Below are 229,811 nucleotides of genomic sequence, written 5' to 3' on the forward strand. Positions count from 1 at the left end.
TCTCTGTCACTTTGTAATGAGATACTGATATGAGCAACATTACCATCTATCACAATCCAGCCTGTGGCACTTCACGTAATACGCTGGAGATGATCCGTAACAGCGGTAACGAACCGACGATAATTTATTATCTCGATACTCCCCCGACTCGTGATGAACTTAGCAAACTGATTTCAGATATGGGCATTACAGTACGTACATTGCTGCGTAAAAACGTCGAACCTTATGAGCAGTTGGGTCTTGATGAAGACAAATTTTCTGATGAGCAGTTGATTGATTTCATGCTTCAACATCCGATCCTGATTAATCGGCCGATTGTCGTTACGCCGCTTGGCACTCGTCTTTGCCGCCCTTCAGAAATAGTGCTGGATATTCTACCGGAAGGCCAGAAAGGAGCGTTTATCAAAGAGGATGGCGAGACGGTCATTGACAAAACGGGGAAGCGGGTTAATTAATCTACCCACTTCAAAATATCGGACGCCTGTTTACGCTATGCGGGCGTCCGCTTTTCGCTCTTAGCAGACATTCATTGTTTCTCATATGCAACCGCCTATGTTGCTAGCTTATAAAATCGACCATCACAAACCCCAACACCAACCTCACCCTCAAACACATTCAGGGGCCTGTCACAGCCCCTTATAAAACCTGAAATCAGATCTCATTCACCGACTATCACTTGAACTCAATGCACCGTTATATACGGCTCCTTCACAAACTCATTAAGCAGCCAGACCAGATCGTGCAGCAGCCCCGCCAGTTCTTTCTCGACACTTGCGGGCAACGTTCCACCCAGAATTGCCTGCACCAAAGCCAGCGCATAATCCACCTGGGGCGCGGTTTCCTGCCAGCAGTCCGGCATACAGGAGGTAAGTGTTTCCCCCTGGATCAGCTGCGCTATTAGGTGCGGTGGGAGTGCAGCATCACAGCGTTCACGCAGCTGTTGCAGGGCGCGCAGCAGACCTTCATAGAGCGCAGTGCGGGATGCACTGTCATCCGTTTCGATCAATACGCTCACCAGCGCGGCGCAGCGATCGGCGACCTCAAAGAGATCCGCAGCAGCAGAAAGCGGCATAGTCAGGGAAGGGGGAATAACCTGTTCGTCAGATTGCGGATAAGTCAGGGTTGGGATAGTAGTCATAACGACATCCTCTACATGCTATTTAAATTAGCCACCCTATGAGTTCCTACGCTCGAGGGAGGCAGCGCTGACGGAGGTAGGAATACCGCGCACATAGAAAACGGCCAGCCTTTCGGCTGCTCCGCCAGCGCCACCGTGATTGTAACGGGATAAACGCTGCCACGACATAGTGAATGTCGATACATGCTAACGGGTTCCTACGCCCGGTTGCGGATGTGCCGCAACGCAACCACTTTACGAGCCCGATAACAGGAATAAAAGCGTTAACCATGAATTACATAAGGTTACTTCAGAGGTTGCGAGGCGCCTTCCAGAAAACCATGCCGGGGGCGCTACGCTTGCCCGGTCTACGATACGAATGCAGTTGCTTCTCATGAAAATGGTATTTCCCGCCCCTTCAACACCTACAGCGAAAACATCAAAACTGACGTCGTTACTTATGTCGATGACAGCTCCTATAAATGCCATAACTATTACCCAGAACGTTTAAAAGTTCTCATATGAACTTATTAGATGCAAAATATAGTTTGCTTATTTACTCATTAAATTTTACCTCTTATACTCGCTGGTTTGACTTAAGCTAAATTGCCAGGGCGGCTATGAATTATAACAATGACGTTATTAGCTATTTACAAGCAAACAATATTCTTGCGTTAAAGCTCGATCGTGCACTAACAGGCGTTAGAGAAGTGGTTTCAAGGCAGATAGAAACTATAGGCGCCGGTGCTAAACGAGCCCTTTATTACACATCCTGTTTTACTGATGATTATCAGGATGTATGTAGAAACCAAAAGAGTGAAGATATTCGTTTTAAAAATGGCGTTGTTCACCTCTTTCAGAATAATAATATTGCTTATGAAATGCTTCGTATTTATTTTGAGCAGATATTTCAGTACAAAACGTCAGAACAGTTAGAGAACATCAAGAATAAGTTAATGGCGGCAAATGTTTATATAGCTGCAAGTTCTTTTACCAACGCAGGGTTCGCGTTAGCGGTCGCTTACTGCGTCGCTATTGGAATGAACCTGAGGCTTGAAATGAGAGCTTTGGTCGGCCGCAAGGCCGGAGGGGTTGTTGCCGTTGCGGGTATATATGGAGTTATTCAGAGAGCGGCTGACAGTGCGCAACGTCTGAAATATGTCTCTCCAGCCTATTACGCAGCGTTGTACTCACGGGAGCTTGAAATGATGTATTTCCTGGTAGAACCATTATTTGAACGAGCCGGAGCATTCTCTCATTCAACATCGGATAGCGACATAGCCGAGCTCATCACTAAGATGATTAGATAATGATGAATATTATATACAGGATATTCAGGCGGATGTTTAGGTCTTTACTTGCCGACTATGGCCCGTCCATTTTAACAATATTGTTCGCATTGGTGCTGATACATTTTTTTCCAAACGGTCCTTTATGGCCTATACCTGTGTTTTTTTTAGTTGTTCTGATTTTCATTAAGTGGTAAAGCTCAATTTAAATTTTTGAAATAATAAGGACGTTATATGTCTACACCCGCCCATTTATGGCTTGAAGATGAAAATGGCTCTCCAGTTGTAGGTGGCTGTATTATGCCGCTACGGTTAGGCTCAATTGAGCTTAAGTCGTTCTCCCACGGTGTCACCATTCCGGTGGATCCGAATCTGGGAAAGCTTACCGGGACGCGTGTCCATCGCCCCGTCACTATAGTAAAAGAGTTCGACCGGACCACGCCTCTTCTTTATCGGGCAGTATGTGAAGGAAGAACGATGAAGAAAGCCACAATTAAGATGTACAGAATCGTTGATTCAGGTATTGAGGCTGAATATTTTAATATCATTCTGGAGAATGTGAAATTTACAACTGTTGCACCCTATCTGGCTCCGAATGGAATGAGTAGTACTCATCTTGAAACGCTGGAGTTACGTTACGAGGCGATCACTTGGAAATATACAGATGGGAATATTATCTACCGTGACTCATGGAATGATCGATGCTGTGCATGAGCGAGTTCATCATTCTAAGTAAAAGTGCAATTCTGTCATCGTCACTTCTGACGATGACATCAACATCCCACACTAAACCCCTTTAAATTCAACATCATAATTTCTGGCGCGATTTATGCATACCCCATCCCGCTTATTACCTAGCCGGAGTTAAAGGATGAATCGCTTTATCATTGCCGATGCCAGCAAATGCATCGGCTGTCGTACCTGTGAAGTGGCCTGCGTGGTGTCCCACCACGACACCCAGGACTGCGCCTCGCTAACCCCGCAGAACTTCCTGCCGCGTATTCACGTCATCAAAGGCGTCAACGTCTCCACCGCCACTATGTGCCGCCAGTGCGAAGATGCTCCCTGCGCCACCGTCTGCCCGAATGGGGCGATCGCTCGCGATAACGATTTTGTTCACGTCCACCAGGAGCGCTGCATCGGCTGCAAAACCTGCGTGGTCGCCTGCCCATACGGCGCGATGGAAGTGGTCCTGCGTCCGGTTGTGCGCAGCATCGGTAGCGGGCTGAACGTGATGTCGGAGAAGGCCGAAGCCAATAAGTGCGACCTCTGCTACCACCAGCCGGACGGTCCGGCCTGCGTGCAGGCCTGTCCGACCAACGCCATTGTCTGCATCGACAGGCAAAAACTTGAGCAGCTGAGCCAGGAGAAACGCCGTCGGGCGGCGCTGGACACTGTCTCTTCCATGATGCTGTAAGCATTTTCTCTTTTCACTTTTAGCAGGTCTGTTACTGATGAAAAAAATCACCAGCGTTTGCCCTTACTGCGGTGCGGGCTGCAAATTAAAACTCGTCGTTGAGAACAATAAGATCGTCCGTGCCGAAGCGGCAGAGGGGGTGACCAACCAGAACCAGTTGTGCCTGAAGGGCTATTACGGCTGGGACTTTCTCAACGACACCCGCATCCTGACGCCGCGCCTCACGCAGCCGATGATCCGCTACCAGAAGGGCGGCAAGTTTGTGCCGGTCTCCTGGGAGGAGGCCATACGCTATACCGCGAAGCGGCTGGGGGAGATCAAGGCGAAGTATGGCCCGCGGGCCATCATGACCACCGGCTCGTCCCGCGGAACGGGGAACGAAACCAACTACGTGATGCAGAAGTTTGCCCGCGGGGTGCTCAACACCAACAACGTCGACTGCTGCGCCCGGGTGTGTCACGGCCCGAGCGTGGCCGGGCTGCAGGAGACGCTCGGCAACGGGGCGATGAGCAACTCCATCAGCGATATCGAGCACTCAAAATGTCTGCTGATCTTCGGCTACAACTGCGCCGACTCGCACCCGATCGTCGCCCGGCGGGTGATCAAGGCGAAACAGCACGGCGCGAAGGTGATCGTCTGCGATCCGCGCAAAATCGAGACCGCGCGCATCGCCGACCGCCATCTGCAGATCAACAACGGCTGCAATATGGCGCTGGTGAATGCCTTCATTTATACGCTGCTGGAGGAGAACCTCTACAACAGCGACTACGTGGCGCGCTACACCGACGGGCTGGAGAGGCTGCGCGAGACGGTGCGCGAGTACGCCCCGGAAAACGTCGAGGGCATTACCGGCGTCAGCGCCCGGCAGATCCGCGATGCGATGCGCATCTACGCCGCCGCGCCATCCGCCACCGTCATGTGGGGGATGGGCGTCACCCAGTTCGGGCAGGCGGTGGACGTGGTGAAAGGGCTCTCAACCCTGGCGCTGCTCACCGGCAACCTCGGGCGCGAACACTGCGGCGTCGGCCCGGTGCGCGGTCAGAACAACGTCCAGGGGGCCTGCGACATGGGGGTCATACCCAACCAGTTCCCCGGCTATCAGGATGTGACCGACCCGCAGGTGCGGGAGAAGTTCGCCCGGGCGTGGGGTGTCGATCCCCAGCGGATGGATGACCAGGTGGGCGTGCGTATCACCGAGGTGCCGCACCTCGCCCTGGAGGGCAAGGTCAAAGCGTACTACATCATGGGGGAAGATCCGCTCCAGACCGAGGCGGACCTGGGCCTGGTGCGCAAAGGCTTTGACGCCCTCGATTTTGTGGTGGTGCAGGACATCTTCATGACCAAAACCGCCGAGGCGGCGGACGTGCTGCTGCCCGCCACCTCCTGGGGCGAGCATGGCGGGGTCTTTACCTGCGCCGACCGCGGCTTCCAGCGCTTTGAAAAAGCCGTTGAGCCAAAAGGCAACGTCAAGCGCGACTGGGAGATCATCAGCCTGATCGCCACAGAGATGGGCTATCCGATGCACTATCGCGACAACCAGCAGATCTGGGACGAGATGCGCGAGCTCTGCCCGCTCTTCTACGGCGTCACCTGGGAAAAAATGGGCGAGATGGGGCACGTCCAGTGGCCTTGCCCGACCCTCGATCATCCCGGCACGCCGTGGCTCTATGCGGATAACCGCTTCGACACCCCGAACGGCAAAGGCCAGCTTTTTGCCGCCCCGTGGCGCAAGCCGGCGGAAGTGCCAGACGATGAATACCCGCTGGTGCTCTGCACCGTGCGCGAGGTGGGGCACTACTCCTGCCGCTCCATGACCGGCAACTGCGCCGCGCTGCAGGCCCTGGCGGACGAGCCGGGCTTTGTGCAGATGAACCCGCAGGATGCGGCAAAACTGGGCGTTCAGGATCGCCAGCTGGTGTGGGTCAGCTCCCGCCGCGGGAAGGTGATCAGCCGGGCGGACGTCAACGAGCGCATCAACCAGGGGGCGGTGTACATGACCTATCAGTGGTGGATCGGGGCCTGTAACGAGCTGACCCAGGACAATCTCGACCCGGTCTCGAAAACGCCGGAAACCAAATACTGCGCCGTCAAAATCGACGCCATCGCCGATCAGCCCTGGGCGGAACGCTACGCCCAGACCACCTATCGCGACATGAAAACCCGCCTGCGTGAGGCGGTGGAGAGTTAAATGAGTACAAACGGCACGCGGGTGCGCATTCGCGGCAAAGTCCAGGGCGTCGGGTTTCGCCCCTGGGTCTGGCAGGTGGCCCAGCAGCTGGGGCTCAGGGGCGACGTCTGCAACGACGGGGCAGGGGTGGAGGTGCGTCTCGTCGGTGGGGCGCAGGCCTTTATCCGCCAGCTTGCCGTCGGCTGCCCGCCGCTGGCGCGTATCGACGATATCCAGGAGCAGCCCTGGCGCTGGGCGCAGACCCCGATGGATTTTACCATTCGTGCCAGCGCCCACAGCCAGATGACCACCCAGGTGGTGCCGGATGCCGCCACCTGTCCGGCCTGTCTGGCGGAGATGAACGACCCGCGCGAGCGCCGCTACCGCTACCCGTTTATCAACTGCACCCACTGCGGGCCGCGCTTCACCATTATCCGGGCGATGCCCTACGATCGCCCGGCCACCACCATGGCGGGGTTTGCGCTCTGTCCGGCCTGCGAGGCGGAGTACCGCAACCCGGCGGACCGGCGCTTTCACGCCCAGCCGGTGGCCTGTCCGGACTGCGGGCCGCAGGTCAGCTGGGTGTGCGGCGAGGCGCGTGAGGAGCGGGAAGCCGCCCTTAAGGCCGCCGTATTGATGCTGAAACAGGGCGGGATCGTGGCGGTAAAAGGGCTGGGGGGGTTCCATCTGGCCTGTGATGCGCAAAACGTTGCGGCGGTAAACCGGCTGCGGGAACGTAAACGTCGCCCGACCAAGCCGCTGGCGGTGATGATCCCCGCGCGCCTGGCCGCGTGGCTGCCTGACGACGTGCAGGCGCTGCTGCGCTCCCCGGCCGCGCCGGTGGTGCTGGTGGCAAAACACACTCTGTTCTGCGAGGCCATCGCCCCCGGGCTTAATGAGGTGGGGGTGATGCTGGCCGCCAATCCGCTCCAGCACCTGCTGATGCAGGATCTCGATCGCCCCCTGGTGATGACCTCCGGCAACCTGAACGGCTGCCCGCCCGCGCTGACCAACCCGCAGGCGCTGCGCGATCTCGCCGGGATCGCCGACGGCTGGCTGCTGCATAACCGCGATATCGTCCAGCGTATGGACGACTCGGTGATGCGCGCCAGCGGGGAAATGCTGCGCCGCGCCAGAGGCTTTGTGCCGGATGCGCTGCCCCTGCCGCCCGGTTTTGAAAAGGCGCCGTCGCTGCTCTGCCTGGGGGCGGATCGTAAAAATACCTTCTGCCTGGTGCGCGGCGGCCAGGCGGTGCTGAGCCAGCATCTGGGGGATCTGCATGATGACGATGCCGAACGTCAGTGGCAGCAGGCCCTGACCACCATTCAGGACATCTGGCAGTTTATCCCTGAGCGGGTGGTGACCGACGCCCATCCCGGCTACCGCGCCACGCAGCTCGGCCAGCAGATGCCCTATCCGCAGCATCAGGTGCTGCATCATCACGCCCACGCCGCGGCCTGCATGGCGGAACACGGCTGGCCGCGGGACGGCGGGGATCTCATCGCCCTGGTGCTGGACGGTATCGGCCAGGGGGAAAACGGCGCGCTGTGGGGTGGGGAGTGCCTGCGGGTGAACTACCGCACCTGCGAAAAGCTGGGTGGGCTACCGGCGGTGGCGCTGCCCGGCGGCGATCTGGCGGCGCGCCAGCCCTGGCGCAACCTGCTGGCCCAGTGGCAGGCGTTTGTCCCCGAGTGGCGGACGCTGCCGGAGGCCGCCCGCCTTCTGAACAAACCCTGGCAGCCGCTGGCCCGGGCGATTGAACGCGGGGTGAATGCGCCGCTGGCCTCCTCCGCCGGGCGGCTGTTTGACGCCGTGGCTGCGGCGCTCAACTGCGCCCCGGAACAGATCAGCTACGAAGGGGAGGCCGCCTGTCGGCTGGAAGCCCTGGCCCTGGGCGCCGCGCCGCAAAGCCACCCGGTCACGATGCCGGTGCGCGACGGCGAGCTGGATATGGCCACCTTCTGGCGCCAGTGGCTCGGCTGGCAGGCGCCGGACAACGCCCGGGCGTGGGCCTTTCACGACGCGCTGGCCCAAGGGCTGGCGACCCTTGCGGGCGAACATGCCCGGCGGCGGGCGCTTTCCACCGTTGTCTGCAGCGGCGGGGTGCTGCACAACCGCCTGCTGCGCGAACGTCTGCAGTTCTGGCTGAGCGATTTTACCGTGCTGTTTCCCGGGCGGCTTCCCGCCGGTGACGGGGCGGTGGCTTTTGGGCAGGCAGTGATTGCCGCCGCGACTTTTCTTTGAATCTGGATCTGACTATGTACATGAAATATTTCAATAACCATCCCAAAGCCCTGGCGCTGATGCTGGCGTTAATCGCAACCAATATTCTCGCCTGGGGTCTGGCGTTCTACCTCTTTCACGCCACGCCGTCGCTGCTGGCGGCCAGCCTGCTGGCCTGGTGCTATGGCCTGCGTCACGCGGTGGATGCCGACCATATTGCCGCCATCGATAACGTCACCCGCAAGATGATGCAGCAGGGCAAGCGTCCCTGCGGCGTGGGGGCCTGGTTCTCGCTGGGGCATTCGACGATTGTGGTGCTGGCCTCCATTGCTATCGCCGCCACCGCTACGGCGTTCAGCCGCAATATGGCATGGTTCCACGAAACCGGCGGCACCATCGGCACGGCGGTCTCCGCCTTCTTCCTGCTGGCGATGGCGCTGGTCAACCTGGTTATTCTGCGCGACATCTGGGGCAGCTTTAACAAAATGAAGCGCGGCGAAAGCGTGCCGGAAACGGTGTCGTTTGCCCGCGGCGGGGTGATGAACTGGCTGTTCCGCTCGGCGTTTCGCCTGGTCACCCGCAGCTGGCACATGTATCTGGTGGGCTTCCTGTTTGGCCTTGGGTTTGATACCGCCACCGAGATCGGGGTGCTGGGGATCTCCGCGGCGGGTGCCTCCAGCGGCATGTCGGTGTGGGCGATCATGGTCTTCCCGCTGCTGTTCACCAGCGGCATGGCGCTGATCGACACCCTCGATAACCTGATTATGGTGGGCGCATACGGCTGGGCCTTTAACAAGCCGCAGCGCAAGCTCTACTACAACATGACCATCACCGGCACCTCGGTAGTGGTGGCGCTGTTTATCGGCGGGCTGGAAGCGCTGGGCCTGCTGGCAGATAAGCTGGGCCTGGAAGGTGGCCTGTGGAACGGCGTCGCGGCGCTGAACGATAACCTCGGTAACGCCGGGTTTATCGTGGTCGGGCTGTTTGTCGCCTGCTGGGTGATCTCGTTAATCAACTACCGCTTTAAAGGCTACGACGCCCTGGTTGTACGCTAACGTCATCGCTGTCCGTTCGTCACGACACTTTTGACGAACGGACCCCTTCCCGCCATTTATCCCTCTTATTTTCAATAACTTAATTTTATTTTTCAGGCTGGCATAGTTAATGCATGCCGCTGGGGACATATTACCAACGGAGTAACACCGATGAAGAAAGTCGTCACGGTTTGCCCCTATTGCGCATCGGGTTGCAAAATCAACCTGGTGGTCAATAACGGCAAAGTCGTCAAGGCTGAAGCAGCACAGGGTAAAACCAACCAGGGCGATCTCTGCCTGAAGGGGTATTACGGCTGGGATTTTATCAACGACACCAAAATTCTCACCCCGCGCCTGAAGACGCCAATGATCCGTCGCCAGCGCGGCGGCAAGCTGGAAGCCGTCTCCTGGGACGAAGCGCTGGACTACGTTGCCAGCAAGCTCAGCGCCATTAAGGCTGAGCACGGCCCGGACGCGATCATGACTACCGGTTCATCCCGCGGTACCGGGAATGAAACCAACTACATTATGCAAAAATTTGCCCGCGCGGCAGTCGGCACCAACAACGTCGACTGCTGCGCGCGCGTCTGACACGGCCCATCGGTTGCAGGTCTGCACCAGTCGGTCGGTAACGGCGCAATGAGCAACTCCATTGTCGGCATTGAAAAAGCGGACATGGTCTTTATTTTTGGCTACAACCCGGCGGATTCGCACCCTATCGTGGCGAACCGCGTGATCAAGGCCAAACGCAACGGGGCGAAGATTATCGTCTGCGATCCGCGCAAAATCGAAACCGCGCGCATCGCCGATATGCACCTGGCCCTGAAAAACGGCTCCAACATCGCGCTGCTGAATGCGATGGGGCATGTGATTATTGAAGAAGAACTCTACGACCGCGCCTTTGTGGCGGCGCGTACCGAGGGCTTCGAAGAGTATCGCAAGATCGTCGAAGGCTATACGCCGGAATCGGTCGAGGCGATCACCGGGGTCAGCGCGGCGGAGATCCGCCAGGCGGCGCGGATGTACGCGGCGGCTGAAAACGCGGCGATCCTCTGGGGCATGGGCGTGACCCAGTTCTACCAGGGCGTGGAAACCGTGCGGTCGCTCACCAGCCTGGCGCTGCTGACCGGCAATCTCGGCAAACCGTATGCAGGGGTGAACCCGGTGCGCGGGCAGAACAACGTGCAGGGCGCGTGTGATATGGGTGCGCTGCCGGATACCTATCCGGGCTATCAGTACATCAATAACCCGGAAAATCGGGCCAAGTTTGCCAAAGCCTGGGGCGTGGATTCACTGCCGGCCCATACCGGGTATCGCATCAGCGAACTGCCTCACCGGGTGGCCCATGGGGAAGTGCGCGCGGCGTACATCATGGGGGAAGATCCGCTCCAGACCGACGCCGAGCTCTCTGCGGTGCGTAAGGCGTTTGAGGGGCTGGAACTGGTCATTGTGCAGGATATCTTTATGACCAAGACCGCCGCTGCCGCGGATGTGATTCTGCCGTCCACCTCCTGGGGGGAGCACGAAGGGGTCTACACCGCCGCCGACCGCGGTTTCCAGCGCTTCTTTAAAGCGGTTGAGCCGAAGTGGGACCTGAAAACGGACTGGCAGATCATCAGCGAAATTGCCACGCGGATGGGCTACCCGATGCACTACAACAACACCCAGGAGATCTGGGATGAGCTGCGTCATCTGTGTCCGGATTTCTATGGCGCCACCTACGAGAAGATGGGCGAGCTGGGCTATATCCAGTGGCCGTGCCGGGACGAGTCCGAGGCCGATCAGGGGACCGATTACCTGTTCGAGAAGGAATTCTCCACCCCGAACGGGCTGGGGCAGCTCTATACCTGCGACTGGGTCGCGCCGATCGACAAGCTGACGGAGGAGTATCCGCTGGTGCTCTCAACCGTGCGTGAAGTGGGGCACTACTCGTGCCGCTCGATGACCGGGAACTGTGCGGCGCTGGCGGCGCTGGCCGATGAACCGGGCTATGCGCAGATCAATACGGCGGACGCCGCGCGTCTGGGTATTGAGGATGAAGCGCTGGTGTGGGTGACGTCGCGTAAAGGCAAAGTCATCACCCGCGCGCAGGTGAGCGATCGTCCGAACAAAGGGGCGGTCTATATGACCTACCAGTGGTGGATTGGGGCTTGTAATGAGCTGGTGACGGAGAACCTGAGCCCGATTACCAAAACGCCGGAGTATAAGTATTGCGCCGTGCGTGTGGAGCCGATTGCTGACCAGCAGGCTGCGGAACAGTATGTGATTGATGAGTATCATAAGCTGAAGAAGCACTTGCGGGAACTGGCGGTAGGGTGAGGGGGCTGTTGTAGGCCCGTGCAAGCGTAGCGCCGCCGGGCGTGGGCAGGGGTGCCTGGGTGGTGGAACATGTGGCGGTGGAGGGGGTTCCGTTCACCATACGTTCCTTGCTTCTCTGTAAACCACGTCACCCGTGAACGTGCCAGGGGGGCTCGCCGCCTCCCCCCTGGCAACCCCGGCTCCCGGCAACGAAAATCGCCGCTTCGCGGTGCCCTCAGCTTATTCCCTCCGGCTATCGGGTCGGGGGCGATCCTACATCCCTGTAGGTCGCCCCCTCTCGGCGCGTCCCTGCGCCTCGCCCCGGCCTGCGGTCAACGCTTCGGCGATTTTCAGCCGGACACGGGCGTCGCTGTGAGTCATTTATTCTTTTTACGATTCTTCAGTGCTGTGATTTTGCTGGTGCAGGTTTTGTGTTTTGTAGGCCCGTGCAAGCGTAGCGCCGCCGGGCGTGGGCAGGGGTGCCTGGGTGGTGGAACATGTGGCGGTGGAGGGGGTTCCGTTCACCATACGTTCCTTGCTTCTCTGTAAACCGCGTCACCCGTGAACGTGCCAGGGGGGCTCGCCGCCTCCCCCCTGGCAACCCCGGCTCCCGGCAACGAAAATCGCCGCTTCGCGGTGCCCTCAGCTTATTCCCTCCAGCTATCGGGTCGGGGGCGATCCTACATCCCTGTAGGTCGCCCCCTCTCGGCGCATCCCTGCGCCTCGCCCCGGCCTGCGGGAAACGCTTCGGCGATTTTCAGCCGGACACGGGCATCGCTGTGAGTCATTTATTATCAATGGGTTTCATTGTTGCTTTGATTTTTTGCGAGGCGGCTTCTGAGAATGGTTTTTGCTGGTTGTCGCTTTAATACCCTCTCGGTATCTTTCTGTTGCGCCTGCAAAATCAGGCGTCGGGATTGACCTCCTGGTATGAGTTACAGGCGACATAGATTAATATGTCGTGCGCACGGCTACACCTCAATGGCGGGCCGGGCGGGGGCGTCGCAAGACGCGCCGGTTTCCTGTAACGCCGGTAAGGTCAACCTCGTCTGGTTCCGCCACCCGTGAGATTGACCTCTCCGATGGCGGATTTAAATACCGTTACAGGAGGCTGCCACTATGGCTACTACCCCAACCCAGGCTCACCCATTATTTACCGTACCGTTCTCGCACAACACGGATTTCACCGTACTGGCGAACCACTGCGAGCGTTTTGCTTACACCCTGCTGGAAACCGACGAACCCGCTGAAAAGCTGGCGCTGTGCGCCCGTCTTTGTGCCTGTCTCGCGCTGTTACAACCTACGCTCAACGAGCCCATTCCGGCGCACCTGGTGGAACATTTCACCCTTAACGATCTGCCTTCCCGTCTGCCCGCATTCGAGCCGGAAAGCGATCAGCTGGGCATCTATTGCCAGACCGTCACGCAGCTTTTAATCAGCAATATCCTGCCGCCGGAGATGGCGCGCGTGATGGAAGGACTGCTGTATGACCTGGTGAGCTTTTACGCCGACACGCTCAACGCCCCACGCTGGCTGCAAACGCCGGATGGGCGCGTGGCGTTTGATGCGTTGATCGATTGAGTTTGTAGGCCCGTGCAAGCGTAGCGCCGCCGGGCGGGGCAGGGGGGGCCTGGGTGGTGGAACTTGTGGCGGTGGAGGGGGTTCCGTTCACCATACGTTCCTTGCTTCTCTGTAAACCACGTCACCCGTGAACGTGCCAGGGGGGCTCGCCGCCTCCCCCCTGGCAACCCCGGCTCCCGGCAACGAAAATCGCCGCTTCGCGGTGCCCTCAGCTTATTCCCTCCGGCTATCGGGTCGGGGGCGATCCTACATCCCTGTAGGTCGCCCCCTCTCGGCGCATCCCTGCGCCTCGCCCCGGCCTGCGGGAAACGCTTCGGCGATTTTCAGCCGGACACGGGCGTCGCTGTGAGTCATTTATTCTTTTTACGATTCTTCAGTGCTGTGATTTTGCTGGTGCAGGTTTTGTGTTTTGTAGGCCCGTGCAAGCGTAGCGCCGCCGGGCGGGGCAGGGGTGCCTGGGTGGTGGAACATGTGGCGGTGGAGGGGGTTCCGTTCACCATACGTTCCTTGCTTCTCTGTAAACCGCGTCACCGGTGAACGTGCCAGGGGGGCTCGCCGCCTCCCCCCTGGCAACCCCGGCTCCCGGCAACGAAAATCGCCGCGTTGCGGTGCCCTCAGCTTATTCCCTTCGGCTTTCGGGTCGGGGGCGATCCTACATCCCTGTAGGTCGCCCCCTCTCGGCGCGTCCCTGCGCCTCGCCCCGGCCTGCGGTCAACGCTTCAGCGATTTTCAGCCGGACAGGGCGTCGCTGTAAGTCTTTTATTCTTATTGAGTTTCATTGTTGCTTTGATTTTTTGCGAGGCGGCTTCCGGGATGGGTTTTTGATGGTTGTCTCCTTAATACCCTCGCGATATCTTCCTGTTGCGCCTGCAAAATCAGGCGTCGGGATTGGAACCCTGACTGACTTTATCGATGACATAAGAGGCCTTATGTCGTACGCTCTGCTGCACTTCAATGGTGGGCTGGCGGGGGCATCGTAAGATGCGCCGGTATCCGATAAAGCCGGTAGTTCCAACCTCGCTCAGTCCACCGCCATGAGATTGGAACCTCTGACGGTGGGTTTAAAACACTTTATCGGAGGCTGCCACTATGGCTACTACCCCAACCCCTGCTCAGGCATTGTTTACCGTACCGTTCTCACATAACACGGATTTCACCGTACTGGCGAACCACTGCGAGCGTTTTGCCTGTACCCTGCTGGAAACCGACGAACCCGCCGAAAAACTGGCGCTGTGCGCCCGTCTTTGTGCCTGTCTCGCGCTGTTACAGCCCACGCTCAACGAGCCCATCCCGGCGCACCTGGTGGAACATTTCACCCTTAACGATCTGCCTTCCCGTCTGCCCGCATTCGAGCCGGAAAGCGATCAGCTGGGCATCTATTGCCAGACCGTCACGCAGCTTTTAATCAGCAATGTCCTGCCGCCGGAGATGGCGCGCGTGATGGAAGGACTGCTGTATGACCTGGTAAGTTTTTACGCCGACACGCTCAACGCCCCACGCTGGCTGCAAACGCCGGATGGGCGGGTGGCGTTTGATGCGTTGATCGACTGAGTTTGTAGGCCGGGCAAACGCAGTGCCGCCCGGCGCAACAATGCCGGGTGGCGGCTTCGCCTTACCCGGCCTACAAAACCAAAAAAATAAAAACCAGCGATGAAGAAATTAAAAAAAACAACGGGCTTACAGCGGCTCCCTGGTCCGGCTGAAAATCGCCGAAGCGTTGACCGCAGGCCGGGGCGAGGCGCAGGGATGCGCCGAGAGGGGGCGACCTACAGGGATGTAGGATCGCCCCCGACCCGAAAGCCGGAGGGAATAAGCTGAGGGCACCGCGAAGCGGCGATTTTCTTGCCGGGAGCCGGGATTGTTAAGGGGGCGGCGATAGCCCCCTTGACACGTTCACGGGTGACGCTGTTAACAGAGAAGCAAGAAACGCAAAGTGAACGGAACCCCCACCGCCGCCGCATATTCCCCCCACGCGATCCCACCCCACCTAACCATCAGAACCGCGTATTCACACTCATAAACCAGGTCCGCCCCGGCTCATTATAGGTATACGCCCCCGCACCATACATATACGCCCCTGTCGTCGCATTCCCCGTCGTCTGGGCATTCCCCGCACGCCACTGGCGTTTATCAAAGACGTTATCCACGCCCCCGGTGAGGCTCACATATTTGGTCACATCCCAGGTCGCGCTCAGGCCGACGATGCTGTACGGGCTCACTTCGTCCAGCTCAGATCCGGTCGCCGGCTGACCTTTGTAGTTGTACTTCTTCGGCTGCTGCTTGCCGTACCAGGTGAAGGTCGACTGCAACGACACATCCTGCTGCACCTGCCAGCTCAGGGTGGAGTTCAGCGTGTACTCCGGAATGATCGACAGACGGTCGCCGGTCTCCTTGTTTTTGCTTTGCAACATATAGGTAATGTTGTTGGTCCAGTTGATGGCGTCGCTGACCGGCACGTTCAGGGTGCCTTCCAGCCCTTCAACTACCGCCTTCGGCACGTTTTCCCACTGATAAATATCGGTGCGGGTTCTCCCGGCAGAGGTCTGGCCGATCGGCGCATAGCCCGCTTCAATCTTGTCGCGGTAGTCGTTGCGGAACCAGGTCACGCCCGCCAGCCAGCCGTCGCGTTTCCACTCCAGGCCAATCTCTTTGTTGATGCTGGTTTCCGCTTTCAGATCTTCGTTACCCAGCATGTAGCAGCCCACGCCGTCGGCACTGGCATAGCAGCCCTGGCCCTTGCTGTAGAGCAGGTAGTTCGGGTTGGTCTGGTAGAGGCTTGGCGCTTTATAGGCGCGGGCGATGCCCATCTTCAGGGTGAAATCATCCCCCAGCCCCTGGGAGAGGTTCAGGGACGGGCTCCAGTTGTTGCCGACAATGGAGTGATGGTCGAAGCGCAGCGCCGGGGTCAGCATGGTGGTGTCGGTCAGCTCCATGTTGTTTTCAGCGAACAGGGAGAAGATTTCCGCGTCGGAGTAGGGACTGCGATTATCGCTCATTCCCGCAATGGCGCCGCCCTGCAGGGCCTGGCCGTTGGAGGACATATCCTTCATCCGCTGCTGATCCCACTCGGCGCCCAGGGTCAGGTTCTGGTTGACGATAAAGTCGATCGGCAGGTTGATCTCACTGTGCAGCATCACGTCGGAGAGGTCGGTGTCGGTGAACTTATCGCTGTTGAACAGCCCCTCCAGACCGCCCGCCAGCCCCTCGCCGAGACGGGAGTTGCGGGTGTGCTCGTACTGCGCCCAGTTATTGGTGGTGATGCCATTATCCCAGCCGCCGGTCCAGGTCAGGGCGAAGTTCTGGCGATAGATCCGGTTGGTCTCTTTGCCATAATTTTTCTTCACCAGCCCGTTGCTGCTGTTGTCGTTGTTGGTGTTCTGGGTATCCCCGGCATAGAGGTTGTTCTGGCGGCTATAGCCCGCTTCGAACTGCAGGGCCTGCATCGGGGCAAACTCCCAGCGCAGCACGCCGTTCACGTCTTTATTCTCCACGCCTTCACGTCCGGCGGGCAGCGTGTCGGCATAGGCGCCGGTACGTTCAGACTGATGGCCCTGGTTGATATCCCAGGCGTCGGCCTGGGTTTTATCCAGGTTGCCATACAGACGGAAGCTGAACGCGTCGCTCAGCGGGCCGCTCAGGCTAAAGTTGGTGCGTTTGGTGGAGCCTTCTTCGTTGTGCTCAGGGGCATTCAGGTAGGTGTTCCAGGAGCCATGCCACTCGTTGCTGACCTTTTTGGTGATGATGTTCACCACGCCGCCCGCCGCGCCGTTACCGTAACGCGCCGCCGCCGGGCCTCGGATCACTTCGATACGCTCGATCATCTCTGGCGGCACCCAGCCGGTGTCGCCGCGGGTGTCACGCTCGCCGCGCCAGCCCAGACGGATGGAGTTGCGGCTGGTCACCGGCTTACCGTCAATCAGGATCAGGGTGTTTTCCGGGCCCATGCCGCGGATATCAATCTGGCGGTTGTTGCCGCGCTGGCCGCTGGTGGAGTTACCGGTCAGGTTAACGCCCGGCATGGTGCGGATGATCTCCGACACATCGCGCGCCGACGGGTTTTTACGGATCTCATCCGCGGTAATGGTGGAGACGCCCGGCGCCTGCAGGTTCTGCTCGGCAGCGGTGATCACCATGGTATCTTCGTGCCCGGCGGTTTCGGCTGCCATCGCAGGCAGTGCCACACCGTAAATTCCCAGATTGACCAGTAAGGTCAGCGAGTGAAGCTTATTATTCATTGTATGTCCTGCTTTTCGATGCCGCATGCCTCATGGCTCCGTCCCGAATGGGTGAGGCGGCGGAAGGAGATCGCCCGCAGTCTGCGAAAACCCCTCGATCCTGAGTCAGTACGCAGCGCAGAGCATGGTTATTAACTGTTCGCGCTTCCCACAGCGCGCCCATACGCTATTGCAAATGCAAATAGTTATCAATAATATTATCGATATTGTTTATCTTTAATCAACAATTCAGAACAAATCATGGGGTTAAATCGGTGACGACGCTGGAAACGGGAAGTGATGCCTGGTGGCAGTCGAAACAGGGACCCGACCGGGTGCGGGAGGGGGATCATTATCGGGTGACGTTCTGCTGGCGCGACCCGCAGGGCACGGAGCAGACCTCGCCGCTAAAAAGGGTGTGGCTCTATATCACCGGCGTGACCGATCATCACCATAACGCCCGCCCCCAGACGCTGGAGCGCATTAATGGCACCGACGTCTGGCAGTGGCAGGGCGAGTTCAGCCCCCACTGGCGCGGCAGCTACTGTTTTATCCCCTCTGAACGCGACGACGACTTTGCGGATGCGGTGTTTGCCTCCGACCCGCCGGACCGCATGGCCCTGCGCGAAGGCTGGCGCAGGCTGCTGCCAAAGGCTATCGCCGATCCGCGCAACCCGCAGCACTGGCGCGGCGGACGCGGCCATCCGGTCTCGGCTCTCGAAATGCCCGAGGCGCCGCTACAGCCTGGCTGGGATCGGCCGGATACCCCGTATCAACCTGCGCAGTGCATCACCTGGCAGAGCGCAAGGCTCGGCAACACCCGCCGGGTATGGATCTTTACCACCGGCGAAGCATCCCCAAACGAACGTCCGCTGGCGGTGCTGCTCGACGGGCAGTTCTGGGCCGAGAGCATGCCGGTCTGGCCCGCGCTGACGGCGCTCACCCTCGATGGTCAGTTGCCGCCTGCGGTCTACGTGCTGATCGACGTCATCGACACCGACCATCGCAGCCGCGAGCTCCCCTGTAATCCCGATTTCTGGCTCGCCGTTCAGGAGGAGCTACTGCCACAGGTGCAGGCGCTGGCGCCGTTCAGCGACCGCGCCGATCGCACCGTGGTTGCCGGGCAGAGCTTTGGCGGTCTCTCGGCGCTCTATGCCGGGCTGCACTGGCCCCAACGCTTTGGCTGCGTGCTCAGCCAGTCGGGGTCGTTCTGGTGGCCGCATCGCGGCGGCAAGCACGACGGCATCATTATCGAACAGCTTAAAAACCAACAGCTGTCGGCCCAGAGCCTGCGCATCGTCCTTGAGGCGGGGCGACGTGAGCCACTGATTTTTCGCGCCTGTCAGGCGCTGTATGCCGAGCTACAGCACACGCAGCAGCCGGTTATCTGGCGTCCGGTGGACGGCGGACATGATGCACTTTGCTGGCGGGGAGGGCTGACGCAGGGGCTGATGACTCTCTGGCAGCCGCTTATTTAATAATGGAGTCTGGTATGGAATTCAGTAACCCCTTCGACGATCCGCAGGGTCTGTTCACCATTGTGCAAAACGCCCAAAATCAGTACAGCCTCTGGCCGCAGCAGTGCGCCTTGCCCGACGGCTGGCACGTGGTGTGTGAGGCGCAGTCGCAGGAAGCCTGTCAGCAGTGGCTGGCGGCCCACTGGCAAACCCTGATCCCGGCCCATTTTGCACAGGTGACTCCATGAGCGTTAAACATCCTCTCGTGGCGGCCCAGCCGGGGATCTGGATGGCGGAACAGCTCTCCGACCTGCCCAACGCCTGGAGCGTGGCCCACTACGTCGAGCTGACCGGCCCGGTGGATGCGCCATTGCTGGCGAAAGCGGTGGTGGCGGGCATGATGCAGGCCGATACCCTGCGCATGCGGTTTACCGAGGATAACGGCGAGATCGGGCAGTGGGTGGATGAGAGTGCTACCCTGCCGGAACCGCAGATTATCGACCTGCGCCATCACGCCGACCCGCATGCCGCCGCGTTGGCAACCCTGCAGGCCGACCTCAACCAGAATCTGCGCGTCGACAGCGGCCAGCCGCTGGCCTTCCACCTGCTGCTTCAGGTGGCAGATAACCGCTGGTACTGGTATCAGCGCTATCACCATTTAGTGGTGGATGGCTTCAGTTTCCCCGCTATTACCCGGCAGATCGCCGCCATTTACCGCGCCTGGTCTAAGGGGGAAGCCACGCCGGAATCGCCATTTACCCCCTTTGCGGAGGTGGTGGAGGAGTATCAGCGCTACCAGCAGAGCGACGCATACGCCCGCGACGGCGCCTTCTGGGCGGAGCAGCGTAAGCAGCTGCCGCCGCCGGTGTCGCTCTCCAGCGCGCCGCTGCCGGGGCGCGCCGCCACAACCGATATTTTGCGCCTGAAGCTGACCGCCGATCGCCAGGCCTTCAGCCAGCTGGCGAATAAGAGCCAGAGCCAGCGCACCGACCTTGCCCTGGCGCTGGTGGCCCTCTGGCTCGCCCGCCTGACCGGACGGATGAGCTACGCCGCCGGGTTTATCTTTATGCGCCGGATGGGCTCCGCGGCGCTGACCGCCACCGGCCCGGTGCTGAACGTGCTGCCCCTGGCGGTGAACATCAACCCGCAGGAGACGCTGCCCGAGCTGGCCCAGCGCCTGGCCGGGCAGATGAAAAAGATGCGCCGTCACCAGCGTTACGACGCCGAGCAGATTGTCCGCGACAGCGGGCGTGCCGCCAGCGACGAGGCGCTGTTTGGCCCGGTGTTTAACGTCAAGGTCTTCGACTATCAGCTGGATATCGATGGCGTGCAGGCGGTGACCCATACCCTCGCCACCGGCCCGGTCAACGATCTGGAGATGGCGCTCTTCCCGGACGAGCAGGGCGGCCTGAGCATTGAGATCCTCGCCAATAAACAGCGTTACGACGAGGCCACCCTGCTGCGCCACGTCGAGCGCCTGCCCGGGCTGTTGGCGCAGTTTGCCGCCAACAGCGACCTGCGCTGCGGCGAGGCCGAAACGGTCTCCGACGTTGAATATCAGCAGCTGGAAAATATTAACCAGACCGCGGTTCCGCTGCCGCGCACCACCCTGAGCGGGCTGGTGGCGGAGCAGGCGGCGAAAACCCCGGACGCCCCGGCGCTGGCCGATGCGCAATACGAGCTGACCTACCGCCAGATGCGCGAGCAGGTGGTGGCCCTGGCGCATCTCCTGCGCGAGCGCGGGGTGAAGCCCGGCGACAGCGTGGCGGTGGCGCTCCCGCGCTCGGTGTTCCTGACCCTGGCCCTGCATGCCATTGTCGAAGTGGGGGCCGCGTGGCTGCCGCTGGACACCGGCTATCCCGACGATCGCCTGCAGATGATGATCGAGGATGCGCAACCCTCGCTGCTGATCACTACCGACGACCAGCGCCCGCGCTTTGACCATCTGCCGGTGGCGACTTTTAGTTACAACATACTATTGTCTGCGGCCGATGCCAGACCTCTGCACCTGAGCAGGCCGGAACAGACCGCCTATATCATCTTTACCTCCGGCTCAACAGGACGACCGAAAGGGGTGATGGTCGGCCAGACCGCCATCGTCAACCGCCTGCTGTGGATGCAAAACCACTACCCGCTCACCGCCGCGGATGTGGTGGCGCAAAAAACGCCGTGCAGCTTTGACGTCTCGGTATGGGAGTTCTGGTGGCCGTTTATCGCCGGGGCGAAGCTGGTGATGGCCGAGCCGGAGGCGCACCGCGATCCGCTGGCGATGCAGGAATTCTTCGGGAAATATGGCGTCACCACCACCCACTTTGTGCCGTCGATGCTGGCGGCGTTTGTCGCGTCGCTGACCCCGGAAAATGTTGCCTGCTGCGCCAGCCTGAAGCAGGTGTTCTGTAGCGGCGAAGCCCTGCCCACCGCCCTGTGCCGGGAGTGGGAGCAGCTCACCCAGGTGCCGCTGCATAATCTGTATGGCCCCACCGAAGCGGCGGTGGATGTCAGCTGGTATCCGGCGTATGGCCCGGAGCTGGCGGCAGTAGAAGGTAACAGCGTGCCGATTGGCTTCCCGGTGTGGAATACCGGCCTGCGCATTCTGGATGGGATGATGCGCCCGGTGCCGTTCGGCGTGGCGGGGGATCTGTACCTCACCGGCATTCAGCTGGCGCAGGGCTACCTGGGCCGCCCGGATCTGACCGCCAGCCGCTTTATCGCCGCTCCCTTTGCCCCCGGCGAGCGCATGTACCGCACCGGGGACGTGGCCCGCTGGCTGGATAACGGCGCGGTGGAGTATCTGGGCCGCAGCGACGATCAGCTGAAAATTCGCGGCCAGCGCATCGAGCTGGGTGAAATCGACCGGGCCATGCTGACCCTGCCGGACGTGGCCCAGGCGGTGACCCACGCCTGCGTCATCAACCAGGCGGCAGATACCGGCGGCGATGCCCGGCAACTGGTGGGCTACGTGGTTTCGGAATCCGGCCTGCCGCTGGATCGCGATGCGCTTTTAACGGCGCTGAAAGCCCAACTGCCGCCGCACATGGTGCCGGTAGTGTTACTGCAACTCAGTGACCTGCCGCTGAGCGCCAACGGCAAGCTGGATCGTAAGGCGCTGCCGCTGCCGGAACTGACGGTTAAAGCCCAGGGGCGCCCGCCACAAACCGACGCCGAATGGACCATTGCCGCGGCGTTTTCCGCCCTGCTGGGGTGTGAGGTTAACGATATCGAGGCGGATTTCTTTGCCCTCGGCGGCCACTCGCTGCTGGCGATGCGCCTTGCCGCCAGCCTCAGCCGCCACTTTGCCCGTCAGGTAACCCCCGGCCAGGTGATGGTGGCCCCGACGGTGGGCAAGCTGAGTGCGCTACTGGCATCCGACATCAGCGACGAGCAGGCTCAGCGTCTGGGCTACGAGACGATATTGCCTCTGCGCGAAAGCCACGGCCCGACGCTGTTCTGCTTCCATCCGGCCTCCGGTTTTGCCTGGCAGTTCAGCGTCCTGGCCCGCTACCTGAGCCCGCGCTGGTCGATCATTGGCATTCAGTCGCCGCGCCCGGGGCCGATGCAAAACGGCGCTACCCTGGACGAGGTGATCGAGCACCATCTGGCGACGCTCCGGACTCAACAGCCGCGCGGGCCTTATTATCTGTTCGGCTATTCGCTGGGTGGCACCCTGGCTCAGGGGATCGCCGCTCGCCTGCGCGCGCAGGGAGAAGAGGTGGCGTTCCTCGGCCTGCTCGACACCTGGCCGCCGGAGACGCAAAACTGGTCCGAAAAAGAGGCCAACGGCCTGGATCCCGAAGTTTTAGCGGAGATTGAACGTGAGCGACAGGCGTTCCTCGCCGCCCAGCAGGGGCAGGCATCCGGGGAATTGTTCAGCATGATCGAGGGCAATTACGCCGATGCGGTGCGCCTGCTGACCACGGCGCACAGCTCAACCTTTGACGGCAAAGCGACGCTGTTTGTTGCGGAACGCACGCGAACGATGGAGCCCCACAAGGCCTGGGCGCCGTGGGTAGGGGAGTTGGAGGTCTACCATCAGGATTGCGCCCATGTGGAGATCATCTCCCCGCAGGCGTTTGAGCACATCGGTCCGGTGTTGAAGGAAATATTGGGGTAGCCACAATGCCCGGCGGCGCTGCGCTTGCCGGGCCTACGGTTCGTGCCATAAGGGTTTTTTAGGCCGGGTAAGGCGTAGCCGCCACCCGGCGTTTTTCTACCGCCGTCCCAGCGGCACCACCAGCGGCGTGCCCGCCACCGGGTCGTCGATGATCATGCAGCGCATCCCGTAGATCCGCTCGATCAGATCCGGGGTGACGATCGCTTTCGGTGCCCCCTCCGCCACAATCTTGCCGTCGCGCAGGGCAATCAGATGGGTGGCATAGCGGCAGGCCTGGTTCAGATCGTGCAGCACCGCCGCCAGGGTAAAGCCCTGGGTGCGGTTGAGGTCGCTCAGCAGCTCCAGCAGATCGATCTGATGGCTGATATCCAGCCAGGTGGTCGGCTCATCCAGCAGCATGATCGACGTCTCCTGGGCCAGCACCATCGCAATCCACGCCCGCTGGCGCTGCCCGCCGGAGAGGGTATCCACGCTCTGCGCCGCCAGGTCGGTAATACCGGTGGCCTGCATCGCTTTGGTTACCGCCGCCTCATCCTCTTTACGCCAGCGGGTAAACAGCGGCTGGTGCGGATAGCGCCCGCGCGCCACCAGCTCCTGGACGGTAATATCCCCCGGCGTGGTGGCGTTTTGCGCCAGCAACCCGACCCGGCGCGCCACCTCTTTGCTGGCAAAGCGCTGGATCTGCTCCCCATCGAGATAAACGCTGCCGTGCAGCGGGGTCATCAGGCGGCTCAGGGTGCGCAACAGGGTCGATTTTCCGCAGCCGTTGGGGCCGATAATGGCGGTAAAGTGGCCGTCGGGGATCGCCACCTGCAGATCCTCGGCCACGATTTTCTTACCGTAGCCAAGGGTCAGATTGTCGCCGCGCAAGCGGGTCAGATTGGCACTCATTTCTTGCGGGACTCCTGAACAAGCAAGACGATGAGGTAGATGCCGCCCAGGCTGACGGTCACCACCCCCACCGGAAGTTGATAGGGCATAAACAGCCGCCGGGCGCAGAGATCCGCCGCCAGCAGCAAGAGCGATCCGCACAGCGCCGACTGGGTTAACCCCCAGCGGGCGGTACCGCTCAGGCGGCGGGCGATGTGCGGCGCCACCAGCGCAATAAAGGAGATCGGCCCGGCGATAGCGGTGGCCGCGGCGGTTAATACCACCGCCACCAGCATCAGCATCAGGCGCGAACGCTCGACGCTCACCCCCAGCGCACAGGCGCTGTCATCGCCCATCTCCAGCAGCCGCATGCGCTTCACCAGCACCAGGGCGCAAACAAACATCAGCAGGATCAGTGGGGCGGCGGGCAGGGTTTTGGCCCACGTCAGGCCGTTAAGCGACCCGGCGAACCACAGCCCGGCAGAGAGCGAGGTCTCCAGCGATGCCTGCAGCAGCAGCCAGGTATTAAAGGCCATCAGCATGGCGCGCATGCCGATGCCGATGATGATCAGGCGGAAGGTCTCGATCCCGTCGCGCCAGGCAAGCGCCCAGACGATCAGCGAAGTGAGAATACCCCCCGCCATGGCCGCAAGCGTAATGGCCGTCAGGTGCTGACCAAACAGCACCATCGCCACCAGCACGCCGCTCCAGGCGCCGGTGTTAAAGCCCATCACGTCCGGGCTGCCCAGCGGGTTACGCATCAGCGACTGGAAAATCGCACCGCTGATCCCCAGCGCTGCGCCGACCAGCAGGGCCATCATCACCCTTGGCAGTCGCCATTCCGTCACCACCATGGTGATATTGCGCGGCGCGCTGCCGGTGAGGGCGTTAAAGACCTGACTCATATCAAGCGTCACCGCGCCGCTTTGCAGGCTGACGATCGCCACGGCGAGACTCACCAGCACCAGCAGCAGGCAGCTGAATACTAAACGACGGGAAGGGGCCATCACACTCCACCTCCGCGCTTGCGACGCACCAGGAAGATCAGCACCGGCGCGCCGATAAAGGCGCTGACCACGGATACCCGCAGCTCGCCCGGTACCAGAAGGCGACCGAGGATATCGGCAAACAGCAGCAGGGCAGGGGTGGCAAGCAGCGTTACCGGCAAGGACCAGCGGTGATCGGCCCCCACCAGCCAGCGGGCCATGTGCGGCATCATCAGGCCGATAAAGGCGATGGGGCCCACCACCGCCGTGGCGCTTCCGCACAATACGGTGATGGTCAGTAATCCCAGAAGCTGAGTGCGCGCCACCCGGCTGCCGAGCGCGGTAGCGGTGTCGCTCCCGAGGCTCAGGCTGTTGAGCGCCCGGCTTAACAGCAGCGCCACGGCGGCGGCGATCAGTACCGGCACGCTCACCACCTGCAACGTTTGCAGGGTGCGGATATCCAGAGAGCCCGCCTGCCAGAAGCGCAGCTGGTCGTAAACGTCCGGGTTGAGCAGGGCGATGCCGTTGGAGAGCCCCTCCAGCACCGCGCCGAGGGCCACGCCCGCGAGCGTCAGGCGCACCGGGCTGAGCTGGCCGCCGCCCTGGCTGCCGGTAAAGGCCACCAGCAGGGAGGCGGCAAAGGCGCCGCACAGCGCCATCACCAGCTGTTCGCCGGGAGAGGAAAAGCCAAACAGCGCCGCGCCCAGCACGATGGCGAAGCTCGCTCCGGCGTTAACGCCGAGAATACCGGGGTCAGCCAGCGGGTTGCGGGTCAGGGTCTGCATCAACGCCCCGGCGAGACCGAGGGCAGCACCGGCCAGCAGGCCGGCCAGGGTGCGCGGCAGGCGGGCATCCCGCACGATGGTGCAGTCGGCGCTTTGACAGGTGGCGGAGAGGGCATCCACCACCACCGAAAAGGGCAGCGGTTTGGCACCCACCAACAGGCTGAGGGCAATCGCCAGCGTGAGCAGTAACAGTAAGCCGGGCACGGCAACGGCGCGTGACGCGGAAAGGGAGTACGACATAGCTACGTCCATGATTTGATAATGATAGTAATTATCGTTATCTATCTTATTTAGCTATGTTAGCATGTGCGGCCATGGAATTGGTACAAAAGAAACCATTAAGGCTTTGTAATGACCCGACAATCCTGGCTGCTCAATCTGAGTTTGCTGAAGACCCATCCGGCGTTTCGTGCTGTTTTTATTGCCCGTTTTATCTCTATTTTATCCCTTGGCCTGCTCGGCGTGGCCGTCCCGGTACAAATCCAGATGATGACCCACTCCAGCTGGCTGGTGGGGCTCTCCGTTACCCTCACCGGCGGGGCGATGTTTATCGGCCTGATGGTGGGCGGAGTGCTGGCGGATCGCTACGAGCGTAAGAAGCTGATTCTGCTGGCCCGCGGCACCTGCGGGGTGGGCTTTGTCGGCCTCTGTCTGAACGCGCTGCTGCCGGAGCCGTCATTAATTGCCATCTATGCCCTCGGTCTGTGGGATGGCTTTTTTGCATCATTAGGGGTGACGGCGTTGCTGGCGGCGACACCTGCGCTGGTGGGGCGTGAGAACCTGATGCAGGCGGGAGCCATCACCATGCTCACCGTGCGTCTGGGATCGGTGATCTCGCCGATGGTCGGCGGCCTGCTGCTCGGCACCGGGAACGTGGCCTGGAACTACGGCCTGGCGGCGGCGGGCACCTTTATCACCACCTTAACCCTGCTGCGGTTGCCGCTGCTGCCGCCTCCGCCCCAGCCGCGCGAGCATCCGCTTAAGTCGCTGCTGGCGGCGATCCGCTTTCTATTCAGCAATCCGCTGATCGGTGGCATCGCCCTGCTGGGCGGGCTGTTGACGATGGCGAGCGCGGTGCGGGTGCTCTATCCGGCGCTGGCGATTGCGTGGCAGATGAGCGTGTCGCAGATTGGCCTGCTCTATGCCGCCATCCCGCTGGGTGCAGCCTTTGGCGCCCTCACCAGCGGCAATCTGGCGCAGAGTGCCCGTCCGGGGCTGATTATGCTGCTGGCGACCCTGGCCTCGTTTATCGCCATCGGCTTCTTCAGCCTGATGCCGGTCTGGGGGCTGGGGGTGATCTGCCTGGCGCTGTTTGGCTGGCTGAGCGCGGTGAGTTCGCTGCTGCAATACACCCTGATCCAGACTCAGACCCCGGAGGCGATGCTCGGACGGATCAACGGCTTGTGGACGGCGCAAAACGTCACCGGCGATGCGATTGGTGCCGCCATTCTCGGCGGGCTGGGGGCGATCATGACCCCGGTAGCGGCGGCGAGCAGCAGCGGGTTTGTGCTGGCGATAGTGGGGGCGATATTGCTGGTGGTGCTGGCGGAGCTACGCCGGTTCCGGCAGGAGATTGCCACGGTTTAACGCGGTGGAATGTGCCGGGTGGCGGCTACGCCTTACCCGGCCTACAAAACCTACACCGGCACGAACCGTAGGCCCGGTAAGCGCAGCGCCACCGGGCATCAGGCCGCACGGTACAACCCCCCCCGAACCGTAGGCCCGGTAAGCGCAGCGCCACCGGGCATCAACATGCACGACTATTTAAATAAGGCCTCTAACCGCTCCAGCACCCGAGTGGCGCTGAAATAATCCAGACGGAAGGTCTCCGTCCCCAGCGCCCAGACGCGTTTGTTCTGCACCGCCGGCAGATGGGCCAGCAGGGGGTTGGCGTAGATCGCCTCCACATCCTTCCCATCCCCGGCAAACAGGAACAGCCCTTCGCCGTTCAGTCCGGCGGCCAGGTTTTCACCCCCTAACTGCACAATATCGTGGCGCTTGCCCTGGCTCTGGGACGGATTCAACCCGGCGGGCAGGGGGGCAAGAGAGAAGCCGAGCTGTTGCAGCAGCTTGCCCTGCGCCGATTCGGTGGTCCAGAGGTTGGCGCTGTGGGCGGCAGCGGTGTAGACGATGGCATTCACCGGCTGCGGCGGCAGCTTCATCTGCTGCTTCACCCGGGCGAGCTGCTTATCAAATTCCGCAATCCGCGCCGCGGCCTGCTGCTCCTGGCCAGTAATCGTGCCCAACTGGGTCAGCAGCGCCTGCCAGCTTTTATCGTCGTAATTGATGATAAGCGTCGGGGCGATGGCGGAGAGCTGATCGTAGAGCGCGACGGCGGAATCGCCCCCGGTGGCGCTAATGAGGATCAGATCCGGCATCTGGGCGGCCACCGCTTCTGCGCTCGGCTCGCCGATGTAGAGCCGCGCCAGCTTACGCTCTTTCGCGATCTCTCCCCACTGGCGCAGGAAACCCTGATCGTCCGCCACCCGGTTATTCGGGGTGGTGGCGCCGCTGGCAACCACCGGGGCGTCAATGGCCAGCAGGGAGCCGGTGAGGGTCACGCTGGTGGAGACAATCCGCGTCGGTTTGCTCTCAAGGGTGTGCGTTCCGCGGCTGTCCGTCACCTGACGCGGCCAGTCGGCGGCGACGGCTGAGGTTAATCCTGAAAATAAAAGGCTGATAAAAAGCAGGGTGTTACGGCAATAGGCGCGCAGTTTCACTAAGGGGCATCCTGTTTTTGTTGAAGTTAATGCTTCTCATTTTCATGAATGAGCCGAAGGGATGCAAGCGATAGTCGCACAAGTTACACGCTGGGCTGTTGACACCATTGCGCTCTGGGATTAGGTTAGCCAGCGAAAATATAAATGATAATAATTCTTACTGCTTTTATCATTTCAGGAGGATGATATGGATACGTCACTGGCTGAGGATGTTCAGCACACCGCGACCCGGCTGCAAAAAGAGAGCTTCTTCTTTATGTCGCCCTATCGCAGTTTTACCACCTCTGGCTGCTTTGCCCGTTTTTCCACTCCCGCCGTTGGCGGCGACGATCCGGCAAGCCCATTCCAGCAGCAGCTGAAACAGGCCTTTGCCAATGCTAAAGCCGCTGGCATCAGCAACCCGGTGATGGTAGGGGCTATCCCCTTTGATACCCGCCAGCCGTCATCGCTGTTTATCCCGGAGCTGTGGCAATCATTTGCCCGCCCGGCGCGTCAGCAGGCTGCCCGCTATGCCGCCCGAACCTCACCGCTGACGGTCAAATCCCGCACCGAGATCCCGGCCCAGTTAGCCTTTGAAGAGATGGTGGCCCGCGCCGCCGTTTTGACCGCCACTCCGCGCGTCAACAAGGTAGTGCTGTCGCGCCTGATCGATATCGCAACCGAAGAGAAACTCGACAGCGGCGCGCTGCTGGAAAAACTGATCGCCCAGAACCCGGCCAGCTTTAATTTCCACGTCCCGCTGGAGGATGGCGGGGTGCTGCTCGGCGCCAGCCCGGAGCTGCTGCTGCGTAAAGAGGGGGCGCACTTCAGCTCCCTGCCGCTGGCCGGTTCCGCGCGTCGTCAACCGGATGACATGCTCGATCGCGAGGCGGGCAACAAGCTGCTGGCCTCGGAAAAAGATCGCCACGAACATGAGCTGGTCACCCAGGCGATGAAGGCGGTGCTGGCTCCGCGTAGCCATCGGCTGACCATGCCCGCCTCGCCGCAGCTCATCACCACCCCGACCCTGTGGCACCTCGCCACCCCGGTGGAAGGCGAAGCGCGTGAAGATGAGAACGCCCTGACCCTGGCCTGCCTGCTGCACCCGACCCCGGCATTGAGCGGCTTCCCGCACCAGGCGGCGAAGGAGCTGATTGCCGAGCTGGAGCCGTTTGACCGCGAGCTGTTCGGCGGCATCGTCGGCTGGTGCGACAGCGAAGGCAACGGCGAGTGGGTGGTGACCATCCGCTGCGCGCGTATTCAGGCCAACAGCGTACGTCTGTTTGCCGGTGCCGGGATTGTTCCGGCCTCTTCCCCGGTGGCCGAATGGCGTGAAACCGGCGTGAAGCTGACCACCATGCTCAACGTTTTTGGTTTGCATTAAGGATTAATCATGACCCTTCCCTTTACCCGCTGGCCCGACGAATTTGCCCGCCGCTATCGTGAAAAAGGTTACTGGCAGGATCTGCCCCTGACGGACATTCTCACCCGCCACGGCGACAGCGACGCGTGGGCGTTAGTCGACGGCGAACGCCGCATCACGTACCGCCAGTTCCAGCAGTCCGTCAATAACCTGGCGTCTGCGTTGCAGGCGCAGGGCGTTCAGCGGGGCGAAACCGCCCTGGTGCAGCTGGGCAACGTCGCCGAGTTCTACATCACCTTTTTCGCCCTGTTGCAGGTGGGCGTGGCCCCGGTTAATGCCCTCTTCAGCCATCAGCGCAGCGAGCTGAACGCCTACGCCAGCCAGATTGAACCCGCGCTGCTGATTGCCGATCGCGCTCACGGTCTCTTTGCTGGCGACGACTTCCTCAACACCTTTATGGAACAGCACCGTTCCGTGCGCACGGTGCTGCTGCGTGGAGACGGGCTGGAGGCAGCGATTGCCCGCCCGGCGGAACATTTTATCGCCACTCCGACCCCGGCGGACGAAGTGGCGTTCTTCCAGCTTTCCGGCGGCAGCACCGGCACGCCGAAGCTGATCCCGCGCACCCACAACGACTATTACTACAGCATTCGTCGCAGCAACGAGATCTGCGGCATTACCGCGGATACCCGTTACCTGAACGCACTCCCGGCGGCGCATAACTTCGCGATGAGTTCCCCCGGCTCGCTGGGAGTCTTTATGGCCGGGGGCTGCGTGGTGCTGGCGAACGATCCGAGCGCCACGCTCTGTTTCCCGCTAATCGAACAACATCAGATCACCGTCACCTCGCTGGTGCCGCCTGCGGTCAGCCTGTGGTTACAGGCTATCAGCGAGGGGGCGGGCAATGCGCAGCTGGCATCCCTGCAACTGTTGCAGGTAGGCGGGGCGCGCCTTTCCGCCACCCTGGCCGCCCGTATTCCGGCTGAGATCGGCTGTCAGCTCCAGCAGGTGTTTGGCATGGCCGAAGGGCTGGTGAACTACACCGCGCTGGATGATACGCCGGAGCGCATCATCAATACCCAGGGCCGCCCGATGTGCCCGGATGATGAAGTGTGGGTGGCCGACGAGCACGGTAATCCGCTGCCGCGCGGCGAGGTGGGGCGCCTGATGACCCGCGGGCCGTACACCTTCCGCGGCTACTACAAGAGCCCGGAGCACAACGCCAGCGCCTTCGATGAGAACGGCTTTTACTGCTCCGGGGATCTGATCGCCATTGACGAGCAGGGCTACATCACCGTGCAGGGGCGTGAGAAAGATCAGATTAACCGCGGCGGTGAAAAAATTGCCGCCGAAGAGGTGGAAAACCTGCTCCTGCGCCACGAGGCGGTGATCCACGCCGCGCTGGTCAGCATGGAAGACAGCCTGCTGGGCGAGAAGAGCTGCGCGTATCTGGTGGTGAAACAGCCCCTGCGAGCGGTGGAGGTGCGCCGCTTCCTGCGCGAGCAGGGCGTCGCCGAATTTAAGCTGCCGGATCGCGTCGAGTGCCTGGAGGCACTGCCGCTGACGCCGGTAGGGAAAGTGGATAAAAAACAATTACGCCTGTGGCTGGTCGAACGGGCCCGGGGCTGAGGAGCAAGACGATGGCAATTCCAAAATTAACCGGTTACGCGCTGCCGGGCGCGGCAGATCTGCCGACCAATAAAGTGAGCTGGACGATGGAGCCCGCGCGCGCCGCGCTGCTGATCCACGATATGCAGGAGTATTTCCTCAACTTCTGGGGCGAGAACTGCCCGATGATGGCGCAGGTGGTGGCGAACATCGCCCGGCTGCGTGACTACTGCAAACAGCAGGGGATCCCGGTCTACTACACCGCCCAGCCGAAAGAGCAGAGCGATGAGGACCGCGCCCTGCTGAACGACATGTGGGGGCCGGGCCTGACCCGCTCGCCGGAGCAGCAGCGCATCGTGGCTGAACTGACGCCGGACGAAGCCGACACCGTGCTAGTGAAGTGGCGCTACAGCGCGTTTCACCGCTCGCCGCTGGAGCAGATGCTTAAAGAGAGCGGCCGCGATCAGCTCATCATCACCGGCGTGTACGCCCATATCGGCTGCATGACCACCGCCACCGACGCCTTTATGCGCGACATTCAGCCGTTCTTCGTCGCCGATGCGCTGGCGGACTTCACCCGGGACGAGCACCTGATGTCGCTCAACTATGTGGCCGGTCGCTCCGGGCGCGTGGTGACTACCGACGAGCTGCTGCCCTCGCTGCCAGCCAGCAAAGCGGCGCTGCGCGAGCTCATCCTGCCTCTGCTGGATGAGTCCGACGAGCCGATGGATGATGAAAACCTGATCGACTACGGGCTGGATTCGGTGCGGATGATGGCCCTGGCGGCGCGCTGGCGCAAAGTGCATGGCGATATCGACTTTGTGATGCTGGCGAAAAACCCGACCCTTGATGCCTGGTGGGCGCTGCTCTCCCGCGAGGTGAAATGATGCTGGATTTCACGGGTAAAACCGTCTGGGTGACCGGGGCCGGAAAAGGCATCGGTTACGCCACGGCCCGGGCGTTTGCGGCGGCGGGCGCGGAGGTGACGGGCTTTGATGTCGCCTTCCCGCAGGCGGAATATCCCTTTGCCACCGAAGTGCTGGATGTGGCGGATGCGCAGCAGGTCAACGCGGTTTTCGGGCGTCTGCTGGCGAGCCTCGAGCGGCTTGATGTGCTGGTGAATGCCGCCGGTATTTTACGCATGGGCGCCACCGACCAGCTCTCACAGGCGGACTGGCAGCAGACCTTTGCGGTCAACGTGGGTGGAGCGTTCAACCTTTTTCAGCAGACGATGGGCCAGTTCCGTCGTCAGCAGGGCGGGGCGATTGTCACCGTGGCCTCCGACGCGGCCCATACGCCACGCATCGGCATGAGCGCTTACGGCGCCTCGAAAGCGGCGCTGAAAAGTCTGGCGCTCACCGTCGGCCTGGAGCTGGCGGGGAGCGGCGTGCGCTCTAACCTGGTCTCGCCGGGCTCCACCGATACCGACATGCAGCGCACCCTGTGGAAAAGCGACGATGCCGAGCAGCAGCGTATTCGCGGGTTTGGCGAGCAGTTCAAGCTCGGCATTCCGCTGGGTAAAATCGCCCGCCCAGAGGAGATCGCCAGCACCGTGCTGTTCCTCGCCTCCGACCACGCCAGCCACATCACGTTGCAGGATATCGTGGTGGACGGCGGCTCCACGCTGGGGGCCTAGATGATCTGGAAACGTCATTTATCGCTGGAGGCGCTGAACGCTACCAGCCTGAACACGATGGTGGCGCATCTGGGGATCGTCTACACCCGGCTGGGAGATGACACCCTGGAGGCCGAAATGCCGGTAGATACGCGCACTCATCAGCCGTTTGGTTTACTGCACGGCGGCGCGTCGGCGGCGCTGGCGGAGACCCTGGGGTCGATGGCTGGCTTCCTGATGACCCGCGACGGGCAGAGCGTGGTGGGCACGGAGCTGAACGCCACCCATCACCGGGCGGTGGCGCAGGGCAAGGTGCGCGGGGTGTGTCAGCCGCTGCACCTCGGGCGCACCAGCCAGAGCTGGGAGATTGTGGTGTTTGACGAGCAGGGACGGCGCTGCTGTACCTGCCGGTTGAGTACGATGGTGTTGGGGTAGAGAGTGCGGCTGTGTGCCGGGTGGCGCTGCGCTTACCCGGCCTACGGTTCGATGCGGCTGTTTGCCGGGTGGCATTTCAGCGCTGAGCCCTGTTTTAATTAAGGTCCTCCGCCGCGGGACGGGGTGAAAGTGATCGGCTTAACAATGTTATGTAAATGACTGGTTGGATGTCTGTTTTTACGTGTGGTTGAGTTGTTAAATCTTAAGCGAGTGTTATAGATACAAAATGTAACATCTCACTTCTGCGATGATGGAAACCATATCATGAATAACTCAGGGAAATACCTCATATGGGCAGGGCTCTCCGTGGTGGGTGCCTTTGCGCTGGGCTATATCGCCCTCAACCGCGGTGAACAGATCAATGCGCTGTGGATAGTCGTCGCAGCGGTCTGTATCTATCTGATTGCCTACCGTTTTTACGGCAAGTTTATTGCCCATAACGTCCTCTCGGTTGACCCGACGCGCATGACGCCAGCGGTGCGCCATAACGACGGGCTGGACTATGTGCCAACCGATAAAAAAGTGCTGTTCGGTCACCACTTTGCCGCTATCGCCGGGGCCGGGCCGCTGGTGGGGCCCGTGCTGGCCGCGCAGATGGGCTACCTGCCCGGGATGATCTGGATCCTCGCCGGGGTGGTGCTGGCAGGCGCAGTGCAGGACTTTATGGTGCTGTTCGTCTCCACCCGCCGCGACGGGCGTTCCCTCGGCGAGCTGGTAAAAGAGGAGATGGGCCCGACCGCCGGGGTGATTGCGCTGGTGGCCTGCTTTATGATCATGGTGATCATCCTTGCGGTGCTGGCGATGATCGTGGTGAAAGCCCTGACCCACAGCCCGTGGGGGACATATACCGTCGCCTTTACCATTCCGCTGGCAATTTTTATGGGGATCTACATCCGCTACCTGCGCCCGGGGCGCATCGGCGAAGTGTCGGTGATTGGCCTGGTCTTCCTGGTCTTCGCCATTATCTCCGGCGGCTGGGTGGCCGAGAGCCCAACCTGGGCGCCATACTTTGACTATACCGGCGTGCAGCTGACCTGGATGCTGGTGGGCTATGGCTTTGTAGCGGCGGTGCTGCCGGTGTGGCTGCTGCTGGCTCCGCGCGATTACCTCTCCACCTTCCTGAAAATCGGCACCATTGTTGGCCTGGCGATTGGCATTCTGATCATGCGCCCGACCCTGACCATGCCGGCGGTGACGAAGTTTATTGATGGCACCGGTCCGGTCTGGTCCGGCAATATGTTCCCGTTCCTGTTTATCACCATCGCCTGTGGCGCGGTCTCTGGCTTCCATGCCCTGATCGCCTCCGGCACCACGCCGAAGATGTTGGCGAATGAAAACCAGGCCTGCTTTATCGGCTACGGCGGCATGCTGATGGAGTCCTTCGTGGCGATCATGGCGCTGGTCTCCGCCTGCATTATCGATCCGGGCGTCTACTTTGCGATGAACAGCCCGATTGCGGTGCTGGCGCCTGCCGGTACGGCGGACGTGGTGGCCTCTGCGGCCCAGGTGGTCAGCGGCTGGGGCTTTAGCATTACCCCGGATACTCTCTCTCAGATTGCCAACGAGGTGGGCGAGCAGTCGATTATCTCCCGCGCGGGCGGTGCGCCGACCCTGGCGGTGGGCATGGCCTACATTCTGCACGGCGCGCTGGGCGGTCTGATGGATGTGTCGTTCTGGTATCACTTCGCCATCCTCTTCGAAGCGCTCTTTATCCTGACGGCGGTGGATGCCGGGACACGTGCGGCGCGCTTTATGCTGCAGGATCTGCTGGGGGTGATCTCCCCCGGCCTCAAACGCACCGAATCGCTGCCTGCGAACCTGCTGGCGACGGCGCTCTGCGTCCTGGCGTGGGGTTACTTCCTGCATCAGGGGGTGGTCGATCCGCTGGGCGGCATCAACACCCTGTGGCCGCTGTTCGGTATCGCTAACCAGATGCTGGCCGGTATGGCGCTGATGCTCTGCGCGGTGGTGCTGTTCAAGATGAAACGTCAGCGTTACGCCTGGGTCGCCCTGGTGCCAACCGCCTGGCTGCTGATCTGTACCCTGACCGCAGGCTGGCAGAAAGCCTTCAGCAGCGATGCCAAAGTGGGCTTCCTGGCCATCGCCAACAAGTTCCAGGCGATGATCGACAGCGGCAAGATCCCGGCGCAGTATACCGAGTCCCAGCTCTCGCAGCTGGTCTTTAACAACCGTCTGGATGCCGGGCTGACCATCTTCTTTATGGTGGTGGTTGTGGTGCTGGCGCTCTATTCTCTGAAGACCGGGCTGGCCGCCCTGAAACAGGACAAACCTACCGCGAAAGAGACGCCGTATGAGCCGATGCCGGCCAACTATGAAGAGATTGTGACCCAGGCGAAAGGGGCGCATTAACCTGTGTGCCGGGTGGCGCTAGCGCTTACCCGGCCTACCTTTTTTGTGAGAGAAGAGCGATGTTCGATACCCTGTCAAAAGCCGGTAAATATTTAGGGCAGGCCGCAAAAATGATGATCGGCGTGCCGGACTACGACAACTATGTCGAGCATATGCGCGTCAACCATCCTGACCAGACGCCGATGACCTACGAGGCGTTTTTCCGCGATCGCCAGGATGCCCGCTACGGCGGTAAAGGCGGCGCGAAGTGCTGTTAACCCTCTTTCGGTAAGTAGAGGCTGATCTGCTCCTGCTTACAGCCATAAATGGCCGCCAGCTTTTCGCGGGTGCGTTTTTGCGGGCGGGAATCCACGGCTTCCAGCTGTGATACGGCGGACTGGCTGATGCCCAGCTTGTCGGCCACCTCCTGCTGGGACAGGCCGCGGTAGATGCGCCAGGCCGCCTGCAGGCTGACATTTTCGCTATGCATTATGTTGCAGACCTCTCCCGGCAAGCCAACACTATCGTAGATATCTGATTCGTAAGGAATGTCTTCCCATTCGCTTTCATCGTCGTCATCCTGCTCCAGCATGGCTAAGCGCATGCGAAGATAGTCCCTGTACGGAATGACGGCATATTGCGTTTTTCCCTCTTCATCCTTAATCAACTGCACAGTCATATTCCATCTGCTCCTCATGAAGATAGGTGGTTGTTGTTCGACGCTTAACGGATACCACATAACAGGTATCACTTTGCTGATTCTCAAGGGTGTAGATGACCCTGTAATCACCCACCCGCAATCGATGGTGGTTTTCGGGTGAGGACAATTTTTTAATATCCGCCACGGGAGCGGCGTGGTCATCCAGACTCGCCAGCCTGCGTGCAATGCGCCAGCGATAGCGGGGATCGATTTTCGCTAACTGTTTCTCCGCGGTTTTTGACCAGACAATCTTCATCCGTACCTCCACTATACGCCCACACGAAATATAAGGAAATAATAAGACTATTAGATAAATTCCGAATGTCTTATGGGGTACTGTAGGGCGAGGGGGAGAGCGGAAAAAGCGGCAAAAGTGAGTTTGTCGAGGCGGGTCGAAAACGCCTCTGCCGGACGACAGAGGCTAACATCAAAACTGCGAGCAGGCGTCAGGCGTTCAGCCCGCCGTCCACATCCAGCCCGGTGCCGGAGATCTGCCCGGCGGCGGGGCTGGCAAGGAAGGTCACCGCGGCGGCGACATCCTCTGGCTGACCATAGTGCCCGAGGGCAATAAGCTGACGCTGGGAGGCGGCCTGATCGCCATCTTCCGGGTTCATGTCACTGTTGGTTGGGCCAGGGTGAACCAGGTTGACGGTGATCCCGCGCGGGCCGAGATCGCGCGCCAGCCCGCGGGTCAGGGAGTTGAGCGCCGATTTGGTCATGGAGTAAACGGCGATGCCGGGCTGGGCAACGCGGTTCGCCAGACAACTGCCGATGTTGATGATGCGCCCGCCGTCGGACATGTGAACCAGCGCCTCCTGAATGGCGATCACCACCCCGCGAATATTGACGTTGATCAGGGCATCAATGTCCGCCAGGGTCATCGTCTCCAGCGGACCACCGCGCGCAATCCCGGCATTGTTCACCAGGATATCCAGCCCGCCGAGGCTGCGCGCCGCCTGGGTGACGGCATCCTGAATCGCCTGAGCGCTGGCGCTGTCGGCCTGGATCGCCTCGGCGCGCCGCCCCAGCGCGCGGATCTCATCCGCGACGGCCTGGGCTTTATCGGCGGATTTCTCATAGGTGATAACGACATCGGCGCCGGCGCGTGCCAGGGAGAGCGCAATGGCACGGCCTAACCCACGACTGGCACCGGTTACCAGCGCCTTTTTACCTGTTAAGTCGATCTGCATGATGACCTCGTTACGAGAGTGGTGATGATCATCATTAGGTATAGAGGGCCAGTTCCCGGCGTCAATGCGCCGGGTGGCTGAAGTTTTCCACTTTTTCAAATGCGGCGCGCAGCACCTCCGGCGTCAGGGCGATCGGCAGGGCGTGGATCGACTCTACCGGGCGCAGGGTGTGGGCGATCACCCGGTCCAGCGCCTCGCGATTATGGATGTCAACCTCCAGCTCACGCAAGGTGGTAGGCAGGTTAAAGCGCTGGTAGGCCGCGACCAGCTCGCGCAGCACCTCGTCCTGGCCGAGCAGGGCGCTCTGCACCAGGATCCCGTATGCCACCTTGGTGCCGTGGAGGAATGGCGCGGTCTGCGGCAGCACCGTTAAGCCGTTATGCACCGCATGCGCTGCCGCCACGCGGGTGTAGCGCTCCCCGAGCCCGCCGACCATGCCGCCACCGGCGATAATGGCATCCACCACGTCATGAAACTCACGCGTCACCTCGCGCCGCGTCTGGTCCGCTAACGCCTGCTCGCTGTGCGCCAGCAGCACGTCGCGGATCGCCAGCGCCCCGTTAATGCCGAGCCTCACCGTCAGCGGGAGGTGTTCGGGCTCTGGAGCCAGCACCACCGCTTCATACCATTTCGCCAGCGTGTCGCCGATCCCCGCCAGCAGGTACTCTGCCGGGGCGTTGAGGACGATCTCGGGCTCGACGAGCACCAGATAGTTGGCATCGTCAAAGATCTCAAAATGGAGCGCCTGCCCGGCGTCGTTGTACCACACCGACAGCGGGGTCCATGCCGCGCAGGTGGCCGCGATGGTGGGAATAGCCACCAGCGGCAGACCCAGACGGCGGGCCACCGCTTTAGCGGTATCCAGCAGCGCGCCGCCGCCGACGCCAATCACCACGCTGCGATCCGCGCCGGAGGCTTCTGCAAGCTGATTCACATCGCGCTTGCTGCAGTGGCCTTTAAAGAGCAGCCGTTTTGCTCCGGCAGCGTCAAAACTGTCCGGCAGGAACGGTCGGGCCCCGGCCAGGGCGCGTTCACCGTAGATCCATACCGCCCGGGAGAGTTGCTCCGGGGTAAAAAAATCGTCCAGGCGAGCCAGAGCGCCGCGGTGGGAGTAGTAGTTTGCCGGGCCGGGAACGACGCGGATGTCAGTGTTGCTCATGAGGGTTTCCTTTTTGCGAAGCGCTAACCTGATGTTATGTCTGGACATCCGGATGGCTAATACTATTTTGCTTTATCTTATGCTTTTTCCGTCGTTGCCAGCCAGCCAGTGCTGTGAAAAATTCTATAAATCAAAAGATTAATACAGGATTGCAGCGGATGATAACCAGTCGCCTCGAGATGCGCGGCATCAGCCTGGCTTTTTCTGGCTTTCAGGCGTTGTCGCAGGTGGATTTCACCCTGACGGGCGGATCGGTGCACGCGCTCACGGGCGCGAACGGCGCCGGGAAATCCACGCTGATGGCGGTGCTGTGCGGGACGCACGCCCACTATACGGGCGAAATCAGCATCAACAATCAGCCCGTCATCATTCGTGAGCCGGTGGAGGCCAAACAGCTGGGTATCCACCTGGTGCAGCAGGAGGTGGACGTGGCGCTGATCCCCGGCCTCAGCATCGCAGAAAACATCATGCTCGACCATCTGGCGCAGCCGGGACACCGCTTTCGCTGGGGCGCGATGCGGGAGCAGGCCCGGCAGGCGCTGGCGCAGCTCGACGTCTCCCTCGACGTGCGACGTTCCATCGACAGTTGCACCCTGGCAGAAAAGCAGCAGATCCTGCTGGCGCGGGCGCTCTCCCATCACTGCCGCTTTCTTATTCTCGACGAACCTACCGCGCCGCTGGATGCCCACGAGAGCGAGCGGCTGTTCACGGTTGTGCGCCGCCTGCAACAGCAGGGGATCGGGGTGGTCTTTATCTCCCACCGCATCCATGAGCTGAAGGCGATCTGCGACACCTTAACGGTGCTGCGCGACGGCAAGCTGATTGAGTCCGGCCCGATGGCGAATCTCAGTGGGGAGGCGATTGTCGAGAAGATGCTCGGCCATGCGCTGACCGATATCTACCCCCCTGCGCGACCAAAGCACAGCGCCGAAACGCTGCTGCGGGTGGAAGGGCTGCACGACGAAGGGCTGCTGAAGGATATCTCCCTGCATCTGCGTAAGGGGGAGATTCTTGGAATCGCCGGGCTGGCGGGGGCCGGAAAAACCGAGCTCTGCAAGGCGCTCTTTGGCGCGACCAAAAGCCAGGTGGCGAAGGGCGAGCTGAACCAGCAGCCGTGGACGCCGCGCGACCCGGCAGACTCCGTGCTGCGCGGGCTGGCGCTGGTGCCGGAGGAGCGGCGTAAAGAGGGCATTTTTATCGATGAGCCGGTGAGCATGAACCTGGCTGTGTCAGCGGATAACTCCTTTTCACGCTGGAGTCTGTTTGGTCATCGCCAGGCGTGGCGCTGGGCCGAAGAGGTGATCGCCCGGGTGGGTGTGCGCACCCGCGGGCCAGGGCAGGTACTGCGCCGTCTGTCGGGCGGCAACCAGCAAAAGGTGGCGATTGGCAAGTGGCTGCGCGGTAACGCCCAGGTGCTGATCTTCGACGAGCCCACCAAAGGGGTGGACGTGAAGGCCAAAACCGATCTGTTCCAGCTTATTGACGGCCTGGCGCGGGAAGGCAAAGGGGTGATTTACGCCTCGGGCGAGTTCGCTGAGCTGGTGGGGCTGTGTGACCGCATCTGCGTGCTGTGGGACGGGCGCATCGTGGCGGAAGTGGACGGGGCAAGCGCCCGGGAAGAGACATTACTTTATTATTCAACCGGAGGAACGGCGTCGTGAGCAAGGCCCTTTCAGTCAACGAGGCGGTGTCTGGCCGTCAGCACATTTTCGATTTTCTCTATAAATGGGGCATGTTGCTGACGGTGGTCGCGCTGGTGGCCATTTTCGGCCTGGCGTCGGAGAACTTCCTCGACCCCAACAACATCATCAACATTCTGCGCTCCATTGCCATCGTGACGGTGATTGCCGTCGGGGTCTCCATCTCGCTGACCATCGGCGGGTTTGACCTCTCGGTGGGGTCGACGGCGTCGCTGGCGAATGCGCTGGTGATCTCGCTCTTCGTCTGGCACGGCTTCGGCACCACCGAATCGATTCTCATCACTCTGGCGCTCTGCACCCTGGTGGGGCTGTTTAACGCCTTTTTAATCGTCATTCTGCGCATTCCCGACATGCTCGCCACCCTCGCCAGCCTGTTTGTGATCCAGGGCGTGGCGATGACCTACAGCTATGGCGGGTCGATCACCGAGAACATGGTCCTGCCGAGCGGCGACATGGCGGAGGGGACCATTCCGGCAGCCTTTGGCGCGCTGGGGCAGGTGCCGACCATCGTCATTATCATGCTGGCGGTGACGCTGCTGGCGCAGCTGGGGCTGTCGCTCACCACCCACGGTCGCCGGATGTACGCCATTGGCGGTAACCCGGAGGCGGCGCGCTTATCCGGGATCCGCACCACCCGCTACAAGGTGGCGGCCTATGTGATCGCCTCGCTGCTGGCGGGGCTTGGCGGGATTCTGCTCGCCTCGCGCATTGGCTCCTCGCAGGTGAATGCCGGCGGCGGCTATCTGATGGATGCGGTGGCGGCGGCGTGGATCGGCTTTTCGCTGGCGGGCTCCGGTAAACCGAACGCGCTGGGCACCCTGGTAGGGGCGGTGATCCTCGGGGTGCTCTCCAACGGGCTGGTGATGCTCTCGGTACCCTATTACGCCATGGACATTATAAAAGGGCTGGTGCTTGCGGTGGCACTGGCGATGACGTACGTACAAAAACGCTAACAACACAACGGGATAACAGAATGAAAAAAGTTGCACTCTCTTTGCTGACGCTGGGATTACTGAGTTCACTGCCGGGCTATGGGGCGACCCCTGCGCCGGTGCCGGCGGCGATTGCCAACCATGACGGGCAGATCCGCATCGCGGTGATCCGCAACCTCGGCTCCGACGACAACACCACCCAGTTTGTGGCCGGGGCGATTCAGGAAGGGAAAAAGCTCGGCTTTAAGGTCAGCACCTTTTTAAGCAACGGCGACGATGCCAAATTCCAGGACTTCGTTAACCAGGCCATCAGCCAGAAGTATGACGGGATTATTCTCTCTCAGGGGCGTGACCCGTACTCCACCGCGCTGGTGAAAAAGGCGGTGGATGCCGGGATCAAGGTGGCGGTGTTTGATACTGCGGTGAACGGCGAGATCCCGGGCGTGACGGTGACCCAGCAGGATGACGCCTCCCTGACCAACCTCTCGTTCGGCCAACTGGTGAAGGATTTCAACGGCAAGGCTAACATCATCAAGCTATGGGTGGCGGGCTTCCCGCCGATGGAGCGCCGTCAGACCGCTTACCAGGCGTTGCTGAAGGCGAACCCGGGCATTAAAGAGCTGGAGTCCATCGGGGCGGTATCGTCCGATGTGCAGGGCGACACCGCCAACAAGGTGGGCGCGGTGCTGGCGAAATACCCGAAAGGCAAGATCGACGCCATCTGGGGCACCTGGGATGCCTTCAGCCAGGGCGCTTATAAAGCGCTGAAAGAGAATGGCCGCACCGAGATCAAACTCTACAGCATCGATATCTCCAACCAGGATCTGCAGCTGATGCGCGAAGCGGGCAGCCCGTGGGTGGTGAGCGTGGCGGTCGATCCGAAGCTGATTGGCGCGACGAACGTGCGTCTGATCGCCAATAAAATTGCCGGAGAAGCGACGCCTGCGACCTATGACTTTAAAGCCGCGGCTATTCCGCAGGCGCTGCTGTCGGCCCAGCCGGGTGCGGTGAACGTGGCCTCTTTAGGCAAAATCATTCCAGGCTGGGGCCAGACCGACGATTTTATCGCCCCGTGGTTCGCGACGCTGGAAGCGAAGGCTAAATAAACTTTGCCGGGTGGCGGCTGCGCCTTACCCGGCCTACGGACAGTAGGCCCGGTAAGCGCAGCGCCACCGGGCAACAGGAGGTTGTGTGACCGCATTACCCACCCCCGAATACAGCCGCAATATGCGCTTAATCGGCCACAGCGACCAGGGCGGACGCCCGGACGGCGTGCAGCTGATGGTGCATCGCGGCTTCGCCTATATTGGGCATATGGTGTCGCAGGGCTTTTCCATCGTCGACGTGCGCGATCCAAAGAACCCGAAGGCGGCGGGCTATGTGCCTGCGCCGCCGGGCACCTGGAACGTGCATCTGCAGGCCCATGACGATCTGCTGCTGGTGATCAACGCCCGGGATCTGTTTGCCGATGCCCGCTTTGCTGACGAAAAGGTCTACTACACCCGCCAGGTGGGGGAGACGGTCAGCGACGTGCAGGACAAAGGCTGGAGCGCCGGGCTGCGCATCTTTGATATCTCCACTCCGGATAAGCCGCGGGAAATCAGCTTCCTGTCGCTAAGCGGCATCGGCATTCACCGCATCTGGTACGTGGGCGGGCGCTGGGCCTACGTCTCGGCGCTGATCGACGGCTTTACCGATTACATTTTCCTGACCATCGATCTGGCGGACCCGCGCAAACCCGAAGTGGCGGGGCGCTGGTGGCTGCCGGGGATGAACCAGGCGGCAGGGGAGACCCCCAACTGGCCGGAAGGCAAACGCTACGCCCTGCATCACGCCATCATCGCCGGGGATACCGCCTACGGCAGCTGGCGCGACGGCGGCCTGACCCTGCTGGATGTAAAGGATCGCAGCCAGCCGAAATTGATCAGCCATCGCAACTGGAGCCCGCCGTTTGGTGGCGGCACCCACACCGCGCTGCCGCTGCCGGACCGGGATCTGCTGGTGGTGCTGGATGAAGCGGTGCTCGACAATCAGGAGGATGGGGAGAAGCTGATCTGGCTGTTTGATATTCGCGAGCCATCGAACCCGGTCAGCATCGCGACCTTCCCGCAGCCAAACGAGCGGGATTATGTGGCGAAAGGGGCGCATTTCGGGCCGCACAATTTACATGAGAACCGCCCCGGGAGCTTTGTCAGCTCAACGCTGATTTTTGCCACCTACCAGAACGCCGGGGTGCGCGCCTATGATATCTCCGATCCCTACCGTCCGGTGGAAACCGGCGCGCTGGTGCCTGCCGCACCGGAGAAAATGATGGATACGCGACCCAACCGCCCGCAGGTGATCCAGTCCTGCGATCTGTTTGTCGATGCACAGGGGATTATCTACAGCACCGACTACAACGGCGGGCTGTCGGTAATTGAGTATTTAGGTTGAGTTTTTGCCGGGTGGCGGCATCGCCTTACCGGGCCTACATTCGAATCGTAGGCCCGGTAAGCGTTAGCGCCACCGGGCAAACAGACCGCACCTAACTGTACTGACGCACCCGCGCCACCAGCTCATCCACGCTGTCGATACGGTCGGCAATGACGATTAACGCTTTACCGAGCGTAATGGCGTGGCGCAGGCATTCGTGGCGCATCTCGTCATCACGGATGGTGTCGATATCCGCCACGTGTGACAGGCCCACGCTGCGGCGGATCAGCTCGGTGCCGCAGAAGCCAATCGCGTCGTGCCAGACCTTTTTCAGAAACGCGCTGGCATAACCCGGCACGCTGAGCGCCGCATCGCGGGATTTCTCCGTTGCCAGCGCCTGGAAACGTTCCGCGAAGGTATTCCAGAGTTCCTGGATATCGATCAGGCGCTGTTCACGCCCGGCCGCTGCATCCCGGATGCCAAGGTGGCCCGGCAGGCCGCAGAAGTTCAGCAGCAGGTTGCCGATGGCGGTGCCGATATCAAACCCAATCGGGCCGAAATAACCGAACTCGGCGTCAATGGCCTTCAGGCTGCCCTCGGCGACAAAAATCGAGCCGCTGTGAATGTCGCCGTGCAGCAGCGCTTCGGCCTGGGAGAAGAAGCGGTGTTTCAGGGCGGCGACGGCAATTTTCAGCTGGGCGTCGTCGCGCAGGGCGGCCACGTCGCTTTCCAGCGCCGCCGGGTAGTTGTTACGCGCGTGGATCTGGTACGGATCGTTGAAGATGAGATCTTCGGTGATCTCGCACATCGCCGGGTTGAGGAGCTTCGCCACCTGCGCTTTTTTGGTATGCGGGTGCAGGTAAAAATCGCTGGTGTGGAACAGGGCGTGAGCGAGGTACTCCCCCAGCTGACGTGCTGCCTGGGGGTAAAACACATTGTTAATCAGCTCCCCGCGCCAGATCTTATGGCTGGAGAGATCTTCCATCACCATCACCGCCAGATCCGGGTCGAAGTGGTGGATTTTGACCGTATGCTGCGGGCTGTGCTGATAGTGCTCCACCAGAGTTTGCGCTTCGAGGCGGGCGCGATCCAGCGTCAGCGGCCAGGATTCCCCCACGCAGCGCACGTAGGGCAGGGCCTGCTTTACGATGATGCGGCTGACGCCTGCGTTATCGAAAATTTTAAACACCAGATTGAGGTTACCGTCGCCTACCTCCTGCGCCTCTACCAGCGAGGCGGGATCGTCGAGGCCGCCAAACTGTTGGGCATACGCTACGGCGTCCTGAGCGGTAAAGGTATGGTATTGCGACATTGCCTGTTCCTCATCTGTTCCGGTAATAAAGACATTTAGACGTCTATACATCTGAATTTTATCCTGACACAATGTGCTACAACAACGCAACAGAGAATTAACGACATGCAGAGATTACAGACGACCAGCCTGCGGGTGACGGAAAATCAGCTATTTATTCTCGACCAACAGGCGCTTCCGCAGGAGAAACGCTGGCTGGATGCGACAACGGTAGAGGCGCTGGTGGGACATATTCACGCCCTGCGCGTGCGGGGCGCGCCGCTGATTGGGCTTTCTGCCAGCCTGCTGTTGGCGCTGCTGGCGGAAAACGGCCATAGCCGGGATGAACTGGCGGTGGCGCTGGAGACGCTGCGCGCCTCGCGTCCGACCGCGGTCAACCTGATGAACAATCTCGACCGTATGAAACAGGCGCTGTGGCAGGAGGATTTTGTCCCGGCGCTGGTGGCAGAGGCGCTGCGCCTGATCGACGAAGATAAGCAGCTCTGCGACGCGATTGCCCATGCAGGCAGCGCGCTGGTGAAGCCCGGCAGCCGCCTGCTCACCCATTGCAATACCGGTGGCCTGGCGACCGCCGGTGTGGGCACCGCGCTGGGGGTGATTGCCCTTGCCCATCAGCAGGGCAAGGTCAGCAACGTCTGGGTGGATGAGACCCGTCCGCTGTTGCAGGGCGGCAGGCTGACGGCCTGGGAGCTGGGTGAGCTGGGCGTGCCGTATAGTCTGATCACCGATTCAATGGCCGCCAGCCTGATGGCCAAAGGCCAGGTGGACGCGGTGTGGGTGGGGGCGGATCGCATTGCCGCTAACGGCGATGTGGCGAATAAAATCGGCACCTACTCCCTGGCGGTACTGGCGAAATTCCACGGTATTCCCTTCTATGTGGCCGCCCCGCAAACCACGCTCGATCCGAACTGCCCGAACGGGGAGGCGATCCCTATTGAACAGCGCGATGCCCGGGAAGTGACCGGCGTGGCGGGGAGCTTCGGTGCGGTGCAGTGGGCGCCCACTGACGCACAGGTCTATAACCCGGCGTTCGACGTCACGCCAGCGTCACTGATAAGTGGGTGGGTGCTGGATACGGGCGTGGTGCGGCCGGAAGAGGTGGCGAAGGGATTTTTTGGCAAGGGTGCGGTCTGAATAATGCCGGGTGGCGCTAACGCTTACCCGGCCTACAAACCGTTTGTAGGTCCGTGCAAGCGCAGCGCCGCCGGGCAGGGCATGGTGCTACGACAATCTCGGATAGCTATCTGCAATCGCATCCCCGGTAAACTGCGCCACCCAGCCTTCCGGGTTATCGAAAATCCGGATCGCGGTAAAGTTCGGCTCAGAGCCCATATCAAACCAGTGCGGCGTACCGGCGGGAACGGAGATCAGGTCGTTCTTCTCGCATAACACCTGACAGACCTGGTCGCCAATGTGCAGGCAGAACAGCCCGGCGCCTTCAACAAAGAAACGCACTTCATCTTCGCCGTGGGTGTGTTCATTGAGAAACTTCGCCCGCAGGGCCTCTTTTTGCGGGTTATCCGCGCGCAGGCTGATGACATCCCAGCTCTGGTAGCCCTTCTCCGCCACCAGCTTATCGATGGCGTGCTGGTAGGCATTAATCACCGTCTCCGGCGACGGATCGCGGCCCAGATCGCGGTCGGCTTCCCAGCGCTCAAAGCGGACGCCGCGGGCGTTCAGCTGCTGCTGGATCGCCTCAGCGTCGGTGCTGTGCCACTCCGGCTGGCTGGCTTCTTTATCTGAATAAATGGTCAATGCGCTCATGAAGGGATCTGCTCCGGATTGATGTCGTCAAACTGATGCACCTGATGGTGATGGCTGGCCCCGTCCTCATCGCCGCGAATCAGCTGCAGGGTGCGAAAACCGGCCTGTTCCGCGGCATCCAGCTCCTGATGAATATCCGACAGGAAGAGGATCTGCGAGGGTGCTGCGCCAATCTGGGCCGCAATATTCTGATAAGACGCTACCTCGCGCTTGGCACCTATGTGGGTATCAAAATAGCCGCTGAACAGATGAGTAATATCACCTTCGTCGCTGTAGCCAAATAACAGTTTCTGCGCCGCCACGGAGCCGGAGGAATAAACATAGAGATCAATGCCCTGCGCTTTCCATTTTTCGAGAGAGGGCAGAACGTCCGGATAGAGATGGCCGGTGAAGTCGCCGTTGACGTAACCCTCCCGCCAGATGATCCCCTGCAACGCTTTGAGCGCTGTCGATTTGCGATCGTCATCCATAAAGGCGAACAGGGTGTCAATCAGATCCCGGGTGCTGGCCTGCGGCTGGTCAATCTCTTCGCGCAGATTGTCCAGAATGGTGTTGACCGGTTCGGCATACTGCTGGGCGTTGATAAAGGCCGCCAGCCGCTCGCGCGCATAAGGGAACAGAACATTGTGGACAAAACGAATATCGCTGGTGGTGCCTTCAATATCCGTCACAATCGCGCGAATCATACTCTCTCCAGTTGTCGTAAACGCATCTCGCACTCGAACAGGAATTCGAGGCCTTCAAGGTGACGCCGGGCTTCGGCCACGTCGCGTCCCCAGCAGGTTAAGCCATGACCGCGCAGAAGAAAACCATAATTCAGCGGGCGCTCCCGACCGTAATGGGCGATTCGCGAGGCCAGGGCGTCGATATCCTGGTCGTTATCAAACACGGCGATGGGCACCGTATCGAGGTGGCTGGTCTGGCCGCGGAGTGATTTCTGCATCTCAAAGCCGCTGAGGCGTAGCTCCGGCGCTTTCACCAGTCGGGAGAGCACCGTGGCGTTGACCGTATGCACATGTAGCACCGCGTTGGCCTCCGGGAAGAGGCGATAAATCAGAGTATGCAGGCCAGTTTCTGCGGAAGGCTTACGCCCGGAGGGGGCGCGGTTGGTGGCAATCTCAACCTGCAGGAAATCCGCGGGCGTCAGGCTGCCTTTGTCTTTGCCGGACTCGCTGAGCCAGCACCAGGTCTCATCCTGCCGCACGGACATATTGCCCCCGGTGGCGGGTGCCCATCCCTTTGCGCCGATCCAGTGGCAGGCATCCACCAGGGCTGTGAGTCGCAGGTCGTCTGTCATCCTTCTTACCTCTTCGGCCAGGAATATCATTATGGTTTAGACGTCTAAGCGTCTTGATTGCCAAATACTAACATCGTGTTATAGTGGCAGCAACATATGTATTACATACAGGTCCGTCGACATGCGTAATAACCCCTTGATTCCAGACAGCAAACTTCCGGCTCTCGGCACCACGATCTTCACGCAAATGAGCGCTCTGGCGCAGCAATACAACGCCATAAATCTGTCGCAGGGTTTTCCCGATTTCGATGGCCCGGACTACCTTCAGCAACGTCTGGCCTGGCATGTGGCGAACGGTGCGAACCAGTATGCGCCGATGACGGGGGCGCAACCGCTGCGCGAAGCGATTGCCGATAAAACCGCGGAACTGTATGGCTATCAACCGGATGCTAATAGCGACATCACCGTCACCGCCGGGGCGACTGAGGCCCTCTACGCCGCAATCACCGCCCTGGTGTGTACCGGCGACGAGGTCATCTGCTTTGACCCAAGCTACGACAGCTATGCCCCGGCGATTGCGTTATCGGGTGGGGTGGTAAAGCGCGTGGCGCTCCAGCCGCCGCACTTTCGCCCGGACTGGCAGGCCTTCGCGGCACTGCTCAGTGAGAAAACCCGGCTGGTTATTTTGAACACGCCGCACAATCCCTCTGCGACGGTATGGCGGCAGGCGGATTTTGCCGCGCTCTGGCAGGCCATTGCGGAACGCGAAATCTATGTGCTGAGCGATGAAGTGTACGAGCATATCTGCTTTGCAGAGGCGGGGCATGCCAGCGTGCTTGCGCATCCGCAGCTGCGCGAGCGGGCCGTTGCCGTCTCCTCTTTTGGCAAAACGTTCCATATGACCGGCTGGAAAGTGGGGTACTGCGTGGCGCCTGCGGCGATCAGCGCCGAACTGCGTAAGGTGCATCAGTTCCTGACGTTTGCGGTCAATACCCCGGCACAGCTGGCAATTGCTGATATGCTGCGCCACCAGCCGGAACACTACCGTGAGCTGCCGGACTTTTATCGCGCCCGCCGGGATCGCTTTATCGGGGCGTTGAGTGAAAGTCGTCTGGAAATTCTGCCCTGCGAAGGGACCTATTTCCTGCTGGCGGACTACAGTGCAATCTCCGATCTGGATGACGTCAGTTTTTGCCAATGGTTAACCAAAGAGGTAGGGGTGGCGGCGATCCCGCTGTCGGTATTCTGTGCTGACCCGTTCCCGCATAAACTTATTCGCCTCTGTTTTGCCAAGCAGGAGACGACATTACTGGCGGCGGCAGAACAGCTGAACAAATTATAATAAAATAAATATAAATCAGTGGGTTCTAATACGCAGAATTATAAAATAATTTCTGCGTATTTATTTTGTAATAGTATTAACAGTGTGATTCAATTCCCATCAGACCTTGTTACTCATACTGAAAACCCTCGGCACTCACTTGCTCGACAAAAGTAGAGAATACGCTGCTATTTAATGCCGTGCGGTTATACAGCATATAAACATTCAGGGTAGGTAAGGTAAAAGGGACCTCAATTTTTTTCAGATTAAATGCCTCACGATACTGTTCATATACCGCCTCAGGCATAAAGCCGAGTAAGTTTGATGAACCTACCATCATAATCAGTGAAAAAAAGGAGTCACAGCGGAAAGCGATTTTCCTGTCCGGAAACGAGTTTTCTGCCTGCATCTGAAAGACTTTAACGCCCGGTTCATCACTCATAAAGAAAGTGTATTTTTCCTTACTCAGTTCTTCCTGAGTGGCAACCGAGCCGATGCGCGGGTGATCCTGACGACACACCGTCACCACGGGTAAATCGAGGTAGCGAGTGCAGACAATCGACCGGTTGGCTATCGGGGCGAAAGAGAAGACCAGGTCAGCTTTACGGTAGGCTAACAGGTCTTCCGCCGAGTCGGCCGCCAGCAGCATGTCGTGGTATTCAATTTCATAATTATGCTCACGCATCAACAGTTTCATCGACGCGATCAATGGGCCTCTCGTCATGACCTGCGGGCAGTAGATAACAAAGTTCTTCTTCAGCGCCGAGCCATGCATGATATTGATCGTCTGCTCGATACTATTCAGATTTTGTTCGAGATGCATATGTAAATTGACCCCCACCGTCGTCGGGGAGATGCCTTTACCGGAGCGGATAAACAGCGGATCGTTCAGCTGATTACGTAATCGTTGCAGTGACTGGCTCACCGCAGAGGGGGTAATAAATAGCGTTTCTGCTGCTTTGCTGATACTGAGATGCTGGTAAATGCACTCAAAAATCACCAACAGATTAAGGTCAAATTTTTTCAAATCGTAAAGGTTAGCCATGATTCGTCCTGAGTAAGCTCTCTGAATGGCATTATCATATAAATAATAACTATAGAAGTAAGTTTGCCATTCATCATCCATTTGATCGGATAACTTAAGATAATTTAAATTTCAACTTAATATATCATGGCTGCAAATTAATTAAATAAAGGCCGAACAATTATTATAGTAATTTTCACCATAAAAAGGCGGGCAAAAGCGTTGCTATTACGCTGCCAGTCAGGTATTAAGGCTTACTCATCATCCTATTAAGCTGTTCCTTATTCGCCAGGCTGGCCACCTGCTGTAATTCATTCTGGCTATTCGTATAACAGCGCGCCAGCGTGGCCGCTGCGCCTGGCTTATCCATGATCCCCTATAAAATCACTCGCAAAGCGCGGGTTCGGTAAAACCTATCACAGCCATAGGTATTATTACCCTGTCAGCGAATTGCCCTTTCGTTGAGGGGGTGGTGTAATCCCCTTTGCTGTCACGGCCTGACTAAAGGTCATGTAGAGCGCAACACATCGCCAGCTTCGGCTGGCACTGATGTTACCCCCGGGTAGCTCAGGTATCAGGGCCGCCGTCAAGGCGGCCTTTTTACTTTTTTAGTTCACGCAGTTTCTTGTGAAAGGTTGTTAGGTATCGCTGATTGATTTGATAATGCAAACGCATTAGCCCGGATCGGCAAAGTTCGGTACCTTACACCTCAACGAAAACACGGAGGAAGTACAGATGTCTTTAATTAATACCAAAATCAAACCTTTCAAAAACCAGGCGTTCAAAAACGGTGAATTCATCGAAGTTACCGAGAAAGATACCGAAGGTCGCTGGAGCGTCTTCTTCTTCTATCCAGCTGACTTCACCTTCGTCTGCCCGACTGAACTGGGTGACGTTGCTGACCACTACAGCGAGTTCCAGAAGCTGGGCGTAGATATCTACTCTGTCTCTACTGACACCCACTTCACGCACAAAGCATGGCACAGCAGCTCTGAAACCATCGCGAAAATCAAATATGCGATGATCGGCGACCCAACTGGCGCCCTGACCCGTAACTTTGACAACATGCGTGAAGATCAGGGTCTGGCAGACCGTGGTACCTTCATCGTTGACCCGCAGGGCATCATCCAGGCGGTAGAAGTTACAGCTGAAGGCATCGGCCGTGACGCATCTGACCTGCTGCGTAAAGTGAAAGCGGCTCAGTACGTTGCTTCTCACCCAGGCGAAGTTTGCCCGGCGAAATGGAAAGAAGGCGACGCGACTCTGGCTCCGTCCCTGGACCTGGTTGGCAAAATCTAAATTTCCGTCGTATTTCGCGCCATAGCGGCGTTGGCGTCGCCTGCTCACCCCGGTCACTTACTTATGTAAGCTCCCGGGGACTCACAGGCTAGCCGCCTTGCTCTGACGCGAACCACTTTGGAGATTCGTTTGCAATGCCCGGCGGCGCTGCGCTTGCACAGGCCTACAAAACGCAGGCCGGGTAAACGAAGTGCCACCCGGCATTCAATGGGCGCATCCGCGCCCATTTCATTCCAGCACCATGATGCAAGTTGCACTCAGGCAGCCAGGATTAGGCCGCTTGCATGATGATGTTTTTTAAGCAGGAGATAAAGAATGCTCGACACAAATATGAAAACCCAGCTCAAAGCCTACCTTGAGAAGCTGACCAAACCTGTTGAGCTGATTGCCACGCTGGATGACAGCGCTAAATCGGCAGAAATCAAGGAACTGCTGGCGGAGATCGCCGACCTGTCCGAAAAGGTCACTTTTAAGGAAGACAACACCCTTGCGGTGCGTAAACCCTCTTTCCTGATCACCAACCCAGGTTCGACCCAGGGGCCGCGCTTTGCCGGTTCTCCGCTGGGACATGAATTTACCTCACTGGTACTGGCCCTGCTGTGGACCGGTGGTCATCCGTCGAAGGAAGCGCAGGCATTACTTGAGCAGATCCGCGACCTGGATGGTGATTTTGAATTCGAAACCTACTACTCGCTCTCCTGCCATAACTGCCCGGACGTGGTGCAGGCGCTGAACCTGATGGCGGTGCTGAACCCGCGCATCAAACACACCGCCATTGACGGCGGGGTGTTCCAGAACGAAATCACCGATCGTAACGTGATGGGTGTTCCGGCGGTGTTTGTGAACGGTAAAGAGTTCGGTCAGGGTCGTATGACGCTGGCTGAAATCGTCGCTAAAGTGGATACCGGCGCGGAAAAACGTGCAGCAGAAGAGCTGAACAAGCGTGATGCCTATGACGTGCTGATTGTCGGTTCCGGCCCGGCGGGTGCGGCGGCTGCGGTTTACTCTGCCCGTAAAGGTATTCGCACCGGTCTGATGGGCGAACGCTTTGGCGGCCAGGTACTGGATACGGTGGATATTGAAAACTATATCTCCGTGCCTAAAACCGAAGGTCAGAAACTGGCTGGCGCCCTGAAAGCGCACGTCAGCGAATATGAAGTGGATGTGATCGACAGCCAGAGCGCCAGCAAACTGGTGCCGGCAGCGCAGGAAGGCGGTTTCCACCAGATTGAAACGGCATCTGGTGCCGTGCTGAAAGCGCGCAGCGTGATCATTGCTACCGGTGCCAAATGGCGCAACATGAACGTGCCTGGCGAAGAACAGTATCGCACCAAAGGGGTAACCTACTGCCCGCACTGCGACGGCCCGCTCTTCAAAGGCAAACGCGTGGCGGTAATTGGTGGCGGTAACTCCGGTGTGGAAGCGGCCATCGACCTCGCCGGTATCGTGGAGCACGTTACGCTGCTGGAGTTCGCGCCAGAGATGAAAGCCGATCAGGTCCTGCAGGATAAAGTGCGCAGCCTGAACAACGTCGACATCATCCTGAACGCGCAGACCACCGAAGTGACAGGCGATGGCAGTAAAGTGACCGGCCTTGAGTACCGCGACCGCGTGAGCGGCGACGTACACAGCGTTCAGCTTTCGGGGATCTTTGTGCAGATTGGTCTGCTGCCGAACACCACCTGGCTGGAAGGCGCCATTGAGCGTAACCGCATGGGCGAGATCATCATCGACGCCAAGTGTGAGACCAGCGTGAAGGGCGTATTTGCGGCGGGCGACTGCACCACCGTACCGTACAAACAGATCATCATCGCCACCGGCGAAGGGGCGAAAGCGTCACTGAGCGCCTTTGATCATCTGATTCGTACCAAAACAGCATAAGAACGTAAGACAACACCTGCACTGTAAAGAGGCTACCCTGGGGTAGCCTCTTTTTTTATCTCACGACCAGCACTGGCACAAAGGCGTGGCGGATGACGCTGGAGGCGTTCGACCCCAGCAGATGGGTGGAGATTGACGGGTTACGCGACCCGATCACCACAATATCGGCCTTCAGCTCGCTGGCCATCTCATTCACGACGTCACGCACGTGACCAAAACAGACATGGGTTCTGAGACGTGAGGAGTCGATGCTGAAGTGGCCGATCATGGTCTGCAGCCGGGCTTGTGCTTCTTTTTCGATATGCTCTTCAAAGCGGCGCATATCGGCGGCAAAGCGATGCAATCCGAAGGTGGACGAGCCCGGTAAAACATGCAGTAAGTGAATAATACCATCCTGCTGCGCCAGGAATTCAGCGTGGCGAATCGCCTTGTCGCTCAATTCCATCTCAAAAACATCCACCGGCATAATAATCGTCTGGTACATACCCGTTTCTCCCTGTTTATTTACGCTTATTCCATTCAAACACAAAATATAAGCAAATTCTGATAGCTGGCAGGCATTTTTTAATATCGTCGCGCTTGTAGGCCAGGAATAATCCCAAAGCCGTGCAATTTCCCGGTATATCCCCGCTGATGGCTACCCTTTTAAGGTAAACCCGCATTTTTTCTCTGAATCCGGAGGTCGAATGAAAGCATTGACGTATCATGGCCCACATAACGTTAAGGTTGAAACGGTACCCGATCCGGCCATCGAGCAAGCTGACGATATTATCCTGCGCATCACCGCCACCGCGATCTGCGGTTCTGATCTGCATCTCTATCATGGGAAGATCCCGAAGGTGGAACATGGCGATATCTTCGGCCATGAGTTTATGGGGGAAGTGGTGGAGACCGGCCGAGAGGTGAAAAATCTCGCTAAGGGCGATCGGGTAGTGATCCCCTTTGTGATTGCCTGCGGCGACTGCTTTTTCTGCCGCCTGCAGCATTATGCCGCCTGTGAAAATACCAACAGCGGGCGCGGCGCCTCCCTGAATAAAAAACAGATCCCACCTCCGGCTGCGCTTTTTGGCTATAGCCATCTTTACGGTGGTGTGCCCGGCGGCCAGGCGGAATATGTCCGCGTGCCAAAAGGCAACGTCGGCCCCTTTAAGGTGCCGCCGCTGCTGTCAGATGATAAGGCCCTGTTCATGTCGGACATCCTGCCCACTGCCTGGCAGGCCGCCAAAAATGCCCAGATCACTCAGGGCAGCAGCGTCGCGGTATTTGGCGCCGGGCCAGTAGGCCTCCTGACCGTTGCCTGCGCACGTTACCTCGGGGCCGAGCAGATTTTTATCGTCGATCATCACGACTACCGACTGCGCTTCGCCCAGGATCGTTACGGCGCGATCCCCATTAACTTTGATCGCGACGACGATGCCGCAGAAAAAATCATTGAGCAGACCCGGGGTCAGCGTGGGGTGGATGCTGTTATCGATGCGGTAGGTTTTGAGGCGAAAGGGAGCACCACGGAAACGGTGCTGACCAACCTCAAGCTCGAGGGCAGCAGCGGTAAAGCCCTGCGGCAGTGTATTGCTGCTGTACGGCGCGGTGGGATCGTCAGCGTGCCGGGCGTCTATGCCGGCTTTATTCATGGTTTCCTGTTTGGCGATGCCTTTGACAAAGGGCTCACCTTTAAAATGGGGCAGACTGACGTTCATGCCTGGCTGGGTGAACTGTTGCCGCTGATCGAGCAGGGGCTGCTCACGCCTGAAGAGATCGTCACCCATTATATGCCGTTTGAAGAGGCGGCTCGCGGATATGAGATCTTTGATAAGCATCAGGAAGAGTGCCGGAAAATTATTCTGGTGCCTGGTGCACAAAGCGCGGAAGTGGCAAAAGAGCGGGTCACGGGGCTGGTCAACCCTATGCCTGGCGGCGTGATCTGATAGCGGAAGGCCGGAAAGAGGATGCCCGGGCATCCTCTGGGTTAAGCGCGTAAACGCTTATTCAGATGGGCTTAGCGCAGGTATTCGCCTGCTGCTTCAGGCTGCCAGAGCAGTTCCAGCACCTCCAGATGCGTGGCGGTACCGCCTGGCAGTTCCCAATGGATAGTGTCGCCGGTACGCAGGCCAATCAACGCGGCCCCCACCGGTGCCAGGACCGACAGTTGCGTGCTGCTGTCGGTCATCTGCGCCGGGTAGACCAGCGTGCGGGTACGCACTTCGCCAGTGGTCAAATCGCGGAATTTCACCTGGCTGTTCATGGTGACCACGTCAGACGGCATGTCCTGCGGGGCACACATCTGGGCACGATCCAGTTCAGCGTTCAGGGCATCTGCGACGGGTAGCGATGCAAAGGCCGGTTGCTCCAGCAGGCGGTCGATACGTTCAGCATCGAGTTCGTTAATGATAATGGTGGGTCTGGACATTATTTACTCCATGTCGTTAATGCTGCGACAACCGCAGAAGATGCCAAAAGAAAACCCTCGCCATCCGGTAGCGAGGGTTTAACGATGACTGATAATACTGAGTCTGCGCCCGGGTTTGAAGTGATGGCTGTCACATTCATGGCGTGGATTGAGTTCCGGACTGTCATCTGCCTCGATAGTATGAATTTTGTACGAAAAACGTGATCGTTTGTCGATTTGGATTATCCTTTTTATGCGCCCTTACAAAGTAAGCGCCGCTGATAAGCATCGATAAACGACACATATTCATTCTTCATTTCATACGGATTGCGTTACGCTGATCCTCTTGGGGCAGGGGGATGAGCGAAGCGTAATCCGTGCCTGCCGGTTTACATTCCAAACCTGTTCAGAGAGCGCTATGTACTTTTATCAACCTTCCCAGGGACACGGCCTGCCGCACGATCCACTTAACGCCATTGTTGGCCCACGTCCGATTGGCTGGATTGCCTCGTGCGATCCTGAAGGACGGCCCAATCTGGCGCCCTACAGCTTCTTCAACTGTTTTAATTACCATCCGCCCATCATCGGTTTTGCCAGCACTGGCTGGAAGGACAGCGTGCGCAATATTGTCGAGACCGGGGAGTTTGTCTGGAATCTCACCACCCGTGAGCTGGCCAGCGCCATGAATGAGACCTCTGCCAGCCTCGCGCACGGGGAGGATGAGTTTTTACGTGCCGGGCTGACTAAAGCGGAGAGCCAGCTGGTGAAGGTGCCGCGCGTCGCCGAAAGTCCGGTCAATTTTGAGTGCCGCCTGTCACAGTGTATCCAGTTGACTGCCGCCAGCGGCGCTTCGATCGATACCTGGCTGGTGCTGGGGGAAGTGGTGGGGATCCACATTGACGAAAACCTGCTGCAGGACGGGATCTATCAGACGGCGAAAGCCCAGCCGGTGCTGCGCGCCGGTGGCCCGACGGCGTACTTCGCCATTAGCGAGGATCAACGCTTTGACCTGGTCCGCCCGGACGCGCGAAAAGGGTAAGATCTCAGTAACCGATTTTGTCGATCACAAACTGTTTGCCACAGTTGCCCGGATGCGGCTGTGGCACAAATGAGGAGGTTGCCAGCGGGGCGTTGATGCTGGCCGCGGTGAGGGAAAGCTGTACTTCCGTGAGATAGGCCGGATTACCGCTGCAGCTGAGCTTGACGGCTTTCACCGTTGTCGGCCCCCAGCCTCTGGCGACGGCGGCGTCAAAGGCGCTGCGGGTGACGGTTTTGCCGTAGTTGGCCGCGAGGAACTGCCCCAGCGGGCTGGCTTTGACTTCCTGGTTCATGCGCACCATGGTGCCGAAATAGGCGTCGGGATCGAACCCAAAGCAGACGCCGTGTTTGGCATATTCGTAACGTTCGAGGCAGGAGTTGCCGCCTGCGCCGGGCATCACCTCATTTAGCTTCGCGGCACCGGTCAGCGACAGGCCGGTCTCGGCGGCGTCGCATTTACGGCTGGCTTTTGCCTCCGGCATATTGGGAATGGGGCGGGTGGCGCAGCCATAGCGCATCCAGCGGCGATCGTCGACGCCGCGAGCGGCGATAGATTTCGGCAAGCCCGGCCACAGGCCGTGAACGGTGAGGATCGTCGTTTTGTCGTTACGCTCTTTTTGCAGGCGGCACTCATCTGGCGCTGCGCGGTTGCGGTCATGCAGGCTCTGGCAAAAACCAGATTGCCATGAGAGCGCCAGCACGTAGCGATCGAAATCCGCATATTGCGTCGCCTGAAGCGGGGCGGCCTGCGCCGGGAAAGCGCACAGCGCAACTGCGGTTACGCTGACAGGCAAAACGAAATCCTTTCTGAACATATCAATTCCTGATGGTTGAAGGCAAAATATTGCTGGAGATTATTAAAGCACAAAAAGCGCCCGCAGGCGCTTTATGCTATGGCGTGGCTTAGCCCACGGCGGTGCCAGGCACGAGTACTTCCGTGGCAATAATCACAATCACCAGCCCCACCAGCACCGGAACAGAGGTGCGTTTTACCACTTCGAACGGCGAAATCTTCGCCATCCCGGCAACGGCGACCACCACACCGGAAACCGGGGAGATGGTGCGGCCCAGGTTGGAGGCCTGCAGCATCGGAATGGTGAGATAGGCCGGGTTAATACCGGACGAGTGCGCCAGTTTCGGGATCATCTCCACGAAGGCGTAAAAGGGCGCATTACCGGAGCCGGTGGTCATCGCCGCCAGCATGGTCAGGACAACCAGCACCATCATCAGGATGATACTCGCCGAACCAAACGAGGTGGCGATGGAGATCAGGCTCTGGATAAAGCCGATAGTGCTCAGCCCCTGGGCAAAGACCCCGGCCGCCACCAGTAGCATCACTACCCCGGCGAAAGCATCCGCCATGCCGCGATAGGCCACTTCCAGGCCGCTAAAGACCTTCTGAGTATTGAAGCCGCGAACAAATTCCAGCAGCGCGGCAATCAGCATGCAGAGCACCAGAATGGTGATGATATGCAGTTCCGGACCCCATTTGCCGTCGAAAATCAGCACGCCGACGATGGGCGTAAACGGCAGAATTGCATAGAAGGAGGGGGCGGTGGTGGTGATTTCGCTGACGTCGAGGCGTTCGTGCGAGATGTTCTCTTTATTATCGAGGTAACGCTGCCAGAAGAAGTGCGCAATTGCCATGCCGATAATGGCGGCAATAGAGATCGGCAGGGTGGTTTTAAAGGCGAAATCGATCAGCGGCATCTCGGCGGCTTTAGCGGCCAGTACCACGTCACCGGAGGTGGGGGAGAGAATAATCGCTGCCGGGGAGGCACAGATGGCTGCCGCCGCACCGCGACTGATCCCCACGTTGACCATTACCGGGAACAGGGTCGCCATCAACAGTACCCCGAGGCCCGTCGCTGACGACACGGCCAGTGACATCAGGCAGGCGACAAAATAGGCGGCAATCATCAGCAGGTAAGGGGAGTTGATATAGCTCAGCGGCTTTGAGGCCAGCTTAACGACCATATCATTGGCGCCGATGTGAGTCATATAGGCGGCAAAGCCGCAGAGCATCATGATCATCATCCCCAGATCGCCACCGCGGCTCATCAGCAGGATTTTGATATATTCAATGATGTCGGTTGCGGTGTAACCGGTGCTGGTGGCACTGGACGGCAGCACCTGGTGACCCATCAGGGCACTGACAATCAACAGAGCCAGACCGCCGACAAAGAGCACCCCGGTAGCGGAGTAACCTTTAATGATGTAGCGTGCGACGCCGACAATGACAACCACCCCGATCAGGAGCTCGATAAACGTTAGCATGGTTTCCTCTGTTTCCCGACGCCCCCAGAGCGAAGGATAAAGTAGCAATGAAAATAAGGTGACAAAATGTGCCGAAATAATGGCCCGGTCTCGCTGACTAAAATCAATAAATCGGCGACTAAAGCGTCGTTGTTGCCGATTTTCTGCTGCAGCGCTATGTATCTTCGCTGGTTGGTCCTGGTTCGCGTGTCGACGCGCGATCACCACACTCCTTAAACCCGCCTCTGGCGTCTCTCTGCTGCAGAAAGAAACCCGATACATTCAGATAATCAAATTTCAATACGCTTTAACCGTCACTTCGCGGATAATATTTTACCGCTCGGATCGCTCTTAAAATATATTTAAGATGGGCTTATGCGGATAAAAATATTACCTTTTTAGCCGTTATTTCAATGCGGATAAATATCCGGCAAAGGCGTCCTGGCGCGATGCGTGTTGCCAGCCTGAGGAGTGGGTGGTTGGCGGGTTTCTCGACGGTATAGGAGCCCCGCAACACCGCTGCGATAGGGGGTAAGCTATTCGTGTGCTATATAAGCTATTGCATCATCATTAATTTTTCTTAAAAGCATCTTAATATTTTGCGGTAAGCCATTTTTTATCAGGACAATTCTTATCTGCTGCGCTGAATAATTAAGATAAACGCCAATGTCGTCATGTTTCCATTCCGCTATTCTGTGCGAGAAGACGCGGTGAATATGAAAATGGTAATTTGATTGTGACGTTTTTTAATAAATCTTTCCTTATTTTTTCTTTTATTTTTGCTCAGTTACCTTTTTCAACTGCGGCAATGGCTAAAGATGTGCCTACTCTCAGGGACTGGGTCAAAACGATCCACAACGATATGGTTGAAACCTGGGAGGCGCCCCAGCATTACGATCTCTATGTCCCCGCCATCACCTGGCATGCCCGCTTTGCCTACGATAAAGAGAAGACCGATCGCTATAACGAACGTCCGTGGGGCGCGGGAGCGGGCCAGTCGCGCTGGGATGAAAAAGGTAACTGGCATGGACTTTATGCCATGGCGTTTAAAGACTCTTACAATAAATGGGAGCCGATTGCGGGCTACGGCTGGGAGAAAACCTGGCGGCCGCTGGCCGATGACAACCTCCATCTGGGGCTCGGGTTTACTGCTGCAGTGACGGCGCGCGATAACTGGAATTACATCCCCGTTCCGGTGCTCTTACCGCTGGCTTCTGTGGGATATGGTCCGGCAACCTTCCAGATGACCTACATCCCCGGTACCTATAACAACGGCAACGTTTACTTCGCCTGGATGCGGTTTCAGTTTTAACTGAAAAAACTTTACACGCTGGTGATTTAATAGCCAGTTATTGAATAGTAAAGGATAAAAATTGGGCAGGAAAAATTAACGCGACTTTTGTCACTTTTCTTCAAAAAGCCACTGGACAAAACCGCTAACAATTGTTGTACTGATACCCGACACAGCATTTGTGTCCAATTTTCATGTAAAGGTAATTTTGATGTCTAAGATTAAAGGTAACGTTAAGTGGTTTAATGAGTCCAAAGGATTCGGTTTCATTACTCCGGAAGATGGCAGCAAAGACGTGTTCGTACACTTCTCTGCAATCCAGAGCAATGGTTTCAAAACTCTGGCTGAAGGTCAGCGCGTTGAGTTTGAAATCACTAACGGTGCCAAAGGCCCTTCTGCTGCTAACGTAATCGCTCTGTAATTCAGACGAGACAGCAAGAATTTCAAAACCCGCTCACCGAGCGGGTTTTTTTCGTTTTCAGCTCAGCTAAACATGTACAGTTTCAGAAAGCTGGCGATAATCAGTATGCCCAGCATCACCGCCCCTGCGCTTGCCATTTTCTCTTTCATTCCCACGCCCTCTCAGTCAACTGCCTCAAGGGTGCCTGAGAAAAATTAAGCCAACATTAAGGGCCGTGGTTTTAGTGTGCGTTAATTGCAGAAACTAACCAAAATGCGAGCGCGGTCATCATTAGCGAGCCCAGCAGATTGACCGCGACGTTCAGCAGCGCCCAGGCGGCGCGGCCATCCTGTAACAGGAACACCACTTCCGCCGAGAAGGTTGAGAACGTGGTCAGCCCGCCGCAGAAGCCGGTGGTGATCAATAATTTCCACACCGGATCGATGTGGGTCATCCTGTTGAACCACGCCAGCCCCAGGCCAATAATAAAGGCACCCGTGAGATTCGCTGCCAGCGTGCCGAACGGGATTTGCTGATGCAGCGGATTAAATCGCATGCTCAACAGCCAGCGCGCCACGCTTCCTGTGCCCCCACCGATAAAAACGGCTAAAAGTAGTTGAAACACGAACAATACCTGCTGTTTGATGTGTAAGGGCTATGAGTGTAACGCCGTTTGAGGCAGGGGGAAAATATGTACGTGGCGGTTGGACAGTTTGCAGTAACAGCGGAGTGGCAAAAAAATGCCGAAACCTGCGTGTCGCTGATGGCACAGGCGGCAGAGCAGGGGGCATCGCTGCTGGTCCTACCCGAAGCGCTGCTGGCACGTGATGATAACGATCCCGACCTCTCTGTAAAGTCCGCCCAGCAGCTCGACGGTGGCTTTCTGACGCGGTTGCTGGAGGAGAGCGCACGTAATCACCTGACTACGGTACTGACCGTACATGTTCCTTCAAGCAGAGGCAGAGCCATTAACACCCTTGTCGCCCTACGCGACGGCAGGATCGTTGCGCAGTACGCCAAACTCCATCTTTATGATGCGTTCAGTATTCAGGAGTCCCGTCTGGTTGATGCGGGCTCGGTTGTACCGCCGCTGATTGAGATCGACGGCATCCATCTGGGGCTAATGACCTGCTACGATTTGCGCTTCCCGGAGATGGCATTGAATCTGGCGCTGGCGGGAGCAGAGGTATTGGTTTTACCTGCGGCATGGGTCAGAGGGCCGCTCAAGGAGCACCACTGGTCAACGCTTCTGGCGGCCCGGGCGCTGGACACAACCTGCTATGTGATCGCAGCAGGCGAGTGCGGCAATAAGAATATCGGTCAGAGCCGCATTATCGATCCCCTGGGCGTGACCATTGCAGCCGCGGCTGAAGGCCCGGCACTGTTGCTGGCTGAGATCGACCGGGAGCGCATCATCAAGGCGCGCCAGCAGTTGCCGGTCCTGCGCAACCGACGTTTCGCGCCACCGCAATTATTGTGAGTTTTTTAAACAACGCTTGATTCACCTTGTTACAGATTGCTATTGTGTGCGGGCGCCAAATGACCGTTAATAAGGTCGGGTTTTTAGGGCGCGAAATGCAGCCTGTTTACGTCAAGAAGGTATCTATGGGTGAGATTAGTATTACCAAACTGCTGGTGGTAGCCGCACTGGTTGTCCTGCTGTTTGGTACCAAAAAATTACGTACGCTGGGCGGAGACCTGGGTGCTGCCATCAAAGGCTTTAAAAAGGCGATGAACGAGGATGACGCAACGGCGAAAAGAAGTGCCGACGCGGATATCACTGCCGAGAAGCTCTCTCACAAAGAGTAACGGCAACGCGTTGAAGCGTTTGATAAAAAAAACCGGCCTGTAAGCCGGTTTTTTTATGGTTGAACTGTAAACTTTTGTGACGGGTTTACTTCACCTCTTCGCCTTTCGCCTGCATATCGGCGTGATAAGACGAACGCACAAACGGACCACAGGCAGCGTGGGTGAAGCCCATTGCCATCGCTTCGGCTTTCATCTCGTCAAACTCTTCCGGGCTCACGTAGCGCTGCACTGGCAGGTGGTGACGGCTTGGCTGCAAATACTGGCCCAGCGTCAGCATGGTGACGCCATGACGACGCAGATCGCGCATCACTTCAACGATCTCTTCGTTGGTTTCACCCAGCCCGACCATCAGACCCGATTTCGTCGGGATATCCGGATGGGCTTCTTTAAAGCGCTCCAGCAGCTTCAGTGACCAGTTGTAATCTGCACCCGGGCGCACCTGACGATAGAGGCGCGGTACGTTTTCCAGGTTGTGGTTAAAGACATCTGGCGGGTTGGCATTGAGAATCTCCAGCGCGCGATCCATACGGCCACGGAAATCCGGAACCAGCGTCTCAATCTTAATGGACGGGCTTTTCTCACGGATGGCAGTGATGCAGTCAGCAAAGTGCTGAGCGCCGCCGTCGCGCAGATCGTCACGGTCGACGGAGGTGATAACCACATAGCGCAACGCCATATCAGCAATGGTCTGCGCCAGTTTCTGGGGTTCATTGGCGTCCGGGGCGACAGGACGTCCGTGGGCAACGTCACAGAATGGGCAACGGCGGGTACAGATTGCGCCGAGGATCATGAAGGTCGCGGTGCCGTGGTTGAAACATTCAGCGAGGTTCGGGCAGGAGGCCTCTTCACAAACAGAGTGAAGGCCGTTTTTGCGCATCGCCGCTTTAATTCCCTGAATACGCGAAGAGTCCGCCGGAAGTTTAATTTTCATCCATGCCGGTTTTCTTAACAGCGCTTCGCGCTCCGTAGCCACGTTTTTAACCGGGATTAGGGCCATTTTATCGGCATCGCGGTATTTAACACCGCGTTCCATCACAATGGGTTTACTCATAGCGTGCGTCTTCCAGTTGCGAATATCGAAGGAAAGCGTTTCAATTCAAGGGAATGTTGTATTTATCAACTATTTTTGAACGAACGACAGGCAGTATATCATTGATACGGACGATAAAGCAGCCTGCCCGGTCGCCAAATTGTAAAATAGTTGTTGTTTTGAGCCTTTTATGCGGAATAACCCGCTTTTATGGATGAGGATAAGGCTTAAAAGGCCTGGCGGATGACGTTGATGAGATTTTCCAGCACCGGGTCGCGCAGGCTCAGCTTGTTGTAATACAGCGAGATTTCTACGCATTCAGCATTGAGCGGGGCGAAGGGGATCTGCTCCAGCGGCCAGCAATGGCGTACCAGGTTAAACAGACGCTCCGGGATGATACCAATCAGATCGCTGTTGCCGATCAGGGCGGCAATCGTAAAAAGATTGTAACTGCTGAAGTTGACCTGCTTTTCCGGGAAAATGTCGTTAATGCGTTGTCGCAGCCCATTCAGGTTTTGGCCTTCCAGCGTGAGCAGCGTTTGCTCATAGTGCTGCAAATTGTCTACCGTTGCGGCCTGGCTCAGCGCCGGATGGTCTTTACGGCAGATTAGCAGCAGTCTGTCGGCGAAAAGTACGTGGTGGCTCAGGGCGCGGGCATTCAGGGAATTGCTGTCCACAATCAGATCGGACTGGAACTGCCCTAACTGCGTCTCGGCGTCAACGATCGAAATATTACGCAGCATCAGGTGTGGCGCATGGATCTTCACGGCCTGGTAGATTGGCGGCAGAACCAGAGCGGCTACGGTCGGGGTCGTGCCAATGGTGATAGTGCGCTGCTTATCGTAGCTGCCGGTGAGATCCAGCGCCCCGAGAATCGATTCCAGCCCCTGGCTGATATATTCGTGCAGATGTGTGGCGTAGGCGGTGGGGGTCACCCCCTGGCCTTTACGAATAAAGAGCGGATCGGGAAAAATTGTCCGTAATTTTTGAATGGACTGACTAATTGCCGAGGGAGTGAGATTCAGAATTTTCGCAGCATTAACGATCCCTTTATGAACATATACCGCCTCAAAAATCGTCAATAAGTTGAGATCGATATTACGTAAAGTCCGAAAAATTTGCGGTTTTGCATCACTGCCGATTTCACTCAAGCGCTTTTCTGGAAGTTTATTATTATCCACGCTATCCCTCCATATATATTCACGATATAAATAATAGTTGAATTTAAATAATGTGCTTATTGAGATGGGTAAACAGGTTCTGTTAATTGAGGTTCTTTACATTAACTCTTTGAATTACATTGTTTTCGATCAGGCGTGACTGCGCCAGTCGGCATGCCATGCCGACGCGGAAAAACAGGTGAAACGCGAATGTGCAGACGTGTTGCAGGCGTTTTGAAAATATAGAAATCAGGGGGTGTTGTAAAGGATAAATGGTTCAAATAAGACTGGCTCATCAAATAAATGAGCCAGTCGGGAAAGAGAATTAAGCAGCAATATATTTATGAGGTGGATTATTTAGCAGTGCTAAAATAGAGTTAACCAAATGTGGGCGCGCCACCTCGGGCGTAATGTCCTTGACCCACTCACACATTTGCGCCATCTCCATCCCGGCATAACCGCAAGGGTTAATGCGCTGAAAAGGCGAAAGATCCATATTGATGTTTAATGCCAGACCGTGAAAAGAGCACCCTTTACGAATTCGCAGACCAAGGGAGCATATCTTTCTTTCACCGACATAGACGCCGGGAGCGTCCGCCCGCGGGTGCGCATCAATATCAAATTCAGCCAGCGTGTTAACCACTGTCTGTTCCAGCAGCGTCACCAGCTCGCGCACGCCGAGCTTTCTGCGTTTCAGGTTAAGCAGAACATACATCACCTGCTGGCCCGGCCCGTGATAGGTAATCTGCCCGCCACGATCGCTCTGGATAACCGGTATATCGCCAGGCATCAACAGATGCTCAGCTTTGCCTGCCTGGCCCTGGGTAAAGACGGGGGGATGCTCTACCAGCCAGATCTCATCCGGCGTGTTCTCGTCGCGTGTGTCAGTAAATTCATGCATAGCCTGGGAGACAGGCTCATAGGGCTGCAGCCCAAGCTGGCGAACGAGAAGGGTGTCCTGATACAAAACGATCTCTCCGAACGAAGGAACAAACTGTAGCGGGGAGTATATCACAGAGGGGAAGCAGGTTACCCGGCGATGCGGGTAACCGAAAGGCGTTAAAGCACCATACGAACGATATCGATATTGCCGAGCTCTTCGTACAGGGTCTCGACTTGTTCAATATGCGTGGCCGTGATGGTGATCGACACAGAGTGGTAGTTACCTTTGCTGCTTGGTTTCACCGTCGGAGAGTAGTCTCCTGGCGCATGGCGCTGTACCACCTCAACCACCTGATCAACCAGCTCAGGCAACGCCTGTCCCATTACTTTGTAAGTAAAAGGAGTAGGGAATTCAAGCAGTTCATTAAGTTTGGTTTTCATGGGAGCTCCGGCAGTACGTCAAAAAAATAATAACTCCCACATCAGGTGGGAGTTATCAGGTTACATAGTATATGGGGACAGAAATCACACTTTCAAGTGTTCAATTCTTAACCAAACCAGTGATGGAACATCAATTTAATGTAATCAATGATTTTGCCGAAGAAATTGCCTTCAGGGATTTCATCCAGCACCACCAGTGGGCGCTGATCGATGGTTTTACCATCGAGCTGGAAGTTGATGGTGCCGACAACCTGGTTTTTCTTCAGCGGGGCGTGCAGCTCGCTGGCGTTCAGCACATAGCTGGCCTTCAGATCTTTCATGCGTCCACGAGGAATGGTCAGGTAGAGATCTTTATCTACACCCAGGGAGGCACGATCGTTATTACCGAACCAGACCGGCTCAGAAGCAAACTCTTTCCCCGCTTTCAGCGGGTTAACGGTTTCGAAGAAGCGGAAGCCCCAGGTCAGCAGCTTCTTGCTCTCAGTCTCGCGTCCTTTAAAGGTACGACCGCCCATCACGGCAGAGATAAGACGCATCTGGCCTTCCGTCGCCGAGGCGACCAGGTTGTAACCCGCTTTTTCAGTGTGGCCGGTTTTGATGCCGTCAACGTTCAGGCTGTTGTCCCACAGCAGGCCGTTACGGTTGGTCTGACGAATACCGTTAAAGGTGAACTCTTTCTCTTTGTAGATGGTGTATTCGTTCGGTACGTCACGGATCAGCGCCTGACCAATCAGCGCCATATCGCGCGCAGAGCTGTACTGACCTTCAGCATCCAGGCCGTGAACCGTCTGGAAGTGGCTGTTTTTCAGACCCAGCGCGCTCACGTAGCTGTTCATCAGGCCGACGAAGGCATCCTGGCTGCCAGCCGCAAAGTCTGCCATCGCCACGCAGGCATCGTTACCGGACTGCAGGTTGATGCCGCGGATCAGCTGAGAGACAGGCACCTGCATACCCGGTTTCAGGAACATCAAAGATGAGCCCTTAAATACCGGGTTGCCGGTAGCCCATGCATCGTTACCGATGGTGACCAGGTCGGTCTCTTTGAATTTACCTGCTTTCATGGCCTGACCGATGACATAGCTGGTCATCATTTTGGTCAGACTGGCCGGATCGCGTCGTGCATCAGCGTTCTGTTCAGCCAACACTTTGCCGGAGTTGTAGTCGATCAGGATGTAGGATTCCGCGTCGATCTGCGGAACGCCTGGGATCATGGTCTTGATATTCAGGTCATCGGCGTGAGCAACAGAGAGCGTGGCAGCGCAAAGCGCCGTAGTGAGCGCCATGCGCTGCATAAAACGAGCGGAGAAAGTGGTCTTCATGGTCAGAACAACGACATCCGTGATGGAATTAAAAAAAGTGCCTTACTATAGCAAATGCTATACAGGCAGGCATCCGACTTTCAGCATGAGAATGTGAATCATCATGACAAAAACTGACAATTCGGATACCGCCGATTATCATTTTGCAACAGCGATAAATGACTGTAACTGCGCTTCATTCTGCAGGCGCTGCTGCAACGCGGCGGCCTCAGATTTGCTGGCAAACGGGCCTAACTGGATACGCCAGACTGCGCCATTTTGCTCAACACGACCCGGAACACCAAACTGCTGGCCGAGGCGCTGCTGATACTGCTGCGCACGTGCCCGATCGCTGACTGCGCCAACCTGCACGACATATCCACCGGCCTGGGCAGGGGCGGAAACGGGGGCCGTAACCGGCGCCTGAGTCGGAGCGGACACTGGCGCAGTGACCGGAGCCGTCTGGTTCACCGGCGCGGTGACGACCGGCTGCGGCGCTGGCGGTTCGCTGCCTTCCAGTACACCTGGCGCAAGCGTGGTGGGTGCGCCGAGGAAACCGCTGCTGCTGACCGGTGCGCCCATGCTGTCTTCGCTTTTCAGCGTGTCGTTACTGATGGGGCGCACGTCACCCTGCGGCGCAGGTTCGGAAACGGACGACGCGCTACCCATACCGCCGCTCAGATCGGGACGCGCGGGCAGGGCATAAGTCTGTTTTGCCACGGTAGTACAGGCCATACCCGGGCCGGAGAGCGAACCGTCCTGGGCGACAATAATCGGGTCGATCCGCACTTTGGTATTGTTTGACGTGTTCAGGCGGTCTGCCGCGGCGCGCGAAAGCGAGATGACGCGATCGTTGCCGTAAGGGCCCCGGTCATTAATACGCACCACGATCATCCGGCCATTCGCCAGGTTGGTGATACGCGCATAGCTCGGGATCGGCAGGGTCGGATGCGCAGCTGTAAGCTGCATTGGATCAAACACTTCACCGGATGCGGTCAGGTTGCTTCCCGGCTCGGCATCATAAATAGCCGCCAGGCCTGCCTGACTGAAGCGGGAAAGATCCTGGACGATTTTGTAGCTCTTACCGTCTCGCTCGTAATCCTGGTTCGCGGTAGCGCTGAGCGGTTCAAAACGCGGATCGGCTCCGCTGATCTCAACCACCGGACCATTACATACTGCCGGCTGCGGCGGTGCGACGGTCGCTTGCTGCTGACCATCGTCACTTGTACAGGCTGCCAGTAAACTCACTGCGATGCAGATCCCAGACCACTGCTTACGCATTGCGTGCCCCTTATACGCTTTTTGACAACATTTTTCTGTGTGTGTGGATCGACATGACGATCCCGAACCCGGCCATCAGAACAATCAGGGCCGAGCCTCCGTAACTCACCAGGGGAAGCGGTACGCCTACCACCGGCAGAATACCGCTCACCATACCAATATTTACGAAAACATAAACGAATAAAATCAACATCAAGCCACCGGCCATCACGCGGCCAAAGGTGGTTTGCGCCCGGGCAGCTATCCACAATCCACGCATGATCAACAGCAGGTAGAGCGCCAGCAGGATCAAAATCCCCACCAGACCTAACTCTTCGGCCAGTACCGCGAAGATAAAGTCGGTGTGGCGTTCGGGCAGGAACTCAAGCTGCGACTGTGTTCCGTGCAGCCAGCCTTTACCGCGCAGGCCGCCAGAGCCGATTGCAATCTTCGACTGTATAATATGATAGCCTGCTCCCAGCGGGTCGCTCTCCGGATCCAGCAGCATCATCACACGCTGACGCTGGTAATCATGCATCAGGAAGAACCACAGAATCGGTACAAAGGCTGCGACCAGCACCACCGCAATGCCGATAAGCCGCCAGCTCAGGCCAGAGAGGAACAGTACGAACAGGCCGGAGAGGGCGATCAGGATTGAGGTGCCGAGGTCTGGCTGCGCCGCCACCAGCAGCGTCGGCAGGAAGATCAGCACCAGCGCGATAGCCGTATTTTTCAGCGACGGCGGACACACATCACGGTTGATAAAGCGCGCCACCATGAGGGGGACGGCGATTTTCGCAATCTCTGAAGGCTGAAAACGCACGATACCCAGGTCGAGCCAGCGCTGCGCGCCTTTCGAAATCGCCCCGAACGCATCGACCGCCACCAGCAGAATAATACAGAAGATGTAGAGATAGGGGGCCCAGCCTTCGTAGACGCGCGGCGGGATCTGCGCCATCACCACCATGATGATCAGACCCATGGTGATCTGGCCGATCTTGCGTTCGGTCATCCCGAGGTCCTGGCCGCTGGCACTCCAGATGACCAGGGCGCTATAAACCAGCAGCGCCAGCAGGATCAGCAGCATAGCCGGGTCGATGTGGATCTTGTCCCACAGCGATTTTTTATTCGGATTATCCGTCACGATTATTGGTCCTCCGCGCCGGCGGCAGCCGGGCTCTCGCTCGGCAGGTCAGTGTTGTTGTCACCCAGCATAATGTGGTCAAGGATCTGGCGCATAATGGTGCCGACCGCCGGGCCGGCACCGCCGTTTTCCAGAATGATCGACACGGCAACCTGTGGGTTCTCATAAGGGGCAAACGCAATCATCAGCTTATGGTCACGCAGACGTTCAGCAATTTTGTGTGCGTTATAGGTTTCGTTCGCCTTCAGGCCGAAGACCTGCGCAGTACCGGATTTGGCAGCAATTTTGTACGGTGCGCCGGCAAAGTACTTATGGGCCGTACCGTTCGCGCGGTTAGCAACGCCGTACATCCCGTCTTTGGCAATTTCCCAGTAACCGGAGTGGATGTCTCCCACCGGCGGTTCATGGGGCTGCGCCCACGGCACTTTTTTGCCATCTTCGACGGTGCTCATTAGCAGGTGCGGCACTTTCACCACCCCGTCGTTGATAAGGATCATCAGCGCTTTGTTCATCTGGATCGGGGTCGCGGTCCAGTAGCCCTGGCCGATGCCTACCGGAATGGTGTCACCCTGATACCACGGCTTTTTAAAGCGTTTCAGCTTCCATTCGCGGGTTGGCATGTTACCGGAACGCTCTTCGGCCAGGTCGATACCGGTGTAATGGCCATAGCCAAATTTGCCCATCCATTCCGAGAGTCGGTCGATGCCCATATCGTAGGCCACCTGGTAGAAGAAGGTATCCGCCGACTCCTCCAGCGATTTGGTGACGTTCAGATGACCGTGCCCCCACTTTTTCCAGTCGCGGTAGCGTTTTTCAGATCCCGGCAGCTGCCACCAGCCCGGGTCGAAGAGACCGGTGTTGCGGGTGATGACCCCGGCGCTCAGGGCAGAGACCGCCACATAAGGTTTCACCGTTGACGCAGGCGGATAGACCCCCTGGGTCGCGCGGTTGACCAGCGGCGTATTCGGGTCGTTGAGCAGGCCAGAATAGTCTTTGCTGGAGATGCCATCCACAAACAGGTTCGGGTCATAGCTCGGGGTTGAAACCAGCGACAGAATGCTGCCGGTGCGCGGATCGGTGACAATCACCGCCGCACGACTGCCTGCCAGCAGGGTTTCGATATACTGCTGGAGCTTAAGATCCAGGGTCAGATAGATGTCATGTCCGGCCTGCGGCGGCACCTCTTTCAACTGACGGATCACCCTTCCCCGGTTGTTAACCTCAACTTCTTCATAACCGGTCTGGCCGTGGAGAACGTCTTCGTAATAACGCTCAATACCCAGCTTGCCGATATCGTGCGTTGCCGCGTAGTTGGCGAGCTTGCCATCTTTATCCAGCCTGTCGACATCTTTATCGTTGATTTTCGAGACATAGCCGATAACGTGGGTTAGCGCAGAGCCGTACGGATAGAAGCGACGTTTGTAGCCTTTAACTTCCACGCCGGGGAAGCGGTACTGGTTCACGGCGAAGCGGGCAACCTGCACTTCGGTGAGGTTGGTTTTTACCGGGATCGAGGTAAAGCGGTGCGAGCGTGAGCGCTCTTTTTTGAAGGCGGCGATATCGTCATCAGTAAGATCGACCACATTGCGCAGCGCATCAAGCGTCTGCTGCACGTTATCGACCTTCTCCGGCATCATTTCAATCTGGTATATGGTGCGGTTCAGCGCCAGCGGCGTACCGTTGCGGTCATAGATGATGCCGCGACTGGGGGCGATGGGAACAAGTTTGATGCGGTTTTCGTTGGAGCGGGTCTGGTAATCGGTAAAACGGACAATCTGCAGATTATAGAGGTTGGCGATCAGCACGCCAGTCAGCAGCAAAATCCCCAAAAAGGCGACCAGCGCCCGGCGCACAAACAGCGCGGACTCAGCCGTATAGTCGCGAAAAGAATTCTGTAGTTTCATCCGCTGCTTAATTTATCCAGGACTTAATCATTACTCACGGTGATAAGGGTGGTTGGTCGTGATGCTCCACGCGCGGTAGAGGCTTTCAGCAACCAGAACCCGAACCAGCGGGTGGGGGAGCGTCAGCGCGGAGAGAGACCAACTCTGTTCTGCTGCCGCTTTGCAGGCGGGGGATAACCCCTCCGGTCCGCCAATTAACAGGCTGACGTCGCGACCGTCCTGCTTCCAGCGTTCCAGCTCAACCGCCAGTTGCGGCGTATCCCAGGGTTTGCCCGGAATATCGAGAGTGACGATGCGGTTTTTACCGGCAGCAGCCAGCATCAGTTCACCCTCTTTATCGAGAATACGTTTGATATCCGCGTTTTTACCGCGCTTGCCAGCGGGGATCTCCACCAGCTCGAACGGCATGTCTTTTGGAAAACGACGCAGATATTCAGTAAACCCCGTTTGTACCCAGTCGGGCATTTTTGTACCGACGGCTACCAGTTGCAGCTTCACGCATTAACCCCAGAGTTTTTCCAGTTCATACAGGCGACGGCTCTCTTCCTGCATGACGTGGACAATCACATCGCCAAGGTCAACAACGACCCAGTCAGCGGTCGCTTCGCCTTCAACGCCGAGCGGCATCATGCCGGCAGCGCGAGACTCCTGAACCACATGATCGGCGATGGAGGCAACATGGCGCGTAGAAGTGCCGGTGCAGATAATCATGCAATCGGTGATGCTTGATTTGCCCTGAACGTCGATGGCAATGATGTCCTGACCTTTCAGATCATCAATTTTGTCGATAACAAAATCCTGGAGTGCTTTACCCTGCAAGTTTTCCCCCTGGGAGAGTGAGATTGAACAACTATAAATTCGTAGCCAGACAGTATACCTGAACTGGCTGCAGTGTCGGGACAAATGTCACCGGACGGGCATGAGAAGGCGGGTATCATCCCACCCTCAGCCGAAGATTGCATCGCCATTTTTGTAAAACAGTTTTTGTAAAACAGTGCTGGCGGGAAGTCTGGCAGCGGAGGATATCAGCCTGGTCGGGGGTGTCAATGGCGAGAGCGCGAATGGCGCGCTTTTTCTCCCGGGCGCCAGTCAGTTGCTGCTTTTCTGATACAACCCCTGCTGTTGAATATAACGCAACACCGGCATCGGTAACATCTCATCACAGGGGAGCCCCTGCTGCAGGCGCTGGCGGATAAGCGTGGCTGAGATATCAAACCAGGGCGTCTCCGCGAGGTAAATTTTGCCGGCAGGCTGGTTGTGCAGATCTTCAGATTGATAAGTGAGGTGCTGCTCCAGCCACAGCTGATGCCGCTCCTCTTTCATCGCCAGGGGATAGCCTGGCCGACGGCAGACGATTAAATGGCTGTTATCGAGGATTGTTTCGTACTGATACCAGCTCGGGAAATTGAGCAGCGAGTCCTGGCCGATAATAAAGGCCAGCGGCTTCTCCGGCCCTTGTTCGCGTCGCCACTCCTCTAGCGTCTGCGCCGTATAGGAGGGGCTGTTCCGGCGCAGCTCGCGCTCATCAAGAACAAACAGCGGTTTATCGGCGATCGCCAGCTCCAGCATCTGTTTGCGCTGGGCGGGGGTAGCCTCGGGCTGCGGGCGATGCGGCGGCACGTTGTTCGGCATAATAGTGACGCATTGCAGGCCAATCTGGTTGGCCAGGATCTCGACCGGTTTCAGATGCCCGTAATGTACCGGGTCAAAGGTGCCGCCATAGAGTGCCTGTAGAGAGTGCATCTCTTACCCTTCTATAAAAATGTCTGCCAGCGCCTTGTGGCACAGCAGCAGAGAAAGGCTTTCCAGCTCAGACCAGATCGACTGACCGTAATCCTGCTTCAGAGTCAGTTCGGTGCGTGTCAGAAGCTGAACGGCCTGGCGCAGCTGTTCCGGGCTCAGCCGGTTCAGGGCTTCGGTGGTCATGACGCGGCGGTTCTGCCAGACCCGGTGTTTATCAAACAGCGCGCGCAAAGGCGTATGCGCTGACTGGCGTTTAAGCGTCACCAGCAGCAGCAGTTCCCGCTGTAAGGTTCGCAGCAGAATCACCGGCTCGCTGCCTTCGAGACGCAGCTGCTGCAGAATATGCAGAGCGCGTTTGCTCTTAGCGGACAGCAGGGCATCGACCCAGTGAAAAGGGGTAAAGTGCGCCGCGTCGTTAACTGCCTGCTCAACGCGCGGTAAGGTCAGTTTGCCATCGGGCCAGAGCAGCGCCAGCCGCTCCAGAGCCTGGGCCAGCGCCAGCAGATTACCTTCGTAACAGTAACAAAGGAGCTGGTTGGCCGCGTCATCCAGCTGCAGATTGCGCTGCTTTGCCCGGGCCGCCACCCATTTTGGCAGATGCGCCTGCTCCGGTGTCTGGCAGGTCACCAGCACCGAATGGTTTGCCAGCGCCGTAAACCAGGCGGCATTTTCCTGCGCTTTGGTCAGTTTATTGCCGCGAACGATCAACAGCAGATCGCTGTGCAGCAGGCTAACCAGCGTGGCAAGCTGTTCGTTGATCGCCGCGTTAGGGCCGTTTTCCGGGAGCTGGATAAGCAGCGTTTGCCGGGCAGCAAACAGGCTCATGGCCTGACAAAGGGAGAAAATCTCCTGCCAGTCGGTGCTGTTATCCAGGGTGAAACTGTGGTGCTCCTCAAAGCCCTGAGTGGCCGCAAACTGACGCACGGCGTCCTGGCTTTCCTGGAGCAGCAGCGGATCGTTTCCGAGAAACAGATACGCCGCGCGCAGCCCTTCATTGAGCTGCGCGCGGAGTTGTTCAGGGTACAACCTGAGCATTACTGACCCAGCGTCGTGGAGACGCGCGAGGAGGATGCCGTTGGCTGAGCAGCAGGCTGAGCTTTCAGGTCATTCTCTTTTTCAGCAGTCTGGACGCTCGGCAGCTTACGGATCAGCTGTTCCGCCGCCTTGTCGTACATTTCGTTGATGATAATGGTCTGCTCAGCGTCTTTCGCCAGTGCCGTCTGCGGGTTATCGAAGAACGAACGGTAGACCTTGGTGCTGATAGGGTAAATGTCGCTACCCGGGATCAGTACCGCAGCGTGCACTTCCATCACCATCTGATATTCCGCAGTACGACCATCCTGGAAGATGGAGGCGGTATCCTGGCTCAGGGTAGAGTTCAGGATGCGGAACGATGGGATGTCCTGGCGCAGCGTACCTTTTTCGATCAGTTCAACGCCGTTAAGACGCAGCTGGTTACGAATGGCACGGCTAAGCGGACCATTTGGATCGCCCGAATCGAAAATCATCGTTTTCATCTGCTCCGGCACCTGTGTGGTGTTACGCAGATGCCAGCCACATCCGGCGGTGACCAGCACCGCCAGCGATAACAGTAATGTTGCCAGTTGTCGCACGCTTCCTCCCGCGCTTAGCCAACGACCAGGTTCAGCAGTTTACCAGGCACGTAGATCACTTTACGTACGGTAACGCCATCAAGATACTTCGCCACCAGAGTTTCCTGGCCAGCACGCTCGCGGACCTGCTCTTCGGTTGCATCAACCGGAACAGTAATCTTACCGCGAACTTTACCGTTGACCTGCACGACGACCAGCGTGGTGTTTTCCACCATTGCGGATTCATCAGCCACCGGCCACGGCGCATTGTCGATATCGCCTTCGCCGTTCAGCTCCTGCCACAGGGTGAAGCTGACGTGCGGGGTGAACGGGTTCAACATACGTACCACTGCCAGCAGCGCTTCACGCATGATGGCGCGATCCTGCTCGCCCTCCTGCGGGGCTTTCGCCAGCTTGTTCATCAATTCCATAATAGCCGCAATTGCGGTATTGAAGGTCTGACGGCGACCAATATCATCGGTCACTTTGGCAATCGTTTTATGCACATCGCGACGCAGCGCCTGCTGATCTTCCGTCAGCGCCGCGGTATTCAGTGCCGGTGCGTCACCCTGAGCGGTGTGCTCGTAAACCAGTTTCCAGACACGTTTCAGGAAGCGGTTAGCCCCTTCCACGCCGGACTCCTGCCATTCCAGAGTCATATCCGCCGGCGAGGCGAACATCATGAACAGGCGCACGGTATCGGCACCGTAGCGCTCAACCATCACCTGCGGGTCAATGCCGTTGTTTTTGGACTTCGACATTTTGCTCATGCCGGTATAAACCAGCTCGTGGCCCGCGGCATCTTTCGCCTTCACGATACGGCCTTTCTCGTCGCGCTCAACGATGGCATCTACCGGGGAGACCCAGTTACGCTCGCCGTTTGCGCCCACGTAGTAGAAGGCATCTGCCAGCACCATGCCCTGACACAGCAGCTGTTTGGCTGGCTCGTCAGAGTTCACCAGGCCCGCGTCGCGCATCAGCTTGTGGAAGAAGCGGAAGTAGAGCAGGTGCATGATGGCGTGTTCGATACCGCCAATGTAGATATCTACCGGCAGCCAGTAGTTTGCGGCTTTGGAATCCAGCATGCCTTCCTGATGCTGCGGGCAGGTATAACGCGCATAGTACCAGGAGGACTCCATAAAGGTGTCGAAGGTGTCGGTTTCACGCAGCGCAGGCATACCGTTTACGGTAGTCTTCGCCCACTCAGGGTCGGCTTTGATTGGGCTGGTGATGCCGTCCATGACCACATCTTCCGGCAGGATAACCGGGAGTTGATCTTCTGGCGTTGGCATAACGGTACCGTCTTCCAGCGTCACCATCGGGATTGGCGCACCCCAGTAACGCTGACGGGAAACGCCCCAGTCGCGCAGACGGTAGTTTACTTTACGCTCGCCAACGCCAAGTTCCGCCAGTTTGTCGGCGATGGCGTTGAAGCCCTCTTCGAAGCTCAGGCCGCTGAATTCACCGGAGTTGAACAGGGTGCCTTTTTCGGTCAATGCCTGTTCGGACAGGTCAGGCTCGCTGCCATCTGCTGCCAGAATAACCGGCTTGATCGCCAGGTTGTATTTGGTGGCAAACTCATAGTCGCGCTGATCGTGACCCGGAACCGCCATGACAGCGCCCGTACCGTATTCCATCAGCACGAAGTTGGCGACCCAGACCGGGATTGCTTCGCCGGTCAGCGGGTGTTTGGCGTAGAAACCGGTGGCAACGCCTTTTTTCTCCATCGTCGCCATGTCGGCTTCGGCCACTTTAGTGTTGCGGCATTCGTCGATGAAGGTCGCCAGTTCCGGATTGTTCTCTGCCGCTTTCTGCGCCAGCGGGTGACCTGCGGCCACGGCCAGGTAGGTCGCGCCCATGAAGGTGTCCGGACGGGTGGTGTAGACGGTCAGCGGCCGATCGTAGTTTTCAACGTTGAAGGTGATTTCCACCCCTTCAGAACGCCCGATCCAGTTACGCTGCATGGTCTTCACGGTATCTGGCCAGTGGTCCAGATTATCCAGATCGTTCAGCAGTTCGTCGGCGTAAGCGGTGATTTTGATAAACCACTGCGGGATCTCTTTGCGCTCAACTTTGGTGTCGCAGCGCCAGCAGCAGCCGTCGATAACCTGTTCGTTCGCCAGAACGGTCTGATCGTTCGGGCACCAGTTAACGGCGGACGTTTTTTTGTAGACCAGCCCTTTTTTGTAGAGCTCGGTGAAGAACTTCTGCTCCCAGCGGTAATACTCCGGGGTGCAGGTCGCCAGCTCGCGGCTCCAGTCATAGCCAAAGCCCAGCATCTTGAGCTGGTTTTTCATGTAGGCGATGTTGTCGTAGGTCCATGGCGCCGGCGCGGTGTTGTTTTTTACCGCAGCCCCTTCAGCAGGCAGACCAAACGCATCCCAGCCGATAGGCTGCAGCACGTTTTTACCCAGCATACGCTGATAGCGGGCGATCACATCACCAATGGTGTAGTTACGCACGTGGCCCATGTGTAGTCGGCCAGAAGGATAGGGAAGCATCGACAGGCAGTAATACTTCTCTTTGCTCTCGTCTTCGGTGACTTCAAAAGTGCGCTTCTCGTCCCAGTGTTGCTGGACTTTCGATTCTATCTCTTCCGGGCGGTATTGCTCTTGCATGGCAGCCAGTGGTCCTGTGTTCAATACAGCTACAAACGTAGCCAATGGATGTGGTAATTCAGATCCGCATAGCATAGCCCAAACGCCCGCGTCAAAACAGCCTTTACCACTAAAAGCGCCTTGCAGGAATTTACGTAGAGTGTGGATGACCTGACAAAGCGGGGCGCAAATAAGGTCTATCATTAGAGAGGTTTACTTACCCGGGAGGCAAAATGATGAACAAGGTTGCTCAATTTTACCGTGAACTGGTCGCCACATTGACAGAACGTCTGCGGAATGGTGAGCGTGATATTGATGCGCTCGTCGAGCATGCACGCGTTAAGGTGATGCAGACGGGTGAGTTAACGCGCACCGAAGTGGAAGAGGTGACCCGCGCGGTTCGCCGCGATCTGGAAGAGTTCGCCCGTAGCTATGGCGAGAGCCAGGAGGAGGCCACCGACAGCGTATTTATGCGGGTGATCAAAGAGAGCCTCTGGCAGGAGCTGGCGGACATTACCGATAAAACCCAGCTGGAGTGGCGTGAGGTCTTTCAGGATCTGAACCACCACGGGGTGTATCACAGCGGTGAGGTTGTCGGGCTGGGGAATCTGGTGTGCGAGAACTGCCATTTCCACATGGCGATTTATACACCGGAGATGCTGCCGGTCTGTCCTAAATGCGGCCACGATCAGTTCCAGCGTCGGCCATTTGAACCCTGAGCATAAACGCAACGATGCGCGAGGTGCGCATCGTTGCGTTTTGGCACTTATTGCGCGCGCTTTATCTCGACAGAGTTAAAGTGCTGCGTGCCGCCCATCTCACTGGCGCTGTTATGCGATGAAGTCAGTACCAGTCTGGAGGCTGACAGGGTGCCTTTATCGCAGGTTTTCAGATTAAATAATCCGCAGCGATAGCCGCCATTCTCAACTTTATTTGCCGTGATATTGAGCGTATCGTCGGCTCTAATCGTGCCGCGGTTGGTAAACCGGGCGTTTTTCGCGTTTAAGGTCATGTTTTTTAACGCGTGAATGGACCCCTCATTCCATAATTCCTGCCCCGAGTTGAGCGTGATGTCGTTGGCGTAAAGGGTGCCCGCGTTCTTGAGGGTCTGATTATTTATTTCAATTGACGGGGCGGTGATATCGCCAAGGTTGGTGAGGTTGTTAACGTTAGCCGTGAACTTATTCCATACCTCAGTGTTGGCTGTCGCCGTCTGCCCGAACATGCCATTGGTCTGCACAATGAGATCGCCCTTTGAAAGCAACTGACCTTCGTTGATGATTGAGCCATTGCTGATGGCATCTTGTGCCTGATTAACGGACTGGATGATCACATTATCATAACCGTACAGGTTGCCGGTAATCTGCATCGCGCTGCCTGAGAAATTCACGCGTACGTTTTGGCCGCTAATGGATCCGCCGTTGAGAACGTTATTCAGCACATTAATGTTAGTATTACCGTTGGAAGAGAGAGTAGAACCATAGTGGGTAATGAGGTTGCCGTAAGCCGTCAACTCCAGCCCTTCCTGGCCTTTAATGTTACCCTTATTCTCCACGCTCCCATAGTTGGACAATATCAACTGTTTGGTCGAGGTGATATTGCCACTGTTAAGCAGATGATTCATACCGCGAATCAGCGTATTGTTTTTGGTGCTAATGTTCCCCGTGTTCTGCAGAACGCCAGCTGAAACCACCTGAGTGGCAAAGCCATTGCTGTTGATAGTGCCTTCGTTCACCAGCGCGCCGTTGCTGGCCATTGCCAGGCTGGTATTCGCAACGATAGTGCCCTTGTTACGCACGCCAAAACCCAGGTTATTACCCATCATGGTAATGGAGTTGGCGCGGACCCCGCCGAAGTTAGCGATATCAATGCTGTAGACCGGATTGTTTAGCTGATCTTCGGTGGCCTGTTTCCGATGGGAGGTTACCACATCGGTTTTTCCATCCATGGTGAAATTGCCCGCGCTCAGATAGGCGTTGCTGGCGTCCAGGGTGCCGGTGAGCTTAATGGCGTCCGCCAGCAGCATGACATAACTGTTTTCGGCGTACATGCCATTGCCGTTGATAGTGACGTTGCCTTTCGTCACGTCATAGCTGCCAATGGCGCCGTTTTCAGCCAGATTCACTTTACCGGTGGTCAGAATGGCTTTATTGGTGTTAATGAAGCTACAGCCTGAACAGGTAATGCCGTTCGGGTTAGCGACAATGACATCGGCTTTTTGGCCCGACACTTCCATAAAACCGGCAAGGAGACTGGCTTTATTTGAGACCACTTCATTGAGGATCACCGATGCCGCAGCGCCATCCAGGTTACTGTTTTTTGCGATGTCGCCATATTTGCTGTGCGTAGCATCTGCCAGGTTGTTATTGAAGATAACGCCTTTGCTGTCAACGTTAAATTCATTATAAATATTATGAGACACACCCGCCTTGTTGGGCTTTTCAATATCGATGACTTTAGGCCCATTTCCCAATTTATAGGTGTTTGGCTCAGCCATGACCACGGATGAACTCAGCGCGGCGGCAAGCGCTACGTAGATGATTTTCATTTTAAACATATTATTTATTCCTTTAAATAGAAGTACTCTGTAGAATTAACGCGAGATTGCTGTATATGTGGCGATCAAAACCTCCATTTTAATGACATGCCTAAATTCAGTGTGTCGCTATGGAAATTATCCGGCTTGACCAGTGGGGTCGCGACGAAGAGATCGTATTGCGTCAGATATTTTTCACCCCGAAGCCCTATTACCGCGCCTGATAATACTTTTCCATTATAATAATTCGGGCTGCCAATGATTCGGCCAATATCTAAACCCAGGTAAAGCTGCTGGTTCGGGTCGGGAAGATCCCAGATGAAATCGTTACGCCAGTACCATCCCTGATGGCCGGAAAGGGTGTTTTCACCGTCGAAACCGCGTACCGTCCAGCGGTTGCCGATATTGAACTGATTGTCGGAAGAGAGGATATCCGGTGAAAATTGCGCGCGAATCTGCGGGGAATAGCTAAATTTATCCCCTGTCAGATCGAATTTCAGTAATGCCTGGATCTCGGCATGGAGTACGCGTGAGAACTTGCTGTAAAGGTTAGCTTTCTCCTCCGGGGTCGGCGTGGAGCGTAGCCACGCCAGGCTGCGCTGAATGCCCAGGCTGGCATCGACCACTTTGCGGTCGAAATAACGCTGATGACGCAGGGTCATTTCCCATCCCGGATTCTGTTTGCGCATGACCTCGATTTCGGTTCCGCCTAAAAAGTAGCTCGACCGGCTTTTAAATATCCGGCCCTCAAGCGTCGTTTTCTGCTGGCGTGTGTGGGAAAGCAGACGAGAGAGCGTGGCGCTGTAATAGCGATTTTTCGAGATGTACTCGCTTGTAGTCCAGTATCCTTTGAAAAGCTGGCGATATTCGCTGTATGCGCCGTAGAGCGCTAACGCCCAGTAGCCAAAGGGGACGGAATAGTAAAGGCTGCCGTTGTGGTTGCCATCTTTGCGCTGGTTGAATTCAACATCACCGCCAGCCGAGAGATAGAAAATGTCGTTCAGATGGGTGATGTCATACAGATAGAGTGCCGCGCCGCCCAGATAGCGGCCGCTGGCGCGGCTGCCTGAGTCGTCCAGCCATGCACCTGCCTGCCACTTTTTACCCAGTTGACGGGTTAATGAAATGTCGGTTTCCGCGTGGTGCTCCCCCGGAATAAGCTGCATATGGGCTGAGGAACCTGGAAGACGTTGCAGGTTGGCCATGCCTTGCTCCAGATCGGATAAGCGCAGGGTATCGCCGGAAGAGAAAGGCAAAGTGTTCCAGAGTGCCGTCGTCGCTTTTGTCCCGGGCTGAAAAGCAATTTTCCCGATTGTCCCGTAGGTCAGAATCAGGTGCAGGACACCCCCTTCCAGGGATTGCTGCGGTACGTTGATTAACGAGGTGATATATCCCTTTACCAACAACTCGTTCTGCATGGTATTAGAGAGCAGGCGGATGCCTTTAATACCGAGGCATTTATTCACTCCCTGCCTGGTGATTTTACCCAGCAGCCTGTTGGTTAATTTTTCATCGTCAGATTCAATAATGATTTTACTTATATTTTTGCAGATTGCTTCGTTTGGAAAATTGATAATCCCCGGGCGACTATTTTCACGCGTGGAGGAATGTTCCTGTTCCTGCGGCGTCAGCGCGGAATAACGGGCTTTATCCTGCTCAATTTGGTTAGCGGTGCCGCTTGAAACACTGGCTTCAGCGAGCGGGCAGACTGCGAGTAAAATTAACAGGCTGGAAAGCAGCCTGTTTTTATTAATTAGCATGAAGCAACATCCATTTTGTTTCATTTAATCTGTTGGGGCGCCAGTCCATAAATGTGAGAATCATTCTCAGGATTTATCTGCGGCATGCATAGTTTCAGTGCCGAATGCCGCGAATGCAAATTATGTATATTTTTAGCAAAGCTAATCCTTTTTATTTATTTTAAATGAGCAGGGCTGGTTTTTTCTGAAAAGGGCTGGATAATATCCGGAATTTGTCTTTTCCACCACTCTCAACTATCTCAAGAAAGCATGAATTCATTTTTTTAGCTTTGCTTTTATATGTTTTACGGAGAATTATTTGCAGGATAAATGGAAAAAGCGCCCGCCCGGGGTCGGGCGCCGGTCAATTAACGTGAATAAAATGTCAGTTTCTCTGCCAGTAAATCAACAAACGCCTGGCGATCGATATCCAGCATAATGTCGGTATTAGGCGTATTGCCGCTGAGGAAGTAGTAATCGACCACGGTCATTCCCTGGGTATACTTGCCCTGGGTTTCAACACCAACCCAGCGTTTAACCGTGCTAAAAATCTCAGGTTTTAACAGCCAGGCGATAGTGCAGGGGTCGTGCAGCGGTGCGCCCTGAAATCCCCACTTCTCGGTCCTGTGATACCCCATAAAGAAATCGAGCAGCTCCGCTACTGTAGTGGCCACCGGGTTACCGATCTGACGAAAACGTTCGATATCCTCCGCCATAATTTGCGCCTGATGCGTCACATCCAGCCCGGCCATGACCACCGGAATGCCGGACTGAAAGACGATCTCGGCCGCCTCGGGGTCAACAAAGATGTTGAATTCCGCCGCAGGCGTCCAGTTACCCAGCCCCATCGCACCACCCATGATCACAATCCGGGCGATTTTCGCATGCAGTTCAGGGTGGCCATTCAGCAGCAGGGCGACGTTGGTTTGCGGACCGGTAGAGACCAGCGTCACCGGTTCTGTGCTTTCGCGCAGTACGTTTGCCATCAGCTCCACTGCCGTACAATCCTGCGGCGCAAAATCTGGCTCGGGCAGGGCAGGGCCGTCAAGCCCACTTTCCCCGTGTACATTGTCGGCAATGATCAGATCGCGCATCAGGGGCTTAATCGCGCCGCCTGCCACCGGAATATCGCCGCGTTTCAGCAGGGTCAGCATGCGCAGCACATTGCGCAGGGTTTTGTCAGGGGTCTGGTTACCGGCAGAAGAGGTTACAGCCTTGAGCTCAAGCTCAGGTGAGGCGAGGGCAAGGACGAGTGCTATCGCGTCATCATGACCCGGATCGCAATCGAGGATAATGGGCAGTGCCATAGAAATCTCCATTTCTCAGTGTTGTTTGGCGACAAGGCTAACGCTGAAGGCAGAGGCAGACGAGATAAAGAGATAAAAAGCGTGAAGCGGTGCGCAATCTGAGCGATTGCGCACCGGGGAGATTAATGCAGGATCTTGGCGAGGAAGTCTTTAGCGCGTTCAGACTGCGGGTTATTAAAGAACTCCTCTTTCGCGGAGTCCTCGACGATTTTCCCCTCATCCATAAAGATCACGCGGTTTGCGACTTTACGCGCAAAGCCCATTTCGTGCGTGACCACCATCATGGTCATTCCTTCCTGCGCCAGTTGCACCATAACATCCAGCACTTCATTGATCATCTCCGGATCAAGGGCGGAGGTCGGCTCATCAAAGAGCATCGCGACGGGATCCATACAGAGCGCACGGGCAATCGCCACGCGCTGCTGCTGGCCGCCGGACAGCTGCGCCGGGAATTTATCGGCATGGGCGGAGAGGCCCACGCGCTCCAGCAGTTTCAGCCCTTTCTCACGTGCGGCCGCCTTATCGCGCTTGAGGACTTTGACCTGCGCCAGGGTCAGGTTCTCAATGATCGACAGATGCGGGAAGAGTTCAAAGTGCTGGAACACCATCCCGACGTTGGAACGCAGCTTCGCCAGATTGGTCTTCTTGTCATTCACCCTGGTGCCGTTGACGATGATCTCACCCTGCTGCACCGGCTCAAGACCGTTCACGGTTTTAATCAGCGTGGATTTACCCGAGCCGGATGGCCCGCACACCACTACCACTTCGCCCTTTTTCACTTCCGTGGAGCAGTCGGTCAGCACCTGAAAGTGCCCATACCATTTAGAAACATTTTTCAGGGAAATCATTACACTGTCCTTTTCTTCAGCCAGCTGACCAACAGCGACGCGCTTAAACTAATTGCAAAATAGACCGCACCTGCGAACAGGATCATCTCAACCTGGGTACCATCGCGCTCGCCGATGGTAGAGGCGGTACGGAAGAAGTCTGCCAGGCTCAATACATAAACCAGCGAGGTATCCTGGAACAGCACGATACCCTGGGTGAGCAGCAGCGGAACCATGGCGCGGAACGCCTGCGGCAGAATGATGAGCTTCATCGACTGCCAGTGGGTCATGCCTAACGCCAGCGCAGCGCTGGACTGCCCGCGGGAGATACTCTGGATCCCGGCACGAATAATTTCTGAATAGTAGGCCGCCTCAAACATGGAGAAGGCCACCATTGCCGAGATTAAACGGATATCGGATTTCGGCGACAGGCCTAAAACGTTCTGCAGGAATCCAGGAACGATCAGATAGAACCACAGCAGCACCATCACCAGCGGGATAGAACGGAAAACGTTCACGTAAGCGGTCGCAAACCAGGCCACAGGCTTAAAGCTCGACAGACGCATTACCGCCAGCAGGGTACCCCAGACAATCCCGACAATCACCGCCGTCAGGGTGATCTTCAGCGTGATGATCAGGCCATCGATCAGGTAGGGCATGGAGGGAACAATAGAGCTCCAGTCAAATTCGTACATTATTTGCCCCCCAGGTTGCCCGGCAGGCGAACTTTACGTTCAACCAGGTTCATCACCAGCATAATGACAGCATTAATCAATACATAGGCCAGGGTAATGGCGGTGAAGGATTCCCACGCATGGGCGGAATAATCCAGCAGTTTGCCCGCCTGCGCGGCCATATCCACCAGACCGATGGTCGAGGCGATGGCCGAGTTTTTCACCAGGTTCATCATCTCCGACGTCATCGGCGGCACAATCACGCGGTAGGCATTTGGCAGCAGGACGTAGCGGTAAGCCTGCGGCAGGGTAAGACCCATCGCCAGCGCCGCATTTTTTTGTCCACGTGGCAGAGACTGGATCGCCGCACGCACCTGCTCGCAGACGCGGGCGGCGGTGAACAGGCCCAGACAGAGCATCGAGGAGACGAAGAACTGCACGTTTGGATCCAGTTCCGATTTGAACCACATGCCGATATCTTCCGGCAGCAGTTCCGGGATGACCAGATACCAGGTAAAGAACTGCACGATTAACGGAACGTTACGGAACAGTTCGACGTAGCAGGTGCCAATGGAAGAGAGAAAACGGTTAGGCACGGTACGCAAAATACCGAACAACGAGCCGACAAGAAACGCAATAATCCAGGCGGTGATCGACAGCGCGACCGTGACCTGAAAACCGCTCCACAGCCAGCCAAGATAGGTGGTGTTGCCGAACGGGGCTTGCTGCAGGAAAATGCCCCAGTTCCAGTCAATTGACATAGTAAACTCCAGAAAAAAAAGGGTAGCAGCGCTACCCTCGAAGATTGGTGAGAAGCTTTAATATTCGCGCTGAGTGGGGAACGACCACTCAGCGTTTAGTCTGTCCGCGCTTCCCGACAATCGAGAGGGCAGGAGAACCCGCCCCTTAGTGGTTCTAATTAGTTAAGTGCCTTGTCATTCGGTTCTTTAAACAATGCTTTCATATCGTCAGACAGTTCAAAGTTCATGTTGAGATTTTTTGGTGGGATTGGGTTTTTAAACCACTTATCGAACCATTTCTCTGCTTCACCGGAGGTCTGAACCTGAGCGATGGTGTCGTCGACGAGTTTCTTAAACTCCGCGTCGTCTTTACGCATCATGCAGCCGTAGGCCTCTTTTGATTGCGCCGTGCCAACGATTTCCCAGTTATCCGGTTTCTTCGCTTTAGCGCGTTCACCGGCCAGCAGAGCATCGTCCATCATAAACGCGACGGCGCGGCCGCTTTCCAGAGTACGGAAAGAGTCACCGTGGTCTTTGGCGCTGATGATACGCATGTCCATTTTCTTCTCTTCATTCAGCTTGTGCAGCAGAACTTCAGAGGTCGTCCCGGAGGTCACAACCACCGCTTTGCCTTTCAGATCGGCGAAGTCTTTAATATCGCCGCCTTTTTTGGTCAGCAGACGGGTACCCACCACGAAGATGGTGTCGGAGAAGGCAGCCTGTTTCTGACGCTCAAGGTTGTTGGTGGTGGAGCCACACTCAAAATCAAAGGTGCCGTTTTGCAGCAGTGGAATACGGTTTTGTGAAGTGATTGGGATCAGCTTCACTTCCAGATCCGGTTTGTTGAGCTTTTTCTTCACCGCGTCGACGATCGCGTTGGAGTAAGCCTGTGAGTAGCCCACGACTTTTTGCGTGTTGTCGTAGTATGAGAACGGAACAGACGATTCACGGTGGCCGACCACAATCACGCCGTTTTTCGCGATTTTTTCCAGGGTACCGCCTGCTGCCGGAGCAGCATCTTCAGCGTGAACGACGCCTGCGGACAATCCCATCACCAGCATTGCTGTGGCCAGTTTACGTAATTGCATATCCAACTCCTTTATTATCAGCGCCAGAGACGCATTGATATTCGGTGTGATGTTGTTATAGCTCGCGCGATACGAGTGCAGTGTTATACCTGTTTGTTAACATTTAGTTTGGCTTAATGTAAAGATTTTGCTGCGTTATTGTTTATTTTTGCGAAGCGCGCCGCACCATTCAGAGGCATAAATCTTTCGTTGCACCGTTTCGGTGCTACCGGTGAGCTACCCTGGTGCGACCGGGTTGCACAGTAAGCCAAATCGCGTTTACGTAAATAGATAAAGCAATCGCCGTGCCAGAGTTGTGTCGCAGTGAGAATTGCCGGATGGCGGCTTCGCCTTACCCGGCCTGCAAGATCGTAGGCCCGGCAAGCGTAGCGCCGCCGGGCAAAGAGGGGGAGGGGACTACTTGCGGCGCTGGCGCAGGCTCATCAGCACGGCGCCAAAACCGAACAGCGCGGTGAGGATCCACAGGGGCCAGTTGCCGGTGCGGGCGTAAGGCGTCAGCCCGGTCGTCGGCGTGACTTTTGTGGTCAGCACGTCGCGGGTGAACTGCGGCAGCATGGCCTGAATTTCACCCTGCGGACCAATCACGGCGGTAATGCCGTTGTTGGTGCTGCGCAGCAGAGGGCGCGCCAGCTCCAGGGAGCGCATCCGCGCCATCTGGAAATGCTGCCATGGGCCGATCGACTTACCGAACCAGGCATCGTTGGAGATGGTCAGCAGATAGTCGGTGTTCGGGCGGAAATTATCCCGCACCTGCTCACCGAGGATGATCTCGTAGCAAATGGCGGCGGTCAGTAAAAAGCCGTGGGCGCTCAGCTGAGGCTGAACGTAGGCGCCCCGGCTAAAGGAGGACATCGGCAGATCGAAAAACGGTGCCAGCGGACGCAGAATCGACTCCAGCGGCACAAACTCACCAAAAGGCACCAGGTGATTCTTGTTGTAGCGGTTCGTCGACTCATAGCTGTAGGGATTGTCTTTTCCCAGCGTGATAATGGTGTTGTAAGTGTCGTAACGGTTCTGCTTGTTCAGCCGCGCGTCAACGATCCCGGTGATCAGCGTGGAGTTTCGCGCCCGCAACAGATCGTCCATCATGGTCAGAAAACGCTGCTGGTTGATCTCCAGATCCGGGATTGCCGACTCAGGCCAGATAATCAGCTGGGATTTGCCCATCTCTTTCTGGGTGGCATCCAGATAAATTTTCAGGGTGTTGATCAACTGACCTTCATCCCATTTCAGCGACTGGGGAATATTACCCTGCACCATCGACACCTGGGTGGCGCGTTCCGGCTCAAGGGTAAACCACTGGATATAACGCAGCGGGAAAGGCAGGGCAAAAAGCACCACAGCCATGACCAGCGCTCGCCCGTTGCGCTGCACCAACGCCAGCACCAGCAGGCCGCTTACCACCATCAGCAGGAAGTTGATCGCCTCGACGCCCATCACCGGCGCCAGGCCCTTTAGCGGGCCATCTATCTGGCTGTAGCCGAACTGCAGCCACGGAAAGCCGGTCAGCACCCAGCCGCGCAGGAACTCGGTAATTTGCCAGACCACCGGGGCGGCAATCGCCACCCGCAGCCAGCTGGTTTTTGGCCACAAGCGGGAGAGGATCCCGGCAAACAGACCCGTGTAGAGCGAGAGGTACGCCGCCAGCAGCACCACGAGGAAAACATTCACCGGGCCTGGCATGCCGCCAAACTGGGCAATACTGACGTAAACCCAGTTAATACCGGAGCCAAACAGGCCCAGCCCCCAGAAATAGCCAATCGCCGCCGCCTGAACAGGGCGTCGGTTAAGGGTCAGCCCCTGGAGTCCCATCAGAGAAAGGAGGGCCGCTGGCCAGAAGTCATAAGGGGAAAAAGCCAGCGTACCGCTGGCTCCGAGGATCAGCGCCAGCAGCAGACGCGTGCGCTGGCGTTCAAGCAAGGGGGCAAATGCCATTTAAATCAATCATCCAGTGTGGGTTGCGGAGCATTGTCCGGCATTCTGACATGAACCTGAATAATACGTCGACTGTCGGCCATCGCCACCTTGAACTGATAGCCGTCAATTTCCACGGTTTCGCCACGCGCCGGCAGGTGACCAAACGCCTGCATCACCAGCCCGCCGATGGTATCTACCTCTTCGTCGCTGAAATGCGTGCCGAAGGTGTCATTGAAATCTTCGATTGGGGCGAGCGCACGCACGGTCCAGGTGTGGCGGCTCAACTGACGGAAGTCGATATCCTCTTCTTCGTCATATTCATCTTCAATTTCGCCAACAATCAGCTCAAGAATATCTTCGATGGTGACCAGGCCCGAAACACCGCCAAATTCATCGATAACAATCGCCATGTGGTAGCGCTGAGAGCGGAACTCTTTCAGCATGCGATCGACCCGCTTACTTTCCGGGACCACTACCGCCTGACGTAACACTTTTTCCATGCTGAAGGCTTCGGCATCGCTGCGCATAAACGGCAGCAGATCCTTGGCCATCAAAATTCCTTCAATGTGGTCTTTGTCTTCGCTGATCACCGGGAAACGTGAGTGAGCGGATTCGATAATGACATCGAGGCACTCATCCAGGGTCTGGTTGCGTTTCAGGGTAATCATCTGCGAACGGGGGATCATGATATCGCGAACGCGCTGGTCGGCGATGTCCATTACCCCTTCAAGCATCTCGCGCGTATCTTCATCGATAAGCTCGTTCTGCCCGGAGTCACGGATAAGCTCCAGAAGGTCATCACGGTTTTTAGGTTCACCGTGGAACAGCTGGCTCAGAAGGAGGGAGAAAAATCCTTTTTTGCTGTTTGGTGTGTCGCTACTGTGTGAATTGTCGTCGCTCATGGCGTTTGTTAAGGGTTCTCATGTTGGTCTGTTGACTGCCGTCGCGGACTTTTGTCATACGCAACGGCACATTATGCCAGTAAGGCGCAAACGCGCCCTACAGACTACTCTTTCTCGGCAATGTACGGATCCTCATAGCCCAGAGCAAGCATTATCTCTGTCTCAAGGGATTCCATCTCTTCCGCTTCGTCATCTTCAATGTGGTCGTAGCCCAGCAGATGCAGGCTGCCGTGCACCACCATGTGCGCCCAGTGGGCCTCGAGGGGCTTCTGCTGCTCCTTCGCTTCCTGCTCAACCACCTGGCGGCAGATGATCAGATCGCCAAGCAGCGGCATTTCGATACCCGGTGGGGCTTCGAACGGGAAAGAGAGCACGTTGGTCGGCTTATCTTTCCCGCGGTAGGTCAGGTTCAGGTCGTGGCTTTCTGCTTCATCCACCAGGCGAATCGTGACTTCTGACTCCTCCTGAAACTGCGGGATGACGGCATTCAGCCACGCCTGGAACTGGCTCTCTTCCGGCAGGCCGGCGTTATCTTCACAGGCCAGCTGTAAATCGAGGATCACCTGACTCATTTCTGCTCTTGCTCCTGGGCTTCGCGTTTACGTTCCGCGGCCTGTTCTGCTTTACGTTTTTGATCTGCGGCTTCCCACGCTTCATACGCCGTGACGATGCGGGCAACCACCGGGTGGCGCACCACGTCTTCACTGTGGAAGAAGTTGAAGCTGATTTCGTCCACTTCGGACAGGACTTCAATAGCGTGACGCAGACCCGACTTGGTGCTGCGTGGCAGGTCGACCTGGGTGATATCGCCGGTGATCACCGCTTTGGAGTTAAAGCCAATACGGGTCAGGAACATCTTCATCTGTTCGATGGTGGTGTTCTGGCTCTCATCCAGGATGATGAACGCGTCGTTCAGGGTACGGCCACGCATATAGGCCAGCGGAGCCACTTCGATGACGTTACGTTCAATCAGTTTTTCGACCTTCTCAAAGCCAAGCATCTCAAACAGCGCATCGTACAGCGGGCGCAGGTAAGGATCGACCTTCTGGCTCAGGTCACCAGGCAGGAAGCCCAGCTTCTCGCCCGCTTCAACGGCCGGACGGGTGAGCAGAATGCGGCGGATCTCCTGGCGCTCAAGGGCATCCACGGCAGCAGCCACCGCAAGGTAGGTTTTACCAGTACCTGCCGGGCCGACACCGAAGGTGATGTCATGATCGAGGATATTGGCGATGTACTGCGCCTGGTTTGGCGTGCGCGGCTTAATGACGCCACGCTTGGTCTGAATGTGGATAGCCTTGCCGAATTCCGGCACGCTCTCCGCGCTCTGCTCCAGCACTCGCGATTCTTTGATCGCCAGATGGATCTGTTCCGGCTCAATATCCTGAGTTTCACCGCGCATCGGCGCGGTATCAACGTACAGACTACGGAGAATATCCGCAGCGGCATTGACGCAAATGGCGCGTCCGGTGAGTTTGAACTGGTTATCGCGACGATTAATCTCGATACCCAGACGTCGCTCCAGATGTTTGATGTTGTCATCAAACGGCCCGCACAGGCTCAGCAGGCGAGCGTTGTCTGCTGGCTCAAGGGTAATTTCACGTGTGTCTATATTCAAACCGTTCCTCTTAATGTCTCGGGTGTCATAGGGCAGTGGGTCTGTCTTATGAAAGTATTCACGCCACGGAATAAAGGCGCAAGCATTGCGAAGGATATGGGGGAGAGCAGGGGGAAATACAAGGCCTGTCAGAAACGACAGGCCGAAGGATCACGGCTGATAAACGCTGACGCCGAGATCGTTTTCTTTACGGGTACGGGCAATCACCGATTCCGGCGACTGGGCGACGCGCAGGCCCATTTCATCTTCGGTGCGCACCAGTTTGCCACGCAGGGAGTTGGTCAGCACCTCGAGGATCTCAATATCGACGAACTTGCCCACCAGATCCGGCGTACCTTCGAAGTTCACCACGCGGTTGTTCTCCGTACGGCCAGAGAGCTCCATGATGCTCTTACGTGAAGTGCCTTCTACCAGTACACGCTGCACGGTGCCGAGCATCCGGCGGCTCCAGGCGTTGGCCTGCTGGTTAATGCGATCCTGCAGAATATAGAGACGCTGCTTTTTCACCTCTTCCGGCACGTCGTCAACCATATCGGCGGCAGGCGTCCCTGGACGCGCCGAGAAGATGAAGCTGTAACTCACGTCGAAGTTCACATCACCAATCACCTTCATGGTGCGTTCAAAATCGTCGTCCGTTTCCCCCGGGAAGCCGACGATGAAGTCAGAGCTTATCTGAATATCCGGGCGCGCTTCACGCAGCTTGCGGATAATCGCTTTATATTCCAGCACGGTGTGGGTGCGGCCCATCAGGTTCAGTACGCGGTCAGAACCACACTGGATCGGCAGATGCAGGAAGCTCACCAGCTCTGGCGTATCGCGGTAAACCTCGATGATGTCATCGGTAAATTCGATCGGGTGGCTGGTGGTAAAGCGGATGCGGTCGATACCGTCAATCGCCGCCACCAGACGCAGCAGTTCAGCAAACGAGCCGGTGCTGCCGTCATAGTTCTCGCCGCGCCAGGCGTTAACGTTCTGCCCGAGCAGGTTCACTTCGCGCACACCCTGTGCCGCCAGTTGGGCGATCTCAAACAGGATGTCGTCGCAAGGACGGCTGACTTCTTCGCCGCGGGTATAAGGCACCACGCAGTAGGTGCAGTATTTATTGCAGCCTTCCATGATGGAGACGAAGGCGGTCGGGCCATCTGCGCGCGGTTCCGGCAGACGGTCAAATTTTTCGATTTCCGGGAAGCTGACGTCAATAATCGCCTTGCGATTACCGCTTCCGCGTACGGCGTTGATCATCTCCGGCAGACGGTGCAGGGTCTGCGGACCAAAAATAATGTCGACGTAGTGGGCGCGCTGACGAATCAGCTTCCCTTCTTGCGAGGCAACACAACCGCCGACGCCGATGATGATATCCGGGTTTTTCTGCTTGAGGAGCTTCCAGCGACCTAACTGGTGAAAGACTTTTTCCTGCGCCTTCTCACGGATTGAGCAGGTATTCAGCAGCAGCACATCTGCCTCTTCCGCCACGTCGGTGAGTTGATACCCATGGGTGGCATCCAGCAGATCGGCCATCTTGGATGAATCGTATTCGTTCATCTGACAGCCCCAGGTTTTAATATGGAGTTTTTTTGTCATCGACTTGCTCATGCTCAGGATTGCAGGGCGCGTATTGTAATGCTTTGGTGCGGTTGTGACCAGTATGAAGGTTGTCAGCCTCAAGGCCAAAAAAATCCGGTAAACTTAGGAGATTATCAAATAAGGACAAATGACCATGACTATCCAACAAGCCGGGATCGCCGTCGTCGGCGGCGGTATGGTCGGCGGGGCGCTGGCGCTGGGGCTGGCGCAACACGGGTTCGACGTAACCGTTATCGAACAGGCGCCACCTGCTGCTTTTGACGCGTCACAGCAGCCGGATGTACGCATTTCGGCGATCAGCGCCGCGTCAGTTGATCTGCTTCGTGGGCTGGGGGTATGGGATGCGGTGCTGGCCATGCGCGCGCATCCGTATCGTCGCCTGGAGACCTGGGAGTGGGAAAACGCCCACGTGGTGTTTGACGCCGCGGAGCTGAAACTTCCGCTGCTGGGTTACATGGTTGAAAATAGGGTGCTGCAACAGGCGCTCTGGCAGGCGCTGGAGGCGCATCCGCAGGTGACGCTGCGCGTTCCTGCGTCGGTGAAGGCGCTCCACCGCCACAACGATCAGCATTTGATTGAGCTGGATAATGGCGAGCAGCTGGCGGTGAAACTGCTGGTTGGGGCCGACGGCGCAAATTCCCGGGTGCGCGAGCTGGCCGGGATCGGCATTCACGCCTGGCAATATCAGCAATCCTGCATGCTGATCACCGTCGCCTGTGAGAACGATCCGGGTGACAGCACCTGGCAGCATTTCACCCCGAACGGTCCGCACGCGTTTTTACCGCTGTTTGACCGTTGGGCATCCCTGGTGTGGTATGACACCCCCGCGCGGATCCGCCAGCTGCAGGGGCTCTCTATGGAACAGCTGCAGCGCGAAATCGCCCACCATTTCCCGCCGCGTCTGGGTAAGGTCACGCCGGTCGCCGCAGGGGCATTCCCCCTGACGCGTCGTCATGCGCTGAAGTATGCCCGCGAAGGGCTGGCGCTGGTCGGCGATGCGGCGCATACCATTCATCCGCTGGCGGGGCAGGGGGTTAACCTGGGCTATCGCGACGTCGAAGCGCTGATAGATGTACTCAGTAATGCCCGCAGCCACGGCGAAGCCTGGGCCAGCCATCAGGTGCTTAAGCGTTATCAGACGCGACGGATGGCAGATAACTTCATTATGCAGTCCGGGATGGATCTCTTTTACGCCGGGTTCAGCAACGATCTCGGGCCGCTGCGCATCCTGCGTAATGTGGGATTGATGGCGGCACAGCGCGCCGGTGGACTGAAACGTCAGGCGCTGAAGTACGCCTTAGGGCTCTAGACATTCCCTGGGCCGGGTAAGGCGAAGCCGCCACCCGGCTTGTTCAGTCTGGAAACGTAGAAAAGCAAAAAGCTCGCCGAAGCGAGCTTTTTTTATGTGGCTGGGGTGCAGGGATTCGAACCCCGGAATGCTGGTATCAGAAACCAGAGCCTTACCGCTTGGCGACACCCCAATTGCGTTAAACAAATAGCTTAACGACTTTTTAAATTGGCTGGGGTACGAGGATTCGAACCTCGGAATGCCGGAATCAGAATCCGGTGCCTTACCGCTTGGCGATACCCCAACAATTTTTTTGCTTTACCGACCGGAATCGATACAAGCTGATATGGTGGCTACGACGGGATTCGAACCTGTGACCCCATCATTATGAGTGATGTGCTCTAACCAACTGAGCTACGTAGCCAGACTGCTTTCTTCGATGGCTGGGGTACCTGGATTCGAACCAGGGAATGCCGGTATCAAAAACCGGTGCCTTACCGCTTGGCGATACCCCAATAACCGCGGAGAACCGCAAAATCGAAGAAATATGGCTGGGGTACCTGGATTCGAACCAGGGAATGCCGGTATCAAAAACCGGTGCCTTACCGCTTGGCGATACCCCATCCGTGCAACGCTTACCTGGGAATGGTGCGGGAGGCGAGACTTGAACTCGCACACCTTGCGGCGCCAGAACCTAAATCTGGTGCGTCTACCAATTTCGCCACTCCCGCAAAAAAGATGGTGGCTACGACGGGATTCGAACCTGTGACCCCATCATTATGAGTGATGTGCTCTAACCAACTGAGCTACGTAGCCATCTTTTTTTCGCGTTACCTTATCGGCGTTGCGGGGCGCATTATGCGTATAGACCCTTGCAGCGTCAACACCTTTTTCAACGAAAATGTCTGGAATGTGACTGTTTGGTTAGGTTGCGAACAGCGTGACCGAATATTCGGCAATTATTGGTTATTAATCGTTTTTGTCCAGCGAAACGCGAGGCAAAAAAAGAGGCCCCGAAGGGCCTCATGGCGATCTGACTGATTACTTATAGGCGGACTGATGCACACCCACGGCACGACCTGATGGATCGTTCATGGTTTTGAAAGCTTCATCCCACTCAATGGCTTTCGCCGAGGAGCAGGCGACGGAAGGACCGCCAGGAACACACTCTGCTGCGCTTGGCAGCGGGAACAGCTCTTCGAAGATCTCACGGTACAGATAGGCTTCTTTCGAACCCGGCGTGTTGTACGGGAAGCGGAAGCTGGCGGTTTCCAGTTGCTGATCGGAAATCTGCTTCGCTGCCACCTCTTTCAGGGTGTCGATCCAGCTGTAACCTACGCCGTCAGAGAACTGCTCTTTCTGACGCCATGCCACGCTTGCAGGCAGGTAAGATTCGAAGCATTCGCGCAGAACGTGTTTCTCCATCTTGCCGTTGCCGCACATTTTGTCCTGCGGGTTGATACGCATGGCCACGTCGAGGAATTTTTTATCCAGGAAGGGGACGCGCGCTTCAACACCCCATGCAGACATCGCTTTGTTGGCACGGGCGCAGTCAAACATGTGCAGGGCCTGCAGTTTACGCACGGTCTCTTCGTGCAGCTCTTTGGCATCCGGCGCTTTATGGAAGTAGAGGTAGCCGCCGAACACTTCGTCAGAACCTTCTCCGGAAAGCACCATTTTAATGCCCATCGCTTTGATTTTACGGGACATCAGGTACATCGGCGTGGAGGCGCGGATGGTGGTCACATCATAGGTTTCAATGTGATAGATAACGTCGCGGATAGCATCCAGCCCTTCCTGCACCGTAAAGTGGATCTCATGGTGCACGGTGCCCAGGTGATTTGCCACCTCCTGCGCGGCTTTCAGGTCCGGGGATCCTTCCAGGCCGACGGCGAAGGAGTGCAGCTGCGGCCACCAGGCTTCGGAGCGCTCCTGATCTTCCACGCGACGTGCGGCATACTTTTTGGTGATCGCCGAGATAACGGACGAGTCCAGACCGCCTGAGAGCAGCACGCCGTAAGGCACGTCCGACATCAGGTGGCTTTTCACTGAATCTTCCAGCGCCTGGCGCAGCTCGTTTTTATCGGTGACGTTGTCTTTAACGGCATCGTAATCGAACCAGTCGCGCTGATAGTACTGGCGAATTTCGCCATCCTGGCTCCACAGATAGCTGCCTGCCGGGAACTCTTTGATGGTGCGGCAAACCGGCACCAGGGCTTTCATTTCAGAGGCAACATAGAAGTTGCCGTGCTCATCATGGCCCATATAGAGCGGGATAATCCCGATGTGGTCGCGGCCAATCAGGTACGCATCTTTTTCGCTATCGTACAGCGCAAAGGCAAACATACCCTGCAGATCGTCGAGGAACTCGGGCCCTTTCTCCTGGTAGAGGGCCAGGATCACTTCGCAGTCAGAACCGGTCTGGAAGGTGTAGCGATCGCCGTACTCCGCGCGCAGCGCCTGGTGGTTGTAGATTTCACCGTTGACCGCCAGCGCATGGGTTTTTTTCTCGTTATATAACGGCTGGGCACCGGCATTGACATCCACAATCGACAGACGCTCGTGCGCCAGGATGGCTTTATCGCTGGCGTAGACACCGGACCAGTCCGGGCCGCGATGGCGCATCAGACGGGAGAGTTCCAGTGCTTTTTTACGCAGTTCGCCTGCGTCAGTTTTGATATCCAGTACGCCGAAAATTGAACACATAACCTTCTCCATTAACCCTGTTGCAGTGTGATGTTGCTTGCTTATGAAAATGCCGCAAAAGCGGAGGGGCGGCAAGCGATTTGCCGGGTAAAAAGAAAAAAGTGCAATACCTGTTGATGAATGTTGAAAAAAGCGTACGCCTTAAGCTGGATTATTGATGTTTATTCAGTAAAAGGCGTTTTTTATTAGATGGATTTCTATTTTTGACGAGGCAAAATGAAAAAACCACGTCCGGAGACGTGGTTTTGGGTTACAGGACATCAATTTCCGCGACCGAGGGGTAAATCCAGCTTGGTCGGAACGGCATCGAATCGATATCGTCCAGGGTGGATACCCCCGACAGGACCAGGATGGTTTCCAGCCCGGCCTGGAAGCCGGCCAGAATATCGGTGCGCAGGTTATCGCCCACAATCACCGTATCTTCCGAATGGGCCTGCATTGTGTTGAGTGCCGCACGAATGATCCACGGGCTGGGCTTACCAACATAAAACGGCATGCGGCCAGTCATCTTCTCAATACCGGCACAGAGCGCGCCGCAGGCCGGATAAAAGCCGCGGCCATGGGTATCCGGGTTGGTGGCGATAAAGCGGGCGCCGTTGGCGACAAAGAAGGCCGCCTTGTGCATCATCTCCCAGTTATAGGAGCGCGTTTCGCCAACGATAACAAAGTCGGGATTGACGTCGGTGATGGTAAAGCCCGCTTTGTACAGTTCATGGATCAGTGCGCCTTCACCGACTACATACGCTTTTTTGCCTTCCTGACGCTTCAGGAAATCTGCGGTGGCCATTGCCGAGGTATAGAAGACGCTGGCGGGCACATCGATACCGGCGGTGGCAAAACGGTTCGCCAGATCCTGTCCGGTCTGCGACGGGAAGTTAGTGAGCAGCACCAGCGGCATACCCTTTTCCATGATGCCGTTAAGAAACTCTGCAGCGCCCGGCACGGCAACGTTGTCGTGCATCAGCACGCCGTCGATATCACAAATAACATTCTTAATGGTCATGAACTTCCCGACATCAAAAAAAGAAGGCGTCACTATAAAGCGCTGTCAGCTTTCCAGCAAACGCTGCAACAGGATACCGTTAAGCATGGCGCGTTTTACCAGGGCAAAAGCGCCAATCGCGGAACGGTCGTTCAGCGCGGAGCGAACCACCGGCAGGTTCTGGCGAAACGCCTTCAGCGCCTGGGTATTGATGCACCCTTCGATGGCAGGCAGCAGCACTTTTTCGGCCTCGGTAATTTCACCGGCGATCACCACTTTTTGTGGGTTAAACAGGTTGATGGCGATGGCAATGGTTTTACCCAGATGACGGCCAACCTGCTCAATCACTTCACTGGCTAACGCGTCGCCCTTATTGGCCGCCCGGCAGATGGCGCTGATTTTACAGTCATCGAGCGTGACGCGGCTCTGATAACCCTGCTCCAGCAGATGGCGCACCCGCTGCTCAATGGCGGCGTTGGCAGCGACGGTTTCCAGACAGCCAAAGTTGCCGCAGTGGCAGCGCTCACCCAGCGGGTCAACCTGAATGTGGCCAATCTCGCCCACGTTACCGTTACGGCCAATAAAAATGCGGCCATTAGAGATAATACCGGCACCCGTACCGCGGTGAACGCGCACCAGAATTGAGTCTTCACAATCCTGACTTGCACCAAAGTAGTGCTCGGCCAGCGCCAGGCTGCGGATATCGTGACCCACAAAGCAGGTTACGGCGAAACGCTTTTCCAGCGCGTCGATCAGCGCCCAGTTTTCGACCTGAATATGCGGCATATAGCGGATCACGCCGCTTTCGGGATCGACGAGCCCGGGCAGGATCACCGAAATGGCAATCAGCTCGCGGATTTTGCGCTGGCAGGATTCGATAAACAGCTCGATGGCGTTAAGCAGCGCATGTTCGAGGGTCTCCTGAGTGCGTTCCGGCAGGGCATAGTGCTCTTCAGCAATGGCCTTACTGCTGAGATCGTACAGCGTCAGGGTGGCGTCATGACGTCCAAGGCGCACGCCAATGGCGTGGAAATGACGGGTTTCGGTAACAATTGAGATAGCGCGACGGCCTCCGGTGGAGGCCTGCTGATCCACTTCTTTAATCAGCCCGCGCTCAATAAGCTGACGGGTAATTTTCGTCACGCTGGCGGGGGCAAGCTGGCTCTGTTCTGCAATCTGAATCCGCGAGATGGGTCCGTGCTGGTCAATCAGTCGATAAACCGCCGCACTGTTCAGCTGTTTTACCAGATCAACGTTGCCAATTTGAGCTTGTCCGCCAGGTGTCATACTTTCGCTTACTCTGTAACGACCTCGTTACCATTAACGATGGTCTTGATGATTTTATAATCGTGTGTGAATGCGGTGAGGTTAGCGACCATCCCCGGTGCAATACTGCCCAGCTGTTTATCTACGCCTATCGCGCGTGCCGGATAGAGCGTTGCCATACGCAGCACTTCATCGAGGGCAATGCTGCAATGTTCAACCAGATTGCGCACGCCTTCGATCATGGTCAGAGCCGAACCGCTTAACGTTCCGTTCTCATCCACACAGAGTCCATTCCGGTAGTATATTGTTTTACCAGCAAAAATGAACTGTTCAATATTTGCCCCAGCTGGTGCCGTGGCGTCTGTTACCAGACACAGTTTGTCACCTTTCAGGCGCTTAGCGTTACGCACGTTGGCGTAATCGACATGTAAACCGTCAACAATAATGCCGCAATAGACATCTGGTTCGTCGAAGATCGCCCCGGCGAGACCGGGTTCGCGTCCGGTAATATAAGGCATAGCATTATAAAGATGGGTCGCGAAGGTGATACCGGCGCGGAAGCCCACTTTGGCCTCTTTTAGCGTGGCGTTGGAATGCCCTGCAGAGACCACAATACCTGCGCCCGCCAGCTTGCGGATCACCTCAGGATCGACCATTTCTGGCGCCAGGGTCACTTTGGTGATCACATCCGCGTTGGCACAGAGAAAATCAACCAGTTCACCGTCAGGTTTACGGACGTAATCAGGATTATGGGTGCCTTTCTTGACGATATTCAGCCACGGCCCCTCAAGGTGCAGACCCAGCGCCTGGTGTGGATATTTCGCCAGATATTCACGCATCACGCGAACGCCTTGCTTCATCAGGTCGTCGCTGGTGGTGATAAGCGTCGGCAGGTAGCTGGTGCAGCCCGATTTTTCATTGGCGCGCTGCATAATTTCCAGCGTTTCAACGGTGACGGCTTCGGCGGTATCGTTGAACTGCACGCCGCCACAGCCGTTAAGCTGTACGTCGATAAAACCGGGGGAGATGATTGCTCCATTGAGCGAGCGTTGTTCAATGTCCGCTGGCAGTTCGGCCAGTGGGCAGACACGTTCAATCAGGCCATTGGCGATAACGATCGCATGGTCATCCAGAATTTCATGGCCGGTATAAATCCGACCGTGGGTTAAAGCGTACATAACGACCCCCGGTTTAAAAATAGCATGCCGTCTCTGCAGGCAGAGACGGCGTCACATTACAGACCTTTAATATTTTCTGCTTCTAATTCGTTGAAATACTTCAACGTCTTCACTTTCAGTTCCATGGTAGACGGTTCATCGCATACCACAACGGCTTTCGGATGCAGCTGCAGACAGCTGATGGTCCACATGTGGTTGACGTTGCCTTCTACCGCCGCCTGCAGCGCCTGCGCTTTTACGCTGCCCAGCACCAGAATCATCACTTCTTCCGCATCCAGCAGGGTACCCACGCCAACGGTCAGGGCATATTTTGGCACCTGGTTAACGTCGCCATCAAAGAAACGGGAGTTTGCCACACGGGTGTCATGTGTCAGGGTTTTGATACGGGTACGGGAGGCCAGAGAAGAAGCAGGTTCGTTGAAGGCGATATGACCGTCGTTACCGACGCCACCCATGAACAGGTGGATTTTACCGTAAGCACGGATTTTTTCTTCGTAATGACGGCACTCTGCATCAATATCCGGGGCATTTCCGTCCAGCAGATTAATATTTTCCGGTTTAATATCAATGTGATCAAAGAAGTTCCGGTGCATGAAGCTATGGTAGCTCTCCGGGTGCTCTTTTGGCAGGCCTACATACTCGTCCATGTTGAAGGTGACAACATGTTCAAAGCTAACCTGGCCCGCTTTATGCATCTCAACCAGTGCTTTATAGGCGGTAAGAGGTGTGCCACCGGTAGGCAGACCCAGTACAAAAGGACGATCGGCTGTCGGTTTGAACGCGTTGATACGTTGTACGATATGGCGAGCAGCCCATTTGCCGACTTGTTCTGCGGTTGCCAGGGGGATCAGTCTCATTATTCACCTCTGAAGTTTTAGTAAAAGTTGGCGGATTGCTTGTCGGGGTATGATATAAGCCTAACCTGTTTCACACCGAGAGGGGTCAATCCGTCCTGATTTTTCGTATCATAAAATAAGTTTTCACTGTTTGCCAGTACAGGGGAGGGGAAGAAACAATATTTGGTGACAAAACTCACAAAAAGTACGCGTTTAATTTGCGATACGAATTAATTTTTCAGACACTCTCAAAGCCAGTGAATCATCAACTGTATTTATCGTTCGTTACACAATAAAAAACATAGTTTATGCGCGAGCCTTAACAAAGGGTCTCGTAGGGGGAATAGGATGAATATTTTAGGTTTTTTCCAGCGCCTCGGTAGGGCTTTGCAGCTCCCTATCGCCGTGCTACCGGTTGCAGCGCTCCTGCTGCGATTCGGGCAACCCGATCTTCTTAACGTGCCGTTTATTGCTCAGGCTGGCGGCGCAATTTTTGACAACCTGGCGCTGATTTTTGCCATCGGTGTGGCGTCAAGCTGGTCAAAAGACAGCGCTGGTGCTGCGGCACTGGCCGGGGCCGTGGGTTACTTCATCCTCACGAAAGCGATGGTGACCATCAACCCTGAAATCAACATGGGCGTACTGGCGGGTATCATTACCGGTCTCGTCGGTGGTGCCGTCTACAACCGCTGGGCAGGTATCAAACTCCCTGACTTCCTGAGCTTCTTCGGCGGAAAACGTTTCGTGCCGATCGCGACGGGCTTTTTCTGTCTGATCCTTGCCGCCATCTTTGGCTACGTGTGGCCACCGGTGCAGCACGCTATCCATGCGGGTGGCGAGTGGATCGTTTCCGCGGGCGCAATGGGTGCGGGTATCTTCGGTTTCATCAACCGTCTGCTGATCCCAACGGGTCTGCATCAGGTGCTGAACACCATCGCCTGGTTCCAGATTGGTGAGTTCACCAACGCGGCGGGTGCCGTATTCCACGGTGATATCAACCGTTTCTACGCAGGCGACGGCACCGCGGGCATGTTCATGTCCGGCTTCTTCCCAATCATGATGTTTGGTCTGCCTGGCGCTGCGCTGGCAATGTACCTGGCTGCGCCGAAAGCGCGTCGCCCAATGGTTGGCGGTATGCTGCTGTCCGTTGCGATCACGGCCTTCCTGACCGGCGTGACCGAGCCACTGGAATTCCTGTTCATGTTCCTGGCGCCGCTGCTGTATCTCATGCACGCCATCCTGACCGGTATCAGCCTGTTTGTGGCCACTCTTCTGGGTATCCATGCTGGCTTCTCCTTCTCCGCAGGCGCTATCGACTACGTGTTGATGTACAACCTGCCGGCGGCAAGCAGCAACGTCTGGATGCTGATGGTGATGGGCCTGGTGTTCTTCGTTATCTACTTCCTCCTGTTCAGCGCGGTTATTCGTATGTTTAACCTCAAAACGCCGGGCCGTGAAGAGACAAAAGATGACGTCGTAACCAGTGAAGCAAACAGCAATACGGAAGAAGGTTTAACTCAGCTGGCAACCAGCTACATTGCCGCTGTAGGCGGTACCGATAACCTGAAAGCCATTGATGCCTGTATTACCCGCCTGCGTCTGACCGTTGGCGACTCTGCGCGCGTGAGCGATGCCATGTGCAAACGCCTGGGCGCGTCTGGTGTGGTGAAACTGAACAAACAAACCATCCAGGTTATCGTGGGTGCGAAGGCCGAATCTATCGGCGACGAAATGAAAAAAGTGGTTGCCCGTGGGCCGGTTGCTGCTGCCTCAACGGATAGCGCACCCGTGGCTGACGCGCCGGTTGCGAAACCGCAGGCGGTGCCAAATGCGGTAACCATTGCCGCACTGGTTTCGCCAGTCACCGGTGAGGTGGTGGCTCTGGAGCAGGTTCCTGATGAAGCCTTCGCCAGTAAAGCCGTGGGTGACGGTGTCGCGGTTAAACCAACGGAGAAAACCGTTGTGTCGCCTGCGGCGGGCACCATCGTTAAAATCTTCAATACCAACCACGCGTTCTGCCTGGAAACCGACAAAGGGGCGGAGATCGTTGTCCACATGGGCATCGATACCGTAGCGCTGGGTGGCCAGGGCTTCAAACGCCTGGTCGAAGAGGGTGCGGAAGTGGTGGCGGGTCAGCCGGTTCTGGAGATGGATCTCGACTACCTGAACGCCAACGCGCGCTCGATGATTAGCCCGGTTGTCTGCAGCAATATCGATGACTTCAGCGGCCTGGTCATTAAGGCGCAGGGTCAGGTTGTGGCCGGTCAGACACCTCTGTATGAAATTAAAGGCAAATAAGTGCTCCTGAGTAAGCGTTAGTGCCTGAGCGGCGGGGATATCCCCGCCGCTTTTTTTTGCAGCAATCGCCCTCATAATTCTCTTCCGGGACCGTTTTTTGCGTAACTAAAGGTTGTCACTACGCCCGGCTTATAAGATCATATGCCGTTATACGTCGTTTACGCTTTGAGGAATCCACGATGAGTGAGGCTGAAGCCCGCCCGAGCAACTTTATCCGTCAGATCATTGATGAAGATCTGGCCACTGGTAAGCACACCACAGTTCATACCCGTTTCCCGCCGGAGCCGAATGGCTACCTGCATATTGGTCATGCGAAATCGATCTGCCTGAACTTCGGCATCGCGCAGGACTATCAGGGTCAATGCAACCTGCGTTTCGATGACACCAACCCGGTGAAAGAAGATATCGAATACGTAGAGTCCATTAAGAACGACGTGCAATGGTTGGGCTTCAACTGGTCTGGCGACATCTGCTACTCCTCCGACTATTTTGACCAGCTGTATGCTTACGCCGTAGAGCTGATCAACAAAGGTCTGGCCTACGTTGACGAGCTTTCCGCTGACGAAATCCGCGAATACCGCGGCACGCTGACCGCGCCGGGCAAAAACAGCCCGTACCGCGATCGCAGCGTGGAAGAGAACCTGGCGCTGTTTGAAAAAATGCGTGCCGGTGGCTTCGAAGAGGGTAAAGCCTGCCTGCGCGCTAAAATCGATATGGCCTCACCATTTATCGTGATGCGTGACCCGGTGCTGTACCGCATTAAGTTTGCCGATCACCATCAGACCGGCAGCAAGTGGTGCATCTACCCAATGTACGACTTCACCCACTGCATCAGCGATGCGCTGGAAGGCATTACTCACTCCTTATGTACGCTGGAGTTCCAGGACAACCGTCGTCTGTATGACTGGGTGCTGGATAACATCTCCATTCCGGTGCATCCGCGTCAGTACGAATTCTCTCGTCTGAATCTGGAATACACCGTGATGTCCAAGCGTAAGCTGAACCTGCTGGTTACCGACAAGCACGTTGAAGGCTGGGATGACCCGCGTATGCCAACCATCTCCGGTCTGCGTCGTCGTGGCTATACCGCCGCATCTATCCGCGAGTTTTGCAAACGCATCGGCGTGACCAAGCAGGACAACACCATTGAGATGGCGTCGCTGGAATCCTGCATTCGCGAAGATCTGAACGACAATGCGCCGCGCGCGATGGCTGTTATCGATCCGGTTAAGCTGGTTATCGAAAACTATCCTCAGGGCGAAAGCGAGCTGGTGACCATGCCGAACCATCCGAGCAAGCCGGAGATGGGTAGCCGTGAAGTGCCGTTCAGCGCAGAGATCTGGATCGATCGCGCCGACTTCCGCGAAGAAGCGAACAAGCAGTACAAACGTCTGGTGCTGGGCAAAGAAGTGCGCCTGCGTAATGCCTACGTGATCAAAGCTGAGCGTGTTGAAAAAGATGCTGAAGGCACTATCACCACGATCTTCTGCAGCTACGATGCCGAGACTCTGAGCAAAGATCCTGCCGATGGCCGCAAGGTGAAAGGCGTTATCCACTGGGTCAGCGCGGCACATGCGCTGCCGGTTGAGATCCGTCTGTACGATCGCCTCTTCAGCGTGCCAAACCCGGGTGCCGCAGAGGACTTCCTGGAGGTCATTAACCCGGAGTCGCTGGTGATCAAGCAGGGCTTTGCGGAACCATCCCTGAAAGGGGCTGTTGCCGGCAATGCGTATCAGTTTGAGCGCGAAGGTTACTTCTGCCTCGACAGCCGCTACGCCACAGCCGATAAACTGGTGTTTAACCGTACCGTCGGTCTGCGTGATACCTGGACGAAAGTCGGCGAATAAGCGATCATTTTCTGATAAACGCCGCGCATTGCGGCGTTTTTTTGCCAGACAATCGGGTCAGAATTTAACGATATGTTCGCGTTGCGAATTAATTCCCTTTCTTAAAACTGTTCGCTTTTCCTTCCTTTTCGCAAATTCACCGTAATAGCTATCAGAATGGCTGTTTAATGCCTGCCTGTTAAAAATAACTCGCTAATTATTCCTGTTATTTTAATAAAATATTCTTCTTCCTTTGCTTTGTTACAAATAGCAATCAAATATGTGCGCTTTGTCATAATCCTGACGTTTGATCGCTGAAAAGCATTGATAATTCGCGTCGCGAAAAATAGTCTACAGAGAGGAGATGTAAGCGGGTATTTCTGGTTACCTCCACTTTTTACTTTTTGTTTTTCGCCGTTTTAGGCGCTTTAAATACGTCAAAGAGGATTAATTATGCGTACGTTCAGTGGCAAACGTAGTGCGCTAGCGCTGGCTATTGCCGGTGTAACAGCAATGTCAGGCTGGATGGTTTCTCCGAAAGCCCAGGCCGAAGGTTTTATTGATGATTCCACGCTCACGGGCGGTATTTATTACTGGCAGCGTGAACGTGACCGTAAAGATGTCGAAGCAGATAAATATAAAACTAACCTGGCTCACTCCACCTGGAACGCCAACCTCGATTTCCAGTCCGGCTATGCCGCCGATATGTTCGGTCTTGATCTTGCTGCGTTCACGGCCATTGAAATGGCGGAAAATGGCGACAGCGGCCACCCGAACGAAATTGCGTTCTCCTCCAGCAACAAAGCCTACAAAGAGGACTGGTCCGGCGATAAGAGCGGAATCAGCCTGTATAAAGCGGCAGCAAAATTTAAATACGGCCCGGTCTGGGCGCGCGGCGGCTGGCTGCAACCAACCGGCCAGACCGTGTTAGCGCCACACTGGAGCTTTATGCCAGGTACCTACCAGGGTGCCGAAGCCGGGGCAAACTTTGACTACGGCGAAAGCGGGGCGCTGAGTTTCTCGTATATGTGGACCAACGAGTACAAAGCGCCGTGGCATCTTGAGATGGACAAGTTCTATCAGAATGACAGAAAAACCCGCGTTGATTATCTCCACTCCTTTGGCGCGAAGTACGATTTCAAAAATAACCTGGTTCTGGAAGCCGCGTTTGGCCAGGCGGAAGGCTTCATCGATCAGTACTTTGCCAAAGCGAGCTACAAACTGGATATCGTGGGCGGCCCCCTCTCTACCAGCTACCAGTTCTACGGCACGCGTGATAAAGCCGATAGCGGCACCGTGAACGATATCTACGACGGCACGGCATGGCTGCAGGCGCTGACCCTGGGTTATAAGGTCGGTCAGGTCGACTTACGTCTGGAAGGGACTTACGTTAAGGCGGAAGGGCAGCAGGGCTATTTCCTGCAGCGCATGACCCCAACCTATGCTTCGTCCAACGGTCGTCTGGACGTGTGGTGGGATAACCGCTCCGACTTCAACGCCAATGGCGAAAAAGCGGTCTTCTTCGGCGCGATGTATGACCTGAGCAACTGGAACCTCGCAGGCTGGAGCGTCGGTGCTTCTTATGTTTACGCCTGGGATGCAAAACCAGCAGACTGGCTGATCAACAGCGCGGGCCAGCGTGAAGATATCGCCTCTAACAAGATCAAAGAGTCTGCCTATAGTCTGGATGCGATCTACACCCTGCAGGACGGTCGCGCGAAAGGCACCATGTTCAAACTGCACTTCACGCAGTATGACAACCATTCCGACATCCCAAGCTACGGCGGCGGCTACGGCAACATCTTCCAGGATGAGCGTGACGTGAAGTTTATGGTTATCGCCCCGTTCACCATCTTCTGATGACTCACCCGGCGGGGGATAACCCCGCCGACCGGAGACTGCTATGCTGAAAAAATTCGTACTGGTTGCGCTGCTGGCATCAGGACTGGCCGCCTGCGCACAACCCCAGACCCAGAGAGAAGACACCCGTCTGAAAGAGGCCTACAGCGCCTGTATCAATACCGCTGAAGGTTCGCCAGAAAAAATCGAAGCCTGCCAGAGCGTGCTGAACGTGCTGCGCCAGGAGAAGAAGCACGAACAGTTTGCCACCCAGGAAAGCGTGCGAGTGGCGGATTACCAGGCCTGTATTATGGCGCGCAAAACGGGTAACAATCAGGACGTGACCAAAAATTGCGACAAGATCTGGCAGGAAATTCGCAGTAATAACAGCAAGTAATTCGCTGTTTTTAACGCCCGGTGGCGCGATGCTCACCGGGTCTACCAGGGTGAAATCACCCGTAGGCCCGTGTAAGCGCAGCGCCACCGGGCTTTTTACATTATGACAGGCATAAAAAAGCCAACCGTCAGGTTGGCTCGGAGCAGGCGGATGAATTATTTCGCGTCGTGCGCGTGATCATCTTCGCGGCAGTCGCCTTCGGCACAGTGGCCATAGAGGTAGAGACTGTGGTTGGTCAGACGAATGCCATGACGGGCGGCAATTTCACGCTGACGTGATTCGATAGAGTCGTCGCTGAATTCGATCACTTTGCCGCAATCCAGGCAAATCAGGTGATCGTGGTGATGCTGCTGCGTCAGTTCAAATACGGATTTCCCGCCTTCAAAGTTGTGACGCGTCACGATGCCTGCATCGTCGAACTGGTTCAGTACACGGTAAACGGTCGCCAGACCAATCTCTTCGCCCATGTCGATCAGACGCTTGTATAAGTCTTCCGCACTGACATGATGGTTATCCGGACCCTGAAGCACTTCCAGGATTTTTAACCGTGGAAGCGTGACTTTCAGTCCGGCCTTCTTTAATGCGGTGTTGTTGTCAGTCATGCGGAATCTGTCCTGTTGCTAAACGATTCACTTCTAAAGAAGAAGTGACAGAAAATGCACCTGGGAAATGCGTCTCATTATAGAACTGCCATGACCTAATGAAAACTGCAAGTCTCAAGTAAAGTATGCTTATAAAAACGTGGTACCGCCAACAAACTTGTTACAGGGTGACCCGTTTGAACCTGGATCATTGTACAGGTATGCCAGGAAAAGTTAAAAATTTGTAGCAATTATTTTGATTGATATTACCTATCAATGCGGCGCAACTATGGCGTTGCGCCGCAGTGTGATCAGGCGTTGAGAATATCGTCGAGGTGCAGCTCTTCGCGAACCTGCTTAACCCATTTCTCTACGCGCTCAGCGGTCAGTTCAGGCTGGCGATCTTCATCGATGGCAAGACCCACGAAGTGGTTATCATCGGCCAGACCTTTAGAGGCTTCGAAGTGGTAGCCAGCAGTTGGCCAGTGGCCAACGATTACGGCGCCGCGCGGCTCAATGATATCGCGGATGGTGCCGAGAGCGTCGCAGAAGTACTCTGCGTAATCTTCCTGATCGCCACAGCCGAACAGGGCAACCAGTTTGCCGTTGAAATCGATCTCTTCCAGAGACGGGAAGAAATCGTCCCAGTCACACTGCGCTTCACCGTAGTACCAGGTAGGGATGCCCAGCAGCAGGATATCGTAGCCTTCGATATCTTCTTTGCTGCTTTTCGCAATGTCATGCACATCGGCAACGTCTTTACCTAGCTGTTTTTGAATGTTTTTTGCGATATTTTCGGTATTACCCGTGTCGCTGCCAAAAAAAATGCCGATGATTGCCATGAGTAAAATAACCTCTTGAAACTTAATGGTATGGTGGCGCAATTTAGCCACGGATAAGGGCAATCATAGCAGAACAGAGAAGCCTGCGGAAACTGCAATCACCTAGGACTGCACTCTGTGCTACATGAAAGCAATAAGAAGGGGAGTTTTCTGACTTACGCTTTGCCGTGCCATATCTCGAGCTGCGCAATCAGCATCTCTTCAATCAGCTCACTGCGGCTGATATCACGGGCATTCGCCAGCTCGTTTAGCGCATCGACGGCTTCAGCGTTCAGTTTCAGCTCGACGCGTTTAAGCCCGCGGCTTTTATCGCGTTTAAGCTGATTGCGCTTATTGATGCGCAGCTGTTCATCACGCGAAAGCGGATTGGTTTTCGGTCGTCCCGGGCGACGCTCATTCGCGAACAGATCTAATGTCGTGCGGTCCGTGTGTTCTTTGGCCATGATTTTGAGACTTCGGGGGAAACAAGACACCCTGCTAATGCCCGGGCGATAAGCGCGCCATCATACATCACCGAAAACGGCACGCCAACGACTGGAGGCCCGCTGGCGACCAGTCGCTCTCTTTTTAATCAATTTGCCGTGTCAGCGAGGTAACGACGGATAGCGCGCAGCACCGCGTCCGGTTTTTCGGCATGAACCCAGTGTCCGGCGCCGGCAATGACATGCGCACGCGCCTGAGGGAATTGCGTCAGTAGCGCATCGCGATACGCTTCGGTTACATACGGGGAGTTGCCGCCGGTAATAAACAGCGTCGGATGCGGCCACGCCGGCACCGGCTGCCAGCCGACGATCTGGTCATATTGATCCCAGAGCACCGGCACGTTAAAGCGCCATTCGCCGTCGACGAAGGATTTCAGCAGAAACTGCACCACGCCTTCTTCGTTCAGATGCTCACGCATCAGCGCGGCAGCCTGCTGGCGGGTGCTAACGCCAGCGTCCGTGACGGCGTTGATAGCGGCGAAGATCTCATCATGGCGGCGCACATCGTAATCCACCGGCGCCACGTCGATCACCACCAGGCCCGCAATGCGCTCCGGCGCAAGCGCCGTCAGCGCCATCACCGCTTTGCCACCCATGGAGTGACCAATCAGGGTCGCTTTTTCAATATTATGCTCATTCAGCGTATCCAGCAGATCCTGGGCCATATCGGCGTAGGTCATCTGCGGCGAGCGCGGCGACAGGCCGTGGTTGCGCATATCTACCTGCAGCAGCGCGTGATCCTGCACCAGATCCCGTGCCAGTACGCCAAGATTATCCAGACTACCAAACAGACCATGCACCAGGACGATGGGAGAATTATTGTGCGGCGATTGTGCAGATTGCGCTCGGGTATTCAATTTCATGGCAAAGTTCTTTTTTTACGTATGTCAGGTTAGGGTATCATGTTGACCATTCTGCCGCCCGGCTGCAAGGAAACAGTTAATTCTGACTTTTGCCGCCATCCTGGCTTGACGCTATCCGCTGTTGGGTTTTGACCTTATACTCCCAACGACTTGTATTCAGATAAGATATCGCACTGGATTAAGATGAAAACAATCGAAGTTGATGACGAACTCTATCAGTATATTGCCAGCCAGACGCGGCATATCGGTGAGAGCGCGTCCGACATTTTACGGCGCATGCTCAAAATGGCCGCCGCCTCGCAGTCTGCCGCTCCAGCCCCCAAAGAGACGCGCCAGCCCGTTGCCGTCGCCCAGGAAAAGCCGCTGACGCAGGTAAAAGACAAAGTGCGTGCGATGCGCGAACTGCTGCTTTCTGACGAATACGCTGAGCAGAAGAAAGCAGTTAACCGCTTTATGCTGGTGCTGACTACACTCTATTCACTGGATCACAACGCGTTTGCCGATGCGACGGAGTCACTGCATGGTCGCACGCGTGTCTACTTCGCGGGTGACGAGCAAACGCTGTTACAGAATGGCAATCAAACTAAACCCAAGCACCTCCCTGGTACACCGTACTGGGTGATCACCAATACCAATACCGGACGTAAACGCAGCATGATCGAACACATCATGCAGTCGATGCAGTTCCCGGTGGAATTGATTGATAAGGTTTGCGGAACTATCTAACCCTTGCATCAGAAGGACCAGGCAATGGCAAATCACAATCGTGCGGGTCAACCTGCACAACAGAGCGATTTGATTAACGTCGCCCAGCTTACCGCACAGTATTACGTGCTGAAGCCGGAAGTGGGCAACGCAGAACACGCAGTTAAGTTTGGTACATCCGGGCACCGCGGCAGTGCGGTACGCCATAGCTTCAACGAGCCGCATATTCTGGCCATTGCTCAGGCCATCGCGGAAGAGCGTGCCAAAAACGGCGTCACCGGTCCGTGTTACGTGGGTAAGGATACACACGCCCTGTCAGAGCCAGCGTTTATCTCCGTACTGGAGGTGCTGGCGGCCAACGGCGTGGATGTCATCATTCAGGAAAACAACGGCTATACGCCGACCCCTGCCGTTTCTAACGCCATCCTGGTGCATAACCAGAAGGGCGGCGCGCAGGCTGACGGCATTGTGATCACGCCGTCCCACAACCCGCCAGAAGATGGCGGCATCAAATACAACCCACCCAACGGCGGCCCGGCTGACACTAACGTCACGAAAGTGGTGGAAGATCGCGCCAACGCGCTGCTGGCTGATGACCTGAAAGGCGTGAAGCGCATCTCTCTGGACGAGGCGATGGCCTCCGGCCACGTGAAAGAGCAGGATCTGGTGCAGCCTTTCGTTGAAGGACTGGCAGATATCGTCGACATGGCGGCGATCCAGAAAGCGGGTCTTAAGCTGGGCGTCGACCCGCTGGGCGGTTCCGGTATTGAATACTGGAAGCGTATTGCGGAGCACTACAAGCTGGATCTGACCATCGTTAACGATCATGTCGATCAGACCTTCCGCTTTATGCACCTGGATAAAGATGGTGCAATCCGTATGGACTGCTCCTCCGAGTGTGCGATGGCTGGCCTGCTGGCGCTGCGCGACAAGTTCGACCTCGCCTTTGCCAACGACCCGGATTACGACCGTCATGGTATCGTCACGCCTGCGGGCCTGATGAATCCAAACCACTATCTGGCGGTGGCGATCAACTACCTGTTCCAGCATCGTCCTCAGTGGGGGGCAGAGGTTGCCGTCGGTAAAACCCTCGTCTCCTCCGCAATGATCGACCGTGTGGTTAACGACCTGGGCCGTAAGCTGGTGGAAGTGCCGGTGGGCTTTAAGTGGTTTGTAGACGGTCTGTTCGACGGCAGCTTCGGCTTTGGCGGCGAAGAGAGCGCGGGTGCCTCCTTCCTGCGCTTCGACGGTACGCCGTGGTCTACCGACAAAGACGGTATCATCATGTGCCTGCTGGCGGCGGAGATCACTGCCGTCACCGGTAAGAACCCGCAGGAGCACTACGATGAGCTGGCCGCCCGTTTCGGTGCGCCGAGCTACAACCGTCTCCAGGCCTCTGCCTCCTCTGCCCAGAAAGCGGCGCTCTCTAAGCTCTCACCTGACATGGTCAGTGCCAGCACCCTGGCAGGCGACCCGATCACCGCCCGTCTGACGGCGGCACCGGGCAATGGTGCCTCTATCGGCGGTCTGAAGGTGATGACCGAGAACGGCTGGTTCGCGGCGCGTCCATCCGGTACGGAAGATGCTTACAAGATTTACTGCGAAAGCTTCCTCGGTGCGGAACACCGCCAGCAGATTGAGAAAGAAGCGGTAGAGATTGTCAGCGAAGTGCTGAAAAACGCATAACTGCGGTTTGTGCGCCGGGCGGCACTGCGTTTGCCCGGCCTACAACTGCTTCGATTTTGTAGGCCCGGTAAGCGCGAGCGCCACCGGGCTTTTTTGTCAGCTCATTTTGTTCTTCAGTTCAAAGCGCGGTGAAACCAGCCCGTAGAGCGTCCAGCCCATAAAGGTCACCATAGCACCGTACAGCATCGCTTCTTCGCCAGAAGAGTAAAGCGCATAGAAGCTGTAAATCGCTCCCACCAGCGCCACGATATTGGCGATTTTCGCCTTGCCCGGGTCAACTTTTGCCACCTTCTGAATGATCACCAGTGCCGCCATCGACAGAATGTAGGGGATGATGTTGGTCACAACGGCCAGATTGACCAGCACGTTAAACTGGCTGTTCAGCGATGGACTAATGGTCATCAACGACAGACCGCTCTGGAAAATCACAATCGCCAGCATGCCCTGTACCGGCGCATCCGCTTTGGTTACGCGGGAGAAGATTTTCGGGAAGTAACCAGCATCCGCTGATGTTTTGAACACCTGTGCGATGGTGAACTGCCAGCCGAGGAGCGAGCCACAGCAGGACATAACCATCAGACCCATGATCACTTTCCCGACTTCCGGCGTGAACATCTGGGCGAAGGCCAACCCGAACGGTGCGGTGGAGGTCGCCAGATCCATGTTCGGTACGATTCCGGCAATCACGTTAGTGGAGACAATGTAGATCACCGCCGCACCCAGGGTGCCGCCCAGTACCGCAATGGGGACGTTCTTTTCAGGATTATCCACCACTTCAGCGTTAGCACACGCGGATTCCAACCCGAGAAAGGCCCATAACGTCATGGCGATGGAGGAGCCCACCGCGGTGAAGAACGGCACATGATGGGGATTCCAGGAGTTGGCATACAGCGTTGGGCTAAACCAGAACCAGCCAATGATGCACAGCCCGACAACCGGGATAATGACACCCCAGACGGTGATACTACTTAACTGACCCGTGATGCGCGCCCCGCCAAAGTTGGCCACGGTGCAGATCCACAGTACGCCGATGGTCGCCAGCCCAATTTGCACCGGACTGAGCGTGGCACCAAACAGCTCGGTGCCGTAGCCCACCGCTGAAATCGCAATCGCGACGTTGGCGATCAGCAGCGACACGCCGTAGGTATAGTTGGCCATAAAGTTGCCTGACTTACCGAAGGCATACTCGGCGTAACCGCCCATCCCGCCTGACTTGCGGCTGAACATCCCGCACTTGGCAAAAGCCCACGCCAGCGCCATCGATCCCACCGCCGTCACCAGCCAGGAGATAATTGAGATCGTTCCCACTTCCGCGAGTTTGGTCGGCAGCATGATAATGCCCGATCCCATCATGTTGACCATAGTGAGAATGGTGAGCTGCACGACGCCCATTTTGTTGGATTTACTCATAATTTTTCTCCTTTCAGCAGCACAGGCTGAGCGGCAGGTTGTTTGATGACGTAGCAGCGCACCTGTTTGCGACCGTCACACTCCTCGACGTACACCCCCTGTAACTCCGGTGCAAAGCCCGGCAGCAGGTTGATCCCCTCTTCAAGCGCGGCAAAGTAGCGCAGCACGGAACCGCCCCATACTTCGCCCGGGACCACGCACAGCACCCCCGGTGGATAGGGGAGCGCCCCTTCGGCGGCAATCCGGCCTTCCGCGTCGTGCAGCGAGACCAGTTCGACTTCGCCACGCAGATAGGCAATGTTCGCCTCTTGTGGGTTCATCATCACCCGCGGGAAATACGCCTTACGGAACATCTCTTTCTGCAGTTGCTTCACGTTATGGCGGGCATAAAGTTCATGCATCTCCAGGCAAATCTGGCGCAGGGTGTAACCGGCATAGCGTTCCGGGTACTGTTTGCAGATGGATGGCAGAACCTCTTTCAACGGGGCATCGGTCTGGAGCAGTCTCTCGAAGCGCACAAGCTGGGCGACAAGCTGCTGCAGTTTGCCCATGTCCTCTGCTGGCGTAAGCAGGAAGAGAATTGAGTTGAGATCGCATTTTTCCGGGACGATGCCATTTTCACGCAGGAAGTTAGCCAGAATGGTGGCCGGCACGCCGAAATCCTCATACTCCCCGGTGCGCGCATTGATGCCCGGGGTGGTTAGCAGCAGCTTGCACGGATCGATAAAGTACTGGTGCTCGGCGTAGCCTTCAAAAGCGTGCCATTGCTCACCCGGAACAAAGTGGAAGAAGCGCAGGTTGGTGGCGATGTCGGCGGTGCTGGCGCTTTCCCACGGACGCCCATCTACCGTTTCCGGTACGAAGGGACGGATAAACTGACAGTTTTGCAGGATCAGCTTGCGCACCTCGATGCCGTTCACCACGCAATCCATCCACATATTGCGGCCGCTCTGGCCCTCATGCATACGGGCGTTGATATCCAGCGCGGCAAACAGCGGATAGAAGGGGCTGGTGGAAGCGTGCATCATAAAAGCGTTGTTAAGCCGTTTATGCGGAACATAGCGCGGCTGGCCTTTGATATGCCGGTCTTTCTTGTGGATCTGCGAGGTCTGCGAGAAGCCTGCCTGCTGCTTATGCACCGACTGGGTAACCAGGATCCCAGGGTCGTTCTCGTTCAGTTCCAGCAGCAGCGGAGAGCAGTCCGCCATCATCGGAATGAACTGCTCGTACCCCACCCAGGCAGAATCAAAGAGAATGTAATCGCACAGGTGACCAATCTTATCCACGACCTGGCGGGCGTTATAGATGGTGCCATCGTAAGTGCCCAACTGGATCACCGCCAGGCGGAACGGACGCTGGTCGCGGGCACGGCCTGGCGCAACCTCGGCGATCCGTTCGCGCAGATAACGCTCTTCAAAACAGTGTGCGTCAATACCGCCGATAAAGCCGTACGGGTTTCGTGCAGTTTCCAGATAAACCGGCGTAGCGCCCGCCTGTAACAGTGCCCCGTGATGGTTAGATTTATGGTTATTACGGTCGAACAGCACCAGATCGCCCGGTGTGAGCAGGGCGTTCAGCACGACCTTATTAGACGAAGAGGTTCCGTTCAGTACGAAGTAGGTTTTATCGGCATTAAAGACTTTCGCCGCATGCTGTTGAGCAGTACACGGCGCGCCTTCGTGGATCAGCAGATCGCCCATTGCCACGTCAGCATTGCACAGGTCGGCGCGGAACAGCGTTTCGCCAAAGAAATCGACAAATTGATTTCCCGCAGGGTGGCGGCGGAAGAACTGTCCACCCTGATGTCCCGGGCAGTCAAAAGCGCTGTTGCCTTGCTTAACATAATCTACCAGCGCGCGGAAGAAGGGGGGACGCAGCTGGGTTTCATACTTCTGCGCAGCTGCTTCCAGCTGGCGTCCGTAGAAGTCATTGCAGTTATCGGTACATTCAAAAACGCCCTGGATACGCGATAAAAACTCTGCCGGAACAATCTCTTCTTTATGCGTGGAAATAAAAACGGGAATATTGAACCCCGTGGCATCTATTTTTTCTATAGTACCATTGGAAATATCGCTCACCGCCAGGACTACTGCGGCGACATCAATATAATCCGAGTCGTTCACGTCCACCATATCGCGGGTCGTGGTAAAGCAGTGCGGGCAGGTGCGGCTGGTGGCAATTTTTAACGTTTTCATCTTTCGCTCTTTATTTTAGGTAATAGAGGTCCTTCGATTTCCTGTGAAAAAGAAATCGCTATTTGCCGGAAAAAAAGCAAAGTCGGGCCGCTGATAAAAAATCAGTAAATTGCTTTTTGTTGAATAAAATCCAGCCCGTCCGGTTACGGTTAATTCTGGATCAAGGAGAATGAGCGCACTGGTTCACAGTCAACTGACTGTAAAAGAAGCTTTTTCAGGAGTGTGTGTAAGCAAGCGCGCCAGAAGTCGAAGGACTACCGGGCGTTAAAGAGATGAAAGTCAAAGCAGTTGCGGTGGGCAAACTTCATTATATGCGTTACCCGCCTTATATGAGGCATAAAACGGTTGTTATTTTCCATTTCCCTTTTCCTTTCAGTAATTGAAAGCGTGGTCATTTTATCCGGAAAGAGACGGCAAACCGTGAAGAGGATCAACATTAAGCGATCATTTGAAAAATAATTATCCGAATTTTATTTAAAGTGCAGATCATAATTCTGGGTTGTGGGTATTATGTTAATGCGCTGTTTTTTTAGTGTGTCAAGAGACTTGAAATAAGGGTGAATAAATATGAGGCTGATATTTTAAAATAAACCAGGAGAGTAATTGTTTTAAGCGAAATGAGAGTGAATGATTATTCACAGCATAAACCGATAACCGATACCGGTTTCCGTTAATAAATGGCGCGGGCGCGCGGGATCCGTTTCGAGTTTCTGGCGAAGGTGCCCCATATATATGCGCAGGTAGTGACTATGCTCCACCGCATTCGGTCCCCAGACCTGACTTAACAGCTGGCGCTGGGTAAGAACTTTGCCGTGATTGTTGAGCAGGACCGCCAGCAGGCGGAACTCGATGGGGGTCAGGTGGATTTCAGCCTCACCGCGTTGAATGCGGCGCGAGGCCAGATCGACACGAATATCCGAAAAGGTATACACCGGGTCGACGGGGGCGGTGGTCGCGTGGCGGCGAAGGGCGACGCGCAGACGCGCCTGCAGTTCGCCAATGCCAAACGGCTTACTGAGATAGTCGTCGGCACCAGCATCGAGTGCGGCAATTTTGTCGGTCTCCTCCAGACGGGCGGAGAGCACGATGATCGGCATCTGGCTCCACTGGCGCACCTCCCGGATAAAGTCGAGGCCGTCGCCGTCCGGCAGGCCCAAATCGAGGATCACCAGGTCCGGCTTGCGGGTGGCGGCTTCAATCAGGCCTCGCTGTAGCGTCCCGGCATCGTGAACGCGCAACCCTTCACCTTCCAGCGCGGCACGCAGAAAACGACTGATGGCGAGTTCATCTTCAACAATCAGGACGTTAATCACAAATCCTCTGGAAAGTCATTCAGCTCGGGTGGGGCATCAAGCGGCAGTGTAACACAAAAACCGGCCCCCCCTCCGGGGCGATTATGGGCGGTAATGGTGCCGCCGTGTACCTCCACAATCGCCTGGCAGATCGCCAGCCCCAGCCCGACGCCGGGAATGGCGGACTCCTTATTTCCGCGGGCGAATTTATCAAAGATAGCCTCTTCCTGACCCGCCGGAATGCCCGGGCCGCTATCCCAGACTTCCAGCTGGAGCTGGTCCGGGGTGACGCTGGCGTCAATGCCGATTTGCGCTTTGCTGCCCGCATATTTCGCGGCGTTCTCCAGCAGATTAATCAGCACCCGCTCGAACAGCGGGCCATCCACATGGATCAACGCCAGGGGATCGGACATCGCGAGCGCGATATGCCGGCCACCCAGCCCCGGCTCCAGGGTTTTTAAGGCGCTGCCGATCACCTCTTCCAGCGTCAGCCACTCTTTTTTCAGGTTAAAGCCGCCGGACTGGATCCGCGCCATATCCAGCAGGTTGTTCACCAGCCGGGTGGTGTTCAGCACGTGCTGGCGGATCTCGCTGGCCTGGATAGCGTGGCGGGAGCCTTCTGCCGCCAGGTCGAGGGTCAGGATCTCCGACTGACCGAACAGCACCGTCAGCGGCGTGCGCAGATCGTGGGAGAGGGCGGCCAGCAGCGAATTGCGAATGCTCTCCCGCTCGCTGGCTAACCGCGCCTGTTCTTCGCTGGCGGTGAGCGCCAGCCGCTCCAGCGCGCTCGCCACCAGCAGGGTAAAGGTCTCCAGCAGCCGCTGCTGCTCGGGGATCATCAGCTGACGCAGGTTAGCCGGCTCGACAATCAGTACCCCCTGACGCTGCAACGGCAGGACCTGATAGGGTACACCCGGGAGCGTGTCGGTGCCTGCTCCCGCAGGCTGGCCTTTATCAAAGCTCCAGTGGGCAATGGCCTCATCCCACGGCGTGATGCCCGAAGCCGGGGTGAGGGGGGCGAGTTTGCCTTCGCGATCCGGGAGCAGGATCAGGCTGCGGGCGTTAAAGGTGGAGTGAATAAACTGCTGGCTGGTCTGGACGATATCCTGCGGTGCGCGGCCCACCGCCAGCGCCTTCGACATCTCATACAGTTGGCGGGTGCGTTGCTCGCGGTAACGGGCGATCCGCGCCTGATAGCGCACCCCCGCCGTCAGGTTGCCGATAAGCAAACCTACCGCCAGCATCACGGCGAAGGTGAGGACGTACTGCACATCCGACACCGCCAGGGTGCCGCGCGGGGCGATAAAAAAGAGATCGAAGCTGATGACGTTGATTACCGTCGCCAGCACCGAGGGCCAGCGGCCGTAAAACAGGGCCACAATCACCACACCCAGCAGGTAAATCATCACCAGGTTGGCGGCATCGAAGCCGGGTAGCCACTGGCTGGCAACAAAGGTGATCAGCGCGCAGAGCAGCACCGCCACCAGACAGCCGCGCAGCTGGATCCGCCATTTGTCGCTGAATGCCCGGTTGTCCGGGGTTCTGGCGGGCAGGGCGGCCGGTTTGTCGTCCAGCGCGACGATCAGCAGATCGAGGTCGGGGGCGCGCTGTGCCAGCTTGTCGGCAAAGCTCTCCCGGCTAAACCCGCGGCGACGGGTGCGCCTGCCGATAACAATTTTGCCGAGGTTATGCTCCCGGGCGTAGCGCAGGATGGCTTTCTCTTCCGCCTGCTCGGCCAGGGTGGCGGTTTCGGCCCCGAGCTCCTGCGCCAGACGCAGGGCGCCAAGAATGGCGCGGCGCTGGTTCTCCGGCAGACGGTGCAGCTGCGGCGTCTCCACGTAGACCGCATGCCAGACGCTGCCAAATTTTGCCGCCAGACGCGCGGCGGTGCGCACCAGCTTCTCGTTGCCGCTGCCGTGGCCGATGCAGAGCAAAATCGCATCGCGGGTATGCCACACCTTCTCCTGACCCTGGCGGTCGCGCCAGGCCCGCATCTGATCGTCCACCCGGTCGGCGGTGCGGCGCAGAGCCAGCTCGCGCAGGGCGATCAAATTGCCTTTACGGAAGAAGTGCTCGATGGCCCGCTCAGCCTGCCCGGCGATATAGACTTTGCCCTCATGCAGTCGCTGGCGCAGATCGTCCGGGGGGAGATCCACCAGCACCACCTCGTCCGCCGCGTCGAAGAAGGGATCCGGGACGGTCTCCCGCACCTGAATACCGGTCACGCCGCTGACCACGTCGTTGAGGCTCTCCAGATGCTGGACGTTGACGGTGGTGAAAACATCAATTCCGGCGTCCAGCAGCTCCTCGACATCCTGCCAGCGTTTGGGATGACGCGAGCCCGGGGCATTGGTGTGCGCCAGCTCGTCCATCAGGATCAGTGCCGGACGGCGGGCGAGGGCGGCGTCGAGATCGAATTCCGTTACCAGACGCCCACGATGATGAATGCGGCGCGGCGGCTGGGTTGCCAGCCCCGCCAGCAGCGCGGCGGTCTCCTGGCGACCGTGGGTTTCCACGACACCGATGAGAATATCGAGCCCCTGGGCGCGCAGACGCTGGGCTTCACTGAGCATGGCGAAGGTCTTGCCGACGCCCGCGCAGGCGCCGAAGAAAATTTTCAGCTTACCGCGATGGGGCCAGGCGGCCTGTTCCAGCAGTTTGTCCGGGTCCGGGCGCAGAGGCTCGTCAATCATTTACTCTTTCCTTAGCGCGTCCAGCGCCAGATTCAATTCAACAATATTGACCACTGGATTGCCCGTCGCGCTGAATAATGGCTTTTGCGTATGGGCGGCCACCAGCTGGCTGAGCTGTTCGGCGCTGAGCTGACGCGCCAGAGCCACCCGTGGGATCTGCCAGGCGACGGCCTGCGGCGTCAGGCTGTAGTCCAGCCCGCTGCCTGAGGCGGTCACCAGTTCAACCGGCACTGCCGGGCTCGCCTGCGGGTTGGCTGCACGCAGAGCCGCCACGCGGGCGCGAACGGCGTCATCCAGCTCAGGGTTGCTGCCCGCCAGATTGCTGCCGCCCGAGGCCATGGGATTATACGGGCTCTCAGCCGTAGCGGAAGGACGCCCGTGAAAGTAACCCGCCGCGGTAAAGTTCTGTCCAATTAGCCGGGAACCGCGGATCTCCCCCTGCTGGTAGATAAGCGATCCGTTGGCCTGGTCGGTAAACCACCACTGACCCAGCGCGGTGGTCACCAGCGGATAGAGCCCGCCGGTTATCAGGGCCAGCAGAATAAACAACAGTATAGCGGGACGTAACATAGCCATTTGATTTTCCTCTTAAACCAGCCCGAACAGGGTGAGCACGACGTCGATGGCTTTAATGCCGATAAACGGCACCACCAGCCCACCCAGACCGTAAATCCACAGATTGCGGCGTAGCATGGCGGCGGCGGTGAGCGGCTTGTAGCTCACCCCTTTCAGCGCCAGCGGGATCAGAAAGATAATGATCAGCGCGTTGAAGATCACCGCGCTCAGGATGGCCGAGGCGGGGGAGTGCAGATGCATCACATTCAGGGCGTTCAGTTGCGGATAAGTCGCGGCAAACGCCGCCGGAATAATGGCGAAATATTTCGCCACGTCGTTGGCGATACTGAAGGTAGTGAGCGAGCCCCGGGTCATCAGCATCTGTTTGCCGATATGCACCACCTCGATCAGCTTGGTCGGATTAGAGTCGAGGTCAACCATATTGCCCGCCTCTTTCGCCGCCTGGGTGCCGGAGTTCATGGCTACCGCCACGTCCGCCTGGGCGAGGGCCGGGGCGTCGTTGGTGCCGTCACCGGTCATGGCCACCAGCCGTCCTTCTCCCTGGTACTGGCGGATCAGCGCCAGTTTGGCCTCCGGCGTCGCTTCGGAGAGAAAATCATCCACCCCCGCTTCGGCGGCAATGGCGGCCGCCGTCAGGCGGTTATCCCCGGTGATCATCACCGTTTTGATGCCCATTTTACGCAGCTGGGCAAAGCGCTCCTTGATGCCGCCTTTGACGATATCTTTCAGGGCGATCACCCCGAGTACGGTCGCCCCTTCCGCCACCACCAGCGGCGTGGCCCCCTGACGCGCGACGTTCTCCACCAGGGTATCGACCTGCGGCGGGAAGTGGCCGTTATTGGCCGCAATATGGCGGCGAATCGCGTCCACCGAGCCCTTGCGGATCAGGCGGTCCTGAATATTGATGCCGCTCATCCGCGTTTGCGCCGTAAAGGGCACAAAGGTGGCATTCAGGCTTTGCACGTCGCGCTGGCGCAGGTTAAAGCGCTGCTTGGCGAGAATGACGATGCTGCGGCCTTCCGGGGTTTCGTCCGCCAGCGATGCCAGCTGGGCGGCGTCGGCCAGCGTTTGCTCATCCACCCCCGGGGCGGGCAGGAACTCAGATGCCTGACGGTTGCCGAGGGTGATGGTGCCGGTTTTATCCAGCAGCAGCACGTCGACGTCGCCTGCCGCCTCGACGGCTCGCCCGCTGGTGGCGATAACGTTGGCCGCCAGCATCCGGCTCATGCCCGCCACACCGATGGCCGACAGCAGGCCGCCGATGGTGGTCGGGATCAGGCAGACCAGCAGGGCCACCAGCACGGTGACGCTCACCGCCGTCCCGCCATAGGACGAGAAGGGCCACAGGGTGGCGGTCGCCAGCAGGAAGATGATGGTCAGCGCCACCAGCAGAATGGTCAGAGCGATTTCGTTCGGGGTTTTGCGCCGCTGGGCGCCTTCCACCATGGCAATCATCCGATCGAGGAAGGTTTCGCCCGGATTGACGCTGCACTGGATCACCAGCCAGTCGGAAAGAATGCGCGTTCCGCCGGTGACCGAGGCAAAATCGCCCCCGGACTCACGGATCACCGGCGCGGACTCCCCGGTGATGGCGCTCTCATCCACCGAGGCGCCCCCTTCGATAACCTCCCCGTCACAGGGGATAATATCTCCGGCTTCCACCAGAACGATGTCGCCTTTGCGCAGCGTATCCGCAGGCACCGTTTCGCTGGCAGCACCATATTTCGCTTCGCGCAGCTTGCGGGCGAACGCGGTCTTTTGTACCCCTTTAAGGCTGTTGGCCTGCGCTTTGCTGCGTCCTTCCGCCAGCGCTTCGGCGACGTTGGCAAACAGCACGGTGAACCACAGCCACAGGCTGATCGCTGCGGTAAAGGTGGCGCTGCCTGACAGCCATCCGCCCGCCATGGCGAGGGCAAGCAGGGTGGTCAGCAGGCTCCCCAGCCAGACGATAAACATCACCGGATTGCGCCACTGCACGCGCGGATCTAATTTTTTTATCGCATCCATCAGCGCCTGGCGAACCAGAGCAGGTTCAAGCAGGGCCAGTTGCTTACGACTCATGAAGAATACTCCGTAAAATCAGCGTAAAGAGAGGTGTTCCGCAACCGGGCCTAATGCGAGGGCGGGAATAAAGGTGAGGGCGCCGACCAGCAGGACGGTGCCGATCAGCAGACCCACAAACAGCGCGCCGTGGGTAGGCAGCGTGCCGCCAGAGGCGGGCTGGCGGGTCTTGTTCACCAGCGATCCGGCGATGGCTATGACCGGAATAATCACCCCAAAGCGGCCGACCAACATGCAGAATGCCAGCAGGCAGTTCCAGAACGGTGAGTTTGCGCTCAGGCCCGCAAAGGCGCTGCCGTTGTTGTTGGCTGCCGACGACACCGCGTACAGCACCTCGCTGAAGCCGTGGATCCCGGGGTTGAAGATGCCGCTGCGCCCGGCGTCAGTCATCAGCGCCAGTGCGGTGCCGAGCAGCACCAGCGCCGGGGTGACGAGGATCGCCAGCGCGGTCAGCTTCATCTCACGCACGTCGATTTTCTTACCCAGATATTCCGGGGTGCGGCCAATCATCAGCCCGGCGATAAAGACCGCCAGCAGCACAAACAGCAGCATGCCGTACAGGCCCGATCCAACGCCGCCAAACACCACTTCACCAATCTGCATCAGCCACATCGGGATCATGCCGCCCAGGGCGGTGAAGGAGTCATGCATGGCGTTAACCGCTCCGCAGGAGGCGGCGGTGGTGATCACCGCATACAGGCTGCTGGCGAGAATGCCAAAGCGGCTCTCTTTTCCTTCCATGTTGCTGTTGCTGTCCGCGCCGAGCAGCATAAAGTGGCTGTTACCCTGCCACTCCGCCCACATCACCAGCGCCGCGCAGACCACAAAGATGGCGGACATGGTCCACAGGATCGTATGCCCCTGGCGCCGATCGCTGACCGACTCGCCAAAGGCAAAGCACAGTGCGGTGGGGATCAGGAAGATCGCCAGCATCTGCACGGCGTTGGTCAGCGCGGTCGGATTCTCAAACGGATGGGTGGAGTTGGCATTAAAGAAACCTCCTCCGTTGGTACCCACTATTTTGATCGCTTCCTGCGAGGCGACCGGCCCCATCGGCAGCAGCTGCCTGGCCCCCTCCAGCGAGGTGAAGGGCTGATAAGGAAGCAGGTTCTGCAATACACCCTGCTGCATAAACAGCAGGGCGATAACCAGCGACAGCGGCAGCAACACCCACAGGGTGATGCGGGTCAGATCGACCCAGGCGTTGCCAAGCGTAGTGATATTCTGGCGGGAGAAGGCGCGGGTCAGGGCGAAGATCACCGCAATGCCGCTGGCTGCAGAGAGGAAGTTTTGTACCGTCAGCCCCGCCATCTGGCTGAAATAGCTCAGAGTGGTTTCACCGGCATAGGACTGCCAGTTGGTGTTGCTGACAAAGCTGACGGCGGTATTCAGCGCCAGATGCCATGAAAGCCCCGGCAGCTGCTGCGGATTGAGCGGCAGAGTGCCCTGAAGCATCAGCATGGCGAAGAGCACAACCAGGCCCACGCCATTAAGCAGCAGAATAGCCAACAGATAATGGCGCCAGCTCATCTCGTCGGCGCGGATCCCCAGCAGGCGCAGTATCCCTGCGTCAATGGCCTGCACCCCGGGCAGCGGCAGGCCGTTAATCATGCGTGCCAGCCACATCCCCAGTGGCCGGGCGAGTATGAACAGTACCAGCAGAAAGCTGGCGATAAGCAGAAATCCCTGAGCAGCCATCAGAATGCCTCCGCGTTAAGCAGGGCATAAATCAGATACCCCAGTAACAGAAACAGCAGCGCGATGCCCACAATTACACCTGCACTCACAATTCACCTCCGGGTGACATTAGTCATGGTGCAAACGGTAAATTTTCTGGCGCAAAGATTTCGCAAAAATCAGACGGGGAGGTGTAAAAAAAGTATAAAAATGGCTAAGACCATAATTTAACTAATGGTTAGTATTAATTTAACTTTTATGTAACTAAATTACGGGATGAAGTATAAAGATCCCTTTTAGAGGACAAAAAAGTGGTCGGATGAGTAGTAAAATTACAGCCAAAGCGTTACTATTTTCAGCAGATAATCAGTTTTACTTTTCCGGAGCAGATTTCCGGCCAGAAAGAGGGGAGAAAATGATGGAATTTTACAAAGCGTATCCGGCACATATCGTTTTTATTCGCCGCACTTTCGCTGTGTTAGCGGGTGTTCTGGCGTTACCAGTTATGCTGTTCTGGAAAGATCGTGCACGTTTTTACAGCTATCTGCATCGCGTATGGGCGAAGACCAGCGATAAGCCGGTGTGGATGGATCAGGCTGAAAAAGCCATTTGTGATTTTTATTAAGAAAGACTACACACAGCAATTGCAGTAACAAAAAACCGCCACAGCAATGTGGCGGTTTTTTTATCCCCCGGGATTCGCGGTCCGTTGGGCGGCCTTTTTTATTTCAGTATGGCTACACTTGTTAAAGCAAAGTATCCTCGGTGACTTGTAGATGTTACAGACGATAATACTGGAGTGTTATGGCCACCCATCTGGTCTGGTTTCGCGCCGATCTGCGCATCCACGATAACCTTGCGCTTGCCGCCGCCTGCCGCGACAAACATGCCCGCGTCCTGGCGCTTTTCATCGCCACGCCGCAGCAGTGGCGTGAGCACGCCATGGCGCCTCGCCAGGCCGCCTTTCTTCATGCTCATCTCAACGATCTGCAACAGCAGCTGGCCGACAGAAACATTCCGCTGCTCTACGCGCAGGTGGCTGATTTCGCCGCCCAGGGCGAAAAAGTGGCGCAGCTTTGCGCAGAGCATGAGGTCACCCATCTCTTTTATAACTACCAGTACGAACTGAACGAGCAGCAGCGCGATCGTCAGCTGGAGCGCGCGTTGCAGGAGGTGATCTGTCAGGGTTTTGATGACAGCGTGATCCTGCCGCCGGGCAGCGTCATGACCGGCAGTCATGAGATGTACAAGGTCTTTACGCCGTTTAAAAACGCCTGGCTGCGGCGGCTGAAAGAGGGGCTGCCTGAGTGTGCGGCGGCTCCTGCCGTCCGCGAGGGCGAAAAGGTGACCCCGGCGGCGCTGGATTTCGATTATCCGCAACAGCCATTCGATACTGACCTCTTTCCAGCGAGCGAGAGAGAGGCGATTGCCCGGCTGCGTCAGTTCTGTCAACAGGGGGCAGGGGAGTATGAGGCGCAGCGCGATTTTCCGGCTATCGAAGGGACCAGCCGTCTCTCCGCCTGCCTGGCGCTGGGGGTGCTGTCTCCTCGCCAGTGCTTGCACCGCTTGCTGGCCGAGCAACCCCAGGCGCTGGAGGGGGGGCCGGGAGCGGTATGGCTCAACGAGCTTATCTGGCGCGAGTTTTATCGTCATCTGATGACGTATCACCCTGATTTATGTAAATATCGGCCATTCATCCGCTGGACTGATAACGTCGAATGGCAGTCTGACGATGTGCAGCTGAAAGCCTGGCAAGAGGGACAAACCGGCTATCCGATTGTCGATGCAGCCATGCGTCAGCTGAATGAAACCGGCTGGATGCACAATCGCCTGCGGATGATCACCGCCAGCTTTCTGGTAAAGGATCTGCTTATCGACTGGCGTGCCGGGGAACGTTACTTTATTTCACAGCTGATCGATGGCGACCTGGCCGCCAATAACGGCGGCTGGCAGTGGGCGGCATCAACCGGAACCGACGCCGCCCCCTATTTTCGTATTTTTAACCCGACAACCCAGGGACAGAAGTTTGATTCCGACGGCGTGTTTATCCGCCGCTGGCTGCCGGAGCTGGCCACCGTGCCGGACAAGGCCATCCACGATCCCTGGATCTGGGCGGACAAGCAGGGCGTCACCCTCGCGTATCCCCGCCCGGTTGTCGACCATAAACAGGCGCGCGTTGCCACGCTGGCCGCGTATGAAGCCGCCCGTAAAGCATAGGGAGTCATAATGAAAAACAGTGAACTGGAACGACTGATTAACGACAAACTGAACAGCGCCAGCTTCAGCGACTACGCACCGAATGGCCTGCAGGTGGAAGGGCGCGAAACTATTCAGAAGATTGTTACCGGTGTGACGGCAAGCCAGGCGCTGCTGGATGAAGCGGTTCGCCAGCAGGCCGATGCCGTTATCGTTCATCACGGCTATTTCTGGAAGGGGGAATCTCCGGTTATCCGCGGCATGAAGCGCAACCGCCTGAAGACCTTGCTGGAGAACGACATCAACCTCTATGGCTGGCACCTGCCGCTGGATGCGCACCCGGAGCTGGGAAACAACGCCCAGCTGGCGGCGCTGCTCGGCATTAACATCATGGGCGAAATCGAGCCGCTGGTGCCGTGGGGGGAACTCTCCATGCCGGTGCCGGGTCTGGAGCTGGCCTCGTGGATCGAAGCGCGGCTGGGGCGTCGTCCGCTGTGGAGCGGCGATACCGGGCCGGATGAGGTTAAACGCGTCGCCTGGTGTACCGGCGGCGGACAGAGCTTTATTGACAGCGCGGCGCGTTTTGGCGTCGATGCGTTTATCACCGGCGAAGTCTCTGAGCAAACCATTCACTCCGCCCGCGAGCAGGGGCTGCATTTTTATGCGGCAGGTCACCATGCCACGGAACGCGGCGGCATTCGCGCGCTCAGCGAATGGCTGACAGAAAACACCGACCTGGATGTCACCTTTGTCGATATTCCTAATCCAGCCTGATGAGAGGTATCTAAGTGCAGCGAGCACGTTGTTATCTGCTAGGCGAAACCGCCGTCGTACTGGAACTGGAGCCGCCGGTGACCCTGGCGACGCAAAAACGGATCTGGCGCTTGACCCAGCGACTGGGTGAAATCCCTGAAGTGGTGGAAGCCATTCCGGGGATGAATAACATCACCGTGGTGCTGCGCAATCCCCACTCGGTGGCGCTGGATGCCATAGAACGTCTGCAGCGCTGGTGGGAAGAGAGCGAAGCGCTGGAACCCGATTCCCGCGCTATCGAGATCCCCGTGGTGTATGGTACTGCTGCGGGCCCCGATCTGGGCGAGGTGGCGCGACACGCGGGGCTGACCGAGAAACAGGTCGTGGAGCTCCATTCCTCCGCGGATTATGTGGTCTGGTTTTTGGGCTTTCAGCCGGGCTTTCCGTATCTGGGCGGGCTGCCTGAGCAACTGGCTACGCCGCGTCGCGCTGAACCCCGGTTGCAGGTGCCGGCGGGCTCGGTGGGGATTGGCGGGTCGCAGACCGGTATTTATCCCTTAGCCACACCCGGAGGCTGGCAGCTGATTGGGCACACCTCTCTGCCGCTGTTCGATCCCGCTCGTGACGAGCCGGTGCTGCTGCGACCGGGCGACACCGTGCGGTTTATCCCGCTGAAGGAGGGGGTATGTTAAAAATCATTCGTGCGGGTCTTCATACTTCGGTGCAGGATGGCGGACGTATCGGGTTTCGCCAGTCAGGAATCAGCTACTGCGGCGCGCTGGATAAACCGGCACTGCAGATTGGTAATCTGCTGGTGGGCAATGACCCGGATGATGCCGCGCTGGAGATCACCCTGGGGCAATCTATCTTCGAATTTGAACAGGATGGCTGGTTTGCCCTGACCGGTGCGGGCTGTGATGCCCGGCTTGACGGGGCCGCGGTCTGGACCGGCTGGCGCCTGCCGGTGAAAGCCGGGCAACAGCTCACCCTTAATCGTCCCCGCCGGGGCATGCGCAGCTATCTGGCCATTGCGGGCGGAATCGACGTGCCGCAGGTCATGAACTCCCTCAGCACCGACCTGAAGGTGGGGCTGGGCGGTCACGAAGGGCGGCTGCTGAAAGATGGCGATCGCCTGCAGGTTCGGGCCGGTGGGCGTGAATTCCGTGAAGCCCAGGGCGTGAAACAGCTCCTTTGGAGTAACCGCGTGCGGGCCTTGCCGGGACCGGAATACCATGAGTTCGATCAGGCCTCCCAGGATGCGCTCTGGCGTCTGCCCTGGCAGCTCAGCCCACAGAGTAACCGTATGGGCTACCGCCTGCAGGGGCAAAAGCTGGCGCGCACCACCGATCGGGAGATGCTGTCGCACGGGCTGCTCCCGGGCGTGATTCAGGTGCCGCATAACGGACAGCCTATCATTCTGATGAACGATGCCCAGACCACCGGGGGGTACCCGCGGATCGCCTGCATCATCGAGGCCGATATGTACCATCTGGCGCAGGCCCCGCTCGGACAACCTATTCACTTTGTCCCCTGTACGCTGGAAGAGGCGCTGGAGGCGCGGCGCATCCAGAAGCAGTACATCGAACAGCTGGCGTGGAGGTTACATGATCGCGGTTGATTTAAATGCAGATTTAGGTGAAGGGTGCGGCAGCGATGCCGCACTGTTAAAGCTGGTGTCGTCAGCCAATATCGCCTGCGGATTCCATGCCGGCGATGCCGAAACCATGCTGGCCTGCGTGCGCGAAGCGCTAAAAAATGGGGTGGCCATCGGGGCGCACCCCAGCTTCCCGGACCGGGAAAACTTTGGCCGCACGGCCATGACCCTGCCGCCGGAGACAGTCTACGCCCAGATGCTCTACCAGATTGGTGCCCTGGCGGCGATCGTTCGCGCCGAAGGCGGGCAGCTGCGTCACGTAAAACCGCACGGCATGCTCTATAACCAGGCGGCAAAAGATCGCGACCTGGCGGATGCGATCGCCCGCGCCGTTTCGACCGTTGACCCGGATCTGATCCTGGTCGGGCTGGCGGGGAGCGAGTTGATCCGCGCGGGAACGCGCTATGGCCTGATCACCCGGGAAGAGGTGTTTGCCGATCGTGGATATCAGGCCGATGGCAGCCTGGTGCCGCGTACCCAGGCCGGGGCGCTGATCGCCGATGAAGATCAGGCCCTGGCGCAAACCCTGGAGATGATCCAGCGCGGACGGGTGAAGAGTATTACCGGTGAATGGGCAGCCGTGCATGCGCAGACGGTGTGTATCCACGGTGACGGCGAGCATGCGCTGGCCTTTGCCCGTCGTCTGCGCAGAGAATTTGAAGAAAATAATATAAAAATCAGTGCATAACGCACACTTGCAAACACAACGACAGGAAAAAGGTCATGGCAGAGACGCTATCCCTCTGGCCACTCATCGGTATCGCGGTGATTGTGGTCGGGTTTCTCTTACGCTTTAACCCGGTGCTGGTGGTCATTGTCGCCGGGATCGTCACCGGCCTGGCGGCGCAAATGCCCATCGCCACCATTCTGGAAAAACTGGGCGAAGGGTTCCTCAATACCCGTAACCTGCCTTATATCCTGCTGATCCCGCTGGCGGTTATTGGTCTGCTGGAGCGCCACGGCCTGAAAGAGCGGGCCCAGGCGTGGATCGCGAAGATCCACAGCGCCACCGCCGGGCGGCTTTTGATCGTCTATCTCTTCGTCCGTGAAACGTCGGCGGCAATGGGGCTGACCAGCCTTGGCGGACACCCGCAGATGGTGCGCCCGCTGCTGGCGCCGATGGCGGAAGGGGCGGCGGAGAAAAAGTATGGCGAGCTGCCGGGGGCGGTGCGCTATCGACTGCGGGCGATGTCGGCAGCCACCGATAACGTCGGGCTCTTCTTTGGCGAAGATATCTTTGTTGCCTTTGGCGCCATCATCTTTATGCATAACTTTATGCTGGAATCCGGTGGGATCCAGACGGAGCCGCTGCATATTGCCCTCTGGGGGATCCCGACCGCGCTCTGCGCCTTTGCGATCCACGCGACCCGCCTCTACCGCCTGGATAAGCATCTGGAGCGCGAGCTGGCCAAAGTGCAGGGAGAGGTAAAATGAATTTCCAGCAAAGCTATCTCTACTGGCTGGCAGGGCTGATCCTGCTCATCGTGGCGCTGATGTCGTTTCGCGATAAAGCCAACCCGCGACGTATGACCACCGGTCTGTTCTGGGGCATTTACGGCCTGCTGTTCCTGCTGGGGAACTGGACCTACGATCTGGTGGGCGACAAGCGCACCGTCCATATCGCAGTGGGTGTGGCAGTCGTGCTGCTGGCACTGATCGCCGGTTTCGGCGGGGTGCGCCTGGGGAGTTATCACCAGCGCACGCCAGAAGAGCATGAGAGCAGCGCGAAGCGTCTGGGCAATCGACTCTTTTTACCAGCGCTGGCCATTCCGGTGGTGACGGTGGTGGGCGTGCTGATGTTCAACCACATCCCGGGCCTGCAGGAGACGCTATTCGGGCCGGGTAACCACTCGACCCTGGTGACGCTCTTCTCCATGACCGTCGGCTCGCTGATTGGCCTGGCGATGGCGGTTAAAATGACCCATGAGAAAGTGCATCAGCCTTTGCAGGAGGCGCGCCGTCTGCTCGACTCTATCGGCTGGGCCTTTATTCTGCCGCAGATCCTGGCGACCCTTGGCCTGCTGTTTACCGCCGCCGGCGTCGGGGAAGGCATTTCCTATCTCACCCAGACGTACCTGGCGGTCGACAGCCGGTTTATTGCGGTGGCGGTCTACGCCGTGGGCATGGCGCTGCTGACCATGGTAATGGGTAACGCCTTCGCCGCGTTTCCGATTGTCACCGCCGGGATCGGTATTCCCATTCTGGTGCTGCAACACGGCGGCAACCCGGCGGTGATGGCGGCGATTGGCATGTTCTCCGGCTACTGTGGCACCCTGATGACGCCGATGGCGGCCAACTTCAATATTGTGCCCGCCGCGCTGCTGGAGTTACCCGATAAAAACGCGGTCATTAAGGCGCAGGTCCCCACCGGGGTATTGCTGCTGATCGCTAACGTCTTCCTGCTCTACTTCCTGATGTTCCTGTAAGGAGAAATGATGCGAACCGTATTGATCACCGGCTTTGAGCCGTTTGGCGGCGAAACCGTTAACCCCTCATGGGAGGTGGTAAAGCAGCTTGATGGCGCAATTATTGACGATTGCCGCGTGGTGGCGCGGCAGTTGCCCTGCGTGTTTGGCGAGTCGTTGTTGGTGCTGAACGCGGCCATTGATGCGCTACAGCCCTCCGTTGTACTGGCGGTAGGGCAGGCCGGGGGCCGGGTGGATGTCACCGTTGAGCGGGTAGCGATCAACGTTGATGATGCCCGTATCCCGGATAACCATGGCCGACAGCCGGTGGATGTCGCCATCGTTGAGGGCGGCCCGGCGGCCTGGTTCAGCACGCTGCCCATTAAAGCGATGGTGGCGGCGCTGCGTGAATCAGGTATTCCTGCTTCGGTTTCGCAGACGGCGGGGACATTCGTCTGCAACCACGTGATGTATGGCGTGCTGCACAAGCTGGCCGACCGCCCGGAGGTGAAGGGAGGTTTTATCCATATTCCTTACCTGCCCGAGCAGGCGGCGGCGCACCCTGGCGCCCCGAGCATGGCGACGCAAACCGTAAAGCAGGCGCTGGAGATCGCCATTACGGTGGCGCTGCGCCAGGAGGCGGATATTAAAGTGGTGGGCGGCGCAACGCACTAACAAGGAGTCATTATGCCAGAAGGACCAGAGATCCGCCGCGCGGCGGATAGCCTGGAGGCGGCGATAAAAGGCAAACCGCTCACCGACGTGTGGTTTGCTTTCCCTCAGTTAAAACCGTTTGAATCCCGGCTTATCGGCGAGACGGTCACGCATCTGGAGACGCGCGGTAAAGCGCTGCTCACTCACTTTTCTAACCAGCTGACGCTCTACAGCCATAACCAACTGTATGGCGTCTGGCGGGTGGTTGAGACCGGCCAGGAGCCGCAGACCACGCGGGTCCTGCGCGTTAAGTTACAGACCGTGGATAAAACCATTCTGCTCTACAGCGCCTCGGATATTGAGATGCTCTTGCCGGAGCAACTCACTACCCATCCCTTCCTGCAGCGGGTGGGGCCGGATGTCCTCGATTTACGTCTGACGGCAGAGGAGGTGAAAGCGCGGCTGTTGTCGGCAAAATTCCGCAACCGGCAGTTTTCCGGGCTGCTGCTGGACCAGGCGTTTCTCGCTGGTCTGGGCAACTATCTGCGGGTGGAAATTCTGTGGGAGGTGGGGCTGGCGCCGCAGCATAAAGCGTCACAGCTCACCGAAGAACAGCTCGACGCGCTGGCGTATGCTCTACTTTCCATCCCGCGTTTGTCGTACAACACCCGCGGGGTGGTGAATGACAAGAAGCATCATGGGGCATTATTCCGCTTTAAGGTGTTTCATCGGGCGGGGAAAAAGTGCGAGCGGTGCGGCGGGGTGATTGAGAAAACGACGCTCTCTTCCAGACCGTTTTACTGGTGTCCTGAATGCCAGATGTAAAAAAGCCGTGTGGCGCTTGCGCATACCCGGCTTAGTTCGTTTTTACAGGCCCGGCAAGCGTAGCGCCGCCGGGCATCGCTTTTAGCGTTTAGTCACGTCAGACTCGAAATTACGCTGCTCGTAGCCGGTGTACAGCTGACGAGGACGGGCAATTTTCATCCCTTCGGTGTGCATTTCGTTCCAGTGTGCAATCCAGCCCACGGTACGCGCCATCGCGAAGATAACGGTAAACATGGAAGATGGAATGCCCATCGCTTTCAGGATGATACCGGAGTAGAAATCGACGTTCGGGTAGAGTTTCTTCTCGATGAAGTACGGGTCGTTCAGCGCGATGTGTTCCAGCTCCATCGCCACCTGCAGCAAGTCATCTTTGGTGCCCAGCTCTTTCAGCACTTCGTGGCAAGTTTCACGCATCACGGTTGCGCGCGGGTCATAGTTTTTGTAAACACGATGACCGAAGCCCATCAGACGGAAGGAGTCGTTCTTATCCTTCGCACGACGGACGAATTCAGGAATGTGCTCAACGGAGCTGATCTCTTCCAGCATCTTCAGTGCCGCTTCGTTCGCGCCGCCGTGTGCCGGTCCCCACAGGGAGGCGATACCTGCTGCGATACAGGCGAACGGGTTCGCGCCTGAAGAACCAGCGGTACGGACGGTAGAGGTAGAGGCGTTCTGCTCGTGGTCAGCATGCAGGATCAGGATACGATCCATTGCGCGTTCCAGAACCGGGTTCACTTCGTACTCTTCGCACGGCGTGGCGAACATCATACGCAGGAAGTTACCGGCGTAAGAGAGGTCGTTGCGCGGATAAACAAACGGCTGTCCGATGGAGTATTTGTAACACATCGCTGCCATGGTTGGCATTTTGGACAGCAGACGGAACGCGGCGATATCGCGGTGACGCTGGTTATTCACATCCAGGGAGTCATGGTAGAACGCGGCCAGTGCACCGGTGATCCCGCACATTACCGCCATTGGGTGTGAATCGCGGCGGAAGGCGTGGAACAGACGGGTAATCTGCTCATGGATCATCGTGTGACGAGTGACGGTGGTTTTGAACTCATCGTACTGTTCCTGCGTCGGCTTTTCGCCGTTCAGCAGGATGTAGCACACTTCCAGGTAGTTGGAGTCAGTCGCTAACTGGTCGATGGGGAAACCGCGGTGCAACAGAATACCTTCGTCACCGTCGATGTAGGTGATTTTGGACTCGCAAGATGCGGTGGAGGTAAAACCAGGGTCAAAGGTAAACATACCTTTAGAACCAAGACTACGGATATCAATAACATCCTGACCGAGCGTGCCTTTTAGCACATCCAGTTCAATAGCAGCGTCACCATTTAGGGTGATTTTTGCCTTAGTATCAGCCATTTACGGTCTCCTTAGCGCCTTATTGCTTAAGACTGCCCATAACCGGATTTGCATTCAGCTGATTTATCATTGTTACCAGTTTGTTATTTGGCTCGCCGCTCAGCTCACGAGGAGAAACCAGGGTACAGAGCAATGGCGCTAGCAGGTAAACAAATGAGAAACCAGAGAAATAACAGCAAATCAGTGTTTGTTCAGTCCGAATTATTCAAACCTGTATATCACTAATAACTGTCCTGATAACTTCGGTCAATACCATCACACTGTTACATAACTTATTCTCAGGTGAAAGAGAGACCTCATAACTTTTGCGCATTATATGCCTTTTCTGGTGATGTTTGTAACAATAATGTTTAACATTTGTCAAATCAGATGATTAAAAATTAAAAAGATGTTGTTATCGTGACCCTGATCACTGTTCCAGAGAAAACCCGACAAACTGTATGTAGGTTAATTGTAATGATTTTGTGAACGGCCTATACTGCCGCCAGGTCTCCGGAAAACCCTGCAATCCCGAGCCAACCAGCGTTGTAACGTGTCATTTGAGCATCTGGAAGCAATGTTTTGCATGACGCACAGTTATATAAAAGGCACGCTGTCTGACCCGCATCGCAGTCCGGAGGAAGGAAACTATAAGAACAGCATGTGGGCGTTATTCATGATAAGAAATGTGAAAAAACAAAGACCTGTCAATCTGGATCTCAAAACGATCCGATTCCCCGTAACGGCAATAGCGTCCATCCTTCATCGTGTATCCGGTGTGATCACGTTTGTCGCGGTGGGTATCCTGTTATGGTTACTGGGTACCAGCCTCTCGTCTCCGGAAGGATTCCAGCAGGCCGCCGACATCATGAACGGTTTCTTTGTGAAATTTATCATGTGGGGCATCCTCACCGCGCTGGCCTATCACGTTGTTGGCGGCATCCGCCATATGCTGATGGATGTCGGCTATCTGGAAGAGACCTTCGAAACCGGCAAACGTACCGCTAACATCTCCTTTGTTATCACTGTCGTGCTTTCACTTCTCGCAGGAGTTCTCGTATGGTAAGCAACGCCTCCGCATTAGGACGCAACGGCGTACATGACTTCATTCTGGTCCGTGCTACCGCTATCGTTCTCACCCTCTACATCATCTACATGATCGGTTTCTTTGCCACCAGCGGCGATCTGACCTGGGAAATCTGGACTGGCTTCTTCGGGTCTGCCTTTACCAAAGTGTTTACCCTGCTGGCGCTCTTCTCCATTCTGATCCACGCGTGGATTGGCATGTGGCAGGTACTGACCGACTACGTTAAATCAATGGCGATTCGTCTCGCGTTGCAGCTGGCTATTGTCGTTGCACTGGTGGTTTACGTTATTTATGGATTTGTTGTGGTGTGGGGTGTGTGATGAAACTTCCAGTCAGAGAATTTGACGCTGTAGTGATTGGCGCTGGCGGCGCAGGTATGCGCGCGGCGCTGCAAATTTCCCAGAGCGGCCAGACCTGTGCGCTGCTCTCTAAAGTGTTCCCGACCCGTTCCCATACCGTATCTGCGCAGGGTGGCATCACCGTTGCGCTCGGTAATACCCATGATGATAACTGGGAATGGCATATGTACGACACGGTGAAAGGCTCCGACTATATCGGTGACCAGGACGCCATTGAATATATGTGTAAAACCGGCCCGGAAGCGATTCTGGAGCTTGACCACATGGGGCTGCCGTTCTCCCGCCTGGAGAACGGCACCATCTATCAACGTCCGTTTGGCGGCCAGTCGAAGAACTTCGGCGGCGAGCAGGCGGCACGTACAGCGGCGGCTGCGGACCGTACCGGTCACGCCTTGTTGCACACGCTGTACCAGCAGAACCTGAAGAACAAAACCACCATCTTCTCCGAGTGGTATGCGCTGGATCTGGTGAAAAACGAAGATGGCGCCATCGTCGGTTGTACCGCCCTGTGCATTGAAACCGGTGAAGTAGTCTACTTCAAAGCCCGTGCCACCGTGCTGGCGACCGGCGGCGCAGGCCGTATTTATCAGTCCACTACGAACGCCCATATCAACACCGGTGACGGCGTCGGTATGGCTATCCGCGCTGGCGTACCGGTGCAGGATATGGAGATGTGGCAGTTCCACCCAACCGGTATCGCCGGTGCGGGCGTGCTGGTAACAGAAGGCTGCCGCGGTGAAGGCGGCTATCTGCTGAACAAACATGGCGAGCGCTTCATGGAGCGTTATGCCCCGAATGCGAAAGACCTGGCGGGTCGTGACGTGGTGGCGCGTTCCATCATGATCGAAATCCGTGAAGGCCGCGGCTGCGACGGTCCGTGGGGCCCGCACGCGAAGCTGAAATTGGATCATCTGGGTAAAGAGGTTCTGGAATCCCGTCTGCCGGGCATCCTCGAACTCTCCCGTACCTTCGCTCACGTCGACCCGGTTAAAGAGCCGATCCCGGTTATCCCAACCTGTCACTACATGATGGGCGGTATTCCGACCAAAGTGACCGGCCAGGCGCTGACCGTGAACGAGCAGGGCGAAGATGTGGTGATCCCGGGCCTGTTTGCGGTAGGCGAAATTGCCTGCGTATCCGTACACGGCGCCAACCGTCTGGGCGGCAACTCTCTGCTCGACCTGGTGGTGTTTGGTCGTGCGGTCGGTCTGCATCTGCAGGAGTCCATTGCCGAGCAGGGGCCACTGCGTGATGCCACCGAAGCGAATATTGAAGCCTCTCTGGAACGTCTCAACCGCTGGAACGGCAACCGTAACGGCGAAGATCCGGTGGAAATCCGTAAAGCGCTGCAGGAGTGCATGCAGCACAACTTCTCGGTATTCCGTGAAGGTGACGCGATGGCCAAAGGTCTTGAGCAGCTGAAAGCGATCCGCGAGCGTCTGAAAAATGCCCGTCTGGACGACACCTCCAGCGAGTTCAACACCCAGCGCGTTGAATGTCTGGAGCTGGATAACCTGATGGAAACCGCATACGCAACGGCGGTCTCTGCAAACTTCCGTACCGAAAGCCGTGGCGCCCATAGCCGCTTCGACTTCCCGGATCGTGATGATGAAAACTGGCTGTGCCACTCCCTGTATCTGCCAGAGACGGAATCCATGACGCGACGCAGCGTCAATATGGAACCGAAACTGCGTCCGGCGTTCCCGCCGAAGATTCGTACTTACTAATGCGGAGACAGGACAATGAAACTCGAATTTTCAGTTTATCGTTATAACCCTGATGTTGATGACGCTCCGCGTATGCAGGATTACACCCTGGAAGCGGAAGAAGGCCGTGACATGATGCTGCTGGACGCCTTAATGCAGCTGAAAGAAAAGGATCCGACACTGTCGTTTCGTCGTTCCTGCCGTGAAGGGGTGTGTGGCTCCGACGGTCTGAACATGAATGGCAAAAACGGTCTGGCCTGTATCACGCCTATCTCGGCGCTTAACCGTCCGGGACAGAAGATTGTCATCCGCCCTCTGCCGGGTCTGCCGGTGGTGCGTGATTTGGTGGTGGACATGGGGCAATTCTATGCACAATATGAGAAGATTAAGCCTTACTTGTTGAATAATGGGCAAAATCCACCCGCTCGCGAGCATTTACAGTCGCCAGAGCAGCGTGAAAAACTCGATGGCCTGTATGAGTGTATCCTCTGTGCATGTTGTTCGACCTCTTGCCCGTCGTTCTGGTGGAACCCGGACAAGTTTATCGGCCCGGCTGGCCTGCTGGCAGCGTACCGCTTCCTGATTGACAGCCGCGATACCGAAACCGACAACCGCCTGGAAGGGCTGAGTGATGCTTTCAGCGTATTCCGCTGCCACAGCATCATGAACTGCGTCAGTGTATGTCCTAAGGGGCTGAACCCGACGCGTGCCATCGGCCACATTAAGTCGATGTTGTTGCAGCGCAGTGCGTAAGTAACAACGCCGGATGGCGCTGCGCTTATCCGGCCTACGATTTTGTAGGCCCGGTCAGCGTAGCGCCACCGGGCAATTTGCAGAAACCTTTAAAAACTGCCCTGAAGTCTAGACAGTTTCTAAAGGTTCCTTCGCGGGCCAAATGAAAAGAGCTCGCAGGTGAACCCCGGCACGTACACGTAGTGTGCGTGGTAGTTTCTACGGCGAAAGTAAGCATAAAAATGCTTAAGGGATCACGATGCAGAACGGCGCAATGAAAGCCTGGCTGGACTCTTCATTCCTCTCTGGTGCAAACCAAAGCTGGATTGAACAGCTCTATGAAGACTTCTTAACCGACCCTGACTCAGTGGACGCTAACTGGCGTTCCATGTTCCAGGAGTTACCTGGAACGGGTGTCAAACCGGATCAATTTCATTCCAAAACACGTGATTATTTCCGTCGTCTGGCGAAGGATGCCTCACGTTACTCTTCCGCTATCTCCGACCCTGACACCAATGCGAAGCAGGTTAAAGTCCTGCAGCTGATTAACGCCTACCGCTTCCGCGGCCACCAGCACGCAAATCTGGATCCGCTGGGACTGTGGAAGCAGGAGCGCGTGGCTGATTTAGATCCGGCATATCACGACCTGACCGAAGCGGATTTCCAGGAAACCTTCAACGTTGGCTCTTTCGCTATCGGCAAAGACACGATGAAGCTGGGCGATCTGCTGGAAGCGCTGAAGCAGACCTACTGCGGCTCCATCGGCGCAGAGTATATGCACATCACCTCTACCGAAGAGAAACGCTGGATCCAGCAGCGTATCGAATCTGTTGCCGGTAAATCCACCTTCAATGCCGACGAGAAAAAGCGTTTCCTGAACGAACTGACCGCAGCCGAAGGGCTGGAGCGTTATCTCGGTGCGAAATTCCCGGGCGCAAAACGCTTCTCGCTGGAAGGCGGCGATGCGCTGGTGCCGATGCTGAAAGAGCTGATCCGCCACGCGGGCAACAGCGGTACCCGCGAAGTGGTACTGGGCATGGCGCACCGTGGTCGTCTGAACGTGCTGATCAACGTGCTGGGTAAAAAGCCGCAGGATCTGTTCGACGAATTCGCGGGCAAACATAAAGAACACCTCGGTACCGGTGACGTGAAGTACCACATGGGCTTCTCATCGGATATCGAAACCCAGGGCGGCCTGGTTCACATGGCGCTGGCGTTTAACCCGTCGCACCTTGAGATCGTAAGCCCGGTGGTTATTGGCTCCGTGCGCGCCCGTCTGGATCGTCTGGACGAGCCAAGCAGCAACAAAGTTCTGCCAATCACCATCCACGGCGATGCGGCAGTTACCGGGCAGGGCGTGGTTCAGGAGACCCTGAACATGTCGAAAGCGCGGGGTTACGAAGTGGGCGGTACCGTTCGCATCGTCATCAACAACCAGGTGGGCTTCACCACCTCTAACCCGCTGGACGCACGTTCCACCCCATACTGCACCGACATCGGTAAGATGGTTCAGGCGCCAATTTTCCACGTTAACGCGGATGACCCGGAAGCGGTCGCGTTCGTGACCCGCCTGGCGCTGGATTTCCGTAACACCTTTAAGCGCGATGTGTTCATCGACCTGTTCTGCTATCGCCGTCATGGTCATAACGAAGCGGACGAGCCGAGTGCAACCCAGCCGCTGATGTACCAGAAAATCAAAAAACATCCGACCCCGCGTAAAATCTATGCTGACAAGCTGGAAGCGGAGAAGGTTGTCACCCTGGAAGATGCCACCGAGATGGTCAACCTCTACCGCGACGCGCTGGATGCCGGCGAATGCGTGGTGAAAGAGTTGCGTCCGATGAACATGCACTCCTTTACCTGGTCGCCATACCTCAACCACGAGTGGGATGAGAGCTACCCGAACAAGGTAGAGATGAAGCGTCTGCAGGAGCTGGCAAAACGCATCAGCACCGTACCTGAAGCGATCGAGATGCAGTCCCGTGTGCAGAAGATCTACGCTGACCGTCAGGCGATGGCCTCAGGCGAGAAGCTCTTTGACTGGGGCGGAGCTGAGAACCTGGCGTACGCCACTCTGGTTGATGAAGGTATTCCGGTCCGTCTGTCCGGTGAAGATGCGGGCCGCGGCACCTTCTTCCACCGTCATGCGGTGATTCATAACCAGACCAACGGTTCAACCTATACCCCGCTGCAGCACGTGCACAACGGCCAGGGCCAGTTTAAGGTCTGGGACTCCGTGCTCTCTGAAGAAGCGGTGCTGGCATTCGAATACGGTTACGCCACCGCAGAACCACGCACCCTGACCATCTGGGAAGCGCAGTTCGGCGACTTCGCCAACGGTGCGCAGGTGGTTATCGACCAGTTCATCTCTTCCGGTGAGCAGAAGTGGGGCCGTATGTGTGGCCTGGTGATGCTGCTGCCGCACGGCTATGAAGGCCAGGGGCCGGAGCACTCCTCCGCACGTCTGGAGCGTTATCTGCAGCTCTGCGCCGAGCAGAACATGCAGGTTTGCGTACCGTCTACCCCGGCACAGGTTTATCACATGCTGCGTCGTCAGGCGCTGCGCGGGATGCGCCGCCCGCTGGTGGTGATGTCGCCGAAATCGCTGCTGCGTCACCCGCTGGCGGTCTCCAGCCTGGAAGAGCTGGCAAACGGCACCTTCCTGCCGGCCATCGGTGAAATTGACGAACTGGATCCGCAGGGCGTTAAGCGTGTCGTAATGTGTTCTGGTAAGGTTTATTACGACCTGCTGGAACAGCGCCGTAAGAACGATCAGAAAGATGTCGCCATCGTGCGTATCGAACAGCTTTATCCGTTCCCGCATCAGGCGATGCAGGAAGTGCTGAAACATTACGCTCACGTACATGATTTTGTCTGGTGCCAGGAAGAGCCGCTCAACCAGGGCGCATGGTACTGCAGCCAGCATCATTTCCGTGAAGTGATTCCATTTGGGTCTGCTCTGCGTTATGCAGGTCGCCCGGCCTCCGCCTCTCCGGCGGTAGGGTATATGTCCGTTCACCAGAAGCAGCAACAAGATCTGGTCAATGACGCGCTGAACGTCGATTAATTAAAGGATACATAATGAGTAGCGTAGATATTCTTGTTCCCGACCTGCCTGAGTCCGTAGCAGATGCAACCGTCGCCACCTGGCACAAAAAACCAGGCGACGCGGTAACCCGCGACGAAGTGCTGGTAGAAATCGAAACTGACAAAGTGGTACTGGAAGTACCGGCTTCAGCGGATGGCATTCTGGATGCAGTCCTGGAAGATGAAGGTACGACGGTAACCTCTCGCCAGATCCTCGGTCGCCTGCGTGAAGGCAACAGCGCGGGCAAAGAGTCCAGCGCTAAGTCTGAAGAGAAAGCCTCTACGCCGGCCCAGCGCCAGCAGGCTTCTCTGGAAGAGCAGAGCAACGACGCGCTGAGCCCGGCGATCCGTCGCCTGCTGGCTGAGCACAGCCTCGACCCGGCGGCCATTAAAGGCACCGGCGTTGGTGGCCGCCTGACCCGCGAAGATATTGACAAACACCTGGCGAAAGCGCCGTCTGAAGCGAAAGCAGAAGCCAAAGCGCCTGAAGCGGCACCAGCAGCACAGCCTGCTCTGGGCGCACGCAGCGAAAAACGCGTGCCGATGACCCGCCTGCGTAAGCGCGTGGCCGAGCGTCTGCTGGAAGCGAAAAACTCCACCGCGATGCTGACCACCTTCAACGAAGTGAACATGAAGCCAATCATGGACCTGCGTAAGCAGTACGGTGACGCCTTTGAAAAACGTCACGGTATCCGTCTGGGCTTTATGTCCTTCTACGTGAAAGCGGTTGTTGAAGCGCTGAAACGCTACCCGGAAGTGAACGCATCTATCGATGGCGATGATGTGGTTTATCATAACTACTTCGACGTGAGCATGGCCGTTTCTACTCCGCGCGGCCTGGTAACCCCGGTTCTGCGTGATGTGGATACCCTGGGCATGGCTGACATCGAGAAGAAAATTAAAGAGCTGGCAGTGAAAGGCCGTGACGGCAAGCTGACCGTAGATGACCTGACTGGCGGTAACTTCACCATTACCAACGGCGGCGTATTCGGTTCGCTGATGTCTACCCCGATCATCAACCCACCGCAGAGCGCGATCCTTGGCATGCACGCCATTAAAGACCGCCCGATGGCGGTAGACGGTAAAGTGGAGATCCTGCCAATGATGTATCTGGCGCTCTCTTACGATCACCGTCTGATCGATGGCCGCGAGTCCGTGGGCTTCCTGGTGGCGATTAAAGAGCTGCTGGAAGATCCGACCCGTCTGCTGCTGGACGTCTAGTTTTTCGCGGTACTGCCCGGCGGCACCTGGTCTGCCGGGCCTACAAAAGCATGACCTAACGATTACCCTGAAGGATGGATAGAACACATGAACTTACATGAATATCAGGCAAAACAGCTGTTTGCCCGGTATGGCTTACCGGCTCCGGTGGGTTATGCCTGCAATACCCCTCGTGAAGCAGAAGAAGCCGCCTCTAAAATCGGTGCGGGTCCATGGGTAGTGAAATGTCAGGTTCACGCTGGCGGCCGCGGTAAAGCGGGCGGTGTGAAAGTCGTTAACAGTAAAGAAGAGATCCGCGCCTTTGCGGAGCACTGGCTCGGCAAACGTCTGGTGACCTACCAGACAGACGCAGCCGGCCAGCCGGTTAACCAGATCCTGGTTGAAGCGGCAACCGATATTGCTAAAGAACTCTACCTGGGCGCAGTCGTAGACCGTAGCTCCCGTCGCGTGGTGTTCATGGCCTCTACCGAAGGCGGCGTGGAGATCGAAAAAGTGGCGGAAGAGACGCCGCATCTGATCCACAAAGTCGCTATCGATCCGCTGGCAGGCCCAATGCCTTACCAGGGTCGTGAGCTGGCCTTCAAACTGGGTCTGGAAGGTAAACTGGTGCAGCAATTCACCAAGATCTTCATGGGCCTGGCAACCATCTTCCTGGAGCGCGATCTGGCGCTGATCGAAATCAACCCGCTGGTGATCACCAAGCAGGGCGATCTGATCTGCCTCGATGGCAAACTGGGCGCTGACGGCAACGCGCTGTTCCGCCAGGCTGACCTGCGCGAAATGCGCGACCAGTCTCAGGAAGATCCACGTGAAGCGCAGGCTGCACAGTGGGAGCTGAACTACGTGGCACTCGATGGCAACATCGGCTGCATGGTTAACGGTGCGGGCCTGGCAATGGGCACCATGGACATCGTTAAGCTGCACGGCGGCGAGCCGGCAAACTTCCTGGATGTGGGCGGCGGCGCAACCAAAGAGCGCGTGACCGAAGCATTCAAAATTATTCTCTCCGATGACAACGTGAAAGCCGTTCTGGTTAACATCTTCGGCGGTATCGTACGTTGCGACCTGATCGCTGACGGTATCATCGGCGCGGTAGAAGAAGTGGGCGTGAACGTCCCGGTTGTCGTTCGTCTGGAAGGTAACAACGCTGAACTCGGCGCGAAAAAACTGGCTGACAGCGGCCTGAATATTATTGCAGCGAAAAGTCTGACGGATGCAGCTCAGCAGGTTGTTGCCGCAGTGGAGGGGAAATAATGTCCGTTTTAATTAATAAAGATACCAAGGTTATCTGCCAGGGCTTCACCGGTAGCCAGGGTTCATTCCACTCTGAGCAGGCGATTGCCTACGGTACGCAGATGGTTGGCGGCGTAACGCCAGGTAAAGGCGGCACCACCCATCTGGGCCTGCCGGTGTTCAACACCGTTCGTGAAGCGGTAGAAGCGACTGGCGCAACTGCCACCGTGATCTACGTTCCGGCGCCGTTCTGCAAAGACTCCATCCTGGAAGCGATCGACGCAGGCATCAAACTGATTATCACCATCACCGAAGGTATTCCGACCCTGGATATGCTGACCGTGAAGGTGAAGCTGGACGAAGCGGGCGTGCGCATGATCGGGCCAAACTGCCCGGGCGTGATCACCCCAGGCGAATGCAAAATCGGCATCATGCCGGGTCACATTCACAAGCCAGGTAAAGTGGGCATCGTCTCTCGTTCCGGTACCCTGACCTATGAAGCGGTTAAGCAGACCACCGACTACGGTTTCGGCCAGTCCACCTGCGTGGGCATCGGCGGCGACCCGATCCCGGGCTCTAACTTCATCGACATCCTGAAGCTGTTCCAGGAAGACCCGCAGACTGAAGCGATTGTGATGATCGGTGAAATCGGCGGTAGCGCAGAAGAAGAAGCGGCTGCTTACATTAAAAATCACGTGACCAAGCCAGTTGTTGGCTACATCGCGGGTGTGACCGCGCCGAAAGGCAAGCGTATGGGCCATGCAGGCGCCATCATCGCGGGCGGCAAAGGCACTGCGGATGAGAAATTCGCTGCTCTGGAAGCCGCTGGCGTGAAAACCGTGCGCAGCCTGGCTGACATCGGTGAAGCACTGAAATCCATCATTAAGTAAATCCTCTCTGCTCCCCGTGCGGGGAGCTTTGACATAATAAATGTCCGTTTCGACATGGTTGGCCATCGCAAGATGGCCTTTTTTTTGCGCGACAGTGTTTACGTGTGGAGACAGAGGCGGGTAGGGCGGATGAAAGTTAAGCAAACGGCCGTGAAAACATTTTTGGTTCGACGGGATGAAACAAATTAGCAACACATGGGTGTTAAATTATAGATTGTTAAAAGTAAAATATTTGTGATAATAATTTTTGATAAAACCCCTGCGGAAAATTACTGTGAACCATCTGACATTAGTAGTACAGGCTTATTAAAAAAATGCTTCGCTGCCTGCGTTAATTTAAATCACCTTTATTTATAATCCCCGCTTTATTTGATAACCATCAAGCGAATATTAAAACATATCATTAACATCATTTTCATTGCATTTACCACGCGTAAACACCCTTAACACGTTCAGGCATTATTGATTTATATCAATATTTAATACCTGGAAAAGAGCGTCAAAAGGCGCTAAATTGTTCCCGATCAAATTGGTCGGAAAGTGGTAATTTTGCTAAATATTGATCGCTGTCGTAAATCGTAAAAGACTTCCATTAAAAACCTGTTTATTGTAAGGGTTTTGCAGCGTAATATATTTGCGGGATCAATTTCAGTTTTTATTAACGCATCTGTAACCTTTCATCATCGCTTTTTTCCTCCTGCGAGGATTAAGTAACGAAGAAAGGGTGCTGATAATTTTTGGGGCATGTGTGTGGATCCTTCTCTAACGGGATTCACTCTCGGAGTCTTCATGCGATGAGCAAGGAGTCATAATGTTAGACGTAGTCGAACTGTCGCGCTTACAGTTTGCCTTGACCGCGATGTACCACTTCCTGTTTGTGCCGCTGACGCTCGGTATGGCGTTCCTGTTGGCCATCATGGAAACGGTTTACGTCCTCTCCGGCAAACAGATTTATAAAGATATGACCAAGTTCTGGGGCAAGTTGTTTGGTATCAACTTTGCGCTGGGCGTGGCAACCGGCCTGACCATGGAGTTCCAGTTCGGGACTAACTGGTCTTATTATTCCCACTATGTCGGGGATATCTTCGGGGCGCCGCTGGCCATTGAAGGTCTGATGGCCTTCTTCCTCGAATCTACCTTTGTAGGTCTGTTCTTCTTTGGTTGGGATCGTCTGGGTAAAGTCCAGCATATGTGCGTAACCTGGTTGGTGGCCCTGGGCTCTAACCTGTCCGCACTGTGGATCCTGGTCGCCAACGGCTGGATGCAGAACCCTATCGCCTCTGATTTCAACTTCGAAACCATGCGTATGGAGATGGTCAGCTTCTCCGAGCTGGTGCTGAACCCGGTCGCGCAGGTGAAATTCGTTCACACTGTGGCCTCCGGCTATGTCTGCGGCGCGATGTTCGTGCTGGGCATCAGCGCCTACTACATGCTGCGTGGTCGTGACTTCGCCTTTGCTAAGCGCTCTTTCGCCATCGCGGCGAGCTTCGGTATGGCGGCTATCCTCTCCGTTATCGTGCTGGGTGATGAATCCGGTTACGAAATGGGCGACGTGCAGAAAACCAAACTGGCAGCGATCGAAGCAGAATGGGAAACCCAGCCTGCCCCGGCCGCCTTTACCCTCTTTGGTATCCCCGATCAGGATGCGCAGGAGAACCACTTTGCTATTCAGATCCCTTATGCGCTGGGCATCATTGCCACCCGCTCTGTGGATACGCCGGTTATCGGTCTGAAAGATCTGATGGTGCAGCATGAAGAGCGTATCCGTAACGGGATGAAAGCCTACTCGCTGCTGGAAGAACTGCGTTCCGGGACCAGCGATCAGTCTGTTCGCGACCAGTTTAACGACGTGAAAAAAGACCTTGGCTATGGCCTGCTGCTGAAACGCTATACCCCGAACGTCTCTGACGCGACGGAAGAGCAGATCCAGATGGCGACCAAAGACTCGATTCCGCGCGTGGCGCCGCTCTACTTCGCCTTCCGTATCATGGTGGGTTGTGGTGTGCTGATGCTGCTGATTATCGCCGCCTCCTTCTGGTCGGTCATTCGTAACCGTATCGGTGAGAAGAAATGGCTGCTGCGCACCGCATTGTATGCGATTCCGCTGCCGTGGATTGCCATTGAATCCGGCTGGTTTGTTGCGGAGTATGGCCGTCAGCCGTGGGCTATCGGTGAGGTGCTGCCAACTGCGGTGGCGAACTCCTCTCTTACCGCAGGCGATCTGATTTTCTCCATGTTGCTGATTTGCGGCCTCTACACTCTGTTCCTGGTGGCTGAACTGTTCCTGATGTTCAAGTTTGCGCGCCTTGGCCCAAGCAGCCTGAAAACCGGTCGCTACCATTATGAGCAGTCCACCGTTGCTTCTCAGCCTCACTACGAGCAGTCCACCGTGACTACTCAGCCGGCACGGTAAGACAGGAGTCATCAAATGATCGATTATGAAGTATTGCGTTTTATCTGGTGGCTGCTGGTCGGGATCTTACTGATTGGTTTTGCGGTCACTGACGGTTTCGACATGGGGGTGGGCATGCTCACCCGCTTCCTCGGTCGTAATGATACCGAGCGTCGAATTATGATTAACTCCATCGCCCCGCACTGGGACGGTAACCAGGTGTGGCTCATCACCGCAGGCGGCGCACTGTTCGCTGCCTGGCCGATGGTCTACGCGGCTGCGTTCTCCGGCTTCTATGTGGCGATGATTCTGGTGCTGGCATCCTTGTTCTTCCGTCCGGTCGGTTTTGATTACCGCTCGAAGATTGAAGACACCCGCTGGCGTAACCTGTGGGACTGGGGCATCTTCATCGGTAGCTTCGTGCCGCCGCTGGTCATCGGCGTGGCGTTCGGCAACCTGCTGCAGGGTGTGCCGTTCCACCTTGATGAATATATGCGCCTCTACTACACCGGTAACTTCTTCCAGCTGCTGAATCCGTTTGGTCTGCTGGCAGGGGTCGTCAGCGTGGCGATGATCATCACCCAGGGGGCAACCTACCTGCAGATGCGTACCGTGGGCGAGCTGCACCTGCGCTCCCGTGCCGTCTCGCAGATGGCGGCTCTGGTGACGCTGGTTGGCTTTGCGCTGGCAGGTCTATGGGTGATGTTTGGTATCGACGGTTATGTTGTGACCACTGCGATTGACCATACCGCGCCGTCGAACCCGCTGACCAAAGAGGTGGCTCGCGAGGCTGGTGCCTGGCTGGTGAACTTCAATAACACACCGATTCTGTGGGCGATTCCGGCACTGGGCGTCGTGCTGCCGGTGCTGACCATCCTGACCTCCCGCGCGGAGAAAGGGGCACTGGCGTTTGTCTTCTCTTCACTGACGCTGGCGTGCATCATCCTGACAGCCGGTATCGCGATGTTCCCGTTCGTGATGCCATCCAGCACGATGATGAATGCAAGCCTGACGATGTGGGATGCAACCTCCAGCCAGATGACCCTTAATCTGATGACGTTTGTGGCTGCCGTGTTCGTACCGATTATTCTGGCTTACACCGCCTGGTGTTACTGGAAAATGTTCGGTCGTATCACGAAAGAACATATCGAAAGCAACACCCACTCTCTGTATTAAGGAAGGAGCTGAATATGTGGTATTTCGCATGGATTTTAGGAACGCTTCTTGCCTGTGCATTTGGTGTGATTACCGCACTGGCGCTTGAGCACGTTGAAGCGACCAAAGCCGGTGAAGAAAAACACTGATGATCACGTATCTCTACGCGATCATGGATAAGCGCCCGTTAAGGGCGCTTTCCTTAGTGATGGCCTTACTGCTGGCGGGCTGTATTTTCTGGGATCCGTCGCGCTTCGCGGCGAAGACCAGCGAGCTTGAGATCTGGCACGGTTTTCTCATTATGTGGGCGGTATGTGCAGGCGTAATCCACGGGGTGGGATTTCGTCCGAAAGCCGTACACTGGCAGGGCATTTTTTGCCCGCTGATTGCTGATGTGATCCTGCTGTTGGGCCTGTTTTTCTTTTTCAACTGAATAAGAACTATCCGTTAATATTATGGGCTTACCCGGGCCCATAAAAATTTACTCTCTGTTTACTTTCCCCCATTCCAAACCACCATTCCCGCGCGTATAGTAGCGAAGTTTAAAAGCTCTAACCTTTTTTGCATTACCGGGATGTAAAGTGAATACAACGCTATTTCGATGGCCGGTTCGGGTCTACTATGAAGACACGGATGCCGGTGGTGTGGTTTACCACGCCAGCTACGTTGCCTTTTATGAACGAGCACGCACTGAAATGCTGCGCCATCATCACTTTAGCCAGCAGGTTCTGTTGGCGGAGCGAGTTGCCTTCGTGGTACGCAAGATGACGCTGGAGTATTTTGCGCCTGCCAGACTCGACGATATGCTCGAAGTCCAAACAGAAATAACATCAATGCGCGGAACCTCACTGGTTTTCACGCAGCGGATCGTCAATGCAGAGAACACGGTACTGAACGAAGCTGAAGTCCTGATTGTCTGTGTTGATCCACTCATCATGAAGCCTCGTGCGCTTCCTAAGTCTATTGTCGCGGAGTTTAAGCAGTGACTGACATGAATATCCTTGATTTGTTCCTGAAGGCAAGCCTTCTGGTTAAACTTATCATGTTGATTTTGATTGGTTTTTCAATCGCATCCTGGGCCATCATCATTCAGAGAACCCGTATCCTCAATGCGGCAGGCCGCGAAGCGGAAGCCTTTGAAGACAAGTTCTGGTCTGGTATCGAACTTTCCCGTTTGTATCAGGAGAGCCAGGGCCGTCGTGAAAACCTCTCCGGCTCCGAGCAAATCTTCTATAGCGGATTTAAAGAGTTCGCCCGTTTGCACCGCGCGAACAATCATGCGCCGGAAGCGGTAGTGGAGGGAGCATCCCGTGCGATGCGCATCTCCATGAACCGTGAACTGGAAACGCTGGAAACGCATATTCCTTTCCTGGGTACCGTGGGTTCCATCAGCCCCTATATCGGTCTGTTTGGTACGGTATGGGGGATCATGCACGCCTTTATCGCCCTGGGTGCGGTAAAACAGGCGACGCTGCAAATGGTTGCACCAGGTATCGCTGAAGCGCTGATCGCGACTGCTATTGGTCTGTTCGCGGCGATTCCAGCGGTTATGGCGTATAACCGTCTGAACCAGCGCGTGAACAAACTGGAACTGAACTACGACAACTTCATGGAAGAGTTCACTGCGATTCTGCACCGCCAGGCGTTTACCAGCACCGAGAGCAACAAGGGGTAAACCATGGCCAGACAGCGTGGACGGGGTCGTCGCGAACTGAAGTCCGAAATCAACATTGTACCGCTGCTGGACGTGCTGCTGGTGCTGCTGCTGATCTTTATGGCGACAGCACCCATCATCACCCAGAGCGTGGAGGTTGATCTGCCGGATGCGACAGAATCTCAGGCTGTAAGTACCAATGACGATCCGCCGGTCATCATTGAGGTATCCGGAGTAGGGCAGTACAGCGTGGTGGTGGAAAAAGATCGTATGGATCAGCTGCCGCCGGAGCAGGTCATTGCGGAAGCGCAACGACGCCTGCAGTCCAATCCGAAAACGGTCTTCTTAATCGGTGGCGCGAAAGACGTGCCTTACGATGAAATAATTAAAGCGCTGAACCTGTTGCATAGCGCGGGCGTTAAGTCAGTCGGCTTGATGACGCAGCCTATTTGATTATCTGCGTACACAACAGAGTTTTTGGGAACCCATAGTGTCAAAGGCAACCGAACAAAACGATAAGCTTAAACGGGCGATAATTATCTCGGCGGTGCTGCATGTGATTCTTTTTGCAGGACTGATCTGGAGTTCGTTCGATGAGCATCTGGATGCCGCTGCCGGAGGTGGTGGAGGTTCTTCCATCGATGCCGTCATGGTCGATCCCGGCGCGGTCGTTCAGAACTATAACCGTCAGCAACAGCAGCAGGCGAGTGCAAAACGTGCTGAAGAGCAGCGTGAAAAGCAGGCGCAACAGCAGGCGGAGGAGCTGCGTGAAAAGCAGGCCGCCGAGCAGGAACGTCTGAAGCAGCTTGAGAAAGAACGTTTGCAGGCGCAGGAAGCAGCGAAAGAGCAGGCGGAGCAGCAAAAACAGGCTGAAGCCGCCGCGAAAAAAGCGCAGGAGCAGCAGAAGCAGGCGGAAGAGGCGGCAGCCAAAGCCGCAGCGGAAGCGAAAGCGAAGGCAGATGCTCAGGCAAAAGAAGCTGCTGAAGCCGCCGCAGCCGCAGCGAAAAAAGCTGCAGCCGATGCCCAGAAACAGGCTGAAGCCGAAGCCGCAAAAGCAGCGGCTGACGCGAAGAAAAAGGCAGAAGCGGAAGCGGCTAAGAAAGCTGCTGCCGACGCACAGAAAAAAGCCGAAGCAGAAGCCGCTAAACAAGCCGCCCAGGAAGCCGAGAAAAAAGCGGCTGCCGAAGCAGCGAAGAAAGCGGCTGCTGCGGAAAAAGCCGCGGCCGCTGAAAAGGCTGCTGCTGAAAAAGCCGCAGCCGAGAAGAAAGCGGCTGCCGCAGAAAAAGCCGCAGCCGATAAGAAAGCCGCAGCCGAAAAAGCGGCTGCAGAAAAGAAAGCGGCTGCCGATAAAGCTGCTGCTGACAAAGCTGCCGCCGCGAAAGCCGCTGCCGCCAAGAAAGCCGCAGCAGAAAAAGCGGCCGCATCGGATGTCGACGATCTGTTCGGTGATTTAAGCTCAGGTAAGAATGCGCCGAAATCGGGTGGTGCAAAAGGTAACGGCCAACCAGCAAAAGATAGTGGAACAAGCGGGGCGAATGGTGGTGCGTCAGGCGCTGATATTAGTGCTTATGCTTCGCAGATTCGTAATGCAATTCAGAGCCGTCTATATGGCGCTGATCTGTATGCCGGTAAATCCTGTGTGCTACATATTAAGCTGGCGCCAGATGGCCTGCTGCTGGATGTCACTGAAGAGGGCGGTGATCCTGCCTTATGTCAGGCTGCGCTGACGGCTGCAAAAACTGCCAGAATTCCTAAACCGCCTAGCCAGGCTGTTTATGAAAAAGTAAAAGATGCCAAACTTGATTTCAAACTGTAGCGTTTTTCCCGCTAAAGTTGGCAAAACAGTCTACGTTTGAGGCTGTGGATTGGTAGTTTTGTTTATTTGGGTTTGTTAACATTCTGCTAAATTATGCGGGTAAGGTTACCCGGATATGGGAGATATGATGAAGCAGGCATTACGTGTTGCAATGAGTTTCTTAATGCTGTGGGCAGCGGTGCTGCACGCAGAAGTGCGTATCGAGATCACCCAGGGGGTGGATTCGGCACGTCCAATTGGTGTGGTTCCGTTCCAGTGGAAAGGGCCAGGCGCTGCGCCGGAAGATGTGGGCGGCATTGTTGCCGCTGACCTGCGCAACAGCGGTAAATTCAACCCATTAGACCGTTCTCGTCTGCCACAGCAGCCGGGCACAGCCGCAGAGTTGCAGCCAGCAGCATGGTCTGCACTGGGTATCGACGCGGTGGTGGTGGGTCAGGTGACCCCTAACCCGGACGGCGGTTACACCGTGGCCTATCAGCTGGTGGATACCGGTGGCGCACCGGGTACCGTGCTGGCGCAGAACAGCTACAAAGTGAACAAGCAGTGGCTGCGTTATGCGGGCCATACGGCAAGTGATGAAGTGTTTGAGAAGCTGACCAGCATCAAAGGCGCTTTCCGCACCCGTATCGCTTACGTTGTACAGACCAACGGCGGTCAGTTCCCGTATGAGCTGCGCGTCTCTGACTACGATGGCTACAACCAGTTCACCGTTCACCGTTCACCACAGCCGCTGATGTCTCCGGCCTGGTCGCCGGATGGTTCTAAGCTGGCCTACGTGACCTTCGAAAGCGGTCGTTCGGCGCTGGTTATCCAGACGTTATCTAACGGCGCGGTACGTCAGGTTGCCTCTTTCCCACGTCACAACGGCGCACCAGCATTCTCGCCTGACGGTTCTAAACTGGCGTTTGCCCTGTCTAAAACCGGTAGCCTGAACCTGTACGTGATGGATATCGCCTCCGGCCAGATCCGTCAGGTAACTGATGGTCGCAGCAACAACACCGAACCAACCTGGTTCCCGGACAGCCAGAACCTGGCCTTTACCTCTGACCAGGCGGGTCGTCCACAGGTCTATAAAGTTAATATTAATGGCGGTGCACCGCAGCGTATCACCTGGGAAGGTTCTCAGAACCAGGACGCCGACGTGAGCGCTGATGGTAAGTTTATGGTAATGGTCAGCTCGGCCGGTGGTCAGCAGCACATTGCTAAACAAGATCTGGGCGGGGGCGGCGTACAAGTTCTGTCGTCGACTTTCCTGGATGAAACGCCAAGTCTGGCACCTAACGGCACTATGGTTATCTACAGCTCTTCTCAGGGGATGGGATCCGTGCTGAATCTGGTTTCTACCGATGGGCGTTTCAAAGCGCGTATTCCGGCAACTGATGGACAGGTAAAATCACCTGCCTGGTCGCCGTACCTGTAATAATAATTAATTGAATAATATAGGAATCATAGAAATGCAACTGAACAAAGTGCTGAAAGGGCTGATGATCGCTCTGCCTGTTATGGCAATCGCAGCGTGTTCTTCTAACAAGAACGCCAGCAACGACCAGAGCGGCGAAGGCATGATGGGTGCCGGCACCGGTGTGGACGCAAACGGCAACGGCAATATGTCTTCTGAAGAGCAGGCGCGTCTTCAGATGCAACAGCTGCAGCAGAACAACATTGTTTACTTTGATCTGGACAAGTTCGACATCCGTTCTGACTTCGCTGCGATGCTGGATGCGCACGCTAACTTCCTGCGTAGCAACCCGTCTTACAAAGTCACCGTAGAAGGTCACGCGGACGAACGTGGTACTCCTGAGTACAACATCTCTCTGGGTGAGCGTCGTGCTAACGCCGTTAAAATGTACCTGCAGGGTAAAGGCGTTTCTGCTGACCAGATCTCCATCGTTTCTTACGGTAAAGAAAAACCTGCAGTACTGGGCCACGACGAAGCGGCTTACTCCAAAAACCGTCGTGCCGTACTGGTTTACTAAGAGAATTGCATGAGCAGTAACTTCAGACATCATCTGTTGAGTCTGTCGTTACTGGTTGGTATAGCGGCCCCCTGGGCCGCTTTTGCTCAGGCACCAATCAGTAGTGTCGGCTCAGGCTCGGTAGAAGACCGGGTCACCCAACTCGAGCGTATTTCTAATGCTCACAGCCAGCTTTTAACCCAACTTCAGCAGCAGCTCTCTGACAATCAAACCGATATTGACTCACTGCGCGGACAGATCCAGGAAAGCCAGTATCAGCTCAATCAGGTTGTGGAGCGTCAGAAGCAGATCCTGTTGCAGATTGATAACCTGAATAATGGCGGCGCAGCAGCGCAACCGGCAGCAGGGGATCAGGGTGCTGCGGCAACGCCTCAGGCTGACACATCAGCCTCGACCGCTGCGCCTGTGCAGAGCGGTGATGCGAATACTGATTACAATGCGGCAATTGCCCTGGTGCAGGATAACTCGCGCCAGGACGAGGCGATGGCGGCGTTTCAGAACTTCGTGAAGAAATACCCGGATTCGACTTATCAGCCAAACGCAAATTACTGGCTGGGACAGTTGAATTACAACAAGGGTAAAAAAGACGATGCGGCATTCTATTTCGCCTCTGTCGTTAAAAATTACCCGAAATCACCCAAAGCTCCTGACGCGATGTATAAGGTCGGTGTGATCATGCAGGACAAAGGCGACACCGCAAAAGCGAAAGCCGTTTTCCAGCAGGTAGTCACAAAGTTCCCGGGCACCGAAGGGGCAAAACAAGCGCAAAAACGCCTTGCTGCGATGGGATGATTGCCACATGACCAGAAATCGCTTTATTTCTGGTCTTGCCGCATAATTCGTAAGCAGTTAAGTGATATTCATCAAAATTTTAGTTGCGCAGAATTCTTAAATCAGTAATATATGCCGCCGTTGCCAAGGGATATCAAACACCCCAGAAGCAGCCGAAATAGTGGGTCGTTAGCTCAGTTGGTAGAGCAGTTGACTTTTAATCAATTGGTCGCAGGTTCGAATCCTGCACGACCCACCACTACTTAAGTAGAAAGCAGTAGGTTAGCGTGAAGGATAACGTTGCGTCAGCAACGGCCCGTAGGGCGAGGCGAAGCCGAGTCATCCTGCACGACCCACCACTAACTAAGTAGTAAGTAGTATCCAGCGTAGTATCGGGTGATTAGCTCAGCTGGGAGAGCACCTCCCTTACAAGGAGGGGGTCGGCGGTTCGATCCCGTCATCACCCACCACTCGGGTCGTTAGCTCAGTTGGTAGAGCAGTTGACTTTTAATCAATTGGTCGCAGGTTCGAATCCTGCACGACCCACCAATTTTACTATCTTACTCAGATAGTAAACGTGAAGGATAACGTTGCGTCAGCAACGGCCCGTAGGGCGAGGCAAAGCCGAGTCATCCTGCACGCCCCACCACTTTCTGGTGGTACCGAGTAATAATCTTCGAAGTCAGCACCCGAATGGGTCGTTAGCTCAGTTGGTAGAGCAGTTGACTTTTAATCAATTGGTCGCAGGTTCGAATCCTGCACGACCCACCACTTCGAAGAAAAGCAGTACATCCCGCAAGGGGTCGTTAGCTCAGTTGGTAGAGCAGTTGACTTTTAATCAATTGGTCGCAGGTTCGAATCCTGCACGACCCACCAATTTTACTTTCTGACTCAGAGAGTAAACGTGAAGGATAACGTTGCATCAGCAACGGCCCAAGGGCGAGGCGAAGCCGAGTCATCCTGCACGACCCACCAATGTAAAAAGGCGCCCTAAAGGCGCCTTTTTGCTATCTGTTATTCCAGAATCCAAAATGCGAGGGTTTACGTAGGTCGGGTAAGCGAAGCGCCACCCGACAAATGCTGCCCGCACCCTTTTGGTGTGACTTTCTCTCTCAGATTCGCTATCTTGTTTAGTATATAAAACACAATTGCCATTACTTTGGTTTCCGCCAAAAAATAACGGCAAACTTGTTAAGCCAGTAAAACGAGAAGCCAAAATGAGTGTGATGTTTGATCCAGAAGCCGCTATCTATCCTTTCCCACCAAAGCCTGCCCCGCTGAGCCTGGACGAAAAGCAGTTTTACCGTGAGAAAATTAAGCGTCTGCTCAAAGAGCGTGATGCGGTTATGGTGGCCCATTACTATACCGATCCTGAAATTCAGCAGCTTGCAGAAGAGACGGGCGGTTGTATCTCGGACTCGCTGGAGATGGCGCGCTTTGGTGCTAAGCATCCTGCTTCGACGTTGCTGGTGGCCGGGGTGCGTTTTATGGGCGAGACGGCCAAAATCCTCAGCCCGGAAAAAACGATACTGATGCCGACCCTGAATGCGGAGTGCTCGCTCGATCTGGGCTGTCCGATCGACGAGTTTACCGCCTTCTGTGATGCCCACCCTGACAGAACGGTCGTCGTCTACGCCAACACCTCTGCCGCGGTTAAAGCGCGTGCCGACTGGGTGGTCACCTCCAGTATCGCCGTTGAACTGATTGAGCATCTCGACAGCCTGGGCGAGAAGATTATCTGGGCACCGGACAGACATCTTGGCAATTACGTCCAGAAACAGACCGGAGCGGATATTCTCTGCTGGCAGGGCGCCTGTATCGTCCATGATGAATTCAAAACGCAGGCGCTGGCGCGCATGAAGGGGCTCTACCCGGATGCGGCCATTCTGGTTCACCCGGAATCCCCGCAGGCGATCGTTGATATGGCGGATGCCGTCGGCTCAACCAGCCAGCTGATCGCTGCCGCGAAGATGCTGCCGCATCGCCAGTTGATTGTGGCGACCGATCGCGGCATCTTCTACAAAATGCAGCAGGCGGTGCCAGAGAAAGAGCTGCTGGAAGCACCGACCGCAGGCGAGGGGGCAACCTGTCGCAGCTGCGCGCACTGTCCGTGGATGGCCATGAACGGGCTCAAAGCGATTGCAGACGGTCTGGAGACGGGCGGAGCCGCCCATGAAATCCATGTTGATGCCGCGCTGCGAGAGGGGGCGTTAATTCCGCTTAACCGAATGCTGGATTTTGCGGCTACACTACGTCCTTAAACCACGTAAACGTAACGCTCAGGGGAAAAGATGGATTTTTTTAGCACGCAAAACATTCTGGTACATATACCGATTGGCGCTGGCGGCTATGACTTGTCATGGATTGAAGCGGTCGGGACAATTGCAGGTCTGCTCTGTATCTGGCTTGCCAGTCTGGAGAAGATCGTCAACTACGCGTTTGGCCTGGTGAACGTCACCCTGTTCGCCATTATCTTCTTCCAGATCCAGCTGTATGCCAGCCTGCTGCTGCAGCTGTTCTTCTTTGGGGCCAATATCTACGGCTGGTACGCCTGGTCCCGGCAGAACAGCCAGCAGGAGGCGGAACTGCAGATCCGCTGGCTACCGTTGCCGAAGGCCATGGGCTGGCTGGCTGCCTGCGTGGTAGCCATTGGCCTGATGACGGTCTATATCGACCCGGTGTTCGCTTTCCTGACCCGCGTAGCGGTCTCGGTGATGAATACCCTGGGGCTGAACGTCACCATGCCGGAGCTGCAGCCTGACGCCTTCCCGTTCTGGGATTCATGCATGATGGTTCTGTCGATTGCCGCCATGATCCTGATGACCCGTAAGTATGTCGAAAACTGGCTGCTGTGGGTGATCATCAACGTGATAAGCGTGGCGATCTTTGCCCTGCAGGGCGTCTACGCCATGTCGCTGGAGTATATGATCCTCACCTTCATCGCCCTGAACGGCAGCAGGATGTGGATCAACAGCGCGCGTGAACGGGGTTCACACGCGCTGGCACGTTAATGGTGGTGATGATGGGCGTGACCGGACGGGATCTCGTTGAGGTGGCAGTCCGGTCCGTTACAGGGGGTGTATTCCATCTGAATGGTGCTGTGCGCAATGGCGTAATGGTGCTCCAGAAAGTGCTGAATACGCCCCAGTAACGCATCATGATCGTGAGGCGGGATAACCTGAACATGCAGGGTCATCAGCGGTTTTTCTCCCACCATCCAGACGTGTACATGATGCACATCGCGCACTTCAGGAAGGGAGCGCGTTAAGTTGCGCTTCAGCGCCGGGATATCCAGCGTCGCCGGCGCCCCTTCCAGCAGCTCATTGACGCTCTCCTGTAGAAGCCGCCAGGCACTGCGTAACACCAGGCACGAGACTAGAATCGACAATATCGGGTCGATGGGCGTCCAGCCGGTCCAGAGGATCACCAGCGCCGCAACGATGGCTCCCACCGATCCCAGAAGATCCCCCAGCACATGCAGCGCCGCTGCCCGCACGTTGAGATTCTTTTCTCCACTGCCGCGATGCAAAATCCAGAACGCCAGGATATTGGCGATAAGCCCGGCAACGGCTACCACCATCATGGTGACACCCGCGACAGGCTGCGGATGGCGGAAACGCTGGAAGGCTTCCCAGACGATTAAAATCGTGATCAAGACCAGCGCGATGGCGTTGACGAAGGCGGCGAGGGTAGTGAGACGTAGCCAGCCAAAGGTGCGTCCGTGGCTAGGCGGGCGCCGGGCGAATATCACCGCCAGTAGCGCAAACAGCAGCGCAGCGGCGTCCGTGAACATATGACCCGCATCGGCCAGCAGCGCCAGCGATCCAGAAACCAACCCGCCGATCACCTCAATGATCATAAAGGTGGCGGTGACGCCGAACGCCAGCGTTAAGCGTTTAGCATTTTCATCCTGTGAAGAAGGGGCGTGCGAGTGGGAGTGCGCCATGAATACTGTCCCGGTAAATAATTATTTTAAGTGTAGAGTTTTTAACATTTTGCACAAAAAATAAAGGAGAGCCGTAGCTCTCCTTCATCATAACCGCATTACCGTCAATTACTGAGTAGTGCCGTCAGTCTTTTGTTCTTGTGGGGTTCTTTCGGTATCAACTTTGCCGGATTGATCCGGACATTTACCGTCTTTACACATCGAATTCCTGTGCTGATCATCCTTGGACATGCCGTCGTTACTCATCTTACTTGGGTCGTCATTACCCATGACGGAGTTAGTGCCGCCAGTGGTTGAACTGTTGCCGGTACCATTGGTCACCCCGGTGCCGCTGGAGTTCGTTCCATCTGGATTGAGCATGGAACCCGTGCCAGTCCCCGTACCCGTACCTGTTGTGCCTGTACCTGTTGTGCCGGTGGTGCCGGTTGTACCAGAACCGGTGTTAATCTGGCTGTTGCCGGTGTTATTTGGAGCAATATTCTGGCGTGCGTCAGGCGCAACGGCCCCTGCATCAGCGGCGGCATTCGCCTGGCCATTATTGGTGTTAGAGCCGGCGGCGCTATCAGCAGCCAGTGCCGCACCGCTCGCCATCGTGAGCGAAGCTGTCAGGAAAAGGGTTGCGAGTTTAGTCATTTTCATCATGCTGCTCCTGTTCTGGTCGTTATGTTCTGGATAACTTCTTTCCACAGTGCATATGCGAAATCGATATACTGCTCAGTGGTTAAAGATGCCATGATCCCTACTTAGGTCAGTATGGAATCGCGATAAAATTTATAAATGCAGTGCATACAGTTAAAAAGTTTAGGGTGTATCTCGTTTTTCGCTACTTTGTTGCGTTTTTTAAGCGAATTCCAGGATTTATCTGTGCGTAGTGTAAAAGTGAGTTTACACTTCCTGACTGACAAGATAGATTGGAGGGATTGCATTCATTTATAAAAGTATGGCAAAGCTGGAACGAACATGAATTATCAGAATGACGATTTGCGCATTAAAGAGATCAACGAGTTATTACCCCCTGTAGCGCTCCTTGAGAAGTTTCCCGCCACCGAAAACGCCGCCAATACCGTTTCTCATGCCCGTAAAGCGATCCACAAGATCCTGAAAGGTAATGACGATCGTCTTCTGGTGGTTATCGGTCCATGTTCCATTCACGATCCTGCGGCGGCAAAAGAGTATGCGGCGCGACTGCTGACCCTGCGCGAAGCGCTGAAGGATGAGCTGGAAATCGTCATGCGCGTCTACTTTGAAAAGCCACGCACCACCGTAGGCTGGAAAGGGCTGATTAACGATCCGCATATGGATGGCAGCTTCCAGATCAACGACGGTCTGCGCATCGCCCGTAAGCTGCTGCTGGACATCAACGACAGCGGTCTGCCTGCGGCGGGTGAGTTCCTCGATATGATCACCCCACAATATCTCGCAGACCTGATGAGCTGGGGCGCCATTGGCGCGCGTACCACCGAGTCTCAGGTTCACCGCGAGCTGGCGTCAGGGCTCTCCTGCCCGGTTGGTTTTAAAAATGGCACCGATGGCACCATCAAAGTGGCGATTGACGCCATTAACGCTGCCGGGGCGCCGCACTGCTTCCTCTCCGTCACCAAGTGGGGTCACTCCGCGATTGTGAACACCAGCGGGAACGGCGACTGCCATATCATTCTGCGCGGCGGCAAAGAGCCTAACTACAGCGCGGCGCACGTCGCCGAAGTGAAGGCGGGCCTGGAAAAAGCCGGTCTGGCGGCGCAGGTGATGATCGACTTCAGCCATGCCAACTCCAGCAAGCAGTTCAAAAAGCAGATGGATGTGGGCACCGATGTCTGCCAGCAGATTGCCGGCGGTGAAAAGGCGATTATCGGGGTGATGATTGAAAGCCACCTGGTGGAAGGCAATCAGAATCTGGAAGGCAGCGAGCCGCTGGTCTACGGTAAGAGCGTCACCGATGCCTGCATTGGCTGGGACGATACCGAAACGGTACTGCGCCAGCTGGCGAATGCGGTGAAAGCCCGTCGCGGCTAAAAAAATGCCGGATTCGCATCCGGCATTCAGAACGCAGAGCCCGGTCATTGCGACCGGGCTTTTTTATTACTTGGCTTTACCCTGGTTCGCAACGGCCGCCGCTTTAGCCGCGATTTCGTCAGCGTTACCCAGATAGTAGTGCTTGATTGGTTTGAAGTTTTCGTCGAACTCGTACACCAGCGGCACGCCGGTCGGGATGTTCAGCTCGAGGATCTCGTCTTCACCCATGTTGTCCAGGTATTTCACCAGCGCGCGCAGGGAGTTACCGTGCGCAGCGATGATCACGCGCTCACCGCTTTTCAGGCGTGGCAGAATGGTTTCGTTCCAGTAAGGAACAACGCGATCGATGGTCAGCGCCAGGCTTTCGGTAGTTGGCAGCTCAGCGTCAGTCAGGGATGCGTAACGCGGATCGTGGCCTGGGTAACGCTCGTCATCTTTGGTCAGCTCTGGTGGGGTGACCGCGAAGCCGCGACGCCACTGTTTAACCTGCTCGTCACCGTATTTCTCTGCGGTTTCGGCTTTGTTCAGACCCTGCAGCGCACCGTAGTGACGCTCGTTCAGCTTCCAGGACTTCTCAACCGGCAGCCAGGCCTGATCCAGTTCGTCCAGTACGTTCCACAGGGTATGGATGGCACGTTTCAGCACGGAGGTATAAGCAAAATCGAAGCTGAAGCCTTCATCTTTTAGCAGTTTGCCCGCTGCTTTCGCTTCGCCAACACCTTTTTCGGACAGGTCAACATCATACCAACCGGTAAAGCGGTTTTCGTTGTTCCACTGGCTTTCGCCATGACGTACCAGAACCAGCTTAGTTACAGCCATATTTTACTCCTCCAGAACAAGCATTATTTGAATGATAACAATTCTCATTATATTGCTGCGGCTGAGCCGCGGGCAACGCTTAACCCTAACCATAGCGAAAATAGTGTCGCAGTGTAAGATGCTTGTGAATGAGGGGTTGTGATTTTGTCGGTGACTGGCGCTATTTTCAGCAAGATGGATAAAAAAAGCCCTCCGGCAGGAGGGCTGGTTTTTATTGCGCAATAAAGTGATATTCGGTAACGCTGATGTACTCTTCGCCCGGGCGCAGTATGCAGTCAGGCTGCGGCCATTCCCCATGATTCGGGCTATCGGGTAAGAACTCGCTCTCCAGCGCCAGACCCTGCCAGGCCCGGTATTCTCCATCTTCGCGCGCCGGGGTACCCTCGAGGAAGTTACCAGAATAGAATTGCAGGGCAGGGGCGGTGGTATAGACCGTCATCTGCAGCTTTTCATCGGCAGACCAGAGATGCGCCGCGGGCTGGCTCAGATCGCCCTGGGCATCAAGGAGGAAAGCATGATCGTAACCGTTCACCTTGCGCTGGTGGTCATCCGCCAGGAAATCCTGGGCGATAGCTTTGGTAGTGCGGAAATCAAAACTGGTACCCGCCACCGCTTTTAATCCTTCATGGGGGATCCCCATTTCATCGACCGGCAGATAGCGCTGGGCCAGCAGTTGCAGCCTGTGGTTACGCACGTCGCTGCAGTCGCCGTCGAGGTTGAAGTAAGCGTGGTTGGTCAGATTGACCGGGCAAGGTTTATCCACGGTGGCGCGGTAGGTAATGGCGATCCGGTTGTCCTCCGTTAAGCGATAATGGACGCTCGTCGAACAGTTGCCAGGGTAGCCCTGGTCGCCATCCGGGGAGTCGAGGGCCAACAGCGCTTCGCCATCGTTCTGCTGCACAATGCGCCAGCGGCGCTTGTCGAATCCATCCGGGCCGCCGTGGAGCTGGTTTTCGCCCTGGCTTGGCAGCAGGTCATAGCGCACGCCGTCCAGTTCAAAGCGGCTTTTGGCGATACGGTTGGCATAACGGCCTACCGAGGCGCCCAGGAAGGCCGTTTGCTCCACATACTGCTCAGGTGACGCACAGCCGAGCAGGGTTTCGCGGACGCTGCCGTCGGTCATCGGGACGCGGGCGGAGAGCAGCGTCGCACCCCAGTCCATCAGCGTGACGACCATCCCTGCTTCGTTGCGCAGGGTGATCAGGCGATACGGCAGGCCGTCAGGGGCGAGAACAGGTGTTTCGTTTAGCACTGGCCAGCTCCTTGTGATGCATTACAAACATAGAAAGTCTCTTTGATACCGGTTTTGGCTTCATACTGTTGTTCCACGGCTTGCTGAACAACCGGCACCAGTTCCTCCGGTACCAGCGCCACCACGCAGCCGCCGAAGCCGCCGCCGGTCATACGCACGCCGCCTTGATCGCCAATGGCGGATTTCACAATCTCAACCAGGGTGTCGATCTGTGGAACGGTGATTTCGAAGTCATCGCGCATGGAAGCATGCGACTCGGCCATCAGCTCACCCATCCGTTGCAGATCGCCTTTCTCCAGCGCAGCCGCTGCTTCTATGGTACGGGCGTTTTCGGTCAGGACGTGACGAACGCGTTTTGCCACTACCGGGTCCAGCTCGTGGGCCACTTTATTGAACTCGGTGAGCGAGACATCACGCAGCGCAGACTGCTGGAAGAAGCGCGCGCCGGTTTCACACTGCTCACGGCGGGTGTTGTACTCGCTGCCCACCAGGGTGCGTTTGAAATTACTGTTGATGATGATCACCGCCGCGCCTTTCGGCAGGCTGACCGCTTTGGTGCCCAGCGAGCGGCAGTCGATCAGTAACGCGTGGCCTTTTTTGCCCAGCGCCGAGATCAGCTGATCCATGATGCCGCAGTTACAGCCGACGAACTGGTTCTCTGCTTCCTGGCCGTTAAGGGCGATCTGCGCACCGTCCAGCGGCAGGTGATAAAGCTGCTGGAAGACGGTGCCGACAGCCACTTCCAGCGAGGCAGAGGAGCTCAGGCCCGCACCCTGTGGGACGTTGCCGCTGATCACCAGATCTGCGCCGCCAAACTCCTTGTTACGTTTTTGCAGATGCTTCACCACGCCGCGGACGTAGTTAGACCACTGCTGGCTGTCATGGGCAACAATCGGCTCATCCAGCGAAAATTCATCGATCTGGTTGTCATAATCCGCAGCCATCACGCGCACCTTGCGGTCGTCGCGTTTTGCGCAGCTGATCACCGTCTGGTAATCAATGGCGCAGGGCAGGACGAAACCGTCGTTGTAGTCGGTATGTTCGCCGATGAGGTTAACGCGGCCTGGCGCCTGGATTGCGTGAGTGGCGGGATAACCAAATTTTTCAGCAAACAGGGCGTGGGTTTTATCTTTCAGACTCATTGTTATTCTCCGGATTCGCGAAAATGGACATCACTCACTGCACGCAGACGCTCTGCGGCCTGCTCCGCCGTCAGGTCACGCTGGGTTTCTGCCAGCATCTCATAGCCGACCATAAACTTACGTACGGTGGCGGAGCGCAGCAGCGGCGGATAGAAGTGGGCGTGCAGCTGCCAGTGTTGATTCTCTTCGCCATTAAACGGTGCGCCGTGCCAGCCCATGGAATAGGGGAAGGAGCACTGGAACAGATTGTCATAGCGGCTGGTCAGTTTTTTCAGCGCCAGCGCCAGATCGCTGCGCTGGGCGTCGCTCAGATCGGTTAACCGCAGAACGTGGGCTTTCGGCAGCAGCAGGGTCTCGAATGGCCATGCCGCCCAGTATGGCACCACCGCTAACCAGTGTTCGGTTTCCACGACGGTGCGGCTGCCATCAGCCAGCTCGCGCTGGACATAGTCCAGCAGCATGGACGACTGCTGCTCAGCGTAATAGGCTTTTTGCAGGCGATCTTCCCGCTCCACTTCGTTAGGCATAAAGCTGTTGGCCCACACCTGGCCGTGGGGATGGGGATTCGAGCAGCCCATCGCCGCGCCTTTGTTCTCGAAGACCTGCACCCAGGGATAGGTTTGTCCCAGTTCGGCGGTCTGTTCCTGCCAGGTTTTCACCACTTCGGTCAGCGCTTCTACGCTCAGCTCCGGCAGGGTTTTGCTGTGATCCGGCGAGAAACAGATTACCCGGCTGGTGCCGCGCGCGCTTTCGCAGCGCAGCAGCGGATCGTCACTCTGCGGGGCGTCCGGCGTGTCGGTCATCAGGGCGGCAAAGTCATTGGTAAAGACGAAGGTGCCTTTGTAGTCCGGGTTGATATCGCCGGTGACGCGAGTATTTCCCGGACAGAGGAAGCAGTCCGGATCGTGCTGGGGCAGTGTCTCGCTGGACGGTGTCTCCTGCGCGCCCTGCCAGGGGCGTTTGGCGCGATGCGGAGAGACCAGGATCCACTGCCCGGTTAATGGATTAAAACGACGATGCGGGTGATCGACGGGGTTAAATTGGGTCATGACAGGTCCTTAGTCCGGATAGCCTTGTGGGTGGCGAGACTGCCAGCGCCAGGTATCCTGTGCCATTTCGTCAAGCGTGCGGGAGACACGCCAGTTAAGCTCTTTATCCGCCTTCGATGCATCGGCCCAGTAGGCAGGCAGATCGCCGTCGCGACGCGGGGCGAAGTGGTAGCTCACCGGTTTGCCGCAGGCGGCGCTGAAGGCATTCACCACATCCAGCACGCTGCTGCCGACGCCCGCACCGAGGTTGTAAATGTGAACGCCCGGTTTATTGGCCAACTGCTGCATGGCGGCGACGTGGCCGTCGGCGAGATCCATCACGTGAATGTAGTCGCGAACGCCGGTGCCGTCCGGGGTAGGGTAGTCGTTGCCGAAGACCGCCAGCGAGTCACGACGGCCTACCGCAACCTGGGCAATATAGGGCATCAGGTTGTTAGGAATGCCCTGCGGATCTTCACCCATGTCGCCGGATGGGTGCGCGCCCACCGGGTTGAAATAACGCAGCAGGGCGATGCTCCACTCCGGCTGTGCTTTTTGCAGGTCGGTCAGGATCTGTTCCACCATCAGCTTGCTCTTGCCGTACGGGCTTTGCGGCGTACCGGTCGGGAAGCTTTCAACATAAGGGATTTGCGGCTGGTCGCCGTAGACGGTGGCGGAAGAACTGAAGATCAAGTTTTTGACGCCCGCCGCGCGCATGGCAGAGACCAGGCGCAGCGTGCCGTTGACGTTGTTGTCGTAATATTCCAGCGGCTTCGCCACGGATTCGCCCACCGCTTTCAGGCCAGCAAAGTGAATCACCGTATCAATGGCGTGATCGTGCAGGATCTCAGTCATCAGCGCTTCGTTACGAATATCGCCTTCGACAAAAGCAGGCTGTTTACCGGCCAGGCGCTCCATAACCGGCAGCACGCTGCGTTTACTGTTGCACAGGTTATCAAGGATGATGACGTCATGGCCATTTTGCAGCAGTTGCACACAGGTATGACTTCCTATGTAACCGCTACCACCTGTTACCAGAACTCGCATATTTCGCTCCATTAGGCTTATGGTATGAGATAATCCTAGCATAACAGAGAGCAGGAAAGTGTGACATGGGATAAAATAGTGGAATCGTTTACACTGCACAAAACGCAGCTGCTCTCCGGCTAAAAAAGGATTGTAGATCAAAGCGCTTGGGGTGGGATGTTGCAGGTTGTCCGAAAAAGAGCGGGGGCGTGGCCCCCGTCAGGATGTCAGATGCGGCCAACCTGGTAGCGATAGCCGTCGCCGTTGGCGACAAATTCCAGGCGGTGGGTGATACAGGCGGGCGCGTCTTCGGCATGGTGAGAAACAAACAGTAGCTGCGTTTCACCTTCGCTAATCAGGACATCAACAAAACGGCGAATAAGCTGGCGGTTCAGGGGATCCAGCCCCTGTAGCGGCTCGTCGAGGATCAGCAGCGTCGGGTGTTTCACCAGCGCGCGCACGATGAGTGCCAGCCGCTGCTGGCCCCACGACAGGCTGCTGAACGGGGCATCCGCAACCCGGTTATCCATCCCCAGAATATCCAGCCACTGCTGCGCCAGCTTGTGCTGCCGGTCAGACACCGCCTGATAAATCCCGATGGAGTCGAAATAACCGGACAGGATGACGTTGCGCACCGTGGTACTGACGCGGTAATCGAGGTGCAGGCTGCTGCTGACGTAGCCAATATGTTTTTTGATATCCCAGATGGTTTCGCCGCTGCCGCGACGGCGGCCAAAGAGGGTGAGATCGTTGCTGTAGCCCTGGGGGTGATCCCCGGTAATGAGGCTAAGCAGGGTCGATTTCCCGGCGCCATTAGGGCCGACAATCTGCCAGTGCTCGCCGGGATTTACCGTCCAGCTTAACTGGTTGAGGATCGGACGATCGTTATAGGAGACCACGCCGTTATTCAGCACAATCCGCGCCTCGCCCTCCGGCAAAGCGTGACGCGCAGACGGCGCATCCGGTTCGGGCAGGGTAATGCCGTTCAGTTTTTCACTGTGCGCCAGTTGGGCAATCAACGCCTGCTTCAGCAGAGCCGCTTTTTCGCCCACCGCCGTCAGGGTGCAGTCGGCCAACACTCCCGCGTGCTGGACAAAATCGGGGATCTCGTCAAAACGGTTCAGCACCAGCACCAGGGTATAGCCCTGCTGATTAAGCGAGGCCAGCAGATCCGCCAGCTGGCTGCGGGATTGCACGTCGAGGCCGTCAAAAGGTTCATCCAGGATCAGCAGGTCGGGGTCGGCCATCAGGGCCTGGCACAGCAATGTTTTGCGGGTTTCACCGGTAGAAAGATACTTGAAACGTCTCTCCAGCAGGTAAGTGATGCCGAACTGTTCCGCCAGCTGGCGGCAACGGACGTCGTCTTTGATCTCGTCCTGAATGATTTCAGCGGCCGTTCGGCCAGTATCATCTTCATCGGGGCTGAGCATATCGGTGTTGTTACGCTGCCACTCGTCGCTGACCAGTTTCTGCAGTTGCTCGAAGGAGAGGCGGGTCACGCGGGTGAAACTGCTCTGGCGTTCGCCCTTCAGCAGCGTCAGCTCGCCAGCCAGGGCGCGGGCGACGGCAGATTTGCCGCTGCCGTTACTGCCCACAAAAGCCCAGCTTTCACCACCATTCAACGTAAAATCAGCGAGGGTGAGCGTGCGCGTGTCGCTAAGACGAAACGTGCCTTGCGAAATTTGCAATGATGACATGATTTATCCCATTTTTTGCAGCAATAAGCATCAGGGATAACCCACTGTCGGCACACATGTCAATGCGCTTAGCACAACGTGGCGATAATCACCCGGTCGGCATTAAAATATGCGGTCGCCTCAGCACCTTCTTCTAAATCCTGGCTCTGGGCCAGCGGCACGGTGGCGCAGAGCGTCTGGCCGTCGGGCAGGGTCATCAGCACTTCACACTGCTCGTCGCCACGGTCGATATGGTTGATAACTCCCTGTAGCTGGTTATCCGCCTGTTTTGCCGTTTCCCTGTCCAGCGTGATGTTGACCCATGGCGCTTTCAGCAGCACCAGCACCTCTTTGCCCTCATCCAGCCCCAGCCGCTTGCCGCTCTGGGCCGTAATGGCAACTTTCAGGCGGGTGGTGCCGTCGGCGAGTAAAATATCGACATGCTGCTGGACCTGGTCATCATCGCGGGCGGTGACCGTGCCAAACCACTGGTTGCGGGCGCTGGTTTGCAAAGAGAAACGCGAGATGGCGCCGAGCAGGCTGTCCAGCGGCAGGGCGTCGTCATCGCTTAAAACATCAAAGGCCTTTTGCTGGATCTGCGCCAGCAGGTCATAGAGCTGGATCAGCCGCTGCCCGTAGCGCGTCAGGATGGCACCGCCGCCGCCTTTGCCGCCGGTGGCGCGATCGACCAGGGTCTGTTCGCTCAGCGTGTTCATCTCGTTGATGGCATCCCACGCGCTTTTATAGCTAATTCCGGCGTTTTTTGCCCCCTGGCTGATGGAGCCGGTTTGCTCAATTTGCTTGAGCAGGGCAATGCGGCGGGGATCGGCGAACAGTTTTTGCGAAAGACGTAGGGTGAGGAGAATTTCGGCCTGCATAACAATGTCCTGGCAAAAGGGTTATTGTGACGTAATTCGTTACCGGCGCAAACTGTACCGCACAAAAGGGGATGTAATTCTCGCTTTTCCGGTTAGAATAAGGCAATTCACATTGTCTGGAGAAAGCCATGTTAGAGTTGCTGAAAAGTCTGGTATTCGCCGTGATCATGGTACCAGTGGTGATGGCTATCATCCTCGGTGCCATCTACGGCCTGGGTGAGGTGTTCAACATCTTTTCCAATGTCGGCCACAGAAAACAGCCGAAAAAACAGCATTAATTCCCTTTTAAAACGCCCGGTTCCGCCGGGCGTTTTGCTCTCAAGTTTCCCCCTTCCTCGCCGATACTATTTTCAGGACAAAATTGATCTACTCCCCGATCGGTACGATTTAACGCTGGGCAAACCTGACGGTTATCGTTATATTTCAATTTATATAACGGTCTTTGCAGGAGCTTTAAATGAAACGTACATGGTCAGGATTGGTTACGGGCGTGACGCTGACACTCACGCTGGCCGGCCAGGCGCTGGCAGACGAAGGCAAGATCACCGTCTTTGCCGCCGCATCACTGACGAACGCAATGCAGGATATTGCCGCGGTGTATAAAAAAGAGAAAAACGTCGACGTGGTGTCGTCATTTGCCTCTTCGTCCACTCTGGCGCGACAGATTGAAGCAGGCGCCCCTGCCGACCTCTTTATATCGGCCGATCAGAAGTGGATGGATTACGCCGTCGATAAAAAAGCGGTTGATGCGGCGAGCCGTGTCACCCTGCTCGGCAACAGCCTGGTTGTGGTGGCGCCGAAAGCCAGCGCCCAGAGCGAGGTGGCTATCAACAAGGAGACGCCCTGGAGCAGCCTGCTGAAAGGGGGGCGTCTGGCGGTGGGCGATCCGGAACACGTTCCGGCAGGCATTTACGCTAAAGAGGCGCTGCAAAAACTGGGTGCCTGGGAGACGCTGGCTCCTGAACTGGCGCCTGCGGAAGATGTGCGCGGCGCGCTGGCACTGGTGGCGCGCAATGAAGCGCCGCTTGGGATCGTCTACGGTTCCGATGCGGTTGCTGAAAAAGGGGTGAAAGTGGTGGGTACGTTCCCTGAAGACTCGCATAAGAAAGTGGAATATCCTGTGGCCATCATTGATGGACATAAAAACGCAACCGTCAGCGCCTTTTACGATTATCTGAAGGGGCCGCAGGCGTCTGCCATCTTTAAACGTTACGGATTTACGACGCACGAATGATATTGACCGATCCCGAATGGCAGGCCGTGCTGCTGAGCCTGAAAGTCTCTTCCCTCGCGGTTGCATTGAGTTTGCCCTTTGGGATCTTTTTCGCCTGGTTACTGGTTCGCTGTCAGTTTCCGGGCAAAGCACTCCTCGACAGTATTTTGCACCTTCCTCTGGTGCTGCCGCCGGTGGTGGTAGGGTATCTGCTGCTGATTGCCATGGGGCGGCGCGGTTTTATCGGCGAGCGCCTGTATGAGTGGTTTGGCATTAGCTTTGCCTTCAGCTGGCGCGGCGCCGTGCTGGCGGCGGCGGTGATGTCATTCCCGCTGATGGTACGGGCGATCCGCCTGGCGCTGGAAGGGGTCGATCTTAAACTTGAACAGGCGGCCCGTACCCTCGGGGCCGGGCGCTGGCGCGTCTTTTTCACCATTACGCTTCCCCTGACGCTGCCGGGCATTATTGTCGGCACGGTGCTGGCATTTGCCCGCTCGCTGGGGGAGTTTGGCGCCACCATCACTTTTGTTTCCAACATTCCGGGCGAAACACGCACTCTCCCGTCGGCCATGTATACCCTGATCCAGACCCCGGGTGGCGAGGGGGCTGCGGCGCGGTTGTGCCTGATCTCCATTGTGCTGGCGCTGGTGTCGCTGCTGGTGTCGGAGTGGCTGGCGCGCATCAGCCGTGAACGGATGGGGAAATAATCATGCTGGAACTCAATTTTACCCAGACGCTGGGCGATCACTGCCTGACCCTCAACGAAACCCTGCCAGCCAGCGGCATTACCGCCATTTTTGGCGTCTCCGGCGCGGGCAAAACGTCGCTAATCAACGCGATAAGCGGGCTGACGCGACCTCAGACGGGGCGGATCGTACTCAACGATCGGGTGCTGAACGATGCCGAAAAGCGTATTTTTCTCGCGCCAGAAAAGCGCCGGATTGGTTATGTCTTCCAGGACGCCAGGCTGTTTCCCCATTACAAAGTACTGGGTAACCTGCGTTACGGCATGGCGAAAAGCATGGCCGGGCAGTTCGATAAGCTGGTGGCTTTGCTGGGCATTGAGCACCTGCTTGACCGGCTGCCGTCGTCGCTGTCGGGCGGCGAAAAGCAGCGCGTGGCGATAGGCCGGGCGCTGCTTACTGCCCCGGAACTGCTGCTGCTGGACGAACCGCTGGCCTCCCTCGATATCCCCCGTAAGCGCGAGCTGCTGCCTTATCTGCAGCGCCTGGCCCGCGAAATCAACATCCCGATGCTCTATGTGAGCCATTCGCTGGATGAGATCCTGCATCTGGCCGATAAGGTACTGGTGCTGGAAAATGGCAGCGTGAAAGCGTTCGGTAATCTGGAAGAGGTGTGGGGGAGCAGCGTAATGCATCCCTGGCTGCCGCAGGAGCAGCAAAGCAGCATTCTGAAGGTGAGCGTGCTGGAACACCATCCGCACTATGCCATGACCGCCCTGGCTATCGGCGATCAGCATGTCTGGGTCAACAAGCTGGATAAACCGCTGCAAACCAACCTGCGCATTCGCATTCAGGCGTCCGATGTCTCGCTGGTACTCCAGCCGCCGCTACAGAGCAGCATCCGTAATATTCTGCGCGCCAAGGTCGCCCAGTGTTACGACGACAACGGTCAGGTGGAGGTGCAGCTGGAGATTGGCAGCCGCACGCTGTGGGCCCGCATCAGCCCGTGGGCCAGAGATGAACTGGGGATCAAACCTGGCCTCTGGCTCTACGCGCAGATCAAGAGCGTCTCCATCACCACCTGATCACAGCAGACGGGTATAGATAAATTCGGCGATGCTGTTGGTGGTGTTATCGCCGATCACCACATTCGCGCGCGCTTTGACGGCGTCGTCCGCATTCCCCATCGCCACTCCGGTACCAGCCGCTTCCAGCATGCTGATGTCATTGTAGTTATCGCCAAAGGCAATGACGTCCTTCATAGAGCCGCCGATGGATTCCACATACTCCGTCAGGCGTTTCCCCTTGCTGTTGCCTTTACGGGCGATATCCACCTGATCGTGCCACGACCATTCGCACTCCAGCCCCAGCGTCTGCTCAACCTGTGTGGCAAAGTCGTTGAGTTTGCCTGTGTCCTCACCGGTCAGGGCAAATTTCCAGATCGCGTTGACCTCACGGGCGGCCTGGGCGAGGGACGGCACCTGCGTGAAGACCGGGCGCTGCGCTTCCGGCAGCGCCTGTGCCCAGTTGCTGGTGCGAATCACGTGGCCGGTAGGACGCTCGTACAGCATCGCGTCGTCAACATACATCAGGCCGTGAATGGCATGCTCATCGAGCAGATCGATCAGTTGCAGCGCCTGCGGAACCGGTAAGGGATCGGCTTGCAGAACCTTTTTTGCTTGATAATCATACAAATAGGTTCCATTACAACAAATTGCAGGTGTATCTAACGCCAGTGCCTGATAAAAAGGATGAATAGCAACGTGATGCCGACCCGTCACGATGAGGAGTTGATATCCCACCTCCTGGGCACGCTTCAGTGCTTCAAGCGAAGAGGGGAGCAGGGTTTTTTGCGGCGTTAACAGCGTACCGTCTAAATCCAGTGCAATCACACGCGAGGTCATTTGATATTCCGGGTTAATGTTGAAAGGAGGGGATGCGCAGATGGTACACCGTGCAAGTAACGCTGCAAAATTCCTGGTTAAAATTCAGCATTCACCGTTAAAAACGACTATCCTGGTACATTACTTTTACGCGCAGTGAGGAAAGGAGCATTCATGAAACAAACCGTTTATACCGCCAGTCCTGAAAGCCAGCAGATCCATGTCTGGCGTCTGAATCCCGAAGGTTCGCTCACCCTGGTTCAGGTTGTCGATGTTCCCGGCCAGGTTCAGCCGATGGTGATCAGCCCGGATAAACGTTTCCTGTATGTGGGTGTTCGCCCGGAGTTCCGCGTGCTCGCGTACCGTATCTCGCCTGAAGATGGCGCTCTGACATACACGGCCGAAGCCGCGCTGCCCGGCAGCCCGACGCATATCTCCACCGATCTGCAGGGACGCTTCATTTTTAGCGGCTCCTACAATGCCGGCTGCGTCAGCGTAACCCGTCTGGATGATGGTATTCCTGGCGAAACCGTTGAGGTGGTTGAAGGGCTGGAAGGGTGCCACTCGGCGAACATCTCCCCGGATAACCGCACTCTGTGGGTGCCGGCGCTGAAGCAGGATCGCATCTGCCTGTTTACGCTGGGTGATGACGGCAAGCTGACCGCGCAGAACCCGGCGGAAGTGGCTACCGTTGAAGGGGCCGGGCCGCGTCATATGGCATTCCATCCGAATCAGCAGTACGCCTACGTGGTGAATGAGCTGAACTGCACGGTAGACGTCTGGGCCTTGCGCGATCCGCACGGCAAGATTGAGTGCGTGCAGACCCTGGACATGATGCCGTCTGATTTCACCGATACCCGTTGGGGGGCAGATATCCATATCACACCTGATGGCCGTCACCTCTATACCTGTGACCGTACCTCCAGCCTGATCACCGTGTTTAGTGTTTCGGAAGATGGTAGCGTGCTGGCTATCGAAGGCTTCCAGCCAACCGAAACGCAGCCGCGCGGCTTCAACGTCGATCACAGCGGTAAATTCCTGATTGCGGCGGGGCAAAAATCGCACCATATCGCGCTGTATGAAATTCAGGGTGAGCAGGGGCTGCTTGAAGAGATGGGACGTTACGCCGTCGGCCAGGGGCCAATGTGGGTGGTGGTTAACGCGCACTAAGACGGATGAAATAAAAAAACCTCGCGAATGCGAGGTTTTTTTATGCCCGGTGGTAGCCGGGTGAGCACATCAACATAAACCAACCGCCTTATATTAGCGTCGTACTGACCCTTTGCACAACGTCAGTTGCTTAATCCTGGAAGAGTGACTCGTAGTGATATTAACTTAAATGTTTGAATAATATTGATTTTAACCGCGCTCCTTTATAAATTCCTATTTGATAAAAGACTGTTTAAATATCCAGTCTCGTCTGCTTATAATCAGAACTGTTGGTGTAGATGTGTGGCAGTCCGCAATCTGGGATCACTTTTAAGTCCTGGCTGGCGGGTGGTGCCGTCAGTGCCTTAACTGCGGAGCACATCAACATAAACCAACGCCCACTGGCGACAGGCAGCGGAAAGGTAAGTCAGTGGAAGTGCTCCTGACCCAAGGAGTGGCGTATGAGCATGATGGGATGGATAATTCTGTTCCTGCAACTCATGGTTGCAGTTCTGCAACTGCTGGATGCGTATCTTAAAACCGGTGCCTGACGTGTTCAGCCGCAGCATTAAGGGGGAGTTGCTCCCCCTTTTTGCTAAATATTTACTGCTTCGGCTCTGCGATCACTTTACTTCCCACGCCGCGGTTGTTGTATTCCCACATGCGGTTGAAGTTAGCGTCGTTGAGGTTACGCTGCACGTTGCCTTTCTCATCCACCGCACCGGTGTTACCCGCATACGGACGCTGAGAGATGGCGGCGTTGCCCCACGGTTTAGCCATATTAAAGCCTTCGTTGATCACGCTGTCGCGGATCACCACCTGACCGTTAGTGGCGGAATCGACATCCAGGGAGCGGCCGAGTTGTGCCACGCCGTCGCCCATCGCGGTAAAGCGGCTGTTCACTGCCAGGAAGCCGTAGAACAGATTGGACTGCGTCGCAGGGGCGAAGACGTAGCCTTCCTGCTGGGTACGGGTGTTCATGACGCGGAAATCGGTGTTATCAAACACCACGGCACCGCGACCAGAAACCATATCCACATCCCCTTCAATGTAGCTGTTGGTCACCAGCGTACGGGTGATACGGTTGTTTTTCAGGGTGTTGTCAACGCCGCTGTTAGTGACGAAGAAGGTGTTCTGGCGACCCAGAATGTTCACCTTGTCGATTTGCACCCGATCGCCATCGCTGCGCAGAGCCACCGCCTGGTGGTTTCCGGCATCCACGCTGTCACCCAGATTGTTTTCAATGGTCAGGTTCTGCAGCTGCAGACCGTTGTTCTGCGACCAGAAGACCGCGGAACACATCAGGCCAACGGTGGCGCTGTGCTTGCTCTGGCAACGGTCGAACATATACCAGGCCGGTTTGCCCGGCATATATTTGCCGCCCGGGTTAACCAGGTGACGCCAGGTTGCGGTGTCGATCTCGGAGTCGATCGCCAGACCAATTTTGACATCGATCGGTTTTTCACCCGTACCGTAGATCGTCACGCTCCCCGGCGCGGCGGGCACATACACAGTACCTTCGTATTCGCCCGGTAAAATGGCGATGTACTGACGGGAGCTGCTGTGCTTAGCAATGGCAGCATCGACTGCCGCCTGGATGGAGGTGTGCGTCACGCCCTGGGTTCCCGCCGGGCCAACCACAAAGTTCGGCTGCTCAGGCAGGCGGATGGCATAAGGACTCCACGGCGCCGCGTTCGGATCCATGGCCGTAAAGTAGCGAGCCTGCTGGAAGTTTTTCGCTTCGTCAGCGGAGAGGATCGGACGGGAAGCCGTGCCCGGCGCAACCTGCTCTGATGGCAGTTGATCCGGCGGAGTAGAGCTGCACGCCGATAACGTCACGCCAAATGCGAGTGCCAGCGCCAGACGAGAAATCCTGGAAATGTTCAAGGGAAGCTCCTGCAAAACATATCAATAGGGGGACAACTGAAATAGCCTGCTTTTTTATACTAAGTTGAGCGAAACGGGAAGAATAAAAGGCAAAAAGTTGCTTTTTCTTCCCGCGGTTAGCGAGGAAGTTGTCACAAATAAATAACAATCTCGGTAAAGGCGATTGACAGGGCGACAGGAATGAAAATAAATGTCTATACAACCCATGACAAGTGGAAGCCCGATGCTGCAACTTTATCCTGACGATCTGATCTGGCGTAACCTGCGCCTCGCGACGCTGGATCCCGACCACGACACCCCCTATGGCCTGCTGGAAAACCGGGCATTGATTGTGCGCGGTGAGACCATCCTGGCCATCGTGCCGGAATCTGACCTGCCGGAGGATCTGCCCAACATCATCGATTTACAGGGGCGGCTGGTGACGCCGGGCCTGATCGACTGCCATACGCATCTGGTGTTTGGTGGCGATCGTGCCGCCGAGTGGGAGCAGCGACTCAACGGCGTCTCTTATCAGACCATCAGCGCTCAGGGCGGCGGGATTAACGCCACGGTCACTGCCACCCGGGAGAGCACGCCTGAGCTGCTCGAACAGCTTGCGCAGCAGCGCTTGCAGCGCTTAATGCGCGAGGGTGTCACCACCCTCGAGATAAAGTCGGGTTACGGCCTGGATGACGAATCCGAAGAGAAGATGCTGCGCGTGGCCCGGCGTCTTGCACAGACCAACCCGATGGAGATCAGCCCGACGCTGCTTGCGGCGCACGCCGTGCCGAAGGCGTATCGCCACGATCCGGATGCCTACATCGACCATGTTTGTCAGCACATGCTGCCTGCACTGTGGGAAAAAGGGCTCTTCGAAGCTGTGGATGTCTTCTGCGAAAATGTCGGGTTTACGCCCGAACAGAGCGAGCGGGTGTTCCAGGCGGCGCAGAAGCTGGGCATTCCCATTAAAGGCCACGTTGAGCAGCTCTCCAGTCTCGGCGGCACTGCGCTGGTGAGTCGTTACCATGGGCTCTCCGCCGATCATATTGAATATCTCGACGAGGCTGGTGTCGACGCGATGGCGCAGAGCGGCACCGTGGCGGTGTTACTCCCCAGCGCATTTTACTTTTTACAGGAGCGACAGCGCCCGCCGGTTGCGCGGTTACGCCAGCGGGGGATACCGATGGCGGTCGCCACGGACTACAACCCGGGCACCAGTCCGTTCGCCAGCCTGCACCTGGCGATGAACATGGCCTGCGTCCAGTTTGGCTTAACCCCGGAAGAGGCGTGGGCAGGTGTCACCCGGCATGCGGCGAAGGCGCTGGGCCGCGGTGAGACCCACGGCCAGCTGAAGGCGGGGTTTGTCGCCGATCTGGCCATCTGGGATGCGAAAAACCCGGTGGAGATGGTCTATGAGCCGGGTCGTAACCCGCTTTATCAGCGCGTATTCAGAGGAAAAACAGTATGAGCCTGTGGCAGCCGGTTTCACCGGACGTCTGGCAAGGCCGTGACGACAGCAGCGAGGCCAGCAACGCGCTGCGCCTGTTTCAGACCGTGCAACTTAGCGACACGCCAATGCCGACCGGTGACGGTATCGCCCTGATTGGCTTCGCCTGTGACGAAGGGGTCAGACGCAATCAGGGTCGCCCCGGCGCCGCCCAGGCACCGGATGTGTTACGCCGTGCGCTGGCGAACATGGCGAGCCACCAGGGGCACGATCGGCTGATGGATATGGGTAACATTGGCGTAGAGGGCAATGCGCTGGAGGCGGCCCAGCAGGCCCTGAGCGAGACGGTCACCGCCTGCCAGCAGGCGGGCATGCGCACCTTAGTTTTTGGCGGCGGACATGAAACCGCCTGGGCCCATGGTCGCGGCGTGCTGGATGCCTTTCCCGGCGAGCGGGTGGCGATCGTCAACCTCGATGCCCATCTCGATCTGCGAAACGCCCGCCAGGCGACCTCCGGCACGCCGTTCCGCCAGCTGGCCCGGTACTGCGCCGCGCAGCAGCGTGAGTTTTACTATGCCTGTCTGGGCGTCAGCCGTGCGGCCAATACTCAGGCGCTGTGGGATGAGGCTGCGCGCCTGAACGTTACGCTGGTGGAGGATCTCGATTTCCGGCAGCAGGCGCTGGACGCGCTCACAACGCTTCTTGAACAGGCAGATCGTGTCTACCTGACTATCGATCTCGACGTCATGCCTGCCGGGGAGATGCCCGCCGTGTCGGCCCCCGCCGCGCTGGGGGTTCCCGCCCGGGATCTGCTCCCGGTCATCGAGCAGATCTGTCGCAGCGGCAAACTGCAGGCGGCCGATCTGGTTGAGTTCAGTCCCGGCTTCGATCGTGACAGCCAGGGGGCGAAGCTCGCCGCACGGCTGGCGTGGCAAATCGCTCACTGGTGGGCATAAAGCTTGTATATACTCGATTTTTTATGACGGCTTAAGGAATTGCTATGTTCTCTCGCGCCCCGCAGCAGCAGGCCAGTGCGCCAGCCCCTTTCTATGAAAAGGTCAAGCAGGCGATCAGCCATCAAATCGCCACCGGCGTCTGGCGTCCCCACGATCGTATCCCGTCCGAGGCGGAGCTGGTGGCCCAGTTCGGCTTTAGCCGGATGACCATCAACCGCGCGCTGCGGGAGCTGACCGATGAGGGGCTGCTGGTGCGCCTGCAGGGGGTCGGCACCTTTGTCGCCGAGCCAAAAGGGCAGTCAGCGCTGTTTGAGATCCGCAGCATTGCCGATGAGATCGCCTCCCGCAACCATCAGCACCGGTGTGAAGTGCAGTTCCTCGAAGAGACGCAGGCCAGCGCCGCCCAGGCGGTAGCGTTGAACGTCAAAGAGGGATCGCGCATCTTTCACTCCCTGATGTTGCACTATGAAAATGACGTCCCGGTGCAGATAGAGGATCGCTGCGTCAATGCCGCACTGGTGCCGGACTACCTTCAGCAGGACTACACCACCACCACGCCCCATGCTTATCTGTCGCGGGTTGCGCCGCTGACGGAAGGGGAGCATATCGTCGAGGCGGTGCGGGCCACGCCGAAGGAGTGCGAACTGCTGCGCATCAAGGAGCACGACCCCTGCCTGCTGATCCACCGCCGCACCTGGTCAGCCTCCCATATCGTCTCCCATGCCCGGCTGCTCTTCCCCGGCAACCGCTACCGGCTGCAGGGCCATTTTATGTCATAAGCGAAAAGCGTGATTGCTGACGCAATATAACAAAAATGTATCGTAATTGTTAAAACCGGTCTTGTGTGCACTTGTCTATACAAGTATATCTTACTGTATATTCTGTCCCCTATGAGGAGCACACAATGTCGTCAGGTAAGTTTCGCCAGCAAGAGATCCGCGCCCCACGTGGCACCCGGCTGACTGCCAAAAGCTGGCTCACCGAAGCCCCGCTGCGCATGTTAATGAATAACCTCGATCCCGACGTGGCGGAAAACCCTCACGAGCTGGTGGTCTATGGCGGGATTGGCCGCGCCGCGCGCAACTGGGCGTGCTATGACGCCATTGTCGCCGCGCTTACTGAACTGGAAAGCGACGAAACCCTGCTGGTGCAGTCCGGCAAACCGGTCGGCGTGTTCAAAACCCACGAAAACGCCCCGCGCGTGCTGATCGCCAACTCCAACCTGGTGCCGCACTGGGCCACCTGGGAACACTTTAACGAGCTGGAAGCGAAAGGGCTGGCGATGTATGGCCAGATGACCGCCGGCAGCTGGATCTACATTGGCAGCCAGGGCATCGTCCAGGGGACCTACGAGACCTTTGTCGAAGCAGGCCGCCAACACTATAACGGCTCCCTGAAAGGCCGCTGGGTACTCACCGCGGGCCTGGGCGGTATGGGCGGCGCACAGCCGCTGGCGGCAACCCTGGCGGGGGCTTGCTCCCTGAATATTGAGTGCCAGCAGAGCCGCATCGATTTCCGTCTGCGGACTCGCTACGTCGATGAGCAGGCCGAAACGCTTGACGACGCCCTGGCGCGCATCCAGAAATATACCGCCGAGGGACGGGCCGTCTCCATTGCCCTGTGCGGTAACGCCGCCGAGATCCTACCGGAACTGGTGGCGCGCGGCGTGCGCCCGGACCTGGTCACCGACCAGACCAGCGCCCACGATCCGCTGCACGGCTACCTGCCAAAAGGCTGGAGCTGGGAAGCTTACCAGCAGAAAGCGCAGCAGGATCCGGAAGGCACCGTGCTGGCGGCGAAGCGTTCCATGGCTGACCACGTTAACGCGATGCTGGCCTTCAGCCAACAGGGTGTACCGACTTTCGATTACGGCAACAACATCCGTCAGATGGCGAAAGAGATGGGCGTGACCAACGCCTTCGACTTCCCGGGCTTTGTCCCGGCCTATATCCGTCCGCTGTTCTGCCGCGGGATTGGCCCATTCCGTTGGGTGGCCCTCTCCGGCGACCCGGAGGATATCTACAAAACCGACGCCAAAGTGAAAGAGATCATTCCCGATGATGAGCACCTCCATCACTGGCTGGACATGGCCCGCGAGCGCATCAACTTCCAGGGACTGCCGGCGCGGATCTGCTGGGTTGGGCTGGAGTGGCGCCAGAAGCTGGGCCTGGCCTTCAACGAAATGGTGCGCAGCGGTGAAGTCTCCGCGCCCATCGTCATTGGTCGCGACCATCTCGACTCCGGCTCGGTTGCCAGCCCGAACCGCGAAACTGAAGCGATGCAGGACGGCTCCGACGCGGTCTCCGACTGGCCGCTGCTGAACGCGCTGCTCAACACTGCCAGCGGCGCCACCTGGGTCTCGCTGCACCACGGCGGCGGGGTGGGCATGGGCTTCTCCCAGCATGCCGGGATGGTGATCGTCTGCGACGGCACCGATGAAGCCGCGGCCCGTATTGCCCGCGTCCTGCACAACGATCCGGCGACAGGCGTTATGCGCCATGCCGATGCCGGGTATGACATTGCCATCGACTGCGCGAAAGAGCGGGGACTCAACCTGCCGATGATCGCGGCCACACAAGGAAAGCACTAATGAACGCCTTAACCCTGACGCCCGGCTCCCTTACCCTGGCCCAGCTGCGCCAGATCTGGCAGCAGCCGCACCAGTTGACGCTCGATGAGGCGGCCCATAAGGCGATTAACGACAGCGTCGCCTGCGTGGAAGCCATTGTTGCCGAAGGGCGCACCGCCTACGGCATTAACACCGGGTTTGGCCTGCTGGCGCAGACGCGCATCGCCACCCACGATCTGGAAAACCTGCAACGTTCGCTGGTGTTGTCCCACGCGGCGGGCGTGGGCGACCCGCTGGATGATGACATGGTGCGCCTGATGATGGTGCTGAAGATCAACAGCCTGGCGCGCGGTTTCTCCGGCATCCGCCTGAGCGTGATTGAGGCGCTGATTGCCATGGTCAATGCGGGCGTCTACCCGTGGATCCCGGCCAAAGGCTCGGTGGGTGCCTCCGGCGATCTGGCGCCGCTGGCGCACATGTCTCTGACCCTGCTCGGCGAAGGCAAAGCCCGCTACCGTGGCGAATGGCTCCCGGCCGCTACCGCCCTGCAAAAAGCGGGGCTGGCCCCGGTGACGCTGGCGGCGAAAGAGGGGCTGGCCCTGCTGAACGGCACCCAGGCCTCCACCGCCTTTGCCCTGCGCGGCCTGTTTGAAGCTGAAGATCTCTTTGCCTCGGCGGTGGTCTGCGGGGCGCTGACCACCGAAGCGGTGCTCGGCTCCCGGCGCCCGTTTGATGCCCGTATCCACGAGGTGCGCGGCCAGCGCGGGCAGATCGACGCCGCGGCGCTGTTCCGCCACGTTCTGACCGACACCAGCGCCATTGCCGACTCGCATCATAACTGCGACAAGGTGCAGGATCCCTACTCCCTGCGCTGTCAGCCGCAGGTAATGGGTGCCTGCCTGACCCAGCTGCGCCAGGCGGCAGAGGTGCTACTGGTGGAATCCAATGCCGTCTCCGACAACCCGCTGGTCTTCGCGGCGGAAAGTGAGGTGGTCTCCGGCGGCAACTTCCATGCCGAACCGGTGGCGATGGCGGCGGATAATCTGGCCCTGGCGATTGCCGAGATCGGCGCGCTCTCTGAACGCCGTATCGCGCTGATGATGGATAAACATATGTCCCAGCTGCCGCCGTTCCTGGTGCGCAATGGCGGGGTGAACTCCGGCTTTATGATTGCCCAGGTCACCGCCGCGGCGCTGGCGAGCGAGAACAAGGCGCTGTCCCACCCGCACAGCGTGGACAGTCTGCCCACCTCCGCCAACCAGGAAGACCATGTCTCAATGGCCCCGGCAGCAGGCCGTCGCTTATGGGAGATGACGGGTAATACCCGTGGCGTGCTGGCGGTCGAGTGGCTGGCGGCAGCGCAGGGCTGCGATTTGCGTGATGGCCTCACCTCCAGCCCGCTGCTGGAGCAGGCGCGTCATATCCTGCGGGAGCAGGTGGCGCACTATGATGATGATCGCTTCTTCGCCCCGGACATTGATGCAGCGATGGATCTGCTGAAGAAAGGGAGTCTGGCGGGGATGTTACCAGCCTTCCTGTAATACACGCCCGGTGGCGCTACGCTTACCGGGCCTACAAATGCCACCGTAGGCCGGGTAAGGTGAAGCCGCCACCCGGCAAATGCCCGGCGGCGCTGCGCTTGCACGGGCCGACGGTTTTGTGCGGTTTCCGGGACTGCTTTTTTTATGAATACATCGCCGTAATGGAGGCACTTCCCAGGGTGTGGAAATGGACGTTAAAGCCCACCATCGCGCCGCTCGCCTCCTCATCCACCTCAATCCTTTCCACATCCAGGGCATGCACCGTGAAGATATAGCGATGGGTTTCGCCCTTAGGGGGTGCCGCGCCGCCATATCCCGCTTTGCCAAAATCGGTGCGGGTCTCTACGGCACCCTCCGGCAGCGCCACCAGCGACGAGCCTGACCCCTGCGGCAGCACGCGGATATCGGCCGGGATATTGGCGACAACCCAGTGCCACCAGCCGGAGCCGGTAGGCGCATCGGGATCGTAGCAGGTCACGACAAAGCTCTTGGTGCCCGGCGGCACCTCGTCCCACGCCAGATGCGGAGAGATGTTATCTCCCTCGTAACCCATACCGTTAAATACGTGGCGCAGCGGGAGTTTATCGCCGTCGCGCAGATCCTTACTGATGAGTTTCATACTGTTCCTCCGTAATAAGCTCAGCCAGAAGTGTAACGCATAAACTAGATCGCAAAGTGCGCAGGTTCCTGTACGGCATCCACCACCGCGGCGGTCAGCTTGCTGAGCTGGTCACGGCTGATCGGATACGGCGGCATCAGATAGATTAGCTTGCCGAACGGCCGCACCCAGACGCCGCGCGCCACAAAGAAGCGTTGCAGCGCCGCCATGTTCACCGGGTGGGTCGTTTCGACGACGCCGATGGCCCCCAGCACCCGCACGTCGGCGACACATTCTGCCTCCCGCGCCGTCGCCAGTTCATCCTTCAGCTGGGCTTCGATGGCGGCCACCTGGGTCTGCCACTCGCCGCTCTCCAGCAATGCCAGACTTTCACTGGCGACGGCGCAGGCCAGCGGGTTACCCATAAAGGTCGGACCGTGCATAAAGCAGCCCGCCTCGCCGTTGCTGATGGTCTCGGCCACCAGGCGGGTGGTGAGGGTGGCGGAGAGGGTCATGGTGCCGCCGGTCAGGGCTTTGCCGAGGCAGAGAATGTCCGGCGTAATCCCCGCGTGCTCGCAGGCAAACAGTTTACCGGTGCGCCCGAAGCCGGTGGCAATCTCGTCGGCAATCAGCAGGATACCTTCCCGGTCGCACATCCTGCGGATGCGCTTCAGCCATTCGGGATGGTAGATGCGCATGCCGCCGGCACCCTGCACGATGGGCTCAAGGATCACCGCGGCAATCTCGTGGCGATGGGCGGCCATCAGGCGGGCAAAGCCGACCATATCCTTCTCATCCCACTCGCCGTCAAAGCGGCTCTGCGGCGCCGGTGCAAAGAGGTTCTCCGGCAGGTAGCCCTTCCACAGGCTGTGCATCGAGTTGTCGGGATCGCAGGCCGACATCGCCCCGAAGGTGTCGCCATGATAGCCGTTACGGAAGGTGAGGAACCGCTGGCGGGATTCGCCTTTGGCGTGCCAGTACTGCAACGCCATTTTCATCGCCACCTCCACCGCCACCGAGCCGGAGTCGGCCAGGAACACGCACTCCAGCGCGTCGGGGGTCATCGCCACCAGCCGACGGCAGAGATCTACCGCGGGAGGATGGGTGATCCCGCCGAACATCACGTGCGACATGCGGTCAATCTGCGCTTTCATCGCGCTGTTCAGCCGGGGGTGATTGTAGCCGTGAATGGCCGCCCACCAGGAGGACATCCCGTCTACCAGCTGTTCGCCGCTGGCCAGCGTCAGCTCGCAGCCGTGGGCTTCCGTCACCGGATAAACCGGCAGGGGCTGGGTCATGGAGGTGTAAGGATGCCAGATATGTTGCCGATCGAAGGCGAGATCGTCCGTTGTCATAATCGACTTGTAAACCATTTTGAAAACATTTAGGTTTACAAGCATAAACCGAAACCACGCTGAACTAAACCCCTTTGGAGATGCCCCATGGCTCACCAGACTCGCTGGACAATGTCGCAAGTCACTGCATTATTTGAAAAACCCCTTCTTGAACTGCTGTTTGAAGCGCAGCAGATCCACCGTCAGCATTTCGATCCGCAGCAGATTCAGGTCAGTACGCTGCTGTCGATCAAGACCGGCGCCTGCCCGGAAGACTGTAAATACTGCCCGCAAAGTGCGCGCTACAAAACCGGCCTCGAATCCGAGCGGCTGATGGAGGTGGAGCAGGTGCTGGAGTCGGCGCGTCAGGCGAAAAACGCCGGGTCGACCCGCTTCTGCATGGGCGCGGCGTGGAAAAACCCGCACGAGCGCGACATGCCTTACCTCGAACAGATGGTACAGGGCGTTAAGGCGATGGGGCTGGAGACCTGCATGACCCTCGGCACGCTGGATGACAGCCAGGCGCAGCGCCTGGCCTCGGCGGGGCTCGATTATTACAACCACAACCTCGACACCTCCCCGGAGTTCTACGGCAATATCATCACCACCCGTACCTACCAGGAGCGGCTGGACACGCTGGATAAAGTGCGTGAGGCGGGCATTAAGGTCTGCTCGGGCGGCATCGTGGGGCTGGGCGAAACGGTCACCGATCGCGCCGGTCTGCTGTTGCAGTTGGCGAACCTGCCGACCCCGCCGGAAAGCGTGCCGATCAACATGCTGGTGAAGGTGAAGGGCACTCCGCTGGCGGATAACGACGACGTTGACGCCTTTGATTTCATCCGCACCATTGCGGTGGCGCGGGTGATGATGCCAACCTCTTATGTGCGCCTCTCGGCGGGCCGCGAGCAGATGAACGAGCAGACCCAGGCGATGTGCTTTATGGCCGGGGCCAACTCTATCTTCTACGGCTGCAAACTGCTCACCACCCCGAACCCGGAAGAGGACAAAGATGTCCAGCTGTTCCGCAAGCTGGGGCTTAATCCGCAGCAGACCGCGGTTCTCACCGGCGATAACGAACAGCAGCACCAGCTGGAACAGCAGCTCTTCAACGCCGATACCGACCAGTTCTATAACGCGGCGACGCTATGACCTGGCAGCAACGTATTGGTGCCGCCCTCGATGCCCGTCGGGCGGCAGAGGCGCTGCGCGTGCGCACCCCGGTGGAGAACGGCGCAGGCCGTTTTCTCACCTGCGACCAGCGGCGCTACTCTAATTTCTCCAGCAACGACTATCTCGGCCTGAGCCAGCATCCGGCCCTTATCCGCGCCTGGCAACAGGGGGCGGAGCAGTATGGCGTGGGCAGTGGCGGCTCCGGCCACGTCAGCGGCTATACCCGCGCGCATCAGGCGCTGGAGGAGCAGCTCGCCGACTGGCTCGGCTACCCCCGGGCGCTGCTGTTTATCTCCGGCTTTGCTGCCAATCAGGCGCTGATTGCTGCCCTGACCGGCAAGGATGATCGCATTGTGGCCGACCGCTTAAGCCACGCCTCCCTGCTGGAAGCGGCCAGTCACAGCCCGGCCCAGCTCCGGCGCTTCGCCCATAACGATGCCGCTCAGCTCGCTTCGCTGCTGGATATGCCCTGCGAGGGCCAGCAGCTGGTGGTGACCGAGGGGATCTTCAGCATGGATGGCGACAGCGCCCCGCTGGTCGATATCCATGCTGTGGCCCGGCGTCAGGGCAGCTGGCTGCTGGTGGACGATGCTCACGGCATTGGCGTCACCGGGCCAGAAGGGCGCGGCAGTGCGGCACATCTGGGCGTCAAACCCGAGCTGCTGGTGGTCACCTTTGGCAAAGGCGTTGGCATCAGCGGCGCAGCGGTACTGTGCAGCGACCCGGTGGCTGATTATCTGTTGCAGTTTGCCCGACATCTCATCTACAGCACCAGCATGCCCCCTGCCCAGGCGGTGGCATTACTGGCAGCCTTTAATCTTATTCGCAGCGACGAAGGGGAGGCGCGGCGGCAGCGGCTCTCGACGCTTATCAGCCAGTTCCGCGCAGGCGTGAGCGGCCTTCCGCTTGAGATCACCGCCTCGCAAAGCGCCATTCAGCCGCTGATTGTGGGCGAAAACGCGTGCGCCCTGCATCTGGCGCAGACCCTCAGAGAGAAGGGGATCTGGGTGACGGCCATTCGTCCGCCTACCGTACCGGCGGGCACGGCGCGCTTACGCCTGACCCTGACGGCGGCCCATGAAGCGGCAGACATCACCGCGTTACTGGAGGCGCTGCATGTCGCAAGTGAATAAACAGGCCATTGCCGCCGCCTTTGGCCGGGCGGCGCAGAGCTATTCCCGCCACGACGCGCTCCAGCGGCAAAGTGCTGACGGGCTACGGGCGCTGCTCGCAAAAAACGCCTTCCCCAGCGTGCTGGACGCCGGCTGTGGCCCGGGCAGCAACAGCCTCGCCTGGCGCAGAAGTGGCAGCGTGGTGACGGCGATGGATCTCAGCGCCCCGATGCTGGAGGAAGCGCGCCGCAACCGGGCGGCCGACCACTATCTGCAGGCGGATATCGAAGCCATTCCGCTGGCGGATGCGCAGTTCAGCCTGGTCTGGAGCCATCTGGCGGTGCAGTGGTGCGCCAGCCTGCCGCAGGCGCTGACGGAGCTCTGTCGCGTGGCGAAGCCCGGAGGCAGGGTGGCCTTTACCACGCTGCTGAACGGCTCCCTGCCGGAGCTGAAGCAGGCCTGGCAGGCGGTAGATACGCAGCCGCACACCAACCGCTTTCTGAGTCGGGAAGAGGTAAACGATGCCCTCGATGGCTGGCGGCACCGCTGTGCGGTCCAGACCATCACGCTGCACTTTGACGATGCGCTCAGCGCCATGCACTCCCTGAAGGGGATCGGCGCCACCCATCTGCACGCCGGGCGGGCCGCCAGGCCCTTAACCCGGGGACAGCTGCAGGATCTGGCGCAGGCCTGGCCGCAGCGTAATGGCAAATACCCGCTCTCTTATCAACTTTTTCATGGGATTATCGAACGTGACTGAACGCTATTTTGTCACCGGCACCGACACCGAGGTCGGAAAAACCGTCGCCAGCACCGCCCTGCTACAGGCGGCACGGGCGCTGGGCCGCAACACCGCCGGGTATAAGCCCGTGGCCTCGGGCAGCGAAATGACCGCGGAAGGGCTGCGTAACAGCGATGCGCTGGCGCTACAGCGCAACAGCAGCGTGGCGCTCAGCTATCAGGCGGTGAACCCTTACACCTTCGCGGAGCCCACCTCGCCGCATATCGTCAGCGCGGAAGAGCAACGACCCATCGAGTTCAGTGCGCTTTCAGCCGGGCTACGCGCGCTGGAAAGCCAGGCCGACTGGGTGCTGGTGGAAGGGGCGGGCGGCTGGTTTACGCCGCTCTCCCCGGAGCAGACCTTCGCCGACTGGGCGATCGCCGAGCGCCTGCCGGTGATCCTGGTGGTGGGGGTGAAGCTGGGCTGCATCAACCACGCCATGCTGACCGCCCAGGCGATCCGCCAGGCGGGGCTGCATGTTGCAGGCTGGATAGCCAATGGGGTGGTGGCCCCCGGCAAACGTCATGGCGAATACATGGCAACGCTGAAACGCGTACTGCCTGCACCGCTGCTGGGCGAAATCCCCTGGCTTGGCGAGCAGGCCGACACGGCGGATATCGGGCGTTATCTCTCTCTCAGCGCACTGGCGCCGTCGGCCCCATCCAGTGGGCAATAAGCGGGTCATCCAGCTCGCTGACGCGGCCCTGGGCCACGTTTCGCCCGCGGTAAAGCAGGCAGAAGCGCTCCGCCACCCGGCGGATCAGCGACAGGTGCTGCTCGGCGAGCAGCACCGTTAGCCCCAGTTCGCGGTTAAACCTGAGCAGCAACTGCGCCAGCCTGATGCTAAACAGCGGGCTGGCACCACGGCTGGGCTCGTCGAGGATCAGCAGGCGAGGGCGGGTGACCAGCGCGTTCGCCAGTGCCAGCTGGTACTGCTGGTCGTCGTTCAGTCCTGACGCCCGCTGCTGACGTAGCGGGTAAAGCTCCGGAAAGAACTCAAAAATTTCGCTACTCACCGACCCGCCCACGCTCCCTTTTGCCATCCGCGCGATATGCAGGTTCTCTTCTACCGTCAGCTGGGAAAAAATCCGCCTCTCCTGTGGGACAAAGCCAATTTCTGCGCCCGGAAGCCACTCACAAGGGGAGGCTCCGGCGTCATGCCAGACCATCGTACCGCTGGCAATAGGCAGCAGGCCGGCGATGCAGTTTACGAGGGTGGTTTTTCCCATTCCGGGCAGTCCGACCACCCCGGTACAGACGCCGGGCGGCAGATCAAGGTCGACGTTCCACAGGGTGTGGCGATCCCCGTAATACTGATTAACGGCACGCAGGCTCAACATGGTGTTTCTCCTTAACAGGCATCGATGACCTCGGGTACAGTGCAAGACTCTTGCCATCGACCTGAAAAGGAGGATTAAACCCCGTTTTTTCGGAATCCCCTCAGTAAACAACGCAGGTAGCCAGGAAGCGTGCACTGCCCCGGTGCCCCAAAGGGTGAGCCTGGTGCAGCGACTATTTGAACAAAATGTGAGCAGTGTCTCGTCAATTCGTTATCCAATTTTTGGCAACAGATCGCCAAAATTGGGCGATAAAAAATTTTTACCGTCGCGCTGTGGGTAAAAACCGGGAATTAGCCGAGTCACGCTCCGTATGGGCTGGAGGCAGTTATCCACTATTCCTGTGGATAACCATGTGCATTAGAGTTAGAAAACGCGAGGTAAGCGAGAGAATACGCGGCCTGCGCCTGAATTGCTGCGAAACGCGTCTTTTTGAAAAGATTAAATTAAATCAATGCGTTAAATAAAATCAATCGTTGTCATTAAACGGTCACGATAATGCGCTTAAGTCCGGCGTCTCGCCTTGACAAATGTTAAAAAATAAAAAGTTCTGGGGATAACCGTGCGTTGATGGAATTTTATCCCGTCGCAGCCGAAATTTTGTGCAGCTTCGTTTGATTCTTACCCAGGGTGGCACAAAACGACGCGGTTGCCACTGGATTTATGTCCAGTATAATTTACTGGCAAAAATAGCCATCAGGAGTAAAATTACTCACCTGCCGTATTAACCATCATCAGGTCGCCGTTCATGAGTAAACCGTTCAAACTGAATTCCGCTTTCCGTCCTTCCGGCGATCAGCCTGAAGCGATTCGCCGTCTGAAAGAGGGGCTGGAGGATGGGCTTGCGCACCAGACGCTGCTGGGGGTGACCGGGTCGGGTAAAACCTTCACCGTTGCCAACGTGATCGCCGATCTCCAGCGCCCTACAATGGTGCTTGCCCCGAACAAAACCCTGGCGGCGCAGCTCTACGGCGAGATGAAAGAGTTCTTCCCGGAGAATGCGGTGGAGTACTTCGTGTCGTACTACGACTACTATCAGCCGGAAGCCTACGTTCCCAGCTCGGACACCTTTATCGAGAAAGATGCCTCGGTGAACGAGCATATCGAGCAGATGCGTCTCTCCGCAACCAAGGCGCTGCTTGAGCGCCGTGACGTGGTGGTGGTGGCCTCGGTGTCGGCTATCTACGGCCTCGGCGACCCGGATCTCTACCTGAAGATGATGCTGCACCTGACCGTGGGGATGATTATCGATCAGCGCGCCATTTTGCGTCGCCTGGCCGAGCTGCAGTACACCCGTAACGATCAGGCGTTCCAGCGCGGCACGTTCCGCGTGCGCGGCGAAGTGATCGACATCTTCCCGGCGGAGTCGGACGACTTCGCGCTGCGCGTCGAGCTTTTCGATGAAGAGGTGGAGCGGCTGTCGCTGTTCGACCCGCTGACCGGCCATGTGGAATCGACCATTCAGCGCTTCACGGTCTACCCGAAAACCCACTACGTCACCCCGCGCGAGCGCATCGTGCAGGCGATGGAGGACATCAAGGTTGAACTGGCGGATCGCCGCAGGGTGCTGTTGGAAAATAACAAGTTGCTGGAAGAGCAGCGTATCAGCCAGCGTACCCAGTTCGATCTCGAGATGATGAACGAGCTGGGCTACTGCTCCGGTATCGAAAACTACTCGCGCTATCTCTCTGGCCGTGGGCCGGGCGAAGCGCCGCCAACCCTGTTTGACTACCTGCCGGCGGATGGCCTGCTGGTGGTGGATGAATCCCACGTCACCATTCCGCAGATTGGCGGGATGTATCGTGGCGACCGGGCGCGTAAAGAGACCCTGGTGGAGTACGGCTTCCGTCTGCCGTCGGCGCTGGATAACCGTCCGATGAAGTTTGAAGAGTTCGAGGCGCTGGCGCCGCAAACCATCTACGTGTCGGCTACGCCAGGTAACTACGAGCTGGAGAAGTCGGGCGACGAAGTGGTGGATCAGGTGGTGCGTCCGACCGGCCTGCTGGACCCGATTATCGAAGTACGCCCGGTGGCCACCCAGGTAGATGACCTGCTCTCGGAGATCCGCGCCCGGTCGGCTATTAACGAGCGTGTGCTGGTGACGACCCTGACCAAGCGGATGGCGGAAGACCTGACCGAATACCTCGAAGAGCACGGTGAGAAGGTGCGCTATCTGCACTCGGATATCGACACCGTGGAGCGCATGGAGATTATCCGCGATCTGCGTCTTGGCGAGTTCGATGTGCTGGTGGGGATCAACCTGCTGCGTGAGGGGCTGGATATGCCAGAAGTGTCGCTGGTGGCGATTCTGGACGCCGACAAAGAGGGCTTCCTGCGTTCCGAGCGCTCGCTGATCCAGACCATTGGCCGTGCGGCACGAAACGTTAACGGCAAAGCGATTCTCTACGGGGATAAGATCACCCCGTCGATGGCGAAAGCGATCGGCGAAACCGAACGCCGTCGCGAGAAGCAGCAACGCTATAACGAAGAGCACGGGATCGTTCCGCAGGGGCTCAACAAGAAGGTGGTGGATATCCTGCAGCTCGGACAGAATATCGCGAAAACCAAAACCAAGGGTCGCGGCAAGTCGCGCTCACCGGTTGAGGCCGATACCGTGGCACTGACGCCGAAAGCGCTGCAGCAGAAAATCCACGAGCTGGAAGGGCAGATGATGCAGCACGCACAGAACCTGGAGTTCGAAGAGGCGGCGCAGATCCGCGACCAGCTGCATCAGCTGCGGGATTTATTCATCGCCGCGTCGTAGTTTGTACCCGGTGGCGCTTACCGGCTCAACAACGGCACGCTGCCTGTAGGCCCGGTAAGCGAAGCGCCACCGGGCATTACAGGCCGCGCAAGCTAACCCAACGCCTGAATCGCCCTCTCCAGCGCCACGCGGAGCAGATGCCGGTCGTGACGGTACTTGATGTCGCTTGCTTCGAGCGGCTCCTGCACCACCACCCGGCCCTCCATACCTGAGATATCCTCTTTCGGCCCGACCACTACCGCATCGACGATCTTTTTACCGACATACTGCTCCATCAGCGCCAGCTTTGCGGCTAGCGAAAGCCCGGCGGCGGCCGGACTGAGTTCGCGACCCAGATTGCCGATATAGACCACCGGGGCGGGCGTGCGCCGCAGCGCCTGGGCCAGCTCTTTAATCAGCAGGAGCGGCATCAGGCTGGTGTAAAAACTGCCGGGGCCGATGAGGATCAGATCCGCTTCACCAATCGCTTCTACCGCTTCACGGGTCGCCGGGACAGTGGGGTAGAGCATCAGCTCTTTCGGGGGCAGGGCAAGCTGATCGATATTCACTTCGCCATACACTTCATGGTCGTTGCAGTCGATTGCCATCAAATCGACCGGAAGCTCGGACATGGGGATGAGAAAGGCGTCCACTTTAAGCAGGTTGCGGATTAAATTGATCGCCTCCAGAGGCCGCACGCTGAGGTGATCCAGCGCCTTTAACATCAGATTTCCAAGGTTATGCCCGGAAAGCTCGCCATTACCGGCAAAACGATACTCAAACATGGCCGAAGCCACGCTCGGTTCCGTGATAAGCTGATTTAAACAGTTGCGCATGTCGCCCCAGGCGATACCGCCTTCGGAGCGGCGGATGCGCCCGGTTGAGCCGCCATTATCGGTGGTCGTGACGATCCCTGTCAGGCGGGAGCCGAGCGATGACAGGGAGGACATGACCCGGCCCAGTCCATGGCCTCCGCCGAGAGCGACCACCCGGTCAAGATCCGCAAAAGTGCGATTGCGCATAAAAATTCCTTATTGAGACCAACATGTAAACAGTAACGCAACTACTCCTAAATGACGATGCTGCGACCCGCGCAAAATGACGTATATCAATGCAAAAATGTGATAATGACGTATTCTGAACCGAAATTGCACGATTAGCTCGCTATATACATTTTTATATAGCGTAAGTCGACGATAGCGAAACTCGCTTTAACACGCTACTATCGACATAACCACGTTTTCATCATTGAAAACATACACTCTAGCCTTTGCGCCTGTGTCGACAGATATGGCGCTCTGGCCGTGGCGCTTTTGCCACCAGGGTACAGGAAGAAATGACTGTGCCTCCCGTATCAGGAAAGGTGTACATGGCTTCACAACTTACCGATGCATTCGCGCGTAAGTTTTTTTACCTGCGTTTGTCGATTACCGATGTGTGCAACTTCCGTTGCACCTACTGCCTGCCGGATGGCTATAAGCCTGGCAGCGTCACCAATAACGGCTTTCTCTCCGTGGATGAAGTGCGCCGCGTCACGCGCGCGTTTGCCGCCATGGGAACGGAGAAGGTCCGTCTTACCGGCGGCGAACCCTCGCTGCGCCGGGACTTCACCGATATTATCGCGGCGGTGCGCGAAAACGACGCCATCCGCCAGATTGCGGTCACCACCAATGGCTATCGTCTGGCGCGCGATGTCGCGCAATGGCGCGACGCGGGGCTGACAGCCATCAACGTCAGCGTCGACAGTCTGGATGCCCGCCAGTTTCATGCCATCACCGGACAGGATAAATTCCACCAGGTGATGGAAGGTATCGACGCGGCCTTTGCGGCCGGCTTCGACAAGGTGAAGGTCAACACCGTGCTGATGCGCGATGTGAACCATCATCAGCTGGATACCTTCCTGGCGTGGATCAAGCCCCGCCGCATTCAGCTGCGCTTCATTGAGCTGATGGAAACCGGCGAGGGCAGCGACCTCTTCTCCCGTCATCACATCTCCGGCATGGTATTGCGCGATGAACTGCTCAAACGCGGCTGGATCCACCAGCTTCGCCAGCGCAGCGATGGCCCGGCGCAGGTCTTTTGCCACCCCGACTACGAAGGGGAGATTGGCCTTATCATGCCGTATGAAAAAGACTTCTGTGCCAGCTGTAACCGCCTGCGCGTCTCGTCGGTGGGCAAGCTGCACCTCTGCCTGTTTGGCGACGGCGGCGTCGACCTGCGCGATCTGCTGGCCGATGATGCGCAGCAGGCGGCGCTGCAAGCACGCATTTCTGAGGCGCTGATGCACAAAAAACAGACCCACTTCCTGCATCAGGGCAACACCGGGATCACCCAGAACCTGTCATACATTGGCGGGTAATCGCTACAAGGAACCAGAAGATGAGTCAGGTAAGCGCTGAATTTATCCCGACGCGTATTGCTATTCTTACCGTTTCTGAACGCCGCGGCGAAGAGGATGACACCTCCGGCCACTGGCTGCGCGATGCGGCCCACGAGGCCGGGCATCAGATCGTCGACAAGGCCATCGTCAAAGAGAACCGCTACGCCATTCGCGCGGAAGTGTCGCGCTGGATCGCCAGCGATAACGTCCAGGTGGTGCTGATCACCGGCGGCACCGGTTTTACCGCAGGCGATCAGGCCCCGGAAGCGCTGCTGCCGCTTTTCGATCGCGAGATCGAAGGCTTCGGCGAGGTGTTCCGCATGCTCTCGTTTGAAGAGATTGGCACCTCGACCCTGCAGTCGCGCGCTGTTGCAGGGATCGCCAACAACACGGTGATTTTTGCCATGCCAGGTTCCACGAAAGCCTGCCGCACCGCGTGGGAAAACATTATCGCCCCGCAGCTGGATGCCCGCACGCGTCCGTGTAATTTCCATCCACACCTGAAGAAATAAGCTATGTCGCAACTGACCCACATTAACGCCGCGGGCGAAGCCCATATGGTGGATGTCTCCGCCAAGGCCGAAACCGTGCGTGAAGCCCGCGCGGAAGCGTTCGTCACCATGCTCCCGGAGACGCTGGCGATGATTATCGACGGTAGCCACCACAAAGGGGACGTCTTCGCTACGGCGCGGATCGCCGGCATTCAGGCCGCCAAACGCACCTGGGAGCTTATCCCGCTGTGCCATCCGCTGATGCTCAGCAAAGTGGAGGTCAACCTGCGGGGCGAACCGGAGCAGAACCGCGTGCGCATCGAATCATTGTGCCGCCTGACCGGGAAAACCGGCGTGGAGATGGAAGCCTTAACTGCCGCCTCCGTGGCGGCATTAACCATCTATGACATGTGCAAAGCGGTACAGAAAGACATGGTTATCGGCCCGGTTCGCCTGCTGGCGAAAAGCGGGGGGAAATCGGGTGATTTCAGGGCACAAGAGCATGATTAAAGTACTGTTTTTTGCGCAGGTGCGCGAGCTGGTGAATACCGACAGCCTGACGCTGGATATAGAGGTAGAAAACGTCGAAGCGCTGCGGGCGCATCTGGCGGCGCAAAGCGACCGCTGGGCGCTGGCGCTGGACGCGAGCAAACTGCTGGCGGCGGTAAACCAGACGCTGGTGGAGTTCACGCATCCGGTCAAACCGGGCGATGAGGTGGCCTTCTTCCCACCGGTGACCGGGGGCTGAGATGAGTGACACCAAAATCCTGGTCGAACCGGCGCGTTTTAACGTCGGCACGGAGTATAACTGGCTTGCTGAGCGTGACGAAGATGGCGCGGTGGTCACCTTCACCGGCAAGGTGCGTAACCATAATCTCGGCGACAGCGTAAAAGCGCTGACCCTTGAGCACTATCCCGGCATGACGGAAAAAGCGCTGGCGGAGATCGTTGAACAGGCGCGTCAGCGCTGGCCGCTCGGCCGCGTGACCGTCATCCACCGCATCGGCGAGATGTGGCCGGGGGAGGAGATCGTCTTCGTTGGCGTCACCAGCGCCCATCGCGGCAGCGCCTTTGCGGCGGGTGAGTTTATTATGGATTACCTGAAAACCCGCGCCCCGTTCTGGAAGCGCGAAGCGACCCCGGAGGGCGATCGCTGGGTCGAGTCCCGCGACAGCGACAAGGAAGCCGCCAACCGCTGGTAGCCGGATTGCCGGGATGTGTTAGGCTTTAACAGTGTGTCCACTTAAAAAGGAGTGTGTTATGGACAGATTTCCCCGTTCCGATTCCATCGTGCAGCAGAGCCGTACCGGGCTGCAAACCTACATGGCCCAGGTCTATGGCTGGATGACCTGCGGCCTGCTGCTCACCGCGTTTGTCGCGTGGTTTTCCGCCAATACCCCTGCGGTGATGATGTTTGTCTTCTCCAGCAAAATCACCTTCTTTGGCCTGATCATCGCCCAGCTGGCGCTGGTGTTTGTCCTCTCCGGGCTGGTGCATAAGCTCAGCGCCGGGATGGCCACCACGCTGTTTATGCTCTATTCGGCGCTGACCGGCCTGACGCTCTCCAGTATTTTCCTCGTCTACACCTACTCCTCCATCGCCAGCACCTTTGTGGTGGCCGGCGGGATGTTTGGCGCGATGAGTCTCTACGGCTACACCACTAAACGCGACCTGAGCGGCTTTGGCAACATGCTGTTTATGGCGCTGATTGGTATCGTGCTGGCGTCGCTAGTGAACTTCTGGCTGAAGAGTGAAGCGCTGATGTGGGCGGTAACCTATATCGGGGTGATTGTCTTTGTCGGGCTGACGGCGTATGACACCCAGAAGCTGAAAAACATTGGCGAGCAGATTGACGTGCGCGACAGCTCTAATCTGCGTAAATACTCCATTCTGGGGGCGCTGACGCTCTATCTGGACTTCATCAACCTTTTCCTGATGCTGCTGCGCATCTTCGGCAACCGTCGTTAAGTAATATGCCCGGCGGCGCTGTGCTTGCCGGGCCTACGGTCTTCCTGGCCGGGTAAGCGCAGCGCCACCCGGCCAGTCCCGCCACTACTTCGCCATCTGTTGTTCGTTTTTGGCCCGCAACTTCTTCGCCCGGCTCTCCAGCACCAGATAACAGACCGTCGCCAGCCCCAGAGGCAGGAAATAGTAGAGCATACGATAGGCCAGCAGGGCGGCGATGATGGTACCGTGAGAGACATGTTCCCCCGCTAACAGGGCGATAAACACCGCTTCCAGCACCCCAATCCCGGCCGGGATATGGACAATCACCCCGGCGATACTGCTCACCAGCAGCACGCCCAGCACAAAGAAGTAGTTGATATCTTCACCCATCAGCAGCCAGATAATGGCCCCCATCGCCATCCAGTTGGCGGCGGAAATGCCCATCTGCGCCAGCGCAAAGCGCCAGGAGGGGAGCACAAGCTTTTGCTTTTTGATGGTTACATGGCGCCGCTTAGCGAACGCGCAGGCCCACAGATAGAACCCAATCACCAGCAGCAGCACGATGCCAATAATGCGCAGCGTCGACTGATCGATATACCAGTGAGCGGGCAACTGCACTACGCCCGCGGTGAAGATTACCCCGCCCAGCAGAACGTAACCCAGCCAGTTGGTGGTAATACTCAGGGAGAAGATGCGGGTGATGGTGCTGCTGGGCAGTCCCAGGCGGGAGTAAAGCCGGTAGCGCATGCCGATGCCGCCCACCCAGGTGCTCAGGGTCAGGTTAAAGGCGTAGCAGATAAACGACACCAGCATGACCTGGCGCTTGGCCAGCTTATGCCCGCAGTAGACTCGTCCCAGCAGGTCGTAACAGCCATACAGCAGGAAGCTCAGTATCACCAGCGCCACGGCGCCCATCAGCGACACACGGTCGTAGTCGCGGATGACCTTCCACACCTCACCCCAGTCGACCTTTTTGGCGTAAATGACCAGCAGCACTGCAACGGCTATAAAAAATACCCAGGTGAGGATCTTTTTTGCCAGACGCCAGCGCGAATGTTTTTTGCTCATCAGGGTTTTACCCCCGTGTTGCTCGCCTCAACGCGATCCTGAGTCTCCATCTCGGGTTGTACCGGCGGGGGGACCTGCGCCAGTTTAGGCGTATGCGCAGGCAACCAGCCGACCAGCGCCGGGAAATGGCGCAGGAAGTGGAACACCACCACGCTTTTGCCCAGATTCCACCAGGTGCGTTTCGGCACCATCGACTCATCCACCCGGACGCAATCCTCGGCGATGATGGCGGTGAGATTGTCACGCAGGGTCTGGTTAAACTCGCGATCGTGAATAATCAGGTTGGCCTCCAGATTCAGCGACAGGCTAAGGGGATCGAGGTTGCTGGAGCCGACAGTTACCCAGTGATCGTCCATCAGCGCGACCTTACCGTGCAGCGGACGGCGGCGGTATTCGTAAATCTCGACGCCGCCTTTTACCAGATAGTTGTAGAGCAGGCGGGCGCCCACGGTCACAATGGGCATATCCGGCTCGCCCTGCACAATCAGCTTAACCCGCACGCCGCGCCGGGCTGCGTTACGCATGGCGTGCAGCAGGCGATACCCCGGGAAGAAGTAGGCGTTGGCGATAATCACCTCCCGACGGGCGTTGGTCAGCATCTTCAGATAGTGCCGCTCAATATCGTCCCGGTGCTCTTCATTATCGCGCCAGACAAACAGCGCCTGCGCTTCGCCCGGTTTGGTATTCTCTTCGGCGCGATGACGCCGCTTCCACCAGCGACGCACTGCGGCTTTGCCGGGGAGGTTTTCCACGACAAACTGCAAAATATCCTGTACCACCGGGCCTTCGACCTGAACGGCATAATCCTGTTTGGCTTCAGGACCGTAGTCCGACATATGTTCCGCGGAATAGTTAATCCCGCCCACAAAGGCCACCTGATCGTCCACCACCACAATTTTACGGTGCATGCGGCGGAAGACGTTGGTACGCATACCCAGCAGAGGCGGGCGTGGATCGTAGTAGCGGAATACCACCCCTGCTGAGGTGAGTTCCCCCACGAATTCATCGCTGAGGTCGGGGGAGCCGTAGCCGTCCAGCAGCACTTCGATATGCACCCCGCGCTGGGCCGCCCGCAGGATCACCGAATGCAGTTTTCGCCCCACGTTGTCTTCAAACCAGATAAAGGTTTCAAGCAGTACCCGGCTTTGCGCTTTCTCGATGGCGGCAAATACCGCCGGGTAATATTGATCGCCATTTTCCAGCAGCTTTATCCGGTTGCCGCTTTGCCATGAACATTTCATAGATGAATCTCCGCACTTAACGGCGCATGGTCGGAAAGGTGACGCCAGTTGCTCAGGGCCAGCGCGGTAGGGCTGCTGGCGTGAGCGTTTTTGACATAGATCCTGTCCAGACGCAGCAGCGGGAATCTCACCGGGAAGGTACGGGCGGGCCTGCCGTGGGCGAGGGTGAAGATCTCTTCTAACCCGGCCCCCGTTTTCAGCGGATGGTTGGCGCGCTGGCGCCAGTCGTTAAAATCTCCGGCGACCACCACCGGTTCGCCTTCCGGCAGGCCGTTGACCCACTCGGTCATCATCTGCAGCTGGGCCTGGCGGTGCGCTTCGCGCAGGCCAAGGTGGACCGAGGCCACATGCAGCGATCTGCTCAGCTCCGGGATCGCGACACGGCAGTAAAGCAGCCCACGTTTTTCACTCTCGCCCACCGAGACATCGTGATTTTCATAGTGTTCGATAGGGTAGCGGGAGAGAATGGCATTGCCGTGATGCCCCTCGGGATAGACGGCATTACGCCCGTAAGCGTAGTCGCTCCACATGGTGTCGGCGAGAAATTCGTAGTGGCTGGTATCGGGCCAGTTTTCCACATGCAAAGGATGAACTTCATGCGCGCCCATCACCTCCTGCAGGCAGACGATATCCGCGCTGACGGTTCGTACAGCGTCACGCAGTTCGGGCAGAATGAAACGGCGGTTAAAAGCCGCGAATCCTTTATGAATATTGATTGTTAACACTTTAAGCGAAAAATGCCGGGTTTGTTGGGCCATACACTCCTTCCCGCGTCACTATCCTGATGAAAATAAAGTGTAGTCGTCGTCACAAAAAGGTGCTGTGTTACGGAATTTTCCGTAAAGTGCGATAGTCTGAACAGGCAGAGTAAAATCCTTCAGGAGAGTGCCATGAAGTGGCAACAACGCATACGCGTCGCAACCGGCCTGAGTTGCTGGCAGATTATGTTGCATTTATTGGTGGTGGCCGTGCTGGTGATGGCCTGGATGAGCGGTTCCCTGGTGCGGGTCGGCTTAGGATTATGCGTGCTGTACGGCGTGACTGTCCTGTTGATGCTCTTTTTACAGCGTCATCATGAAGCGCGCTGGCGCGAAGTGGCGGATGTGCTCGAAGAGCTCACCACCACCTGGTATTTTGGCGCGGCACTGATTGTGCTGTGGCTGTTGTCCCGCGTGCTGCAAAACAACTTTTTGCTGGCTGTCGCAGGGCTGGCTATCCTTGCTGGGCCCGCGATCGTTTCCCTGTTAACCAAAGACAAAAAGCTACGCGATATTCCGCCTGAACATCGCGTACGCCACTGAACCCGTCACGGCCGCTATCACCAGTAGCGGCCACAAACTCCCCCAGACAATATCCAGACTCGCATCCTTGAGATAGATCTGCTTGGTGATATCGGTGAAGTGCCGGATCGGATTCACCCAGGTTAAGTTCTGCAGCCAGACCGGCATGTTCTCCACCGGCGAGACGTAGCCCGAGAGCAAAATGGCGGGCATCATAAAGACGAACACCCCGATAAACGCCTGCTGCTGGGTCGAGCAGAGCGCCGAGATCAGCAGACCAAACCCCACCAGCGACAGCCCGTAAATCACCATTGTGAAGTAAAAGAGCAGAAGCGATCCGGCAAACGGGATGTGATAGGCCCAGATGCCAATTGCCAGCACAATACTGGCCTGGAAAGTGGCGACAATCAGCGCCGGGACCGCCTTACCGACAAAGATTTGCCAGGTCGCCAGCGGGGAGACCACCAGCTGATCGAAGGTGCCCTGTTCGCGCTCCCGGGCCACCGACAGGGAGGTGACGATCATCACCCCAATGGTGGTGATCATGGCGATCAGAGACGGCACCACAAACCATTTGTAGTCGAGGTTCGGGTTATACCAGTTGCGCACCACCAGCTCGCTGTTGTTCGGTTTCGGTTTGCCCGCCATCAGCTCCTGCTGGTAATCCTTCACCACCTGTTGCAGGTAGTTGGCGGCGATTTGCGCGCTGTTGGAGTTACGCCCGTCGAGGATGAGCTGCATAGGGGCAGTTTGCAGGGTGTCGAGGTTACGGGAAAAATCGGCCGGGAAGCGCACCAGCAGCAGCGCCTTTTGCGTGTCGATGGTGGGCTGGATCTCCTGTGGGCTCTTCAGGATCAGCACATGGGTAAAGGCTTTGGCGCGGGCGAAACGCTGGGTCAGCTCCACCGAATGTTTGCCGTTATCTTCGTTATAGACAGCGATCGTGGCGTTGGTCACCTCCAGGGTGGCCGCCCAGGGGAAGAGCAGCACCTGGATCAGCACCGGCAGAATCAATATCGCCCGGGTCTGCGGCTCGCGCAGCAGGGATTGCAGCTCTTTGCGAATCAATGTCCATAAACGGTAAAACATAGTGTCGTCCTCTCGTCGGGTGGCGCTATCGCTTACCCGACCTACAAAATCAACGGGCCTTGTAGGCCCGGTAAGGTAGCGCCACCGGGCACAATCGATGCACGACGGCTAATCCAGGCGCCGTTTGGTTTTCATCCATGTCAGGCCGATAAACATTACCGCCGAGGCAATCAAAAACAGCAGGTTCACCATCAGCACCACCGGAATATTGCCCGCCAGGAACAGGCTTTGCAGGGTGCTGACGAAATAACGCGCCGGGATGATATAGGTCACCGCGCGGATCACCGCCGGCATACTGTCGATCTGGAAAATAAACCCGGACAGCATTATCGACGGCAAAAACGCGGCATTCAGCGCCACCTGGGCGGCATTAAACTGGTTGCGGGTGATGGTGGAGATAAGCAGCCCCATCCCCAGCGTGCTGAGCAGGAAAAGGCTGGTGATGGCGAACAGCACCAGCAGCGAGCCGCGATAGGGCACGCCGAGAATAAATACGGATACCAGCATGCAGAGCAGCATCGCCAGCATTCCGAGGAAATAGTAGGGGATCAGCTTGCACAGCAGCAGTTCCGTGCGCGTCACTTCGGTGGAGAGCAGCGCCTCCATGGTGCCGCGCTCCCACTCGCGGGCAATCACCAGCGAGGTCAGAATGGCGCCGATCACCGTCATGATAATGGTTACCGCACCGGGAATAATAAAGTGCTGGCTGATGGCCGCCGGGTTAAACCAGTAGCGGGTCTGGACGTCAATCAGCGGCTCAAACGTCTCGCCGCGATCGTCCGCCCGCTGCATCTGCCACAGCTGCCAGATCCCCTCTGAGTAGCCCTGCACGAAGTTGGCGGTATTGGGCTCGCTGCCGTCGGTGATCACCTGGATCGGAGCGGTATCGTTCGGGCGCGCCATGCGGGCGGCAAAATCCCCCGGGATCACAATCATCCCGCGAATGCGTCCGGCCTGCATCATCTGGGTGAGCTTATGGCGATCGTCACTCATGGTGGCGTCGATGTAGGGCGAGCCGGTGAGGGTATGGGTGAAGTCCAGCGCCTCTTCGCTGTGCTGCTCCAGCAGGATCCCCACCCGCAGCTTGCTGGAGTCGAGGTTTATGCCGTAGCCGAAGATAAAGAGCAGCAGCAGGGGGATCACCACCGCAATCAGCCAGCTGCTCGGGTCACGCACAATCTGCCGCGTCTCTTTGATGCACAGGACGCGGACCCGACGCCAGGAGAGGGCTTTGTCAGACATGGCCATGCTCCTTATCCCAGTCGTTAATGAGCGTGATAAACGCCTGTTCCATGGTGGGATCGGGCTGCTGCGCATCCGCCACCTGGGCTTTCAGATCGTCGGGTGTGCCGTGGGCAATCAGCTTGCCGCGATAGACCAGCCCAATCCGGTCGCAATACTCCGCCTCGTCCATAAAGTGGGTGGTCACCATCACCGTAACCCCCTTTTCCACCATGCTGTTGATATGCAGCCAGAACTCCCGGCGGGTGAGGGGATCGACCCCGGAGGTGGGTTCATCAAGAAACAGAATGTCCGGCTCGTGCATCAGCGAGCAGGCCAGCGCCAGCCGCTGCTTGAACCCGAGCGGCAGCGCGTCGGTGGCCTGGCCGGCGACCTGGCGCAGGCCAAACGCTTCGCTCATGCGGGCGATTTTTTCATTCTGCACCCGCCCGCGCAGGCCGTAGACGCCAGAGAAAAAGCGCAGGTTTTGCTCAACCGTCAGGTTGCCGTAGAGCGAGAACTTTTGCGCCATATAGCCCAGATGCTGGCGCGCTTTGCCGGAGCTGACCTTCAGATCCATATCCAGCACCAGCGCTTTGCCGGCGGTGGGCACCAGCAGGCCGCACATCATTTTAAAGGTGGTGGATTTACCCGCGCCGTTAGGGCCCAGCAGGCCGAAGATTTCGCCGCGTTTTACCGTAAAGTTCACATTGTCGGTAGCGGCAAAATCACCAAATTTTTTGGTCAGGGATTTGGCCTCGATCACCGTCTCGCCGGGGGTGCCCTCCACGGTATGCAGGATCGCCCCCAGCGGCGATTCGGCGGTGCCTGCGCCGCCGAGCAGATCGATAAAGGCATCTTCAAACCGCGGCGCAGTCTCATCAATCGCCAGATCCGGCAGATCCGCGTTTCGGCGCAGATCGTCGGCGCGGGCCTCTTTTTTGAGGATCACCCGCACCGATTTCCCCTGGATCATGCCGTCGCTCACCTGGGGCAGCTTCAGCACCCGTTGCAGCAGGCGGCGGTTGTTCTCGTGGGGAGAGTGCAGCAGCACGCTGCGCCCGGTCATGCTCCGGGTCAGGGCTGTGGGATCGCCCTGATAGAGCAGTTCACCTTCGTTCATTAGCAGCACGTCCCGGCACTGTTCCGCTTCGTCGAGATACGAGGTGCTCCAGAGGATCAACATCCCGTCGCCTGCCAGCTCATGCACCATCTGCCACAGCTCGCGACGGGAGATGGGATCCACGCCGACGCCGGGTTCGTCCAGCAGCAGCACCTTCGGTTGCCCCACCAGCGTACAGGCCAGCCCCAGCTTCTGCTTCATGCCGCCGGAGAGCTTGCCCGCCAGCCGGTCGGTGAAGGGGCCGAGCGACGTAAACTCAAGCAGGCGCTGAAAGGTTTTCTCCCGGGTTTCGCCGGTGACGCTGCGCAGGTCGGCATACAGGGTCAGGTTCTCCATCACCGTCAGATCTTCATACAGTCCGAACTTCTGCGGCATATAGCCCAGCATCGCATGCAGGGCGCGATCGTCGCGAACCGGGTCCAGCCCCAGCACGCTGGCGCTGCCTTCGTCGGGCTTCAGCAGGCCGGCAAGCATCCGCATCAGGGTCGTTTTGCCCGCGCCGTCCGGGCCGACCAGCCCGGTGACGTAGCCTTTATGCACCGTGCAGTCGAGCGGCGCGACGGCGGGTTTGTCCATCCCGGCAAAGCGTTTGACCAGGCCGGTAAGCTGGATCACCGCATCACTCATGGGCTTGCCCATTGTCGAAGCTGACGGTCACCGGCATTCCCTGGCGTAGGGCATCGTCGGCATCGTTCACGATAATGCGCAGGCGATAGACCAGATCGGTACGCAGGTCCGGGGTTTCGACGGTTTTCGGCGTAAATTCCGCGGTCGGGGAGACAAAGCCGATTTTCCCGTGGTACGGCTTGTCGGGGCGACTGTCGGTATAGAGCAGCACTTCGCGCCCCGGTTTCGCCTCGCCGAGACTGGCTTCATTGACGTAAGCCCGCACCCATACCGGACGCGTCAGGGAGAGGGTCAGTACCGTACTGCCCGCGTTCAGCATACTGCCGGGCTCCATGGCGCGTGTCAGCAGGGTACCGTTGGCCGGGGCCACCAGGGTAGTGTCGTGCAGATCCAGCTGCGCTTGCGCCAGCTGAGCCTGGGCCTGTTCGAGGCTGGCTTTTGCCTGGGCGATATCCTGCTCGCGGTTGCCGGAGCGGTACTGGCGCAACTTATCCTGGGAGGATTTCAGCGTCGCCAGAGCCTGATCCCGCGAGGAGCGGGCGTTCTCCAGATCGTTGGCCGACACGGTGCGGCTTTTCCACAATCCCTGCTGACGGACAAAGAAGTTCTGCGCGTAGTCATAGGCGGCCTGCGCCTGTTTAACGGCGGCGGCGGCCTGCGCCACCTCTTCGTCACGGTAGCCCGCCTGCATTAAGTCGTATTGCGCCTGTGCCACGGCAACCCCCGCCTGGGCCTGCAACAGCGCATTCTGGTAGGGCGCCTGGTCCAGCGTACCCAGCGTCTGACCAGCGGTAATGGCATCACCTTCATCCACGCTCAGGGAGGCGAGCCGTCCGCCGACGCGAAAGCTCATGTTCACGGTGCGGATATCGACGTTACCGTACAGGGTCAGCGTTTTATCCTGCTGGCTCTGATACCACAGCCAGCCGCCGATACCGGCTGCCAGCACAACCACCACAGCCACAATAATGGCGACAGGTTTTTTCATGACTCCAGGCTCCTTTGCGTTAAGCCCTGCAGGATCAAATCGACATGACAGGTGATGACCTGACTGATTTGCAGCGCTTTATCCTCATCAAATTCGGTCCAGCCGGTGCGTAACAGAATGGTTTCACGCCCCAGGCGAAAGGCGAGCACTTCCCCCAGCAGGGCATGGGTATGCAAAATGGTCTGCGTATCAAGAGGGTCACGCCCGGTATAGGCCGCCACCAGCCGGGTCAGGTGGGAGTGCATCGGGGCGATAACCTGATCGTGGACCAGCTGGTAAGCGGCAGAGGGCGAGAGTTGCTCGCGTGAAATAAACTTACTCAGGTTCAGCGTATCGTCATGGGTCAGCAGCTGAATCATGTTGTTGCAGGCGGTTAAGATCAGGCCACGAATGGCCGCGCGATCCGGCGACGGCTCGGCAAGCAGCGTGGTGGCTTCCTCCACGTGGGGGCGAAACTGGGTGCCAATGAAGTCGGCGATCCACTGGGCGCAGGCGAGGTAGAGATCCTCTTTCGAGCCAAAATAGTAGGTGATGGCGGCGATATTCTGCCCCGCCTGCGCGGCGATATCGCGGGTGGTGGCATGCAGCCCATATTCGCCAAACTGCGCCAGCGCGGCGGCGATTAACTGGCTTTTCGCCTGCTCACCTTTGGTGGTGGTCGGGATCGGATTCATAGCGGCACACAAAATTAATCAATCGATTGATTAAGAGTATGACTGTTTTTTGAGCTTGTCCACTTTTGTCGGCACGTTTTGCGCCGGGCGGCACGGCGTTGCCCGGCACAGGTAATAACGCGGAGTTATGAGTTTGCAGGATAATTTATGCGCCAAGTCACAAAAGCTGCTACACTCCGCTGCTTCGCGACACCGTGGTTTTTGTCCTTTCATTTGTTATATCTCCCTGAAAACTACACCTGAAAATGGTCGGGGCGGTTCGGAGTTGTTATGTCTTTTGATACCCTTGGCCTGAACCCGGAAATTCTGCGCGCTGTAGCGGAGCAGGGTTACCGCGAACCGACCCCTATCCAGCAGCAGGCCATTCCCGCTGTACTGGCAGGCCGCGATCTGATGGCCAGCGCCCAGACCGGGACCGGTAAAACCGCCGGCTTTACCCTGCCGCTGCTGCAACGCCTCATCTCAAGCGAACCGCACGCCAAAGGCCGTCGCCCGGTACGCGCCCTGATCCTGACCCCAACCCGTGAACTGGCCGCCCAGGTGGGTGAGAACGTGCGTGAGTACAGCCGCTATCTCAACATCCGCTCGCTGGTGGTGTTTGGCGGGGTGAGCATCAACCCGCAGATGATGAAACTGCGCGGCGGCGTGGACGTGCTGATCGCCACGCCGGGCCGCCTGCTCGACCTGGAACACCAGAACGCCGTTAAGCTCGACAGCGTGGAGATTCTGGTGCTCGACGAAGCCGACCGCATGCTGGACATGGGCTTTATCCACGATATTCGTCGCGTGCTGGCAAAATTGCCGGCCCGCCGTCAGAACCTGCTCTTTTCTGCCACCTTCTCCGACGAGATCAAAGGCCTGGCGGAAAAGCTGCTGCACAATCCGCTGGAAGTGGAAGTGGCGCGTCGCAACACCGCCTCCGAACAGGTGACCCAGCATGTTCACTTTGTTGATAAAAAGCGCAAGCGCGAACTGCTCTCCCAGATGATTGGTGAAGGCAACTGGCAGCAGGTGCTGGTCTTTACCCGTACCAAGCACGGGGCGAACCACCTGGCGGAACAGCTGAACAAAGACGGCATCCGCAGCGCGGCCATCCACGGTAATAAGAGCCAGGGGGCACGTACCCGCGCGCTGGCCGATTTCAAATCGGGTGATATCCGCGTACTGGTGGCAACCGACATCGCCGCCCGCGGTCTGGATATTGAAGAGCTGCCGCACGTGGTGAACTACGAGCTGCCGAACGTCCCGGAAGATTATGTCCACCGTATCGGCCGTACCGGTCGCGCGGCGGCAACGGGCGAAGCGCTGTCGCTGGTCTGTGTTGATGAGCACAAGCTGCTGCGCGACATTGAACGCCTGCTGAAAAAAGAGATCCCGCGTATCGCCCTCGAGGGCTATGACGTTGATCCGTCCATCAAGGCCGAGCCGATCCAGAACGGGCGTCAGGGCGGGCGTGGTCAGGGCGGTGGACGCGGGCAGGGCGGCGGTGGACGTGGTCAGCAGCAGCCGCGCCGTAGCGAAGGCGGCGCGCCGAAAGCGGCAAATAAACCGCCGCGTCGCGATGGCGAGGGCAAACCGGCGGGTGAAGGCCAGCGTCGACGCCGTCCGCGCAAGCCGTCAGCAGCGCAGTAATCTGGAAGCCCGGTCGTAAAGCCGGGCTTTTCTTTTGCGGCCCGCTTGAGAAAGTGCCACAATAGTGGCTGTTTATACAGTACTTCAGGTTCATCATGGCTTTAACCGCCGCGCTGAAAGCGCAAATTGCCGCCTGGTATAAGGCGCTACAACAGCAGATCCCCGACTTCATTCCCCGCGCACCGCAACGGCAGATGATTGCCGATGTGGCAAAAACGCTGGCCGGTGACGAGGGCCGACATCTGGCAATTGAAGCCCCGACTGGCGTCGGTAAAACCCTCTCTTACCTGATCCCCGGCATCGCTATCGCCCGGGAAGAACAAAAGACGCTGGTGGTCAGTACCGCCAACGTCGCCCTGCAGGATCAGATCTACAGCAAAGACCTGCCGCTGCTGCGCAAAATTATTCCCGAGCTGCGCTTCACCGCCGCCTTTGGTCGCGGGCGCTATGTCTGCCCGCGCAACTTAACCGCCCTTGCCAGCACCGAGCCCACCCAGCAGGATCTGCTGGCCTTTCTGGATGACGAGCTGACCCCCAACAATAAAGCTGAGCAGGAGCAGTGCGCCCGGCTTAAGGCCGATCTCGATAGCTATAAATGGGATGGCCTGCGGGATCACACCGATCAGGCGCTCAGTGACGAACTCTGGCGCAGGCTCAGTACCGATAAGGCCAGCTGTCTGAACCGCAACTGCCACTACTATCGCGAATGCCCGTTCTTTGTTGCCCGCCGCGAAATTCAGGAGGCTGAAGTGGTGGTCGCCAACCATGCGCTGGTAATGGCGGCGATGGAGAGCGAAGCGGTGCTGCCGGATCCGAAAAACCTGCTGCTGGTGCTGGATGAAGGCCATCACCTGCCGGACGTCGCCCGCGACGCGCTGGAGATGAGCGCCGAGATAACTGCCCCCTGGTTCCGCCTGCAGCTCGATCTGTTCTGCAAGCTGGTGGCGACCTGCATGGATCAGTTCCGGCCGAAAACCATTCCGCCGCTGGCGATCCCGGAGCGCCTCAGCGAGCACTGCGAAACGATCTATAGCCATATCGCCTCGCTGAATAACATGCTCAATCTCTATCTGCCACCCGGCCAGGAAGCAGAGCACCGCTTTGAGATGGGCACGCTGCCGGAGGAGATCATGGATCTTTGCCGCGAGCTGGCGCAGCTTATTGAAAAACTGCGTGGGCTGGCGGAGCTGTTTTTAAACGATCTCAGTGAAAAAACCGGCACCCATGACGTGGTGCGTGTCCACCGGGTGCTGCTACAGATGAACCGTGCCCTGGGTATGTTCGAGGGGCAGAGCAAGCTGTGGCGGCTGGCGTCGATGGCCCAGGCCTCCGGCGCGCCGGTCACCAAGTGGGCGACGCGGGAGGTCCGTGAGGGGCAGGTGCATCTCTTCTTCCACTGCGCGGGTATTCGCGTCAGCGATCAGCTGGAAAAGCTGCTCTGGCGCAGCGTCCCGCATGTGGTGGTGACCTCCGCCACGCTGCGCTCGCTGAACAGTTTCTCCCGCCTGCAGGAGATGAGCGGTCTGAAGGAGAAGGCGGGCGATCGCTTTGTGGCCCTCGACTCGCCGTTCAACCACTGCGAGCAGGGCAAGCTGGTGATCCCGCGCATGCAGTATGAGCCGCTGATCGACAACGAAGAGCAGCACCTGGCCGAAATGGCGGCCTACTTTCGCGAACAGCTGGAAAGCAAAAAGTATCCCGGCATGCTGGTGCTGTTCGCCAGCGCCCGGGCAATGAACCTCTTTTTAACCTTTGTCACCGACCTGCGCCTGTTGCTGTTGGTTCAGGGGGATCAGCCCCGCTACCGGCTGGTAGAGCTGCACCGTAAACGTATCGAGGCCGGAGAGCGCAGCGTGCTGGTGGGGCTCCAGTCCTTTGCCGAAGGGCTGGATCTGAAGGGCGACTACCTGACCCAGGTGCATATCCATAAGATTGCCTTCCCGCCTATCGACAGCCCGGTGGTGCTCACCGAAGGCGAGTGGCTGAAAAGCCTGAACCGCTTCCCGTTTGAGGTGCAGAGTCTGCCTGCGGCGTCGTTCAACCTGATCCAGCAGGTCGGGCGCCTGATCCGCAGCCACAGCTGCTGGGGCGAAGTGGTGATCTACGATAAGCGGCTGTTGACCAAAAACTACGGCAAGCGGTTGCTGAATGCCCTGCCGGTCTTTCCCATCGAACAGCCTGAGGTTCCCAAAGTAAAAAAACGCCCGGCTAAGCTTGCCGCCGGGCGCAGGAAAAGCATCCGTGCTAAGGGGCGTGGTCCTACTGGTAAGTGAAGGTAAACAGCACCGTGCTTGAAAACTCCCCCGCGTGGACCGGAACGTACGAGGCGTAATAGCGTGCCGCCATCGGGAAATCGGCGCTGTGGGTGATCGGGTCAATTACCGCATTGAAGCGCGCTTCTGGCGCCAGAATGATCGAGTCGGTGCGGTCGCCCAGTTCCAGCGCCAGCCCTTTCGCCGTACCGGTGTTGGCGAACTTGAACGGATGAAGCCTGTCGCGCTGCCCCTCCAGGTTGATCGTCGCCAGGGTGAGGCTTTGCGGGCAATGCGAAATGGTGATATCAAAATTTTTCCACACGCCGACATCCCCCGGCGCTTTAAAATCACTGGCCACCGCCTGGCCGAGATTGACCACTTTATTCTGGCTGGTGCTGTCCACCTCGCAGGCCGTATCGTAAATATTGCCTTTGATGCTGAGGAGCACGTCGGTGGCTGAGGCGGGCAGGCTGGCCAGCAGCACGAGCAGGGCTACATATTTCATCGGGATCTCACTGATATTCAATGTCGATGGTGGCAATGGTATTGGCTCTTCCGGCAGTCGCCTGAACGCCAGTCTGGTAATACTGCACCCTGAAGGGCAGGTCGAACGGCTGGTTGGGAACGGTCTGGTCGCCAAAGGGGATAGGGTAGTTGTAGCGTAGCGCCACGCCGCCAACCATCATTCGCACCCCGATGCCCGTGGCGCTGTCGCTGCCCGGTGTCAGGTTCAGCACGTCATTGCCGTCACCGAGCGAGGTGCTGCCGTTGGCGCTGGTAACCCGGGCGGTCATGGTCACCGCGTCGGTACAGGTTGCCGTCAGGTTAAAGCTTTGCCAGCCGCTGGTGCTGCCGATGTGGGTAAAGAGAGTGACCGGAAAATTCCCCAGCATAATGACCAGGCTTCTCGGATCTACGGAGCAGGTGGTGGCCTTCAGCGCCAGGCTGCCGCCGTAGCGCACGGCGTTCAGTTGACCCAGCTGTTGATCGGGGTAGATACCCAGGGACCAGATGCCGTTACGCACCGTCGTTGACGTCTGCTCTTTGGTGGTGCTTGCCGTTTTGATCAGCTGCATCCTCAGCGATACGTTGAAGCTGCCGGAGCCGTCACTGCTGACGTACCCCAGGGGCGTGCTTCGGCTGTCACAGTGGGCGTTACGGCCCCGGACCGGCTGGCCGGCGCTGTTCAGCAGTTCAATACCAATCCCCTCGATACCGCTGCGCCAGACGCCCGGCATCCCCGGAATTTCATCGCCTTCGCCCAGATGGCAGGCGGTGATTGGCTTACCGCTGTCGGCAGCGTCACAGTGGCCTTTTACCGTGTGCGTGCGGGCGGAGCCCGGGATAGCATTGCCCACCCCCAGCGTGGCGGGCACCGTCAGCGCACCCGGCGTGGTTGTCCAGGGCAGATCTGCGGTAGAGCATGCTGCTTTAGCCTGCGGCATAAACAGAAACAGGGCGGCAAACAGGGCCAGTACAGAGCCGTAACGGAAGGGTTTCATCTTTTCCTCGATGCTGTCACGAGCACTGCGCGGTGACGCTAATCACCGGGTCAGCGGATCGGGACGGCAGTTGATAGTGGGCGGAGCAGTGCGCGCCTGCGCCTTTGCCCCAGCTGACGTTGACACTGCCCCGGGCGTGCATCCCGGTCAGGTAGACCTGGCCGCCATCACCAACGATAAATTCGCCGCTCTCATGGGCCGGCGCCGCCGTGGCACCAAAGGGCACCGGGCGTCCATCGGCGCGGGTGAGGGTCAGCAGCACCCGGCTGCCGACGCGGGTATTGAAGTGGGTACGCACCACCGCCCCACGGGTTGGGGTAATAATTTGGGCCGCCTGGCCGACGTCGGCGCCTGCAGGCAGGCTCTCGGTATCCAGTGACACGGTATTGTGATGGTACGGCGTGACGTAAGGCACAATGGCATAGCCACGATAGTCGGTTTTAACCCCGGTCTGGTTTTCGATCCCGGTGCCGTTGGCCCCCGGCGCCTCTACCAATGCCACCGTGTCCCCCATCGGCTGGCCGAGGGTGATGCCGTGGGCATGAGCAATCATGCTCCCCTGTACGCCGAGGTTGAGCTGGCGCTGCTGGTTATCCTGAGAATAGCCTGCCGTCATCTCGCCGTAGGTGGCTTTGTAATCGCTGTTCAGGTTGGTGCTATAGCCGGAAGTGTGGCTGTGGCCCTGCTGAATCCCCCAGCTGAGGTTATCCCCCGCCAGCGCGGTGCCGTTCAGGCCGACGCTCTGACTGGTGTCATGCTTGCTGTTGTTAAAGGTGTAATTGACCCAGGTATTGCTCAGCCAGCGATCCAGCGGAACGGAGACGTTAAAGCCGAAGGTCTGCTCGTTCTCCCGCCGATCGTCGTTATCCTCTTCATCCTGGACGTTTTTGCTCAGGCCATAGTTGATACCGTAGCTGATGCCGTGCCAGCTGCCGTTATAGCCGATGCTCAACGAGGTCATACTCTGGTCGCTGTGCCAGTAATTCTCTTTGACCAGGCTTAACGTCATCGAGCCCAGGGAGCCGCCCAGGGATTGATCGATAGTGGCTTCCTGGCGGTTGCGGCGGCGATCCGCCGGGCTCCAGTCGTCGTCGTGGGTATGGGAGTTAAGGACGTCTGCCATGGTGTCAAACCCGGCGCTGTTGTAGCGATACCCGGCCACCGTAAAGTGGGTGCCGGTGGTCGCGAAGTCTTTGCTATAGCGCACTCGCCAGGCGCGGCCACGGGAGGTTTTTTGCCCCTGCATCTGCGATTTTGCCGCGGTCATATCCACCGAAAACGCTCCCCAGTCACCGATGTTTTTACCGGTGCCGAGCGCCAGGGCATCGTAATACTGACTGGTCTGGATACCGCCGTAGGCGGTGATATCGTACGGCAGGCCGTAGATCCCGGTGCCCTGCAGGAACGGCGTCTTCTCCACGCTGTGGTCATAGCTGCGGTAGCGCCCGCCAGTCAGGCTGTACTTGAAGCGGCCTTCACGCTGTAAAACCGGCACCGAGGCGTAAGGCACCACAAAATGCTGCTCGCTGCCATCGGTCTCTTTGACGGTAACGTTCAGATCGCCGCTGCCGCCGGTAGGGTAGAGATCGTTAATTTCAAACGCGCCGGGGGCGACGTAGTTCTGATAGATCACGTAGCCGTTCTGGCGCACCACCACCTGGGCGTTACTGTGCGCCACGCCGCGATTGCGCGGGGCGAAGCCCTTCAGGCTGTCCGGCAGCATGTCATCGTCGGAGGCAATCTGCGCCCCGGTGAACGACAGGCTGTCAAACACGTCGGAGGGGGTAGAGCTTTCTCCAAGGGTGACGACGCTGCCCAGCGACAGGATATTGCGCTGGGCATAGCTGTAGACCGGGGAGAAGTTGTGCTGCGTGGTACGATCGTCCCGGGTGCGGCTCCAGGTGGAGTAGTTGCGTAGACGCCATGCGCCGAGGTTCAGTCCCGGCCGCAGGTTGAGATATTCATTACGCTGGTGGCTGCCCTCTTCACCCCGGCTGCGGCTATCCCCGGCGGAGTAGCTGTAGTTCAGCAGGAAAGCGTTGATCCCGTTGTCCATCTCATCCGGCGCCACATAACCGTGAGGCACGGGAACAATGGCCGCCTGGGGGATGCTCAGCAGCAACTGCTGCTGCCCGGGGCGGAAAGTGGCGCTGGCGGCCGGTAACCCAGAGAGATCGACACAGCCGTCATCCTTGGTGACGCTGAATTTATCGCTCTGGATACCCAGGCTCTTGAGGGTTTCTGGCGAGAGGCAGGGTTGCAGGGTGGCCGGACCGCTGGCTGGCTGTTGCAGGCCAAAGGCGATCTTTCTGTTAGCCACTTTATTATTATTCACATAGACATCCACCTGATAGCTCCCCGGCGCGATGCCCGGGCCCTTCTCATACAGCGAGAGGTCGGTTTTGCCCTGGCCGGGCGTGTCGATATCCAGCAGTGCCGGGTTGAAATAATCCTCCGCCAGCACCTGCTGTACCCCCACGCTCAGCACCGCGCAGCCCAGGGCAATCAGCAGGGTGCGTACGGGATTACGGGGGGCTGTGGTGGAGTAGTCCCAGGGCATGGCGGCGTCGGGCTTATTGCAGTGGTGCAGACAGGGCGTGGCTCACCGCGCCATAATCGTTGATAATTTTCCAGGAAACCGTGTTGCCGGTGAAGCCGCCCGGCACGGCAAAGTGCGCGTCGCTGTCGGGAGCCACCCAGGTGACATTGCTGACTTTTTTGCCGCCTACGGTGATGGACTGGAAGTTCATGTAAAACGGTGTCGGGTTGCTCACCACCAGGTTATTCCCCTGTTTATGCCAGCGTAATTTATCTGCCACCTCATCCGGCTTGCCGCTCACTCCGCTCGGACGGTAGATCAGTTTGATCCGCGTTTTAATGGCGATCTGCAGGGTATTGCTGCTCTCGTTCTGGGAGGTAGAGGGGATAGATTTAATATTCAGCCAGTAGAGCGATTCGCGATCGGCTGGCAGATTGCCCCCGGTGCGCACGACGCGCAGGACGTTGTCCTGTCTGCCATCGAGGCGAAACAGCGGCGGGGTGATAAGAAACGGCGCTTTATCCCGCCCGGCATCAACGTTCTCTACCCAGGACTGCACCAGGTAGTCGAGGTTATCCGGGTTGGAAATCCCTAACGACGCTTCTTTTTTATCTCCCTGATAAATTAAACGGGTCCCTTCGATAATCACCCCGGCGTGAGCGGCGGTGGTCATGACTAACAGGGAGGCGATGAAAATAGATTTACGCATGGTGGGACTCTGAATAAAGCTGACTGCGCCTGGCCGCAGGGGCCAGGCGTAACAGGATTAGTTGTACATTACGGTAAAGGTGGAGACGGCATTCGCCGGACCGGCGGTGATGGTGCTGCCGGTCTGGATATAGCGCGCGCCAAATACCAGATCGTTGGTAGTGGTGCCAGACTGCAGGGTATAGCTGGTCGAGGCGGTATAGAGGCTCAGCGGATTTTCGGTTTTATCCAGCAGCTGAATACCCACGCCGGTTGCCGCACCGGTGCCTGGGGTGACGGCCAGCACGTTGGCGTTGGTGCCGTCAGCGGAGCCACCAAAGGTGATGGCCGCGCTGGTGATGGTTTCCGGGCAGTCTTTCAGTTGAATATCAAATCGGATGGTGCCGGTGGTGGAACCAGAACCGGTGAAGGCCGTTTGTGACACTTTGCCAAGGGACACATCCAGCGGGCTGCTGACGCCATTGACCACCTGGCAGGCGGAATCAATGATCTCACCCGTAAAATTAATTTGCCCCTCGCCGCTGGTTGCAGCCCAGGCAGAGACAGAACAACATAATGCAGTGGCAATAAAGGTGCCGGAGACAATTTTACGCATAATAATTCCTGAGTGAATTCCGGTGTTTATAACATCCGTTGTGATTAGTTTTTGGAAAAAAGCGGGGCGACTTTTTATCGGGGGCTAATTTACGTAATTTATTGCAAATTAATAAACATTGGCCTGGTCAATAGTAATTTCATTAGCGGTTGCAATATAATTTTTACTGTAAATACAACGTGTTAATTTTGATTTTACCCGATAGCGATAAGAGAAATGTCTGTTCGATGGCCCCTTATCAACGCTATAGTGTTAATAAGATGTCACAAGGAGAACGATCGTGGATTATCGCAAAATTATTAAAGAGGTCGGTCGAGGGAAAAATCATGCCCGCGACCTGGATCAGGAGACCGCCCGGGCCCTCTATACCGCGATGCTGAACGGTGAGGTGCCGGACCTGGAGATGGGCGGCATTTTGATTGCGCTGCGCATTAAGGGTGAGGGCGAAGGCGAAATGCGGGGCTTCTATGAGGCGATGCAGGCACAAACCCTGCGCCTGACGCCCCCGGTCGCAAAGCCGATGCCGGTGGTGATCCCAAGTTATAACGGGGCGCGTAAGCAAGCCAACCTGACCCCGTTGCTGGCGATCCTGCTGCATAAGCTGGGTTTCCCGGTGGTGGTGCACGGCGTGAGTGAAGATCCGACCCGCGTGCTGACGGAAACCATTTTCACCCTGCTGGGCATTGAGCCGACCCGTCACGGCGGCCAGGCGCAGGCGAAGCTGGATGGGCATCATCCGGTCTATATCCCGGTGAGTACTCTCTGTCCGCCGCTGGAAAAACAGCTGGCGATGCGCTGGCGTATGGGGGTGCGTAACAGCGCCCATACCCTGGCGAAGCTGGCGACGCCGTTTGCAGAAGATGCCGCGCTCCGCCTTTCCAGCGTGTCGCACCCGGAATATGTCACCCGCGTGGCGACATTTTTTGCCGATATCGGTGGCAGAGGGCTTCTGATGCACGGGACGGAAGGCGAAGTCTATGCCAACCCGCAGCGCTGTCCGCAGCTAACGCTGATTGATGCGGCGGGCACCCGGGTGGTGCTGGAGCGCGGCGAAGAGAACAGCGACGTTGTTCTGCCGCAAGCGAAGGATGCTGAAACCACGGCTCGCTGGATTGAGGGCTGCCTCGCCGGGCGCGAAGCGGTGCCGCACTCCCTGAAGCTGCAGATGGCCTGTTGCCTGCTGGCGAGCGGCCAGGTGGAGACGGTGGAGGCCGGTCTGGCGCGGGTTAACCAGAGTTTTTAACTAAAAAAAGGCCCGTCCAGCGATGGACGGGCCAAAAAAATAACAACAGGGTCAATGAGGGTTGGAACATCTCGCCAGCGAACCGGCGAGCAGAGCAGAGATAAGGGTCAGGTTATTTGTAGATAACCGCGGTGCCGCTCAGCTTGTTGTTGGTATTAGCGGAGGTAATGGTATAACCGGTCGCGCCCGCGGCTTCAGCTTTCGCCGCCAGGCGTGCTTCCAGGCCATCCAGCGTGGTCGCGCCTTCTGCACTGACCACACCGATTTTATTCATGCTGTTTGCCTGGGCAGCGGTCACAGATTCCGCAGCGAAAGCTCCGAAAGAGAGAGTGGTCAGGGCAACAGCAGCGACAGCATATTTGATGGTTTTCATGGTCAGTATCTCGCAGGTTATTCTGTTAAGGGGACGTTGTTCCGTCGATGTGATAAGTATCACGTTTTTTTGCGAGAGATAAAATCGAAGAGAATTGACGCCATCCTTCGAAAAATTTGAATGACAAATAAGTTATTGAATATTAATAAATTCAGTGAATGGATTTACGTTTCTTGCCGTTGCGCTTTACAGACGGGACGGAGAGGGCACATTTTGCCAAACCAGGGGCTAAAATTCGTGCACAAAAAAGTAATCGCTTGCGTGGCCTCATAGCCAGCATAGCAGTCAGCGTAACTGGCTGTCTTTCGATCCTCTGCGATTATATCCTGCAGGTGATGCATTATGTGAATCTTTCTCCTGCTGACAGGCGATGCAAAGCCGCACGCCAGGCACCGCCTTGCGCCGCGCTTCGGGGATCGGCTCTTCACACTCTTCGCAGAATTTCAGGCTCTCGCCTCGCGGAATTTCGCCCCGCGCCCGCGCCACTGCATCTTCAATGGTACTGTTGATCTGTTCGTTAACGGCATCATCATTCGCCCAACCGGAAGCCATAGACCCCTCCTGACAGGTTATTGCGCTGTTCCGTAACTATGGGGCCAAAAAACGTACAATCAAGGCGAACGGCTAGATTTCAGACCATTCACGCAGCAGGTTGTGATAGAGATTCAGCAGGGAGAGCACTTCGTCGCTTTCGCCGTGACGGGCACGAAGGGTCTGGATGTTGCGATCCAGCTCGAACAGCATGCTGCGCTTTTTATCGTCGCGGATCATCGACTGGATCCACATAAAGGAGGCTACCCGCACACCGCGGGTGACCGGCGTGACGCAGTGCAGGCTGCTGGAGGGATAGAGTACCAGATCGCCCGCCGGGAGCTTGACGCTGTGCTGGCCGTAGGTGTCGTTCACCACCAGCTCGCCGCCCTCGTAGCTGTCGGGGTCGCTTAAAAAGAGGGTGGCGGAGAGATCGGTCCGCATCCAGCCGCTTTGCGGATGGCTTCGCACGGCGCCGTCAACGTGAAAACCGTAGGTCTCCTGCTGCTGGTAGCGGTTAAACAGCGGGCTTGAGATCTGGCGCGGCAGAGCGGCGGCAAAAAAGAGCGGGTGCTGATTCACCGCCTGCAATACCGCGGCCTGTAGCGTGGCATACAGCGGGCTTTGGGTGTCTACCTGCTGGTTGTTTTTAACCTGCGCCCCCTGGTTGCCTACCGTGGCGCGCCCGTCAATCCACGGGGCCTGCTCCAGTTGGGCGCAAAAGTGCGCTACCTCATCGGCGTTCAGCACGCCCGGAATGTGATACATCATAATAATTCTCCGAAGCGTGGGGCTAAAGCCCCACGCGGATCAGACGTGCACTGAAACATGGGGAGCGAAGCTCCCCAGAGGATCAGAAGTGCATGTTCGCCGTTAACATAAAGGTGCGCGGCTCGCCCGGATGGTAACGGTAGCCGCTCTTGTTGATGGAGGCGACATAGTCTTCATCAAACAGGTTGTAGACGTTGAGCTGCATGTCGAGGTTGCGGTTGACGCGATAGCCCAGTTTGGCATCCGCCACCCAGTACCCTTCGGTGAACGACGGCGTACCCACCGCGCCGTCAGCGCCGCGGTGCATGCTGCCAATATAGCGGGCGCCTGCGCCAACGGAGAGATCGTCCGTGGCCTGGTACTGGCTCCACAGGGTAAAGGCATGTTCCGGGGTATAGGGCAGAGATGAGGTGCCATCCTGCGCCACGTCATTGCCGGTGCGCACGCTGGCGCGCTGCTGGGTATAGCCGCCGATCACCTGCCAGGCCGGGGTGATGTTACCGGCTGCCGACAGCTCATAGCCTTCGACGCGTTTTTTACCATACTGGGAGTAAGTGCCGTCGTCGTTCTGCTCGACTTCGTTTTCGATGTCGGTGCGGAAGACTGCCGCGGTCAGGAGCAGACGCTTATCGAGCACTTGCCATTTGGTGCCCAGCTCGCTGGTTTTGGCCTTCTGCGGCTTAAAGTCGGTGCGGTTGGCGCTGCTGCCGCTTCCGCCCTGGGCCAGCGCGAAGTTATTGCCGCCTGGCGGCTGCTGGGAGATGGCGTAGTTCACATAGACGTTGCCGTATTCGTTCAGGTGATAAAGCGCTCCGGCCTTCCAGTTGACCAGGTTACCGGAGGTAGCGGTATCGATCGTCGTGACCGGGGAACCTTTCGGCGTGCCGGCCGGGCAGGCCACAGCTCCACGCCCCGTGCCGCCGCAAATGCTGGCGCTGTCATAGTCGGTATGGTAGGTATCGAGACGAATCCCGCCGTTCAGCTCGAAATCACGGGTGACCTGCAACGTATCGAAGGCGTACAGACCGAAGGTATCGGTCCGGCCATTGGCATTAGCGCCATTGTTATTCAGACCGCCAATATCGACGTTGCTGTTCGGATGATAGATATTGACCGGCGGCGGGGTGATGGCATCCACGCCGTAGTTGGTCTGGGTTTCACGGGTGAACTCCACTCCGGTACTGATATCGTGGCCGACGCTGCCGGTATAGAATTTAGTGGTCAGGTTGGTCTGGTTGGTCAGGATCTTATTGCTGACATCTTTGGTGTTGGCGAGGCGCGACCAGGTCCAGGTGTCCACATTATTACGGTCAGGCTGGGTGATGTTGCTGGCGCCACCCATTACGGCGGTCATCAGATAATCCTGCTTCACCCGCGACCAGCGCGTGGTGTTGCGCAGGGTGGTGTTGTCGTTAAAGTCGTGCTCAAAGCGCATCGTGGCGGTGTCAGACGTAGAATCGTCATAATCGGAATCGGTGCCGTAGAAGTTGCTGGTGTTCACCTTGCCGGAGTGATTCAGCGCCGCGGTGCCCGCTGAGGGGGCAGAGTAGCCCGGCAACCCGATAGTCGGGATCCCGCCGTCCGGAGTGTTGTGCTGGGTGACATGCAGGTAGTTCAGGTAGAGGCGGTTTTCCGTTCCCAGCCCCAGGGCGAGGGAAGGGGCCACGCCGTAGCGCTCGTTTTTAACGTTATCGCGCCCTTCATCGTGAGTTTTTTCACCCATCAGGTTCAGACGAAACGCCGAGGTATCGCCCATCACCTGGTTAATATCGAGGGTTCCACGGCGCATATAGGCGCTGCCAATGCTGGCAGAGGCATCAATACCGGAATCCAGACGCGGCTGTTTGCTGATCATATTGATCGAGCCGCTCGGGGCGCTGCGTCCGTAATCGCTGCCGGACGGCCCTTTGATCACTTCCACCTGTTCGGTGTTGAAGGTGTCACGGGTGGTGGTGCTGATGTCGCGAATACCGTCAACGTAGATGCTGTTCGAGGTATCCACGCCGCGCATGTAGACCGCGTCGCCGGTGGTGGAGTTGCCGTTTTCACCGGCGAAAAAGGCGCCAACACCCGGAACGTTTTTCAACGCGTCGGTCAGATTGGTGGTGCCCTGATCCTTCAGCACCTGCTCGGAGATCACCGTCATGGTACGGGTGGTGTCTGCCACCGGGCGACTGAATTTGGCGTCGGCAGATTTCTGCGGGGCATAGAGCGAAGGCTGGGCGGCCTCCACCACCAGGGTATCGTCAGGTTTGTTATCCGTGCTGTCTGCGGCAAGCGCTGTCGCCACCGGGGAAAGGCCGATACACAGACCCGCAAAAAAGGTCAGCGAGTTAAAGCTGTTCGGAACGTTGCGATTTTTATCCATATTGTTTAGCGACTTATAATTTTTAGTATTGAGTTTTCATTACGTTGTCAGGCAGGTCTGCGCCTTATCCTGTGCCACGCTATATCCGTAATGAGCCTACAAATGATAATTATTGTGATAAACATTATCATTTGGTGTCACTTTTTATCACTCTCGTCAACAAAATGAAATACGTAAATTTACATTGCCTGTTAAAAAACTTCACAAAGTGGATTTTGGGCAAAAAATGAACTGCACCCCGGGGGATGCAGTATGCAGTGCAGAGCGGGGGATTACTTGTAAATCGTGGCGGTACCGAACATGGTGTTGTCGCCGCTGGCAGAATTCACCACGTAGCCTTTAGCACCTTGTTCACGCGCTTTTTCAGCCAGTTTGTCCTGCAGATCGTCAAGGTCTCTTGCGCCAGAAGCCTGCACGGTTCCGGCGGGTCTAAGTTGACCGGTATCGCCATTGCTGAGTGATTCGATTGACCATGCAGCAAACGACGCACCTGCCAGTGAAGCGGCAGCGAGCATTACCAGGTATTTTTTCATAATCACTTCCTCTGATTGACAACGGGTGATGCACAGTAAGTGTAGAACGGCTCAGAGCGTGATTTAGGGCAAAAAATTGATGATGATCTGCTTATTTTTTGAACGACATTTTTTGACAATTCCATGACAAATCAGCGACATACAGGTGACTGATTTCTGGTGTTTTATTCTGTGGCGCAGAGAAATATTTACCGTTGCGCCCGCAACGGGTATCTTACGCCGCTGTTTACAGGAGAACGCCATGACATCCCAGAAGCCGGGGTTGCATCCTCGCAACCGCCACCGTAGCCGTTACGACATGAATGCCTTATGCGAGAGCTGTCCGGCGCTGCGCGAATTTATCACCCAGACGCCCACAGGCGAGCCAACGGTGAACTTCGCCGATCCACAGGCGGTGAAGACGCTGAATAAAGCGCTGCTGATGCATTTCTACGGGGTGACGCAGTGGGATATTCCGGACGGCTATCTCTGCCCACCGGTGCCGGGGCGTGCCGACTACATTCACCATCTCGCCGATCTGCTGGCGGAGGGTAACAACGGCGTCGCTCCCGCAGAGGCAACCCTCCTGGATATCGGCACCGGCTCGAACCTCATTTACCCGCTGATTGGTGTGCATGAATATGGCTGGCGCTTTACCGGCAGCGAAGTGGACCCGCAGGCGTTTGCCAACGCCACGGCCATCATTAACGGTAACCCCGGCATGAGCCGCGCCATCCGTCTGCGTCGTCAGAAAGAGGCCTCGGCAATCTTCACGGGTATTATCCATAAAAACGAACAGTACGATGCCACCCTGTGTAATCCGCCGTTTCATGATTCCGCTGAATCCGCCCGGGCGGGCAGCGAGCGTAAGCGTCGCAACCTCGGCCAGGCGGCCGATGCCGCGCTGAACTTCGGCGGCCAGCAGCAGGAGCTGTGGTGCGAAGGCGGCGAAGTGGCCTTTATCACAAAGATAATTGCCGAAAGCGCCCAGTTTGCCCGTCAGGTGAAGTGGTTTACTACCCTGGTCTCCCGCAGCGAAAACCTGCCGCCGCTCTACCGCGCCCTGACCGACGTCGGCGCGGTGAAAGTGGTGAAAAAAGAGATGGCCCAGGGACAGAAGCAGAGCCGCTTTATCGCCTGGACCTTTATGGACAACGCCAGACGCCGCCAGCGTTAACCGCTTCTCCCCGGTGGCGCTGCGCTTACCGGGGCTACAGGGTGGGCTCCTGCGGTGACGGTGGGGTCGGGCTCGGCGACGGCAGCAGCTGATACATCTGCACCGGCATCCGCACGTTCGCCTGGTCAAAGTGTTTTTTCACCATGCTGTCGAGGGCGAAACGCACCGTCCACTGTTTCAGCGGCTGGGTGGTGAACGACACGCGCAGGGTAAAGGCGGTGCTGGTCAGGCCGACAATCCCGGCAAACGACGGCTCGCCGATAATCAGCCCGCGAATATCCTCCCTCTCCAGCAGCTCATCCACCGCCGCTTTCAGCGCGTCTTTCGCTTTTTCGGCATCTTCATGCCTGTCCACGTCATAGTTCGCCACCACCGACCCGATGCCGCGGACAAAGTTGGCGAAGGTAGTGATCGATGACCACGGAATAATGTGATACGCCCCGGTATCCTGCCGCACCCCCACCGAACGAATCGACATCCGCTCCACCGTGCCGGTCAGCGGCCCGATGGTCACCAGATCCCCGGTATTCATCCCGTTTTCAAACTGAATAAAGATCCCGGTGATGATGTCCTTCACCAGCGTCTGGGAGCCAAAAGAGATCGCCAGCCCCAGCGCCCCGGCCCCTGCCAGCAGCGGAGCGATGTTGACGCCAATTTCCGAGAGCACAATCATGATGGTAATGGTGCTGATGACCACCGCCAGCGCGTTACGGAACAGCGTCAGCAGCGTTCGGGCGCGGGCGCTGGGCAGTGGCCGGCCATGAATATCTGACGCCAGCCGGTTCTCGATCAGGCTCGCCAGGATCGTCCAGCCGATGGCGGAGAAGAAGAGGATCAGCGCGATACGGATCAGAATATCGACCGTCTTCTCCCCTGCGCCGTTGTGCAGCCAGTTCCAGAAGTCGAACAACCCCCAGGCGCTGAGCAGCAGCATAATGGCGACGCAGACTGTCAGGAACCGCGCCACCTTCAGCGACACGGAGATCCAGCCGTTGAGCCGTTTTTGCAGCTCCGGATAGCTGCGCTGCACGTGCGGCGAGAGGGTGATGGTTTTAGCCAGCCAGCGGGAGAGCAGCCCCGACACGAAGGCGGCAATGCCGACGATGGCCAGGCTGCGGAAGGTCGCCCCCATCATAAATTTCAGGCTGTTGCCCGGATCGAAGAGGGAGAAGAAACAGAGCACAATAAAATAGGCGCTCGCCAGCCAGTGCCACACCAGCGCGAAAGCGCGAATAAACAGGCTGAAGAAGGCCAGTGAACGGTCGGCAAGGTGGAGCAGCCCTTCGGTAATGGCGCGCTTATTATGAAAGATCAAGTACAGCGCCCAGACGGTAATACAGAGCATGATCAGCACGTTGGCCAGAGCGCCAATTTGCACGTTAACCTGATTGGAGATAATCGGCACCGCTACCAGCAGGCCATAGCCGATAAGGCCGCTCAGAATACTCAGGCGTAGCGACCAGTACTGCGCGGCGCTGTCGTTAATGGCGAAAGGTCGTAGATCGGGCACCCGCGGGCAAAATATCAACCGCAGGATCGCTTTAAAGAATTCAATCAGCGCGAAGGCATTGAGGAACAGCGCCTGCTGGAAGGCAATGGTCAGGTTGCCGGTGTTGAGGTACTCGCGCAGCATCTGGCCAATAAACAGGGTTAGCGCCAGCAGCAGCAGATCGATAATAAAGGCCGCGGCGATGGTCAGCGGCAGATGAACCCAGCTGCTGGTTTCGCGGTTCTTTTTGCGCCCCCAGCTCCCCATTTTGCGGTACAACGGCCAGGCGCAGAGCCTCACCATCCAGTAAAAGGCAAAAACCAGTCCGGCCAGGATCAGAAACTGCTGCGCGGCGGCGGTAAAGGTTTGCGGGTTAAAGGCCTTATGCGGGGAGCCGATCAGGTTGCGGTAGAGCTGAGCGAAACGGGAGGCGAGGGCATCGCCATAGTGACGGCTGATATCAGTGACGTTCTCCAGCACCGTTTTCTCGTCGGCAATCTCCGGCGGGGTAATTTTAGGCACCGGTGTTTCAGGCGGTGTGGCAGCCACGCTGCGCAGCTGATCGATCAGCTCCTTGCGTGAGGCGTCATTTTCCAGCACATCGGCCAGCGCCGAGTAGGCCGCCTTTTTCTGCTCAACGTCCGGCTCCGGTGGCGGCGTGCTCTGCTCGCTGGCGGTGGCGGCGGGAATGCCCGGCAGGCTGACGGCCTGGGCAGGCAGACAAAACAGGCTTATCAGGAGCAGCAAAATCCACGGCACGATGTCCTCCGGTGACAAAATTGTGCAAAGTGATAAGTATAGAAGGCGCGCGGGGGCGGGGGGTTTTTGGGAGAATTCCGGCAATAAAAAAGCCGGGTGACGGCTACGCCTACCCGGCTTACAAAGGGCAAAAACTTACGCAACGTGCTGCAAAAACTCCTGCAAACGCTGGCTCGGTGGGTTCTCAATCAACGTCTGCGGATTGCCATCTTCGGCAATACGGCCTTTGTCGATAAAGATCAGGCGTGAGGCCACTTTCTCGGCAAAGCCGATTTCGTGGGTCACGATCACCATAGTCATCCCTTCTTCCGCCAGATCCTGCATAACCTTCAGCACTTCGTGGCGCAGTTCCGGGTCGAGGGCCGAGGTTGGCTCATCGAAGAGCATCATCTTCGGTTTCACCGCCAGCGCACGGGCGATGGCCACGCGCTGCTGCTGACCGCCGGAGAGCTCGGACGGGTAGTGATGCCCGCGCTCCGCCAGCCCCACTTTCGCCAGCAGCTCTTTTGCAAGCCGCTCGGCTGCCGCTTTGTCGGCGCCGCGCACGCGCAGGGGGCCAAACATCACGTTTTCCAGCGCCGTCAGGTGCGGGAAGAGATAAAACTGCTGGAACACCATGCCCGCTTCCTGGCGGATCAGGCGCTCGTCCACTTTCGGGTCGTTAACCTTCAGGCCATCGACAATCAGATCGCCGCTGGTGATCTCCTCCAGCTTGTTGATGCAGCGCAGCAGGGTCGATTTGCCGGAGCCGGACGGCCCGATAATGACCACCACTTCGCCGGTCTGAATAGTCAGATCGATGTTGTGCAGCACCTGGGTCTGACCGAAGTGCTTGGAGACGTTTTTAAATTCAATCACAGGATTTTCATCCTTCTTTCAAGACGACGCAGCACGAAGCTCAGCGCCAGCGTAATAATCAAATAGACCACGGCCACGGCGCTCCAGATCTCCAGCGCACGGAAGTTACCGGCAATGATCTCCTGGCCCTGACGGGTCAGTTCAGCCACGCCGATAACAATGAACAGGGAGGTATCTTTAATGCTGATGATCCACTGGTTACCCAGCGGTGGCAGCATGCGGCGCAGCGCCAGCGGCAGGATCACGTGGCGGATGGTTTCGCGACGGGAGAGACCCAGCGCCAGACCGGCCTCGCTGAAGCCTTTGTGGATCGACAGTACCGCACCGCGGGTGATCTCGGCGATATAGGCGCCCGAGTTGATCATGATGGTGACCACCGCCGCGCTGAACGGGTCAATCCGCAGGTCGGTAAAGGCCATCGGCAGTGCGAAGTAGATAAACATCACCTGCACCACAATCGGCGTGCCGCGGATAACTTCGATGAAAACCAGCGCTACGTGGTTGGCTATCCAGCCGCCGTAGGTGCGGGCAAAACCGGCGACAAGGCCGATAATCAACCCGCCAACCAGACCGAGGACCGAAATCCACAGGGTCATTTTGGCGCCTTCAAGCAAAAGAGGAATGGCGGGCCAGATGGCGCTCCAGTCAAACTGCATGATGAGTTCCTGTATACCGTGGTGAAAACAGACAATTAACCATCAGGGGGATGGTTACAATTGTAGGCCCGGTCAACGCAAGCGTCACCGGGCAGTACAGTTCCTGTTTAACAGGCTGTTTTATTTAGGTTCAGTACCGAACCATTTTTTATAGATTTCGTTGTAGGTGCCGTTCTCGCGCAGGGTTTTCAGCGCGCCATTCACTTTAGTACGCAGCTCGTCGCTGCCTTTCGGGAAGGCGATACCGTATTCCTGTGCTTCCAGGGAATCACCTACCGCTTTGAACTTGCCATTGCCTGCGGTTTTGATGAAGTAAAGGATGTTTGGCGTGTCGTGCAGCACGGCGTCAGCACGGTTGGTGCCGAGTTCCATGTAGGCGTTGTCGATGTTCGGGAACTGGCGCAGATCTTTCGATTTGATATTTGCCTTGGCGTAATCAACAGAACCGGTGCCGCTCTTCACCGCAACCACTTTGCCGTCGAGATCTTTCACGCTTTTAACGTCGTTGTTATCCGCTTTCACCATCACCAGCAGGCCGCTTTTGTAGTAGCCGTCAGAGAAGTCGATCGCTTTTTTACGTGCGTCAGTAATGGTGATACCGGCCAGCGCCAGGTCAACGTTTTTGGTTTGCAGGGCCGGCACGATACCGCTGAAGTCCATTGGCTTCAGGGTGTAGTCCAGCTTCAGTTCTTTGGCGATAGCCGCCCACAGATCCACATCAAAACCAACGTACTGGTCGCCCTGTTTAAATTCGAACGGTACGAAGGCGGTGTCGGTGGCAACAATCAGTTTCTTATCAGCAGCCTGAGAAGAGACCGCAAAAGCCAGGGTAAGTGCAGCCAGTGAAACTTTTAATACAGACTTCATAGCATTTCCTTTTATATCCACGGGGCGATCCCCTGCGAGAACGAACGCTCTATGAAAAAATCGTGCCAACTTTACAACGTGTTGTTTTTGCAAGGCCAGGACGGATTTCATTGCACAAAAAAGGTCACAATGGCGGTCAGTTGCACCATAACGAAGCACTGTTTTGGTGCAGCGAAACGCCATCACTAACGGTTATGCTATTTAGCGCAAATATTGATGAGAAAACAATCTTTCATTAACGATTGTGTGAGGTGATTATTACAAATGCTTTACTTTTGCCGGGGGAGAGGAGAAATGACTGCACCATGAAAGTGCAAAACCCCCGCCAGGAGCGAGGGTGTAATAGCAAAAAGCTATGGATTACTCGATGTTAGATTCGATGAACCACAGGAACTGATCCAGGTCGCGGGAAGCCGCGGTGAGGATATCCGCCGTGTCTTCGTCTTTCACTTCGCCAATCGCTTTACGCACATCGTTAGCGACCACGGCATAACGATCCGCCAGCTCCTTCAGGTGGTCCTGAACGCTGTGGATATCCAGCGGGTAGCTCTTCAGCGGCGTTTTGCTGTTAATCACCTGGGTAGTACCCAGCGCCACACCGCCCAGCTGCACGGCACGTTCGGCCATGGTATCCAGGTGGGTAGTCAGTGCAGTACGGAAGCCATCCAGCATCTCATGCACAGCAATAAAGTTGGCACCGCGCATATTCCAGTGAGCCTGTTTAGTAATCAGAGACAGGTCAATGAACTGGATCACCTGGCGATTCAGCAGCTCAATCGTCGCTTTCTTATCGCTGTCTGACACATCGTTACGGGTATACAGCAGATTAGGTGCTTTTGTTTTTACCAGTTTAGCGGTAGGCATAATCTCATTTCCTCTTGATGTTGGCGTCCAAAGTAATTTCGAGATTAAGTATAGCACTGGCTATAGATAGCGCGACCGGGTACTGCCTATCGGTTTAATAGTGAAAGGTTGGTTGTTATATGTAACCTATTGAAAATAAAACAATATGGATATATGCGGGTAAATTAATCTTATTTTTTAAGGGCTTTGAGGGAGGGGAGGAAGATATTTCAAAATAATGACGCTAATGCGAATGGGAATATTTTGCCGGGAAGCCGCTCCCCGGCAAAATAACGCCTGCTAGCGGATATCCACCTCTTCGACTTTACTCTCCCGGCGCAGGGTAAGGGTCGAACCCATCGAGGCGGCAATGATTGAGCAGAGCGCCAGAGTCTGGGTGAAGGTCAGGGATTCGCCAAGAAACACCATCCCGGATATTGCCGCCAGCGCCGGTTCCATGCTCATCAGGGTGCCGAAAATACGCGTCGGCAGGCGTGTTAAGGCAATCATCTCCAGTGAGTAGGGGAGCGCGGTGGAGAGCACCGCCACCGCCAGCCCCACCGGCAGGATTGACCACTGCCAGATCGATTCGGTGGCCTGGGCCATCCCCAGCGGAACGAAAACAATGGCGGCGATAAGCGATCCGAGGGCGACCGTGGCCGGGCCGTGCTCTTCTCCTGCGCGCTGTCCGGTCAGAATATAGATGGCCCAGCAGGCACCGGCCCCCAGCGCCAGCGCCGCACCAGTGAGATCAACGTGCGAGACGTCCTGGCCCAGCGGCAGGAGAAACCATAGCCCGAGCACCGCCAGCACCACCCAGATAAAGTCTACCCGACGTCGGGAGGAGAAAAGGGCTACCGCCAGCGGGCCGGTGAACTCCAGCGCCACGGCGATCCCCAGCGGCACCGTCTGAATCGACAGGTAGAAGAGGTAGTTCATCGCCCCCAGAGAAAGCCCGTAAAACAGCAGGGGCAGGCGCTGCTCCTTCTGAAAGCGCAGCCGCCAGGGGTTAAAAATCACAACCAGAATGAGGGTGCCGAGCGCAATACGCAGCGCCGTCACGCCAGGGGCACCCACTAGCGGAAAGAGCGATTTTGCCAGCGACGCGCCGCTCTGAATGGAGAGCATAGCAATAAGGATAACGATGACGGGCAACCAGACCGGCGCCCTGCGAGACAACCCAGGCATCCTTTCTCCTGTCAGTTTGTGTCAAAGGAAGTAAAGAGGAGGAGTGTAAAGGAAATAACGTCGGGCGGTTGAGACTTTGTTGAAAAAAAGTCGTCACAAATCCGTAAAATGGCGTCACACGAGCGGATGATTTCTGTAACAGTTTAGGAATCGTCTGGATGAATGTATTGTGACTGACGCGCAAAATTAGCTGATTGAAACACAAATCTGGTGTTTTTTGAATAAGATAGCTGCTGGTGGAAATGTTTAGTTACATGAAAACCCGCGTTAGACATCATGAATCACAAAGAGTTTCACAAGTTTTTTTGATATATTTAAAACTTACGGATTTACTTGAAGCACATTTGAGGTGGTTATGAAAAAAATTGCATGTCTTTCAGCACTGGCGGCAGTTCTGGCTGTTACCGCAGGTTCCGCAATGGCGGATACTTCTACCGTTACTGGCGGTTACGCTCAGAGCGATATGCAGGGCGTGATGAACAAAACCAACGGTTTCAACCTGAAATATCGCTACGAGCAGGATAACAACCCACTGGGTGTTATCGGTTCCTTCACTTACACCGAGAAAGACCGTTCTGAAGACGGCGCGTACAACAAAGGTCAGTACTACGGCATCACCGCTGGCCCGGCTTACCGTCTGAACGACTGGGCGAGCATCTACGGTGTTGTGGGTGTTGGCTACGGTAAATTCCAGCAGACTGAAAACCAGGGCTTCAACCGTACTGCAAGCAACAGCGACTACGGCTTCTCCTATGGCGCAGGTATGCAGTTCAACCCAGTTGAAAACGTTGCGCTGGACTTCTCCTATGAGCAGAGCCGCATCCGTAACGTTGACGTTGGCACCTGGATCGCGGGCGTAGGTTACCGCTTCTAATCACTTCGGTGAGCCATTATAAAAACCCGCTTCGGCGGGTTTTTTTGTTTTTGTCCTTCCCTGTGCGCTGAAGAGCCACCAGGAATATTTCGCGTCTACAGCAATGATCAAATTCTAAAAAAATCGCTAACTTACAGCGGCTCCCTGGTCCGGCTGAAAATCGCCGAAGCGTTTCCGGAAGGCCGGGGCGAGGCGCATGCTCTCCCTCACCCCAACCCTCTCCCTCAAGGGAGAGGGAGCAGACCATAGTTGCGGACCGATAGGTGGGGGCTAACAACCTACCGGCTTTTCGTTTCAAACAGATCCGTCCCCAGATGGTTGTAATCGACTTTCTGTAATTTAAAGTTGGTCACATACACCGGCGGCGCTTTGTCATTCGACAGGAAGCGGTACTTATTCGCGATCTCTTTGGCCCTGATCCCCGTCCACTGCGAGAAGAAGCTCAGGAAATCATTCGCCGAGCGGCGCGCTTTGATGATGCGATGGGCTTTGTCATCGCTCGACAGCACCATAAACGGCACCTGGAAGTTCTGCTGATAAGCGTCGTCGTGCGCCAGATACTGCACCTCTTTTCCGCGCTCCTTGAACGCCAGCCCGTGATCGGAGAAATAGACCATCGAGAAGCTCTCGCCGGTGTTTTGCAGCTGGGCATAGAGCTTGCTGAGCAGGTCATCGGTCTGGGTCATGGTGTAGAGATAGCACGAGGTCTCTTTCGACTGCACGAACTCGGCATATTTCCCCTGAGTGCGATCGCAGGCCTGCGGGTGGGAGCCCATCAGGTGCAGAACGATCAGCTGCGGCTGGGTGCGATGGCTGCTGAAGACCTGTTCGGTCATCTTCAGTAACGCCTCATCCCGGGTATTTTTATCCGCCTCGAAATCACCGCTTTTCAGGAAATGCACTTCGTCAGCCCGTTTGGCAATGCTGGCGATGGCGGTATCGTATTCCCCGATCTGCCCCTGGTTGGAGAACCACCAGCTCTGGAAGTCCGCGCGGTTGGCGAGGGTCACAAAGTTATCCTGATACTGTGGCTTGTTATCCACTACCCGGTTAAGCGTCAGCCCCAGCGACTTCTGGGTTGAACCGCTGGCGGCAATGTAATCGGTAAACAGGGTGCCGTTGACCTTGCTGGCAAACGGGGTGTTATTCCAGTGGCCGCCAAACGCCCCCAGCGCATCGCGGCGGGCACTTTCACCGATCACCACCATATAGATGTGATACTTCGGTTTTACCCCCAGCACGTTCCAGGTGTCCTTCATCTGTGACAGTTCGGCCATCCGGGCCTGCTCTTCAACCACTTCCTGGTTGTTCACCACCACATCTTTGACGAAGCGAAACACCGGATAGCCGGTATCTTTCAGCTTGAAGACGCCGCCCCAGGCCAGGTTCTGCACCGGGGCGACGAAAAAGGCCACCACGCTGAAGACCAGGCACAGGCTGTCGATTTTGCTCCACGCGTTTCTGGGCTGGGGCTTACGG

The 229,811-nt window shown here is 57.4% G+C and carries 210 protein-coding genes, 12 tRNA genes and 1 riboswitch (2 of these 223 cut by a window edge); of the genes, 109 read left to right on the forward strand and 113 right to left on the reverse strand.

Annotated elements, in window-relative coordinates; all coding sequences use genetic code 11:
- On the forward strand, positions 1-17 hold the end of the coding sequence (locus C2U54_RS10700; protein ID WP_103178607.1) for an arsenic transporter. It extends 1,273 nt beyond the left edge of the window; only the last 17 of its 1,290 coding nucleotides appear in the window; the start codon falls outside the window, past its left edge; the stop codon is at positions 15-17.
- A gap of 12 nt (positions 18-29) precedes the next feature.
- Positions 30-455: a glutaredoxin-dependent arsenate reductase gene (gene arsC, locus C2U54_RS10705; RefSeq protein WP_103178608.1), complete on the forward strand. Its 426-nt coding sequence runs from the start codon at positions 30-32 to the stop codon at positions 453-455.
- 227 nt (positions 456-682) lie between these two features.
- On the opposite strand, the gene C2U54_RS10710 is transcribed toward arsC, so the two are convergent.
- Entirely contained in the window at positions 683-1,138 is a 456-nt protein-coding gene (locus tag C2U54_RS10710; protein ID WP_103178609.1) for a hypothetical protein, read from the reverse strand.
- A gap of 599 nt (positions 1,139-1,737) precedes the next feature.
- Between C2U54_RS10710 and C2U54_RS10715 the strand changes: the two genes are divergently transcribed.
- From C2U54_RS10715 to C2U54_RS10775, 9 genes are all read left to right on the forward strand, one after another.
- The gene (locus tag C2U54_RS10715; RefSeq protein ID WP_103178610.1) at positions 1,738-2,427 is read left to right on the forward strand and encodes a hypothetical protein; all 690 of its coding nucleotides are present in this window, start codon (positions 1,738-1,740) and stop codon (positions 2,425-2,427) included.
- A gap of 213 nt (positions 2,428-2,640) precedes the next feature.
- Complete coding sequence (locus C2U54_RS10720; RefSeq protein WP_103178611.1) at positions 2,641-3,120, forward strand: Hcp family type VI secretion system effector; 480 nt, start codon at positions 2,641-2,643, stop codon at positions 3,118-3,120.
- A gap of 157 nt (positions 3,121-3,277) precedes the next feature.
- Positions 3,278-3,823 (forward strand): electron transport protein HydN, encoded by a 546-nt coding sequence (hydN, locus tag C2U54_RS10725; protein ID WP_103178612.1) that lies wholly within the window; start codon positions 3,278-3,280, stop codon positions 3,821-3,823.
- A gap of 37 nt (positions 3,824-3,860) precedes the next feature.
- Entirely contained in the window at positions 3,861-6,011 is a 2,151-nt protein-coding gene (gene fdhF, locus C2U54_RS10730; RefSeq protein ID WP_103178613.1) for a formate dehydrogenase subunit alpha, read from the forward strand.
- Positions 6,012-8,234, forward strand: coding sequence for a carbamoyltransferase HypF (hypF, locus tag C2U54_RS10735; RefSeq protein WP_103178614.1), 2,223 nt, complete (start codon positions 6,012-6,014; stop codon positions 8,232-8,234).
- Positions 8,235-8,248: 14 nt separating this feature from the next.
- A complete protein-coding gene (locus tag C2U54_RS10740) occupies positions 8,249-9,268 on the forward strand; it encodes a HoxN/HupN/NixA family nickel/cobalt transporter (RefSeq protein WP_103178615.1) in 1,020 nt (339 codons plus the stop codon).
- Positions 9,269-9,418: 150 nt separating this feature from the next.
- Positions 9,419-11,566 carry a formate dehydrogenase subunit alpha gene (gene fdhF / locus C2U54_RS10745; RefSeq protein ID WP_103178616.1) on the forward strand — a complete coding sequence of 716 codons (2,148 nt, stop codon included), beginning with the start codon at positions 9,419-9,421 and terminating at the stop codon, positions 11,564-11,566.
- Between the two features lie 1,098 nt (positions 11,567-12,664).
- Positions 12,665-13,126, forward strand: coding sequence for a hypothetical protein (locus C2U54_RS10760; protein WP_103178617.1), 462 nt, complete (start codon positions 12,665-12,667; stop codon positions 13,124-13,126).
- Positions 13,127-14,215: 1,089 nt separating this feature from the next.
- Complete coding sequence (locus C2U54_RS10775; protein ID WP_103178618.1) at positions 14,216-14,677, forward strand: hypothetical protein; 462 nt, start codon at positions 14,216-14,218, stop codon at positions 14,675-14,677.
- 443 nt (positions 14,678-15,120) lie between these two features.
- Here the strand turns inward: C2U54_RS10775 and C2U54_RS10780 are convergent, their stop codons facing one another.
- On the reverse strand, positions 15,121-17,361 hold the full coding sequence (locus C2U54_RS10780) for a TonB-dependent siderophore receptor (protein WP_103178619.1): 2,241 nt from the start codon (positions 17,359-17,361) through the stop codon (positions 15,121-15,123).
- 254 nt (positions 17,362-17,615) lie between these two features.
- On the opposite strand from C2U54_RS10780, the gene fes reads away from it, so the two are divergent.
- The 3 genes from fes to entF are packed head-to-tail and all read left to right on the forward strand — an operon-like array spanning position 17,616 to position 22,908.
- Entirely contained in the window at positions 17,616-18,818 is a 1,203-nt protein-coding gene (fes, locus tag C2U54_RS10785; protein WP_103178620.1) for an enterochelin esterase, read from the forward strand.
- 14 nt (positions 18,819-18,832) lie between these two features.
- Positions 18,833-19,045, forward strand: a complete 213-nt coding sequence (locus tag C2U54_RS10790) for an MbtH family protein (RefSeq protein WP_103178621.1) — start codon at positions 18,833-18,835, stop codon at positions 19,043-19,045.
- Positions 19,042-22,908, forward strand: coding sequence for an enterobactin non-ribosomal peptide synthetase EntF (gene entF / locus C2U54_RS10795; RefSeq protein ID WP_103178622.1), 3,867 nt, complete (start codon positions 19,042-19,044; stop codon positions 22,906-22,908). Before C2U54_RS10790 ends, entF begins: the two co-directional genes overlap by 4 nt.
- Positions 22,909-23,004: 96 nt before the next feature.
- Here entF and fepC read toward each other — a convergent pair whose 3' ends face one another.
- The 3 genes from fepC to fepD are packed head-to-tail and all read right to left on the reverse strand — an operon-like array spanning position 23,005 to position 25,789.
- A complete protein-coding gene (gene fepC / locus C2U54_RS10800) occupies positions 23,005-23,799 on the reverse strand; it encodes an iron-enterobactin ABC transporter ATP-binding protein (RefSeq protein WP_103178623.1) in 795 nt (264 codons plus the stop codon).
- Positions 23,796-24,785, reverse strand: coding sequence for an iron-enterobactin ABC transporter permease (gene fepG, locus C2U54_RS10805; RefSeq protein WP_103178624.1), 990 nt, complete (start codon positions 24,783-24,785; stop codon positions 23,796-23,798). Before fepG ends, fepC begins: the two co-directional genes overlap by 4 nt.
- Complete coding sequence (gene fepD, locus C2U54_RS10810) at positions 24,785-25,789, reverse strand: Fe(3+)-siderophore ABC transporter permease (RefSeq protein WP_103178625.1); 1,005 nt, start codon at positions 25,787-25,789, stop codon at positions 24,785-24,787. The genes fepG and fepD overlap by 1 nt, the downstream gene beginning before the upstream one ends.
- Positions 25,790-25,900: 111 nt before the next feature.
- Between fepD and entS the strand changes: the two genes are divergently transcribed.
- A complete protein-coding gene (gene entS / locus C2U54_RS10815; protein ID WP_103178626.1) occupies positions 25,901-27,136 on the forward strand; it encodes an enterobactin transporter EntS in 1,236 nt (411 codons plus the stop codon).
- Between the two features lie 173 nt (positions 27,137-27,309).
- Here entS and fepB read toward each other — a convergent pair whose 3' ends face one another.
- Positions 27,310-28,269: a Fe2+-enterobactin ABC transporter substrate-binding protein gene (gene fepB, locus C2U54_RS10825; protein WP_103178628.1), complete on the reverse strand. Its 960-nt coding sequence runs from the start codon at positions 28,267-28,269 to the stop codon at positions 27,310-27,312.
- 187 nt (positions 28,270-28,456) lie between these two features.
- Between fepB and entC the strand changes: the two genes are divergently transcribed.
- From entC to C2U54_RS10860, 7 genes are all read left to right on the forward strand, one after another.
- Positions 28,457-29,632: an isochorismate synthase EntC gene (gene entC, locus C2U54_RS10830; protein ID WP_103178629.1), complete on the forward strand. Its 1,176-nt coding sequence runs from the start codon at positions 28,457-28,459 to the stop codon at positions 29,630-29,632.
- A 9-nt stretch (positions 29,633-29,641) separates the two neighbouring features.
- Positions 29,642-31,240, forward strand: a complete 1,599-nt coding sequence (gene entE / locus C2U54_RS10835) for a (2,3-dihydroxybenzoyl)adenylate synthase EntE (protein ID WP_103178630.1) — start codon at positions 29,642-29,644, stop codon at positions 31,238-31,240.
- A gap of 11 nt (positions 31,241-31,251) precedes the next feature.
- Positions 31,252-32,106 (forward strand): isochorismatase, encoded by an 855-nt coding sequence (locus C2U54_RS10840; RefSeq protein ID WP_103178631.1) that lies wholly within the window; start codon positions 31,252-31,254, stop codon positions 32,104-32,106.
- Entirely contained in the window at positions 32,103-32,855 is a 753-nt protein-coding gene (gene entA, locus C2U54_RS10845; RefSeq protein WP_168192005.1) for a 2,3-dihydro-2,3-dihydroxybenzoate dehydrogenase EntA, read from the forward strand. The genes C2U54_RS10840 and entA overlap by 4 nt, the downstream gene beginning before the upstream one ends.
- Positions 32,856-33,269 (forward strand): proofreading thioesterase EntH, encoded by a 414-nt coding sequence (gene entH / locus C2U54_RS10850; protein ID WP_103178632.1) that lies wholly within the window; start codon positions 32,856-32,858, stop codon positions 33,267-33,269. It begins immediately after the preceding gene.
- 264 nt (positions 33,270-33,533) lie between these two features.
- The gene (cstA, locus tag C2U54_RS10855) at positions 33,534-35,639 is read left to right on the forward strand and encodes a pyruvate/proton symporter CstA (protein WP_103178633.1); all 2,106 of its coding nucleotides are present in this window, start codon (positions 33,534-33,536) and stop codon (positions 35,637-35,639) included.
- A gap of 59 nt (positions 35,640-35,698) precedes the next feature.
- The gene (locus C2U54_RS10860; protein WP_014169079.1) at positions 35,699-35,896 is read left to right on the forward strand and encodes a YbdD/YjiX family protein; all 198 of its coding nucleotides are present in this window, start codon (positions 35,699-35,701) and stop codon (positions 35,894-35,896) included.
- On the opposite strand, the gene C2U54_RS10865 is transcribed toward C2U54_RS10860, so the two are convergent.
- The 4 genes from C2U54_RS10865 to C2U54_RS10880 all read right to left on the reverse strand — a co-directional run bounded on the left by C2U54_RS10865 (position 35,893) and on the right by C2U54_RS10880 (position 38,667).
- Positions 35,893-36,297, reverse strand: coding sequence for a helix-turn-helix domain-containing protein (locus C2U54_RS10865; protein ID WP_103178634.1), 405 nt, complete (start codon positions 36,295-36,297; stop codon positions 35,893-35,895). The two genes, C2U54_RS10860 and C2U54_RS10865, sit on opposite strands and share 4 nt — an antisense overlap.
- Positions 36,278-36,574 carry a type II toxin-antitoxin system RelE family toxin gene (locus tag C2U54_RS10870; protein ID WP_103178635.1) on the reverse strand — a complete coding sequence of 99 codons (297 nt, stop codon included), beginning with the start codon at positions 36,572-36,574 and terminating at the stop codon, positions 36,278-36,280. Before C2U54_RS10870 ends, C2U54_RS10865 begins: the two co-directional genes overlap by 20 nt.
- 190 nt (positions 36,575-36,764) lie before the next feature.
- A complete protein-coding gene (locus tag C2U54_RS10875) occupies positions 36,765-37,508 on the reverse strand; it encodes an SDR family NAD(P)-dependent oxidoreductase (RefSeq protein WP_103178636.1) in 744 nt (247 codons plus the stop codon).
- A gap of 61 nt (positions 37,509-37,569) precedes the next feature.
- Positions 37,570-38,667, reverse strand: a complete 1,098-nt coding sequence (locus C2U54_RS10880) for an oxidoreductase (protein WP_103178637.1) — start codon at positions 38,665-38,667, stop codon at positions 37,570-37,572.
- A gap of 158 nt (positions 38,668-38,825) precedes the next feature.
- On the opposite strand from C2U54_RS10880, the gene C2U54_RS10885 reads away from it, so the two are divergent.
- The 4 genes from C2U54_RS10885 (at position 38,826) to C2U54_RS10900 (ending at position 43,732) form a co-directional block, all read left to right on the forward strand.
- Entirely contained in the window at positions 38,826-40,328 is a 1,503-nt protein-coding gene (locus C2U54_RS10885; protein ID WP_103178638.1) for a sugar ABC transporter ATP-binding protein, read from the forward strand.
- Positions 40,325-41,320 carry an ABC transporter permease gene (locus C2U54_RS10890; RefSeq protein ID WP_103178639.1) on the forward strand — a complete coding sequence of 332 codons (996 nt, stop codon included), beginning with the start codon at positions 40,325-40,327 and terminating at the stop codon, positions 41,318-41,320. Before C2U54_RS10885 ends, C2U54_RS10890 begins: the two co-directional genes overlap by 4 nt.
- A 20-nt stretch (positions 41,321-41,340) precedes the next feature.
- A complete protein-coding gene (locus C2U54_RS10895; protein WP_103178640.1) occupies positions 41,341-42,405 on the forward strand; it encodes a sugar ABC transporter substrate-binding protein in 1,065 nt (354 codons plus the stop codon).
- An 85-nt stretch (positions 42,406-42,490) separates the two neighbouring features.
- Positions 42,491-43,732: an LVIVD repeat-containing protein gene (locus tag C2U54_RS10900; RefSeq protein WP_103178641.1), complete on the forward strand. Its 1,242-nt coding sequence runs from the start codon at positions 42,491-42,493 to the stop codon at positions 43,730-43,732.
- A gap of 91 nt (positions 43,733-43,823) precedes the next feature.
- Here C2U54_RS10900 and mtnK read toward each other — a convergent pair whose 3' ends face one another.
- On the reverse strand, positions 43,824-45,023 hold the full coding sequence (gene mtnK, locus C2U54_RS10905; protein ID WP_103178642.1) for an S-methyl-5-thioribose kinase: 1,200 nt from the start codon (positions 45,021-45,023) through the stop codon (positions 43,824-43,826).
- Positions 45,024-45,128: 105 nt separating this feature from the next.
- On the opposite strand from mtnK, the gene mtnA reads away from it, so the two are divergent.
- Positions 45,129-46,157, forward strand: a complete 1,029-nt coding sequence (mtnA, locus tag C2U54_RS10910; RefSeq protein ID WP_103178643.1) for an S-methyl-5-thioribose-1-phosphate isomerase — start codon at positions 45,129-45,131, stop codon at positions 46,155-46,157.
- A gap of 87 nt (positions 46,158-46,244) precedes the next feature.
- Here mtnA and C2U54_RS10915 read toward each other — a convergent pair whose 3' ends face one another.
- From C2U54_RS10915 to C2U54_RS10925, 3 genes are read right to left on the reverse strand one after another with little or no spacing between them, the layout of a single operon-like run.
- A complete protein-coding gene (locus C2U54_RS10915; RefSeq protein WP_103178644.1) occupies positions 46,245-46,787 on the reverse strand; it encodes a 1,2-dihydroxy-3-keto-5-methylthiopentene dioxygenase in 543 nt (180 codons plus the stop codon).
- The gene (gene mtnC / locus C2U54_RS10920) at positions 46,784-47,473 is read right to left on the reverse strand and encodes an acireductone synthase (protein WP_103178645.1); all 690 of its coding nucleotides are present in this window, start codon (positions 47,471-47,473) and stop codon (positions 46,784-46,786) included. Before mtnC ends, C2U54_RS10915 begins: the two co-directional genes overlap by 4 nt.
- Positions 47,470-48,084 carry a methylthioribulose 1-phosphate dehydratase gene (locus C2U54_RS10925; RefSeq protein WP_103178646.1) on the reverse strand — a complete coding sequence of 205 codons (615 nt, stop codon included), beginning with the start codon at positions 48,082-48,084 and terminating at the stop codon, positions 47,470-47,472. Before C2U54_RS10925 ends, mtnC begins: the two co-directional genes overlap by 4 nt.
- A 121-nt stretch (positions 48,085-48,205) precedes the next feature.
- Here C2U54_RS10925 and C2U54_RS10930 point away from each other — a divergent pair, with 121 nt between their 5' ends.
- Positions 48,206-49,366 (forward strand): pyridoxal phosphate-dependent aminotransferase, encoded by a 1,161-nt coding sequence (locus C2U54_RS10930; protein WP_103178647.1) that lies wholly within the window; start codon positions 48,206-48,208, stop codon positions 49,364-49,366.
- Between the two features lie 109 nt (positions 49,367-49,475).
- Here C2U54_RS10930 and citR read toward each other — a convergent pair whose 3' ends face one another.
- Positions 49,476-50,390 carry a DNA-binding transcriptional repressor CitR gene (citR, locus tag C2U54_RS10935; RefSeq protein WP_103178648.1) on the reverse strand — a complete coding sequence of 305 codons (915 nt, stop codon included), beginning with the start codon at positions 50,388-50,390 and terminating at the stop codon, positions 49,476-49,478.
- 714 nt (positions 50,391-51,104) lie between these two features.
- On the opposite strand from citR, the gene ahpC reads away from it, so the two are divergent.
- Both ahpC and ahpF read left to right on the forward strand, forming a co-directional pair.
- Positions 51,105-51,668: an alkyl hydroperoxide reductase subunit C gene (gene ahpC / locus C2U54_RS10940; protein WP_103178649.1), complete on the forward strand. Its 564-nt coding sequence runs from the start codon at positions 51,105-51,107 to the stop codon at positions 51,666-51,668.
- A gap of 315 nt (positions 51,669-51,983) precedes the next feature.
- Positions 51,984-53,549 (forward strand): alkyl hydroperoxide reductase subunit F, encoded by a 1,566-nt coding sequence (ahpF, locus tag C2U54_RS10945; RefSeq protein ID WP_103178650.1) that lies wholly within the window; start codon positions 51,984-51,986, stop codon positions 53,547-53,549.
- A gap of 55 nt (positions 53,550-53,604) precedes the next feature.
- On the opposite strand, the gene uspG is transcribed toward ahpF, so the two are convergent.
- On the reverse strand, positions 53,605-54,033 hold the full coding sequence (uspG, locus tag C2U54_RS10950) for a universal stress protein UspG (RefSeq protein ID WP_103178651.1): 429 nt from the start codon (positions 54,031-54,033) through the stop codon (positions 53,605-53,607).
- A gap of 202 nt (positions 54,034-54,235) precedes the next feature.
- On the opposite strand from uspG, the gene C2U54_RS10955 reads away from it, so the two are divergent.
- Positions 54,236-55,474, forward strand: coding sequence for a zinc-dependent alcohol dehydrogenase (locus C2U54_RS10955; protein WP_103178652.1), 1,239 nt, complete (start codon positions 54,236-54,238; stop codon positions 55,472-55,474).
- Between the two features lie 71 nt (positions 55,475-55,545).
- Here C2U54_RS10955 and rnk read toward each other — a convergent pair whose 3' ends face one another.
- The gene (rnk, locus tag C2U54_RS10960; protein WP_103178653.1) at positions 55,546-55,956 is read right to left on the reverse strand and encodes a nucleoside diphosphate kinase regulator; all 411 of its coding nucleotides are present in this window, start codon (positions 55,954-55,956) and stop codon (positions 55,546-55,548) included.
- A 397-nt stretch (positions 55,957-56,353) separates the two neighbouring features.
- Here rnk and C2U54_RS10965 point away from each other — a divergent pair, with 397 nt between their 5' ends.
- Positions 56,354-56,974: a flavin reductase family protein gene (locus C2U54_RS10965; RefSeq protein WP_103178654.1), complete on the forward strand. Its 621-nt coding sequence runs from the start codon at positions 56,354-56,356 to the stop codon at positions 56,972-56,974.
- A 4-nt stretch (positions 56,975-56,978) separates the two neighbouring features.
- Here C2U54_RS10965 and rna read toward each other — a convergent pair whose 3' ends face one another.
- Both rna and dcuC read right to left on the reverse strand, forming a co-directional pair.
- A complete protein-coding gene (gene rna / locus C2U54_RS10970) occupies positions 56,979-57,788 on the reverse strand; it encodes a ribonuclease I (protein ID WP_103178655.1) in 810 nt (269 codons plus the stop codon).
- A gap of 88 nt (positions 57,789-57,876) precedes the next feature.
- The gene (dcuC, locus tag C2U54_RS10975; protein WP_103178656.1) at positions 57,877-59,250 is read right to left on the reverse strand and encodes an anaerobic C4-dicarboxylate transporter DcuC; all 1,374 of its coding nucleotides are present in this window, start codon (positions 59,248-59,250) and stop codon (positions 57,877-57,879) included.
- Between the two features lie 787 nt (positions 59,251-60,037).
- Here dcuC and pagP point away from each other — a divergent pair.
- Both pagP and cspE read left to right on the forward strand, forming a co-directional pair.
- Complete coding sequence (pagP, locus tag C2U54_RS10980; RefSeq protein WP_233210471.1) at positions 60,038-60,541, forward strand: lipid IV(A) palmitoyltransferase PagP; 504 nt, start codon at positions 60,038-60,040, stop codon at positions 60,539-60,541.
- A 190-nt stretch (positions 60,542-60,731) separates the two neighbouring features.
- Positions 60,732-60,941: a transcription antiterminator/RNA stability regulator CspE gene (gene cspE, locus C2U54_RS10985; RefSeq protein ID WP_002439184.1), complete on the forward strand. Its 210-nt coding sequence runs from the start codon at positions 60,732-60,734 to the stop codon at positions 60,939-60,941.
- Positions 60,942-61,161: 220 nt separating this feature from the next.
- Here cspE and crcB read toward each other — a convergent pair whose 3' ends face one another.
- Complete coding sequence (gene crcB / locus C2U54_RS10990) at positions 61,162-61,545, reverse strand: fluoride efflux transporter CrcB (RefSeq protein WP_103178657.1); 384 nt, start codon at positions 61,543-61,545, stop codon at positions 61,162-61,164.
- 66 nt (positions 61,546-61,611) lie between these two features.
- On the opposite strand from crcB, the gene C2U54_RS10995 reads away from it, so the two are divergent.
- Positions 61,612-62,400 carry a deaminated glutathione amidase gene (locus C2U54_RS10995; protein ID WP_103178658.1) on the forward strand — a complete coding sequence of 263 codons (789 nt, stop codon included), beginning with the start codon at positions 61,612-61,614 and terminating at the stop codon, positions 62,398-62,400.
- A 125-nt stretch (positions 62,401-62,525) separates the two neighbouring features.
- On the forward strand, positions 62,526-62,729 hold the full coding sequence (tatE, locus tag C2U54_RS11000; RefSeq protein WP_103178659.1) for a twin-arginine translocase subunit TatE: 204 nt from the start codon (positions 62,526-62,528) through the stop codon (positions 62,727-62,729).
- 85 nt (positions 62,730-62,814) lie between these two features.
- Here the strand turns inward: tatE and lipA are convergent, their stop codons facing one another.
- The 14 genes from lipA to leuS form a co-directional block, all read right to left on the reverse strand.
- Positions 62,815-63,780: a lipoyl synthase gene (lipA, locus tag C2U54_RS11005; protein WP_103178660.1), complete on the reverse strand. Its 966-nt coding sequence runs from the start codon at positions 63,778-63,780 to the stop codon at positions 62,815-62,817.
- Positions 63,781-63,986: 206 nt separating this feature from the next.
- Positions 63,987-64,940, reverse strand: coding sequence for a YbeF family transcriptional regulator (locus tag C2U54_RS11010; RefSeq protein WP_103178661.1), 954 nt, complete (start codon positions 64,938-64,940; stop codon positions 63,987-63,989).
- 304 nt (positions 64,941-65,244) lie between these two features.
- On the reverse strand, positions 65,245-65,886 hold the full coding sequence (lipB, locus tag C2U54_RS11015) for a lipoyl(octanoyl) transferase LipB (protein ID WP_103178662.1): 642 nt from the start codon (positions 65,884-65,886) through the stop codon (positions 65,245-65,247).
- Positions 65,887-65,978: 92 nt separating this feature from the next.
- Complete coding sequence (ybeD, locus tag C2U54_RS11020; protein ID WP_003022706.1) at positions 65,979-66,242, reverse strand: DUF493 family protein YbeD; 264 nt, start codon at positions 66,240-66,242, stop codon at positions 65,979-65,981.
- A 107-nt stretch (positions 66,243-66,349) separates the two neighbouring features.
- Entirely contained in the window at positions 66,350-67,561 is a 1,212-nt protein-coding gene (dacA, locus tag C2U54_RS11025) for a D-alanyl-D-alanine carboxypeptidase DacA (protein WP_103178663.1), read from the reverse strand.
- A 138-nt stretch (positions 67,562-67,699) separates the two neighbouring features.
- Positions 67,700-68,821 carry an endolytic peptidoglycan transglycosylase RlpA gene (rlpA, locus tag C2U54_RS11030; RefSeq protein ID WP_103178664.1) on the reverse strand — a complete coding sequence of 374 codons (1,122 nt, stop codon included), beginning with the start codon at positions 68,819-68,821 and terminating at the stop codon, positions 67,700-67,702.
- 10 nt (positions 68,822-68,831) lie between these two features.
- Positions 68,832-69,944, reverse strand: a complete 1,113-nt coding sequence (gene mrdB, locus C2U54_RS11035; RefSeq protein ID WP_103178665.1) for a peptidoglycan glycosyltransferase MrdB — start codon at positions 69,942-69,944, stop codon at positions 68,832-68,834.
- Positions 69,945-69,946: 2 nt separating this feature from the next.
- Complete coding sequence (mrdA, locus tag C2U54_RS11040; protein WP_103178666.1) at positions 69,947-71,848, reverse strand: peptidoglycan DD-transpeptidase MrdA; 1,902 nt, start codon at positions 71,846-71,848, stop codon at positions 69,947-69,949.
- 30 nt (positions 71,849-71,878) lie between these two features.
- Entirely contained in the window at positions 71,879-72,346 is a 468-nt protein-coding gene (rlmH, locus tag C2U54_RS11045; RefSeq protein ID WP_103178667.1) for a 23S rRNA (pseudouridine(1915)-N(3))-methyltransferase RlmH, read from the reverse strand.
- A 3-nt stretch (positions 72,347-72,349) separates the two neighbouring features.
- A complete protein-coding gene (gene rsfS, locus C2U54_RS11050; RefSeq protein ID WP_103178668.1) occupies positions 72,350-72,667 on the reverse strand; it encodes a ribosome silencing factor in 318 nt (105 codons plus the stop codon).
- 270 nt (positions 72,668-72,937) lie between these two features.
- Positions 72,938-73,591 carry a nicotinate-nucleotide adenylyltransferase gene (nadD, locus tag C2U54_RS11060; RefSeq protein WP_103178670.1) on the reverse strand — a complete coding sequence of 218 codons (654 nt, stop codon included), beginning with the start codon at positions 73,589-73,591 and terminating at the stop codon, positions 72,938-72,940.
- Between the two features lie 3 nt (positions 73,592-73,594).
- Positions 73,595-74,626 (reverse strand): DNA polymerase III subunit delta, encoded by a 1,032-nt coding sequence (holA, locus tag C2U54_RS11065; RefSeq protein ID WP_103178671.1) that lies wholly within the window; start codon positions 74,624-74,626, stop codon positions 73,595-73,597.
- The gene (gene lptE, locus C2U54_RS11070) at positions 74,626-75,204 is read right to left on the reverse strand and encodes an LPS assembly lipoprotein LptE (protein WP_103178672.1); all 579 of its coding nucleotides are present in this window, start codon (positions 75,202-75,204) and stop codon (positions 74,626-74,628) included. Before lptE ends, holA begins: the two co-directional genes overlap by 1 nt.
- A 14-nt stretch (positions 75,205-75,218) precedes the next feature.
- A complete protein-coding gene (gene leuS / locus C2U54_RS11075) occupies positions 75,219-77,801 on the reverse strand; it encodes a leucine--tRNA ligase (protein WP_158251037.1) in 2,583 nt (860 codons plus the stop codon).
- 215 nt (positions 77,802-78,016) lie between these two features.
- Between leuS and C2U54_RS11080 the strand changes: the two genes are divergently transcribed.
- Positions 78,017-78,499 carry a zinc ribbon-containing protein gene (locus C2U54_RS11080; RefSeq protein ID WP_103181043.1) on the forward strand — a complete coding sequence of 161 codons (483 nt, stop codon included), beginning with the start codon at positions 78,017-78,019 and terminating at the stop codon, positions 78,497-78,499.
- A 47-nt stretch (positions 78,500-78,546) separates the two neighbouring features.
- On the opposite strand, the gene C2U54_RS11085 is transcribed toward C2U54_RS11080, so the two are convergent.
- From C2U54_RS11085 to miaB, 12 genes are all read right to left on the reverse strand, one after another.
- The gene (locus tag C2U54_RS11085; protein WP_103178674.1) at positions 78,547-80,337 is read right to left on the reverse strand and encodes a filamentous hemagglutinin N-terminal domain-containing protein; all 1,791 of its coding nucleotides are present in this window, start codon (positions 80,335-80,337) and stop codon (positions 78,547-78,549) included.
- 65 nt (positions 80,338-80,402) lie between these two features.
- Positions 80,403-82,076, reverse strand: a complete 1,674-nt coding sequence (locus C2U54_RS11090; RefSeq protein ID WP_103178675.1) for a ShlB/FhaC/HecB family hemolysin secretion/activation protein — start codon at positions 82,074-82,076, stop codon at positions 80,403-80,405.
- A 347-nt stretch (positions 82,077-82,423) separates the two neighbouring features.
- A complete protein-coding gene (gene rihA / locus C2U54_RS11095) occupies positions 82,424-83,362 on the reverse strand; it encodes a pyrimidine-specific ribonucleoside hydrolase RihA (protein ID WP_103178676.1) in 939 nt (312 codons plus the stop codon).
- A gap of 122 nt (positions 83,363-83,484) precedes the next feature.
- Complete coding sequence (locus tag C2U54_RS11100; RefSeq protein ID WP_103178677.1) at positions 83,485-84,210, reverse strand: amino acid ABC transporter ATP-binding protein; 726 nt, start codon at positions 84,208-84,210, stop codon at positions 83,485-83,487.
- Complete coding sequence (gene gltK / locus C2U54_RS11105) at positions 84,210-84,884, reverse strand: glutamate/aspartate ABC transporter permease GltK (protein WP_103178678.1); 675 nt, start codon at positions 84,882-84,884, stop codon at positions 84,210-84,212. Before gltK ends, C2U54_RS11100 begins: the two co-directional genes overlap by 1 nt.
- On the reverse strand, positions 84,884-85,624 hold the full coding sequence (gltJ, locus tag C2U54_RS11110) for a glutamate/aspartate ABC transporter permease GltJ (protein ID WP_103178679.1): 741 nt from the start codon (positions 85,622-85,624) through the stop codon (positions 84,884-84,886). The genes gltK and gltJ overlap by 1 nt, the downstream gene beginning before the upstream one ends.
- A gap of 158 nt (positions 85,625-85,782) precedes the next feature.
- Positions 85,783-86,691: an amino acid ABC transporter substrate-binding protein gene (locus tag C2U54_RS11115; RefSeq protein WP_168192006.1), complete on the reverse strand. Its 909-nt coding sequence runs from the start codon at positions 86,689-86,691 to the stop codon at positions 85,783-85,785.
- Between the two features lie 396 nt (positions 86,692-87,087).
- Positions 87,088-88,626, reverse strand: a complete 1,539-nt coding sequence (gene lnt, locus C2U54_RS11120; protein WP_103178681.1) for an apolipoprotein N-acyltransferase — start codon at positions 88,624-88,626, stop codon at positions 87,088-87,090.
- Between the two features lie 5 nt (positions 88,627-88,631).
- A complete protein-coding gene (corC, locus tag C2U54_RS11125) occupies positions 88,632-89,510 on the reverse strand; it encodes a CNNM family magnesium/cobalt transport protein CorC (protein WP_103178682.1) in 879 nt (292 codons plus the stop codon).
- Between the two features lie 104 nt (positions 89,511-89,614).
- Complete coding sequence (ybeY, locus tag C2U54_RS11130; RefSeq protein ID WP_103178683.1) at positions 89,615-90,082, reverse strand: rRNA maturation RNase YbeY; 468 nt, start codon at positions 90,080-90,082, stop codon at positions 89,615-89,617.
- Positions 90,079-91,125 carry a PhoH family protein gene (locus C2U54_RS11135; RefSeq protein ID WP_103178684.1) on the reverse strand — a complete coding sequence of 349 codons (1,047 nt, stop codon included), beginning with the start codon at positions 91,123-91,125 and terminating at the stop codon, positions 90,079-90,081. Before C2U54_RS11135 ends, ybeY begins: the two co-directional genes overlap by 4 nt.
- Positions 91,126-91,275: 150 nt before the next feature.
- Positions 91,276-92,706 (reverse strand): tRNA (N6-isopentenyl adenosine(37)-C2)-methylthiotransferase MiaB, encoded by a 1,431-nt coding sequence (gene miaB, locus C2U54_RS11140; RefSeq protein ID WP_103178685.1) that lies wholly within the window; start codon positions 92,704-92,706, stop codon positions 91,276-91,278.
- A gap of 136 nt (positions 92,707-92,842) precedes the next feature.
- Between miaB and ubiF the strand changes: the two genes are divergently transcribed.
- Complete coding sequence (ubiF, locus tag C2U54_RS11145) at positions 92,843-94,018, forward strand: 3-demethoxyubiquinol 3-hydroxylase (RefSeq protein ID WP_103178686.1); 1,176 nt, start codon at positions 92,843-92,845, stop codon at positions 94,016-94,018.
- A gap of 97 nt (positions 94,019-94,115) precedes the next feature.
- Here ubiF and C2U54_RS11150 read toward each other — a convergent pair.
- From C2U54_RS11150 to nagB, 12 genes are all read right to left on the reverse strand, one after another.
- Positions 94,116-94,190, reverse strand: a tRNA-Gln gene (locus tag C2U54_RS11150).
- A gap of 36 nt (positions 94,191-94,226) precedes the next feature.
- A tRNA-Gln gene (locus tag C2U54_RS11155) sits at positions 94,227-94,301 on the reverse strand.
- Between the two features lie 43 nt (positions 94,302-94,344).
- Positions 94,345-94,421, reverse strand: a tRNA-Met gene (locus C2U54_RS11160).
- Between the two features lie 16 nt (positions 94,422-94,437).
- Positions 94,438-94,512, reverse strand: a tRNA-Gln gene (locus C2U54_RS11165).
- A gap of 33 nt (positions 94,513-94,545) precedes the next feature.
- A tRNA-Gln gene (locus C2U54_RS11170) sits at positions 94,546-94,620 on the reverse strand.
- Between the two features lie 23 nt (positions 94,621-94,643).
- Positions 94,644-94,728: transfer RNA gene (locus tag C2U54_RS11175), tRNA-Leu, on the reverse strand.
- 8 nt (positions 94,729-94,736) lie between these two features.
- A tRNA-Met gene (locus tag C2U54_RS11180) sits at positions 94,737-94,813 on the reverse strand.
- A 225-nt stretch (positions 94,814-95,038) separates the two neighbouring features.
- On the reverse strand, positions 95,039-96,703 hold the full coding sequence (gene asnB, locus C2U54_RS11190) for an asparagine synthase B (RefSeq protein WP_103178688.1): 1,665 nt from the start codon (positions 96,701-96,703) through the stop codon (positions 95,039-95,041).
- Between the two features lie 250 nt (positions 96,704-96,953).
- A complete protein-coding gene (locus C2U54_RS11195; protein WP_103181044.1) occupies positions 96,954-97,706 on the reverse strand; it encodes an HAD-IIA family hydrolase in 753 nt (250 codons plus the stop codon).
- Positions 97,707-97,751: 45 nt separating this feature from the next.
- Positions 97,752-98,972 (reverse strand): DNA-binding transcriptional regulator NagC, encoded by a 1,221-nt coding sequence (nagC, locus tag C2U54_RS11200; protein WP_103178689.1) that lies wholly within the window; start codon positions 98,970-98,972, stop codon positions 97,752-97,754.
- Positions 98,973-98,980: 8 nt separating this feature from the next.
- The gene (gene nagA / locus C2U54_RS11205; protein WP_103178690.1) at positions 98,981-100,129 is read right to left on the reverse strand and encodes an N-acetylglucosamine-6-phosphate deacetylase; all 1,149 of its coding nucleotides are present in this window, start codon (positions 100,127-100,129) and stop codon (positions 98,981-98,983) included.
- A 56-nt stretch (positions 100,130-100,185) separates the two neighbouring features.
- Positions 100,186-100,986, reverse strand: a complete 801-nt coding sequence (nagB, locus tag C2U54_RS11210) for a glucosamine-6-phosphate deaminase (RefSeq protein ID WP_103178691.1) — start codon at positions 100,984-100,986, stop codon at positions 100,186-100,188.
- A 327-nt stretch (positions 100,987-101,313) separates the two neighbouring features.
- On the opposite strand from nagB, the gene nagE reads away from it, so the two are divergent.
- The 4 genes from nagE (at position 101,314) to chiQ (ending at position 107,325) form a co-directional block, all read left to right on the forward strand.
- Positions 101,314-103,263 (forward strand): PTS N-acetyl glucosamine transporter subunit IIABC, encoded by a 1,950-nt coding sequence (nagE, locus tag C2U54_RS11215; RefSeq protein WP_103178692.1) that lies wholly within the window; start codon positions 101,314-101,316, stop codon positions 103,261-103,263.
- 179 nt (positions 103,264-103,442) lie between these two features.
- Complete coding sequence (gene glnS, locus C2U54_RS11220) at positions 103,443-105,110, forward strand: glutamine--tRNA ligase (protein ID WP_103178693.1); 1,668 nt, start codon at positions 103,443-103,445, stop codon at positions 105,108-105,110.
- Positions 105,111-105,542: 432 nt separating this feature from the next.
- Positions 105,543-106,949, forward strand: coding sequence for a chitoporin ChiP (gene chiP / locus C2U54_RS11225; RefSeq protein ID WP_103178694.1), 1,407 nt, complete (start codon positions 105,543-105,545; stop codon positions 106,947-106,949).
- Between the two features lie 46 nt (positions 106,950-106,995).
- Positions 106,996-107,325, forward strand: coding sequence for a ChiQ/YbfN family lipoprotein (gene chiQ, locus C2U54_RS11230; protein ID WP_103181045.1), 330 nt, complete (start codon positions 106,996-106,998; stop codon positions 107,323-107,325).
- 155 nt (positions 107,326-107,480) lie between these two features.
- Here chiQ and fur read toward each other — a convergent pair whose 3' ends face one another.
- From fur to ybfF, 4 genes are all read right to left on the reverse strand, one after another.
- Positions 107,481-107,927, reverse strand: coding sequence for a ferric iron uptake transcriptional regulator (fur, locus tag C2U54_RS11235; RefSeq protein WP_010428651.1), 447 nt, complete (start codon positions 107,925-107,927; stop codon positions 107,481-107,483).
- A gap of 290 nt (positions 107,928-108,217) precedes the next feature.
- Positions 108,218-108,748 (reverse strand): flavodoxin FldA, encoded by a 531-nt coding sequence (fldA, locus tag C2U54_RS11240; protein WP_168192007.1) that lies wholly within the window; start codon positions 108,746-108,748, stop codon positions 108,218-108,220.
- A 155-nt stretch (positions 108,749-108,903) separates the two neighbouring features.
- A complete protein-coding gene (ybfE, locus tag C2U54_RS11245; RefSeq protein WP_103178695.1) occupies positions 108,904-109,191 on the reverse strand; it encodes a LexA regulated protein in 288 nt (95 codons plus the stop codon).
- Positions 109,192-109,319: 128 nt separating this feature from the next.
- Complete coding sequence (gene ybfF / locus C2U54_RS11250) at positions 109,320-110,093, reverse strand: esterase (RefSeq protein WP_103178696.1); 774 nt, start codon at positions 110,091-110,093, stop codon at positions 109,320-109,322.
- Between the two features lie 183 nt (positions 110,094-110,276).
- Here ybfF and seqA point away from each other — a divergent pair, with 183 nt between their 5' ends.
- Positions 110,277-110,819, forward strand: coding sequence for a replication initiation negative regulator SeqA (gene seqA / locus C2U54_RS11255; protein ID WP_103178697.1), 543 nt, complete (start codon positions 110,277-110,279; stop codon positions 110,817-110,819).
- 24 nt (positions 110,820-110,843) lie between these two features.
- Positions 110,844-112,484, forward strand: a complete 1,641-nt coding sequence (gene pgm, locus C2U54_RS11260; RefSeq protein WP_103178698.1) for a phosphoglucomutase (alpha-D-glucose-1,6-bisphosphate-dependent) — start codon at positions 110,844-110,846, stop codon at positions 112,482-112,484.
- Positions 112,485-112,580: 96 nt separating this feature from the next.
- Here pgm and potE read toward each other — a convergent pair whose 3' ends face one another.
- The 9 genes from potE to kdpF form a co-directional block, all read right to left on the reverse strand.
- The gene (gene potE / locus C2U54_RS11265) at positions 112,581-113,894 is read right to left on the reverse strand and encodes a putrescine-ornithine antiporter (RefSeq protein ID WP_103178699.1); all 1,314 of its coding nucleotides are present in this window, start codon (positions 113,892-113,894) and stop codon (positions 112,581-112,583) included.
- Positions 113,891-116,089 carry an ornithine decarboxylase SpeF gene (gene speF / locus C2U54_RS11270; RefSeq protein WP_103178700.1) on the reverse strand — a complete coding sequence of 733 codons (2,199 nt, stop codon included), beginning with the start codon at positions 116,087-116,089 and terminating at the stop codon, positions 113,891-113,893. Before speF ends, potE begins: the two co-directional genes overlap by 4 nt.
- A gap of 254 nt (positions 116,090-116,343) precedes the next feature.
- Positions 116,344-116,448: a leader peptide SpeFL gene (gene speFL, locus C2U54_RS27210; RefSeq protein ID WP_138369585.1), complete on the reverse strand. Its 105-nt coding sequence runs from the start codon at positions 116,446-116,448 to the stop codon at positions 116,344-116,346.
- Between the two features lie 276 nt (positions 116,449-116,724).
- Positions 116,725-117,402: a two-component system response regulator KdpE gene (gene kdpE, locus C2U54_RS11280; protein WP_103178702.1), complete on the reverse strand. Its 678-nt coding sequence runs from the start codon at positions 117,400-117,402 to the stop codon at positions 116,725-116,727.
- Positions 117,399-120,074, reverse strand: a complete 2,676-nt coding sequence (gene kdpD / locus C2U54_RS11285; RefSeq protein WP_103178703.1) for a two-component system sensor histidine kinase KdpD — start codon at positions 120,072-120,074, stop codon at positions 117,399-117,401. The genes kdpE and kdpD overlap by 4 nt, the downstream gene beginning before the upstream one ends.
- Complete coding sequence (gene kdpC, locus C2U54_RS11290; RefSeq protein WP_103178704.1) at positions 120,075-120,650, reverse strand: potassium-transporting ATPase subunit KdpC; 576 nt, start codon at positions 120,648-120,650, stop codon at positions 120,075-120,077.
- 12 nt (positions 120,651-120,662) lie between these two features.
- Positions 120,663-122,711 (reverse strand): potassium-transporting ATPase subunit KdpB, encoded by a 2,049-nt coding sequence (gene kdpB / locus C2U54_RS11295; protein ID WP_103178705.1) that lies wholly within the window; start codon positions 122,709-122,711, stop codon positions 120,663-120,665.
- A gap of 18 nt (positions 122,712-122,729) precedes the next feature.
- Positions 122,730-124,409 (reverse strand): potassium-transporting ATPase subunit KdpA, encoded by a 1,680-nt coding sequence (gene kdpA, locus C2U54_RS11300; RefSeq protein ID WP_103178706.1) that lies wholly within the window; start codon positions 124,407-124,409, stop codon positions 122,730-122,732.
- Positions 124,409-124,498: a K(+)-transporting ATPase subunit F gene (kdpF, locus tag C2U54_RS11305; RefSeq protein ID WP_103178707.1), complete on the reverse strand. Its 90-nt coding sequence runs from the start codon at positions 124,496-124,498 to the stop codon at positions 124,409-124,411. Before kdpF ends, kdpA begins: the two co-directional genes overlap by 1 nt.
- Positions 124,499-124,806: 308 nt before the next feature.
- On the opposite strand from kdpF, the gene C2U54_RS11310 reads away from it, so the two are divergent.
- From C2U54_RS11310 to nei, 10 genes are all read left to right on the forward strand, one after another.
- Entirely contained in the window at positions 124,807-125,013 is a 207-nt protein-coding gene (locus C2U54_RS11310) for a YbfA family protein (protein WP_103181047.1), read from the forward strand.
- A gap of 179 nt (positions 125,014-125,192) precedes the next feature.
- Complete coding sequence (gene phrB, locus C2U54_RS11315; RefSeq protein WP_103178708.1) at positions 125,193-126,605, forward strand: deoxyribodipyrimidine photo-lyase; 1,413 nt, start codon at positions 125,193-125,195, stop codon at positions 126,603-126,605.
- 9 nt (positions 126,606-126,614) lie between these two features.
- A complete protein-coding gene (locus tag C2U54_RS11320; RefSeq protein WP_103178709.1) occupies positions 126,615-127,358 on the forward strand; it encodes a type 2 GTP cyclohydrolase I in 744 nt (247 codons plus the stop codon).
- Positions 127,359-127,372: 14 nt separating this feature from the next.
- A complete protein-coding gene (gene pxpB, locus C2U54_RS11325) occupies positions 127,373-128,029 on the forward strand; it encodes a 5-oxoprolinase subunit PxpB (protein WP_103178710.1) in 657 nt (218 codons plus the stop codon).
- Entirely contained in the window at positions 128,023-128,955 is a 933-nt protein-coding gene (gene pxpC, locus C2U54_RS11330; protein ID WP_103178711.1) for a 5-oxoprolinase subunit PxpC, read from the forward strand. The genes pxpB and pxpC overlap by 7 nt, the downstream gene beginning before the upstream one ends.
- Complete coding sequence (gene pxpA / locus C2U54_RS11335) at positions 128,945-129,679, forward strand: 5-oxoprolinase subunit PxpA (protein ID WP_103181048.1); 735 nt, start codon at positions 128,945-128,947, stop codon at positions 129,677-129,679. Before pxpC ends, pxpA begins: the two co-directional genes overlap by 11 nt.
- 35 nt (positions 129,680-129,714) lie before the next feature.
- Entirely contained in the window at positions 129,715-130,425 is a 711-nt protein-coding gene (locus C2U54_RS11340) for a DUF969 domain-containing protein (protein WP_103178712.1), read from the forward strand.
- Positions 130,422-131,417 carry a DUF979 domain-containing protein gene (locus C2U54_RS11345; RefSeq protein WP_103178713.1) on the forward strand — a complete coding sequence of 332 codons (996 nt, stop codon included), beginning with the start codon at positions 130,422-130,424 and terminating at the stop codon, positions 131,415-131,417. The genes C2U54_RS11340 and C2U54_RS11345 overlap by 4 nt, the downstream gene beginning before the upstream one ends.
- Positions 131,418-131,426: 9 nt before the next feature.
- The gene (gene pcp / locus C2U54_RS11350; RefSeq protein WP_103178714.1) at positions 131,427-132,071 is read left to right on the forward strand and encodes a pyroglutamyl-peptidase I; all 645 of its coding nucleotides are present in this window, start codon (positions 131,427-131,429) and stop codon (positions 132,069-132,071) included.
- Positions 132,072-132,083: 12 nt separating this feature from the next.
- Positions 132,084-132,875: an endonuclease VIII gene (nei, locus tag C2U54_RS11355; protein WP_103178715.1), complete on the forward strand. Its 792-nt coding sequence runs from the start codon at positions 132,084-132,086 to the stop codon at positions 132,873-132,875.
- A gap of 81 nt (positions 132,876-132,956) precedes the next feature.
- On the opposite strand, the gene C2U54_RS11360 is transcribed toward nei, so the two are convergent.
- Both C2U54_RS11360 and C2U54_RS28090 read right to left on the reverse strand, forming a co-directional pair.
- On the reverse strand, positions 132,957-134,243 hold the full coding sequence (locus C2U54_RS11360; protein ID WP_103178716.1) for a citrate synthase: 1,287 nt from the start codon (positions 134,241-134,243) through the stop codon (positions 132,957-132,959).
- Positions 134,244-134,448: 205 nt separating this feature from the next.
- Complete coding sequence (locus C2U54_RS28090; RefSeq protein ID WP_418936630.1) at positions 134,449-134,556, reverse strand: hypothetical protein; 108 nt, start codon at positions 134,554-134,556, stop codon at positions 134,449-134,451.
- Positions 134,557-134,883: 327 nt separating this feature from the next.
- Between C2U54_RS28090 and sdhC the strand changes: the two genes are divergently transcribed.
- The 26 genes from sdhC to pnuC all read left to right on the forward strand — a co-directional run bounded on the left by sdhC (position 134,884) and on the right by pnuC (position 157,312).
- Positions 134,884-135,288 carry a succinate dehydrogenase cytochrome b556 subunit gene (gene sdhC / locus C2U54_RS11370; RefSeq protein WP_168192044.1) on the forward strand — a complete coding sequence of 135 codons (405 nt, stop codon included), beginning with the start codon at positions 134,884-134,886 and terminating at the stop codon, positions 135,286-135,288.
- Positions 135,282-135,629, forward strand: a complete 348-nt coding sequence (sdhD, locus tag C2U54_RS11375) for a succinate dehydrogenase membrane anchor subunit (protein WP_103178717.1) — start codon at positions 135,282-135,284, stop codon at positions 135,627-135,629. Before sdhC ends, sdhD begins: the two co-directional genes overlap by 7 nt.
- Positions 135,629-137,395 (forward strand): succinate dehydrogenase flavoprotein subunit, encoded by a 1,767-nt coding sequence (gene sdhA / locus C2U54_RS11380; RefSeq protein ID WP_103178718.1) that lies wholly within the window; start codon positions 135,629-135,631, stop codon positions 137,393-137,395. The genes sdhD and sdhA overlap by 1 nt, the downstream gene beginning before the upstream one ends.
- 15 nt (positions 137,396-137,410) lie before the next feature.
- Positions 137,411-138,127: a succinate dehydrogenase iron-sulfur subunit SdhB gene (sdhB, locus tag C2U54_RS11385; RefSeq protein ID WP_103178719.1), complete on the forward strand. Its 717-nt coding sequence runs from the start codon at positions 137,411-137,413 to the stop codon at positions 138,125-138,127.
- A 238-nt stretch (positions 138,128-138,365) separates the two neighbouring features.
- Positions 138,366-141,173 (forward strand): 2-oxoglutarate dehydrogenase E1 component, encoded by a 2,808-nt coding sequence (gene sucA, locus C2U54_RS11390; protein WP_103178720.1) that lies wholly within the window; start codon positions 138,366-138,368, stop codon positions 141,171-141,173.
- A gap of 14 nt (positions 141,174-141,187) precedes the next feature.
- Positions 141,188-142,414: a 2-oxoglutarate dehydrogenase complex dihydrolipoyllysine-residue succinyltransferase gene (odhB, locus tag C2U54_RS11395; protein ID WP_103178721.1), complete on the forward strand. Its 1,227-nt coding sequence runs from the start codon at positions 141,188-141,190 to the stop codon at positions 142,412-142,414.
- Positions 142,415-142,501: 87 nt separating this feature from the next.
- Positions 142,502-143,668 (forward strand): ADP-forming succinate--CoA ligase subunit beta, encoded by a 1,167-nt coding sequence (gene sucC, locus C2U54_RS11400; RefSeq protein ID WP_103178722.1) that lies wholly within the window; start codon positions 142,502-142,504, stop codon positions 143,666-143,668.
- Positions 143,668-144,537: a succinate--CoA ligase subunit alpha gene (gene sucD / locus C2U54_RS11405; RefSeq protein WP_103178723.1), complete on the forward strand. Its 870-nt coding sequence runs from the start codon at positions 143,668-143,670 to the stop codon at positions 144,535-144,537. The genes sucC and sucD overlap by 1 nt, the downstream gene beginning before the upstream one ends.
- Positions 144,538-145,348: 811 nt before the next feature.
- On the forward strand, positions 145,349-146,950 hold the full coding sequence (gene cydA, locus C2U54_RS11410; RefSeq protein ID WP_103178724.1) for a cytochrome ubiquinol oxidase subunit I: 1,602 nt from the start codon (positions 145,349-145,351) through the stop codon (positions 146,948-146,950).
- 15 nt (positions 146,951-146,965) lie between these two features.
- Positions 146,966-148,105 carry a cytochrome d ubiquinol oxidase subunit II gene (gene cydB, locus C2U54_RS11415; protein WP_103178725.1) on the forward strand — a complete coding sequence of 380 codons (1,140 nt, stop codon included), beginning with the start codon at positions 146,966-146,968 and terminating at the stop codon, positions 148,103-148,105.
- Positions 148,106-148,119: 14 nt separating this feature from the next.
- The gene (cydX, locus tag C2U54_RS11420; RefSeq protein WP_003858598.1) at positions 148,120-148,233 is read left to right on the forward strand and encodes a cytochrome bd-I oxidase subunit CydX; all 114 of its coding nucleotides are present in this window, start codon (positions 148,120-148,122) and stop codon (positions 148,231-148,233) included.
- Complete coding sequence (gene ybgE, locus C2U54_RS11425) at positions 148,233-148,517, forward strand: cyd operon protein YbgE (protein WP_103178726.1); 285 nt, start codon at positions 148,233-148,235, stop codon at positions 148,515-148,517. Before cydX ends, ybgE begins: the two co-directional genes overlap by 1 nt.
- Positions 148,518-148,665: 148 nt before the next feature.
- Entirely contained in the window at positions 148,666-149,070 is a 405-nt protein-coding gene (ybgC, locus tag C2U54_RS11430; protein WP_032617092.1) for a tol-pal system-associated acyl-CoA thioesterase, read from the forward strand.
- Positions 149,067-149,759 (forward strand): Tol-Pal system protein TolQ, encoded by a 693-nt coding sequence (gene tolQ, locus C2U54_RS11435; RefSeq protein WP_072036639.1) that lies wholly within the window; start codon positions 149,067-149,069, stop codon positions 149,757-149,759. Before ybgC ends, tolQ begins: the two co-directional genes overlap by 4 nt.
- Before the next feature lie 3 nt (positions 149,760-149,762).
- Entirely contained in the window at positions 149,763-150,191 is a 429-nt protein-coding gene (gene tolR, locus C2U54_RS11440) for a colicin uptake protein TolR (RefSeq protein ID WP_039029343.1), read from the forward strand.
- Between the two features lie 37 nt (positions 150,192-150,228).
- Positions 150,229-151,554, forward strand: a complete 1,326-nt coding sequence (tolA, locus tag C2U54_RS11445) for a cell envelope integrity protein TolA (RefSeq protein WP_103178727.1) — start codon at positions 150,229-150,231, stop codon at positions 151,552-151,554.
- A 127-nt stretch (positions 151,555-151,681) separates the two neighbouring features.
- Positions 151,682-152,974, forward strand: coding sequence for a Tol-Pal system beta propeller repeat protein TolB (gene tolB, locus C2U54_RS11450; RefSeq protein ID WP_103178728.1), 1,293 nt, complete (start codon positions 151,682-151,684; stop codon positions 152,972-152,974).
- A gap of 34 nt (positions 152,975-153,008) precedes the next feature.
- A complete protein-coding gene (gene pal, locus C2U54_RS11455) occupies positions 153,009-153,530 on the forward strand; it encodes a peptidoglycan-associated lipoprotein Pal (RefSeq protein WP_103178729.1) in 522 nt (173 codons plus the stop codon).
- A gap of 9 nt (positions 153,531-153,539) precedes the next feature.
- Complete coding sequence (gene cpoB, locus C2U54_RS11460; RefSeq protein ID WP_103178730.1) at positions 153,540-154,322, forward strand: cell division protein CpoB; 783 nt, start codon at positions 153,540-153,542, stop codon at positions 154,320-154,322.
- Between the two features lie 162 nt (positions 154,323-154,484).
- Positions 154,485-154,560, forward strand: a tRNA-Lys gene (locus C2U54_RS11465).
- A 135-nt stretch (positions 154,561-154,695) separates the two neighbouring features.
- Positions 154,696-154,771, forward strand: a tRNA-Val gene (locus C2U54_RS11470).
- A gap of 3 nt (positions 154,772-154,774) precedes the next feature.
- A tRNA-Lys gene (locus C2U54_RS11475) sits at positions 154,775-154,850 on the forward strand.
- Between the two features lie 146 nt (positions 154,851-154,996).
- A tRNA-Lys gene (locus tag C2U54_RS11480) sits at positions 154,997-155,072 on the forward strand.
- Between the two features lie 29 nt (positions 155,073-155,101).
- A tRNA-Lys gene (locus tag C2U54_RS11485) sits at positions 155,102-155,177 on the forward strand.
- Positions 155,178-155,518: 341 nt separating this feature from the next.
- Complete coding sequence (gene nadA, locus C2U54_RS11490; RefSeq protein ID WP_103178731.1) at positions 155,519-156,562, forward strand: quinolinate synthase NadA; 1,044 nt, start codon at positions 155,519-155,521, stop codon at positions 156,560-156,562.
- Between the two features lie 30 nt (positions 156,563-156,592).
- Positions 156,593-157,312 (forward strand): nicotinamide riboside transporter PnuC, encoded by a 720-nt coding sequence (gene pnuC / locus C2U54_RS11495; protein ID WP_103178732.1) that lies wholly within the window; start codon positions 156,593-156,595, stop codon positions 157,310-157,312.
- Here pnuC and zitB read toward each other — a convergent pair.
- Both zitB and C2U54_RS11505 read right to left on the reverse strand, forming a co-directional pair.
- Positions 157,309-158,247, reverse strand: a complete 939-nt coding sequence (gene zitB, locus C2U54_RS11500; RefSeq protein ID WP_103178733.1) for a CDF family zinc transporter ZitB — start codon at positions 158,245-158,247, stop codon at positions 157,309-157,311. The genes pnuC and zitB overlap by 4 nt on opposite strands.
- Before the next feature lie 108 nt (positions 158,248-158,355).
- The gene (locus C2U54_RS11505; RefSeq protein WP_168192045.1) at positions 158,356-158,886 is read right to left on the reverse strand and encodes a protein YbgS; all 531 of its coding nucleotides are present in this window, start codon (positions 158,884-158,886) and stop codon (positions 158,356-158,358) included.
- 321 nt (positions 158,887-159,207) lie between these two features.
- Here C2U54_RS11505 and aroG point away from each other — a divergent pair, with 321 nt between their 5' ends.
- The gene (aroG, locus tag C2U54_RS11510) at positions 159,208-160,260 is read left to right on the forward strand and encodes a 3-deoxy-7-phosphoheptulonate synthase AroG (RefSeq protein WP_103178735.1); all 1,053 of its coding nucleotides are present in this window, start codon (positions 159,208-159,210) and stop codon (positions 160,258-160,260) included.
- 66 nt (positions 160,261-160,326) lie between these two features.
- Here the strand turns inward: aroG and gpmA are convergent, their stop codons facing one another.
- The 7 genes from gpmA to modE all read right to left on the reverse strand — a co-directional run bounded on the left by gpmA (position 160,327) and on the right by modE (position 168,081).
- On the reverse strand, positions 160,327-161,079 hold the full coding sequence (gene gpmA / locus C2U54_RS11515) for a 2,3-diphosphoglycerate-dependent phosphoglycerate mutase (protein ID WP_103178736.1): 753 nt from the start codon (positions 161,077-161,079) through the stop codon (positions 160,327-160,329).
- A 211-nt stretch (positions 161,080-161,290) separates the two neighbouring features.
- Positions 161,291-162,331, reverse strand: a complete 1,041-nt coding sequence (gene galM / locus C2U54_RS11525) for a galactose-1-epimerase (RefSeq protein WP_103178737.1) — start codon at positions 162,329-162,331, stop codon at positions 161,291-161,293.
- The gene (gene galK, locus C2U54_RS11530) at positions 162,325-163,473 is read right to left on the reverse strand and encodes a galactokinase (RefSeq protein WP_103178738.1); all 1,149 of its coding nucleotides are present in this window, start codon (positions 163,471-163,473) and stop codon (positions 162,325-162,327) included. The genes galM and galK overlap by 7 nt, the downstream gene beginning before the upstream one ends.
- A 2-nt stretch (positions 163,474-163,475) precedes the next feature.
- Complete coding sequence (gene galT / locus C2U54_RS11535; protein WP_103178739.1) at positions 163,476-164,522, reverse strand: galactose-1-phosphate uridylyltransferase; 1,047 nt, start codon at positions 164,520-164,522, stop codon at positions 163,476-163,478.
- Positions 164,523-164,531: 9 nt separating this feature from the next.
- Entirely contained in the window at positions 164,532-165,548 is a 1,017-nt protein-coding gene (gene galE, locus C2U54_RS11540; RefSeq protein WP_103178740.1) for a UDP-glucose 4-epimerase GalE, read from the reverse strand.
- Between the two features lie 206 nt (positions 165,549-165,754).
- Positions 165,755-167,224: a molybdate ABC transporter ATP-binding protein ModF gene (modF, locus tag C2U54_RS11545; protein ID WP_103178741.1), complete on the reverse strand. Its 1,470-nt coding sequence runs from the start codon at positions 167,222-167,224 to the stop codon at positions 165,755-165,757.
- Between the two features lie 68 nt (positions 167,225-167,292).
- On the reverse strand, positions 167,293-168,081 hold the full coding sequence (modE, locus tag C2U54_RS11550; protein WP_103178742.1) for a molybdenum-dependent transcriptional regulator: 789 nt from the start codon (positions 168,079-168,081) through the stop codon (positions 167,293-167,295).
- Between the two features lie 128 nt (positions 168,082-168,209).
- Here modE and C2U54_RS11555 point away from each other — a divergent pair, with 128 nt between their 5' ends.
- The 4 genes from C2U54_RS11555 (at position 168,210) to modC (ending at position 171,062) form a co-directional block, all read left to right on the forward strand.
- Positions 168,210-168,359, forward strand: coding sequence for an AcrZ family multidrug efflux pump-associated protein (locus C2U54_RS11555; protein WP_103178743.1), 150 nt, complete (start codon positions 168,210-168,212; stop codon positions 168,357-168,359).
- A gap of 179 nt (positions 168,360-168,538) precedes the next feature.
- Positions 168,539-169,315 (forward strand): molybdate ABC transporter substrate-binding protein, encoded by a 777-nt coding sequence (modA, locus tag C2U54_RS11560; RefSeq protein WP_103178744.1) that lies wholly within the window; start codon positions 168,539-168,541, stop codon positions 169,313-169,315.
- A complete protein-coding gene (modB, locus tag C2U54_RS11565; RefSeq protein WP_103178745.1) occupies positions 169,312-170,001 on the forward strand; it encodes a molybdate ABC transporter permease subunit in 690 nt (229 codons plus the stop codon). The genes modA and modB overlap by 4 nt, the downstream gene beginning before the upstream one ends.
- Positions 170,002-170,003: 2 nt before the next feature.
- A complete protein-coding gene (gene modC / locus C2U54_RS11570; RefSeq protein WP_103178746.1) occupies positions 170,004-171,062 on the forward strand; it encodes a molybdenum ABC transporter ATP-binding protein ModC in 1,059 nt (352 codons plus the stop codon).
- Here modC and C2U54_RS11575 read toward each other — a convergent pair whose 3' ends face one another.
- The gene (locus C2U54_RS11575; RefSeq protein ID WP_103178747.1) at positions 171,063-171,881 is read right to left on the reverse strand and encodes a pyridoxal phosphatase; all 819 of its coding nucleotides are present in this window, start codon (positions 171,879-171,881) and stop codon (positions 171,063-171,065) included.
- A gap of 153 nt (positions 171,882-172,034) precedes the next feature.
- Here C2U54_RS11575 and pgl point away from each other — a divergent pair, with 153 nt between their 5' ends.
- Positions 172,035-173,030, forward strand: coding sequence for a 6-phosphogluconolactonase (gene pgl / locus C2U54_RS11580; protein ID WP_103178748.1), 996 nt, complete (start codon positions 172,035-172,037; stop codon positions 173,028-173,030).
- A gap of 440 nt (positions 173,031-173,470) precedes the next feature.
- Entirely contained in the window at positions 173,471-173,560 is a 90-nt protein-coding gene (gene tisB / locus C2U54_RS11585) for a type I toxin-antitoxin system toxin TisB (RefSeq protein WP_103178749.1), read from the forward strand.
- Positions 173,561-173,612: 52 nt separating this feature from the next.
- Here tisB and C2U54_RS11590 read toward each other — a convergent pair whose 3' ends face one another.
- Entirely contained in the window at positions 173,613-174,896 is a 1,284-nt protein-coding gene (locus C2U54_RS11590) for a putative acyl-CoA thioester hydrolase (RefSeq protein WP_103178750.1), read from the reverse strand.
- Between the two features lie 223 nt (positions 174,897-175,119).
- Between C2U54_RS11590 and hutI the strand changes: the two genes are divergently transcribed.
- The 5 genes from hutI to hutH all read left to right on the forward strand — a co-directional run bounded on the left by hutI (position 175,120) and on the right by hutH (position 181,388).
- Positions 175,120-176,343 carry an imidazolonepropionase gene (gene hutI, locus C2U54_RS11595; protein ID WP_103178751.1) on the forward strand — a complete coding sequence of 408 codons (1,224 nt, stop codon included), beginning with the start codon at positions 175,120-175,122 and terminating at the stop codon, positions 176,341-176,343.
- Positions 176,340-177,278, forward strand: a complete 939-nt coding sequence (gene hutG / locus C2U54_RS11600) for a formimidoylglutamase (protein WP_103178752.1) — start codon at positions 176,340-176,342, stop codon at positions 177,276-177,278. Before hutI ends, hutG begins: the two co-directional genes overlap by 4 nt.
- 44 nt (positions 177,279-177,322) lie before the next feature.
- On the forward strand, positions 177,323-178,057 hold the full coding sequence (locus C2U54_RS11605; RefSeq protein WP_103178753.1) for a histidine utilization repressor: 735 nt from the start codon (positions 177,323-177,325) through the stop codon (positions 178,055-178,057).
- Between the two features lie 125 nt (positions 178,058-178,182).
- Positions 178,183-179,868: a urocanate hydratase gene (hutU, locus tag C2U54_RS11610; protein ID WP_103178754.1), complete on the forward strand. Its 1,686-nt coding sequence runs from the start codon at positions 178,183-178,185 to the stop codon at positions 179,866-179,868.
- On the forward strand, positions 179,868-181,388 hold the full coding sequence (hutH, locus tag C2U54_RS11615; RefSeq protein ID WP_103178755.1) for a histidine ammonia-lyase: 1,521 nt from the start codon (positions 179,868-179,870) through the stop codon (positions 181,386-181,388). The genes hutU and hutH overlap by 1 nt, the downstream gene beginning before the upstream one ends.
- A gap of 142 nt (positions 181,389-181,530) precedes the next feature.
- On the opposite strand, the gene C2U54_RS11620 is transcribed toward hutH, so the two are convergent.
- Positions 181,531-182,007 (reverse strand): kinase inhibitor, encoded by a 477-nt coding sequence (locus C2U54_RS11620; protein ID WP_103178756.1) that lies wholly within the window; start codon positions 182,005-182,007, stop codon positions 181,531-181,533.
- A gap of 44 nt (positions 182,008-182,051) precedes the next feature.
- A complete protein-coding gene (gene bioA, locus C2U54_RS11625) occupies positions 182,052-183,359 on the reverse strand; it encodes an adenosylmethionine--8-amino-7-oxononanoate transaminase (RefSeq protein WP_103181050.1) in 1,308 nt (435 codons plus the stop codon).
- Between the two features lie 69 nt (positions 183,360-183,428).
- Between bioA and bioB the strand changes: the two genes are divergently transcribed.
- From bioB to bioD, 4 genes are read left to right on the forward strand one after another with little or no spacing between them, the layout of a single operon-like run.
- A complete protein-coding gene (bioB, locus tag C2U54_RS11630) occupies positions 183,429-184,469 on the forward strand; it encodes a biotin synthase BioB (protein WP_103178757.1) in 1,041 nt (346 codons plus the stop codon).
- The gene (gene bioF / locus C2U54_RS11635) at positions 184,466-185,623 is read left to right on the forward strand and encodes an 8-amino-7-oxononanoate synthase (RefSeq protein ID WP_103178758.1); all 1,158 of its coding nucleotides are present in this window, start codon (positions 184,466-184,468) and stop codon (positions 185,621-185,623) included. Before bioB ends, bioF begins: the two co-directional genes overlap by 4 nt.
- Complete coding sequence (bioC, locus tag C2U54_RS11640) at positions 185,607-186,362, forward strand: malonyl-ACP O-methyltransferase BioC (protein ID WP_103178759.1); 756 nt, start codon at positions 185,607-185,609, stop codon at positions 186,360-186,362. The genes bioF and bioC overlap by 17 nt, the downstream gene beginning before the upstream one ends.
- Positions 186,355-187,059 carry a dethiobiotin synthase gene (gene bioD, locus C2U54_RS11645; RefSeq protein WP_168192008.1) on the forward strand — a complete coding sequence of 235 codons (705 nt, stop codon included), beginning with the start codon at positions 186,355-186,357 and terminating at the stop codon, positions 187,057-187,059. The genes bioC and bioD overlap by 8 nt, the downstream gene beginning before the upstream one ends.
- On the opposite strand, the gene C2U54_RS11650 is transcribed toward bioD, so the two are convergent.
- Positions 187,019-187,723 carry an ABC transporter ATP-binding protein gene (locus tag C2U54_RS11650; protein WP_103178761.1) on the reverse strand — a complete coding sequence of 235 codons (705 nt, stop codon included), beginning with the start codon at positions 187,721-187,723 and terminating at the stop codon, positions 187,019-187,021. The two genes, bioD and C2U54_RS11650, sit on opposite strands and share 41 nt — an antisense overlap.
- Before the next feature lie 745 nt (positions 187,724-188,468).
- Between C2U54_RS11650 and uvrB the strand changes: the two genes are divergently transcribed.
- On the forward strand, positions 188,469-190,484 hold the full coding sequence (gene uvrB / locus C2U54_RS11655) for an excinuclease ABC subunit UvrB (RefSeq protein ID WP_103178762.1): 2,016 nt from the start codon (positions 188,469-188,471) through the stop codon (positions 190,482-190,484).
- Between the two features lie 92 nt (positions 190,485-190,576).
- Here the strand turns inward: uvrB and yvcK are convergent, their stop codons facing one another.
- Positions 190,577-191,485, reverse strand: coding sequence for a uridine diphosphate-N-acetylglucosamine-binding protein YvcK (gene yvcK / locus C2U54_RS11660; protein WP_103178763.1), 909 nt, complete (start codon positions 191,483-191,485; stop codon positions 190,577-190,579).
- Positions 191,486-191,710: 225 nt separating this feature from the next.
- Positions 191,711-191,845: riboswitch (molybdenum cofactor riboswitch) on the forward strand.
- On the opposite strand from yvcK, the gene moaA reads away from it, so the two are divergent.
- The 6 genes from moaA (at position 191,833) to C2U54_RS11695 (ending at position 195,302) form a co-directional block, all read left to right on the forward strand.
- Complete coding sequence (gene moaA, locus C2U54_RS11670) at positions 191,833-192,822, forward strand: GTP 3',8-cyclase MoaA (RefSeq protein WP_103178764.1); 990 nt, start codon at positions 191,833-191,835, stop codon at positions 192,820-192,822. Its footprint overlaps the riboswitch before it by 13 nt.
- 20 nt (positions 192,823-192,842) lie before the next feature.
- Positions 192,843-193,355 carry a molybdenum cofactor biosynthesis protein B gene (gene moaB, locus C2U54_RS11675; protein WP_103178765.1) on the forward strand — a complete coding sequence of 171 codons (513 nt, stop codon included), beginning with the start codon at positions 192,843-192,845 and terminating at the stop codon, positions 193,353-193,355.
- A gap of 3 nt (positions 193,356-193,358) precedes the next feature.
- Positions 193,359-193,844 (forward strand): cyclic pyranopterin monophosphate synthase MoaC, encoded by a 486-nt coding sequence (gene moaC / locus C2U54_RS11680; protein ID WP_103178766.1) that lies wholly within the window; start codon positions 193,359-193,361, stop codon positions 193,842-193,844.
- Complete coding sequence (gene moaD / locus C2U54_RS11685; RefSeq protein ID WP_103178767.1) at positions 193,837-194,082, forward strand: molybdopterin synthase sulfur carrier subunit; 246 nt, start codon at positions 193,837-193,839, stop codon at positions 194,080-194,082. Before moaC ends, moaD begins: the two co-directional genes overlap by 8 nt.
- Position 194,083: 1 nt before the next feature.
- Positions 194,084-194,536 (forward strand): molybdopterin synthase catalytic subunit MoaE, encoded by a 453-nt coding sequence (moaE, locus tag C2U54_RS11690; RefSeq protein ID WP_103178768.1) that lies wholly within the window; start codon positions 194,084-194,086, stop codon positions 194,534-194,536.
- Positions 194,537-194,594: 58 nt separating this feature from the next.
- Positions 194,595-195,302 carry a Bax inhibitor-1/YccA family protein gene (locus tag C2U54_RS11695; protein WP_103178769.1) on the forward strand — a complete coding sequence of 236 codons (708 nt, stop codon included), beginning with the start codon at positions 194,595-194,597 and terminating at the stop codon, positions 195,300-195,302.
- 84 nt (positions 195,303-195,386) lie between these two features.
- Here C2U54_RS11695 and C2U54_RS11700 read toward each other — a convergent pair whose 3' ends face one another.
- The 3 genes from C2U54_RS11700 to C2U54_RS11710 are packed head-to-tail and all read right to left on the reverse strand — an operon-like array spanning position 195,387 to position 198,348.
- Positions 195,387-196,349, reverse strand: coding sequence for a lysylphosphatidylglycerol synthase domain-containing protein (locus tag C2U54_RS11700; RefSeq protein WP_103178770.1), 963 nt, complete (start codon positions 196,347-196,349; stop codon positions 195,387-195,389).
- Entirely contained in the window at positions 196,349-197,590 is a 1,242-nt protein-coding gene (clsB, locus tag C2U54_RS11705; protein WP_103178771.1) for a cardiolipin synthase ClsB, read from the reverse strand. The genes C2U54_RS11700 and clsB overlap by 1 nt, the downstream gene beginning before the upstream one ends.
- Positions 197,587-198,348 (reverse strand): endonuclease/exonuclease/phosphatase family protein, encoded by a 762-nt coding sequence (locus C2U54_RS11710; protein ID WP_103178772.1) that lies wholly within the window; start codon positions 198,346-198,348, stop codon positions 197,587-197,589. The genes clsB and C2U54_RS11710 overlap by 4 nt, the downstream gene beginning before the upstream one ends.
- 132 nt (positions 198,349-198,480) lie before the next feature.
- Here C2U54_RS11710 and C2U54_RS11715 point away from each other — a divergent pair, with 132 nt between their 5' ends.
- Positions 198,481-198,891, forward strand: coding sequence for a YbhQ family protein (locus tag C2U54_RS11715; RefSeq protein WP_103178773.1), 411 nt, complete (start codon positions 198,481-198,483; stop codon positions 198,889-198,891).
- On the opposite strand, the gene C2U54_RS11720 is transcribed toward C2U54_RS11715, so the two are convergent.
- The 5 genes from C2U54_RS11720 to cecR form a co-directional block, all read right to left on the reverse strand.
- On the reverse strand, positions 198,853-199,959 hold the full coding sequence (locus tag C2U54_RS11720; RefSeq protein WP_103178774.1) for an ABC transporter permease: 1,107 nt from the start codon (positions 199,957-199,959) through the stop codon (positions 198,853-198,855). The genes C2U54_RS11715 and C2U54_RS11720 overlap by 39 nt on opposite strands.
- 108 nt (positions 199,960-200,067) lie before the next feature.
- Positions 200,068-201,201, reverse strand: a complete 1,134-nt coding sequence (locus C2U54_RS11725) for an ABC transporter permease (protein WP_103178775.1) — start codon at positions 201,199-201,201, stop codon at positions 200,068-200,070.
- A complete protein-coding gene (locus tag C2U54_RS11730) occupies positions 201,194-202,930 on the reverse strand; it encodes an ATP-binding cassette domain-containing protein (protein WP_103181051.1) in 1,737 nt (578 codons plus the stop codon). The genes C2U54_RS11725 and C2U54_RS11730 overlap by 8 nt, the downstream gene beginning before the upstream one ends.
- The gene (hlyD, locus tag C2U54_RS11735; protein WP_103178776.1) at positions 202,923-203,918 is read right to left on the reverse strand and encodes a secretion protein HlyD; all 996 of its coding nucleotides are present in this window, start codon (positions 203,916-203,918) and stop codon (positions 202,923-202,925) included. The genes C2U54_RS11730 and hlyD overlap by 8 nt, the downstream gene beginning before the upstream one ends.
- The gene (cecR, locus tag C2U54_RS11740; protein ID WP_103178777.1) at positions 203,915-204,592 is read right to left on the reverse strand and encodes a transcriptional regulator CecR; all 678 of its coding nucleotides are present in this window, start codon (positions 204,590-204,592) and stop codon (positions 203,915-203,917) included. Before cecR ends, hlyD begins: the two co-directional genes overlap by 4 nt.
- 270 nt (positions 204,593-204,862) lie before the next feature.
- On the opposite strand from cecR, the gene rhlE reads away from it, so the two are divergent.
- On the forward strand, positions 204,863-206,224 hold the full coding sequence (rhlE, locus tag C2U54_RS11745; RefSeq protein ID WP_103178778.1) for an ATP-dependent RNA helicase RhlE: 1,362 nt from the start codon (positions 204,863-204,865) through the stop codon (positions 206,222-206,224).
- A gap of 95 nt (positions 206,225-206,319) precedes the next feature.
- Positions 206,320-208,497 carry an ATP-dependent DNA helicase DinG gene (gene dinG / locus C2U54_RS11750; RefSeq protein WP_103178779.1) on the forward strand — a complete coding sequence of 726 codons (2,178 nt, stop codon included), beginning with the start codon at positions 206,320-206,322 and terminating at the stop codon, positions 208,495-208,497.
- Here the strand turns inward: dinG and C2U54_RS11755 are convergent.
- The 5 genes from C2U54_RS11755 to C2U54_RS11775 are packed head-to-tail and all read right to left on the reverse strand — an operon-like array spanning position 208,484 to position 213,823.
- Complete coding sequence (locus C2U54_RS11755; RefSeq protein ID WP_103181052.1) at positions 208,484-208,984, reverse strand: fimbrial protein; 501 nt, start codon at positions 208,982-208,984, stop codon at positions 208,484-208,486. The genes dinG and C2U54_RS11755 overlap by 14 nt on opposite strands.
- Positions 208,985-208,991: 7 nt before the next feature.
- The gene (locus C2U54_RS11760) at positions 208,992-209,981 is read right to left on the reverse strand and encodes a fimbrial protein (RefSeq protein ID WP_103178780.1); all 990 of its coding nucleotides are present in this window, start codon (positions 209,979-209,981) and stop codon (positions 208,992-208,994) included.
- A gap of 16 nt (positions 209,982-209,997) precedes the next feature.
- Positions 209,998-212,541, reverse strand: a complete 2,544-nt coding sequence (locus tag C2U54_RS11765; RefSeq protein WP_103178781.1) for a fimbria/pilus outer membrane usher protein — start codon at positions 212,539-212,541, stop codon at positions 209,998-210,000.
- Between the two features lie 13 nt (positions 212,542-212,554).
- Positions 212,555-213,229 (reverse strand): fimbrial biogenesis chaperone, encoded by a 675-nt coding sequence (locus tag C2U54_RS11770; RefSeq protein ID WP_103178782.1) that lies wholly within the window; start codon positions 213,227-213,229, stop codon positions 212,555-212,557.
- Between the two features lie 57 nt (positions 213,230-213,286).
- The gene (locus tag C2U54_RS11775; protein ID WP_103178783.1) at positions 213,287-213,823 is read right to left on the reverse strand and encodes a fimbrial protein; all 537 of its coding nucleotides are present in this window, start codon (positions 213,821-213,823) and stop codon (positions 213,287-213,289) included.
- A 280-nt stretch (positions 213,824-214,103) separates the two neighbouring features.
- Between C2U54_RS11775 and ybiB the strand changes: the two genes are divergently transcribed.
- Positions 214,104-215,066 (forward strand): DNA-binding protein YbiB, encoded by a 963-nt coding sequence (gene ybiB, locus C2U54_RS11780; protein ID WP_103178784.1) that lies wholly within the window; start codon positions 214,104-214,106, stop codon positions 215,064-215,066.
- Positions 215,067-215,178: 112 nt separating this feature from the next.
- Here the strand turns inward: ybiB and ybiJ are convergent, their stop codons facing one another.
- The 5 genes from ybiJ to mcbA all read right to left on the reverse strand — a co-directional run bounded on the left by ybiJ (position 215,179) and on the right by mcbA (position 219,642).
- Entirely contained in the window at positions 215,179-215,439 is a 261-nt protein-coding gene (gene ybiJ, locus C2U54_RS11785) for a DUF1471 family protein YbiJ (RefSeq protein ID WP_103178785.1), read from the reverse strand.
- A 285-nt stretch (positions 215,440-215,724) separates the two neighbouring features.
- Positions 215,725-215,991 carry a DksA/TraR family C4-type zinc finger protein gene (locus C2U54_RS11790; RefSeq protein ID WP_103178786.1) on the reverse strand — a complete coding sequence of 89 codons (267 nt, stop codon included), beginning with the start codon at positions 215,989-215,991 and terminating at the stop codon, positions 215,725-215,727.
- Between the two features lie 72 nt (positions 215,992-216,063).
- Positions 216,064-216,741 carry a PKHD-type hydroxylase YbiX gene (gene ybiX / locus C2U54_RS11795; protein WP_103178787.1) on the reverse strand — a complete coding sequence of 226 codons (678 nt, stop codon included), beginning with the start codon at positions 216,739-216,741 and terminating at the stop codon, positions 216,064-216,066.
- 82 nt (positions 216,742-216,823) lie between these two features.
- On the reverse strand, positions 216,824-219,109 hold the full coding sequence (locus C2U54_RS11800; protein ID WP_103178788.1) for a catecholate siderophore receptor Fiu: 2,286 nt from the start codon (positions 219,107-219,109) through the stop codon (positions 216,824-216,826).
- 272 nt (positions 219,110-219,381) lie between these two features.
- Positions 219,382-219,642 carry a DUF1471 family periplasmic protein McbA gene (gene mcbA / locus C2U54_RS11805; protein ID WP_103178789.1) on the reverse strand — a complete coding sequence of 87 codons (261 nt, stop codon included), beginning with the start codon at positions 219,640-219,642 and terminating at the stop codon, positions 219,382-219,384.
- Between the two features lie 241 nt (positions 219,643-219,883).
- Here mcbA and rlmF point away from each other — a divergent pair, with 241 nt between their 5' ends.
- The gene (rlmF, locus tag C2U54_RS11815) at positions 219,884-220,798 is read left to right on the forward strand and encodes a 23S rRNA (adenine(1618)-N(6))-methyltransferase RlmF (protein WP_158251036.1); all 915 of its coding nucleotides are present in this window, start codon (positions 219,884-219,886) and stop codon (positions 220,796-220,798) included.
- A gap of 34 nt (positions 220,799-220,832) precedes the next feature.
- Here the strand turns inward: rlmF and ybiO are convergent, their stop codons facing one another.
- The 6 genes from ybiO to rhtA all read right to left on the reverse strand — a co-directional run bounded on the left by ybiO (position 220,833) and on the right by rhtA (position 227,458).
- Positions 220,833-223,046 (reverse strand): mechanosensitive channel protein, encoded by a 2,214-nt coding sequence (ybiO, locus tag C2U54_RS11820; protein ID WP_103178791.1) that lies wholly within the window; start codon positions 223,044-223,046, stop codon positions 220,833-220,835.
- 135 nt (positions 223,047-223,181) lie between these two features.
- Entirely contained in the window at positions 223,182-223,904 is a 723-nt protein-coding gene (gene glnQ / locus C2U54_RS11825) for a glutamine ABC transporter ATP-binding protein GlnQ (protein WP_103178792.1), read from the reverse strand.
- Positions 223,901-224,560, reverse strand: a complete 660-nt coding sequence (gene glnP, locus C2U54_RS11830) for a glutamine ABC transporter permease GlnP (protein WP_039029408.1) — start codon at positions 224,558-224,560, stop codon at positions 223,901-223,903. Before glnP ends, glnQ begins: the two co-directional genes overlap by 4 nt.
- A gap of 120 nt (positions 224,561-224,680) precedes the next feature.
- Entirely contained in the window at positions 224,681-225,427 is a 747-nt protein-coding gene (gene glnH / locus C2U54_RS11835; RefSeq protein WP_103178793.1) for a glutamine ABC transporter substrate-binding protein GlnH, read from the reverse strand.
- A gap of 360 nt (positions 225,428-225,787) precedes the next feature.
- A complete protein-coding gene (gene dps, locus C2U54_RS11840) occupies positions 225,788-226,291 on the reverse strand; it encodes a DNA starvation/stationary phase protection protein Dps (protein ID WP_103178794.1) in 504 nt (167 codons plus the stop codon).
- Between the two features lie 279 nt (positions 226,292-226,570).
- On the reverse strand, positions 226,571-227,458 hold the full coding sequence (gene rhtA, locus C2U54_RS11845) for a threonine/homoserine exporter RhtA (RefSeq protein ID WP_103178795.1): 888 nt from the start codon (positions 227,456-227,458) through the stop codon (positions 226,571-226,573).
- A 355-nt stretch (positions 227,459-227,813) separates the two neighbouring features.
- Between rhtA and ompX the strand changes: the two genes are divergently transcribed.
- Positions 227,814-228,332: an outer membrane protein OmpX gene (gene ompX / locus C2U54_RS11850; RefSeq protein ID WP_103178796.1), complete on the forward strand. Its 519-nt coding sequence runs from the start codon at positions 227,814-227,816 to the stop codon at positions 228,330-228,332.
- A 278-nt stretch (positions 228,333-228,610) separates the two neighbouring features.
- On the opposite strand, the gene C2U54_RS11855 is transcribed toward ompX, so the two are convergent.
- A protein-coding gene (locus C2U54_RS11855) for a phosphoethanolamine transferase (protein WP_103178797.1) crosses the window boundary here: on the reverse strand, positions 228,611-229,811 show its 3' portion. Its footprint extends 383 nt past the window's final position; only the last 1,201 of its 1,584 coding nucleotides appear in the window; the start codon falls outside the window, past its right edge — the gene reads right to left on this strand; its stop codon occupies positions 228,611-228,613.

The organism is Leclercia sp. LSNIH1, assembly GCF_002902985.1.
In the GTDB taxonomy this organism is placed as follows: domain Bacteria; phylum Pseudomonadota; class Gammaproteobacteria; order Enterobacterales; family Enterobacteriaceae; genus Enterobacter.

Coding starts and splice junctions, on each gene's coding strand:
- C2U54_RS10885 (WP_103178638.1), top strand. CDS start 38,826: ATGATAACCAGTCGCCTCGAGATGCGCGGCATCAGCCTGGCTTTTTCT.
- cecR (WP_103178777.1), bottom strand. CDS start 204,592: ATGAATCCGATCCCGACCACCACCAAAGGTGAGCAGGCGAAAAGCCAG.
- fldA (WP_168192007.1), bottom strand. CDS start 108,748: ATGGCAATCATCGGCATTTTTTTTGGCAGCGACACGGGTAATACCGAA.
- C2U54_RS11770 (WP_103178782.1), bottom strand. CDS start 213,229: ATGCGTAAATCTATTTTCATCGCCTCCCTGTTAGTCATGACCACCGCC.
- ybiX (WP_103178787.1), bottom strand. CDS start 216,741: ATGATGTATCACATTCCGGGCGTGCTGAACGCCGATGAGGTAGCGCAC.
- C2U54_RS10930 (WP_103178647.1), top strand. CDS start 48,206: ATGCGTAATAACCCCTTGATTCCAGACAGCAAACTTCCGGCTCTCGGC.
- C2U54_RS10760 (WP_103178617.1), top strand. CDS start 12,665: ATGGCTACTACCCCAACCCAGGCTCACCCATTATTTACCGTACCGTTC.
- galT (WP_103178739.1), bottom strand. CDS start 164,522: ATGACCCAATTTAACCCCGTCGATCACCCGCATCGTCGTTTTAATCCA.
- hutH (WP_103178755.1), top strand. CDS start 179,868: ATGAACGCCTTAACCCTGACGCCCGGCTCCCTTACCCTGGCCCAGCTG.
- bioC (WP_103178759.1), top strand. CDS start 185,607: ATGTCGCAAGTGAATAAACAGGCCATTGCCGCCGCCTTTGGCCGGGCG.
- C2U54_RS10720 (WP_103178611.1), top strand. CDS start 2,641: ATGTCTACACCCGCCCATTTATGGCTTGAAGATGAAAATGGCTCTCCA.
- clsB (WP_103178771.1), bottom strand. CDS start 197,590: ATGAAATGTTCATGGCAAAGCGGCAACCGGATAAAGCTGCTGGAAAAT.
- nagB (WP_103178691.1), bottom strand. CDS start 100,986: ATGAGACTGATCCCCCTGGCAACCGCAGAACAAGTCGGCAAATGGGCT.
- rnk (WP_103178653.1), bottom strand. CDS start 55,956: ATGTCCAGACCCACCATTATCATTAACGAACTCGATGCTGAACGTATC.
- entH (WP_103178632.1), top strand. CDS start 32,856: ATGATCTGGAAACGTCATTTATCGCTGGAGGCGCTGAACGCTACCAGC.
- bioA (WP_103181050.1), bottom strand. CDS start 183,359: ATGGTTTACAAGTCGATTATGACAACGGACGATCTCGCCTTCGATCGG.
- asnB (WP_103178688.1), bottom strand. CDS start 96,703: ATGTGTTCAATTTTCGGCGTACTGGATATCAAAACTGACGCAGGCGAA.
- mtnA (WP_103178643.1), top strand. CDS start 45,129: ATGCAGAGATTACAGACGACCAGCCTGCGGGTGACGGAAAATCAGCTA.
- C2U54_RS11695 (WP_103178769.1), top strand. CDS start 194,595: ATGGACAGATTTCCCCGTTCCGATTCCATCGTGCAGCAGAGCCGTACC.
- nagC (WP_103178689.1), bottom strand. CDS start 98,972: ATGACACCTGGCGGACAAGCTCAAATTGGCAACGTTGATCTGGTAAAA.
- modB (WP_103178745.1), top strand. CDS start 169,312: ATGATATTGACCGATCCCGAATGGCAGGCCGTGCTGCTGAGCCTGAAA.
- kdpA (WP_103178706.1), bottom strand. CDS start 124,409: ATGGCTGCTCAGGGATTTCTGCTTATCGCCAGCTTTCTGCTGGTACTG.
- C2U54_RS11345 (WP_103178713.1), top strand. CDS start 130,422: ATGAATTTCCAGCAAAGCTATCTCTACTGGCTGGCAGGGCTGATCCTG.
- tatE (WP_103178659.1), top strand. CDS start 62,526: ATGGGTGAGATTAGTATTACCAAACTGCTGGTGGTAGCCGCACTGGTT.
- C2U54_RS11620 (WP_103178756.1), bottom strand. CDS start 182,007: ATGAAACTCATCAGTAAGGATCTGCGCGACGGCGATAAACTCCCGCTG.
- gpmA (WP_103178736.1), bottom strand. CDS start 161,079: ATGGCTGTAACTAAGCTGGTTCTGGTACGTCATGGCGAAAGCCAGTGG.
- fur (WP_010428651.1), bottom strand. CDS start 107,927: ATGACTGACAACAACACCGCATTAAAGAAGGCCGGACTGAAAGTCACG.
- C2U54_RS10775 (WP_103178618.1), top strand. CDS start 14,216: ATGGCTACTACCCCAACCCCTGCTCAGGCATTGTTTACCGTACCGTTC.
- C2U54_RS11700 (WP_103178770.1), bottom strand. CDS start 196,349: ATGAGCAAAAAACATTCGCGCTGGCGTCTGGCAAAAAAGATCCTCACC.
- C2U54_RS10915 (WP_103178644.1), bottom strand. CDS start 46,787: ATGAGCGCATTGACCATTTATTCAGATAAAGAAGCCAGCCAGCCGGAG.
- dinG (WP_103178779.1), top strand. CDS start 206,320: ATGGCTTTAACCGCCGCGCTGAAAGCGCAAATTGCCGCCTGGTATAAG.
- lnt (WP_103178681.1), bottom strand. CDS start 88,626: ATGGCATTTGCCCCCTTGCTTGAACGCCAGCGCACGCGTCTGCTGCTG.
- moaB (WP_103178765.1), top strand. CDS start 192,843: ATGAGTCAGGTAAGCGCTGAATTTATCCCGACGCGTATTGCTATTCTT.
- C2U54_RS11080 (WP_103181043.1), top strand. CDS start 78,017: ATGAACAAGGTTGCTCAATTTTACCGTGAACTGGTCGCCACATTGACA.
- C2U54_RS11775 (WP_103178783.1), bottom strand. CDS start 213,823: ATGCGTAAAATTGTCTCCGGCACCTTTATTGCCACTGCATTATGTTGT.
- glnS (WP_103178693.1), top strand. CDS start 103,443: ATGAGTGAGGCTGAAGCCCGCCCGAGCAACTTTATCCGTCAGATCATT.
- C2U54_RS11730 (WP_103181051.1), bottom strand. CDS start 202,930: ATGAGTGATGCGGTGATCCAGCTTACCGGCCTGGTCAAACGCTTTGCC.
- entC (WP_103178629.1), top strand. CDS start 28,457: ATGGATACGTCACTGGCTGAGGATGTTCAGCACACCGCGACCCGGCTG.
- hlyD (WP_103178776.1), bottom strand. CDS start 203,918: ATGAAAAAACCTGTCGCCATTATTGTGGCTGTGGTGGTTGTGCTGGCA.
- corC (WP_103178682.1), bottom strand. CDS start 89,510: ATGAGCGACGACAATTCACACAGTAGCGACACACCAAACAGCAAAAAA.
- entA (WP_168192005.1), top strand. CDS start 32,103: ATGATGCTGGATTTCACGGGTAAAACCGTCTGGGTGACCGGGGCCGGA.
- fepG (WP_103178624.1), bottom strand. CDS start 24,785: ATGGCCCCTTCCCGTCGTTTAGTATTCAGCTGCCTGCTGCTGGTGCTG.
- modF (WP_103178741.1), bottom strand. CDS start 167,224: ATGTCATCATTGCAAATTTCGCAAGGCACGTTTCGTCTTAGCGACACG.
- gltJ (WP_103178679.1), bottom strand. CDS start 85,624: ATGTCAATTGACTGGAACTGGGGCATTTTCCTGCAGCAAGCCCCGTTC.
- C2U54_RS11320 (WP_103178709.1), top strand. CDS start 126,615: ATGAAAAACAGTGAACTGGAACGACTGATTAACGACAAACTGAACAGC.
- C2U54_RS11720 (WP_103178774.1), bottom strand. CDS start 199,959: ATGTTTTACCGTTTATGGACATTGATTCGCAAAGAGCTGCAATCCCTG.
- rlmF (WP_158251036.1), top strand. CDS start 219,884: ATGACATCCCAGAAGCCGGGGTTGCATCCTCGCAACCGCCACCGTAGC.
- mcbA (WP_103178789.1), bottom strand. CDS start 219,642: ATGAAAAAATACCTGGTAATGCTCGCTGCCGCTTCACTGGCAGGTGCG.
- C2U54_RS11710 (WP_103178772.1), bottom strand. CDS start 198,348: ATGGCCCAACAAACCCGGCATTTTTCGCTTAAAGTGTTAACAATCAAT.
- speFL (WP_138369585.1), bottom strand. CDS start 116,448: ATGGAAAATAACAACCGTTTTATGCCTCATATAAGGCGGGTAACGCAT.
- pagP (WP_233210471.1), top strand. CDS start 60,038: ATGGCTAAAGATGTGCCTACTCTCAGGGACTGGGTCAAAACGATCCAC.
- C2U54_RS10780 (WP_103178619.1), bottom strand. CDS start 17,361: ATGAATAATAAGCTTCACTCGCTGACCTTACTGGTCAATCTGGGAATT.
- zitB (WP_103178733.1), bottom strand. CDS start 158,247: ATGGCGCACTCCCACTCGCACGCCCCTTCTTCACAGGATGAAAATGCT.
- C2U54_RS10710 (WP_103178609.1), bottom strand. CDS start 1,138: ATGACTACTATCCCAACCCTGACTTATCCGCAATCTGACGAACAGGTT.
- sucC (WP_103178722.1), top strand. CDS start 142,502: ATGAACTTACATGAATATCAGGCAAAACAGCTGTTTGCCCGGTATGGC.
- pal (WP_103178729.1), top strand. CDS start 153,009: ATGCAACTGAACAAAGTGCTGAAAGGGCTGATGATCGCTCTGCCTGTT.
- uvrB (WP_103178762.1), top strand. CDS start 188,469: ATGAGTAAACCGTTCAAACTGAATTCCGCTTTCCGTCCTTCCGGCGAT.
- hutU (WP_103178754.1), top strand. CDS start 178,183: ATGTCGTCAGGTAAGTTTCGCCAGCAAGAGATCCGCGCCCCACGTGGC.
- C2U54_RS11760 (WP_103178780.1), bottom strand. CDS start 209,981: ATGAAACCCTTCCGTTACGGCTCTGTACTGGCCCTGTTTGCCGCCCTG.
- C2U54_RS10870 (WP_103178635.1), bottom strand. CDS start 36,574: ATGAAGATTGTCTGGTCAAAAACCGCGGAGAAACAGTTAGCGAAAATC.
- C2U54_RS11575 (WP_103178747.1), bottom strand. CDS start 171,881: ATGACCTCGCGTGTGATTGCACTGGATTTAGACGGTACGCTGTTAACG.
- pnuC (WP_103178732.1), top strand. CDS start 156,593: ATGGATTTTTTTAGCACGCAAAACATTCTGGTACATATACCGATTGGC.
- modC (WP_103178746.1), top strand. CDS start 170,004: ATGCTGGAACTCAATTTTACCCAGACGCTGGGCGATCACTGCCTGACC.
- chiP (WP_103178694.1), top strand. CDS start 105,543: ATGCGTACGTTCAGTGGCAAACGTAGTGCGCTAGCGCTGGCTATTGCC.
- ybeY (WP_103178683.1), bottom strand. CDS start 90,082: ATGAGTCAGGTGATCCTCGATTTACAGCTGGCCTGTGAAGATAACGCC.
- fepC (WP_103178623.1), bottom strand. CDS start 23,799: ATGAGTGCCAATCTGACCCGCTTGCGCGGCGACAATCTGACCCTTGGC.
- pgm (WP_103178698.1), top strand. CDS start 110,844: ATGGCAAATCACAATCGTGCGGGTCAACCTGCACAACAGAGCGATTTG.
- moaC (WP_103178766.1), top strand. CDS start 193,359: ATGTCGCAACTGACCCACATTAACGCCGCGGGCGAAGCCCATATGGTG.
- rna (WP_103178655.1), bottom strand. CDS start 57,788: ATGTTCAGAAAGGATTTCGTTTTGCCTGTCAGCGTAACCGCAGTTGCG.
- rlpA (WP_103178664.1), bottom strand. CDS start 68,821: ATGCGTAAGCAGTGGTCTGGGATCTGCATCGCAGTGAGTTTACTGGCA.
- uspG (WP_103178651.1), bottom strand. CDS start 54,033: ATGTACCAGACGATTATTATGCCGGTGGATGTTTTTGAGATGGAATTG.
- C2U54_RS28090 (WP_418936630.1), bottom strand. CDS start 134,556: ATGCGCAAAAGTTATGAGGTCTCTCTTTCACCTGAGAATAAGTTATGT.
- galE (WP_103178740.1), bottom strand. CDS start 165,548: ATGCGAGTTCTGGTAACAGGTGGTAGCGGTTACATAGGAAGTCATACC.
- arsC (WP_103178608.1), top strand. CDS start 30: ATGAGCAACATTACCATCTATCACAATCCAGCCTGTGGCACTTCACGT.
- cpoB (WP_103178730.1), top strand. CDS start 153,540: ATGAGCAGTAACTTCAGACATCATCTGTTGAGTCTGTCGTTACTGGTT.
- pxpC (WP_103178711.1), top strand. CDS start 128,023: ATGTTAAAAATCATTCGTGCGGGTCTTCATACTTCGGTGCAGGATGGC.
- bioF (WP_103178758.1), top strand. CDS start 184,466: ATGACCTGGCAGCAACGTATTGGTGCCGCCCTCGATGCCCGTCGGGCG.
- cydA (WP_103178724.1), top strand. CDS start 145,349: ATGTTAGACGTAGTCGAACTGTCGCGCTTACAGTTTGCCTTGACCGCG.
- yvcK (WP_103178763.1), bottom strand. CDS start 191,485: ATGCGCAATCGCACTTTTGCGGATCTTGACCGGGTGGTCGCTCTCGGC.
- C2U54_RS10995 (WP_103178658.1), top strand. CDS start 61,612: ATGTACGTGGCGGTTGGACAGTTTGCAGTAACAGCGGAGTGGCAAAAA.
- nagE (WP_103178692.1), top strand. CDS start 101,314: ATGAATATTTTAGGTTTTTTCCAGCGCCTCGGTAGGGCTTTGCAGCTC.
- glnH (WP_103178793.1), bottom strand. CDS start 225,427: ATGAAGTCTGTATTAAAAGTTTCACTGGCTGCACTTACCCTGGCTTTT.
- bioB (WP_103178757.1), top strand. CDS start 183,429: ATGGCTCACCAGACTCGCTGGACAATGTCGCAAGTCACTGCATTATTT.
- C2U54_RS11725 (WP_103178775.1), bottom strand. CDS start 201,201: ATGTCTGACAAAGCCCTCTCCTGGCGTCGGGTCCGCGTCCTGTGCATC.
- entF (WP_103178622.1), top strand. CDS start 19,042: ATGAGCGTTAAACATCCTCTCGTGGCGGCCCAGCCGGGGATCTGGATG.
- ybeD (WP_003022706.1), bottom strand. CDS start 66,242: ATGAAAACCAAACTTAATGAACTGCTTGAATTCCCTACTCCTTTTACT.
- rhtA (WP_103178795.1), bottom strand. CDS start 227,458: ATGCCTGGGTTGTCTCGCAGGGCGCCGGTCTGGTTGCCCGTCATCGTT.
- hydN (WP_103178612.1), top strand. CDS start 3,278: ATGAATCGCTTTATCATTGCCGATGCCAGCAAATGCATCGGCTGTCGT.
- nadD (WP_103178670.1), bottom strand. CDS start 73,591: ATGCACTCTCTACAGGCACTCTATGGCGGCACCTTTGACCCGGTACAT.
- C2U54_RS11715 (WP_103178773.1), top strand. CDS start 198,481: ATGAAGTGGCAACAACGCATACGCGTCGCAACCGGCCTGAGTTGCTGG.
- entS (WP_103178626.1), top strand. CDS start 25,901: ATGACCCGACAATCCTGGCTGCTCAATCTGAGTTTGCTGAAGACCCAT.
- cydX (WP_003858598.1), top strand. CDS start 148,120: ATGTGGTATTTCGCATGGATTTTAGGAACGCTTCTTGCCTGTGCATTT.
- fdhF (WP_103178613.1), top strand. CDS start 3,861: ATGAAAAAAATCACCAGCGTTTGCCCTTACTGCGGTGCGGGCTGCAAA.
- ybfE (WP_103178695.1), bottom strand. CDS start 109,191: ATGGCCAAAGAACACACGGACCGCACGACATTAGATCTGTTCGCGAAT.
- ybiJ (WP_103178785.1), bottom strand. CDS start 215,439: ATGAAAACCATCAAATATGCTGTCGCTGCTGTTGCCCTGACCACTCTC.
- C2U54_RS10860 (WP_014169079.1), top strand. CDS start 35,699: ATGTTCGATACCCTGTCAAAAGCCGGTAAATATTTAGGGCAGGCCGCA.
- sdhD (WP_103178717.1), top strand. CDS start 135,282: ATGGTAAGCAACGCCTCCGCATTAGGACGCAACGGCGTACATGACTTC.
- pcp (WP_103178714.1), top strand. CDS start 131,427: ATGCGAACCGTATTGATCACCGGCTTTGAGCCGTTTGGCGGCGAAACC.
- fepD (WP_103178625.1), bottom strand. CDS start 25,789: ATGTCGTACTCCCTTTCCGCGTCACGCGCCGTTGCCGTGCCCGGCTTA.
- kdpD (WP_103178703.1), bottom strand. CDS start 120,074: ATGATTGACGAGCCTCTGCGCCCGGACCCGGACAAACTGCTGGAACAG.
- modA (WP_103178744.1), top strand. CDS start 168,539: ATGAAACGTACATGGTCAGGATTGGTTACGGGCGTGACGCTGACACTC.
- C2U54_RS10875 (WP_103178636.1), bottom strand. CDS start 37,508: ATGCAGATCGACTTAACAGGTAAAAAGGCGCTGGTAACCGGTGCCAGT.
- entE (WP_103178630.1), top strand. CDS start 29,642: ATGACCCTTCCCTTTACCCGCTGGCCCGACGAATTTGCCCGCCGCTAT.
- cstA (WP_103178633.1), top strand. CDS start 33,534: ATGAATAACTCAGGGAAATACCTCATATGGGCAGGGCTCTCCGTGGTG.
- C2U54_RS11340 (WP_103178712.1), top strand. CDS start 129,715: ATGGCAGAGACGCTATCCCTCTGGCCACTCATCGGTATCGCGGTGATT.
- hutG (WP_103178752.1), top strand. CDS start 176,340: ATGAGCCTGTGGCAGCCGGTTTCACCGGACGTCTGGCAAGGCCGTGAC.
- seqA (WP_103178697.1), top strand. CDS start 110,277: ATGAAAACAATCGAAGTTGATGACGAACTCTATCAGTATATTGCCAGC.
- C2U54_RS11090 (WP_103178675.1), bottom strand. CDS start 82,076: ATGCTAATTAATAAAAACAGGCTGCTTTCCAGCCTGTTAATTTTACTC.
- ybgE (WP_103178726.1), top strand. CDS start 148,233: ATGATCACGTATCTCTACGCGATCATGGATAAGCGCCCGTTAAGGGCG.
- moaD (WP_103178767.1), top strand. CDS start 193,837: ATGATTAAAGTACTGTTTTTTGCGCAGGTGCGCGAGCTGGTGAATACC.
- odhB (WP_103178721.1), top strand. CDS start 141,188: ATGAGTAGCGTAGATATTCTTGTTCCCGACCTGCCTGAGTCCGTAGCA.
- C2U54_RS10925 (WP_103178646.1), bottom strand. CDS start 48,084: ATGACAGACGACCTGCGACTCACAGCCCTGGTGGATGCCTGCCACTGG.
- C2U54_RS11360 (WP_103178716.1), bottom strand. CDS start 134,243: ATGGCTGATACTAAGGCAAAAATCACCCTAAATGGTGACGCTGCTATT.
- holA (WP_103178671.1), bottom strand. CDS start 74,626: ATGCTCAGGTTGTACCCTGAACAACTCCGCGCGCAGCTCAATGAAGGG.
- rhlE (WP_103178778.1), top strand. CDS start 204,863: ATGTCTTTTGATACCCTTGGCCTGAACCCGGAAATTCTGCGCGCTGTA.
- ahpF (WP_103178650.1), top strand. CDS start 51,984: ATGCTCGACACAAATATGAAAACCCAGCTCAAAGCCTACCTTGAGAAG.
- dacA (WP_103178663.1), bottom strand. CDS start 67,561: ATGAAGACCACTTTCTCCGCTCGTTTTATGCAGCGCATGGCGCTCACT.
- sdhB (WP_103178719.1), top strand. CDS start 137,411: ATGAAACTCGAATTTTCAGTTTATCGTTATAACCCTGATGTTGATGAC.
- phrB (WP_103178708.1), top strand. CDS start 125,193: ATGGCCACCCATCTGGTCTGGTTTCGCGCCGATCTGCGCATCCACGAT.
- tolB (WP_103178728.1), top strand. CDS start 151,682: ATGAAGCAGGCATTACGTGTTGCAATGAGTTTCTTAATGCTGTGGGCA.
- glnP (WP_039029408.1), bottom strand. CDS start 224,560: ATGCAGTTTGACTGGAGCGCCATCTGGCCCGCCATTCCTCTTTTGCTT.
- tolR (WP_039029343.1), top strand. CDS start 149,763: ATGGCCAGACAGCGTGGACGGGGTCGTCGCGAACTGAAGTCCGAAATC.
- moaA (WP_103178764.1), top strand. CDS start 191,833: ATGGCTTCACAACTTACCGATGCATTCGCGCGTAAGTTTTTTTACCTG.
- modE (WP_103178742.1), bottom strand. CDS start 168,081: ATGCAGGCCGAAATTCTCCTCACCCTACGTCTTTCGCAAAAACTGTTC.
- C2U54_RS10955 (WP_103178652.1), top strand. CDS start 54,236: ATGAAAGCATTGACGTATCATGGCCCACATAACGTTAAGGTTGAAACG.
- leuS (WP_158251037.1), bottom strand. CDS start 77,801: ATGCAAGAGCAATACCGCCCGGAAGAGATAGAATCGAAAGTCCAGCAA.
- C2U54_RS11310 (WP_103181047.1), top strand. CDS start 124,807: ATGGAATTTTACAAAGCGTATCCGGCACATATCGTTTTTATTCGCCGC.
- pgl (WP_103178748.1), top strand. CDS start 172,035: ATGAAACAAACCGTTTATACCGCCAGTCCTGAAAGCCAGCAGATCCAT.
- dps (WP_103178794.1), bottom strand. CDS start 226,291: ATGCCTACCGCTAAACTGGTAAAAACAAAAGCACCTAATCTGCTGTAT.
- cspE (WP_002439184.1), top strand. CDS start 60,732: ATGTCTAAGATTAAAGGTAACGTTAAGTGGTTTAATGAGTCCAAAGGA.
- nei (WP_103178715.1), top strand. CDS start 132,084: ATGCCAGAAGGACCAGAGATCCGCCGCGCGGCGGATAGCCTGGAGGCG.
- ompX (WP_103178796.1), top strand. CDS start 227,814: ATGAAAAAAATTGCATGTCTTTCAGCACTGGCGGCAGTTCTGGCTGTT.
- C2U54_RS11195 (WP_103181044.1), bottom strand. CDS start 97,706: ATGACCATTAAGAATGTTATTTGTGATATCGACGGCGTGCTGATGCAC.
- sucA (WP_103178720.1), top strand. CDS start 138,366: ATGCAGAACGGCGCAATGAAAGCCTGGCTGGACTCTTCATTCCTCTCT.
- C2U54_RS10880 (WP_103178637.1), bottom strand. CDS start 38,667: ATGAGCAACACTGACATCCGCGTCGTTCCCGGCCCGGCAAACTACTAC.
- mtnK (WP_103178642.1), bottom strand. CDS start 45,023: ATGTCGCAATACCATACCTTTACCGCTCAGGACGCCGTAGCGTATGCC.
- C2U54_RS10895 (WP_103178640.1), top strand. CDS start 41,341: ATGAAAAAAGTTGCACTCTCTTTGCTGACGCTGGGATTACTGAGTTCA.
- moaE (WP_103178768.1), top strand. CDS start 194,084: ATGAGTGACACCAAAATCCTGGTCGAACCGGCGCGTTTTAACGTCGGC.
- C2U54_RS10865 (WP_103178634.1), bottom strand. CDS start 36,297: ATGACTGTGCAGTTGATTAAGGATGAAGAGGGAAAAACGCAATATGCC.
- kdpC (WP_103178704.1), bottom strand. CDS start 120,650: ATGGCTATGTTACGTCCCGCTATACTGTTGTTTATTCTGCTGGCCCTG.
- C2U54_RS11800 (WP_103178788.1), bottom strand. CDS start 219,109: ATGGATAAAAATCGCAACGTTCCGAACAGCTTTAACTCGCTGACCTTT.
- C2U54_RS11505 (WP_168192045.1), bottom strand. CDS start 158,886: ATGAAAATGACTAAACTCGCAACCCTTTTCCTGACAGCTTCGCTCACG.
- C2U54_RS10715 (WP_103178610.1), top strand. CDS start 1,738: ATGAATTATAACAATGACGTTATTAGCTATTTACAAGCAAACAATATT.
- hypF (WP_103178614.1), top strand. CDS start 6,012: ATGAGTACAAACGGCACGCGGGTGCGCATTCGCGGCAAAGTCCAGGGC.
- galK (WP_103178738.1), bottom strand. CDS start 163,473: ATGAGTCTGAAAGATAAAACCCACGCCCTGTTTGCTGAAAAATTTGGT.
- C2U54_RS11115 (WP_168192006.1), bottom strand. CDS start 86,691: ATGCAATTACGTAAACTGGCCACAGCAATGCTGGTGATGGGATTGTCC.
- nagA (WP_103178690.1), bottom strand. CDS start 100,129: ATGTACGCTTTAACCCACGGTCGGATTTATACCGGCCATGAAATTCTG.
- gltK (WP_103178678.1), bottom strand. CDS start 84,884: ATGTACGAATTTGACTGGAGCTCTATTGTTCCCTCCATGCCCTACCTG.
- ybfF (WP_103178696.1), bottom strand. CDS start 110,093: ATGAAATTGAATACCCGAGCGCAATCTGCACAATCGCCGCACAATAAT.
- sdhA (WP_103178718.1), top strand. CDS start 135,629: ATGAAACTTCCAGTCAGAGAATTTGACGCTGTAGTGATTGGCGCTGGC.
- ubiF (WP_103178686.1), top strand. CDS start 92,843: ATGACTATCCAACAAGCCGGGATCGCCGTCGTCGGCGGCGGTATGGTC.
- C2U54_RS10965 (WP_103178654.1), top strand. CDS start 56,354: ATGTACTTTTATCAACCTTCCCAGGGACACGGCCTGCCGCACGATCCA.
- C2U54_RS11650 (WP_103178761.1), bottom strand. CDS start 187,723: ATGTTGAGCCTGCGTGCCGTTAATCAGTATTACGGGGATCGCCACACC.
- kdpB (WP_103178705.1), bottom strand. CDS start 122,711: ATGAGTCGTAAGCAACTGGCCCTGCTTGAACCTGCTCTGGTTCGCCAG.
- aroG (WP_103178735.1), top strand. CDS start 159,208: ATGAATTATCAGAATGACGATTTGCGCATTAAAGAGATCAACGAGTTA.
- hutI (WP_103178751.1), top strand. CDS start 175,120: ATGCTGCAACTTTATCCTGACGATCTGATCTGGCGTAACCTGCGCCTC.
- speF (WP_103178700.1), bottom strand. CDS start 116,089: ATGAAAACGTTAAAAATTGCCACCAGCCGCACCTGCCCGCACTGCTTT.
- rihA (WP_103178676.1), bottom strand. CDS start 83,362: ATGGCACTGCCCATTATCCTCGATTGCGATCCGGGTCATGATGACGCG.
- lipA (WP_103178660.1), bottom strand. CDS start 63,780: ATGAGTAAACCCATTGTGATGGAACGCGGTGTTAAATACCGCGATGCC.
- sucD (WP_103178723.1), top strand. CDS start 143,668: ATGTCCGTTTTAATTAATAAAGATACCAAGGTTATCTGCCAGGGCTTC.
- C2U54_RS11085 (WP_103178674.1), bottom strand. CDS start 80,337: ATGTTTAAAATGAAAATCATCTACGTAGCGCTTGCCGCCGCGCTGAGT.
- C2U54_RS11790 (WP_103178786.1), bottom strand. CDS start 215,991: ATGGCTTCCGGTTGGGCGAATGATGATGCCGTTAACGAACAGATCAAC.
- ahpC (WP_103178649.1), top strand. CDS start 51,105: ATGTCTTTAATTAATACCAAAATCAAACCTTTCAAAAACCAGGCGTTC.
- C2U54_RS10840 (WP_103178631.1), top strand. CDS start 31,252: ATGGCAATTCCAAAATTAACCGGTTACGCGCTGCCGGGCGCGGCAGAT.
- nadA (WP_103178731.1), top strand. CDS start 155,519: ATGAGTGTGATGTTTGATCCAGAAGCCGCTATCTATCCTTTCCCACCA.
- C2U54_RS11555 (WP_103178743.1), top strand. CDS start 168,210: ATGTTAGAGTTGCTGAAAAGTCTGGTATTCGCCGTGATCATGGTACCA.
- dcuC (WP_103178656.1), bottom strand. CDS start 59,250: ATGCTAACGTTTATCGAGCTCCTGATCGGGGTGGTTGTCATTGTCGGC.
- sdhC (WP_168192044.1), top strand. CDS start 134,884: ATGTGGGCGTTATTCATGATAAGAAATGTGAAAAAACAAAGACCTGTC.
- C2U54_RS10740 (WP_103178615.1), top strand. CDS start 8,249: ATGTACATGAAATATTTCAATAACCATCCCAAAGCCCTGGCGCTGATG.
- C2U54_RS11755 (WP_103181052.1), bottom strand. CDS start 208,984: ATGAAATATGTAGCCCTGCTCGTGCTGCTGGCCAGCCTGCCCGCCTCA.
- C2U54_RS10790 (WP_103178621.1), top strand. CDS start 18,833: ATGGAATTCAGTAACCCCTTCGACGATCCGCAGGGTCTGTTCACCATT.
- citR (WP_103178648.1), bottom strand. CDS start 50,390: ATGGCTAACCTTTACGATTTGAAAAAATTTGACCTTAATCTGTTGGTG.
- mtnC (WP_103178645.1), bottom strand. CDS start 47,473: ATGATTCGCGCGATTGTGACGGATATTGAAGGCACCACCAGCGATATT.
- tisB (WP_103178749.1), top strand. CDS start 173,471: ATGAGCATGATGGGATGGATAATTCTGTTCCTGCAACTCATGGTTGCA.
- cydB (WP_103178725.1), top strand. CDS start 146,966: ATGATCGATTATGAAGTATTGCGTTTTATCTGGTGGCTGCTGGTCGGG.
- C2U54_RS11605 (WP_103178753.1), top strand. CDS start 177,323: ATGTTCTCTCGCGCCCCGCAGCAGCAGGCCAGTGCGCCAGCCCCTTTC.
- C2U54_RS11100 (WP_103178677.1), bottom strand. CDS start 84,210: ATGATTTCCCTGAAAAATGTTTCTAAATGGTATGGGCACTTTCAGGTG.
- miaB (WP_103178685.1), bottom strand. CDS start 92,706: ATGACAAAAAAACTCCATATTAAAACCTGGGGCTGTCAGATGAACGAA.
- mrdA (WP_103178666.1), bottom strand. CDS start 71,848: ATGAAACTACAGAATTCTTTTCGCGACTATACGGCTGAGTCCGCGCTG.
- potE (WP_103178699.1), bottom strand. CDS start 113,894: ATGAGTAAATCCAACAAAATGGGCGTCGTGCAGCTCACCATTCTCACT.
- C2U54_RS11765 (WP_103178781.1), bottom strand. CDS start 212,541: ATGCCCTGGGACTACTCCACCACAGCCCCCCGTAATCCCGTACGCACC.